The sequence below is a fragment of the Ruegeria sp. C5 genome (assembly GCF_056537605.1).
In genome coordinates, this window is sequence record NZ_JBQFRX010000003.1 from 398,373 (window position 1) to 567,910 (window position 169,538).

Annotated in this window: 163 protein-coding genes, 5 tRNA genes and 1 riboswitch (1 of these 169 only partly in view); of the genes, 87 read left to right on the forward strand and 81 right to left on the reverse strand. The window is 58.1% G+C overall.

All coding sequences use genetic code 11. From position 1 onward, the window contains the following. From ACR0AW_RS13515 to ACR0AW_RS13530, 4 genes are all read left to right on the forward strand, one after another. Nucleotides 1-1,056, forward strand: partial view of an ABC transporter permease subunit gene (locus ACR0AW_RS13515; protein WP_170401463.1) — the 3' portion only. The gene continues 1,008 nt to the left of window position 1, outside the view; the window shows 1,056 of its 2,064 coding nt (coding positions 1,009-2,064); its start codon lies off the left edge, out of view; it ends in the stop codon at nucleotides 1,054-1,056. 105 nt (nucleotides 1,057-1,161) lie between these two features. Further along, the gene (locus ACR0AW_RS13520) at nucleotides 1,162-1,827 is read left to right on the forward strand and encodes an NnrU family protein (protein WP_170732933.1); all 666 of its coding nucleotides are present in this window, start codon (nucleotides 1,162-1,164) and stop codon (nucleotides 1,825-1,827) included. A 74-nt stretch (nucleotides 1,828-1,901) separates the two neighbouring features. After that, nucleotides 1,902-2,438 (forward strand): DUF2478 domain-containing protein, encoded by a 537-nt coding sequence (locus ACR0AW_RS13525; protein ID WP_170732932.1) that lies wholly within the window; start codon nucleotides 1,902-1,904, stop codon nucleotides 2,436-2,438. A gap of 158 nt (nucleotides 2,439-2,596) precedes the next feature. Then, nucleotides 2,597-4,069, forward strand: coding sequence for a glycosyltransferase family 39 protein (locus ACR0AW_RS13530; protein WP_170732931.1), 1,473 nt, complete (start codon nucleotides 2,597-2,599; stop codon nucleotides 4,067-4,069). Nucleotides 4,070-4,155: 86 nt separating this feature from the next. Here the strand turns inward: ACR0AW_RS13530 and ACR0AW_RS13535 are convergent. Further along, nucleotides 4,156-4,239: transfer RNA gene (locus tag ACR0AW_RS13535), tRNA-Tyr, on the reverse strand. A 116-nt stretch (nucleotides 4,240-4,355) separates the two neighbouring features. Between ACR0AW_RS13535 and rlmB the strand changes: the two genes are divergently transcribed. The 5 genes from rlmB to ACR0AW_RS13560 all read left to right on the forward strand — a co-directional run bounded on the left by rlmB (nucleotide 4,356) and on the right by ACR0AW_RS13560 (nucleotide 7,263). Further along, nucleotides 4,356-5,129 (forward strand): 23S rRNA (guanosine(2251)-2'-O)-methyltransferase RlmB, encoded by a 774-nt coding sequence (gene rlmB / locus ACR0AW_RS13540; protein ID WP_170732930.1) that lies wholly within the window; start codon nucleotides 4,356-4,358, stop codon nucleotides 5,127-5,129. A gap of 12 nt (nucleotides 5,130-5,141) precedes the next feature. Beyond that, nucleotides 5,142-5,417 (forward strand): hypothetical protein, encoded by a 276-nt coding sequence (locus ACR0AW_RS13545; RefSeq protein WP_255612144.1) that lies wholly within the window; start codon nucleotides 5,142-5,144, stop codon nucleotides 5,415-5,417. Between the two features lie 175 nt (nucleotides 5,418-5,592). After that, nucleotides 5,593-5,964 (forward strand): YHS domain-containing (seleno)protein, encoded by a 372-nt coding sequence (locus ACR0AW_RS13550; RefSeq protein ID WP_170735482.1) that lies wholly within the window; start codon nucleotides 5,593-5,595, stop codon nucleotides 5,962-5,964. 291 nt (nucleotides 5,965-6,255) lie between these two features. After that, complete coding sequence (locus tag ACR0AW_RS13555; protein WP_170732928.1) at nucleotides 6,256-6,726, forward strand: CoA-binding protein; 471 nt, start codon at nucleotides 6,256-6,258, stop codon at nucleotides 6,724-6,726. A 120-nt stretch (nucleotides 6,727-6,846) separates the two neighbouring features. Beyond that, on the forward strand, nucleotides 6,847-7,263 hold the full coding sequence (locus ACR0AW_RS13560) for a VOC family protein (protein ID WP_170392087.1): 417 nt from the start codon (nucleotides 6,847-6,849) through the stop codon (nucleotides 7,261-7,263). Between the two features lie 53 nt (nucleotides 7,264-7,316). Here the strand turns inward: ACR0AW_RS13560 and ACR0AW_RS13565 are convergent, their stop codons facing one another. The 3 genes from ACR0AW_RS13565 to hisF all read right to left on the reverse strand — a co-directional run bounded on the left by ACR0AW_RS13565 (nucleotide 7,317) and on the right by hisF (nucleotide 9,010). Then, entirely contained in the window at nucleotides 7,317-7,865 is a 549-nt protein-coding gene (locus ACR0AW_RS13565; RefSeq protein ID WP_170732927.1) for a hypothetical protein, read from the reverse strand. A 69-nt stretch (nucleotides 7,866-7,934) separates the two neighbouring features. Next, nucleotides 7,935-8,252 (reverse strand): phosphoribosyl-ATP diphosphatase, encoded by a 318-nt coding sequence (locus ACR0AW_RS13570; protein WP_170732926.1) that lies wholly within the window; start codon nucleotides 8,250-8,252, stop codon nucleotides 7,935-7,937. After that, the gene (hisF, locus tag ACR0AW_RS13575; RefSeq protein WP_170732925.1) at nucleotides 8,249-9,010 is read right to left on the reverse strand and encodes an imidazole glycerol phosphate synthase subunit HisF; all 762 of its coding nucleotides are present in this window, start codon (nucleotides 9,008-9,010) and stop codon (nucleotides 8,249-8,251) included. Before hisF ends, ACR0AW_RS13570 begins: the two co-directional genes overlap by 4 nt. A gap of 120 nt (nucleotides 9,011-9,130) precedes the next feature. Here hisF and ACR0AW_RS13580 point away from each other — a divergent pair, with 120 nt between their 5' ends. Beyond that, nucleotides 9,131-9,577: a DUF302 domain-containing protein gene (locus ACR0AW_RS13580; RefSeq protein WP_480439179.1), complete on the forward strand. Its 447-nt coding sequence runs from the start codon at nucleotides 9,131-9,133 to the stop codon at nucleotides 9,575-9,577. A 1-nt stretch (nucleotide 9,578) separates the two neighbouring features. Here ACR0AW_RS13580 and hisA read toward each other — a convergent pair whose 3' ends face one another. Further along, on the reverse strand, nucleotides 9,579-10,298 hold the full coding sequence (gene hisA, locus ACR0AW_RS13585) for a 1-(5-phosphoribosyl)-5-[(5-phosphoribosylamino)methylideneamino]imidazole-4-carboxamide isomerase (RefSeq protein ID WP_170392079.1): 720 nt from the start codon (nucleotides 10,296-10,298) through the stop codon (nucleotides 9,579-9,581). A 134-nt stretch (nucleotides 10,299-10,432) separates the two neighbouring features. On the opposite strand from hisA, the gene ACR0AW_RS13590 reads away from it, so the two are divergent. Continuing rightward, nucleotides 10,433-10,834 carry a DUF2147 domain-containing protein gene (locus ACR0AW_RS13590; RefSeq protein ID WP_170392077.1) on the forward strand — a complete coding sequence of 134 codons (402 nt, stop codon included), beginning with the start codon at nucleotides 10,433-10,435 and terminating at the stop codon, nucleotides 10,832-10,834. Nucleotides 10,835-10,837: 3 nt separating this feature from the next. On the opposite strand, the gene hisH is transcribed toward ACR0AW_RS13590, so the two are convergent. Both hisH and hisB read right to left on the reverse strand, forming a co-directional pair. Then, complete coding sequence (gene hisH, locus ACR0AW_RS13595; protein WP_170732924.1) at nucleotides 10,838-11,476, reverse strand: imidazole glycerol phosphate synthase subunit HisH; 639 nt, start codon at nucleotides 11,474-11,476, stop codon at nucleotides 10,838-10,840. Then, on the reverse strand, nucleotides 11,477-12,064 hold the full coding sequence (gene hisB, locus ACR0AW_RS13600; RefSeq protein WP_170563807.1) for an imidazoleglycerol-phosphate dehydratase HisB: 588 nt from the start codon (nucleotides 12,062-12,064) through the stop codon (nucleotides 11,477-11,479). It lies immediately after the preceding gene. Between the two features lie 154 nt (nucleotides 12,065-12,218). Between hisB and ACR0AW_RS13605 the strand changes: the two genes are divergently transcribed. Next, on the forward strand, nucleotides 12,219-12,458 hold the full coding sequence (locus tag ACR0AW_RS13605) for an Lrp/AsnC family transcriptional regulator (protein WP_170325761.1): 240 nt from the start codon (nucleotides 12,219-12,221) through the stop codon (nucleotides 12,456-12,458). On the opposite strand, the gene ACR0AW_RS13610 is transcribed toward ACR0AW_RS13605, so the two are convergent. The 3 genes from ACR0AW_RS13610 to ACR0AW_RS13620 form a co-directional block, all read right to left on the reverse strand. Further along, on the reverse strand, nucleotides 12,455-13,321 hold the full coding sequence (locus ACR0AW_RS13610) for a GNAT family N-acetyltransferase (RefSeq protein ID WP_170594744.1): 867 nt from the start codon (nucleotides 13,319-13,321) through the stop codon (nucleotides 12,455-12,457). The two genes, ACR0AW_RS13605 and ACR0AW_RS13610, sit on opposite strands and share 4 nt — an antisense overlap. 85 nt (nucleotides 13,322-13,406) lie before the next feature. After that, a tRNA-Gly gene (locus tag ACR0AW_RS13615) sits at nucleotides 13,407-13,481 on the reverse strand. 33 nt (nucleotides 13,482-13,514) lie between these two features. Then, nucleotides 13,515-13,589 (reverse strand) — tRNA-Gly (locus ACR0AW_RS13620). Nucleotides 13,590-13,708: 119 nt separating this feature from the next. Between ACR0AW_RS13620 and ACR0AW_RS13625 the strand changes: the two genes are divergently transcribed. Next, entirely contained in the window at nucleotides 13,709-13,891 is a 183-nt protein-coding gene (locus ACR0AW_RS13625) for a hypothetical protein (protein WP_170512283.1), read from the forward strand. Nucleotides 13,892-13,897: 6 nt separating this feature from the next. Here ACR0AW_RS13625 and ACR0AW_RS13630 read toward each other — a convergent pair whose 3' ends face one another. Further along, a complete protein-coding gene (locus tag ACR0AW_RS13630; RefSeq protein WP_170392069.1) occupies nucleotides 13,898-14,281 on the reverse strand; it encodes an MAPEG family protein in 384 nt (127 codons plus the stop codon). Between the two features lie 71 nt (nucleotides 14,282-14,352). Beyond that, nucleotides 14,353-17,790 carry a pyruvate carboxylase gene (locus ACR0AW_RS13635; RefSeq protein ID WP_170732923.1) on the reverse strand — a complete coding sequence of 1,146 codons (3,438 nt, stop codon included), beginning with the start codon at nucleotides 17,788-17,790 and terminating at the stop codon, nucleotides 14,353-14,355. Nucleotides 17,791-18,083: 293 nt separating this feature from the next. Here ACR0AW_RS13635 and ACR0AW_RS13640 point away from each other — a divergent pair, with 293 nt between their 5' ends. After that, entirely contained in the window at nucleotides 18,084-20,480 is a 2,397-nt protein-coding gene (locus ACR0AW_RS13640; protein ID WP_170732922.1) for a UvrD-helicase domain-containing protein, read from the forward strand. A gap of 3 nt (nucleotides 20,481-20,483) precedes the next feature. Here the strand turns inward: ACR0AW_RS13640 and ACR0AW_RS13645 are convergent, their stop codons facing one another. After that, nucleotides 20,484-20,774, reverse strand: a complete 291-nt coding sequence (locus tag ACR0AW_RS13645; protein WP_170401405.1) for a DUF1330 domain-containing protein — start codon at nucleotides 20,772-20,774, stop codon at nucleotides 20,484-20,486. Between the two features lie 374 nt (nucleotides 20,775-21,148). Further along, the gene (locus ACR0AW_RS13650; RefSeq protein ID WP_170392061.1) at nucleotides 21,149-21,373 is read right to left on the reverse strand and encodes a DUF1127 domain-containing protein; all 225 of its coding nucleotides are present in this window, start codon (nucleotides 21,371-21,373) and stop codon (nucleotides 21,149-21,151) included. A gap of 935 nt (nucleotides 21,374-22,308) precedes the next feature. On the opposite strand from ACR0AW_RS13650, the gene mraZ reads away from it, so the two are divergent. The 10 genes from mraZ (at nucleotide 22,309) to ACR0AW_RS13700 (ending at nucleotide 32,345) form a co-directional block, all read left to right on the forward strand. Further along, nucleotides 22,309-22,776 (forward strand): division/cell wall cluster transcriptional repressor MraZ, encoded by a 468-nt coding sequence (mraZ, locus tag ACR0AW_RS13655; protein WP_480439182.1) that lies wholly within the window; start codon nucleotides 22,309-22,311, stop codon nucleotides 22,774-22,776. A 4-nt stretch (nucleotides 22,777-22,780) separates the two neighbouring features. Then, nucleotides 22,781-23,773, forward strand: coding sequence for a 16S rRNA (cytosine(1402)-N(4))-methyltransferase RsmH (gene rsmH, locus ACR0AW_RS13660; protein ID WP_170733102.1), 993 nt, complete (start codon nucleotides 22,781-22,783; stop codon nucleotides 23,771-23,773). Then, a complete protein-coding gene (ftsL, locus tag ACR0AW_RS13665; protein ID WP_170732921.1) occupies nucleotides 23,770-24,138 on the forward strand; it encodes a cell division protein FtsL in 369 nt (122 codons plus the stop codon). Before rsmH ends, ftsL begins: the two co-directional genes overlap by 4 nt. Beyond that, nucleotides 24,135-25,922 (forward strand): peptidoglycan D,D-transpeptidase FtsI family protein, encoded by a 1,788-nt coding sequence (locus tag ACR0AW_RS13670; protein WP_170392055.1) that lies wholly within the window; start codon nucleotides 24,135-24,137, stop codon nucleotides 25,920-25,922. The genes ftsL and ACR0AW_RS13670 overlap by 4 nt, the downstream gene beginning before the upstream one ends. Nucleotides 25,923-25,944: 22 nt before the next feature. Continuing rightward, nucleotides 25,945-27,426 (forward strand): UDP-N-acetylmuramoyl-L-alanyl-D-glutamate--2,6-diaminopimelate ligase, encoded by a 1,482-nt coding sequence (locus ACR0AW_RS13675; RefSeq protein WP_170732920.1) that lies wholly within the window; start codon nucleotides 25,945-25,947, stop codon nucleotides 27,424-27,426. Then, entirely contained in the window at nucleotides 27,423-28,841 is a 1,419-nt protein-coding gene (locus ACR0AW_RS13680; protein WP_170732919.1) for a UDP-N-acetylmuramoyl-tripeptide--D-alanyl-D-alanine ligase, read from the forward strand. The genes ACR0AW_RS13675 and ACR0AW_RS13680 overlap by 4 nt, the downstream gene beginning before the upstream one ends. Next, nucleotides 28,841-29,923, forward strand: a complete 1,083-nt coding sequence (gene mraY / locus ACR0AW_RS13685) for a phospho-N-acetylmuramoyl-pentapeptide-transferase (RefSeq protein ID WP_170392049.1) — start codon at nucleotides 28,841-28,843, stop codon at nucleotides 29,921-29,923. Before ACR0AW_RS13680 ends, mraY begins: the two co-directional genes overlap by 1 nt. After that, nucleotides 29,920-30,450, forward strand: coding sequence for an AAA family ATPase (locus ACR0AW_RS13690; RefSeq protein WP_170732918.1), 531 nt, complete (start codon nucleotides 29,920-29,922; stop codon nucleotides 30,448-30,450). The genes mraY and ACR0AW_RS13690 overlap by 4 nt, the downstream gene beginning before the upstream one ends. Before the next feature lie 13 nt (nucleotides 30,451-30,463). Next, a complete protein-coding gene (gene murD, locus ACR0AW_RS13695) occupies nucleotides 30,464-31,858 on the forward strand; it encodes a UDP-N-acetylmuramoyl-L-alanine--D-glutamate ligase (protein ID WP_170733101.1) in 1,395 nt (464 codons plus the stop codon). A gap of 106 nt (nucleotides 31,859-31,964) precedes the next feature. After that, nucleotides 31,965-32,345 (forward strand): glycine zipper family protein, encoded by a 381-nt coding sequence (locus ACR0AW_RS13700; protein WP_170392045.1) that lies wholly within the window; start codon nucleotides 31,965-31,967, stop codon nucleotides 32,343-32,345. On the opposite strand, the gene ACR0AW_RS13705 is transcribed toward ACR0AW_RS13700, so the two are convergent. Further along, entirely contained in the window at nucleotides 32,342-33,520 is a 1,179-nt protein-coding gene (locus tag ACR0AW_RS13705; protein ID WP_170661987.1) for a BaiN/RdsA family NAD(P)/FAD-dependent oxidoreductase, read from the reverse strand. The genes ACR0AW_RS13700 and ACR0AW_RS13705 overlap by 4 nt on opposite strands. Before the next feature lie 194 nt (nucleotides 33,521-33,714). Between ACR0AW_RS13705 and ACR0AW_RS13710 the strand changes: the two genes are divergently transcribed. The 17 genes from ACR0AW_RS13710 to ACR0AW_RS13790 all read left to right on the forward strand — a co-directional run bounded on the left by ACR0AW_RS13710 (nucleotide 33,715) and on the right by ACR0AW_RS13790 (nucleotide 51,028). Next, the gene (locus tag ACR0AW_RS13710) at nucleotides 33,715-34,050 is read left to right on the forward strand and encodes a cupin domain-containing protein (protein WP_170392042.1); all 336 of its coding nucleotides are present in this window, start codon (nucleotides 33,715-33,717) and stop codon (nucleotides 34,048-34,050) included. Nucleotides 34,051-34,302: 252 nt separating this feature from the next. After that, the gene (gene ftsW, locus ACR0AW_RS13715) at nucleotides 34,303-35,466 is read left to right on the forward strand and encodes a putative lipid II flippase FtsW (protein ID WP_170732917.1); all 1,164 of its coding nucleotides are present in this window, start codon (nucleotides 34,303-34,305) and stop codon (nucleotides 35,464-35,466) included. Beyond that, the gene (locus ACR0AW_RS13720) at nucleotides 35,466-36,563 is read left to right on the forward strand and encodes a UDP-N-acetylglucosamine--N-acetylmuramyl-(pentapeptide) pyrophosphoryl-undecaprenol N-acetylglucosamine transferase (RefSeq protein WP_170420828.1); all 1,098 of its coding nucleotides are present in this window, start codon (nucleotides 35,466-35,468) and stop codon (nucleotides 36,561-36,563) included. The genes ftsW and ACR0AW_RS13720 overlap by 1 nt, the downstream gene beginning before the upstream one ends. Beyond that, nucleotides 36,560-37,966: a UDP-N-acetylmuramate--L-alanine ligase gene (gene murC, locus ACR0AW_RS13725; RefSeq protein WP_170732916.1), complete on the forward strand. Its 1,407-nt coding sequence runs from the start codon at nucleotides 36,560-36,562 to the stop codon at nucleotides 37,964-37,966. The genes ACR0AW_RS13720 and murC overlap by 4 nt, the downstream gene beginning before the upstream one ends. 4 nt (nucleotides 37,967-37,970) lie before the next feature. Beyond that, nucleotides 37,971-38,219, forward strand: a complete 249-nt coding sequence (locus ACR0AW_RS13730) for a DUF2484 family protein (RefSeq protein ID WP_170732915.1) — start codon at nucleotides 37,971-37,973, stop codon at nucleotides 38,217-38,219. Next, nucleotides 38,216-38,482 carry a DUF2484 family protein gene (locus tag ACR0AW_RS13735; protein ID WP_170392032.1) on the forward strand — a complete coding sequence of 89 codons (267 nt, stop codon included), beginning with the start codon at nucleotides 38,216-38,218 and terminating at the stop codon, nucleotides 38,480-38,482. The genes ACR0AW_RS13730 and ACR0AW_RS13735 overlap by 4 nt, the downstream gene beginning before the upstream one ends. A 23-nt stretch (nucleotides 38,483-38,505) precedes the next feature. Beyond that, complete coding sequence (locus tag ACR0AW_RS13740) at nucleotides 38,506-38,799, forward strand: hypothetical protein (RefSeq protein ID WP_170401372.1); 294 nt, start codon at nucleotides 38,506-38,508, stop codon at nucleotides 38,797-38,799. Further along, nucleotides 38,796-39,722 (forward strand): UDP-N-acetylmuramate dehydrogenase, encoded by a 927-nt coding sequence (gene murB / locus ACR0AW_RS13745; RefSeq protein WP_170732914.1) that lies wholly within the window; start codon nucleotides 38,796-38,798, stop codon nucleotides 39,720-39,722. Before ACR0AW_RS13740 ends, murB begins: the two co-directional genes overlap by 4 nt. A gap of 108 nt (nucleotides 39,723-39,830) precedes the next feature. Beyond that, a complete protein-coding gene (locus ACR0AW_RS13750; protein ID WP_170420836.1) occupies nucleotides 39,831-40,748 on the forward strand; it encodes a D-alanine--D-alanine ligase in 918 nt (305 codons plus the stop codon). Continuing rightward, nucleotides 40,736-41,740, forward strand: coding sequence for a cell division protein FtsQ/DivIB (locus ACR0AW_RS13755; protein WP_170732913.1), 1,005 nt, complete (start codon nucleotides 40,736-40,738; stop codon nucleotides 41,738-41,740). The genes ACR0AW_RS13750 and ACR0AW_RS13755 overlap by 13 nt, the downstream gene beginning before the upstream one ends. A gap of 8 nt (nucleotides 41,741-41,748) precedes the next feature. Continuing rightward, on the forward strand, nucleotides 41,749-43,083 hold the full coding sequence (ftsA, locus tag ACR0AW_RS13760; protein ID WP_170732912.1) for a cell division protein FtsA: 1,335 nt from the start codon (nucleotides 41,749-41,751) through the stop codon (nucleotides 43,081-43,083). Further along, complete coding sequence (locus tag ACR0AW_RS13765; protein ID WP_170732911.1) at nucleotides 43,070-43,489, forward strand: hypothetical protein; 420 nt, start codon at nucleotides 43,070-43,072, stop codon at nucleotides 43,487-43,489. Before ftsA ends, ACR0AW_RS13765 begins: the two co-directional genes overlap by 14 nt. A 348-nt stretch (nucleotides 43,490-43,837) precedes the next feature. Next, on the forward strand, nucleotides 43,838-45,439 hold the full coding sequence (gene ftsZ, locus ACR0AW_RS13770) for a cell division protein FtsZ (protein WP_170732910.1): 1,602 nt from the start codon (nucleotides 43,838-43,840) through the stop codon (nucleotides 45,437-45,439). A 214-nt stretch (nucleotides 45,440-45,653) separates the two neighbouring features. Continuing rightward, entirely contained in the window at nucleotides 45,654-46,574 is a 921-nt protein-coding gene (lpxC, locus tag ACR0AW_RS13775) for a UDP-3-O-acyl-N-acetylglucosamine deacetylase (RefSeq protein ID WP_170401357.1), read from the forward strand. A gap of 126 nt (nucleotides 46,575-46,700) precedes the next feature. Next, the gene (locus ACR0AW_RS13780; RefSeq protein WP_170392015.1) at nucleotides 46,701-47,564 is read left to right on the forward strand and encodes an outer membrane protein assembly factor BamD; all 864 of its coding nucleotides are present in this window, start codon (nucleotides 46,701-46,703) and stop codon (nucleotides 47,562-47,564) included. Between the two features lie 36 nt (nucleotides 47,565-47,600). Then, entirely contained in the window at nucleotides 47,601-49,250 is a 1,650-nt protein-coding gene (gene recN, locus ACR0AW_RS13785; RefSeq protein WP_170732909.1) for a DNA repair protein RecN, read from the forward strand. Nucleotides 49,251-49,342: 92 nt separating this feature from the next. Continuing rightward, nucleotides 49,343-51,028 (forward strand): chloride channel protein, encoded by a 1,686-nt coding sequence (locus ACR0AW_RS13790; protein WP_170392011.1) that lies wholly within the window; start codon nucleotides 49,343-49,345, stop codon nucleotides 51,026-51,028. Here ACR0AW_RS13790 and ACR0AW_RS13795 read toward each other — a convergent pair whose 3' ends face one another. Continuing rightward, nucleotides 51,029-52,399: a DUF3179 domain-containing protein gene (locus ACR0AW_RS13795; RefSeq protein WP_170420850.1), complete on the reverse strand. Its 1,371-nt coding sequence runs from the start codon at nucleotides 52,397-52,399 to the stop codon at nucleotides 51,029-51,031. It abuts the gene before it with no gap. Between the two features lie 190 nt (nucleotides 52,400-52,589). Between ACR0AW_RS13795 and speB the strand changes: the two genes are divergently transcribed. Further along, the gene (speB, locus tag ACR0AW_RS13800) at nucleotides 52,590-53,561 is read left to right on the forward strand and encodes an agmatinase (RefSeq protein ID WP_170732908.1); all 972 of its coding nucleotides are present in this window, start codon (nucleotides 52,590-52,592) and stop codon (nucleotides 53,559-53,561) included. A gap of 30 nt (nucleotides 53,562-53,591) precedes the next feature. On the opposite strand, the gene ACR0AW_RS13805 is transcribed toward speB, so the two are convergent. The 8 genes from ACR0AW_RS13805 to ACR0AW_RS13840 all read right to left on the reverse strand — a co-directional run bounded on the left by ACR0AW_RS13805 (nucleotide 53,592) and on the right by ACR0AW_RS13840 (nucleotide 62,856). After that, nucleotides 53,592-54,812, reverse strand: coding sequence for an aminopeptidase P family protein (locus ACR0AW_RS13805; protein ID WP_170732907.1), 1,221 nt, complete (start codon nucleotides 54,810-54,812; stop codon nucleotides 53,592-53,594). A 160-nt stretch (nucleotides 54,813-54,972) separates the two neighbouring features. Further along, on the reverse strand, nucleotides 54,973-56,184 hold the full coding sequence (locus tag ACR0AW_RS13810; protein WP_170732906.1) for an ABC transporter permease: 1,212 nt from the start codon (nucleotides 56,182-56,184) through the stop codon (nucleotides 54,973-54,975). A gap of 5 nt (nucleotides 56,185-56,189) precedes the next feature. Beyond that, nucleotides 56,190-57,464 carry an ABC transporter permease gene (locus tag ACR0AW_RS13815; protein ID WP_170512242.1) on the reverse strand — a complete coding sequence of 425 codons (1,275 nt, stop codon included), beginning with the start codon at nucleotides 57,462-57,464 and terminating at the stop codon, nucleotides 56,190-56,192. A gap of 70 nt (nucleotides 57,465-57,534) precedes the next feature. Further along, nucleotides 57,535-58,626 carry an extracellular solute-binding protein gene (locus tag ACR0AW_RS13820; RefSeq protein WP_170391999.1) on the reverse strand — a complete coding sequence of 364 codons (1,092 nt, stop codon included), beginning with the start codon at nucleotides 58,624-58,626 and terminating at the stop codon, nucleotides 57,535-57,537. A gap of 101 nt (nucleotides 58,627-58,727) precedes the next feature. Further along, the gene (locus ACR0AW_RS13825) at nucleotides 58,728-59,828 is read right to left on the reverse strand and encodes an ABC transporter ATP-binding protein (RefSeq protein ID WP_170391997.1); all 1,101 of its coding nucleotides are present in this window, start codon (nucleotides 59,826-59,828) and stop codon (nucleotides 58,728-58,730) included. 132 nt (nucleotides 59,829-59,960) lie between these two features. Then, nucleotides 59,961-60,674 (reverse strand): aspartate racemase/maleate isomerase family protein, encoded by a 714-nt coding sequence (locus ACR0AW_RS13830; RefSeq protein WP_170732905.1) that lies wholly within the window; start codon nucleotides 60,672-60,674, stop codon nucleotides 59,961-59,963. Continuing rightward, the gene (locus ACR0AW_RS13835; protein WP_170732904.1) at nucleotides 60,671-61,816 is read right to left on the reverse strand and encodes a M24 family metallopeptidase; all 1,146 of its coding nucleotides are present in this window, start codon (nucleotides 61,814-61,816) and stop codon (nucleotides 60,671-60,673) included. Before ACR0AW_RS13835 ends, ACR0AW_RS13830 begins: the two co-directional genes overlap by 4 nt. Beyond that, nucleotides 61,813-62,856, reverse strand: coding sequence for a pyridoxal-phosphate dependent enzyme (locus ACR0AW_RS13840; protein ID WP_170512273.1), 1,044 nt, complete (start codon nucleotides 62,854-62,856; stop codon nucleotides 61,813-61,815). Before ACR0AW_RS13840 ends, ACR0AW_RS13835 begins: the two co-directional genes overlap by 4 nt. A gap of 203 nt (nucleotides 62,857-63,059) precedes the next feature. On the opposite strand from ACR0AW_RS13840, the gene ACR0AW_RS13845 reads away from it, so the two are divergent. After that, nucleotides 63,060-63,145: transfer RNA gene (locus ACR0AW_RS13845), tRNA-Leu, on the forward strand. 8 nt (nucleotides 63,146-63,153) lie between these two features. On the opposite strand, the gene ACR0AW_RS13850 is transcribed toward ACR0AW_RS13845, so the two are convergent. After that, nucleotides 63,154-63,651, reverse strand: a complete 498-nt coding sequence (locus ACR0AW_RS13850; RefSeq protein ID WP_170732903.1) for a hypothetical protein — start codon at nucleotides 63,649-63,651, stop codon at nucleotides 63,154-63,156. Beyond that, nucleotides 63,644-64,405, reverse strand: a complete 762-nt coding sequence (locus ACR0AW_RS13855; protein ID WP_170401338.1) for a helix-turn-helix transcriptional regulator — start codon at nucleotides 64,403-64,405, stop codon at nucleotides 63,644-63,646. The genes ACR0AW_RS13850 and ACR0AW_RS13855 overlap by 8 nt, the downstream gene beginning before the upstream one ends. Nucleotides 64,406-65,017: 612 nt before the next feature. On the opposite strand from ACR0AW_RS13855, the gene ACR0AW_RS13860 reads away from it, so the two are divergent. The 6 genes from ACR0AW_RS13860 (at nucleotide 65,018) to ACR0AW_RS13885 (ending at nucleotide 73,724) form a co-directional block, all read left to right on the forward strand. Continuing rightward, nucleotides 65,018-67,225 carry an MSCRAMM family adhesin gene (locus ACR0AW_RS13860; RefSeq protein WP_170401336.1) on the forward strand — a complete coding sequence of 736 codons (2,208 nt, stop codon included), beginning with the start codon at nucleotides 65,018-65,020 and terminating at the stop codon, nucleotides 67,223-67,225. Between the two features lie 128 nt (nucleotides 67,226-67,353). Next, nucleotides 67,354-69,300, forward strand: a complete 1,947-nt coding sequence (locus tag ACR0AW_RS13865) for a type I secretion protein (protein WP_170732902.1) — start codon at nucleotides 67,354-67,356, stop codon at nucleotides 69,298-69,300. A gap of 36 nt (nucleotides 69,301-69,336) precedes the next feature. Next, nucleotides 69,337-71,646, forward strand: a complete 2,310-nt coding sequence (locus ACR0AW_RS13870) for a type I secretion system permease/ATPase (RefSeq protein ID WP_170732901.1) — start codon at nucleotides 69,337-69,339, stop codon at nucleotides 71,644-71,646. A 3-nt stretch (nucleotides 71,647-71,649) separates the two neighbouring features. After that, nucleotides 71,650-72,990 carry an HlyD family type I secretion periplasmic adaptor subunit gene (locus ACR0AW_RS13875; RefSeq protein ID WP_170391969.1) on the forward strand — a complete coding sequence of 447 codons (1,341 nt, stop codon included), beginning with the start codon at nucleotides 71,650-71,652 and terminating at the stop codon, nucleotides 72,988-72,990. A 72-nt stretch (nucleotides 72,991-73,062) separates the two neighbouring features. Beyond that, a complete protein-coding gene (locus ACR0AW_RS13880) occupies nucleotides 73,063-73,455 on the forward strand; it encodes a rhodanese-like domain-containing protein (protein ID WP_170732900.1) in 393 nt (130 codons plus the stop codon). 83 nt (nucleotides 73,456-73,538) lie between these two features. Continuing rightward, nucleotides 73,539-73,724, forward strand: coding sequence for a hypothetical protein (locus tag ACR0AW_RS13885; RefSeq protein WP_170391965.1), 186 nt, complete (start codon nucleotides 73,539-73,541; stop codon nucleotides 73,722-73,724). On the opposite strand, the gene ACR0AW_RS13890 is transcribed toward ACR0AW_RS13885, so the two are convergent. Beyond that, on the reverse strand, nucleotides 73,725-74,483 hold the full coding sequence (locus ACR0AW_RS13890) for an alpha/beta fold hydrolase (protein ID WP_170732899.1): 759 nt from the start codon (nucleotides 74,481-74,483) through the stop codon (nucleotides 73,725-73,727). A gap of 89 nt (nucleotides 74,484-74,572) precedes the next feature. On the opposite strand from ACR0AW_RS13890, the gene ACR0AW_RS13895 reads away from it, so the two are divergent. Further along, a complete protein-coding gene (locus ACR0AW_RS13895) occupies nucleotides 74,573-74,947 on the forward strand; it encodes a hypothetical protein (RefSeq protein WP_170391953.1) in 375 nt (124 codons plus the stop codon). Nucleotides 74,948-75,016: 69 nt separating this feature from the next. On the opposite strand, the gene glyA is transcribed toward ACR0AW_RS13895, so the two are convergent. Beyond that, a complete protein-coding gene (gene glyA / locus ACR0AW_RS13900) occupies nucleotides 75,017-76,312 on the reverse strand; it encodes a serine hydroxymethyltransferase (protein WP_170732898.1) in 1,296 nt (431 codons plus the stop codon). Nucleotides 76,313-76,480: 168 nt separating this feature from the next. Here glyA and ACR0AW_RS13905 point away from each other — a divergent pair, with 168 nt between their 5' ends. After that, complete coding sequence (locus tag ACR0AW_RS13905; protein ID WP_170391948.1) at nucleotides 76,481-77,242, forward strand: NAD kinase; 762 nt, start codon at nucleotides 76,481-76,483, stop codon at nucleotides 77,240-77,242. A gap of 271 nt (nucleotides 77,243-77,513) precedes the next feature. On the opposite strand, the gene ACR0AW_RS13910 is transcribed toward ACR0AW_RS13905, so the two are convergent. From ACR0AW_RS13910 to ACR0AW_RS13920, 3 genes are all read right to left on the reverse strand, one after another. Next, nucleotides 77,514-78,953: an amidase family protein gene (locus ACR0AW_RS13910; protein ID WP_170732897.1), complete on the reverse strand. Its 1,440-nt coding sequence runs from the start codon at nucleotides 78,951-78,953 to the stop codon at nucleotides 77,514-77,516. A gap of 180 nt (nucleotides 78,954-79,133) precedes the next feature. Continuing rightward, nucleotides 79,134-81,023 carry a propionate-CoA ligase PrpE gene (gene prpE / locus ACR0AW_RS13915; RefSeq protein ID WP_170732896.1) on the reverse strand — a complete coding sequence of 630 codons (1,890 nt, stop codon included), beginning with the start codon at nucleotides 81,021-81,023 and terminating at the stop codon, nucleotides 79,134-79,136. A 287-nt stretch (nucleotides 81,024-81,310) separates the two neighbouring features. Then, the gene (locus ACR0AW_RS13920) at nucleotides 81,311-83,584 is read right to left on the reverse strand and encodes an NADP-dependent malic enzyme (RefSeq protein ID WP_170732895.1); all 2,274 of its coding nucleotides are present in this window, start codon (nucleotides 83,582-83,584) and stop codon (nucleotides 81,311-81,313) included. A 196-nt stretch (nucleotides 83,585-83,780) separates the two neighbouring features. Here ACR0AW_RS13920 and ACR0AW_RS13925 point away from each other — a divergent pair, with 196 nt between their 5' ends. From ACR0AW_RS13925 to upp, 7 genes are all read left to right on the forward strand, one after another. Continuing rightward, nucleotides 83,781-84,485 carry a hypothetical protein gene (locus ACR0AW_RS13925; protein ID WP_170732894.1) on the forward strand — a complete coding sequence of 235 codons (705 nt, stop codon included), beginning with the start codon at nucleotides 83,781-83,783 and terminating at the stop codon, nucleotides 84,483-84,485. Next, a complete protein-coding gene (locus ACR0AW_RS13930; protein ID WP_170732893.1) occupies nucleotides 84,448-85,551 on the forward strand; it encodes a cupin domain-containing protein in 1,104 nt (367 codons plus the stop codon). The genes ACR0AW_RS13925 and ACR0AW_RS13930 overlap by 38 nt, the downstream gene beginning before the upstream one ends. 104 nt (nucleotides 85,552-85,655) lie before the next feature. Continuing rightward, nucleotides 85,656-86,048, forward strand: coding sequence for a cytidine deaminase (locus ACR0AW_RS13935; protein WP_170391936.1), 393 nt, complete (start codon nucleotides 85,656-85,658; stop codon nucleotides 86,046-86,048). A 4-nt stretch (nucleotides 86,049-86,052) separates the two neighbouring features. Next, nucleotides 86,053-87,360, forward strand: a complete 1,308-nt coding sequence (locus ACR0AW_RS13940) for a thymidine phosphorylase (protein ID WP_170733100.1) — start codon at nucleotides 86,053-86,055, stop codon at nucleotides 87,358-87,360. Next, a complete protein-coding gene (locus ACR0AW_RS13945; protein WP_170732892.1) occupies nucleotides 87,357-88,568 on the forward strand; it encodes a phosphopentomutase in 1,212 nt (403 codons plus the stop codon). Before ACR0AW_RS13940 ends, ACR0AW_RS13945 begins: the two co-directional genes overlap by 4 nt. After that, the gene (locus tag ACR0AW_RS13950; RefSeq protein ID WP_170732891.1) at nucleotides 88,565-89,551 is read left to right on the forward strand and encodes an adenosine deaminase; all 987 of its coding nucleotides are present in this window, start codon (nucleotides 88,565-88,567) and stop codon (nucleotides 89,549-89,551) included. Before ACR0AW_RS13945 ends, ACR0AW_RS13950 begins: the two co-directional genes overlap by 4 nt. Further along, complete coding sequence (gene upp, locus ACR0AW_RS13955; protein ID WP_170732890.1) at nucleotides 89,548-90,180, forward strand: uracil phosphoribosyltransferase; 633 nt, start codon at nucleotides 89,548-89,550, stop codon at nucleotides 90,178-90,180. The genes ACR0AW_RS13950 and upp overlap by 4 nt, the downstream gene beginning before the upstream one ends. Before the next feature lie 3 nt (nucleotides 90,181-90,183). Here upp and ACR0AW_RS13960 read toward each other — a convergent pair whose 3' ends face one another. Then, complete coding sequence (locus tag ACR0AW_RS13960) at nucleotides 90,184-91,197, reverse strand: hypothetical protein (RefSeq protein WP_170420887.1); 1,014 nt, start codon at nucleotides 91,195-91,197, stop codon at nucleotides 90,184-90,186. A 147-nt stretch (nucleotides 91,198-91,344) separates the two neighbouring features. Between ACR0AW_RS13960 and ACR0AW_RS13965 the strand changes: the two genes are divergently transcribed. Together ACR0AW_RS13965 and ACR0AW_RS13970 are read left to right on the forward strand one after the other, a co-directional pair. Continuing rightward, nucleotides 91,345-92,283, forward strand: a complete 939-nt coding sequence (locus tag ACR0AW_RS13965) for a DMT family transporter (RefSeq protein ID WP_170732889.1) — start codon at nucleotides 91,345-91,347, stop codon at nucleotides 92,281-92,283. 209 nt (nucleotides 92,284-92,492) lie between these two features. Continuing rightward, nucleotides 92,493-93,269 carry a Hint domain-containing protein gene (locus tag ACR0AW_RS13970; RefSeq protein ID WP_480439192.1) on the forward strand — a complete coding sequence of 259 codons (777 nt, stop codon included), beginning with the start codon at nucleotides 92,493-92,495 and terminating at the stop codon, nucleotides 93,267-93,269. A 53-nt stretch (nucleotides 93,270-93,322) separates the two neighbouring features. On the opposite strand, the gene ACR0AW_RS13975 is transcribed toward ACR0AW_RS13970, so the two are convergent. The 8 genes from ACR0AW_RS13975 to ACR0AW_RS14010 all read right to left on the reverse strand — a co-directional run bounded on the left by ACR0AW_RS13975 (nucleotide 93,323) and on the right by ACR0AW_RS14010 (nucleotide 100,927). Then, nucleotides 93,323-95,524 (reverse strand): 3-hydroxyacyl-CoA dehydrogenase NAD-binding domain-containing protein, encoded by a 2,202-nt coding sequence (locus tag ACR0AW_RS13975; protein WP_170732888.1) that lies wholly within the window; start codon nucleotides 95,522-95,524, stop codon nucleotides 93,323-93,325. Beyond that, nucleotides 95,517-96,005 (reverse strand): cupin domain-containing protein, encoded by a 489-nt coding sequence (locus ACR0AW_RS13980; RefSeq protein ID WP_170594818.1) that lies wholly within the window; start codon nucleotides 96,003-96,005, stop codon nucleotides 95,517-95,519. The genes ACR0AW_RS13975 and ACR0AW_RS13980 overlap by 8 nt, the downstream gene beginning before the upstream one ends. Next, complete coding sequence (locus ACR0AW_RS13985; protein WP_170420896.1) at nucleotides 96,005-97,216, reverse strand: acetyl-CoA C-acetyltransferase; 1,212 nt, start codon at nucleotides 97,214-97,216, stop codon at nucleotides 96,005-96,007. Before ACR0AW_RS13985 ends, ACR0AW_RS13980 begins: the two co-directional genes overlap by 1 nt. A gap of 12 nt (nucleotides 97,217-97,228) precedes the next feature. Then, entirely contained in the window at nucleotides 97,229-97,867 is a 639-nt protein-coding gene (locus ACR0AW_RS13990) for a glutathione S-transferase (protein WP_170662045.1), read from the reverse strand. Nucleotides 97,868-97,898: 31 nt separating this feature from the next. Then, nucleotides 97,899-98,111 carry a hypothetical protein gene (locus ACR0AW_RS13995; RefSeq protein WP_170391916.1) on the reverse strand — a complete coding sequence of 71 codons (213 nt, stop codon included), beginning with the start codon at nucleotides 98,109-98,111 and terminating at the stop codon, nucleotides 97,899-97,901. Nucleotides 98,112-98,164: 53 nt separating this feature from the next. Continuing rightward, complete coding sequence (locus ACR0AW_RS14000; RefSeq protein WP_170512231.1) at nucleotides 98,165-99,946, reverse strand: acyl-CoA dehydrogenase C-terminal domain-containing protein; 1,782 nt, start codon at nucleotides 99,944-99,946, stop codon at nucleotides 98,165-98,167. 38 nt (nucleotides 99,947-99,984) lie between these two features. Beyond that, nucleotides 99,985-100,386, reverse strand: a complete 402-nt coding sequence (locus ACR0AW_RS14005) for a MerR family transcriptional regulator (RefSeq protein WP_039536426.1) — start codon at nucleotides 100,384-100,386, stop codon at nucleotides 99,985-99,987. Nucleotides 100,387-100,558: 172 nt separating this feature from the next. Continuing rightward, nucleotides 100,559-100,927, reverse strand: coding sequence for a MerR family transcriptional regulator (locus ACR0AW_RS14010; protein ID WP_170391912.1), 369 nt, complete (start codon nucleotides 100,925-100,927; stop codon nucleotides 100,559-100,561). 117 nt (nucleotides 100,928-101,044) lie between these two features. Here ACR0AW_RS14010 and ACR0AW_RS14015 point away from each other — a divergent pair, with 117 nt between their 5' ends. Genes ACR0AW_RS14015 through ACR0AW_RS14025 form a run of 3 tightly spaced genes read left to right on the forward strand, consistent with a single transcriptional unit; the run spans nucleotide 101,045 to nucleotide 103,303 of the window. Then, nucleotides 101,045-101,464: a PaaI family thioesterase gene (locus ACR0AW_RS14015; protein ID WP_010438901.1), complete on the forward strand. Its 420-nt coding sequence runs from the start codon at nucleotides 101,045-101,047 to the stop codon at nucleotides 101,462-101,464. A 1-nt stretch (nucleotide 101,465) separates the two neighbouring features. Next, nucleotides 101,466-101,984 carry a PaaI family thioesterase gene (locus ACR0AW_RS14020; protein ID WP_170635955.1) on the forward strand — a complete coding sequence of 173 codons (519 nt, stop codon included), beginning with the start codon at nucleotides 101,466-101,468 and terminating at the stop codon, nucleotides 101,982-101,984. Nucleotides 101,985-101,986: 2 nt separating this feature from the next. Further along, nucleotides 101,987-103,303, forward strand: a complete 1,317-nt coding sequence (locus tag ACR0AW_RS14025; protein WP_170732886.1) for an MATE family efflux transporter — start codon at nucleotides 101,987-101,989, stop codon at nucleotides 103,301-103,303. On the opposite strand, the gene arsC is transcribed toward ACR0AW_RS14025, so the two are convergent. Genes arsC through ACR0AW_RS14045 form a run of 4 tightly spaced genes read right to left on the reverse strand, consistent with a single transcriptional unit; the run spans nucleotide 103,300 to nucleotide 105,459 of the window. Next, nucleotides 103,300-103,641, reverse strand: a complete 342-nt coding sequence (gene arsC, locus ACR0AW_RS14030; RefSeq protein WP_170732885.1) for an arsenate reductase (glutaredoxin) — start codon at nucleotides 103,639-103,641, stop codon at nucleotides 103,300-103,302. The genes ACR0AW_RS14025 and arsC overlap by 4 nt on opposite strands. Next, nucleotides 103,638-104,696 (reverse strand): quinone-dependent dihydroorotate dehydrogenase, encoded by a 1,059-nt coding sequence (locus ACR0AW_RS14035; protein ID WP_170732884.1) that lies wholly within the window; start codon nucleotides 104,694-104,696, stop codon nucleotides 103,638-103,640. Before ACR0AW_RS14035 ends, arsC begins: the two co-directional genes overlap by 4 nt. Beyond that, the gene (locus ACR0AW_RS14040) at nucleotides 104,693-105,124 is read right to left on the reverse strand and encodes a DUF1330 domain-containing protein (RefSeq protein ID WP_170732883.1); all 432 of its coding nucleotides are present in this window, start codon (nucleotides 105,122-105,124) and stop codon (nucleotides 104,693-104,695) included. Before ACR0AW_RS14040 ends, ACR0AW_RS14035 begins: the two co-directional genes overlap by 4 nt. Then, nucleotides 105,121-105,459 carry a DUF952 domain-containing protein gene (locus ACR0AW_RS14045; protein ID WP_170732882.1) on the reverse strand — a complete coding sequence of 113 codons (339 nt, stop codon included), beginning with the start codon at nucleotides 105,457-105,459 and terminating at the stop codon, nucleotides 105,121-105,123. Before ACR0AW_RS14045 ends, ACR0AW_RS14040 begins: the two co-directional genes overlap by 4 nt. A gap of 108 nt (nucleotides 105,460-105,567) precedes the next feature. Between ACR0AW_RS14045 and ACR0AW_RS14050 the strand changes: the two genes are divergently transcribed. Continuing rightward, nucleotides 105,568-107,151, forward strand: a complete 1,584-nt coding sequence (locus ACR0AW_RS14050; protein ID WP_170732881.1) for a bifunctional metallophosphatase/5'-nucleotidase — start codon at nucleotides 105,568-105,570, stop codon at nucleotides 107,149-107,151. 51 nt (nucleotides 107,152-107,202) lie between these two features. Here ACR0AW_RS14050 and ACR0AW_RS14055 read toward each other — a convergent pair whose 3' ends face one another. Then, complete coding sequence (locus tag ACR0AW_RS14055) at nucleotides 107,203-108,855, reverse strand: tetratricopeptide repeat-containing sulfotransferase family protein (protein WP_170732880.1); 1,653 nt, start codon at nucleotides 108,853-108,855, stop codon at nucleotides 107,203-107,205. A gap of 151 nt (nucleotides 108,856-109,006) precedes the next feature. Between ACR0AW_RS14055 and mnmH the strand changes: the two genes are divergently transcribed. Next, the gene (gene mnmH / locus ACR0AW_RS14060) at nucleotides 109,007-110,059 is read left to right on the forward strand and encodes a tRNA 2-selenouridine(34) synthase MnmH (RefSeq protein WP_170732879.1); all 1,053 of its coding nucleotides are present in this window, start codon (nucleotides 109,007-109,009) and stop codon (nucleotides 110,057-110,059) included. On the opposite strand, the gene selD is transcribed toward mnmH, so the two are convergent. The 7 genes from selD to ACR0AW_RS14095 are packed head-to-tail and all read right to left on the reverse strand — an operon-like array spanning nucleotide 110,050 to nucleotide 118,136. After that, the gene (gene selD / locus ACR0AW_RS14065) at nucleotides 110,050-112,209 is read right to left on the reverse strand and encodes a selenide, water dikinase SelD (protein WP_170732878.1); all 2,160 of its coding nucleotides are present in this window, start codon (nucleotides 112,207-112,209) and stop codon (nucleotides 110,050-110,052) included. The genes mnmH and selD overlap by 10 nt on opposite strands. 5 nt (nucleotides 112,210-112,214) lie before the next feature. After that, nucleotides 112,215-112,601, reverse strand: coding sequence for a Na+/H+ antiporter subunit G (locus tag ACR0AW_RS14070; protein ID WP_170401276.1), 387 nt, complete (start codon nucleotides 112,599-112,601; stop codon nucleotides 112,215-112,217). 7 nt (nucleotides 112,602-112,608) lie between these two features. After that, nucleotides 112,609-112,878 carry a K+/H+ antiporter subunit F gene (locus tag ACR0AW_RS14075; protein WP_170391889.1) on the reverse strand — a complete coding sequence of 90 codons (270 nt, stop codon included), beginning with the start codon at nucleotides 112,876-112,878 and terminating at the stop codon, nucleotides 112,609-112,611. After that, a complete protein-coding gene (locus ACR0AW_RS14080) occupies nucleotides 112,875-113,372 on the reverse strand; it encodes a Na+/H+ antiporter subunit E (RefSeq protein WP_170392908.1) in 498 nt (165 codons plus the stop codon). The genes ACR0AW_RS14075 and ACR0AW_RS14080 overlap by 4 nt, the downstream gene beginning before the upstream one ends. Next, nucleotides 113,372-114,910 (reverse strand): monovalent cation/H+ antiporter subunit D, encoded by a 1,539-nt coding sequence (locus ACR0AW_RS14085; protein ID WP_170732877.1) that lies wholly within the window; start codon nucleotides 114,908-114,910, stop codon nucleotides 113,372-113,374. Before ACR0AW_RS14085 ends, ACR0AW_RS14080 begins: the two co-directional genes overlap by 1 nt. Continuing rightward, nucleotides 114,907-115,266, reverse strand: coding sequence for a Na+/H+ antiporter subunit C (locus tag ACR0AW_RS14090; RefSeq protein WP_170391885.1), 360 nt, complete (start codon nucleotides 115,264-115,266; stop codon nucleotides 114,907-114,909). The genes ACR0AW_RS14085 and ACR0AW_RS14090 overlap by 4 nt, the downstream gene beginning before the upstream one ends. Further along, on the reverse strand, nucleotides 115,266-118,136 hold the full coding sequence (locus tag ACR0AW_RS14095) for a monovalent cation/H+ antiporter subunit A (RefSeq protein WP_170732876.1): 2,871 nt from the start codon (nucleotides 118,134-118,136) through the stop codon (nucleotides 115,266-115,268). The genes ACR0AW_RS14090 and ACR0AW_RS14095 overlap by 1 nt, the downstream gene beginning before the upstream one ends. A gap of 220 nt (nucleotides 118,137-118,356) precedes the next feature. Between ACR0AW_RS14095 and ACR0AW_RS14100 the strand changes: the two genes are divergently transcribed. Further along, the gene (locus ACR0AW_RS14100) at nucleotides 118,357-118,830 is read left to right on the forward strand and encodes a rhodanese-like domain-containing protein (RefSeq protein WP_170732875.1); all 474 of its coding nucleotides are present in this window, start codon (nucleotides 118,357-118,359) and stop codon (nucleotides 118,828-118,830) included. Further along, nucleotides 118,827-119,642 carry a PHB depolymerase family esterase gene (locus tag ACR0AW_RS14105; RefSeq protein ID WP_170391879.1) on the forward strand — a complete coding sequence of 272 codons (816 nt, stop codon included), beginning with the start codon at nucleotides 118,827-118,829 and terminating at the stop codon, nucleotides 119,640-119,642. Before ACR0AW_RS14100 ends, ACR0AW_RS14105 begins: the two co-directional genes overlap by 4 nt. Here ACR0AW_RS14105 and mdoH read toward each other — a convergent pair whose 3' ends face one another. From mdoH to cbiE, 13 genes are all read right to left on the reverse strand, one after another. Then, complete coding sequence (gene mdoH / locus ACR0AW_RS14110; protein WP_170563640.1) at nucleotides 119,643-121,514, reverse strand: glucans biosynthesis glucosyltransferase MdoH; 1,872 nt, start codon at nucleotides 121,512-121,514, stop codon at nucleotides 119,643-119,645. Further along, nucleotides 121,511-123,010 (reverse strand): glucan biosynthesis protein G, encoded by a 1,500-nt coding sequence (locus tag ACR0AW_RS14115; RefSeq protein ID WP_170401267.1) that lies wholly within the window; start codon nucleotides 123,008-123,010, stop codon nucleotides 121,511-121,513. The genes mdoH and ACR0AW_RS14115 overlap by 4 nt, the downstream gene beginning before the upstream one ends. Further along, the gene (locus tag ACR0AW_RS14120; RefSeq protein WP_170732874.1) at nucleotides 123,007-124,224 is read right to left on the reverse strand and encodes an OpgC domain-containing protein; all 1,218 of its coding nucleotides are present in this window, start codon (nucleotides 124,222-124,224) and stop codon (nucleotides 123,007-123,009) included. Before ACR0AW_RS14120 ends, ACR0AW_RS14115 begins: the two co-directional genes overlap by 4 nt. A gap of 33 nt (nucleotides 124,225-124,257) precedes the next feature. Next, entirely contained in the window at nucleotides 124,258-125,628 is a 1,371-nt protein-coding gene (locus tag ACR0AW_RS14125; RefSeq protein ID WP_170732873.1) for a tetratricopeptide repeat protein, read from the reverse strand. Between the two features lie 180 nt (nucleotides 125,629-125,808). After that, nucleotides 125,809-126,993: a CoA transferase gene (locus ACR0AW_RS14130; RefSeq protein ID WP_170732872.1), complete on the reverse strand. Its 1,185-nt coding sequence runs from the start codon at nucleotides 126,991-126,993 to the stop codon at nucleotides 125,809-125,811. Next, nucleotides 126,980-128,599, reverse strand: coding sequence for a thiamine pyrophosphate-binding protein (locus ACR0AW_RS14135; RefSeq protein ID WP_170662082.1), 1,620 nt, complete (start codon nucleotides 128,597-128,599; stop codon nucleotides 126,980-126,982). The genes ACR0AW_RS14130 and ACR0AW_RS14135 overlap by 14 nt, the downstream gene beginning before the upstream one ends. A 79-nt stretch (nucleotides 128,600-128,678) precedes the next feature. Then, nucleotides 128,679-129,143, reverse strand: a complete 465-nt coding sequence (locus ACR0AW_RS14140; RefSeq protein ID WP_170401258.1) for a DUF302 domain-containing protein — start codon at nucleotides 129,141-129,143, stop codon at nucleotides 128,679-128,681. 76 nt (nucleotides 129,144-129,219) lie between these two features. Further along, nucleotides 129,220-129,963, reverse strand: a complete 744-nt coding sequence (cobF, locus tag ACR0AW_RS14145) for a precorrin-6A synthase (deacetylating) (RefSeq protein ID WP_170609347.1) — start codon at nucleotides 129,961-129,963, stop codon at nucleotides 129,220-129,222. After that, nucleotides 129,956-130,684 carry a uroporphyrinogen-III C-methyltransferase gene (gene cobA / locus ACR0AW_RS14150; protein ID WP_170732871.1) on the reverse strand — a complete coding sequence of 243 codons (729 nt, stop codon included), beginning with the start codon at nucleotides 130,682-130,684 and terminating at the stop codon, nucleotides 129,956-129,958. Before cobA ends, cobF begins: the two co-directional genes overlap by 8 nt. Continuing rightward, on the reverse strand, nucleotides 130,681-132,003 hold the full coding sequence (locus ACR0AW_RS14155; RefSeq protein ID WP_480439220.1) for a cobyrinic acid a,c-diamide synthase CobB: 1,323 nt from the start codon (nucleotides 132,001-132,003) through the stop codon (nucleotides 130,681-130,683). Before ACR0AW_RS14155 ends, cobA begins: the two co-directional genes overlap by 4 nt. Then, nucleotides 131,990-132,784, reverse strand: coding sequence for a precorrin-4 C(11)-methyltransferase (gene cobM, locus ACR0AW_RS14160; protein ID WP_170391857.1), 795 nt, complete (start codon nucleotides 132,782-132,784; stop codon nucleotides 131,990-131,992). The genes ACR0AW_RS14155 and cobM overlap by 14 nt, the downstream gene beginning before the upstream one ends. Beyond that, complete coding sequence (locus ACR0AW_RS14165; RefSeq protein ID WP_170732869.1) at nucleotides 132,781-133,149, reverse strand: cobalamin biosynthesis protein; 369 nt, start codon at nucleotides 133,147-133,149, stop codon at nucleotides 132,781-132,783. Before ACR0AW_RS14165 ends, cobM begins: the two co-directional genes overlap by 4 nt. Beyond that, nucleotides 133,146-134,345, reverse strand: coding sequence for a precorrin-6y C5,15-methyltransferase (decarboxylating) subunit CbiE (gene cbiE, locus ACR0AW_RS14170; protein WP_170732868.1), 1,200 nt, complete (start codon nucleotides 134,343-134,345; stop codon nucleotides 133,146-133,148). The genes ACR0AW_RS14165 and cbiE overlap by 4 nt, the downstream gene beginning before the upstream one ends. On the opposite strand from cbiE, the gene ACR0AW_RS14175 reads away from it, so the two are divergent. Then, entirely contained in the window at nucleotides 134,344-135,075 is a 732-nt protein-coding gene (locus ACR0AW_RS14175; RefSeq protein ID WP_170732867.1) for a cobalt-precorrin-6A reductase, read from the forward strand. The two genes, cbiE and ACR0AW_RS14175, sit on opposite strands and share 2 nt — an antisense overlap. Here the strand turns inward: ACR0AW_RS14175 and cobJ are convergent. From cobJ to ACR0AW_RS14210, 7 genes are read right to left on the reverse strand one after another with little or no spacing between them, the layout of a single operon-like run. After that, nucleotides 135,072-135,830 (reverse strand): precorrin-3B C(17)-methyltransferase, encoded by a 759-nt coding sequence (gene cobJ / locus ACR0AW_RS14180; protein ID WP_170732866.1) that lies wholly within the window; start codon nucleotides 135,828-135,830, stop codon nucleotides 135,072-135,074. The genes ACR0AW_RS14175 and cobJ overlap by 4 nt on opposite strands. Then, nucleotides 135,827-136,555, reverse strand: a complete 729-nt coding sequence (locus ACR0AW_RS14185) for a precorrin-2 C(20)-methyltransferase (protein WP_170732865.1) — start codon at nucleotides 136,553-136,555, stop codon at nucleotides 135,827-135,829. Before ACR0AW_RS14185 ends, cobJ begins: the two co-directional genes overlap by 4 nt. After that, nucleotides 136,552-137,181, reverse strand: a complete 630-nt coding sequence (locus ACR0AW_RS14190; RefSeq protein ID WP_170594882.1) for a precorrin-8X methylmutase — start codon at nucleotides 137,179-137,181, stop codon at nucleotides 136,552-136,554. Before ACR0AW_RS14190 ends, ACR0AW_RS14185 begins: the two co-directional genes overlap by 4 nt. Then, the gene (gene cobG / locus ACR0AW_RS14195) at nucleotides 137,181-138,308 is read right to left on the reverse strand and encodes a precorrin-3B synthase (RefSeq protein WP_170732864.1); all 1,128 of its coding nucleotides are present in this window, start codon (nucleotides 138,306-138,308) and stop codon (nucleotides 137,181-137,183) included. The genes ACR0AW_RS14190 and cobG overlap by 1 nt, the downstream gene beginning before the upstream one ends. Continuing rightward, nucleotides 138,305-141,598: a cobaltochelatase subunit CobN gene (gene cobN / locus ACR0AW_RS14200; RefSeq protein WP_170732863.1), complete on the reverse strand. Its 3,294-nt coding sequence runs from the start codon at nucleotides 141,596-141,598 to the stop codon at nucleotides 138,305-138,307. Before cobN ends, cobG begins: the two co-directional genes overlap by 4 nt. 5 nt (nucleotides 141,599-141,603) lie before the next feature. Further along, complete coding sequence (gene cobW, locus ACR0AW_RS14205) at nucleotides 141,604-142,659, reverse strand: cobalamin biosynthesis protein CobW (protein WP_170391839.1); 1,056 nt, start codon at nucleotides 142,657-142,659, stop codon at nucleotides 141,604-141,606. Next, nucleotides 142,656-143,036, reverse strand: a complete 381-nt coding sequence (locus tag ACR0AW_RS14210; RefSeq protein ID WP_170391837.1) for a DUF1636 family protein — start codon at nucleotides 143,034-143,036, stop codon at nucleotides 142,656-142,658. Before ACR0AW_RS14210 ends, cobW begins: the two co-directional genes overlap by 4 nt. A gap of 85 nt (nucleotides 143,037-143,121) precedes the next feature. Continuing rightward, a riboswitch (cobalamin riboswitch) is annotated at nucleotides 143,122-143,328 on the reverse strand. A 105-nt stretch (nucleotides 143,329-143,433) separates the two neighbouring features. On the opposite strand from ACR0AW_RS14210, the gene ACR0AW_RS14215 reads away from it, so the two are divergent. The 3 genes from ACR0AW_RS14215 (at nucleotide 143,434) to ACR0AW_RS14225 (ending at nucleotide 146,146) form a co-directional block, all read left to right on the forward strand. Continuing rightward, a complete protein-coding gene (locus ACR0AW_RS14215; protein WP_480439222.1) occupies nucleotides 143,434-144,420 on the forward strand; it encodes an NAD(P)-dependent oxidoreductase in 987 nt (328 codons plus the stop codon). Between the two features lie 114 nt (nucleotides 144,421-144,534). Then, nucleotides 144,535-145,542 carry a glycosyltransferase family 2 protein gene (locus ACR0AW_RS14220; protein WP_480439201.1) on the forward strand — a complete coding sequence of 336 codons (1,008 nt, stop codon included), beginning with the start codon at nucleotides 144,535-144,537 and terminating at the stop codon, nucleotides 145,540-145,542. Then, the gene (locus tag ACR0AW_RS14225; RefSeq protein WP_170732862.1) at nucleotides 145,535-146,146 is read left to right on the forward strand and encodes a class I SAM-dependent methyltransferase; all 612 of its coding nucleotides are present in this window, start codon (nucleotides 145,535-145,537) and stop codon (nucleotides 146,144-146,146) included. The genes ACR0AW_RS14220 and ACR0AW_RS14225 overlap by 8 nt, the downstream gene beginning before the upstream one ends. Before the next feature lie 124 nt (nucleotides 146,147-146,270). Here the strand turns inward: ACR0AW_RS14225 and ACR0AW_RS14230 are convergent, their stop codons facing one another. The 3 genes from ACR0AW_RS14230 to ACR0AW_RS14240 are packed head-to-tail and all read right to left on the reverse strand — an operon-like array spanning nucleotide 146,271 to nucleotide 149,273. Continuing rightward, the gene (locus ACR0AW_RS14230) at nucleotides 146,271-147,269 is read right to left on the reverse strand and encodes an ABC transporter substrate-binding protein (protein WP_170732861.1); all 999 of its coding nucleotides are present in this window, start codon (nucleotides 147,267-147,269) and stop codon (nucleotides 146,271-146,273) included. Next, nucleotides 147,248-148,615, reverse strand: a complete 1,368-nt coding sequence (locus ACR0AW_RS14235; RefSeq protein WP_170732860.1) for a sensor histidine kinase — start codon at nucleotides 148,613-148,615, stop codon at nucleotides 147,248-147,250. The genes ACR0AW_RS14230 and ACR0AW_RS14235 overlap by 22 nt, the downstream gene beginning before the upstream one ends. Continuing rightward, nucleotides 148,605-149,273 carry a response regulator transcription factor gene (locus tag ACR0AW_RS14240; RefSeq protein ID WP_170391826.1) on the reverse strand — a complete coding sequence of 223 codons (669 nt, stop codon included), beginning with the start codon at nucleotides 149,271-149,273 and terminating at the stop codon, nucleotides 148,605-148,607. The genes ACR0AW_RS14235 and ACR0AW_RS14240 overlap by 11 nt, the downstream gene beginning before the upstream one ends. A gap of 108 nt (nucleotides 149,274-149,381) precedes the next feature. Between ACR0AW_RS14240 and ACR0AW_RS14245 the strand changes: the two genes are divergently transcribed. From ACR0AW_RS14245 to ACR0AW_RS14265, 5 genes are all read left to right on the forward strand, one after another. Then, nucleotides 149,382-150,359: a tripartite tricarboxylate transporter substrate-binding protein gene (locus tag ACR0AW_RS14245; protein ID WP_170391824.1), complete on the forward strand. Its 978-nt coding sequence runs from the start codon at nucleotides 149,382-149,384 to the stop codon at nucleotides 150,357-150,359. A gap of 66 nt (nucleotides 150,360-150,425) precedes the next feature. Beyond that, complete coding sequence (locus tag ACR0AW_RS14250) at nucleotides 150,426-150,908, forward strand: tripartite tricarboxylate transporter TctB family protein (RefSeq protein WP_170401217.1); 483 nt, start codon at nucleotides 150,426-150,428, stop codon at nucleotides 150,906-150,908. Between the two features lies 1 nt (nucleotide 150,909). Beyond that, complete coding sequence (locus tag ACR0AW_RS14255) at nucleotides 150,910-152,421, forward strand: tripartite tricarboxylate transporter permease (RefSeq protein ID WP_170391820.1); 1,512 nt, start codon at nucleotides 150,910-150,912, stop codon at nucleotides 152,419-152,421. Continuing rightward, nucleotides 152,411-153,598, forward strand: a complete 1,188-nt coding sequence (locus ACR0AW_RS14260) for a CoA transferase (protein WP_170732859.1) — start codon at nucleotides 152,411-152,413, stop codon at nucleotides 153,596-153,598. Before ACR0AW_RS14255 ends, ACR0AW_RS14260 begins: the two co-directional genes overlap by 11 nt. After that, nucleotides 153,595-154,368: a citryl-CoA lyase gene (locus ACR0AW_RS14265; protein WP_170732858.1), complete on the forward strand. Its 774-nt coding sequence runs from the start codon at nucleotides 153,595-153,597 to the stop codon at nucleotides 154,366-154,368. The genes ACR0AW_RS14260 and ACR0AW_RS14265 overlap by 4 nt, the downstream gene beginning before the upstream one ends. Before the next feature lie 257 nt (nucleotides 154,369-154,625). On the opposite strand, the gene ACR0AW_RS14270 is transcribed toward ACR0AW_RS14265, so the two are convergent. Then, nucleotides 154,626-154,699, reverse strand: a tRNA-Cys gene (locus ACR0AW_RS14270). 225 nt (nucleotides 154,700-154,924) lie between these two features. Between ACR0AW_RS14270 and ACR0AW_RS14275 the strand changes: the two genes are divergently transcribed. The 3 genes from ACR0AW_RS14275 to ACR0AW_RS14285 all read left to right on the forward strand — a co-directional run bounded on the left by ACR0AW_RS14275 (nucleotide 154,925) and on the right by ACR0AW_RS14285 (nucleotide 157,903). Next, nucleotides 154,925-155,578, forward strand: a complete 654-nt coding sequence (locus tag ACR0AW_RS14275; protein ID WP_170512169.1) for a protein-L-isoaspartate O-methyltransferase family protein — start codon at nucleotides 154,925-154,927, stop codon at nucleotides 155,576-155,578. Between the two features lie 95 nt (nucleotides 155,579-155,673). Then, entirely contained in the window at nucleotides 155,674-157,092 is a 1,419-nt protein-coding gene (locus ACR0AW_RS14280; RefSeq protein WP_170391809.1) for a TolC family outer membrane protein, read from the forward strand. A gap of 73 nt (nucleotides 157,093-157,165) precedes the next feature. Beyond that, nucleotides 157,166-157,903, forward strand: coding sequence for a hypothetical protein (locus tag ACR0AW_RS14285; protein ID WP_170391807.1), 738 nt, complete (start codon nucleotides 157,166-157,168; stop codon nucleotides 157,901-157,903). A 3-nt stretch (nucleotides 157,904-157,906) separates the two neighbouring features. Here the strand turns inward: ACR0AW_RS14285 and ACR0AW_RS14290 are convergent, their stop codons facing one another. After that, a complete protein-coding gene (locus tag ACR0AW_RS14290; RefSeq protein WP_170732857.1) occupies nucleotides 157,907-159,364 on the reverse strand; it encodes a cobyric acid synthase in 1,458 nt (485 codons plus the stop codon). A 60-nt stretch (nucleotides 159,365-159,424) separates the two neighbouring features. Between ACR0AW_RS14290 and ACR0AW_RS14295 the strand changes: the two genes are divergently transcribed. Then, the gene (locus ACR0AW_RS14295; RefSeq protein ID WP_480439205.1) at nucleotides 159,425-159,619 is read left to right on the forward strand and encodes a hypothetical protein; all 195 of its coding nucleotides are present in this window, start codon (nucleotides 159,425-159,427) and stop codon (nucleotides 159,617-159,619) included. A gap of 120 nt (nucleotides 159,620-159,739) precedes the next feature. Then, nucleotides 159,740-159,994 (forward strand): hypothetical protein, encoded by a 255-nt coding sequence (locus ACR0AW_RS14300; RefSeq protein WP_480439207.1) that lies wholly within the window; start codon nucleotides 159,740-159,742, stop codon nucleotides 159,992-159,994. A gap of 73 nt (nucleotides 159,995-160,067) precedes the next feature. On the opposite strand, the gene ACR0AW_RS14305 is transcribed toward ACR0AW_RS14300, so the two are convergent. Further along, entirely contained in the window at nucleotides 160,068-160,388 is a 321-nt protein-coding gene (locus ACR0AW_RS14305; protein WP_008757056.1) for a DUF6280 family protein, read from the reverse strand. 219 nt (nucleotides 160,389-160,607) lie between these two features. On the opposite strand from ACR0AW_RS14305, the gene efp reads away from it, so the two are divergent. Continuing rightward, nucleotides 160,608-161,171, forward strand: a complete 564-nt coding sequence (gene efp, locus ACR0AW_RS14310; protein WP_170391801.1) for an elongation factor P — start codon at nucleotides 160,608-160,610, stop codon at nucleotides 161,169-161,171. 44 nt (nucleotides 161,172-161,215) lie between these two features. On the opposite strand, the gene ACR0AW_RS14315 is transcribed toward efp, so the two are convergent. Together ACR0AW_RS14315 and ygfZ are read right to left on the reverse strand one after the other, a co-directional pair. Beyond that, nucleotides 161,216-162,151, reverse strand: a complete 936-nt coding sequence (locus ACR0AW_RS14315; protein ID WP_170594898.1) for an ABC transporter transmembrane domain-containing protein — start codon at nucleotides 162,149-162,151, stop codon at nucleotides 161,216-161,218. Nucleotides 162,152-162,257: 106 nt separating this feature from the next. Next, a complete protein-coding gene (ygfZ, locus tag ACR0AW_RS14320) occupies nucleotides 162,258-162,995 on the reverse strand; it encodes a CAF17-like 4Fe-4S cluster assembly/insertion protein YgfZ (protein ID WP_170594900.1) in 738 nt (245 codons plus the stop codon). A 73-nt stretch (nucleotides 162,996-163,068) separates the two neighbouring features. Here ygfZ and ACR0AW_RS14325 point away from each other — a divergent pair, with 73 nt between their 5' ends. Then, nucleotides 163,069-163,743 (forward strand): TIGR04283 family arsenosugar biosynthesis glycosyltransferase, encoded by a 675-nt coding sequence (locus ACR0AW_RS14325; protein ID WP_170732856.1) that lies wholly within the window; start codon nucleotides 163,069-163,071, stop codon nucleotides 163,741-163,743. Between the two features lie 844 nt (nucleotides 163,744-164,587). On the opposite strand, the gene ACR0AW_RS14330 is transcribed toward ACR0AW_RS14325, so the two are convergent. Further along, nucleotides 164,588-165,451: a MurR/RpiR family transcriptional regulator gene (locus ACR0AW_RS14330; protein WP_255611699.1), complete on the reverse strand. Its 864-nt coding sequence runs from the start codon at nucleotides 165,449-165,451 to the stop codon at nucleotides 164,588-164,590. A 128-nt stretch (nucleotides 165,452-165,579) separates the two neighbouring features. Here ACR0AW_RS14330 and ACR0AW_RS14335 point away from each other — a divergent pair, with 128 nt between their 5' ends. The 4 genes from ACR0AW_RS14335 to ACR0AW_RS14350 are packed head-to-tail and all read left to right on the forward strand — an operon-like array spanning nucleotide 165,580 to nucleotide 169,354. Next, a complete protein-coding gene (locus tag ACR0AW_RS14335) occupies nucleotides 165,580-166,371 on the forward strand; it encodes an N-formylglutamate amidohydrolase (RefSeq protein ID WP_170732855.1) in 792 nt (263 codons plus the stop codon). Then, nucleotides 166,368-166,952 carry a TRAP transporter small permease subunit gene (locus tag ACR0AW_RS14340; protein ID WP_170420973.1) on the forward strand — a complete coding sequence of 195 codons (585 nt, stop codon included), beginning with the start codon at nucleotides 166,368-166,370 and terminating at the stop codon, nucleotides 166,950-166,952. Before ACR0AW_RS14335 ends, ACR0AW_RS14340 begins: the two co-directional genes overlap by 4 nt. Next, nucleotides 166,949-168,268: a TRAP transporter large permease subunit gene (locus ACR0AW_RS14345; RefSeq protein ID WP_170732854.1), complete on the forward strand. Its 1,320-nt coding sequence runs from the start codon at nucleotides 166,949-166,951 to the stop codon at nucleotides 168,266-168,268. The genes ACR0AW_RS14340 and ACR0AW_RS14345 overlap by 4 nt, the downstream gene beginning before the upstream one ends. 51 nt (nucleotides 168,269-168,319) lie before the next feature. Next, nucleotides 168,320-169,354: a TRAP transporter substrate-binding protein gene (locus ACR0AW_RS14350; protein WP_170391784.1), complete on the forward strand. Its 1,035-nt coding sequence runs from the start codon at nucleotides 168,320-168,322 to the stop codon at nucleotides 169,352-169,354. Nucleotides 169,355-169,538: the final 184 nt, after the last annotated feature.

Below are 169,538 nucleotides of genomic sequence, written 5' to 3' on the forward strand. Positions count from 1 at the left end.
CTATTTACCGCTGCCTTCTGGTCCCGGTTGCCGAACCCGTCTGACCTTACAGTTCTGGACCCGATGGCCGAGGCGATTGACACCGGCCTGACCTCATTTACGCAGGCTAACGGGCCTTGGCTGGACGCACTCAAGAACAACTCTCTGTTCTATGTGTTGTTGCCCTTGCGGATCGGTCTGGACCAGGCTGTACTACCGTTCACCTGGGGGTTCCAGTGGACCCCGAGCATGAGCTGGGGTCTGTTCGCCGCTGGTGCGGCTATCGCTCTGCTGATGACATGGCGCGGGCATCTGACCGGTGGACTGATCGTTCTTATCCTGATCGGAATGCTGGAAACCGGCATATCAAACCTGCCTTGGCCGTTTGTCCTGACGGGCGCGGCTGCGCTGGGTTGGGTCGCGGGTGGCTGGCGTCTTGCGGCGCTGTCGGTTGGGCTGCTGTGTACCATCCTCGTTTCAGGCCTGTGGGAGCGGGCACTCCTGTCGCTCTACCTCAGCGGTGCCGCAGTGTTTTCCTGCGCAGTAGTCGGAGGGCTGATCGGTCTTGCCAGCGCAGTTTGGGGGCCGGTCTGGAAAGTGGTTCGCCCGATCTGTGATATGCTGCAGACGATCCCACTGTTTGTGTTCCTGATCCCGGTTCTGATGGTGTTTCAGATCGGTGAGTTCTCGGCCTTCCTGGCGATCTGCGCCTACGCCATCGTCCCGATGATCCGCTACACGCGACACGGGCTGGTCAACACACCCGAGGAAATGATGGAAGCCGCAATCTCCAGCGGCGCGACCGAGTGGCAGATCATGCGCGACGTCCGCGCGCCCTATGCCGCACCGACCATCCTACTGGGGCTGAACCAGACCATCCTCTATGCCTTCGCCATGCTGGTGATAGCGGCACTGATCGGGACAACCGGTCTGGGCCAGTCGATTTATCTGGCGCTGGGGCAGGCGGATGTGGGGCTTGGCATCTCGGCCGGTGCCGCCATGGCTATTTTAGCACTGATCGCTGATCGTATGGTGCAGGGTTTTGCCGAGGAACGCCGCAAGGCGCTGGGCCTGTAAGACAGGGCAGGGGCGGGTAACCGCCCCTTTGCCCTCACTTGATTTCGGACAAAGACCAGCGCGCTGTCACGGCCTAAACCGGGCGCAACACGTTCGGAGATTACGATGACTGGTTGGGGCCTCTTCCTCGCAGCACTTGCCACATTCCTTCTTAGCCACATGATTCCAGCACGCCCAGCAGTGCGCGGCTGGCTGATCGGTACGATGGGAAAGCGCGCATATTTCGCCAGCTATTCAATGATTTCGCTAGCAGTTTTGGCCTGGTTGATCATCGCCGCCGCAAATGCACCCTATGTCGAAGTGATCCCGCCGCTTCCAATCTTTCGCTGGGTGCCTTTGCTGGTCATGCCTATAGTCTGCTGGTTGGCCATTGCGGGCCTGTCGATCCGGAACCCGTTCTCATTCGGAGGGCTGGGGCACCGTCCGTTCGATCCCGAAAACCCTGGAATCCTGCGCACGACGCGTCATCCGATACTTGTGGCGTTGATGCTATGGGCTTTGGCACATCTCTTGGCCAATGGAAGCCTGTCGCATGTCATCCTGTTCGGCTTGTTTGCTGGCTTTGCGTTGATGGGCATGGCGCTCATTGATCACCGCACCGCGCGCAATTTGGGGACGGAATGGGTACGCCTTTCCCGCAATACCGCGCGCCTGTCACTCAGCGCGCCCCGCCCTTGGCCCAGCCTTTGGGTCTGGTTGACTGCTTTGGCTTCTTACGCGGTTCTCCTCCACCTGCACGCATCGGTGATCGGGCTTTCTCCGTTGCCTTGATGGATGAAGGTGGTCGGGCAAGCCGACGCGTGCTATCTGAAACGTCATCGACTGAAATCTGAGGTCCAAAAAAAATGCATCTGGCCTATGTAACGACAACCGATCGCGGTGCGACTGACCGCCTGCTTAGCGAATTTGCGGATGGTCTTGTGCAGGCCGGAACACCGATTGCCGGGGTTGTGCAGACCAACACCGAATGTGCCGACGGATATAAATGCGATATGGATCTGAAAGTCATTCCGACCGGGGAAACCATTCGCATCTCACAATCCCTTGGCAAGAACGCTCGGGGTTGCCGTCTGGATCCGGCTGAATTGGAACGGGCCGTCGGCCTCGTGACGCGGTCGCTTGAGGATGGCCCTCAATTGCTGATCATCAACAAGTTCGGAAAGCACGAGGCGGACGGGCGGGGCTTTCGCCCGATTATCGCCGACGCTCTTGAACGTGAAATTCCCGTCTTGGTGGGCGTCAATCAGTTGAACATTGAAAAGTTTCAGGAATTCGCCGGCGGCATAGCCGAGGCGCTTGGCCCCGATGTCAGCAGCCTGACTGAGTGGTTTGACAAAATATCCCAAACTGACGTTCAACCCGCCGCGGCATCTGGCGGCTGAAGCCCAGGCATCCATCTGCTGAGCTGCGCGCATTGTTTCACGCGCCCAACTGCCGCAAAAATGGTGGACTTGAGCCCACACATCGGGTCTAGCTTCGGTCAAAGTTGCAATCCGGCGGCCAGATATCCTGGGCGAGTGCCGACGAAATGGGCTTATCCATGATCGAAGATCAGTGCGTCTCAGATGAGCGATCTCTGGAAGCCGCTTGCGGGGTCGATGACCCGGCAGCGAAGCAATCCCGTCTCGATGGGTTGATGTCGACAGATTGCTTCTGGTTAAGCATAGTCACGGCTTACTTTCTGCTTCATGTCGTATTGCGAGTTGCAACCGGCGGCGCGCTTGGTCTGGATGAGGCTGAGATACTTCTTGATGCGCGCCGCCTGGAATGGGGCTACGGCCCGCAACTGCCACTTTATGCCTGGCTGCAATGGGGCATCTTTCAGATAACCGGTCCCGGCATATTAGGGCTGTCACTGCTGAAGAACGGGATGCTGCTGGCGACGGTTGTCGCGCTGTACCTGACCATACGAACCCGTCATGCGCCACTGTGGGCAGGGCTGTCGGTCCTGTCACTTCTGATGCTCTATCAGTTTAGTTGGGAGGCGCAACGCGCGCTGACGCATACCGTTCTGGCCAATCTCTGCTCGGTTCTGACCTTCGCGGTGATTTGGGGGCTAATTCGCAAACCGACGACTTGGGGATTCGTCTTGCTGGGCGTAGTCGTGGCAATGGGAAGTTTGTCAAAATACAACTATGCGATCGCGCTGCTGGCCATGTTGCTGGCGGCTTTCAGTGCATCTGAGACGCGCAAGCCTCTCTGGTCGCCTCGACTGCTGCTTTCGTTGGGTGTCGCCGCATTGCTTGTCACACCACCGATGCTATGGGTTCTGAACAATCCCGAACACGCATTTGCAAGCGCGCGCAAGTTGGACATGAGCAGCGATGGCCCAACCACATTGATCGCGCTGCAAGGCTTGGTTGAGTTGGCCTTGGCGTCGGCTGGGTTTGTATCGCTCTTGCTAATCGTCCTGGGTGTTCTCTGGTTGGTCTACCTCAGACAAGGGGTGGCCGCCAAAGGCGATGATCTGAGGCGATTGATGACGCGTACTCTGGTCTGGGCGTTGTTACTTATGGCGGCTGTAGTGCTTGTGAGCGGAAGCACCAACGTAAAGGATCGCTGGCTGCAACCGATATTGATTTATGCCGGCCCCGTGCTGTGTTTGTGGTTGTTACCGAGTGCAGGTCGTAAAGGCGTAAGGCGATTTGCCCAGGTCAGCGCCGTTCTGGCGGTGTTTATTGGACTGGCGATGCTGCATCACAATCTGGCAGGGGATGCCAAACGCGCGGCCCCTTTCGCTACTTTGACCTCTGAGATAATTGCGCAAACAGCGCCCGAAAATGCAATTGTTGCTGACAATTGGATTTCCGGAAACATGGCCTATTTTGCGCCCGATCATCCTGTTTACAGCGATCGGGACCCGCGCGCGCCAAATGCTGCTCTTCGGGTTTGGGAATCGGCTCGAAATGCCCCGAAGGACGTCGACCCAGCACAGGTGAAAACCTTGGTTGCGCCATACCGCTTTGACAACAACGAAGAGATGTCGCTGTCATTTGGACCTGTATCGCAATAGCGCCGGGACCATGGAAGTTGACATCGAACGTTGCTATCACCCAGATATCGGCCCGAACGAATGGCTCAATTTTTTCGGTGAGTAAGTGGTGGGCGACCCTGGAATCGAACCAGGCGTGCGTCTCCGCGAGGGAGTTACAGTCCCCTGCCACACCTTGCGGCCTGTCGCCCACTGCCAGGCGTTGCACCTGACGTGGAGGCGTGATTACTAGCGCGTCTAAAGGGCGTCAACAGGAAAATACCGCTTTGACGCAGGAAACCGAATTCCCGGCCCGGAGGCCCGTATCATGAAGAAACCAAAGTGGGTCGTTGTGAAGGAACAGGCGCGCAAAGCGGCTGCGGCAGAAACCGTCTGGCTGTTCGGTCTACACGCCGTGCGCGACGCGCTGATGAACCCGAAACGGCAGAAGCTGCGCCTGATTGTGACGCGCAATGCCCGCGACAAACTGCTGGAAGCTATTGAATTTGCGGAGATTGTACCCGAGATGGTTGATCCGCGAAAATTCACCGCACCGATTGATCCGGGATCGGTTCATCAGGGCGCGGCACTTGAGGTCAAGCCGCTGGAATGGGGTGGGCTTGCCGAGAATTGTATTGGGCAGGAAAACCCACGTGTGCTGCTGCTGGACCGGGTGACAGACCCACACAACGTCGGGGCGATTCTACGCTCGGCAGAAGTGCTGGGCGCCAGCGCCGTCATTGGCACCCGCCACCATTCAGCGCCCGAGACCGGCGCTTTGGCAAAAACTGCCAGCGGCGCGTTGGAACGACAACCCTATCTACGCGTGCGCAATTTGGCCGATACGATCATCGAGCTGCAGAACATGGGGTATTTAGTCCTGGGTCTGGATGGTGAGGCCGAACAGACGATAGAAGCCACGCTGGGCGACAAGCGTGATCGCCCGGTGGCGCTGGTGCTGGGGGCTGAGGGGCCCGGGTTGCGTCAGAAAACCAAGGAAACCGTCGATCATTTGGTAAAAATTGACGCGGCGGGGGGATTTGGTTCTCTAAACGTCTCAAATGCCGCGGCTATCGCACTATATGCATCCAAACCCAGATGACAGGAGGCCCCCATATCCACTCCACATAAAATTGCCACCTGCTGCTATTGCGGAACCCGTGCCGCATTGGTTCTTCGGGGAAAGCAACAGCACGAGCTGAGTTGCGCAAGCTGCGGCGCACCCCTGCATAATCTCAAGATGGTGCCGAAAGCCAAACTGGCAGATCGGCCGATCAAAAGTTACCAGCCGGCACAGAAGCACAAAAAATACAAAAAGAAGAAAAAGCGGGGCCTGTTCTCAAAGGTGTTGGACGAAGCCTGGGACGTGATCGAAGACGTTTTCGATTAACAACCGCACGCCAGTTCACATCGGCGTCATGGGGGTTTCAGATACGGTTTGAAATATGCATCTTGAAGCCCTCTAACCGCAATCCAGTGAATCACCTATGTTGTCTCGACGTTCCTTCTTGATCAGTCTCTTTTGTACCCCGTTTGCCTCTGTCGTCGGTGCGCAGGAAATGCCGATGTTCTACGTGGACGATGGGATGGCGGTCTCAGGCTATGATGCGGTTTCTTATTTCAAGGCTGGAGCACCAGAGTTGGGTCAGCCCGACATAGCGCTGATGTGGAAGGGTGCGATTTGGCGGTTTGCGTCAGAGGAAAATCGCGATCGATTTGAACGCAATCCGCGCGCCTATGCCCCGCAGTTTGGTGGTTACTGCGCCTATGCGATGGCGAAAGGCCTGCTAAGCAGTACCGATCCCAAGGCATGGCAGATTGTGGATGGGCGGTTATATCTGACCCACTCGGAAGCGATCGAACGTATCTGGGAACGCGATGTCACCAATTACATCCGCGAGGCCGAGGGGCATTGGCCTGCGGTTCTTTACCAATAAAACCTATTGCTCTTGGCTTAAGATCGGCGCGCGGCTTATGTAACGAGCCGTTCTGACCATGATCGCCGAAGGAAATGCGCACGGTCCCATTCGGCGGCATTCCGCCTTTTGTGATGTGTCATCACAAAAATGCGCGCGACCTCTTTTTTTTAGAAAACTCATGCTTAAATGTCACAGTGACCGCGGAATGGAACTGCCGCGGGTCATTTCACTGTCCCTCGTTCCAACAACTGGCGCTCAGGAGTTTCCTGGGCGCTTTTTTCTTTGCATGCGCTTGCTTATGGTGTGCTCATGAATGACTACTCCGACGATGTTCTGACCCAAATCCTTAGGCGCACCAAAGTGGTTGCGGTGGTTGGGGTTTCAATGAACCCGGTGCGGCCCAGCTATTACGTGGCGCGTTATCTGTCGCTCAAGGGATATCGGGTGATTCCGGTCAATCCGGGCCATGCAGGCAAGATGCTGTTTGGCCAGACCGTGCAGGCTTCGCTGTCCGATATTCCCGAGCCCGTCGATATGGTTGACATCTTTCGCCGCTCCGAGGCCGTGCCACCCATTGTCGACGAGGCGCTGGATGCGTTTCCCGACTTGCGCACCATCTGGATGCAGATCGGAGTTGAACATGCCGAGGTCGCTGCTAAAGCGCAGGCCCGCGATATCGACGTAGTCATGAACCGCTGCCCCAAGATCGAATATCAGCGCTTGTTTGGCGAATTGCGTATGGGTGGGTTTGCGACTGGAGTGATTTCGTCCAAGCTGTGACGGCCCTGACGTTTGTGTCTACGTCCCGGCCTGAATTGAACAGAAATGGTGCATTTGTTGAGGGGGAGGTCCAATTGACCTATACCCATTCAGCAAACCAATAAGACAGGACCATGCGGAATGATTGCTTATGTGACTGTTGGTGTTGACGATATCACGCGTGCCGAGCGGTTTTATTCGGCGTTCCTGCCCGCCCTTGGTTATGCGTTGGAGCGGTATCACGGAGACTTGAGCTATGCGCTGCCAGTGCCGCCGGGGCAATCCCCGGTTCAGCCCGAGTTCTATGTAAAATCACCCTTTGATGGAGGCGCGGCTTCGGCTGGCAACGGGTCCATGGTGGCGTTTGAGGCGCGCACCCAACAGCAGGTTCGCGACCTTCACGCCGCTGCGCTTGCCGCAGGCGGGTCTGACGAAGGCCAGCCGGGCTTTCGCGCCTCGTATGGTCCGAATTTCTATGTCGGCTATCTGCGCGATCCTCAGGGCAACAAAATCGCGCTGTTTTCCAGCAATCCAAACGAGCCGGGGCGCGACGGGTAACGCTTTCGTCGGGTCGCTATGGCGCTTCGATCACTGCCCGCAGAAGCTCAGTCTCACGGGCTGGATGTTTGTTCCTGTCGCCGCTTTTCCAGAACCACTTCGCGTGGAACCCACTCGTAACGGGTGTCCTCAACCAGGGGCGACCAGAATAGCACTCCGCCATAGCGCCAGGGATCCAAGACAACGCCTTCGTACATGCTCTCTCCCTTGCGGCTGATAATGGCAGTGCTGTGGTCGATGCGGAACGGGTTATCCGCGTTGGCGATGGCGCGGTGCATTTCCAGAGTGCGGAACTGCTCCTGATCCAGTCGCCGCTCAATATCTTCAGCCCAGTGCCAGCACAGACCACGCGGACGCAGACCCTTGTTGACCTTGGCGTTGTGGACAAGCGGAGGGTCGGTGATCTCGTATTCCTGCGCCAGTTGCGCAGTATAGGCATAGGCGATGCGGGCGGCGCGGGTGGCCTCTTCCGGGTCGATATCGGGGCCGAGGCTTTGGATTTCAGCCGCCAGCCGCTGGACCTCATCTCCGGAAGACGGGGGAGGGGTGGCACAGGCGGCGAGGGTGGCAAGCGCTGCCGCGAACACCAAAGCTCTGATCATCTGCGCGTCCTTTGCCTCAATGCACCCGAAGCCGCAGTATAGCGGGCCGGGTCATCGCACGAAACCCGCTTAGTCTTTTGGTCGGGATGCCTTTTCCGTGATGCCGCTGGTGCCCTGTCGACGGGCCAGTTCGCCGAGCACATCATCCAGCGCAACATCGCGCGCAGCCAGCATCACTAGCAGGTGATAAAGCACATCAGCCGCCTCGGAGGTCAGTTTTCCCCTGTCCCCTTTGGCGGCTTCGATGATTGCTTCAATGGCTTCTTCGCCGAATTTCTCGGCACATTTCTCGGGACCTTTGGCCAACAGCTTGGCGGTCCAGCTGCTGTCAGGATCAGTACCCTTGCGCGCCTCAATCGTGGCGGCAAGATCGTGCAGAATGCTCATGTCAGCCTCATCGGAATGCCAGCGGCGGCCATATGCTCCTTGGCCTCCTGGATGGTGTATTCGCCGAAATGGAAGATCGAGGCTGCGAGAACGGCGCTGGCCCCACCATTAGTCACACCTTCGACCAGATGATCCAGATTGCCCACGCCGCCGCTCGCGATGACCGGCACTTCCACCGCGTCACTGATCGCTCGGGTCAGGGGCAGGTTGAACCCGGCCTTGGTACCATCACGGTCCATTGAGGTCAGCAGGATTTCCCCCGCGCCCTTGGCAACAACGGTTTTAGCAAATTCAACCGCGTCAATGCCTGTTGGTTTGCGCCCGCCATGAGTAAATATCTCCCACTTGCCGGGGCAGACGGTCTTGGCGTCAATGGCGCAGACAATGCACTGGCTGCCGAACTGGTCCGCAGCCTCGGCAATCACATCCGGATTCGCGACGGCGGCCGAGTTAAAGCTGACCTTATCAGCCCCCGCCAGCAACAGGGCCCGCACGTCATCTTTGGTGCGCACGCCACCACCTACAGTCAGAGGCACAAAGCACTGCTCTGCCGTGCGTTGGACCACATCGAACATCGTGCCGCGGTTCTCATGCGTCGCATGGATGTCCAGAAAGCAGATCTCATCCGCTCCGGCGGCGTCGTATGCCTTGGCCGATTCCACGGGGTCACCAGCATCGCGTAGGCCAACGAATTTCACACCTTTGACCACACGGCCATCGGCGACATCCAAACAGGGAATGATGCGGGTTTTCAGCATGGGCTTTCCTTTGCTCGGGGCACCTGTACCGGCAAAGCCCCGCCGATGCCAGACTTGTGATTGTGATCTGTCGCGAAGCCATGGAAATTAGGGGTGAAATTTATGAAAAGGATTACGCAGATGCGACAACTTCTTTTGGCTTCAATTCTCACATTCGGAGGCGCTCTGTCCGCCATGGCTGACGACATCATCAAAGTGGAAACCAACAAATCCGTGGCCGAGGCGCTGGACGCGCTGGAAGCCGCCGTGGGTAATGCGGGCGCCACCGTGTTTGCCCGCGTGGATCACGCGGCGGGGGCGGAAAAGGTCGGAACGCCGATCCCGGCCAATCAGGTGCTGATTTTCGGCAACCCGGCTCTGGGCACTCCCGCCATGCAGATCGACCCGCGCGCGGGGCTGTTCTTGCCGCTGAAGGTGCAGGCCTACGAAGACGCAAATGGACAGGTCTGGCTGGCTTATGAAGACCCGAAAGAGACGATGGACGAGCTCGACGAGGTCGAGAAATCCCCTGTCATTGAAAAGATGCGCGGTGCTCTGGCGAAACTGACTGCCGCAGCTGCTCAATAACTCAGTTCAGGGCGCGAATGGCCTCTTTCAGGTCAATCGCGCCATCATAGAGCGCGCGGCCAGAGATCGCGCCGTTCAACTCGACGCCACAATCGCGCAGGGCGATCAGGTCGTCCAGTGAGCTGACGCCGCCCGAGGCAATCACCGGAATCGAAACCGCCTGCGCGAGCGCCGCCGTGGCTTCGATATTCGGACCCTGCATCACACCGTCGCGGTTGATGTCTGTATATATGATCGCTGCCACGCCAGCGTCCTCGAAACTGTGCGCCAGATCGGTGACCTGTACGTCGGTCTCTTCGGCCCAGCCCTTGGTGGCAACCATGCCGTTTCGTGCATCTATACCGACGGCTACCTTGCCCGGGAAGGCTTTGGCAGCTTCGCGCACCAGATCTGGGTTTTCGACTGCAACGGTGCCCAGAATCACCCGCGCCAGACCTTTTTCGATCCAGGTCTCGATTGTGGCCATGTCCCGGATACCACCACCCAGCTGAGCGGGCACATCACAGGCTTTCAGAATTGCCTCAACGGGTGCCGCATTAACAGGCTCCCCGGCAAAAGCACCGTTCAGATCAACCAGATGCAGCCACTCGCAACCAGCCTCGACAAAGGCGCGGGCCTGCGCAGCAGGGTCTTCGTTAAAGACCGTCGCCTTATCCATTTCACCACGCAGCAGGCGCACGGCGTTGCCGTCTTTCAGATCGATGGCGGGGTAGAGGATCATGTCGGGCGGCCCTATATCACTGTTACACGCGCGGGATATCGCACAGGCAGGGCAGGGGCGCAACGCGACGCTAAGTCATTCTTGCCCGGTGCCGAACGGCAGGTCAGACTGACCGGAAAGACAGGGAGATAACCATGAAGACATATTCTCTTGCAGCGGTCTTCGCTGCGATGGCCACCACCGCCTTTGCTGCCGATCCGGTAGACGGGCTGTGGAAGACCGCTCCGGGCGATACGGGCGGCTATTTGCATGTGTCGATTTCGGAATGTGGCAGCGCCATCTGCGGAACTATCGACAGCGCATTTGATGCCCAAGGCAACCAACAGCTGGAGTACGAAAACCTTGGCAAGCAAATCATCTGGGACATGATCCCCGAGGGTGACGGCAGCTATGACGACGGCAAAATCTGGGCCCCGGATCGCGACAAAACCTATAGTTCGAAAATGACACTGGACAGCCAGAACAAACTGACCGTTAAGGGATGTGCCGTTGGGGGTCTGGTCTGCCGGGGTCAGGTCTGGACACGGGTTCAGTAAATCTCAGGGCTTCCAGGTCAGGAAATTGCCGATCATCCGCAGGCCAACGTCTTGGCTTTTCTCAGGGTGAAACTGCATCCCAACCATAGTGTCGCGGCCAATCACGGCCGTGACCTCTTGCCCGTAGCCCACATAGGCCAACCGTTGCGCCGGATCCGTCACCCGGAAGTGGTAGGAGTGCACAAAATAGGCATGATCGCCTGATTTTATCCTGTCAAAGACCGGATGGTCGCTTTCCAGAATCAGATCGTTCCAGCCCATATGTGGTACCTTGAGCGCGCTGTCCGAGGGTTCAATCTTCACAACATCACCGGCAACCCAGCCGAGACCATCGGTCGCGGAGTATTCATGACCCTTGGTCGCCATCAGCTGCATTCCGACGCAGATGCCCAGAAACGGGCGGCCTTTCTGCTCAACGGCTTCAACCATAGAGTCATAGATGCCTTTGTGGCCGCGCAACTCGGCGGCGCATGCCGGGAAAGCGCCATCACCGGGCAGAACCAATCGATCAGCCCGCGCGACAACATCTGCATCCGATGTCACGACGACCTCGCCCGCATCCAGTTCGCGGGCCATCCGTTGAAACGCCTTCTCCGCCGAGTGCAGGTTACCGCTCTCGTAGTCAATGATGGCTGTCAGCATCTACAGCGCGCCCTTAGTCGAGGGAATCGCATCCGCCTTGCGTGGGTCGGTTTCGACCGCATCGCGCAAAGCACGGGCAACGGCCTTAAAGGCGGCCTCGGCAATGTGGTGGCTGTTGAAACCATGCAACTGATCGATATGCAGGGTGATCCCGCCATGGGTGCTGAGCGCCTGAAAGAACTCGCGCACCAGCTCGGTGTCGAATGTGCCAATCTTTTGCGTCGGTAGATCCACGTTCCAGATCAAGAACGGACGGCTCGAGAGATCCAGCGCACAACGCACCTGTGCGTCATCCATCGGCAGGTGGCATTCTCCGTACCGACGAATACCTTTTTTATCCCCTAGCGCCTGCGTCAGTGCCTGACCCAGCGCAATCCCGGTGTCTTCGACCGTGTGGTGGTCGTCGATGTGGTAATCACCCTTGGCACGGATCGTCATGTTGATCAGCGAATGCCGCGCCAATTGATCCAGCATGTGGTCAAAGAACCCGACGCCGGTCTGGTTGTCATACTGGCCGGTGCCGTCCAGATTGACCTCGACCGAAATCTCGGTTTCGGCGGTCTGACGGCTGATCTTAGCGCTGCGCATGGGCGAATTCCTTTTGCTACAGGCGCGCTTATAGACCCGGATGGGCGACCTATCCAGACCGCTTTAAGCCTTCGTCGCAAACTGTTGCAGGGGATTGCACCCGGACGCGGCCCGTGCCAGCCTGCGGGCAACACGAACCAACAAGGCCCGGCCCATGTCCACCTGCGTTTTCATCCAGATCCGTTGTAAACCCGGCACCACTTACAAAGTCGCCGAAGAGATCGCGCTGCGTGAAATCCATTCCGAATTGTATTCCACAAGCGGCGAATACGACCTGCTGCTGAAGCTCTACATCCCCGAAACCGAGGATGTGGGCCATTTCATCAACGAAAACCTGCTGGTGATTCCCAATATCGAACGCTCGCTGACCACGATGACGTTCAAGGCGTTCTAACCCAGTTCAAACGTCGTGATGCCATATATCCGGTCAAGGTCGATGTCCGGCGCGTGACTGGAATACATACGCCCCGTTTCAAATACCTTGGTCAGCCCCAACTGTTTGGCCAATTCCATGGCTTGTGCGTTTGGATTAGGCTTGTCGATGAATACCTCGGCCTTTGCCTGATCGGCGGGTAGCGTCGTCAGAAGGGAAACCAAAAGCGCCTGCGCGATTTGTGGATTGTCGGCAAACAGAGGCCCGACCTTGTACCCGCTCAGGCAGCGTCGCAACGTTGCATAGCCTTTGATCCGCCCATTTTCCTCAAACACCCGCGAAACGTGGCTGGGTGCCTCCAACCAGCCGCGCAAGAACGTGTCGCGCGCGGCGGGGAACAGGCCTCGGTCATACGACTTTAGATCATCGGTTAGTGCGTTGATTGGACGAACCCGAGTGTCCTCCACGCGACCCAGGGCATCCAGGATGCCGCCGACGGTGCCCGCGAATCGATAATTGTCATACGCCAGTTCAAAACCGAATTTCCGATAGTTGTCCTGCTGTTCGACCACACCATCCATGCCCATGTTACGATCCTGGCAATGTGCCTTGACCGCTTCGGCGACCTGCAATCCGTATCCCGAGCCGCGAAACTCGGGACGCACGATGTAGAAGCCAAGAAATGCGTAGGCATCATCGTAGTTCACGGCGGATGCGGACGCGATCATCTGGCCGTCCAGGAAACCGCCCTTGAACCCTTCGGGGTCCGAACTGCGAAAACAGACCGCGTCGTGCAGCCCGGGGTTCCAGCCTTCCTGACCCGCCCAATCAACGGCGGTTTGAAGTTCATCTGCTGTTAAGGCGCGAATGACGTAATCGGGCATATCCGCATCTCCGTCGTAATTTCATGTGCAGCAAAGATGCCGCAGCAATCGCGAAAGAACCAGCATGTTCGGAGAGTTTGGTATCTGGAGCGGGCGAGGCGATTCGAACGCCCGACCCTAACCTTGGCAAGGTTATGCTCTACCCCTGAGCTACGCCCGCATCAGATACTTATATGGTCCGTAGACCTCTCAATGGAGCGGGCGAGGCGATTCGAACGCCCGACCCTAACCTTGGCAAGGTTATGCTCTACCCCTGAGCTACGCCCGCGCCGTTGAGTGAGGAGGGATGTATAAATTCCCACACGAGGCTGCAAGCGGAAAAACACAAAAAACAGCAAAAAATCTTTCGACGGAAATTCGGGGCTGCGGTGTTCAAGAGATATAGCAATGAACGAAATAAGGGATTGGGCAGAGGAAATGAAAGATATTGCAGACATTAAAATGGCGGCATTGGCGGCGCTGATTGTTCTTACCACCGTGATCTACAGTCAGAGCGATGAAACACTGGCAGAGGCGCAGCCTAGCCTCCCGCATGCTCCTTTGATCGAGACGCAGGTTTTGACGGGCTAAACGTTCTCATACAGCCAGAACAAGATTCGCCATGGCCGCCAGCAATATGGCCGTAAAGGTCAGACCCATTCCGATCTGGCGCAGGATGATGATCTGTGGGGTCTTGCCAAAACCATAAGCGTGCAGAAGCCTGCCCGCCAAAAGTAACATCCCCAACAGGTTCACAAGCCAGCCGCCAGCATCTTGCAGTTCGACCATGGCGATAAGCAGCAAAGCAAAGGGAGCGTATTCTGCGCAGTTCGCATGCGTTCGCATTGCCTTGATCATGGCTTTGTCGCCATGATCCCCGACCGATATTTTGCCCGCCCGGCGTTGCCGAATGACATTCACGCTGAGTGCGACGTACAGAAATGCGATCAACGCGGCGTAGATCGGGGTGATGGTCAGCATGCGGCCTCCTGATGTTGAAAGGGCCGCCCGGTTCCCCGAACGGCCCTTATTAGCTTAGAAGGCTAAACCGGTTATTCCAGTTCGACCAGCAGATCCTTGGCGTCGATTTGACCTCCAGGCTGGACGTGAACGGCCTTGACCACCGCGTCGCGCTCGGCGTGGATACCTGTTTCCATCTTCATCGCTTCGATGGTCAGCAGTAGATCGCCTTCTTTGACTTCTTGACCTGTGACAGCGGCAACAGTTGCAACGACACCCGGCATTGGCGCGCCGATATGGTTGGGGTTACCAACTTCGGCCTTTGGCCGCTGAGCGGTTGATGCTTTCACCAAACGGTTCGGCACGCGGATCACGCGGGGCTGACCGTTGAGTTCGAAGAACACGCGAACCTCGCCATTCTCGTCCGTCTCGCCGATGGCCTGACAGCGAATCTCCAGCGTCTTGCCGGGATCGATCTCGGCGGTGATCTCCTCGCCCGGCTCCATGCCGTAAAAGAAGGTACGCGTGGGGAGGGTACGGACCGGGCCATAGGTGCGGTGACGGCCCATATAGTCGAGGAACACCTTGGGATACATCAGATATCCATTCAGGTCCTCGTCATCGATCTCTTTGCCCTCAAGCTGTTTGGACAAATCGGCGCGGGTGGCCTCGAGATCGACCGCTTCGACATGCTTGCCGGGGCGTTCGGTGTTGGGGGCCTCGTCCTTCAGGACCTTCTGGATGATTGTATCGGGGAACCCGCCCGGAGGCTGACCCAGATTGCCGCGCATCATGTCCACCACCGAGTCGGGGAAGGCGACATCAGTGTTCGGGTCTTCGACCTGCGCACGGGTCATGTTCTGGCTGACCATCATCAGCGCCATGTCACCGACCACCTTGGACGACGGCGTCACCTTGACGATATCGCCGAACATCTGGTTCACGTCCGCATACATCTGAGCGACCTCATGCCAGCGCTCTTCCAGCCCAAGCGAACGCGCCTGTGCCTTGAGGTTGGTAAACTGACCACCAGGCATTTCGTGCAGATATACCTCGGAGGCCGGGGCCTGCAGGCTGGACTCGAAGGCCGCGTACTGGCCGCGCACTGCCTCGAAGTAATCGCTGATTTCACGGATGGCTTTGATGTCTAGTCCGGTGTCACGCTCGGTATGGCGCAACGCCTCGACCACGGTGCCGAGCGTTGCCTGAGAGGTGTTGCCGCTGAAGCTGTCCATCGCGCAATCCACCGCGTCCACGCCGGCCTCGGAGGCGGCCAGAATGGTGGCGCTTGCAATGCCAGCGGTGTCGTGCGTGTGGAAATGGATCGGCAGCCCGACCTCTTCCTTCAGCGCCCGGATCAGGATCTTGGCGGAGGCCGGTTTCAGAAGCCCCGCCATATCCTTTAAGCCCAGCACATGTGCGCCCGCGTCACGCAGTTCCTTGGCCATACCGACATAGTATTTGAGGTCATACTTGGCGCGGTCCGGGTCCAGAATATCGCCGGTATAGCAAACAGTGCCTTCACAGATCTTGTTGTTTTCGATCACCGCGTCCATGGCGACGCGCATGTTCTCGACCCAGTTCAGCGAGTCGAACACGCGGAACACGTCGACACCCTTGGCCGCCTGACGCACAAACTCCTGCACCACGTTGTCGGGATAGTTGGTATAGCCAACCCCGTTCGCCCCGCGCAGCAGCATCTGGGTCATCAGGTTCGGCATAGCCTCACGCAGATCACGCAGGCGCTGCCAAGGGCATTCCTGCAGGAAGCGATAGGCGACATCGAAGGTTGCACCGCCCCAGCATTCGACGCTGAATAGCTGCGGCAAGTTCGCAGCATAGCTGGGTGCTACTTTGATCATATCGATCGAGCGCATCCGGGTTGCCAGCAGCGACTGGTGCCCGTCGCGCATGGTGGTGTCGGTGATCAGCAGCTGACGCTGCGCCTTCATCCAGTCAGCCACCGCCTGCGGGCCTTTTTGTTCCAGCAGGTTGCGGGTGCCCATCTGCGGTTCGGCCTTGGGCGCGGGGGGCCTGGCCTCTTTCAGGTCGGGGCGCGGCATCGGGCGATCCTTGGTTTCGGGATGCCCGTTCACAGTGATGTCGGCGATATAGTTCAGAACCTTGGTACCCCGGTCGCGGCGCTTCTTGAACTGGAACAGGTCCGGTGTCTCATCGATGAACTTGGTGGTGTATTCATTCGACAGGAAAGTCGGGTGCTTTAGCAGGTTTTCGACAAATGCGATGTTGGTGGAAACACCGCGCACACGGAATTCCCGCAGCGCACGGTCCATCCGCGCAATCGCCTTTTCTGGCGTTGGGGCCCAAGCGGTCACCTTGGTCAGCAGAGAGTCATAATACCGCGTGATCACCCCGCCTGCATAAGCGGTGCCGCCATCCAGGCGGATGCCCATGCCGGTGGCCGAGCGATAGGCGGTGATGCGGCCATAGTCGGGGATGAAGTTGTTTAGTGGGTCCTCGGTGGTCACGCGGGTCTGCAGCGCGTGGCCGTTCAGGCGAATGTCGGACTGCGTGGCCTTGCCGGTGGCCTCGGTCAGGGTCTTGCCCTCGGCGATCAGGATCTGAGCCTGCACGATGTCGATGCCGGTGACTTCCTCGGTTACGGTGTGTTCCACCTGCACGCGCGGGTTCACTTCGATGAAGTAGAACCTGCCGGTGTTCATATCCATCAGGAACTCGACGGTGCCTGCGCATTCATAGTTCACATGGGCGCAGATACGGCGGCCCAGCTCGCAGATTTCGGCGCGCTGTTCTTCAGTCAGGTACGGGGCAGGCGCGCGTTCCACGACCTTCTGGTTGCGGCGCTGGACCGAACAATCGCGTTCATAGAGGTGGTAGATCTCACCATGCTTGTCGCCCAGAATCTGCACTTCGACGTGACGGGCGCGGGTGATCATCTTTTCCAGATAACCCTCGCCATTGCCGAACGCCGCCTCGGCCTCGCGGCGGCCTTCCAGAACCTTTTCCTCCAGCTCATCCTCGGACAGGATCGGGCGCATACCACGGCCACCGCCGCCCCAAGACGCTTTCAGCATCAGCGGATAGCCGATCTCGGCTGCCTCGGCCTTGATGGCTGCCATGTCGTCGCCCAACACCTCGGTCGCCGGGATAACCGGAACGTCGGCGGCAATCGCCACTTTCCGGGCGCTGGCCTTGTCGCCAAGCGCGCGCATGGTCTCGGCCTTGGGTCCGATAAAGGTGATGCCGTTCTGAACGCAGGCATCCACGAAATCCGGGTTTTCGGAAAGCAAACCGTAACCAGGGTGGATCGCATCCGCGCCGCTTTCTTTGGCCACCCGGATGATCTCGTCAATCGACAGATACGCCGCAACCGGTCCCAGATCTGCGCCAATGCGATAGGCCTCATCCGCCTTGAACCGGTGCAGGCCCAACTTGTCCTCCTCGGCGAAGACCGCGACGGTGCGCTTGCCCATCTCGTTGGCTGCCCGCATCACACGGATGGCAATCTCGCCGCGATTGGCAATCAGGATTTTCTTGAAGTCTGTCATTTCAGGTCCCGGTCTTAATGGCTGTGGCCTTGTGCATAGGCGGACAATACGGCCACGTACATATGTAGTTCTGGGTAGAACCGGCATGTTAACGCTCGCAAACGCCGCCCTTTTGCGCAAACTTATTGCACATGCTGCATTGCGGCATCAATCCCCCGTGGGAAAGAGTAAATAATGTCCGTTTCCCCGAATATCTTCGCTGCGCCCTTTGGAGGGATGATTCTATTTGATTTGAGCGAACAAGCCGTGAACAAACCCTTTCCCTCCGCGCCCATCCGGCGTAGTTTACCGGCATGAGCAGTTTTGACGAAATGGACGCCTTCGAAGGCGCATCGCTGTCGGCGCGGGCGATGCCTGCGACCTCGGCTGAGTACCTCAACGATCTCAACCCGGCGCAGCGCGAAGCGGTTGAGCGGCTGGATGGTCCGGTGCTGATGTTGGCTGGTGCGGGCACGGGCAAAACAAAAGCTCTGACCGCTCGGATCACCCATCTGCTCAGGACACATAGGGTGCGCGATAATGAGATTCTGGCGGTGACCTTCACCAATAAGGCCGCGCGAGAGATGAAAGAGCGGGTAGGGCGGATGCTGGGCCGACCCGCTGAGGGGATGCCGTGGCTTGGCACCTTCCACGCAATTTGCGTCAAGCTGCTGCGTCGCCATGCGGAACTGGTCGATCTGAAATCGAACTTCACAATTTTGGACACTGACGATCAGAAACGGCTGCTGAAACAGCTTACTCAAGCCGCCAACATTGACGACAAGCGCTGGCCCGCTCGGATGCTGGCCGGGATCATCGATGACTGGAAAAACCGAGCGCTGACGCCCGACAAGGTGCCTGCTGCGGATGCGGGGGCCTATAATCACAAGGGCATCGAGCTTTATGCCCAATACCAGACCCGCCTACGCGAGCTGAATGCGGTGGATTTCGGCGACCTGTTGCTGCACATGGTCACGATTTTCCAAACCCACCCGGACGTGCTGGAGCAATACCAGCGCTGGTTCCGTTACATCCTTGTGGACGAGTATCAGGATACCAACGTAGCCCAATATCTCTGGCTTCGTCTGCTTGCAGGGGGCCACAAGAACATCTGTTGCGTCGGCGATGACGATCAGTCGATCTATGGCTGGCGCGGGGCCGAGGTGGGCAACATTCTGCGGTTCGAAAAGGACTTCCCTGGCTCCTTCGTGGTCCGGCTGGAACAGAACTACCGCTCGACCCCGCATATTCTGGCCGCTGCGTCCAACGTCATTCGTGGCAATGAAAGCCGCTTGGGCAAAGAGCTTTGGACCGACCGCGAAGAGGGTGAAAAGGTCCGTCTGATCGGCCATTGGGATGGCGAGGAAGAAGCGCGTTGGATCGGGGAAGAGATCGACGCGATGCAAGGTGGCACGCGCGGTGTGCGGCCGATGAGCCTTGATGAGATCGCGATCCTCGTACGCGCTTCGCACCAGATGCGGGCGTTTGAGGATCGGTTTTTGACCATTGGTCTGCCTTACAAGGTGATTGGCGGCCCTCGATTCTATGAGCGGATGGAGATTCGCGATGCCATGGCCTATTTCCGGCTGGTGGTCAGCCCCGAGGATGATCTGGCCTTCGAGCGGATCGTGAACACACCCAAACGCGGCCTCGGCGACAAGGCGCAGCAAACGATTCAGGTGGTGGCGCGCGAGAATGGCGTGTCTCTGATCGAAGGGGCGCGGATCGCGGTCGATAACAGCCTGATCAAGGGCAAGGGTGGCAAGGCGCTGCGCGAACTGATCGACGGGTTGGCGCGGTGGAATGCAATGACGCGTGGGCCTCGGATTGAGGTGGACGATGAAACGGTGATTGATGACGGTGTTTCACCGATCCGATACGGCGCGCCCGAGCATACGCATATCGAGCTGGCGCAGATCGTCTTGGACGAATCCGGCTATACCGCGCATTGGCAGAACGAAAAGACGCCCGAGGCGCCTGGGCGATTGGAAAACCTCAAAGAACTGGTCAACCAACTGGACAATTTCGAGAACCTGCAGGGGTTTTTGGAACATGTCAGCCTGGTGATGGACAACGAGCAGGACAGCGACGGGGCCAAGGTCTCGATCATGACGCTGCACGCGGCCAAGGGGCTGGAGTTTCCCGCGGTTTTCCTTCCGGGGTGGGAGGATGGATTGTTCCCCTCTCAGCGTTCGATGGACGAATCCGGTCTCAAAGGCCTCGAAGAAGAACGAAGGCTGGCCTATGTCGGTATTACCCGCGCAGAAGAAGTCTGTACGATTTCCTTTGCAGCCAACCGACGGGTGTTCGGACAATGGCAGAATTCGATGCCGTCCCGGTTCATTGATGAGTTGCCCGAAGATCATGTGGAAGTGCTGACACCTCCGGGGCTCTATGGTGGTGGTCAGCAGGCAGCCGGGATCGAAACCCGCGCAGCCGAGGCGAATGTCTATAACTCTCCGGGCTGGAAGCGGATGCAGGCGCGGCAGGGGCAATATGGCATGTCTCAGCCAAAAGAAAGCCGGAATACTGTGATTGATGCGACAGCCGTGGCCAGCTTTACGCTGGGCGAGCGAGTGTTTCACCAGAAATTCGGCTATGGCGCAGTGATCGGCATCGAAGGTGATAAAGTCGAGGTCGATTTCGACAAGGCAGGGGTGAAGAAAGTGGTCTCGCGCTTTCTGACCAACAAGGATGACTTGCCGTTCTGAAGCTTACAACCCTTCGACCAGCACAAGATTCGCCGTCGCCGTTTTTTGCCTGATCTTGGCCAATTCGACATAGTCCGGATCGTCCTTCCACGCGTTTGCGGCAGCCATATCCGGAAACTCCATCAGGACGATCCCATCTTCTTCCCAACTGCCTTCGATCACTTCAACGGGTTTTGAGGATACGGTTAGAAGCCTTCCGCCATGCCGGTCAAAGATCGGCATGAATCCTTCGAGGTATTTCTGGTACCCATCCGGGTCATGAATGGAAATCTGGGCGATGAAATAAGCGGCCATGGGAGACTCCTGACAAAGCGTTCACGACCCCAGCCTACATCTTGTGCGCAAAAAACGAAAAACGGCGGTTCCCAGGGAGGAGGAGGGGAACCGCCGTTCTTTTCTACATCAGGGCAGGGAGGAGGAAGCCCCGATGTATCCGAACCCGGGTTTGATCCCGGTATGAGGAAGACGCGGCGACGTCAGGGAGGAGGAAGACGTCGCCGCGCGCTTTCAACATCGAGGCAGGGAGGAGGAGAGCCCCGATGTATCAGGTTCCGGCGGTCAGGGCCGGTATTAGGTGCGGCAACGTCAGGGAGGAGGAGAGACGCTGCCGCTGAAATACAGGTCCGAAAGGGAGGAAGACGGACCTGATCTCGGTGTTCTTGTTGCGCTTACCGCGCGATCTGCTCTTCGGTGGCCTGTTGGGCCAGCCGGCGGATCATCGAGCGGTGCAAGCCCAGATCAGCCAATTCCCGATCTGACAGTCCCGACAATTCGTTGACTGTCTGACGGTACAGGCGATAACGAGCAACCCGGGTTTTCACGGTCTCAACCAGCGTTGAGATTCCATTTGCCGGTGTGCCTTTCAGAGCTGTTTGTGTGCTTGCGACTGCCATCTTCATGATCCGTTCATTCTTACTGTTGCCGGTATCGTCCGGCGTTTGCTTGAGACTGAAGATAGGCAAATGCTGCGATTGCACAATGGTTCGCGTCGTCAATGCTGCTATGCAGCAAATGCATGGATTGGCAGGATAATCCGGTACGCCCCAATAATTGCCTTTAAAATACTGGTTTTCACGTGTGCTTGGCGTTTCGTGTGTCCAGACCCTGTGATGGTGACCGCTTATCTATTGAGCGGAATTGGCGTTTGTTTGGGCATGTTGTGTCAACTCAAGAGGGGCAATTCTTCTCACCGCAGGTCCGGCGCCTGGGGTGATGGTGCTATGGGAAAGCATGGGTCGACTATGGGAATGGCCTGTAAAGGGACCGCGATTCGTCCTCTTCGGCTGTCATTCATGGGTGTCTGCGCCAAATAATATGTAATTCTAAAAATTATTGGGAATTCATGGGGGTAATAATTTAGGCGTCAGTTCTTGCATATTTAGTGCTAGTAAGCATCAGGAGCACAATTTGTGGCATATTTGATCCGAGTTTCGATTGCATTAGTCTTGATCTGAAGCCTGCATCAGGCCTCCATATGCAAATTTCCTATTGATTTCCATGAATTCCCATGGCATCCCTTGTGTACCCGATGAGGGCGAGGACAGTTGAGGGGCACCAAACGACCCCGAACCAAAAATACAAAAACAGGTTTCATACAGGCATCTCGCTTTCATCACTTAACAGATCCGGCGCGCGGGCGAGCAGACATCCCCCCAGGTGGCGCGCGCAGCTGGACATCCCGCAAAGCGGGTCAATGCGGCGGGTTGATCAGTGGCAGCAGATCAACCCGCCGTTTTACTTCCGGGGGGAACGTGAATTTTGAGGTGGGGCGCAAGCGAAAGGGACAGTCGTCTTGGCGCGCAGGTTTAGAGGCGAAAGCCAGCATAAGGTGGATACGAAGGGCAGGGTCTCGATCCCGGCCTCGTTTCGTCGTGTGCTTGAGGCCTCGGACCCCAGCTGGCAACCCGGTGACAATCCTGAACTCGTGATTGTCTATGGCGACCACCGCCGCAAATACCTTGAATGTTACACCATGGAAGCGATCGACGAGGTGGATGCCAAGATCGATGCGCTGCCACGTGGCTCGATGCAGCGTCGGATGCTTCAGCGGATGTTCCATGGTCAGTCCTTCCCGACCAATGTGGACGAAACGGGTCGTTTGGTGCTGCCCGCAAAGCTGCGCAACAAGATCGACCTTGAGAACGAGGCGTTCTTTATCGCTGCCGGTGATACCTTCCAGATCTGGAAGCCCGAGACATACGAGGCCGAGGAACTGGCCACGACCGAGGAATGGCTTGACGATCTGCCGGATGATTTCGATCCGATGCAGTATCTCGATGGCATCGGGGATGGGTGACGGCATGGCCGGCGCTCAGACCTCATCGGACAAACCTCATATCCCCGTTCTTCTGCGCCCATTGTTGGCCGCCGTGGCGCCGGTATCCGGTGCCTGGCTGGACGGCACATTCGGCGCAGGCGGCTATACTCGTGCGTTGCTGGAGGCCGGGGCCGAGAAAGTCATTGGCGTCGATCGCGACCCGCTGGCATTTGAAATGGCCGCTAACTGGGCTGGGGAATACGGTGACCGGCTGGTGATGCAGCAGGGCGTGTTCTCTCGCATGGATGAATATGCACAGGATCTGGACGGCGTGGTGCTGGATCTTGGTGTCTCATCCATGCAGTTGGATCAGGCTGAACGCGGTTTTTCCTTCATGAAAGACGGTCCGTTGGACATGCGGATGAGCCAAGATGGTGAAAGCGCAGCTGATCTGGTGAATACGGCAGCCGAGACGCAATTGGCCGACATCCTGTTCCATTTCGGTGAGGAACGCGCCAGTCGTCGTATAGCAAAGGCCATCGTCAAGGCGCGGGCCGAAGAACCGATCAGAACAACTCTGCGGCTGGTCGAGATTATCGAATCCTGCCTGCCGCGCCCCAAACCGGGCCAATCGCACCCGGCGACGCGCAGTTTTCAGGGGCTACGGATCGCGGTGAACGCAGAATACGAAGAACTGTTTCAGGGGCTTATGGCCGCCGAGCGCGCTTTGAAGCCGGGGGGGCAACTGGCCGTTGTGACTTTCCATTCCATAGAAGACCGGATGGTGAAGCGGTTCTTCCAATCGCGCGCGGGCAAAACCGGACGCGCCAACCGTTATGCGCCTGAGATGGAGCAGGAGAAGCCGCAATTCATACTCAAGACCCGCAAGGCCGTTGGGCCGGATGAGCAGGAACTTGAAGAAAACCCACGTGCACGCTCTGCAAAATTGCGTGTCGCGATAAGAACGGATGCCCCGGCAGGGGAAATTGAGGCCCGGGCCATCGGCATGCCGCAATTGGGGGGAAGGGCAAGATGAAGAGTATTCTGTATATGTTGACTGCACTATCCGTGTTCGGGCTGGCGCTTTGGGCTTATCAAGAGAACTACCGCACGCAGCAGGTGCTGAAGGAAACGCAGTCGCTGCAAGGCCAGATCGGTATGGCGCAGGCGCGACTCGCCGTGCTGAATGCTGAATGGGCCTATCTAAACCGGCCTGATCGTTTGCGTGAGCTGGCGGACTTGAATTTCGAACGTCTCAGCTTGCTGCCTCTGCGGGCTGAGCAGTTTGGTCGCGCCGATCAGATTTCCTATGGCGAGGACCCGGATCTGCCCATCGTCGACTCGCCTGAAATACAGGACGTCACTGACATTCAGGCACTGATCGAGGTGCAGGTTCCATGACCCGCACACCACTTCGCCCTCTGGCCCGTATCCTCGACGCCCGTGCAAAGGGTGAAAACCCCAAGGCGATTGAGCGAGAGAACATCCGCAAACGCCACGAAGACATGAAAGACCGCGCCCGCGCGCGCGCCGAGGGCCGCCTGTTGGTGTTGGGTCTTTTCTTCTTTTGCGCCTTTTCGGTCGTAGGCTTTCGTATGGGCGTTCTGGCGACATCCGAGGCGCAAGAACCATTGGCAAGTGCGCCGGGGGCCTCCATCGCCATGCAACGCGCCAATATCGTGGATCGCGAAGGCCGTATTCTGGCGACCAATCTGGACACCTATTCTGTCTATGCGCAGCCACCGCTGATGATTGACCCGATCGCCGCAGCCGAGCAACTGGTCGCTATTTTCCCTGATCTGGAAAAAGAGCGTTTGGTCAAAGACTTCACCGGTAAGCGAAAATTCCTGTGGATCAAGAAGCGCATCTCGCCCGAGCAGAAGCAGGCGGTGCATGACATCGGTGATCCCGGCATCCTGTTCGGCCCGCGCGAAATGCGGCTATATCCCAATGGCAGACTCGCGGCGCATATTCTGGGCGGCTCGGGCTTTGGCCGCGAAGGTGTCAGCGCAGCCGAGGTGATCGGCGTAGCTGGCGTCGAAAAACAGTTCGACGGCTATCTGCGCGACCCGGCCAACGGCAACAAGCCGCTGCAACTGTCGCTGGATCTGACCGTTCAAGCGGCGGTGGAACAGGTGCTTTATGGCGGCATGAAGATCATGAACGCCAAAGGAGCCTCGGCGGTTCTGATGAACGCCCATACGGGCGAGGTCGTCTCGGCCGCGTCGTTGCCGTCTTTTGACCCCAATGACCGTCCGCGCCCACCGACCTCGGGCTTCGATCCCTCGGACAGCCCGCTGTTCAATCGCTATGTACAGGGTGTCTATGAGCTGGGTTCGGTGTTCAAAATCTTCACCGCCGCGCAGGCGGTGCAGCTAGGTCTGGTGAACTCCAACACCATCATTGACACTTCCGGCCCAATGAAAATCGGGCGCTTCCCGATTGGCGAGTTTAACGGCAAGAATTATGGTGAGATCAGTGTCTCGGATGTAATCAAGTACAGCTCGAACCGAGGCACCGGGCGGCTGGCCTTGCAAATCGGGGCCGACCGGCAACAGGATTTTCTGAACGCGCTGGGCATGTTCGACCCAACCCCATTCGAGATTGTCGAGGCCAAGGGCGGGCAACCGCTCAAGCCCAAGAAATGGGGTGAGTTGAGCACCGTGACGATTTCTTATGGCCACGGCCTTTCGACCAGCCCCATGCATCTGGCCGCTGGTTACGCAGCGATTGCCAATGGCGGGTACTATGTCAGCCCCACGATCCTGCGCCGCAATGGCCCGCAATACGGCCCTCGCGTGATGTCCGAAAACACCGCCAAGCAGGCGCAAAATATGCTACGCAAAGTGGTCACGGATGGCACCGCCAGCTTTGGTGATGTCAAAGGGTACGACGTGGCGGGAAAAACCGGTACTGCCGATAAACCCAAGCCGCGTGGCGGGTACTATGAGGACAAGGTGATTGCCACCTTCGCCACCATCTTCCCGGCTTATGATCCGAAATATGTGCTAATCGTCACGCTGGATGAACCGTCCATCGTGGCCTATGGCGAAAAGCGCCGCACGGCGGGTTGGACTGCCGTTCCCGTTGCTGCCGAACTGATTGGACGGGTGGCGCCGCTATTGGGTCTCAGACCCCGGCTTGAGCCTGAGGCGCGCGCTGCTATAACGCTGACCTCAAATTAGGCTGTCCAGCGAAAGGTGGGTCATGGGCAATCGGTCAAAGAAACTCAGCGAACTGGCCCTGACCGCACGGGGAGGGGCCAATCCCGAAATCACCGGTCTGGCTGTTGACAGCCGCGAGGTCAAAGACGGTTTCCTCTTTGCAGCCCTTCCCGGCACCCGAGTCCATGGTGGAGACTTCATCCAATACGCCTTGCGCATGGGGGCCGCCGCGATCCTGACGGACGCGAAAGGGGCCGAGATCGCCACCGACGAACTGGCCGCATCCGATGCTGCGCTGATCGTCACGGAAGACCCCCGTCAGGCACTGGCAGGGGCCGCCGCCCTTTGGTTTGGCGCGCAACCGCAGACTATCGTGGCGGTCACCGGCACCAATGGAAAAACCTCGGTCGCCAGTTTCGTCCGCCAGATCTGGACCGAGCTTGGACTTGCCGCCGTCAACCTGGGCACCACCGGGGTCGAGGGCGCATGGACTGCGCCGCTGGCCCATACAACACCCGAGCCGGTCACTCTGCACCGCTGTCTCGCCGAAGCTGCCGAAAATGGCGTGACCCATGCGGCGATGGAGGCCTCCTCGCACGGGCTTGAACAGCGTCGCTTGGACGGGGTGCATCTGACCGCTGCCGGGTTCTCGAATTTCACGCAGGATCATCTGGACTATCACGACACGTTCGAGGCTTATTTCGCAGCCAAGGCGGGTCTGTTTGATCGTGTGCTGCCCGAAGACGGGGTCGCTGTGGTCAACCTTGGCGATCCCAAGGGTGCCGAGATGCGCAAGATCGCCGAGGCACGCGGCCAGAATATCATCACCGTAGGCCCTGAGGGTTCTGATCTTTGTCTTCTGAATCAACGCTTTGACGCGACCGGGCAGGATTTGCGCTTTTCATGGAAAGGCAAGGCCTATCAAACCCGCCTGAATCTGATCGGCGGCTTTCAGGCCGAGAACGTTTTGCTGGCTTGCGGATTGGTCATCGCGGCGGGCGAGGACCCCGACCGCGTGTTCGAAACCTTGCCGCACCTGATCACCGTGCGCGGACGGATGCAGCTGGCTGCCACCCGCGATAACGGCGCGGCGGTGTTTGTCGATTACGCGCATACGCCGGATGCCGTGGCCACTGCACTGAAGGCGATGCGCCCGCATGTCATGGGACGTCTGATCGCCATTGTTGGTGCAGGCGGTGACCGAGACGCCACTAAACGCCCATTGATGGGGCGGGCCGCTGCTGAAAACGCCGATCTGGTCTTTGTTACCGATGACAACCCACGCAGCGAAGACCCGGCCACCATCCGCGGTGCTGTCATGTTGGGCGCACCCGAAGCCACGGAAGTCGGCGACCGGGCCGAGGCCATCCTGCGCGGCATCGACGCGCTGCAACCGGGCGACGCTCTGCTGATTGCGGGCAAGGGACACGAAATCGGCCAAATCGTCGGAGATCAGGTCCTGCCCTTTGACGATGTGGAACAGGCCAGTATCAGCGTTGCCGCGCTGGACGGGAGGGTCGCATGACGCTCTGGACCGCAGCCGAGGCCGCAGAGGCCACCAACGGGCGCGCCACCACCGATTGGCAGGTGAACGGCGTCTCCATCGACACGCGCACCCTGCAGCCGGGTGACCTGTTCGTTGCGTTGAAGGCTGCCCGCGACGGCCATGATTTCGTCGCCCAAGCGCTGGAAAAAGGCGCAAGCGCAGCGCTTGTGTCGCATATTCCCGAAGGCGTGCCCGAAGATGCACCGCTGTTGATCGTCGACGATGTGCAGACGGGTCTAGAGGCGTTGGGGCAGGCGGCTCGCGCCCGGACAGGTGCGCGCGTGGTGGGGGTGACTGGCAGCGTGGGTAAGACCTCGACCAAAGAAATGCTGGCCAGCATTCTGGAGACGCAAGGCAAAACTCATGCCAGCGTCGCCAGCTACAATAACCATTGGGGCGTGCCTTTGACGCTGGCGCGAATGCCGCGCGACACCGAGTTCGCGGTGATCGAGATCGGCATGAATCATCCGGGCGAAATCGCTCCGCTGGCGCGTCAGGCGCAACCGCATGTGGGGCTGGTGACCACAGTAGCCGCCGTCCACCTTGAAGCCTTCGACTCGGTTGCGGGTATTGCTTTTGAAAAGGCTGCGATATTCGACGGGCTGACCGAGGGCGGCACTGCTATCGTCAATGCCGATATCGAACACGCGTGCATCTTGCGCGACTGCGCCGCTGCGCATGGTGCAAAGATCGTCGAATTTGGCCACAAGGCGCGGGACTATGCCCTTAACAACGTGCTCCAAGGCCCTGACTCGGTGCGGGGACACGGTATTGTCGGCGGCGCAGACATCACATTCGATGTCCAATCCGCGGGAACTCACTTTGCTATGAATGCGCTGGGCGCTCTGGCGGCCTGTGTCGCGCTGGGGGTCGATCTGGATCAGGCGATTGCCGGTCTGCGCGGCTGGTCTCCGGTCAAAGGGCGCGGTGTGCGCGAGGTGATCGCGCTGCCAAATGGCGGGCAGATTGAACTGCTCGATGACAGCTACAACGCCAATCCAACCTCGATGGAGGCCGCTCTCGACGTGCTGTTTGCGTCGGCGGGCAAACGCAAGATCGCGTTTCTGGGCGACATGAAAGAGCTTGGTGCGCAAGAGCAGGCGATGCACGCCGCCATGGCCGAGGTGCCTGCGATGGCGCATGTTGATCAGGTTCATTGCATCGGCCCGTTGATGCAAGCGCTGCATCAGGCTCTGCCCGAGGGTAAGCGCGGGTTGTGGACGGAAACCAGCGATGAGATGGCCGCCCATCTGCCGGAATTGATCCGTAGCGGCGATGTAGTGATGGCCAAGGGATCTCTCAGCATGGCTCTGGCACAGATCGTTGACGGTCTGCGGCAAATGGGGCATGGCAGCGCGCCAGAGAGCCGCCGTATTGTGAGAAAGGTTTTGTAATGCTCTATTGGTTAACCGCCCTGTCGGACGGAGGGGATTTCTGGAACCTCTTCCGCTATATCACCTTCCGGGCAGGGGGCGCCTTTCTGACTGCGCTAATCTTTGGGTTTCTGTTCGGAAAACCCTTGATCAACGTATTGCGCAAGCGGCAAGGCAAAGGTCAACCGATCCGAGATGACGGCCCCGAGGCGCATCTGTCCAAGGCCGGGACCCCCACCATGGGCGGGCTGCTGATCGTGGGTGCGCTGGTCACCTCGACCCTGATCTGGGCGCGCTGGGACAATCCATATGTCTGGATGGTACTGTTCGTGACGCTGGCCTATGCGGCCATCGGCTTTGCGGACGATTATGCCAAGGTCTCAAAGCAGAACACCAAGGGCGTTTCCGGTAAGATGCGGTTGGCGCTGGGGATCATCATCGCCGTGCTGGCGTCACTCTGGGCGACGCTGCACCATCCCAGCGACTTGCAAAACCAGCTGGCTCTGCCGGTGTTCAAGGATACGCTGATCAATCTTGGCCTTTTCTATATCCCTTTTGCGGTGATCGTCATTGTGGGTGCGGCCAACGCGGTGAACCTGACAGATGGTCTGGACGGGCTGGCGATCATGCCCGCGATGATCGCGGCCTCGACCCTTGGTGTGATTGCCTATGCGGTTGGGCGGGTCGACTTTACCGAGTATCTTGATGTTCACTATGTACCTGGGACCGGTGAAATCTTCATTTTCACTTCAGCGCTGTTTGGCGCGGGGCTGGGATTCCTGTGGTACAACGCCCCTCCGGCGGCGGTTTTCATGGGTGATACCGGATCACTGGCTCTGGGCGGTGCGCTGGGCGCGATCGCCGTGGCTACCAAACACGAGTTGGTATTGGCAGTCGTGGGCGGGCTGTTCGTGGTTGAAGCTTTAAGTGTGATCATCCAGGTTCTTTATTTCAAACGGACCGGAAAGCGCGTGTTCCTGATGGCACCGATCCATCACCATTATGAGAAAAAGGGTTGGGCTGAACCCACCATCGTGATCCGGTTCTGGATCATTTCACTGATCTTAGCGATGATCGGGCTGGCGACGCTGAAAGTCAGATGAGCCCGCGTTGCGTCGTGCTTTCTGGATGCTCCGGTGGTGGCAAATCAACACTGCTGGAGGAGATGGCCCGTCGCGGATATTCAACAGTTTCCGAGCCGGGTCGGCGTGTCGTTGCCGAGGAAAGACAAGGTGGTGGTCGCGCTCTGCCTTGGGCCAACTCCGAGGTATTCTGCCGCCGGATCATTGAACTTGCGATATCAGACTTCAACAATGCCAAAGATGACCTTGTGCTATTTGATCGTTCGGCATTGGACGCGCTGATTTGGTTTGATCGTACCGGTACACCGTTGGAGACCAAAGTGCGTGAACAGATACTGCACTTAGGCTACGACCCATGCGTGTTTCTCTTTCCTCCTTGGCCTGAGATATTCGAACAGGATGATGACCGGCGGCACAACTTGGCCGCAGCTATTGCGGAATACGATGCTTTGTGCGACCGGTTACCAGACTATGGGTTCGTAATAGAAAACGTTCCAAAAGGGCCGGTCGCTTGGCGGGCGGACTGGCTGGAAGAGCGGCTCGGATAGAAGGTGTATGGCAATGATCCCGGTCAAAGGGTTTTCAGGGCAGAAAGTAGCGATTCTGGGGCTAGGTCGGTCGGGTCTGACCACCGCACGAGCGCTGCGCGCTGGCAGGGCTGAGCCGATCTGCTGGGATGACAACCCCGCCGCGCGTGAAGCGGCAGAGGTCGAGGGATTCTCGTGTGTCGATCTGCGCCGCCACGGGGCGTTTGACGATATTGCCGCACTAATTGTCTCGCCCGGCATCCCTCATCTCTACCCCGCGCCGAACCCGGTTGTGGCCGCTGCGTTGGAAGCCGGAGTTCCGGTCGACAATGATATGGGTCTGTTCTTTCGCTCTTTCGCAGGCCCTGAATGGAACAACTACGACATCCCACCGCGCGTCATCGCGGTGACGGGATCGAATGGCAAATCAACCACCGCTGCGTTGATCCAACATATCCTGACCGAGGCCGGGCGCGACTCGCAACTGGCGGGTAACATTGGGCGCGGCGTGCTGGACATCGACCCAGGTGGCGATGGATCGGTCGTGGTACTGGAGCTATCGAGCTACCAGACCGAACTGGCCCGCGCACTGACGCCGGATGTGGCGGTTTTCACCAATCTTTCACCTGATCACTTGGATCGACATGGTGGAATGGGTGGTTACTTTGCCGCCAAACGTCGCCTGTTCGCCGAAGGAGGCCCAGACCGCGCCGTGATCGGGATAGATGAGGCCGAGGGCGCGTTTCTGGCCGGGCAACTGGCCGAGGGGCCGTCGGATGACCGGGTGATCCGCGTCTCGGTGGCGCGCAAGCTGACCGGGTCGGGTTGGCAGGTCTTTGCCCGCAAGGGTTTCCTGTCGGAATACCGCAAGGGCCGTCAGGCCGGATCGATCGACCTGCGTGAGATCAAGGGCCTGCCCGGTGCGCATAATCACCAGAACGCCTGCGCCGCCTATGCCGCCTGCCGTTCGCTGGGCCTTGCTCCGCGCGTGATCGAAGACGCGCTGCACAGCTTCCCGGGTCTGCCGCACCGCAGTCAGATCATCGCCGAGGCGGACGGCGTGACCTATGTGAATGACTCGAAAGCCACCAACGTAGATAGCGCCCTCAAAGCCTTGAGCGCGTTCAAGAAGATACGTTGGATCTGTGGCGGGCTTGAGAAAGAAGGCGGGCTTGAGGCGCTGAACGGGGCAGGGGACCACGTAATCAAGGCCTACGTCATCGGGCGTGAGGCGGCGAGCTTTGCAATGCAGTTGCAGGCCGATGCGCAAGTCTGCACCACTATGGAAGCGGCGGTTATGCAGGCCATGGCCGATGCGCAGCCCGGTGAAACCGTTCTATTGGCACCTGCTGCGGCCAGTTTCGACCAGTATGACAACTTCGAACAACGTGGCGATGACTTCGTGGTTCAGGTTAAAAAACGCCTCTGAAAGCAATGCGTTTGCAATAGATCGCCGGTTCGGCGAAGCTGTGGGCCTATCTGCTTGACGCACTGCCTGCATTGGTTTTTGCCTTCAGGAAATTCAACACGAGGTCATGAATATGCCAAACCGTAAACTTCTTCTGGTCGTTCCAGCGCTGCTGGCTGCTGCGGCTTGCACCAATACCGGGGCCAACTATCAGCCCGTGATCGATGGCCCGGTAGGCCCTAACTACAACTCGGACCTGTATCAGTGCCAGCAACTTGCAGCCTCGCAGGCCAGCGTTGACGGATCGACCGCAGGTAATGCCGCAATCGGCGCTGCAGGTGCTGCAGCCGTCACCGGCATCGTTCAGGACAGCAGCGACAACCTGGGTCGCGCCGCCGTTGCCGGTGCGTTGGTTGGTGCAGGCGCTGACGTGATCAACAAGAACCAGAACAAGGAAGTCATCGTGCGCAACTGTATGCGCGGACGGGGTTACAACGTCGTAGGCTAACGGCTTGCGATGGCACTTCCGGCGGCGTGGCCCGAGGACCACGCCCATTGGAAGTTGTAACCGCCAAGCCAGCCGGTGACATCCACCGCTTCACCAATGACATAGAGGCCGGGGACATCCCTGGCCTCCATGGTTTTGGACGACAGCCCGTCAGTGTCGATCCCGCCCAGAGTGACCTCGGCGGTGCGATAGCCCTCGGTGCCCGACGGCGTAAGCCGCCAGTTGGACAATGCGGCGATCAGTTCCGACAGCGCCGTGTCGGACTGATCCGCAAGATTGCCCTTCATCGGGATATGGTGTGCGAGGTATTCCACCAGACGCGTGGGCAGGTGGCGTGCCAATTCGGTGGTCAGCGCCTTGCGCCCAACAGCCTGCCGCTGATCGCGAAGCAGATCGTATAAAGGCAAATCGGGGATCAGGTTGACCCATATTGCCTCACCCTCGCGCCAGTACGAAGACAATTGCAGTACCGAAGGACCGCTCAACCCGCGATGGGTGAACAACAAAGCCTCGTCGAAACTGCTGCGCTCGTTTGATAGTCGAGCGGGCAGGGAGACGCCGGACAGATCCTTGAACCGACCGTCCGAGAAGGTGAACGGCACCAGCGCCGCCCGTGTCTCGGTTATCTGCAGCCCGAATTGCTGCGCGATGTCATAGGCCAACCCCGTTGCGCCCATTTTGGGGATCGATTTGCCACCCGTGGCCAGAACCAGATTGCGACAGGTCAGAAGGATGTGCTTGCCATCGCGTTCGACATCCAAAGCGAAACCGCTTTCGGTTTTGCGCAAGTTGCGCAGCGACGTCTGCACCCAGAGCTCGGCCTCGGCCTTGGCCATTTCATTCAGCAGCATCTGGACGATCTGTTTCGAAGACCCGTCGCAGAACAATTGCCCAAGCGTTTTTTCATGCCATGCAATGCCATGGCGATCGACCAGCTCGATGAAGTCCCACTGTGTATATCGCGCCAGCGCTGATTTGCTGAAATGCGGATTCTGAGACAGGAAATTGCCCGGTCCCGCATACATATTGGTGAAATTGCATCGTCCACCACCCGAGATGCGGATCTTTTCTCCGGGAGCTTTTGCATGGTCGATCACCAGCGCCTGGCCACCGCAATGGGCTGCGCACATCATGCCGGCCGCGCCAGCACCGAGGATGATCGTCTCGAAATCCATATGCTGCGCATGGCGTGGATTGTGAGCGATGGCAAGAGCGCAGACCAAAAACGGTGTGGGTTTGGCCCACGGAATTTCTCAGCAGCACATGGGTTTGTGCCATATGGTATGTGGATTTTTACTCGTAGTGCATTCTGACATGCTAGGCTCTGTGCTAATGCTTGCCGGTTAGATCCATTTAAAGGGATAAAAATATGCGCTTTCCAAACTTCATTACAGACTTTCCAAGACTAGACGTGCCATTTCCCGAAGACGTCGTGCAGACGGCAGTCATTCGATCTGATGCTGGTTTGGTCGCCTTTTTTACTTTTCTTAAAGAAATGGAACTCCCACTACATTCACATGGTGCCCAATGGGGTACGGTGGTGGAAGGAGAAATTGAACTCACCATTGGCGGAGAGACGAAAGTTTATCTGCCCGGCGACAGCTATTCTATCCCAGCCGGAGTGGAGCATGGCGGGCGCATCAAGGCGGGTTCCCGAGTGATCGATGTGTTTGAAGAGCCTGACAGATACCCCATCAAAGACTGACGATTTACTTTTTGAACAATGACGTTGGGCGCGGTTGATATTTGGATGAACTCAAACCGAGCCTCAACGGGCCGTCGATCAGAACAGGCAGCATGCGCTGCTTGAATGCATGCGCGTTTGTCAACGGCGGCTCATCGTTCCGGAATTCCAGTTCTGCCTGTCATTCTGCTAGCCCAAATGTAAAAATCCCTGTAGACTCTCAACCAGATCCCGAAAACGGGACGTTAACGAGGCAGATAGTGGCGGTATCTCATGACTGAGATGGTGTATGGCGCGGTCCAGGACCAGCGCGGAGAACCGATTCTTCCGAAGTGGTGGCGAACGATTGATCGCTGGACGATGTCCTGGGTTCTGATCCTGTTTGTCATCGGGCTTTTGCTTGGGCTGGCCTCGTCGCCGCCACTGGCGGGGCGTAACGGGTTCGATCCTTTCCACTATGTAGAACGTCAGGCGATCTTTGGCGGGCTGGCGCTGGTCGCGATGCTGCTGACCTCAATGATGTCGCCGACACTGGTGCGGCGGCTGGCGATTCTGGGCTTTCTGGCCTCGTTCGTGGCGCTGGCCTTCTTGCCGGTCTTCGGTACAGACTTTGGCAAAGGCGCGGTGCGCTGGTATTCGCTGGGTTTTGCCTCGTTGCAGCCATCCGAGTTCCTCAAGCCCGGTTTTGTCGTGGTGGCCGCATGGCTGCTGGCCGCATCACAGGAAATCAACGGCCCGCCGGGGCGGTTGTGGTCCTTTGCACTGTGTATGTCCATCGTGGCAATGCTGGTGATGCAGCCCGATTTCGGGCAGGCCTGCCTGATCCTTTTTGGTTGGGGTGTGATGTATTTTGTCGCCGGAGCCCCGATGCTATTGCTGGTCGGCATGGCCGGGGCGGTCGTTCTGGGCGGCATGTTTGCCTATTCCAATTCCGAGCACTTTGCCCGTCGTATCGATGGTTTCCTTAATCAGGAACTCGATCCGACCACCCAGCTTGGGTATGCCACCAATGCTATCCGCGAAGGCGGCCTGTTCGGCGTCGGCGTGGGTGAGGGGCAGGTCAAGTGGTCTCTGCCTGATGCGCATACGGATTTCATCATCGCGGTCGCGGCCGAAGAATACGGGCTGATTCTGGTGCTGATTATCATCGCGCTGTACTCGCTGATCGTTGTGCGTTCGCTGCTGCGGCTGATGCGCGAACGCGACATGTTCATCCGTCTGGCTGGCACTGGTCTGGCCTGCATGTTCGGCGTGCAGGCTATGATCAACATGGGCGTCGCCGTGCGTCTTCTGCCCGCCAAGGGCATGACGCTGCCGTTTGTCAGTTATGGCGGATCGTCCCTGATTGCTGGCGGCATCTCGGTTGGCATGTTGCTGGCCTTCACCCGAACCCGCCCGCAGGGCGAGCTGGGCGACATTCTGCGCGGACGAGGCTGATGGGCAAACCTTATCTACTAATCGCAGCAGGTGGCACCGGCGGCCACATGTTCCCCGCGCAGGCGTTGGCCGAGGCGATGCTACAGAAAGGCTGGCGTGTGCGCCTGTCCACCGACCCGCGCGGAGCGCGCTATACCGGCGCGTTCCCCGCAGACGTCGAGATTGTCGAGGCATCCTCGGCCACCTTCGCCCGAGGCGGATTAGCGGCCAAGATGTTGGTTGGACCCAAGATTGCTGCTGGAGTCACTAGCATGGCTGCGCAGATGATGCGTGACAAGCCGGATGTGTTGGTGGGCTTTGGCGGCTATCCGTCGATACCGGCGCTGGGCGCGGCCATCCTGCTGAAGCTGCCGCGTATGATCCATGAACAAAATGGCGTTCTGGGCCGGGTAAACCAACTGTTTGCCACGCGTGTGGCTCAAGTGGCCTGTGGTGTCTGGCCCACCGATCTGCCTGAAGGGTCCAAGGGCATACACACTGGTAACCCGGTTCGCGCCTCCGTTCTTGAACGCGCTGCTGCCCCCTATATCCCGCCTGGGGAGTACCCGATGTCCGTCCTGGTGATGGGCGGCTCACAGGGCGCACGTATCCTCAGTGACGTGGTGCCGGGGGCCATCGCTGCGCTGCCTGAATATCTGCGCGGGTACATCCGCGTCTCGCATCAGGCCCGCGATGAGGATGGTGAACGGGTCAAGGCCTTTTACGCCGATCACGGCATACGCGCCGATGTACAGCCTTTCTTTGATGACGTACCTCGCCGCATGTCCGACGCGCAGCTGGTTGTCAGCCGGTCGGGTGCCTCCAGTATTGCCGACATTTCCGTGATTGGCCGTCCGTCGATTTTGATCCCGCTTGCCACGGCTGCCGGAGATCATCAAACAGCCAACGCGCGTGGGTTGGTTCAGGCAGGTGGGGCGATCATGATCCCCGAAAACGCCCTTGACGTTCCCGCGCTGACACAGCAAATGACCACGGTTCTCACCAACCCCGAAGCCGCACAGCAAATGGCCCATGCCGCGCTATCGGTCGGGGCACCGGACGCCACCGAGCGTCTGGTCGCCCTTGTCGAGCAACTGGCGCAGAAGGAGACCTCATGAATCCAGCAACCAAACTGCCGCAGGACGTTGGACCGATCCACTTCGTGGGCATCGGTGGGATCGGGATGTCGGGTATCGCAGAGGTGCTTTTGAATCTTGGCTACCGTGTACAAGGTTCGGACCTGAAAACCTCGAAGATTACTGACCGGCTGGCTGGGCTGGGTGCTGAGATTTTCGAAGGCCAGCGTTCCGAGAACTTGCAGAACGCCGCCGTGGTCGTGGTCTCAACTGCGATCAAACCGGGGAACCCGGAACTGGACGAGGCACGCGCGCAGGGCCTGCCCGTCGTCCGTCGCGCCGACATGCTGGCGGAACTCATGCGCCTGCGCTCGAACATTGCCATCGCCGGAACTCACGGTAAGACCACAACAACCACTATGATGGCGGAACTGATGGTCGCGGGCGATTTCGACCCCACAGTCATCAATGGCGGCATCATCCACGCCTATGGCAGCAACGCCCGCATGGGGCAAGGCGAATGGATGGTGGTTGAAGCGGATGAGAGCGACGGCTCATTCAATCGCCTGCCTGCAACCATCGCCATCGTCACCAATATCGACCCCGAGCATATGGAGCACTGGGGCGATTTCGACCAACTGCGCGACGGGTTTTACGAGTTCGTCTCGAACCTGCCGTTTTATGGCTTGGCCGTCTGCTGCACAGATCATGCCGAGGTGCAGGCGCTTGTTGGCCGCATCTCCGACCGCCGCGTGCGCACCTATGGTTTCAACGCACAGGCCGATGTGCGGGCCGAAAACCTGACCTATAAGGGCGGCGTTGCCCATTTCGACATCCATTTGCGCCACGAAGACAAGGTGATTGAGGGCTGTACCCTGCCGATGCCCGGCGATCACAACGTCTCGAATGCGCTTTCCGCTGTGGCCGTGGCCCGTCATCTGGGCATGAAAGCTTCGGAAATTCGCGACGCGCTGGCCAAGTTCGGCGGCGTCAATCGCCGCTTCACGAAGGTTGGAGAAATTGACGGCGTCACCATCATCGACGATTACGGCCACCATCCGGTCGAAATCGCCGCCGTTCTCAAGGCCGCACGTCAGGCCACCGAGGGCCGCGTTATCGCCGTCCACCAGCCTCACCGCTATTCCCGCCTGTCCGACCTGTTCGACGATTTCTGCACCTGCTTCAACGACGCCGACGTGGTCGCTATTGCCGAGGTCTTTGCCGCAGGCGAAGATCCGATCGAAGGTGCCAGCCGTGACGATCTTGTGCAGGGCCTGATCCGCCACGGCCACCGCCACGCGCGCGCGATCTTGAACGAAGAAGACCTCGCCCGCCTTGTCCGTGAACAGGCCCGCCCGGGCGATATGGTTGTCTGCCTCGGCGCAGGTACGATCAGTACCTGGGCCAACGGTTTGCCTGACCGGTTAATCGCCAAAGCGAGCTAACCTCGTGGCGTTGTCGCTCATACTCGCCTGCGTCTGGGTCTTCGCTTCCACCATTGTGGCGATGCTGCCGATGCACCTGCAATTCCCACCGGGTGTTTTACTGTTTGCCAGCGCGCCTGCTCTGATTCTGTGGCTGAGTTTAGACTATGGCTGGCTCGTCGGAGTCCTGGCTGCTGGCGGTTTTGTTTCGATGTACCGCAACCCGATCCGCTACTACTGGCGCAAGTGGACGGGTAAAGAGGTGTCGGAATGAACTGGTCGATTGCGCTTGCCGGTCTGTGGGGTGTTGTCGCCAACGTGTTGGCGATGTTGCCCAGCAAGGACAACCATTGGCGGCGCGCCTATTTCCTTATCGCCGTTGGCGTCCCCATCCTAGGCTATGTCACCTATGAAAATGGTCCATGGATCGGGCTGCTGGTTCTGGCGGCAGGTATGTCAGTTCTGCGTTGGCCGGTGATTTACCTCACCCGTTGGACAAAGGCGAAAATGCAGGGCATGAAGGCGGCGAACAAGTAACTGGCCATTTTCAGGAGGCCCCCATGGTCGACATCGCCACTTTCGCCTATTTGCCGCTGATTACCCTGATCCTCGGGACGCTTGCGGGTTTTGTCGCCGCGCGCTGGATCGGCCTCAAGGCACTGCTGTGGCTGATCGGGCTGACCTCGGCCCTTGGTCTGGTACTGATCATAGTGCTGGCCGGTGTCGGGACAGGAGAAGAAGAACAGGCGTTCGGACCCTTCGTCTGGCTGACCGGTGCGGTCCTGCCCTTCCTGTTTGCGGTGATCATGGGTGGAGTAGGTGGGCGCAGCCTTGCATCGCGGGAAGGCGCATGAGCGAACTGCCCGACGTCCGTGGCCGCTTGTCCGCGGCGCGCTCTCTTTCCGAACTCACCTGGCTGCGCGTCGGCGGACCTGCGGATTATCTGTTTCAACCCGCCGATACCCAAGACCTTCAGTCGTTTCTGCGTGATCTGCCTGCGGATGTTCCCATCTTTCCTATGGGTGTCGGATCCAATCTGATCGTCCGTGATGGTGGTCTGCGGGCGGTGGTGATCCGATTGGGGCGCGGGTTCAATGGTATCTCGGTCGACGGCAATACCGTCAGCGCGGGTGCCGCCGCGCTGGATGCGCATGTGGCGCGTAAAGCAGCGGATGGAGGTGTGGACCTGACTTTCCTGCGCACGATACCAGGCTCGATCGGCGGGGCCGTGCGCATGAACGCGGGCTGTTACGGCAGCTATACGGCGGATGTGCTGCAAAAGGCTACCGTAGTCACCCGCGCCGGAGAGATCGTGGACCTGACCCCGCAAGACCTCAGCTTCCGCTATCGCCAGTCCGACCTGCCCGAAGGCGCGGTGCTGATCTCGGCGACGTTTCAAGGCCCCTCGGGCGATCCGGCGGAGCTGCACGCTCGCATGGAGGCGCAGCTAAAAAAGCGCGACGAAACTCAACCCACCAAGGACCGCAGCGCCGGGTCGACCTTCCGTAATCCAGCCGGGTTCTCGTCGACTGGGCGCGCGGACGATGTGCATGACCTCAAGGCGTGGAAAGTGATCGATGACGCGGGTATGCGCGGGGCCACAAAAGGTGGCGCGCAGATGAGTCCCAAACACTCGAATTTCATGATCAATACAGGCGACGCCACCGCCTCAGACCTCGAAGGTCTGGGCGAAGAGGTGCGAAAAAAGGTTTACGAAACAAGCGGCATCACGCTAGAGTGGGAAATCATGCGGGTCGGTGATCCGCTGGAAGAATAAAGCCCCGACCGTCAGACCATAACAGGCAAATTAGGACGACGGATCAAAGGCATAAACGCAGTACGGACCACCACATAAGGTCCGGGGACATTGAGGCGCACATTGGGTATGTCGAGCAGGACAAACCCCAAAGTTGCGGTGTTGATGGGCGGCCCCTCGGCGGAACGCGAGGTGTCTCTCAGCTCTGGGCGCGAATGCGCAGCCGCTCTTGTGGGTGAAGGCTTTGAAGTGGTCGAACTGGACGCAGGTCCGGACCTTGCTGCTCGCCTTACCGATATCCAACCCGATGTGGTGTTCAACGCCCTGCATGGACGCTGGGGCGAGGATGGCTGTGTGCAGGGGCTACTGGAATGGATGCGCATTCCTTACACGCATTCCGGTGTGCTGGCTTCGGCCCTTGCAATGGACAAGCAACGCAGCAAAGAGGTCTACGCCGCCGAAGGATTACCCATCGTACCCAGCCTGATCGTTCCCAAGGTCGAGGTGGTCGAGGTCCATGTGATGGAGCCGCCCTATGTGGCCAAGCCCAACAACGAAGGTTCCAGCGTCGGCATCTATATCGTGCATGAAAATGCCAACGGCCCGCCGCAACTGGACGAGGCGATGCCTGATCAGGTGATGGTCGAGAAATACGTCGCGGGCCGGGAACTGACCGTGACCGTGATGGGCGATCGCGCCCTGACGGTGACCGAGATCATGACCGATGGCGGTTGGTACGATTATGATGCCAAGTACAAGCCCGGCGGCTCGTGGCATGTGCTGCCCGCTGACATTCCGCAGGACATCTTTGACCGCTGCATGGACTATGCGGTGAAGGCGCATAACGCGCTGGGTTGTCGCGGTGTGTCCCGTACCGATTACCGCTGGGATGACGGCAGGGGTGCCGACGGGTTGTTTCTGCTGGAAACCAACACCCAGCCTGGCATGACGCCGACTTCGCTGGTGCCCGAACAGGCCGAGCATCTTGGCATCAGTTTCGGCCAGCTCTGCGCCTGGATGGTGGAGGACGCCTCATGCGACCGCTGACCGCCACCCGCGCGCCGGTGATTCACCGGACCAAACCGTTGGCGGGGCCGGATGCCGATTTCACCGCCGCGCCAAGGCCCGAGCCCAAAACCGAACCTAAGCTGCATTTGCGCGGGGCGCGTCTTTTTGGCCGCGCGCGCAACGTGGACCCCGCGCCCTCGCGCCTCAGCTACCGCTTTCAGCGCTGGATGCTCACCCCCGGCATCCGGCGCGGGCTAAAAATTGGCCTGCCGGTTCTGACCGTCGTTGGTTTGGTGGGTGGCTTCTTTGCCGCCGAAGAACGTCGTGAGGCGGTCAGCACCTATATCGCCGACATCAAGACCTCGATCCAGGAGCGCCCCGAATTCATGGTCAACCTGATGGCCATCGACGGGGCAGGAACCGCACTGTCTGAGGATATCCGCGAGATCGTGCCGCTCGATTTCCCGCTCAGCTCGTGGGATCTGGATGTGGAGTTGATCCGCGACACCATCACCGGGCTTGACCCGGTGAAATCGGCAACCGTACGCATTCGCCCTGGCGGGATTCTTCAGGTTGATGTGGTCGAACGCCAGCCGGTCATCGTCTGGCGCACCCGAGACGGGATCGAGCTATTGGATGAAACCGGAGCCCATGTTGACCGTGTTTCAGCACGCGCCGATCACGCAGCCCTGCCACTGATCGCAGGGAAGGGCGCGAACAAACATGTCCCCGAGGCGCTGCAAATCCTGACCACAGCCCGCAGCCTGGGCGAGCGGGTCCGAGGCCTCGTCCGCGTGGGCGAGCGGCGTTGGGATCTGGTGCTGGATCGCAACCAGCGCATCATGCTGCCGACCGAACGCCCGGCCCGCGCACTGGAACGCGTGTTGGCGGTGAACGAGGTGCAGGACCTTCTGGAACGTGACGTGGCCGTGGTCGACATGCGACTGGGGCAGCGACCGACCATCCGAATGAACAAAACGGCCAGCGAAGACTGGTGGAACACAAAAGTAGATGTGAGTAGCGGGCAGTAACGACCATGATGACCGATCTTTATCAGTCCCAAAGGGCTATGCGGCAGATGCGCCGGCAGGCGATGCAACGCGGCGTCGTCGCCATTCTGGATGTGGGCAGCTCCAAAATCGCTTGCCTTGTATTGCGCTTCGACGGGACGGGGCGGTTGTCCGAGGATAACTCGATCGGCTCGATGGCCGGTCAGACCGGGTTCCGCGTCATTGGCGCTGCGACCACCCGCTCGCGCGGGGTGCAGTTCGGCGAAGTCACTGCGATGCAAGAAACCGAACGCGCCATCCGCACCGCACTGCAGGCGGCGCAGAAGATGGCCGATATCCGCGTGGATCACGTGATTGCATCCTTCTCAGGGGCGAACCCGCGCTCGTACGGGCTGGATGCACAGGTCGATCTGGAAGGGCAACTAGTTACCGAAGCCGAGGTCGGTCGTGTCCTGAACGCCTGCGATGTGCCCGATTACGGCGAAGGGCGCGAGGTACTGCATGCGCAACCGGTGAATTTCGCGCTCGACAACCGCTCGGGACTAATCGATCCGCGCGGTCAGCTGGGGCAAAGCCTCGCTGTGGATATGCACATGCTCACCGTCGATGCGGTGGCGATCCAGAACATCGTCCGCTGCATCAAACGCTGCGATCTGGAGCTGGCAGGGATTGCGAACTCGGCCTATGTCTCGGGCATTTCCGCATTGGTCGAGGACGAACAGGAGTTGGGCGCGGCCTGTATCGATCTGGGCGGCGGCACCACCAGCATCTCGATCTTCATGAAGAAACACATGATCTATGCCGATTGCGTGCGCATGGGCGGGGATCACGTGACCAGCGACATTTCGATGGGCCTCGGCGTGCCCGCAGCGGTGGCCGAACGGATCAAGACCTTTAACGGTGGCGTTCACGCGACCGGAGCCGATGATCGCGACCTGATCGACATCGGTGGCGATACTGGCGATTGGGAGCATGACCGCCGTACCGTCAGCCGTGCCGAGTTGATCGGCATCATGCGCCCCCGCGTCGAGGAGATTCTCGAAGATGTGCGTACTCGTCTGGACGCTGCCGGTTTCGATCACCTGCCGAGCCAGCAGATCGTTCTGACTGGTGGTGGCAGCCAGATCATGGGGCTAGACGGGCTTGCCAGCCGGATTCTGGGTCAGCGTGTTCGTTTGGGCCGCCCGCTGCGCGTTCATGGCCTGCCGCAATCCGCGACCGGGCCCGGTTTTTCTTCGGCAGTGGGGCTTAGCCTGTTTGCGGCGCATCCTCAGGACGAATGGTGGGATTTTGAGATCCCGGTCGACACCTATGCCGCGCGCCCGTTCAAGCGCGCCGTGCGCTGGTTCCGTGACAATTGGTAATGCCCTGCGTGGTGCAGCCGTTGTCGCGGCCCTTGGGCCCGCTGCGGCCCCGGCTCAAACCCTGATTGCGCCAGAGGCGTTTCTGAGCGCCGTCGTTGGCAAAACGATCACCTTCCATGAAATCCGAAGCGGTATGTTGGTCGGAACTGAGGAATTTCTCAGCCCGACGCTCTCGGTCTGGCGGATGGAGGGGCGGGGCTGTGTCTATGGCCAGATCACCACGCCAAATGGCCAGATCTGTTTTCTGTACGATGATGCGCCCGATGGCCTGCCAGTCTGCTGGTGGCCCTACCTGTACAATGACCGGCTGATGGTGCGGCTGGCGCGCTTCGTCGGCAGCGAAACGCAAGAGGTCCGTAGCATCTCTGAAGATGGCCTGAACTGCCCAAGTGCCCCGGTAGGTTAAAGAAATCAGTTGCGGCAACTGCCAAATTGCCGCAAAATAAGGTTCAAGGCCCGGCAGAGGCCCAGCGGCAGGACATTGAGCAGTTTTCCGCGACCAAACGAGTGACTAAAAGTTTTCTCATCCCCTCAATGCGGGTGGGGTCTTTCCGTGTGTAGTGGCGCATGAGCCTTTCGCCGCAACATTTCGCGGTAACAGCGAAATGCCGCTGTTTGCTGCCTTATTTCCTCCATATTTTGTGGATTCGTGCGATTTTTCTGGTGACGTTTCCGAAATGACACAGTAAAATCGACTGTGGATAGGTCAGAAAAACCGCATTTTGCGGCAACATAAAAAACAGGCGGACAGAGCATGACATTAAATCTTTCGATGCCCGGGCACGACGAACTCAAGCCTCGGATTACCGTATTTGGCGTTGGCGGCGCTGGGGGCAATGCTGTCGACAACATGATTGAAAAACAGTTGGACGGCGTAGAATTTGTCGTCGCCAACACAGACGCACAGGCGCTGCAGCAAAGCCGTTCGTCGGCGCGGGTGCAGCTGGGCGTCAAAGTCACCGAAGGGTTAGGTGCAGGTGCGCGTCCGACCGTGGGTGCTGCAGCAGCTGAAGAAAGCATCGAACAGATCGTCGATCACCTAGCGGGTGCGCATATGTGCTTTATCACCGCCGGCATGGGTGGCGGCACAGGCACCGGCGCAGCCCCGATCATCGCGCAAGCAGCGCGGGAGCTGGGTGTCCTGACCGTTGGGGTTGTCACCAAACCCTTCCAGTTCGAAGGCGCCAAGCGTATGCGTCAGGCCGAAGACGGCGTTGATGCGCTGCAGAAAGTCGTCGACACGCTGATCATCATTCCGAACCAGAACCTGTTCCGTCTGGCCAACGAAAAGACAACGTTTACCGAGGCGTTCTCGATGGCCGACGATGTCCTGTATCAGGGCGTCAAAGGCGTAACCGACCTGATGGTGCGTCCGGGTCTGATCAACCTCGACTTCGCCGACGTTCGAGCCGTGATGGACGAGATGGGCAAGGCGATGATGGGCACAGGCGAAGCGACCGGTGAAGATCGCGCCATTCAGGCAGCCGAGAAGGCCATTGCCAACCCGCTGTTGGACGAAATCAGCCTCAAGGGTGCCAAGGGTGTGCTAATCAACATCACCGGTGCGCACGATCTGACCTTGTTCGAACTGGACGAGGCCGCCAACCGCATCCGCGAGGAAGTGGACCCGGAGGCCAATATCATTGTCGGTTCGACCCTGGACACCGAGATGGAAGGCGGAATGCGCGTTTCAGTCGTTGCCACCGGTATCGATGCCAGCGAGAAAACCGAAGATGTACCGGTCGCCCGCCGTTCGATGTCGGCTCCGCTGACACGCACGGTTTCGGCAGAAGACTCCACGCCTGAACAAATCGCTGCAGATGAGGCCCTGGCTGAGGACAACATTGCGCCCACGCTCTTCGAGTCCATCGAAGATGTCGAGTTCAACGATGGCTGGCAAGACGAACAACCCGCTGCCGAGCAGGAAGATGACGGGCTGCCTCCGCCCGCCTATCAGCCTCAGGTTGCACAGTTCGAACCGCAACCCGAAGTCGAAGAGACAGTCGACTCCTACGACGCACCGCGTGCCCAGACCCCCGGCACACCGTCTCCGGAAGCGATGCAGCGGTTGCAGGCCGCAGTTCAGAAAGTACCTTCGAACCGGCTGCGTCCGACGCCTGAGGCACCTCGCGAACCGGCCCCTCAGCCGCAGCAAGCGACCGAGGATCGCCCGCGTTTTGGCTTCAACCGATTGATTGACCGGATGACCGGCCATGCGGCCGATACGCCCGCTCAACCGGTGCGCCAACAGCCTGCGATGCGGTCGGTTGACGCAACGGCACCTGTTCAGGATGAAGCCGATCCTGATCAGGAGCGCATCGAAATTCCCGCCTTCCTACGGCGTCAGGCCAACTGATCGCGGTAACAAAATCATCCCGAAGGGCCGCCATCGCGCGGCCCTTTTTTGTGGAAACACAAGGTGTTGAGCTGGTGTAAGCAGGGATTTGCCGATGTGTCACATTCATGTTTCATTCGGTTGCAAAAGGTGAGTTGAGCCTCAACGCCCCCTTCCTTAGTTGAGGGTGCAACACAGCCCCTGATAGGCTGGACACAACTCACCGAGGCTCACATTGCAACATACGCTCAAATCTTCAGTCACGTTTGTGGGCACTGGGCTGCATAGCGGCAAGCCTGCGACGATGGTTCTGAAGCCTGCAGCGGCAGGTCATGGAATCTGGTTCAAACGGACTGATATCGAGCTGGGCAATGCGTTGATCCCCGCAATCTATGACGTTGTTGAGCGGACGCCTCTTTGCACACGATTGGTTAACGATGCGAATGTGTCGGTATCGACTGTGGAACACATCATGGCGGCACTTGCCGGATGTGGTGTGCATAATGCACTGATTGAAATCGATGGTCCCGAAGTCCCGATCATGGATGGCTCATCCGTGGCCTTTGTTCAGGGCATAATGGCCAAAGGCGTTCGTCGTCAGGCTAGTCCGGTACTAGCTTATGAGGTGCTTAAGCCCGTCTCTGTTGAACGAGAGGGCGCAAAGGCATCGATCGCGCCTGCGGAAGGTCTGGAGATCGAGTTCCACATTGATTTCGAAGATGACGCCATTGGAAGCCAGACAAAGGTTTTGGACATGCGCAATGGATCGTTTGCGCGTGAACTCTGCGACAGTCGCACGTTTTGCCGCCGCACAGATGTCGAAGCGATGCGTGAAAACGGATTGGCCTTGGGCGGCACATTGGACAATGCCGTAGTCGTACAGGGCGACGAAGTCCTGACCCCGGGTGGCTTCCGTCACACGGATGAAGCGGTGCGCCACAAAATGCTGGACGCTCTGGGTGATCTCTATCTTGCAGGTGGTCCGATTCTGGGGCGCTTTGTCGGCGAGAAGTCGGGGCATTCGATGACCAACACATTGCTGCGCAAACTGTTCGAAACACCGGGCGCTGTGCGTCCGATCCTTTGCACCCCTGAACAAGCCGCGCGTCTGCCCGGCCAGGGCCTTGTGCGAAGCGAAATCCCGCAGGTTGCGTGATCTGATCAACTCTGACGACATTTGCGCCATGAGGGTGGATAAGGCGTTTTGCACTGGAATTTTATGTGCTAGACCGAGGCCCGATCAGGGGTAATTCCCGCTAAGTAGACGACAAGGATGGGCGGAATGGTTGGCAGCAAAGCGGCAGTCAGAATCGCAGGTGCGCTTCTTCTGGCAGCAACTTTGACGGCATGTGGCAATGCCGGAGGTCTGTTTGGTAACCGTGGGGCAGACCGCAGCCAAAACCTCGAAGGTTTCACGCCTGAACAGATTTACACCCGCGGTGAATACGAGCTGTCGCAGAATCGCTCGGACGACGCGGCTTGGTATTTCTCTGAAGTAGAGCGGCTTTATCCTTATTCCGATTGGGCGAAACGTGCGCTGATCATGCAGGCGTTCTCATTCCATTCGGACCAGAACTATGAAGAAAGCCGCGCCGCCGCGCAGCGCTATATCGATTTCTATCCCACTGACGAAGACGCGGCCTATGCCCAGTATCTTCTGGCGCTTAGCTACTATGATCAGATCGACGAAGTGGGCCGTGACCAGGGGCTGACCTTTCAGGCACTGCAGGCGCTGCGCACGGTGATCGAAGTCTACCCAGACAGTGAGTATGCCACATCTGCCGTACTGAAATTCGACCTTGCCTTTGACCATCTGGCTGGCAAAGAGATGGAGATCGGGCGCTATTATCTGCGTCAGGATCACTTCACTGCGGCGATCAACCGATTCCGCGTGGTGGTCGAGGATTTTCAGACCACATCTCATACCGCCGAGGCGCTCTATCGCCTGATCGAGGCGTATCTGGCGCTGGGACTGGTGGACGAGGCGCAGACCGCGGGTGCGATTCTGGGTTACAACTATCAGTCCTCGGAATGGTACGACGCGGGGTACACGTTGCTGACGTCGCGTGGTCTCGATCTAAAGAGCCGAGGTAACAATTGGCTCAGCACGATCTATCGCCAGACCGTCAAGGGTGAGTGGTTGTAACGGCCATGGTTAAAGGCTTGGGACGCTAAAGACCCGATGCTGCGCGCCCTTGATATCCGCGACATGCTGATCATCGACCAGCTGGAGCTGACGTTTCAGCCGGGCTTGAATGCTTTGACCGGTGAAACCGGCGCGGGCAAGTCGATCTTGCTGGATTCGCTGGGCTTTGTGCTGGGCTGGCGAGGGCGCGCCGAGCTGGTTCGTCAGGGGGCCGCACAGGGCGAAGTTGTGGCCGAGTTTGAACTGCCTGACGATCACCCTGCCCATTCGGTTCTGGCCGAGGCGGGTCTGCCCGGTGGCGAGGAGCTGATCCTGCGCCGCGTCAACACGGCCGAGGGACGTAAGACTGCATGGGTCAATGACCGCCGTTGTTCGGGCGAAGTGTTGCGGGCGCTGTCGGATACTTTGATCGAACTGCACGGCCAACATGATGACCGAGGCCTGCTGAACCCACGCGGGCATCGCGCAATGCTGGATGCCTATGCCGGGGCAGGGGATCAGTTGGCCGCCGTGCGTGCCGCATGGGGCCAGATGTCCATCGCCCGCAAAGCTCTGGCGCAGACTGAGGCAGCGCTGGAGGCTATGCGTGCCGAAGAAGAGTTCCTGCGTCATTCCGTTGCCGAGTTGGATCATCTTGACCCGCAGCCGGGCGAGGACGCAGATCTCGACGCCCGCCGCCGCATGATGCAAGGGGCCGAACGGATTCGCGATGACGTGGCCCGTGCCTTTGCCTTGCTGGGCGGCGACGGGGCCGAGGGCGCGATGGCCGATGCCGTGCGCTGGCTGGAAGGCGTGTCGGACAATGCGGGTGGCCAGTTGGAAGGCCCCATTGCAGCGCTGGGTCGCGCCCTGATCGAACTGGGCGAGGCGCAGGATGGGGTCAACGCCTGTCTGCAAGCGCTCGATTTTAACCCAGCGGAACTGGAACAGGCCGAGGAACGCCTCTTTGCCATTCGCGCGCTGGCACGGAAACACGATGTGGCCCCCGATGATCTGGGCACCTTCGCCGATACCTTGCGCGACCGCCTGAACCGGCTGGATGCGGGTGACGCCGACCTCAGCAACAAACGCGCTGCTGTGGACGCGGCACAGGCTGCGTATTACAACGCGGCCACCGCGCTTGGCGAAACGCGCCGTAAGGCCGCCAGTGCGTTGGACACCGCAGTAATGGCTGAACTCGCGCCCCTGAAAATGGAACGCGCTGTGTTCCGGACCGAGATCACCGCGACCGACGCAGGCCCCGAAGGCATCGACGCGGTGGCCTTCACCGTCGCCACCAACCCGGGGGCGCCGTCAGGGCCGCTCAACAAAATCGCCTCGGGCGGCGAACTCAGCCGCTTTCTGCTGGCGCTTAAGGTCTGCCTAACGGGCGAAGACAGTGCCCGCACGATGATCTTTGACGAGATTGACCGCGGTGTCGGCGGTGCCACGGCGGACGCGGTGGGCCGCCGTCTGGCCGCACTCGCGCAGGGCGGGCAGGTGCTGGTCGTCACCCACTCGCCGCAAGTGGCCGCACGGGCGGCGCATCACTGGCGGGTGCAGAAACAGGTCACCGGCGATCAGACCCTGTCCACCGTGATCCCGCTGGCCGACCCCGACCGCGTCGACGAAATCGCCCGGATGGTCGCAGGCGACACCATTACGGATGAGGCACGTGCCGCTGCCCGTGCCCTGTTGGATGCATGACGCGCATTCTGTGAGCATCTTGTCGTGAACCGACTTTTCTAAGGCGCGCGCGTGGCTTACTAAGGGTCAGGCGACCACCCCAACGAGGGCCAATGACCCAATCGACCCGCACCGTGCTGCGCAATCAGCTCAATCAAGCCCTCTCGGCGCTGCGGGATGCATGGCGGGTAATGCTTCATCGTGGCCCCAGCCAGATTCAGTTCTGGTTTATCGCTCTGGTCATCGGGATCGCTGCAGGCTTCATGGCGCTGGGATTCCGGATGGCGATCTCGTCGTTGCAGGCTTATCTCTACAACACCGAAGATATCCTATTCCTGCACAGCCATGCTGAGAAGCTGCATTGGCTCTGGATTTTCCTTACACCTGTGGTCGGCGGGTTGGTCGTCGGGATCATCCTGAACAGGTACACCGATGATGGCCGTGTGCGTTCGGTAGCTGATGTGATCGAGGGTGCGGCCATCACTGATGGACGGGTTGAAAAGAAGGCCGGTATCGCATCTTTTTTCGCTTCGCTGATCACGCTCAGCTCAGGCGGATCCACGGGGCGGGAAGGACCTGTTGTGCATATGGCCGGGGTCATCTCGACTTGGGTCAGCGACCGTATCCACGCCGACGGCATCACCGGGCGCGACCTATTGGGTTGCGCTGTGGCCGCTGCTGTTTCGGCCAGTTTCAACGCCCCTATCGCCGGGGCCTTGTTTGCGCTTGAGGTTGTGTTGCGCCACTTCGCCGTTCATGCCTTTGCGCCCATTGTCATCGCCTCGGTCGCGGGGACCGTGATCAACCGGCTGGCTTATGGTGACGTGACCGAATTCACGCTGGATACGCCCGGGTCGTTGCAATTCTATGTCGAGCTGCCCGCCTTCCTGATCCTAGGCCTGATTTGCGGGCTGGTCTCGCTGCTGCTGATGCGATCGATCTTCTTCGCCGAGGATATCGGCACGCATATCCAAAACCGCTTGTCTCTGCCGCGCTGGCTGCGCCCCGGTGTTTCGGGCGCGATGCTCGGCCTGTTGGCGGTCTGGTTTCCGCACATCATCGGCGTGGGATACGAAACCACGATCCGTGCCTTGACCGGGGACCTCGTGCTGACGACCGCGATCCTGTTCGCGGTCATCAAGACCGTCGCAGTGGCGATTACCATGGGCGGTCGCATGGGTGGTGGTGTGTTTTCCCCTTCATTGATGATCGGAGCGCTGACCGGGTTGGCCTTCGGCCTGATCGCCACCGGATTGCTGCCAGATGTTTCAGGCACCCATACGCTCTATGCCTTTGCCGGGATGGGCGCGGTGGCGGCGGCGGTGCTGGGCGCGCCGATCTCGACCACGCTCATCGTGTTTGAATTGACCGGAGACTGGCAGATCGGCCTCGCCGTGATGGTTTCGGTCTCGATGTCCACTGCGCTAGCCTCGCGCCTTGTAGACCGGTCCTTCTTCCTGACCCAGCTGGAACGGCGCAATGTACACCTGGCCGCCGGGCCGCAGGCGTACCTGCTGGCAATGTTGCGGGCAGGCGCTGTGATGCGCCCGCTGGGGGACGCGCGTTCGATCTCCAAGGAAGACGCGCAGGCATTGATCGAACAAGGCCTATGCGTCAAGGCCAGCGCCACGCTTGAGGCCGCGATGCCATATTTCGACCGCGATGACATCCCTTGCATCCCGGTGGTGATCATCGACAAGGACGGCTGTGAAAACCCCGTTGGCGCGCTCTATCACATCGACGCGCTGAAAGCTTACAACCGCGCGCTGGCCGCCACAGCGGCCGAGGAACATTCTTGATCAGCGTCCGTAAACGCTGGCTGCGTCGCCCAGATAATTGTCCCAGGCAAACCAATACGAGATATGTCCCGCGACGCGCGGCAACTCTGCGCCATCCGGGCCAATCAGTGCCTCTTCGGTGACGCGCCACTTGTTGCCCGTTTCGTCCAGCAGCCCGCCATCGGTGGTCGCGCGGAACTGGCGCGATCCACGCTCGTAGGCGCGCACGCTGCGTTTGTCCGGGTCGCCCATCAGCATCAGTGCCCGCCCGCCAATCGCATCGTTGATCACCGGCTTGCCCTTGAACGCGTCCAACGGCCATGCCCGCGCCGCGCCGAACTGGCGCACGGCGAACACGTAGTCCTTCTGGCGATGCCTACTTTGATCGACCAAGGCCGGGAACATCAGATCGGGTGAGGCAAAGTAATCGCGATACACAACGCCCGAGCCATAGTTGCGCCGATGACCGGTGCTGAGCGACAGCACCTGCGTATCCGGATGCGACGCCTTCCAGCTGTCCCAGCGGGTGATCACCACAGGACGCTGCTTCAGCTCGATCCCACTGTTGACCAGCGGTCCGACCACGGGCTTACCTGTGTACTGGTTCCATAACGAATGCGTCTCACGGTCGAACATCAATTTGTTCGACCGATACAGGAACCCGGACGAGCCAAATACAAACGGCTTCCGCCGCCCCTCGACCTGCGTTTCAAACAAAATCCCCGATCCGCACAGCGTACAATAGGCCAGTGCTACCGGAACGCCTCCGATCACCTCGTTGAACATCTCGTGCCAGCCCATGATGCGCAGCGGATAAGCGCGTACATCGCCGTTGATCGAGACGCCAAAGACCAGATCGTCGTCTTTCATGTAGTCCGCCCGCGCCGCCGGGATCAGCTTGGGATTGTCCAGCGAAGGGATACCGTCCTTGAGCACACCACCCCAACTGATCTCTTCCAGCCGAATCTTCATCTTGTCGCGTTGCAAATATTCGGGTTTCAGGAAAACATCGAAGTTCTGATCGATGCCCAAAAGAACTTCGCGTTTGAACGGTATCAAAGATGGATGAGGTACAATCTGAGCGTTCCGTTCTTGCCATAGCATCCATTCGAACCAGTCTGTGCCGTGGCGCGCGCCGCTCAACGCTTCCATGACTTTGGCAATGTCTCGCTCTCGCCGTCTGCCATAGCGCATCGCCGTCAAAAGCGCGGGCACAACGTCCGGGTTGCCGCGCTCGGTCAGGAACGCCATCCCGGCTTCGAAATCGGTCCGACTGCCATACAAAGTTGAACGTACGGCATCGTAAACAGGGTCATCCTGCGCCCAAAGAGCGCGAGGTGCTACAGCGCTTGCCCCCAACAGGCCGACAAAGCTGCGACGTGGAATCGACATGGCATCCTCCGATCGGGTTCATATTCGATCTTGCCCGCAAAGCAGATCACATACACGCAACACTCGCGTGAGTGGCTCGAATTTCTGAAGCTGCACGCCGGGCATCTCGACATTGGTCCATCCTGAGCACAAGATGCTGCTGCGATTGATGTCATCGAACGTGACAGTGGCAATGAAAAAGGAAATACCCATGCAAGACCATGGTTATAAGGCGGGGCGACTAAACCTGCCTTTTGTCGGCATCTCAACCTTCGCCAAATCTCCATATGTTGAGAATTGGGATGAGATAGAGGCGGATATCGCCGTTCTCGGCGCGCCCTTCGATTTCGGGACCCAATGGCGACCGGGGGCGCGGTTTGGACCTCGGGCCGTGCGCGAAGCCTCGACCCTGTTCAGTTTCGGCCACGCCGGGGCTTATGATCACGAAGATGACGCAACCTATCTGGATGGCTCGGTGCGGATCGTTGATCTGGGGGATGCAGATATCATCCACACCAAGACCGACGAGAGTCATGCGAATATCGCCTTGGGGGTGGGCAAGAGCCTGAAAGCAGGGGCCTTGCCGGTGACAATTGGCGGGGACCATTCGATCAACATCCCCTGTATCAATGCCTTCGCCGAGGATTGCGCGCAGAACGGCCCGATCCATGTGGTGCAGATCGACGCACATCTGGATTTCGTCGATGAACGCCACGGGGTGACCGCCGGGCACGGAAACCCGATGCGGCGGGCGATTGAGAAAGACTATGTCTCGGGCATGACGCAGTTGGGCATCCGCAATGTCTCATCCACTGCGAAAGAGGGCTACGAGGACGCCCGCGCGCGGGGCTCGGATATCCTGTCGGTGCGGCAGGTGCGCAAACTGGGGGCCGAGGCAGTGCTGGCGCGTATCCCGCAGGGGGCACGGTATTACGTAACGATAGATATCGACGCTTTTTGCCCTTCAATCGCAGCGGGCACAGGTACGCCCAGCCATGGCGGGTTTCTCTACTACGATGTACTGGAAATTCTACAGGGTCTGGCCAAACGCGGGGATGTTGTGGGCATCGATCTGGTCGAAGTCGCGCCTGCTTACGACCCGACGGAAAGTACCCAAATTCTGGCGGCGCAGCTATTGCTGAACTTTCTGGGCTTCATCTTTCACGAACGCGCCCAGCGGTAGAAGGTGGGGCATGTCGCCCCACCCGTTTTTTCATGCATCGATGATGTTGTGGCCGGGACCATAGGGGAAGCCGGTGATGTTCTCGGCCCCGTCTTCGCCAACCACAAGGATATCGTGCTCGCGATAGCCGCCCGCGCCGGGCTGGCCTTCGGGGATCCACAGCATCGGCTCGATCGAGACGACCATGCCGGGTTCCAGCACCGTGTCGATATCTTCGCGCAGCTCCAGACCGGCCTCGCGCCCGTAATAGTGGCTGAGGATGCCGAAGGAATGGCCATACCCGAACGAGCGGTATTGCAGCAGGCCCTCATCCGCGAAGAAGCGGTTGATCTCAGCCGTGATGCCCGAGCAGGTCGCGCCGGGTTTGATCAGGCTCAGGCCCAGTTCGTGCGCCGCGACATTGGCCTTCCACAGGCGCAGGCTGTCGGCGTCGGGTTCGCCCAGGAACAGCGTGCGTTCCAGCGCGGTGTAATAGCCCGAGATCATCGGGAAGGTGTTCAGCGACAGGATATCGCCCTTTTGCAGCACGCGTTTAGTCACCGGGTTATGTGCGCCGTCGGTGTTAAGCGCCGACTGGAACCAGACCCATGTGTCGCGGTATTCGGCATCCGGGTAGGCGCGGGCGATTTCCTCTTCCATCGCGTCGCGTCCAGCCATGGCGATCTCGATCTCGGTGGCGCCTTCACGGATAGCTGCGTGAATGGCGGCCCCACCCACGTCAGCGGTGCGCGCGCCGCCTTTGATCAGCTCGATCTCTTCTGAGGATTTCACCATGCGGGCAAACATCGTGTCAGGTGCGATATCGATCAGTTCCGGTCCGCCCAGCATGTCCAGCGCCGTGTTGCGCGCCGCCAATGTCATGTGGTCGCCTTCGATCCCGATCCGTTTGGCCCCGCCGATCAGGCTGGCCACTGCGCGCCAGTAATTGTCGCGCTTCCAGTCGGTGTAGATGACGTTGTCCTCAACCGAGCGCCGCCACGGTTGGCCCGCGTCGATGTTTGCCGAGACAGTGTTGCAAGCGTCCTGTGTTACCACGCAGCCGTAGGGGCGGCCGAAAGAGCAGTACAGAAAGCCGGAATAATAGGCGATGTTCTGCATCGAGGTCAGCAGGACGGCGGGGATGTCATGCTTGGCCATGATTGCGCGCAGGGCGCCAAGGCGGCGGTCGTATTCGCCCTTGCTGAACGGCAGGGGCGCTTTGTCGCCATTGTGGCAAATGAAGAATTCGGGGCGTTTTGTTGTGTCTGTCATGACTTGGTCTCTCATCATTGCCGGGCGGCAAACCCGGCCACTTGTCCCGGCGTTCAGGACAGGCGGTCTCGGGGTCCGAGAGCCGATCATCCCAGTGCGTCCGCGACGCCATCGCGGCTGGGATGAACAGGTGAATCGTTAGATCAGACCTAGGCCTGCGTCAAGCGGGGGAAAGGCCCCGCAGGCGCTCGGACCGGCGGCGCAGCAGCTCGACCGTGGTCAGCAGCGCAATCGAGATCACCACGAGGATCGTGGCCACCGCCAGAATGGTCGGGCTGATCTGTTCGCGCAGGCCGGTGAACATCTGCCATGGCAGCGTTTTTTGGCTAGCCGAGCCGACAAACAGTACCACGACCACCTCGTCGAATGAGGTGATGAAGGCAAACAAGCCGCCTGAGATCACACCCGGCAAGATCAAGGGCATCTGAATCTTGAAGAATGTCCGCACCGGACCCGCGCCCATATTCGCAGCCGCCCGCGTCAGCGAGCGGTCAAAGCCCACTAGCGTTGCGGTCACGGTGATGATGACGAATGGAATACCCAGAACGGCGTGAGCGAGGATCACTTTCACATAGCCCACAAAGTTCTTGTTCATGCCCAGTGTTCCCTCCATGAAGCGGCCGATATCGCTGTAGAAGAAGAACATGCCTGTGGCTGAAATGATCAGCGGCACGATCATTGGCGAGATCAGGATGCCCATGATGGCGCGGCGGCCTGGAACGTGGCTCTGGCTGAGGCCAATGGCCGCCAGCGTGCCCAGCGAGACCGAGATGATCGTCGCAATCGGAGCAATGATGAGTGAGTTCTTGAAGCTGCGCTGCCATTCATTGTTGGTGAAGAAGTCGCGGTAATGCTTCAGCGAATACCCTTCCGGGTCGAGCCGCAGCATTTCAGGCGTGAAGGTAAAAAAGTCCTGCGCGTTGAACGAAAGCGGCAGAACCACGAGGATCGGGGTGATCAGGAACACGAAGATCGCACCGCAGATCACCCGGAACAGGTAGTGATAGAACACTTGTTTAGCGGTCAGATAGGGCAACAGTTTTTGGCGATATCGACCTTCGTACAGCCAAAAGATGAACCAGACGAAGAACCATCCACCCAACAGGCCCAGCACGCCGCCCATTGGGCCAGAGAACAGAAAACCGACGATGCCAAAGCCAAGGATATTGATCCATCGGGCCAGTTTTTCGTTCTTGAGTATCTTGATGTAGACCCAGGCCACAGCGGCGATCAAGGCTGCACCGCCAATGATGCCGAGGAAGACCGAGCCATTGCCCGCGCCGACAAAGATACCGGCGAAGGCGCCTGCCAGCGCAACGCTTGGCAAAACCATGGACAAAGGTTTGCGGGATATCGGAGTAAGTGCGGCCATGTCGATTATCCCAGCTTCACGTTATCAATGCCGACAATCTTGTCGTAGCACCAGTAGAGCAGCAGTACGACGCCCAGAAGGATCGTTCCCAATGCCGCGGCCAGCCCCCAGTTCAGTGAGGACGAGATGTGATAGGCAATCCGGTTCGAAATAAAGACACCTTTGGTGCCGCCAACGATTTCAGGCGTGATGTAGTAGCCGATCGCCAGAATGAACACGAGGATTGAGCCCGCGCCAATGCCAGGAATGGATTGCGGGAAGTAGATGCGCCAGAATGTCGTCCAGTTGGTCGCGCCCATGGATTTTGCGGCGCGGGTGTACGAGGGTGGTATGGTCTGCATCACCGAATACATTGGCAGGATCATGAACGGCAGCAGGATATGCGTCATAGCTATGATCGTGCCGATCTGGTTGTTGATGATCACCAGCCTGGCGTCGTCGGCGACCAGTCCTAGCCAGACCAATGTTTCATTGATCACGCCCTGTTGCTGCAACATCACCTTCCACGCCGAGGTTCGCACCAACAATGACGTCCAGAAGGGCAACAACACGAGGATCATCAGCAGGTTCGACACCCGCATCGGAAGTGTCGCCAGCAAATAACTGACCGGATAGGCCAGCAGGATGCAGGACGCGGTGATCACCAGCGACATGAACAAAGTGCGCCCGAACAGCTTGATCAGGATCTGCTTGTCCTCGGGCTGCGCCTGCGCGCCCTCGGGCGTGCGGCGCATGTCCACAGCGTTCAGAAAATAGCCATTGGTGACAGCGGGCGAATGCGTCTTGATAACCGCCCAAGTCTGCGGTTCACCCCAGCCGTCGTGAATCTCGATGACCTGGTCTTTGAACGGCCCATCGGTTTCGGGGTCCAGCTTACCCATTTTCCGACCCGAGCGGCGGAACATCGAAGACATGCCTGTCTCTTCGTAGTTCAGACGCGAACCCAGCCGGGTGTGTGTCTTGTTATCGACGGCCACGACCATATCGCGGACAAAGGCGTCATAAACGGCTTCGTCGGGCAACTCGCTGCTGGTTTCATCCCAGCTTTGCAATGCTTCAACCGTCAGGGGCAGTGTCTCTTGTACGATGCTGTTTTCCACAGATCGGAACAGCATCGCCGCAATAGGCACGATGAACGAGAACATAACGAACAGCAGCAGTGGGGCGACCAGCATCAGGGCCCGCAGCTTTTGCCGTCGCAGTGACCGGGCCAGCGATTGCTTGAGTGGCGTGCCGTCCGCGGCCAGCATGGGACCAGTATTTTGGGTGGCGTCAGTCATCGTTACCCCTTGGGTATTTTTGGGGTCGGGGGCGATAGGCCGCCCCCGACAATCTCAGGAAATCAGACGCTTATTGCGCCAGCCAAGCCTGGAATTTGGCGTCGATATCGTCGCGGTAATCCGCCCAGAACTCGTAGTTGTACAGGAACGTGTTCTTGGCGTTTTCCGGATCGGTCGGCATGTGTGGTGCCATGTCGATGCCCAGATCGGCGTGCTGACCTACCAGCGGTGCAGAGGAGGCACGAGCCGGGCCGTACGAGATGTACTTGGCCTGATCTGCCAGACGCTGCGTGTCAGTTGCGAACATGATGTAGTCCAGCGCGCGCTGTTGACGCTCTTCGCTCAGGCCAGCCGGAATGATCCAGCCATCAAGATCGAATACCTGAGCATCCCACAGCATCGCTACCGGCTGCTTTTGTTCTTCGATCACGCTGAACAGGCGGCCGTTATAGGTCGAACCCATGACAACTTCACCATCGGCTAGCAATTGTGGCGTGTCGGCACCGGCAGACCACCAGACGACACTGTCCTTGATGGTATCCAATTTGGCCAAGGCCTGGTCCTGACCTTCAGCAGTGGCCAGAACGTCGTAGACGTCGTCTTTTGCGACGCCGTCACACAGCAGCGCCCATTCCATGTTGTTGATCGGGCGCTTTTCCAGCGAGCGCTTGCCGGGATAGGCTTCAAGATCGAATACTGCGCAGATGTCGGTTGGCGGAGTATCACCGACCAGATCTGTGCGATAACCGAAAGTGGTTGAATAGACGATCTGCGGGATAAAGCAGTCGCTGACCAGAAGGTCACCGAAATCTTCGGAGGCAGGCGTGCCATCGGGGGCAGGGGCCAGTTGAGTGTCGAAATCGATCTCAAGTGCTAGACCTTCGTCGCAGAGGCGGATTGCGTCCGCCGCAACCACATCAACCACGTCCCATGTAATGTTGCCCGCTTCGTTCATCGCGCGCAGTTTGGCGACGGCCTCGTTCGAGCTGTCATCGTTCAGGATGGTGACGCCGGTCTTCTCCGAATAGGGCTCGTGATAAGCCTTGAGCTGCGATTTGGAATAGGCGCCGCCCCACGAGACGATGGTCATCTCTTCGGCGGAAACGCCGCCAGCCGCTGTCGCAATAGCAGCTGCTGTCAGCAGTGTTTTGGTAGTTTTCATGTGTTACTCCCAGTACTTCCCGTTTGTTGTTTGGTCAGCTGACGCACGGGTTTTCGCCAGCTGGTCCCTCGGTAAACCACGTTTGTATCGCGCGGCTTGGTCTATGCGTCGAGCGCACGACAATCCTGTGCCAACCATCCGATTTCGATTTCCTGCCCCGGTTGCAGGCGAATGGCGTCGGGGGCATTCCGTGTTTTGACAATGAATTCGTCATTGCCCGCCACCGACATGCGGAAGCGGAACACGTCGCCCATATAGATGAATTCCTTGACCGTGGCTTTCAGCGTATGCGCATCGGCATGCAGACGGTCCTTGTTGAATTCCACACGCTCGGGCCGGATCGAGACCTTGGTGCGCTCACCCGGATTGTGCACGTTGATCGGAACTGCATCAATTTCCGAACCGTCATCCAGCTGTACAAGGCAAGTGTCACCGTCTATCGATTTAACAACGCCTTCTAGCGTATTGTTTTCACCGATAAATTGCGCGACGAAGCTGTTTTCGGGCTCTTCATAAAGTTGATCCGGCGGGGCCAACTGCTGAATGCGACCATCGTCAAACACTGCCACGCGGTCGGACATCGTCAGAGCTTCGGTCTGATCGTGGGTCACGTAAACGGTGGTGATGCCCAGTTCATGCGCCAGACGGGTGATTTCGAACTGCATATGCTCGCGTAGTTGTTTGTCCAACGCACCCAGCGGTTCGTCCATCAACACCAGTTCGGGCTCGAAAACCAGCGCACGTGCCAGTGCGATCCGTTGCTGCTGACCACCCGACAACTGCGCGGGGCGACGATTGCCGAAGGCACCCATCTGCACCATGTCCAGCGCGCGTTTGACTTTCTCCTCGCGCTCGGACTTGCCCAGCTTGCGGACTTCCAGCGGGAACGAAAGGTTCTCGGCTACAGTCATATGCGGGAACAGAGCGTAGTTCTGGAACACCATCCCGATGCCACGTTTGTGCGGAGGGATATTGTTGATGGGTTTTCCATCCAGAAGAATCTCGCCATGGGTGGCGGTTTCGAATCCAGCAAGCATCATCAGGCAGGTTGTCTTACCTGATCCGGACGGCCCGAGCATGGTCAGGAATTCGCCCTTTGGCATTGCCAGGTTGAGATCTTTGACGACGAGGTTCTCGCCATCATAAGACTTTTGAACGCGTTGAAATTCAACAAACGCGGCGTCGCTATTTGTGTCGGTCACAAGACCCCCTGTTGCGTCAAATGATTACCCGGTTGGTCCGGGCCTCATTGATCTTCTCGTGCATTGATGACGAGGCTAACAAATGGTCGCAAGCCCGTAAAGCAATTGGAGTCGCGTAAACGCCGCATTTGCCTAATTTTGCGACACGTTCAGTTGTTTCATATGCCAGGCCAAACTCTGGTTGCTTGACAGGACAGGCTTGCCGATCTGCGCCTCGATCCTTGGGATAGCCGTCAGTGTCCGAAGGTTCGTACAACTTAGGAATACGGCGTCGACTGTTGAATCTCTTCCCAGTCGCACGGCGGCATCGACCACGGAATCGGTCGAGATGCGCACAACTTTGGCTTCTTCGGATTCGCCGAAAGTGCCAAACACATCCATCGCGATGCCTTGTTCTGCAAACGCGCGTCGCAACGGAGTGTTTACTTCTTCGATGTAGGGCGACAGCAGTGCAAATTTTGAGACGCCCAAATGTCTCGCGCAGGCGGAGGCTGCCCGCAACGGGTTGGTGACGGTCGCTGTATTACAGGTCTGCATGACCATCTGCTCAACCCGATCCGATCCGATTACCGAACTGGCTGATGTGCATCCATAGCCAACAACTCGATAGGGCCGCGCCTTTGGCAGCAGATCAGCCGCGGCGGGCAAGTCGGTTTCCATTTGCGCCAGAGTGCCGGTGTTGACCTCAGCCCCGCTGGGAATGCGGCTGACATAAAGCGGGCTTTTGTCATCGATAAAAAGGCTACGAAACTCAGGTTCGATTGTCTCGTCGGTCTGTAAAACGATCAGCCCCATTGGTACGGCCGAGGGATCGTCAGGATCCAGTGTGTACGGCAACGTGCTCATATTTCGGCAATCTCCGGTCCTATCCGGGGGCTGAGGAATTCGGGCGCGCCTTCGGTTATCAGGATGTTTTCTTCGTGCACGAGAATTTTGCCATCGACCGCAATACCCGGTTCAAGCGTCAAAACCATTCCTGGTTGCAGTTCAGTATGATCATCCGGAATAAGCGAAGGCCATTCGGTCAACGACATTCCTAACCCGTGGCCCAGACGCCCTGCATCGGTTCCCGCGCTGCCATCGGTAAGTATTGTGTTCATCGTATGAACAAGCTGAGAAGCCGTCACGCCTGGACGGGCTTGATCAAACGCTGCATCCGAAGCCTCGACCAATCTGGCATGTGCATCGCGTACCGCCTTGCTCGCTGGGCCGACGGACCAATTGCGATCATAGTCGCAAAAATAGCCATCGTGGACGAGGCCGGTGTCGAGCATCAGTACATCGCCTATACGAAGCGGGGTCTGTGTCGCGGGTGAGATTACATCCGAGTACCCGCCTTGCTCGGCCCCTCCGGCCAGATAGGGCACCCAGTCGGCACCCTCTTCAAGGCAGAGTCTCTGAAAGTTTCGAAATATCTGATCCAGCGGTGTCCCTGCTGAGGCAATCTCGGGCACTCGTGCAAAGGCGTGGGCACCAATCTGACAGGCAGTTCGAATCTTTGCGATCTCGGCGTCAGATTTCACCATCCGCAGCGCCCGCAGGATGCCATGGTCACCCGTAATTTGGCGCGCTCCAATTGCGGATTCGAGATGCCTTAGATCGGCCAGTGGCATCCTTACATGGGTCTCATGCCCGTCGGGGCAGCCGATTGAGGCGTTTTCAGGCGTCAACTCTCTCAGTGTATCGGCCAGCAGGGATACCCCATCATCTTCAAGGTCGGGTGCACTCCAGGTTCGAATGTCGTCGATCCATGTCTGTGCCATCAATGCAGCACCGATGGATGGGATTACTGCAACCGGCTTGCCAGAAATCGGAACGATCAGAAACCAAGGCCGCGTTGGGCTTTCCCAGAAACGGGTGAGATAACCGGTGAAATAGCGAAGCTGGGGCTCGGTCGTAAGCAACAGGGCCGATAGACCGGTTTCTTGCATCCGATGCTGGGCGCGCGCAACGCGGGTCGCGAATTCCTCTGGTGCGAAACCTCTCATGCAGGTTGCTCGCTCAAGATGCAGAGCACTTTGGAATTCGGTCCAATACCCAGTTCACTACGGATCGCGTCGTTCAGAACGGCCGCAATGCCAGCACCGCCCGAGGCGCTGGTTTCCAACCCGGCCTTCGCCATGGCCGGAAGCTGTGCTTCGACAGTGTCATCCTCGATTGTCACAAACAGATCGGCATCTCGGGCCAAGCCGTTCAAGGCGATCAGCGAGGGCTCTTTGCAATCCAGTCGCCCCATGATGCTGTCGGGCCCGTCAGCAAACACACAATGCCCCGCTTCGATACTGGCCTGCAGCGCCGGGGCAGAGGTTGGCTCGACAATAATGATCTGCGGAGCATCTCCCCAAACGACCCGCGCATAGGCAGCGACGGCTCCGGCCATGCCGCCAACGCCGGCTTGCAGAAGAACGTGCGTTGGTGCCTCAGTACATTGCTCGGCGGCTTCGACCGCCATTTGCAGATACCCTTCCATCAGCAAGTACGGTAGTTCAGTATACCCCTCCCAGGAACTGTCCGAGAGCAAAGTCCAGCCATTGTCCTGCGCCGCCTGACTGGCTGCTTCCATGCTGGCGGCGTAATCCGCACCCGCCCGGACCACTTGTGCGTTTTGAGCGCGCAGGCGATCTGCAAAGCTTTCTGGAACTGTTTCTGCGATGTAGACAACTGCATCAGCTCCGAAAGTGCGCGCGCCCGCGGCCATGCTCATCCCGTGATTGCCCGCGCTTGCTGTAACATAGGTGCGCCCTTTGAGCGTGTTACCATCTGGCGTGATCGAGATGTCATTCGCTTCGCAGGCGATCACATAAGCCGCACCCAGCGCTTTGAACGATCCCAGGCCCATACGGCTTCGCTCATCTTTAACCCAGAGATTCGCGACGGGTGCCAGCGCCGATGCATTCACAAGGGGCGTTTCGACAAAGTCAGGGCAGAAGAATCGATGCCGGCCCAACCCATCTGTCTCTACGGAGGGATAAGGGGCCTGATCCGAAAGCTTAGAACCACCTCGAAACGGGTTACTGACTAGTTTCATCGCTCGCTCCCTGATCTTGTGTTGCGCCGACGTGAACGAATTGGCCGAAGGCTGTCAAGCTCGGCCTTGATTCAGCAGGATTGTGTTCGTGTTCTGCATGCATCCCTGGATCTGATGAATGAGTATCTTTTCAATCGTTTTGGTTGGTTGTAAGTGTCTGCACACGACATCGGCGCGGTGAGACAAAACTTCGACGATGATGTGCGGGCGTGATGGAATGGTAGACATATCGGACTTAAAATCCGAAGGCCTTAGTGCCGTGTGGGTTCGAGTCCCACCGCCCGCACCAGTACCATCTCAGACAGGGAAACCCAGCTGGGTGATCAATTTCCAGATATCCCTGTTGGCATTCGAGAGCTGAGTGACAACATCCTCGATTTCTTTCATTGCTTTGTCGTCAACTGTGTCTTCACGACCAATTTTGATGTCGGTCTTGCGATCAGCAATGCGCATCAGGATGGTCTTTGGATTTCCGCTTTCCTGATCGAAAGAATAAATGCAGTGATTGTACTTGTTTCGAATAGAGGACAGGCGCGACAACCGCTGGGTGTGTTCGAGAATCGGATCGCGGATTTCAGGGGGGCGACCCTCCATCTTGGCGAGACGTTCGACCAGATCGATACGGGCACGTGTGGTGTTAAGCGTCAGGAATATGATGACCGCAACATCTTTATTGGCCCCGGTCAGACCTGCGATCAGGTGGATCAGCAGGCTTTCCGTGTTCGTCCACATATAGTTGAGCCGACCCACCAACAGAATGAGCCGGTCGAACCGGGTTTCGAATGCCTCATCCAACGGGCGCGTTGCGCGCTTCGTTCGGCGCGACCTCAAAGTAAAAATGCGCAGCTTCAGTCCGGTTGCTCACATCGATCTTGCCCGAGACATTGTGCATATGCAGTTTGACGGTGTGTTCGGTGATGCCCAGATTCGACGCAATGGTCTTGTTGCTCTTGCCTTGCGATACCAGCCTCAGGACTTGCTTTTCGCGGCGCGTCAGCTTTGAGTATCGCAACAGTTTGTCAGGCGACCGGGTTCTGGTTGCAGGCTGTTTTTCGATAGGTGTGCCTGGCGCACTTTGTGTTGCGGTCATGCTGTCGGCAAGAAAGCAGGGCAGGTGCAGCTCCTCGTGCATCAGAAGGCGCAGTATTGCGCGCCAAACATCCGGCGCCACGTTCATTGGCAAATACCCGACACTGCCGAAACGGGTACGATCCCAGCGTTCGAACAGAACCCGGGCCGGACTTTTCTTGCGATAGGCGAAGGCCAGACATCCTGTCTCGGCGAGCCGGGAGTAATCAGCGGGCCGCGCCAACAGATCTTCGAGCATCATCTGATCCACGACAATGATGCGCTCGGAGGGAACAGAGTTCCCACTCTCGGCAAGCAGGTCGTCAAGGCTTTCATATCTTGACGCACGAACGCCGAATTCGCTTTGAACACTTCTCAGGGTTTGGTTCGAGTAGAACAGTTCCTTGCCGATAAAAATGATCGACAGCTCTTCGGGATATTCAATCTGATCACGGGCGTCTTCTTGCAATGAAATATTCATTGATCTTCCCCCCACTAATACAAACGCCACCCTCTGAAACTTTAAATCGGGTACAGAACTGGATGGCGCGAAACAGTAACTTTGAACTCAAATAGTCCCTTATCATAGCTGAAAGTACGTGTTTCAGCAACCAAAGGCGGGTTCTGCAATACCGCTTACTAGAACCTTTGATCAGGTTCTTCGCATCTGGTTATAGCGTAACTCCATGAAATATCAGGGTTAATAATCCTATATGTTTGCGCATGATTGTTTCCGGGTAAAATCTGGCGCGAAATAAGCCGAATTTCAAAAAAATATATATTAAACAGTGATTTGCAGAAAATAATGCTTTCGGCCAGCTATGCATACCCCTTTATCGCTGCGACCATTCCTAGGCTTCTATTTGTGAAGTGAACTTGAACCTGACGTGTCTGCGGTCCGCGTATTTCAGCGAATTTCTCGTGGTCATGGAATCGGCTTAGCCGAGAAAGGGGGACAAACCAAACAGAAGACTTTCACTGCCGCGCGAGTGTCCAGTTTGACACCTTGTGCGCGAACTCTGTTTTCAACCGCGCCTGTAGCCGCTTTGTAGATGAATGGCGGTCCGGTGCTTAAGTAAAAGTGGAAAATTTTATGAGACGCCAACCCAACCAAACAACAACCGTGACCACAATTGATGACGTCCAAATCGATAATCTGGACGCCGATTTCGAAACAGATATAGCGGTAGACGAAGCCTATATCGAAGCTGACATCAACGCTCAGAAGCAAAAGCAAGATCAGGACGTTGAAAACTCTGCGAACAACTCTGATTCACAAGGACAAGATCAGTCACAGCGTTCTAAAAATGATAACGACAATGACAACGCGCAAGATCAGGATCAAAATCAGAAGCAGCAGCAGCAAAACACCAATGGTGGTGAAGACAATAATGATAATGACAACTCTAACAATAATGCGGTCAACATTGACTTCGGTGGCGGCGAATGGATTCCCCGCGATGACGATCAGGTAGACTTGGATCTGGGCGACAACGCCAGCGTTGGTGATGTAATCACCGCCGGTCGCGACTTGAATTATGATCCCGGTGATGATCTGAACCTTGATATTTCGCTGGATGGTCCTGGCAACGATATGTCGTCGATCAACAATCAGCTGGCAAGCTTGGAAGACAACGATCAGTTGGATAATGCCGAAGTTGGTAACTACGGAGAATTCAAGCAAAACGGTGATGCCAATGGTGGCGAAGCCAACGCTGCGGAAGGTATTAGTTCCAATGCAAATGGTGCAGCTTCCGGAAAAGGCGGAACCAGTTATGGCGGTGAAGCTGTAGGCGGCAAGACCATTGGTAGCGACGCTTACGGTGAAGGCGGAGACACTGGTGACGCTGATGCCCATGCCAAAGGTGGTAGCGGTGGCGATTCAGGTAATGCCGACAATGCAAGCACCGGCAAAGCTAAATCCAATTCGAACGCTGATGGTGAGAGCATTGGCGGGTACGGTGGTGACAGCACCAGCGACTCGAATGCTGACAACAACACCGACAGCGATAACACGACTGATGGCGAAGGCGGAGATGGCGGTTATGCCGATTCCGAAGGTGTAGGCAAAGGCTATGGTAAGGCGTACAGCGAGTCCGATGCTGATGCTGACGGTGGTGATGCTGACTCAGAGTCCAGCGCCAAAGGCAAGGGTGTAGCGGATAACGACGCAGATGCATCTGGTGCAGATGGTGGCGACGGCGACTCGAATGCGGATGGCAACGCTGATAACGACAGCGATAACAACACCGACGCCAACGACAATGACGGCGGTGACAACACAGCTGACGGAACAGGAACTGGTACTACCGATAGCGACGCTTCAGGCGACGGCGGCGATGGCTCGGGTGGATTCTCGCGCCTAGTCGAAGAAGCAATCGCGCGCCTCCAGCAGGAAATCTCTGAAAGCGGCCGTGGTGATGCAGATGCCGACACCGGTAATTCCAGAGCTGATTCTGGCAGTGGTTCATCCACCGGTGGAGACGGAGACGGCGGAGACAACAACGGAAGTTCAGCAGCTGATGCCGATGTTCAAGGTTTAGGTGATCAAGACGCTGAAGGCCCAAGTGTCGATCAGACATCTGGTGATGTTGACGGTTCGGCTGCCAACGCAAGTGATGCGGACGCTGATGGTGGCGATGGTGGTTCGAACGCTGCCAACGGTTCCGGTGATGGCACGGGTACAGGTACTTCAACGGCTGATGGTGATGGTGGTGCAGGTGGAACTGGTTCTGCTGCATCGGATTCAAACGCCAGTGCTGCTGGATCTGGCGCTTCCGAGGCCACAGGTGGTCTGGGTGGTGCATCAGATGTATTCTCAGAGACCGACACGGATGGTTCTGCTGATAGCCTCGCTGAGGCGATTGCCGGATACGGCGGTGCATCTGCATCGGACAATGACTCGGATTCGTCCGCAACGGGCAATGCCACTGGTACCGCATACAGCGGTGATGGCGGTGCAGGTGCTGCTGGTACTGCAGCAGGTGGAACTAGCGGCGCGTCAATGGTTGACGTCATGTCTGGTGACACAATGGGCGGCAACACGACAGGCGGAAGCGCAGCCGGTGCCTATTCGGGTGACGGCGGTGCCGGAGGCCATGGCGGTGATTGGGGTTCGAATAACGGTGGCGATGGCATCGTGACCGGTGAATCCTACGCCTCGGCCGCTGCCGTAGTCGATACGAACGCCTTCAACCAATCGATCGTACAGGGTGCCAATGTGCTAGGTAACTCAGTCGATACGACCATGGTTGGTGGTTCGATGACCTCGTCCTACGCAAGCGACGACACTGACGTCTAAGACAAAAAATCGGGGGCCGCATTATCGGCCCCCGATCAATGAAATCGCCGGGGCCGCGCAATGTGGCCTCGGCCCAGAAAATCCCGAACCGGAAATTTTAGCTGGCAAGGGGGTAAGGGATCATCGAAATGTTATTCGATAGTGTTACCGAAAAGATTGCACACTTTATTGGATCTTTTGATCTTACGATTGAAAAAGCCCGGTTGAGGGATCAGTACGAAGAGTTCACCGCCATGCGGCGCAAGGCTGAACTGGACGAACTGGAAGAACCTGCAAAGATCCGGATCAAGGCAGATCTGGAACTGGACCCGGGCAAATATGGTCCGCTTTCCTATCGGTTTGACACCCCCCCCGCCACTCCTGAACTTCCACCCCCAACCGACGGCCCTGAATTTGAAACGGTCGTTGTACTTGAACCACCACTCTCAGACGGTCCGCCGTTACCCGAAGCGACAACCGGCCTAGGTGCAACGTTTGTGATCGAGCAGCAGCTGGAGATTGTGACAGAGCTTATCGGGTCTGCTGTGACCTACACGTTCCAGACGATTTTCCTGCGCGACAATGACGTTGTCGGCGAGGGAGATTTCCGCGATGTCGAACAGCTGATCGCATTGGCCGAGGCGGCTGCGCAGGTCGCAGCATCGATGCACGCGTTTGCCGTGCCCTCGTTCTCGATCTCGGACTACTTGTCGATTGAGTATGTAGAATCTTTGGCCGAAGCGATGTTGGCGCCGATCAATGTCGAAGTTGAAGGTGCAGTTGTCTATCAGTTCCACGGCGAAGAAGCGATGGGCGTGATCGTCAATGGTGAGTATGTGGACGAAGCCCCGGAATGGGACGATCTTCTGCCCGCGCATCATAGACCGGACGAGGAAGAAGAAGACGACACGCCCGATATGATGCCCGCCGAATGGGATCAGGATGAGGAAGACGAATTTGCCGACGGTCACACGGTGATTGCAGGCGGCAACCTTGCGATCAACGAGATGAACGCAACCGTAGCCTGGATCGATGCGCCTTATATCGCGGTCGGTGGAAAAGCGATCGAACTGGCAATGGTAAGCCAGGTCGCCGTTGTATCTGACACAGACAAGGGCACGAATGGCGGCTCGGGCACCAATGTGGTGCACTCGTCGACGATCGAAGTCGAAGGCAAGTCAGCCCCTTGGCTTAAGACAGGTTCAAGTGAAGACGATGCCCCGGCATATGTGCATGTTGATTGGATTACGACCGACCTGATCGTTGCTAATTTTGTCAAGCAGGACATCGACGCAACGGATATCGATCATATTGATACCGAGATTAACGCGACGACCACGCTGTACGCATTGGGCGACAACGAGTTGATCGATGTCACCAATATTCTTCAACTTGGCAGTTATTATGACCTGATCATGATCGAAGGCGACATGATATCGGTCGATGCGTTTATCCAGACAAACGTCTTGATGGATGACGACGTGGTGATGGGCGGATTGCCAGGACCCATTGATGGATCGGACGAGAACCTGGTCATGAACCAGGTCTCTCTCAAGAAAGAAGGCGAAGACACGCATCAGGCGATGAACGATTCCATGGCCAGCGCAATGACCTTGGGCGAGGACGATATGGCGGCGCTGGAAGAGGCGCTGATGAACGATCCGATGTTCGCGGGCATGGAGCAGATGCGAGTGCTCAAGATCGACGGATCGTTGGTGCAGGTCAACGTAGCCGAGCAATCGACGATGCTTGCCGATCAGGATGACGTATATCTGAATGGTCCCCACGCGAACCAGACCGAGGTTCTGGCAGGCAGCAATGCGATGCTGAATGCCGCCAATGTAACCAAGGCCGGAGTAGACTCGGTTGTCATGGCCGAGGACGGGGCATTTTCTGACCTGTTGCTGCATCAGGCAAGCCTGCTCGACATACCCACGAATGAGGACATTGCAGAGATGACCAACGAGGCGATAGCCGCCTTGATGGAAGAGGCGGGAATGCCCGGTTACGAGAACGGCATTGGCCCGAATGGTAACGATCTCACGCCAAGCGAAATGGCGAATTCCTCTGATGGCCTGCAGACCATGCTGGCCTGATATTTCCTGATTAACGAGTGACCGGAAGGTTAGTTTATGTCGATCGTTTTTTCGTCGCGCCGCACCCGTTTTGCAAGTCCGTTGGACCGGCACGGAGGCGGAGGCCCATTGACCCTTGAACCCCGAGATCGGGTAGCAAAACCAAATGAAAGTAAACTTGCAAAAACAGCGTCCCGTCTGCGTTTGACAAGCGAAATGCAGTTGGCGGATTCTGAACCCGAACCGGATACCTTGGATGCAAGTGACACCTCGGTTGCAAAACCCGTGAAACGTTCGCGGCAACAATCAGAAGCGCCTCAGGCGACGACACAACCGGATGATCCGGGGCAGACCCAGGCAGAGCAGTTGGATCAAACATCACAACCGCGCGCTGGTTCTCCCCTTCGGCGCGCGTCGTCGCGGCCCGCGCAAGATAAGGATCCTGCGGGTGGCGACACTGGGGTGGCCGATACCGAAGCCCCCGATTGTGAAACCGCCGACCAATCGACAGCACGCATGACCCCCTCTGCGCCGTCGGATGGTAAAGACCGCATGGGCACCACGATCGAGGCCAAGGCCAACCAACCCTTGCTGCGCCTGGGGACGGGTGGTGGCGATGGCAAGGGGCCACCCCAAACATTCCACAAACGCACGCCGCCTGAGGATTTCCAGAAGACGCTGCGCACCTCACTGCGCGCGATCTGGCGCAATCTGGCTTTCGTGCTGGTGCTGACCTGCGCGACCAACGTCCTGATCCTTGCGATCCCGATTTATCTGTTTCAGATCAGCGACCGGGTTCTGACCAGTCGCTCGCTGGATACGCTGATCATGCTGACGGCAATCGTTGCCGGAGCCGTAATATTTCAATCAGCCTTTGATGCCGTTCGGCGGTTCATGCTGATGCGCACAGCGGTCGAGGTGGCTGCCCGTCTTGGTGCCCCGGTTCTCAGCGCCGCCGCTCATGCCTCGCTGCACGGCAATGGGCGCGAATATCAGACTCTTGGGGATCTGCAACAAGTGCGGGGCTTTCTGGTCTCGGGCACTCTGATCTCATTTCTGGATGTTCCATTTGCGCCGCTATTCATACTGATGATTTTTCTAGTGCACCCGCAACTTGGCATGATTGTGGTGACGACCGCTGTGATCCTGATGATTATCGCGCTGATCAACCAGAAAATGACCGCCAAGCCCTTTGCAAAGGCCAACCAGGCGCAATCCCTGGCGAACCAGCATCTGGATTCAATGTCGCGCAACAGTCAGATCATCAACGCTTTAGCGATGATCCCCGAGGCAGTGCGCATCTGGGGGCGTGACACCGCACAATCGCTGACATGGCAGGTCAAGGCGCAGGATCGTAACGTGATCTTCGCGGCCATTTCACGTGCCGTCCGTCTTTTGACGCAGATCGGCATTCTGGGCTGGGGCGCCTTTCTGGCCCTTCAAGGTGAAATTACCGGCGGTATGGTCATCGCCGCCTCGATCATCGCTGGGCGGGCTTTTGCGCCGATCGAAGGCTCGATTGAGGGTTGGAATACTTTCCTGCTGACGCGCGGCGCTTTTGGGCGGATCAAGGCTCTGCTGTCGAACTCGGCCCTGCAATATGAAAAACTGCGCCTACCACGGCCTGAGGGGCGGTTGGATGTCGAACGCCTGCTATATGTCCCAGGCGGCACCAAGCGGGTGGTTCTGAACGGGATTACCTTTGCGCTGAACCCGGGTGAAACTCTGGCGATCATCGGGAATTCAGGCGCGGGGAAAACGACGCTTGGCAAAACGCTGGTGGGGTCGATCCTGCCGACCTCGGGCAGTGTGCGGCTGGACCTGATGGATATCCGCAACTGGGATCCCCGTCAGTTTGGCGAAAATATTGGCTATCTGCCGCAAGACGTACAGCTATTCCCCGGCAGCATCAAAGACAATATTGGCCGGATGCGTGCCGATGCCACGGATGAGCAGATCCACGATGCCGCCGTTTTGGCCGACGTGCACAACATGATCGCTACACTGCCGCAGGGGTATGAGACGGTGGTTGCTGCGGACGGCTCACCTCTCTCAGGTGGCCAGAAGCAGCGTATTGCTTTGGCGCGTGCCTTCTTCGGCAACCCACGTTTGGTTGTTCTGGATGAGCCGAACTCGAACCTCGACGTGGCGGGTGACAAGGCGCTTGCGCGTGCGATTGAGCAAGCAAAGGAAAGCAAGATCACCGTTGTGGTGATTACGCAAAAGCCGACTCTGTTGAATGTTGTCGACAAGATCATGCTGCTGACCGATGGGCGCGTGGCGCTGTTCGGGCAGCGCGAACAGGTGCTGGAACAGCTCAACGGGCCGCGCCAGCAACCGCCCGAAATACAGGGCAAGGGGGATTAAGCGATGAACGACGTGGCACGCACCGATGAAGGCGGTCTTTGGTACTCTGAGGTTCCGCGCTCGATCACCAAATTCATCGTGATTGGCTTTATCATGCTTATTGTCTGTTTTGGCGGCTTTGGCGTCTGGTCCTTCCGTGCACCTCTGGCCGCTGCAGTCATCGCGCAAGGCAGCTTTGTCGCGACCGGTCGCAACAAGATCGTGCAGCATTTGGAAGGCGGTATCATCGAGAACATACTGGTCTCGGAAGGTGAATCTGTTCAAGCCGGACAGATCATGATGACTTTGGATCAGACCTCGGCCGAGGCGAGTGAACGCGAATTGTTCATTCGCAAACTTCGCCTTCAGGCCATGACCGAACGGTTGCTGGCTGAGCATAGCGAACAGGAAACCCTCGTGTTTTCGCCCGGATTGATCGAAGCATCGGACGACGTCGAGGTCATGACGATCCTCGACAATCAGAAACTCAGCTTTGATGTATCGCGAAAGACGCTGCTGAACGATATTGCTTTGCTGCAGCGCAACATGGAGGCGTTGAAAATCCGTGCGTCAGGATTTGAAGCACAATTGGTCAGCATGGAAAGGCGATCAGAGATTCTCGAGGAAGAATACGAGACCAAATATTCGTTGTTTGAAAAAGGATTAGTGCGCAAAGGTGATCTGAATACGATCCGCCGGGTGCAGGCCGAAGCCGAAGGTCAACTGGCGCGTCTGCGCGCTGAAACGGCCGAGGTAAACCAGATGCTGCTGAAGTATGAAGAGCAGATTCTGCGCACCCGCTCAGCCTACCGCGAGGCTGCGCTGGACGAGTTGGGCGTGATTGAAGCCGATCTTGAAAGTGTGCGTGAAAAAGCCCGTCAGGCCCGTAGCGTTCTGGCCCGTGCCGTTGTGCGTGCACCGGTGACAGGCACAGTGGTGCGACTTCATCACCACACGCCGGGCGGGGTGATCGAAACTGGCGAACAGATTGCTGAGATTCTGCCCGCCGATGCGCCATTGATCATCGAAGCGCAGATCCCGCGTACCGAGATCGACAGCGTGGTCACCGGGCAGATCGCGACGGTGCGCCTCGTTGCGCTCAATCAACGGACAACCCCAGTGCTTGAGGGCGAGGTCTATTACGTCTCGGCTGACTCGCTTGTCGAGGATTCTGCCGGTATGCCGCAAGAGGTCTATCTGGCGCGCATTTCTCTGACCACGGAAGAGATGGGTCGCGTGCGGGGCTTCGTGCCGACACCCGGAATGCCCGCCGAGATCATGATCCAGACCGAGGAACGCACCTTTGCGGCCTATATCGCCAAGCCGGTGGTTGACAGTATGTCGCGTGCTTTCCGCGAACATTAAGCGCCTGAATGTCTACACCTTCAATTTTCTGCATGTTAGCCTTTCACGGATTCATTTCCTGGAGGGGCGCAAATGCCATTGACGGTCAAAGACATGATGCAAGCTGCAAACGCGGTGGTTGAGCGTATCGACGCCAGCCGGGCCAAAGAACTGATCGGGCAGGGTGCCTTGCTGTTGGATATTCGCGATGCGCCTGAACTGGAAAGGACAGGGCGCGCGGTCGGTGCGCATCATATCCCGCGCGGTATGCTGGAGTTTCGGGCCGACCCCGAGTTGCCTTCCCATGATGCAGAACTGCGCAGGGATCGGGTGATCATCCTGTATTGTGCGTCTGGCGGAAGGGCAGCGCTGGCTGGAAAACTGCTTAAGGAAATGGGATATTTACACGTCTACAATCTGGGTGGCTTTGCGGATTGGGTGAATGGCGGTGGTGAGGCGACCGGGCCCATGGATCGCGGGATGTAGCTACATATCTGACCCAAATCAAAGTCACACATATTCCGTTGCTGTAATGTAAAGGCCAGAAGCTTAAACACAGGATACTGGCCATGATACGCCTAGCAGCCACGCTTTATTCTTTGATCGCCACAGCCATCGCGGGTTCTGCCGTGATTGCGGTCCTAGCGGTTGGGATGGTGACCTGGATGGCCATCGTTTCCGCCGCAGCAGCAGGGGCGGTTGTTGCCGCGCCGGTGTCGTGGCTGGTGGCAAAACGCCTGTATCAAGGCGCTTGATTAAGCGTTCAAGAAGGTCCTGACTGCAGCTTCGAATTCGCGGGGTTTCTCGGCGTGCAGCCAGTGCCCCGCACCGGGAATTTTGGCGAAGCGAGCTGCAGGAAACAGGGTGCGAATCTGCTCTCGGTGTTCGGGCAGCACATAATCTGATGCTGCGCCGGACAGGAACAGAGCAGGGCCGTCCCAATGGGTCGAAATCTCGGGGAAGCCCATGATCTTTGGCATTTCGCTGGCCAGTACATCCAGGTTCAGCCGCCAGCGGCCTCCCTCAACATCCAAAGACTGCGTAAAAAAGCTCTGCAGCGCCTTTTCGACGCCCAGATCGGCCAGCTGTGCTTCGGCATCTGAACGACGCTGAACGCGGGACATATCGACCGCCCGCATTGCCTCGATGAATTGAATCTGGCTGTGGCTGTATGCCACTGGTGCGATGTCTGCGACGACCAGCTTGCGCACCAGATCGCCATATTCCAGCGCCAGCACCATCGAAGCTTTTCCACCCATGGAATGCCCGACGATATCGGCGATGCCGCCAACGCTGTCGATGACCTTTGCCAGATCATGCGCCAAATCCGGGTAGCCATGCTGAGCATCCCAAAAGCTGTAGGCGTGATTGCGCATATCGACGGCGATCACCTGTCTTTCGTCCGACAGTCGCCGCGCAATGACTCCCCAGTTGCGCGCCGAACCATAGAGGCCATGCGCTATCAGCAGGGGCGGATGATCGGTCGGGTCGCCATGGATGATCGTATTCAGCATGCTTCTGTGATACGCGTCACCGCGCGGAACAACCAGCCCCATTGTCGCCGGTGTGACGCGCGGCTAAATTGTCCCGTCAGGAGGCGCCAATGACGCAGGAAATCGATATCCAGACCCGGATCGCAGAGACCATTCGGTTGCTGCGTAAAAAGCTTGGCGTGAAAGACAAGACCCTGATTGCCTCGGTCCGGCGCGCAAAGCGGCGTTTGCCGCGCAAGGTCTATAAACAGGCCTTGGTTCTGGCAGAGGCCGAGCAGATGGCCGAGCATCCCAAACTGCGGATGGTTTTGGATATGCCCCGGCTCGAAAAAGCGTCGGACGAGGTGCAAGGCCACCTGAACGCGATCAATCTGGCAGATCGACGTTGGGGATGGTTCCTGAGCTTTCTTGGTTCGCTTGCGTTGGGCCTGATCGTGTTGGCGGCGTTGGCTGTGTTCGTACTACGATGGCGCGGGTATATCTGACCGCTGCACGCCTCAAAGAAAAACGGCGCCGATCAGGGCGCCGTTTTCTGTTCTAAGATCCGTATTGGATCAGAGATTCGGATAAAGCGGGTATCGCGCGCAAAGTTCGGCGACTTCGGCTTTGACTTTGGCTTCGACCGCACCGTTTCCGTCTTCGCCATTTGCGGCCAGACCGTCGACCACTTCGATGATCCAGTCTGCGATCTGGCGGAACTCGGCCTCACCAAAACCGCGGGTGGTTCCGGCGGGCGAGCCCAGACGGATACCGCTGGTGATCGTCGGCTTTTCGGGGTCGAACGGCACACCGTTCTTGTTGCAGGTGATATGTGCCCGGCCCAAAGCTTTCTCGGTTGCGTTGCCTTTAACGCCTTTGGGGCGCAGGTCGACAAGAACCACATGGGTATCGGTGCCGTGGGTCACAGTGTCCAGGCCACCCTTGATCAGCTGATCTGAAAGGGCCTGCGCATTCACAACGACCTGCTTGATATAGTCCTTGAACTCAGGACGCAGTGCCTCGCCAAAGGCAACGGCCTTGCCAGCAATCACATGCATCAGTGGGCCACCCTGAATGCCCGGGAAGATGGCCGAGTTTACCTTTTTGGCAATCGCTTCATCATTGGTCAGGATCATGCCGCCGCGCGGGCCGCGCAGGGTTTTATGCGTGGTGGTGGTGGCCACATGCGCATGCGGGAAGGGCGAAGGGTGCGCGCCTGCGGCAACCAGACCGGCGATATGGGCCATATCCACATGCAGATAGGCGTCGACCATATCGGCGATTTCACGCATGCGGGCAAAATCGATGACGCGCGGGATGGCCGAGCCTCCGGCGATGATCAGCTTGGGGTTATGTTCCTTTGCCAGCGCTTCGATCTGATCATAGTCGATCAGGTTGTCCTGCTTGCGCACGCCATAATGTACCGCGTTGAACCACTTGCCCGACTGGTTCGGCGCCGCACCATGGGTCAGGTGACCACCTGCATCCAGCGACATTCCTAGAATGGTGTCACCGGGCTTGATCAGCGCCTGAAATACACCTTGGTTCGCCTGCGATCCCGAATTCGGTTGGACGTTGGCAAACTCACACCCAAACAACTGCTTGGCACGGTCGATAGCCAGGTTCTCGGCAATGTCGACGAACTGACAACCGCCATAGTACCGGCGGCCCGGATAACCTTCGGCATATTTGTTGGTCATGACCGAGCCCTGCGCCTCCATCACGGCGGCAGAGACGATGTTCTCCGAGGCGATCAGTTCGATCTCGTCGCGCTGGCGGCCCAATTCAGATGTGATCGAGCCGAACAGCTCGGGGTCACGATCCGCGAGGGACTGGGTGAAAAATCCGTTGTCACGAAGATTGGCGTTCATGTGCGCTCCGCATGGCTGGGGTGTATCTGGCGGATTTCCTATCGGAAACGACGTGTGTCAGAAAGGTTGTAAAGCGACGAAATGGCCCTCTATGGCGTCAACTCTGGCCTATTGCGGAAAGGTATGTTTGTTTCGGAACCAAATGTGCAGCACTGGAAACTATAAAACATGACAAAGAGAATCGCCTTTCTGGCCAGCGATGCCAAGGTTGCGCAGACCGCCCGGGATGCGCTTGTCGCGCGCTACGGAAATGCAGCGCCGAGAGACGCAGATGTTGTGGTGGCGCTGGGTGGTGATGGCTTCATGCTTCAGACGTTGCAGGGCGTCCAGCACTTGGACAAGCCGGTTTACGGAATGAATCGCGGTACCATCGGGTTTCTGATGAACGAATATGCCGAAGTTGATCTGATGGCCCGGCTAGCAGAGGCAGAGGAAGAAGTCATCAATCCACTGGCGATGACTGCAATGGACCAGGCGGGCCAAAAGCACCAAGCACTTGCAATCAACGAGATTTCGCTGCTTCGCGCGGGGCCGCAGGCAGCGCGGCTGCGGATCAGCGTGGATGGGCGGGTACGTATGGCCGAACTCGTGTGTGATGGTGCATTGCTTGCCACGCCGGCGGGTTCAACCGCATATAACTATTCCGCTCACGGACCCATTGTACCCATTGGCGCGGACGTTCTGGCATTGACGCCAATCGCCGCGTTTCGCCCCCGGCGGTGGCGTGGCGCCTTGCTGCCGAAAGTTGCGAAAGTCAGATTCGATGTGATCGAGGCTGACAAACGCCCGGTTATCGTTGCGGCCGATTCCATATCGTTTCCGGATATCGATTGGGTCGAGATCAGGTCTGAGATTGCGATCCAGCATCGTATTCTATTTGACCCTGGCCACGGCCTGGAAGAACGGTTGATCTCTGAACAATTTACTTAAATCTCAGCGTGTTGATCATTTTTCCACCGCTTGTGTGAACCAGTTCACATGCAACGCGATAAGGGTTTGTTAACTTCAAGTTGCCCGGAGAACACGCCGAGGTGGAAGTGAGTGGCCATCTAAAGGTGTTTTCGAATGGTTGCGCAGTTTTCGCGCTGGCGAGGGTGGGTGGTGCTACGCTCGTCATCTTAATCCGGGCATATTTTAGTATGCGGACCCCGGGACAAAATCCCGGGGTCTATTTCATTTGTGAGGCCTGAGTGACGATGTCTCAGGTTTGCGCGCTCATTCGATCCCACAGAATCGGAGCCATCTGCCCCACACGCGCTTCGATCGCGACCGCTGCATCCACCGCCATGTCCTCACGCCAGCGTCGAGCAGCAATCTGAACATTGATCGGTTGCGGCCCATTCGGCAATTCGGCCAAGCGTGCGGGAACGCTGGCGGCGGGCAGCCCGAGGAAATTCATCGCATAAGAATAGACCGCGCATCCTAACACCTCATGAACGCCTTCGGCACCTTCGGTATCACGATCGGGTCTGAAGAACGGTTGCGGCAGGAAAGGAGACAGGACCAAAGGATATTCCTGCATGAATAGCGACCATTGGCGCGCATAATGGCTGCGTTGCGCCAACGCCTGAATCAGTTCGTCGCCTACGATCGGAGGAAACTCCTGAAAATAAACCTCGAAAATATCACGAATGGTTTGAGACCCGGCTGCCTCGATATCGTTTTTCATCAACGTCAGCACTTCACCCATCAGCGCGCGATAGCCGATGCGCCCGCATTCGAACACATCCGGCGGATCAATGTCTTCAACTATATATCCGGCATCTACCAGCGCCTCCCGAGCAGTACTTAGCGCTTTGTCCACTTCGGGATGCAAAGCGTATTCGAACGTATTTTTGGTGAACGCAACTTTGATTGGGACGTCCGGCCCCGCGCCGCGCCAAGGCATTGGCACATGGAAGGGGTCGCGGGCGTCCGGGGCGATCAGGCTGGGCATCGAAAGGTGCAGGTCCTTTGCGCTTCTTGTGATCAAGCCCTGTACCGACATCGATTGTGCCAGCATCCCGCGTTCCACCTTCTGGCTGGGGTTCCAGGCCGGTACGCGGCCCAGCCCCGGTTTCACTGTAACCGCACCATTGGCTGCAGCAGGGAACCGCAAGCTACCTCCGATATCGTTGCCATGAGCCAGTGCGCCGATGCCCGCCATGACCGCAGCCCCCGCGCCCCCGGACGACCCACCGGGCGAGATATGGCGGCCCCAAGGATTGTGCGTGCGCCCATGAAGTGGATTATCCGTGTCAGCGCGGAACGAGAATTCGGGCGTGTTGGTCCGCCCGATGACAATGGCCCCCGCATTGTGCAAGTTTAAAACCACCGGGGCGTCATCAGGGGCAATGACATCCTTCAAGGCAACCACACCATTTGTAGTGGCATGGTTCTTCTGGTCGACATTCACTTTTATGGTCACGGGTACCCCGTGCAGCGGCCCAACCGAGGCACTATTGCTGCGCGCCTTATCAAGCGCAGATGCACGCTCTAACGCTTCTGTGCCCAGATCGTCCACGACAGCATTCAGCGAGGGATTTACCTGATGCATCCGCTCCAATGCATCACTGATCACCTCTTCTGCGCTCAACTCGCCAGCTTGGGTCAGCGCAGCCAATTCTGTTGCATCAAAACGCCAGATATCGCCCTGTGTCATGCTCGTCCTCCTCACCTCAAACTGAGGTGAGGAGGACCCAATGACAAGCCCCGCAATCGCAAAACGGATCCAACCTTCATCTGGCCAAAAATATCTCGGAGCGCGAGGCAGAGCCTCGCACACGCGCGACAGCGCAAATCGATTGCGCCGTAAGGCGCTCCGCTTGATCGTACCGTGAAATTACTGCGCGTAGCCGATAGTTTGCAGGGCCACCGTGATCTCGTCCAGAATTGCTGGGTCATCGATTGTGGCAGGCATTTTATACGCCTTCCCATCCGCGATCGACACCATCGTACCACGCAGGATCTTGCCCGAGCGTGTCTTGGGCAGACGATCCACCACCACTGCTTTCTTGAACGCAGCGACTGGGCCGATTTTGTCACGAACCATCTGGACCACATCGGTTACCACCTCCGCGTGATTCCGGTCGGATCCGGCATTCAGGCACAGGAAACCTACGGGCATCTGGCCTTTCAGTTGATCAGAAACCCCAATCACGGCGCATTCTGCCACATCGGGGTGGGCGGCCAACACCTCTTCCATCCCGCCCGTCGAAAGTCGGTGCCCGGCGACGTTGATCACGTCATCGGTACGGGCCATGATATAGAGATACCCATCTTCGTCGATCATGCCCGCATCACCGGTTTCGTAATAGCCGGGAAAATGCTCAAGGTAGGATTTTCTGAAGCGCGCCTCAGCATTCCATAGGTTTGGCAATGTGCCTGGCGGAAGCGGAAGTTTGACTGCGATCGCGCCCAACTCGCCCGGTTTCATAGGATGGCCGCCTTCGTCCAGGATCTGAACGTCATAGCCCGGCATAGGCTTGGCAGGTGATCCCAGCTTGACCGGAAGCTCTTCGATTCCGAGCGGGTTGCCAGCGATGGTCCAGCCAGTTTCGGTTTGCCACCAATGGTCGATGACCGGAACTTTCAGCGCATCCTGCGCCCAGATGATCGTATCTGGATCAGCCCTCTCTCCTGCAAGATACAGAGCCTTAAGGCAGGATAGATCGTAATTCGCCATCAATTCTGCATTTGGGTCTTCGCGTTTTACGGCACGAATGGCAGTTGGGGCAGTGAAGAAGCTTTTGACCTTGTGTTCGGATATCACGCGCCAGAAAGTTCCGGCGTCAGGTGTTCCGACGGGCTTGCCCTCAAAAACAATCGTCGTGTTGCCGTGGATCAGCGGGGCATAACAGATATAGGAATGGCCAACGACCCAGCCGACATCCGAAGCCGCCCAGAACACATCTCCCGGATCGACATTGTAGATGTTTTTCATCGTCCAGTTCAGCGCGACCAGATGGCCGGCAGTCGGGCGCACGACGCCTTTGGGCGCACCAGTGGTGCCGGATGTATAGAGGATATAGGCTGGATCATTGCCGCTGACTGGTACACATTCTGCGGGCTCCGTACCGTATTGGAATCCGTGCCAGTTGACGTCGCGACCCTCGATTAGTTGTGCGACTTCCTGCTCGCGCTGGAATATTACGCAAAACTCGGGTTTGTGGGTGGCCAGATCGATCGCGCCATCCAGCAGAGGTTTGTAGTGCACAACGCGTCCCGGCTCCATCCCGCATGAGGCAGCGATGATCGCCTTGGGTTTCGCATCGTCGATACGTACGGCCAGTTCGTTGCTGGCAAAGCCGCCGAATACCACTGAATGCACTGCTCCTAGCCGGGCGCAAGCCAGCATTGCCTCCAGCGCTTCGGGGATCATAGGCATGTAGATGATGACGCGGTCACCTTTCTCAATACCTTTTGCACGGAGCGCGCCAGCCAGATTAGCAACCCGATTGCGCAACTCGACGTATGAGATTTCGCGTTTGGTATGAGTAATGGGGCTGTCATAGATGATCGCGGTTTGCTCACCACGACCATTTTCCACATGGCGATCAACCGCGTTCCAGCACGTATTTACCTTGGCATCACTGAACCATTCGTAAAGAGGCGCATTGTCGTCAAACAGAGCTTTTCTGGGCGCTTGAACCCAATCGATCCCCTTGGCTGCATCCATCCAGAATGCTTCGGGGTCGTTCTTCCAGCTCTCGTAGACGTCCTGATATGCCATAATGGCCTCCTCCCAAATTCCTTGTGCTATGTGTTAGGCATCGTGGATGTTTCGAGCAAGCGATGCGCATAACGGCGCGTCAGTTTATCGCAAAATCTTTGCAGAACCTTGCAGTTTGGCTTGCAAATTTTTGCAAATCCTCTGATCTGAGCAGACTTCTGAGCGTCATATGTAAGGATTTGCAAATCTGCAAATTTATTGCTGCAAATGTGCTGGCGCTAAAAGAATCAAACCGGGCACCTAATCTGGTGCCCGGTCATGTATACGTAATGATATTGGCGCTGGGCTTATCCGTAGTGCGCGACTGGCGTACCTGCGATGGCCGCCATGTTCAGCAGTCCCCTGGCCGTAATCGAGGGCGTTACGATATGCGCCTTGTTTCCCATTCCCATGAGGATTGGACCTACCTCAAGCCCGTCCGCTTTCATCTTCAGGATATTGCGCACACCGCTTGCCGCATCCGCATGGGCGAAGATCAGGACATTTGCAGAGCCTTCCAAACGCGAGTTCGGGAAGATACGTGCACGCAATTCAGGATCCAAAGCCAGATCAAGGTTCATCTCGCCTTCATAGCTGAAGTCGCGTGGCTCGGAATCGAGAATTTCAAGCGCAGCCCGCAGCCGCTTGCCTGATCCCTCGGCCTGATTGCCGAATTGCGATTGCGAACAAAATGCGATCTTGGGTTCCAACCCGAACCGCCGCACGTGACGAGCAGCTCCAATGGTGGATTCGGCAAGTTCTTCTGGTGTCGGCAATTGTCTTACATGCGTGTCTGCAATGAACAGAGGGCCATCTTCCAGAATCATCAGCGAAAGCGCGCCATGCGGGCGCAAATCGCCATCATCCAGAACCTGTTCGACATAGTTAAGATGCCAGCGATACTCACCAAAAGTGCCACAGATCATGCTGTCTGCCTCACCGCGATGCACCATGATTGCTGCAATCGCGGTATTGTTGGTCCGCATGATGGCTTTGGCCAGATCCGGAGTGACCCCCCGACGCTGCATTATTTGATGGTACGAATTCCAATAATCGTAGTAACGGGGATCGTCCTGAGGGTTCACGATTTGAAAATCCTGCCCCGGTCGTACTGTCAGGCCCAGCCTTTCGCACCGTGCGCTGATCACGTCCGGTCGCCCGATCAGGATCGGGGTTTCTGTGGTTTCTTCCAATATCGCTTGCGCAGCCCTTAAAACACGTTCGTCTTCGCCTTCTGCGAAGACAATTCTACGCGATGCGACGGCTGCGGCTTCGAACACTGGCCGCATCAGCAGCGCAGATTTGAACACGGTCTGGTTCAGGCGTTCTTTATAGGCTTCAAGATCATCAATGGGTCGTTTTGCGACCCCGCTCTTCATAGCAGCCTGTGCTACCGATGAGGAAACGACCCCAACGAGGCGCGGGTCGAAGGGTTTTGGGATCAGGTAATCTGGACCAAAAGTCAGCTGCTCACCCTTATAGGCCGCCGCGGCTTCGGCGCTGGTCGTCGCGCGAGCCATGTCGGCGATGCCGTCGACGCAGGCGATCTGCATCTCGTCGTTGATTTCAGTCGCGCCTACGTCCAGGGCGCCTCGGAAGATAAACGGGAAGCACAACACATTGTTCACTTGGTTCGGAAAATCGCTGCGACCGGTTGCAATGATCGCGTCAGGGGCAACTTCGCGCGCCGCCTGTGGCAGGATTTCCGGAGTTGGGTTGGCCAGCGCAAAGATGATCGGGGTCTTGGCCATCTTCTCGACCATCTCAGGCTTGAGCACATTTGGTCCGCTCAGCCCCAGAAACAGATCGGCACCTCCGATCACATCATCCAGAGTGCGCAGATCGGTTTTCTGCGCGAACTGATCCTTGTGCGGGTTCATATCCTCGGCGCGACCTTCATAGACCAACCCGTGAATGTCACAGAGCCAGATATTCTCGCGTTTGACGCCGAGCTTCACCAACATGCTGAGGCAGGCGATCCCGGCAGCACCGCCGCCGGTCGAAACTACTTTGATATCCTCGAAGCTCTTTCCTGCCACATACAGGGCGTTCTTCGCTGCGGCACCAACAACGATTGCCGTGCCGTGCTGATCGTCATGAAACACCGGGATGTTCATCCGTTCCCGGCACAGTTTTTCGACAATAAAACAATCCGGTGCCTTGATATCTTCAAGGTTGATCGCGCCAAATGTGGGCTCCAGAGCACAGACGATATCTGCCAGCTTTTCTGGGTCAGGCTGATCCACCTCGATATCAAAGCAATCGATGCCTGCGAACTTTTTGAACAGGACGGCCTTGCCTTCCATCACCGGTTTCGAGGCCAATGCGCCTATATTCCCAAGGCCCAGAACTGCGGTGCCGTTTGACACAACTGCAACAAGATTGCCGCGGGCCGTGTATTTCTCAGCATTGGCGGCGTTGTTCTTTATCTCAAGACTGGCTTCGGCGACGCCTGGCGAATATGCCCGCGCAAGGTCCCGACCATTTGCCATTGGTTTGGTTGCCTTGATCTCAAGCTTTCCGGGCTTTGGATGCGCATGATAGTCAAGCGCGGCCTGTCTCAGGTTCGGTGTGTCAGACATCGGTAATACAACTCCGTTCCAATATTCGTTTGATGGTTAAACTATTTCTCAGCGCTTGGCTATGTCGCCTCGGACCGAAGTCAGAGACAGGCCTCACGGATACGTTAACGAAACGTTGGTTGAGAGTTGCTGCATCGTTTTTATGTACAGCCAATTCCGGGGAACCTGACGGACACCAGAAGCGGCGGACCTTATCATGCGCCATGAAGACAAAGCTTGTGCTAGTGCGCAATTTGCCAACCCTTCAATCAGGATTGGTGCCAATCGGAATGTCTTCTTTGTTGTGCTTGTTTCGGCGGTTTCATTTCTTTTTGTGGTTATGATTTGGCCCGAAGCGGCTGCGGCTTTCAACCAAGAAGGTGGGTTGATTGAGACGATATCGGCCACTGCGTTACTGGTTTCCGGGCTGGTCGCGTTGACGCGTTTCCGAGGCATCTCGCGGCTGTATATCGGATTGGTCTGCCTGCTGTTGGCCGAGCGCGAATTGGAGGCAGAGGTGTACACAGAAGGCAGCGCGCCTTTCGTGGTGCTAAACTGGATTGATTTATTGCTTGATGTGACTGCAGTAAGGATCGCTTTGGCTGCGATCGTCATTGGTGGATTGTTCTGGCATGGGATACCGAACGGAATTAAGGCACTTAAGATCCGCGCGCCTTTTTTGATGATTTTTTTCCTGGCCGGAAGTGTTGCGGTGCTGGCTCAGCTTCTTGAGGAAATCAGCGGATTGTTCGACGAATACCTTTCGGTTGCGATGGCTACACGTTTGTTCGTGATGGAAGAAACGCTGGAGATGTACTTTTCGATTGGCATTTTGGCTGCTGTTCTGATCGGATGGCCAAAACCAAAATCCGAAGAGAAACAGAATGACCAGCAATACCGGCGACTCCCTCACGCGCGCTGAAATCCGACTGCCGACGCAGGAACTGCGCAACGATATCCCGTTTTATACCAAGGTACTGGGGATGCGGATGGATATGATCTATCCGGCAGATGACCCTCGGGTTGCCGTGTTCTCTGGTCACGGTCTGCGCTTGCGGGTCGAGAAAGATGCAGCTGAAGCGGCGGGAACGTTGCGCATTCTGACATCCGATCCAGAGGGTTTTGCAGAAGGTCAACGAAGTCTTGTAGCCCCAAACGGCACCCGGATCGAGATTGACGAGTTGAACCCGCCGCTGGTCATGCCGGATACGGTCCACTCTTTTGTTGTCCGTAGGCTCAAGGATCAGGCGCCGTGGATCATTGGACGGGCAGGGATGCACTATCGCGATCTCGTGCCGGACCGGCTGGGCGGATCGATTATCGCCAGCCATATACGTATCCCAGATGGTGGTCCTGTGCCCGATATGGTGCATTTCCACAAAGTCGGATTTCAGCTGATCTTCTGCATCCACGGCTGGGTCGATGTGGTCTACGAAGATCAGGGCGACAAGATGCGCCTGACGGCAGGCGATTGCTTTATTCAGCCGCCTGAAATCCGCCACCGCGTGCTGGAAGCGTCAGACAACGTTCAGGTGATCGAGATTGGTGTCCCAGCCGAGCATGTCACGGAGATTGATCATGAGATGGAACTGCCCACACCGCATTTCCGCCCGGATCGGGAATGGGATGGGCAGCGGTTCGTTTACAATCAGGCGAACGGGGCAGAATGGGTGCCATTCCGTTTGCCCGGTTACATCTGTCGTGACACGACGATTGCCGAGAATACCAAAGGCGTGGCGGGCGTTCAGGTCGTGCGCCGGGGCGAGGGTAACCCTCAATGGGCCAGCCACGACACCGACATACACTTTACCTTCGTGATAACCGGCGAGGTGACACTTGAGGGTGAAGGGCGCGAGCCCTATCAGTTGGAACAGGGCGATGCCTTCGTCATCCCGCCGGGAATGCGAACGCGGCTGTCGGAGCCCTCGCAGGATGTGGAACTGCTTGAGGTGACTTTGCCGGGGACCTTCAACACGACGTTGGGTTAGGGCCATGAAGAAGTGGATAATGGCGTCAAGGGGGCTTCAATTCCCCCGTCGCTTTCCAGTAGGGTATGATATTCTGACCAGATGATCAAAAATTGGGATTCGCCATGTCTTTGAAAGATGCAGCTTTGGCCGTTCGGGAAAATGCCCACGCGCCTTATTCGAATTTCAAGGTCGGGGCGGCGATCCGGTCCAGTTCAGGTGTGATCTATTTTGGCTGCAATGTCGAAAATATTGCTTACCCCGAAGGTACGTGCGCCGAGGCCGGGGCAATCGCGGCAATGGTCGCCGCTGGTGAAAAAGAACTGACCGAGGTCTACGTGGTCGCCAGCAGCCCGCAGCCGGTGCCCCCATGTGGTGGATGCCGTCAGAAACTGGCCGAATTCGGCAATGGGGATGTGGTCGTTACGATGGCGACGGTTGATGGTCTGGAAACCAAAACCACGATTGCCGATCTGTTGCCCGGTGCGTTCGACGCGTCGCATATGGAGGATGTCTGACTTCATGGATGCGCGCTCGATCATCGCCAAACTTCGCCGTCAGGAAGTACCAACTGGCGACGAACTAATGTGGTTCGCGCAAGGCCTGGCCGATGGTGGCGTCAGTGACGCGCAGGCCGGGGCCTTTGCGATGGCTGTCTGTATGGGCGGTCTGGGGGCCAATGGGCGGGCTGATCTGACTGTTGCCATGCGCGACAGCGGCGAGGTGCTGACGTGGGATTTGGACGGGCCGGTGGTCGATAAACATTCGACCGGTGGCATTGGCGATTGCGTCAGCCTGCTGCTTGCCCCGGCTTTGGCGGAATGCGGGGCGTATGTGCCGATGATCTCGGGGCGTGGTCTGGGCCATACCGGGGGCACTCTGGACAAGCTCGAGGCCATACCGGGAGTGACCACTCAGATCGGGCAGGCGCGACTGACGCAAGTGCTGAAAGACACAGGGGCAGCCATCGTGGGGGCAACGGGCCAGATCGCCCCTGCGGACAAGCGGCTGTATGCGGTGCGCGATGTGACGGCGACGGTGGAGAGCCTTGACCTGATTACGGCATCAATCCTGTCCAAGAAGCTGGCGGCTAGCCCGGATGCGTTGGTTCTGGACGTTAAGGTGGGCAGCGGCGCGTTCATGAAGACACTCGATGAGGCACGCAATTTGGCGCAGGCCTTGACCGAAACAGCTAATGCCGCTGGTTGCCGGACTTCCGCCGTGATCACCGACATGAGTCAGCCCCTTGCGTCCGCGCTGGGCAACGCGCTGGAGGTGGCTGAGGTGATGAAGGCGCTAACCAGCGGGCAGGGATCGCCTTTGGCGGAAATCTCGGCCGAGTTGGGGGGCGTTCTCATGGCGGATGCCGGTATGTGCGCTACGGCAGAGGAAGGGAACGCCAGAATAACCCAAGTGATCCGCGACGGCCGTGCAGCCGAACGGTTCGGACGCATGATGGCTGCCGTGGGTGGACCGGTGCATTTCGTTGACACATGGGATCGGTTTTTGCCGGAGGCCAATGTGATCCGGGAAGTTCACGCTCCGCATGGCGGATATGTCTCGTCTATTGATGGCGAGGCGCTGGGCCTCGCGGTTGTGGCCCTAGGCGGTGGGCGCCAGATCGAGAGCGATGAGATTGATCCGGCGGTTGGCCTGTCGGGCATTCTGAGGGTCGGGGATAAGGTGACCAAAGGCGCTCCGTTGGCGGTTGTTCATGCGGGGCGGGAAGATGCGGCGCAAAGGGCTGCGGCGGTGGTATTGGATGCTATTTCGCTGAGTGACGAACCGGTCGCGCAACCGCCGCAAATCCACGAAAGGATCTGCGCATGAGCCGCGCTTTCCTTGTGGTAATGGACTCGGTTGGTATCGGCGGCGCGCCGGATGCCGATCAGTTTTACAACGGCACCAAACCCGATACAGGCGCGAATACATTGGCTCACATAGCACAAGCTTGTGCCGAGGGGCGCGCGGAAGAAGGGCGGAGCGGACCGTTGCAACTGCCCAATCTGGATGCCTTGGGGCTGGGGGCGGCGACCCGTCTGGCCTCGGGCGCACCGACGCCGGGCCTTGAGGCTGCGCCCACGGGGCTTTGGGGTTGCGCCCGTGAACACTCACCCGGCAAGGATACGCCTTCGGGGCATTGGGAACTGGCAGGTTTGCCAGTGCCATGGGATTGGCACTATTTCCCGGACACCCGACCCGCATTTCCCGAAACCCTAAGTATAGCCGCTGCCAAGGCCGCAGGGACCGACGGTATTTTGGGCAATCGCCATGCCTCGGGGACGACGATCATCTCGGAACTGGGGGCCGAGCATATACGTACCGGCTGGCCGATCTGCTACACGTCTGCCGATAGCGTATTCCAGATTGCCGCCCATGAAGACAGCTTTGGGCTCGACCGCCTGCTGGATATGTGCCGCACCCTTGCGCCGCGATTGCACGAGATGAAAGTGGGCCGCGTTATCGCCCGGCCGTTTGTCGGAACGCCCGAAAAGGGGTTCACCCGGACAACCAACCGCAAGGATTTTGCCATCGTTCCACCTGAACCCGTTCTTACGAATTGGGCACAGGATGCCGGTCGCCGTGTGCATGCGGTGGGCAAGATTGGCGATATATTTTCAATGCAGGGGATCGACACGCTGCGAAAGGGTTCGGACGCAGAGTTGATGCACCACCTTTCGGACCTCGTTGATGAGGCGGAAGAGGGCAGTCTGACATTTGCAAACTTTGTCGAGTTCGACAGTCTGTATGGCCATCGGCGCGATATCAGCGGCTATGCCCGTGCGCTGGAATGGTTCGATCGTGAAATTGGCGCGATCCTACAAAAACTGCGCCCCGGTGATCTGATGCTATTGACCGCAGACCACGGCAACGACCCCAGTTGGAGCGGCACTGACCACACCCGTGAACAAGTGCCCGTGCTGATCGCAGGGCAGGGCATGGGCGAGATCGGTCCCGTGAACTTTGCCGATATCGCCGCCAGTATCGCGCACCACCTGAACATACCGGTGCAAGGGCCGGGAAGGACTTTTATATGACAGTCGCTGACCTGCCTAAGATCGAATTACATTTGCACCATGAAGGCGCCGCTCCGCCTAGCTTCATACGCCAACTGGCCCATGAGAAACGAGTGGACCTGAGCGGGATATTCAAACCCGACGGCTCTTATGATTTCCGCGACTTTGCCCATTTCCTTAGCGTTTATGAGGCTGCGTGCGAGGTGCTGAAAACGCCCGAAGATTTCCGCCGCCTGACGCTGGCCATTCTGGAAGAGAGCGCCGCGAATGGTGTGGTGTATTCCGAAACATTCCTTAGCCCGGATTTCTGCGGCGGTGGCGATTTGCATGCATGGAAGGATTACCTGACTGCGATTCAGGACGCCGCAGACGAGGCCGAGCGCAAATTCGGGATCACCCTGCGTGGTGTCATCACTTGCGTGCGCCATTTTGGACCCGAGCAAGCCAAGGCCAGCGCTCATTGTGCGGCTGAAACCGCAGGTGACTGGATTACCGGATTTGGAATGGGCGGCAACGAATCCGTCGGAACGCAGGGCGATTTCAAATGGGCCTTTGACTGCGCGCGCGAGGCTGGGTTGCGATTGACGACCCATGCCGGTGAATTTGGCGGTCCAGAGAGTGTTCGGGATGCCGTCCGTGATCTGGGGGTCGAGCGCGTAGGCCATGGCGTCCGCGCCATCGAAGACCCGGATCTTGTGTACGAGTTAGTTGATCGGGGCACTACGCTTGAGGTCTGCCCTGGTTCAAACGTGGTCCTGGGACTGTTTCCTGATTTTGCCGCCCATCCCATCGCGAAATTGCGTGATGCAGGCGTCAACGTCACGGTATCCACTGACGATCCGCCGTTTTTTCATACCACGATGCGGCGCGAATATGAGATGCTGAATGCAGCGTTCGGCTGGCAAGCCGAAGATTTTGCTGCCCTGAATGAAACAGCCCTGAACGCGGCCTTTTGCGATGAAGAGACCCGCGCGCGGGTCAAGAAAAGACTGGAGACATCATGAGCGATCACCTGACCGTCGTCAACCACCCATTGGTGCAGCACAAATTGACGCTCATGCGGGACAAAGGCACCTCAACCGCTGTGTTCCGGCAGTTGCTGCGCGAGATCACGCTTTTGCTGGCTTATGAGGTCACCCGCGAGATGCCGCTGACCACCCGCCATATCGAAACCCCGATGGAAGAAATGGACGCACCCATTCTGGCGGGCAAGAAACTGGCGCTGGTATCGATCCTGCGGGCCGGAAACGGGATGCTGGACGGCGTGCTGGAGCTTATCCCCTCTGCCCGAGTGGGGTTCGTGGGGCTTTATCGGGATGAAGAGACGCTAAAGCCGGTCCAATACTATTTCAAAGCTCCCGAGGGTTTGACGGACCGTTTGGTCATTGCTGTTGATCCGATGCTGGCAACCGGCAACAGCTCGGCTGCGGCCATTGATTTGCTGAAAAAGCAGGGGGCGAAAGATATCCGCTTTCTATGCCTGCTGGCTGCCCCCGAGGGCGTCGCGCGCATGAAAGAGGCGCACCCAGATGTCAAAATCGTCACGGCCGCGCTGGATCGTGAGCTGAACTCAAAGGGTTACATTATGCCTGGACTAGGTGACGCTGGCGACCGGATGTTCGGGACCAAATAGGTGCTATTGCCCGCAGATATTCTGTAGCCGGACCCAATCGCGGTCGGGCAGCACCTGTTCCAAAGTACGACCCGCCATCGGATCGGCTTCTATCAATCCAAGAACGGACTCGCCTGTGATATCAAGCGCATAGGCGTATGGGGTCGAGGGCAGGGCGGTCTGTGCAAAAACCGCGAGCAGCACGTCATCGCTTAGCTGCGGCTGTGGACCGGATAGAACCTGCTCGGTGTAGGTGTCCACGATCTCGGGCGTCAATTCGCCGGTGGTCAGCAACCGAAATGCGGCACTCGGGCCTGTACGGTCCAACAGATCGTCCAGCGGTTCCTGCTGAGTTGCCCGCGCGCGCGCGGCTATGATGTATCCGGCGGCAACGGCTGGGTCTTCGTGATCTTCGACCAGTGCCCGGTTTAGCAGTACGGTTCCACCCGGCAGGCTCAGGCTGTCAGGCAGACCTGCTGGTAGGATCACGATTTGGCGGACACCGGTGCGGCGCGCCAGCTGATCCAGCGACGCTTGCGCATCAGGCGAAGAGCAAGCCTTGCCTGACACCCTTTCGATCCGCTGCAGGATTGCATCGCCGATTTCTTGTTGCTTGACCTCTGGCACTACCGAAACAACATGGCGCTGCAGTGCGCTGGGTAGCCAAAACAAAAGCACTGCCAAGACCGCCAGAACAACCCCTGCAACGCTGAGCCAACGCAGCCGTCCGGGATGTGGTCTGGCACGGTCGATGGCGCGCTGCAGCCGGTCAATTGCTTCGATCATTGTGGTTTCAGATTCTGCAAGCTCCAGTGTTTCGCCGGGATCGCCGTCGGGATTGAATATCGCGGGATAGGTTCCGGGGTTTTGTCGCTCTAGCGCCGCCAGCGACCAATGGGTCAGCGCGCTGTCATTGAAGTCAGAAATCGTCAGAGTGGCTTCACCAATCGATACGACTACTTCGCGCCGTTGCTCATCGGGCGAGGGACGCCACAGACCGGTGGCTTCGATCCGCTGGTACTGTTTGAGTGCGGTCATCGGGTAATGCTGCTCGAATATTATTTTGCGCCAAGCTTAGCATGGCGAAAACCAGCGGCGCAAACCTGTTGCGCAGTGTTTGTGAAATGTGCTGAGTGTGCCGGGTAAGTTTCGGCCAGAACGGGCTGATTAAGGGCAGAGGCGCGGATGCAGTCACAACAACAAACCCATTCAATCATGGCGTCGTTGCTGATGGTTGCGGCCATGTCTATTATCGGCGTGATCGACAATTTCGTGATCCGCGTGGCCGAGAGCGTGGGGCTTTGGCAGTTTCACCTAAGTCGCGCCTTACTGATGCTGCCGCTGATCGCGGTGTTGTCGATATTGGGTTTGGGCACCTTGAGACCCCGGCGGATTGGTGTCGTCGCGGTGCGCAGCGTGTTGATCACGCTGGCAATGCTTTTCTATTTCAGCGCGCTGGCATTGATGCCCATCGCTCAGGCGCTTGCCGGGTTATTCACATCGCCGATGTTCGTGCTGTTGATTTCGGCCCTTTTGTTGAAGCAGCGCATAGGTCCCTGGCGGATCGTGGCTGTTTTATTGGGGTTTTCGGGAATTCTGTGCGTATTGCAGCCGGACCCGACATCATTTGACGTAAAGACGCTACTGCCAGTCGCTGGTGGCTTCATTTACGCACTCAGCGCTGTTGTAACGCGCACCCACTGTTCCGACGAAAGCACTGTTGCGCTGCTGGCGGCGATGGTTGTCACACTGGGGCTTGCGGGGGCGATCGGACTGATCTGGCTTGCCCTGTTTCCGGTTGGCGTGCCAGTCGGGCCGGATGGCTTCGCGATGCGCGGTTGGGTTTGGCCGATGCAAGACGCGTTGCCTTGGGTAGTGGTTCAGGCCGTGGGCTCAACAATTGCCGTTTTTATGCTGATCAAAGCCTATCAACTGGGTGAGCCATCATATGTCGCAGTCTTTGAATACTCGGTCATGATATTTGGCCCGCTCTTTGCCTGGGTGGCGTTTGGGCAGTCCGTCGGGCAGATGCAAATTATCGGTATTGGCATGATCGCCTCTGCCGGAGTGCTGCTTGGGTGGCGGGAGCGGCGGATATCCTCGCTACAGCAGGCGGCGCAGTAAGAACGGAATAGAATCGGCTTGTATCCGTCATAGTATCGTTTCGAGATGCATATCAAAGCCCGTTCGGAATACTGATTTGTTTATTCAAAACCAGTAAATTGCGGCGAAACTGACCTAATTTGGCCTCAAATGTGGCAAAACTAAGTCCAATTGAGGCACAACTCTAAGACCTTCTGAGTTGTTTGAAGGTGCCAACAGGGGGACGGCACGTGTTAGAGTTAGTGAGTGTTTCGGGGTATTCGAAACGTGAAGTTAAAGGCCGACAGGCCTTTGTGGGACAGGCCGCATCAGCGCGTCGTGGGGGATTGCTGCACGGAACCAAAGTGTCCACAACAGGGGGCTGGAAACGGGTCGAAAGACTGGTTGCAGGTGATCTGGTGCGGACACGGGACCATGGGTTCAAAGAACTGAGGCGCGTTTGCGTCGACCGCATTGTTGTGGCTGGAGACGAGCGTCGGCCCGAGCATCTGCCGATCCTTGTGCCATCCCGAGCAGCTTATAATGGGCGCCCAGTCTGGCTGATGCCGGAACAGGGTATGGCATTGGATCAAGGCAAGCTTGGTGTTGGAATCGAGGGGGTCTCGATCATTCCAGCTCGAATGCTCAGCGGGGTGGGGCGTCTTGAATCCAGCACGCCTGCGCAGTCATTCGATGTCACGTCATTATTCTTTGACGAGGATGAGCTGGTTTTTATCGAGGGCGGATTTCAGGCTTATTGCCCGTCCGGTCGCATGAATACCGGGTCAAGTCGAAACCCTGAGGCCTATGAAGTCGCGGATGCTGAACACGCCGATCTTCTGATCGAGGCCGTGACCGGCAAAGGGAACCTTTCGGCTTTGACCAACCCGTTGGCCGCGTTACCTGCACCCATTCCGCAAGAACCGATTTTCCCGATTCGGCCTGCGTTGGGCGTACGTCGACCCGGGCGACCGGGGCGGCCCAATATGCCTGCGCTGTTCTTGCGGCCTGAATGGCAGCTGCAATAGTACGTGAATAAGAATAAAGCAGGCGCATGGGTTCATGCGCCTGCTTTGTCTGTTCAGGCGGCCTGTGCTTCGGGGTTGAAGCGGCCATAGAAGCTCTGACCTTTTTCCGCCATCTCACGCAGCAGCGGCGGGCAGGTAAAGCGCTCACCATAGGCTTCGGTAAGTTGATCGCAGCGTTCGGCGGCGTAGGGCGTACCAATGATGTCCAACCAGCTGAGCGGGCCACCGGACCACGGCGCAAAGCCCCAGCCAAGTATCGCACCCACGTCGCCCTCGCGGATGTCTTCCAGAACACCCTCTTCTAGCGCACGGACGGCTTCCAGAACCTGTGCGAACATCAGACGTTCCTGCACTTCGATCAGGTCGGGCTGGTTTGCGGCATGTGGGTATTTGTCCTGCAGGCCCTTCCAATACTCGACGCGTTTGCCCTTGTCGTCATAGTCGAAGAAACCTGCATTGGCCTTGCGACCCAGACGACCTTGTTCTTCCATCCAAAAGATCAGATCATCGCCCGGATTTTCCGGGTAAGCGTTGCCCATAGCTGCCTTAGTAGCGCGGGCGATCTTGGCCCCCAGGTCAATCGAGGTTTCGTCGTTCAGCTGAATGGGTCCTACGGGGAAGCCCAACTGACGCGCCGCATTGTCGATCAGAACAGGGCTGACGCCTTCGGTGATCATCCGCAGACCTTCGTTGATGTACGGAATAATGCAGCGGTTGGCGTAGAAGAAGCGCGCGTCATTGACCACGATCGGTGTCTTGCGGATTTGGCGCACATAGTCCAGCGCCTTGGCGACAGCACGATCATCGGTTTCCTTGCCTTTGATGATTTCGACCAGGAACATCTTCTCGACCGGTGAGAAGAAGTGGATGCCAATGAATTGCTCGGGCCGTACGCTGGCCCTGGCCAGATCTGTGATCGGTAGGGTCGAGGTGTTCGACGCAAAGATGCAATCCTCGGGGATGATCGCCTCGACCTTCTTGGTCATTTCAGCCTTGACGCCGGGGTCTTCGAACACGGCTTCGATGATCAGGTCGCAGCCTTTCAGGTGCTCCAGATCGGGCGTGGCGGTAATGCGGGCCAACAGGGCTTCTTTCTTCTCAGCCGTCGCTTTGCCGCGCTTGATCCCTTTATCCATGTAGCTTTCGCTATAGGCTTTGCCCTTGTCGGCAGCCGCCTGATCGCGGTCGATCAGAACGACCTCCATCCCGGCCTGTGCCGAGACTAGCGCGATACCAGCCCCCATCATGCCGGCGCCCAGAACGCCGATCTTCTTGACCCGCTGATCGGGCACGTCCTTGGGCCGCACTGCGCCTTTCTCCAGCGCCTCCTTGTTCAGAAACAGCGACCGGATCATCGCTGACGAAGACGGGTTCATGAGCACGTTGGTGAACCAGCGCGCCTCAATCTTCAAGGCGGTGTCAAAGTCAACCAATGCGCCTTCGTAGATTGAACTCAACAGAGCCTTGGCCGCTGGGAAGGCACCTTGAGTCTTGCCGTTCACCATGGCGCTTGCGCCGACGAAGGTCATGAAACCTGCGGGGTGGTAGGGTGCGCCGCCGGGCATCTTGTAGCCCTTGGCATCCCACGGCTTTACCAGATCAGCTTCCTTGGCGTTCAGTACCCATTCCTTGGCCGCCGCAACCGGATCATCCGCCACCGCGTCGATCAGTTGTGCGCCTTTGGCCTTCTTCGGGTCCATCATCTTGCCTTCAAGCAAGACGGGTGCCGCCGCCATTGCGCCGACCATACGGCTGTAGCGCATGGTGCCGCCTCCACCGGGGAAGATACCCAGCAGAATCTCAGGCAGGCCGATCTTGGATTTCGGATTGCTGGTCATCACACGGTGATGACAGGCCAATGCGATCTCGGTCCCGATCCCTGCGCAGGTGCCGTTGATGGCACAGGCGACCGGCTTGCCGCCTTTTTTGGACTTGGGGTCCATGCCTGCCAGTTCCAGCCGACGCAGGATGTTATGGCCACTCATGACGAAATCGAACAGTGCCTGCGCGGGTTCGTCGCCGGCCTCCTGTCGGATCGTGGCGAGCGTGCTCAAGTCCATGCCGCCTGCAAACGACCCTTCTTTGCCACTGGTGATAACGATGCCCTTGATCTCATCATCCGCCAGCGCCTGATCGATCAGATCACCGACCAGAGTGAAGGCCTCGCGCGACAGGACGTTCATGGATTTGCCGGGAACGTCCCAGGTGATGAAGGCGACGCCATCGGCGTCTTTGCTGAGGGTGAAATCAGTCATTGTCATCTCCAATCTGGTCAGCCGTCAGCGGGCTGCCATCCTTGCGAGTGAAAGAGAATCCGTTCTCATCATCTTTCACCATCATGTCTATATCGCTGTAATAGCCGGTCTCTGTCGGGGTCCGGGTGCCCACCACCAGAAAGGTTGCGGGCGCGTCGGTTTTGTTCACAAGGTGATGGCCATTGGTCTCACCTGCAGGCCAAGCGGCGCAGTCACCGGGCAGCATCTCATGCTCGCCATCATCATCGATCAGCATGCATTTGCCGCTGAGCATGATGGCAAACTCGTCCTGCTCCATGTGGTAATGGCGCAGCGAGGATAGCCCCGAGGGCTCCAAACGTACGATGTTGACCCCGTATTGGGTCAGCCCGCCTGCATCTCCGACGCGCTGGACAAAACGACCCGCGGTGGCCTCGGCTAACTTGCCGGGATAAGATGAACCGCCTTTGAACGGTATCTGAGAAAGATCCAGTTTGGGCATCAGACGCGCTCGATAATTGTTGCCGCACCCATACCGGATGCGATGCAGAGCGTGGCCAGACCGGTTTCCTTGTCCTGACGCTCCAGCTCGTCCAGCAGCGTACCGATAATCATCGCGCCGGTTGCACCCAGCGGGTGACCCATCGCGATCGAGCCGCCGTTGACGTTAACCAGCGCCGGATCAACATCAAACGCCTGCTGGAACCGAAGCACGACCGAGGCGAAGGCTTCGTTGACTTCGAAAAGGTCCAGATCACCGATTTTCATTCCGTTGTCGGCCAGAATTTTCTCAGTCACCGGAACCGGACCGGTCAGCATTATGGTCGGATCAGTGCCGATCTTGGCAGTTGCCTTGATGCGCGCGCGCGGCTTAAGGCCGTATTTCTCGCCGAACTCCTTATTGCCGATCAGCACAGCGGCCGCACCGTCCACGATGCCCGAGCTGTTGCCCGCGTGGTGTATGTGGTTGATCCGCTCAAGATGCGGGTATTTGATCATCGCCACCTTGTCGAAGCCCGGCATCTGCTCACCCATCATTGCGAAAGACGGGTTCAGCGCGCCAAGCGACTGCATGTCTGTGCCGGGACGCATGTACTCGTCGCGGTCCAGAATGGTCAGACCGTTCTGATCTTTGATGGTGATCACCGACTTTTCAAACCGATTGTCTTCCCAAGCCGCTGCTGCGCGTTTTTGGGATTCAACGGCCAGAGCATCGGCATCATCGCGGCTGAACCCATATTCAGTTGCGATTATGTCAGCCGAGATACCTTGCGGCACAAAATAGGTTTCCATCGCCAACGACGGGTCAACGGCAATCGCCGCACCATCGCTGCCCATGGCCACCCGGCCCATCATCTCGACACCGCCTGCGATATAGGCTTCACCCGCGCCGCCTTTGACCTGGTTTGCCGCCAAGTTCACAGCTTCCATGCCCGAGGCGCAGAAACGGTTGATCGCCAGACCGGGGATCGATTCATCTAGATCCGAAGCCAGAACTGCCGAGCGCGCCAGACAGCCGCCTTGCTCCATCACCTGCGTGACGTTGCCCCAGATCACGTCTTCCACGGCGTGACCTTCCAGATTATTGCGCTCTTTCATTGCGTTCAGGGTCAGGGCGGACAGGCGCACCGAGGTTACCTCGTGCAGGCTGCCATCCTTGCGGCCCTTGCCGCGCGGAGTGCGCAGGGCGTCATAGATATAGGCTTCGGTCATGGGGTCTTCTCCTTAAGCTCGATCCGACGGGTTGCCGGGCATCAGGTCGTAGGGGTGTTTCCAACCGGGCTGTTCGCTAAGGCGCGTCAGCCAGGCATCGATGTTGGGCCAGTCGGCGCGATCAAAGCCAAATGGTTCGGGATAATAGAGGTAGCCGCAGCAGCTGATATCAGCATTGGTCACGCCGTCACCAACGATCCAGTCGCGGCCTTCAAGATGGGCGTTCAGTGTCTGATAAGCAGCCTTGAGGCGACCCTGATTGAACGCGATCACATCCGGGTTGCGGTGCTTTTCGGGCAGGAAGTTAATCAGGAAACGGGTCAGCCCGGCCATTGAGCTAAGCTTGTGATTGTCCCACAGAACCCATCGGAAAATCTCGTAGTTCTGATCACGATCCTTGCCGCCGAATTTGCCGGACTTCTCGGTGACATAGGCCTGGATTGCCCCAGACTGACTGGTGCGAAAATCGCCATCGACCAGTACGGGTGCTTCGCCCATTTCGTTCACTTCGGCCCGGAATTCAGGGGTGCGCGTTGCGCCGTTGAAAAAGTCGACAAAGACCGCCTCCCACTCCAGACCCGACATCTCAAGCGCCAGAGCGGCTTTGTAGCTGTTTCCGCTTTCACCGAAGCAATGCAGTTTGATGGTCATTTGGGCGCCCCTCCCAAGGCGTATTGCGCGTTCAGCGCTTTCTTGCGTCCAGCTCGGAGTTGAAGATGCGCAATCTGTGCGTCAGGTTCTCGTGATCAATCACGCTATTGAAATTCTCGAACAGGAACGACAAAGCCTCACCTTCATCCAATCCCGCCTCTCGCGCGAATCCGCGGAGTTTGCGATAGCCATCCTCGGTCATGGCGACGGGAAAGCGGCGGGTCAGGCGAAAGCGTTTTGGCATCTTGTCTCCTCCAAGGGTGGGTTCGGGCTACGACGCCCGAGCCCACACTGAGATCAGAAGTTCGCTGCGTCCAGCGCCATTACCGTGTCCGCTCCGGTTTGGATGCGCGCCAAATGCATGGCTGTCGCGGGCAGGCGACGGGCCATGTAGAAGCGACCGGTATTGATCTTGGTCTCGTAGAACTCTTTGTCTGAGGCGCCACCATCCAGCGCTTCGCGAGCGGCTTTCGCCATCTGAGCCCACATCAGGCCCAGGCAAACATGACCAAACATGTGCATGAAGTCATACGAACCGGACAGCGCGTTGTTAGGGTTCTTCATGCCTTCCTGCATGAAGTACATGCCAGCGGCTTGCAGGTCCTTGGACGCGGCCTTCAGCGGTTCGATGAACGCTTTGTCATAAGCTTCATCCTTGCCGGCATTTTCCTTGCAGAAGGTTTTAACCATCTCAAAGAACGCCATGACATGCTTGCCGCCATCCTGCGCCAGCTTCCGGCCAACAAGATCCAACGCCTGAACGCCGTTTGCGCCTTCGTAGATCATCGCGATGCGGGCGTCGCGGGTGTATTGCGACATGCCCCATTCTTCGATGTAGCCATGGCCGCCATAGACCTGCTGCGCCTGAACGGTCATGTCGTAGCCTTCATCCGTCAGGAAGCCCTTGATGACCGGTGTCAGCAGCGAGATCAGCCCGTCCGCATCCTTGTCACCCGAGCGGTGCGCCTTGTCGATCATGGTTGCGCCCCACAGGATGAATGCGCGTGCGCCCTCGGTGAAGCTTTTCTGATCCATCAGGTTGCGGCGAATGTCGGGGTGTACGATCAGCGGATCGGCGGGGCCGTCCGGGTTCTTCACACCTGTTACGTCGCGGCCCTGCAGGCGGTCTTTGGCGTATTCGACGGCGTTTTGATACGCTGCCTCGGCCTGGGACAGGCCTTGCATGCCCACACCCAGACGCGCTTCGTTCATCATCGTGAACATGGCGCGCATGCCTTTGTGCTCGTCGCCCAGCAGCCAGCCGGTGGCCTCGTCATAGTTCATGACGCAGGTCGAATTGCCGTGGATGCCCATCTTTTCCTCGATCTTGCCGACCGAAACACCATTCCGCTCGCCCGGAGTACCGTCTTCGTTCACGATAAACTTCGGGACAATAAACAGCGACACACCTTTGATGCCCTCGGGTCCGCCTGGAATTTTGGCCAGCACCAGGTGAATGATGTTGTCGGCCATGTCGTGATCGCCCGCAGAGATAAAGATTTTCTGACCGGAAATCTTGTAGCTGCCATCGTCCTGCGGCTCGGCTTTGGTACGCATAAGCCCCAGATCGGTGCCGCAATGCGGTTCGGTCAGGTTCATGGTGCCGGTCCATTCGCAGCTGACCATATTGGGCAGGTACGTGTTCTTCTGCTCGTCGGTTCCGTGCGCCAGAATGGCTGAGGCTGCGCCGTGGGTCAGGCCCTGATACATCACAAACGCCTGGTTCGCGCCCGAGAACATTTCGCCTACCGCAGTACCCATCACATAAGGCATGTTCTGGCCGCCATACTCTTCCGGCATGTCGAGGCCAGTCCAGCCGCCTTCTTTCATCTGCTCGAAGGCATCTTTGAAACCTGTTGGGGTGTACACAATCCCGTTTTCCAACCGGCACCCTTCGATGTCCCCAACCACGTTCAGCGGGTGCAACACATTGGTGGCAACTTTGCCCGCTTCTTCCAGAACCGCGCCGGTAAACTCGGCCTCCAGTTCATCATAGCCGGGGATATCCGACTGCGAGACTTTCAGAACATCGTGCAGGATGAACTGCGTATCTTTGGTTGGCGCGTTATAGACGGGCATGTGAAGCTCCCTTAATTCATATGTCCGAAAGGCCGGGCTTATTCGGCGGCCTTCTTTTCCTGTTTCATCGAGGCGATAACCTTTTCGCCCCAGCGCAACTGCTCTTTTAGTTCGTCAATGGCCTGCGTCAGCTCTTCGCGGCGCGATTCCATGTCAGCAAGGCGCTCGCACGCGATTTCATAAGTGCGGGACATCTGGGTCAGCTGCTGGTCACCCACGTGGTACAGGTCCAGAAGCTGGCGGATCTCTTCGAGGCTGAAGCCAAAGCGCTTGCCGCGCAGGATCAGTTTCAGGCGTGCACGATCCCGTTTGGTGAACAAGCGCTTTTGGCCCTCGCGGATCGGAAACAAAAGCTCTTTGGCCTCGTAGAACCGCAATGTGCGGGGCGTGACATCATAGGTCTCGCACATTTCGCGGATGGTCAGCAGATCTTCGGTCATGGTTCAAACTCTCATCACTGGCGTCATGCAATCTGAGTTGCGCAGTCGATGAGCGTTTTACAACACACAAGTGACGTTTACGTAATGCGGACGCTGCGTCACAAAATAGTTGACGTAACATCCAGTCGCGTAAGCAGGGGTTTCGGCAATTTTCTTGCCGTAGGGGAAGGGGCTATTTCAGCAGGCCGACGGTCTGATCGCGCAATTGCTGAAGCGCATCCATTGCTTCATCCAACTGCGCGCGCTGCTGGCGCAGCTCTTCCATTTGACGATCGGCCATCTCGATAAAGGTCGCCATCTGCGCCTGATTGCCCTGATCTTCGTAGATCAGCAGCCACTGGCGAATCTCTTCCAAAGGAAATCCAAACTTTCGACCACGCATGATCAGTTTCATCCGGGCGCATTCACGAGGCCCGTAAAACCGCGATCTGCCTTCACGATCAGGCTGCAGCAATTCGATGTATTCGTAATAGCGCAGGGTGCGTGGGGTCACGTCGAACTCGGCGCACATTTCTTTGAATGACAAACGGGTGTCGGACATTCCGGGTCTCCTTGGCAGCAACCTAGGGCGTCGTTGCGGCAAGCGCAACAGGTGGGCTTGCCCTTGGTGTAAACGCAGGCCCATAAAGGGGCAGGTACAAGGACAGGACCCAACCCCATGGTCGATAAGACAGTTTTAGCGCGCCAGTTCATCGAGGCGATTCCGCACGCCAAGGCCTTGGGGCTTGATCTGACCCACATCGGAGAGGGTGAGGCTGAAATCTCGATGCCCTATAACGAGCAACTGATCGGCGACCCTCGGACTGGCGTGATCCATGGCGGGGCTGTGTCGGCCATGCTGGATACCTGTTGCGGTGCCGCAGTGATGAGCCACCCCTCGGCCCCGGGAGGAACCGCCACCATCGATCTGCGTATTGATTACATGCGGGCCGCAACGCCGGGTCAAAGTATCCGGACCCGCGCGACCTGCTATCACATCACGCGCAACGTGGCTTTTGTGCGGGCGACGGCGACGGATGATGACAGCGACCGTCCCGTTGCCACCGCTTCAGGTGCCTTCACCGTGGAGGGTCGCTGAGATGGCAAGACCTCGCCCAGAACCTATGCAGGTGGTCAAGCAACGCCGTGATGCCGCATTGACCGCGCTGGTCGAAGGTGTGCCGTATATTCGGTTCCTCAATATAACATTCGACCGGCGGGGGGACGAACTGACGGGCGTTCTGAATTTCGATGAGAAGTTGATCGGTAATCCTTTTCTGCCCGCTATCCACGGTGGGGTGACAGCGGCGTTTCTGGAAGTCACTGCCGTAATCACGCTGAGTTGGGAACATATGTTTCCCAGGATTGAAAGCGGTGAGATCGGTGCGGAAGACATCTTGACCGACGTGAATATCCGCTTTCCCAAAACCATCGACTTCACTGTCGACTACCTGCGGTCGGGCCTGCCGCGAGACGCCTATGCGCGCGCTTTCATCAACCGCTCGGGTCGACGTTATGCCTCTGTCCGTGTCGAAGCCTGGCAAGACAATCACGCCAAACTCTTTGCGCAAGGTACGGGGCACTTCTTGATGCCGCAATCTCCGACACCGAAAGACTAAAGATGGAGGACGCCTCAGCGCCCATTACCCATAGGCGCGTCCTGAAAATCGCGTTGCCGATCGTGCTGTCGAACGCGACCGTACCGATCCTCGGGGCAGTGGATACCGGCGTTGTCGGTCAGATGGGGCAGGCCGCCCCCATCGGGGCTGTGGGTATGGGTGCGGTGATCCTGTCGGCGATCTACTGGATATTCGGCTTTCTGCGGATGGGCACCACCGGGCTGGCGGCACAGGCGCGCGGTGCAGGTGACACTGCAGAAACCGGAGCGTTGCTCATGCGAGGCTTGCTGCTGGGCGGAACAGCAGGATTGGTTTTCATTGCCGCGCAGGTTTGGGTATTCCTTGGAGCTTTTGCACTGTCGCCCGCCAGCGCCGAAGTCGAGTCTCTGACGCGCGCCTATCTGGAGATTCGCATCTGGGGCGCTCCGGCCACGATTGCCCTTTATGCGGTGACAGGCTGGCTGATCGCAGTCGAACGCACGCGAGGTGTATTCATCCTGCAGATATGGATGAATGGGCTGAACATAGCGCTGGATCTATGGTTTGTGCTTGGCCTGGGCTGGGGTGTCGAGGGCGTTGCCATCGCGACATTGATTGCCGAGTGGACGGGTCTTGCCCTGGGTTTGTGGCTTTGTGGTGATGCGTTTGGCGGCAAGCAGTGGCGGGATTGGCCGCGTATTTTTGATGCCGCACGGCTGCGCCGGATGATGCAGGTGAATGGCGATATCATGGTGCGCTCGGTTCTATTGACCGGGGCTTTCACCACGTTTTTGTTTGTCGGTTCCGATCTGGGCGACGTGAATTTGGCGGCCAATCAGGTGTTATTGCAGTTTCTCGAAATCACCGCGTTCGCTTTGGACGGATTTGCTTTCTCGGCTGAAGCTCTTGTCGGAGGAGCCGTCGGTGCTCGCGACCGCCGGAAGGTCCGGCGCGCGTCGGTTATGGCGTCTCAATGGGGCGTTGGCGGGGCCATCGGGCTTGGGCTGGTGTTTTACCTGGCAGGGCCCGCGCTGATCGATCTGATGTCGACATCGCCTGAAGTTCGTATGACGGCACGCGAGTATCTGCTCTGGGCTGCTCTGGCACCGATCATCGGAGTGGCAAGCTGGATGTTCGACGGTATCTATATCGGCGCCACCTGGACCCGCGATATGCGCAACGCGATGCTCCAGTCAGTCGCGCTGTACGTGGTTGCGTTGTTCGTGCTGGTGCCAACGATGGGCAATCATGGGCTTTGGGCCGCGCTGATGGTGTTGAACATCGCACGGGGCCTTACACTTGGTTGGCGCTATCCGCGACTTGAGGCACAGATCGCCTAAAGCAAGTCCAGCAGGTTCTCGGGCGGGCGTCCGATAGCGGCTTTGTCGCCCGCGATGGCCAGCGGACGCTCGATCAGGATCGGGTGTTCGGCCATGGCCTGAACAAGCTCCTCATCGGGTGAGGTCTTGGCCAGACCAAGCTCTTTGAACGTTTTCTCTCCGGTGCGCATCATGCTGTTCGCCGGGATATTCAGCTTGGCCAGAACCGTCCGGATTTCATCGGCCGAGGGCGCGTCTTCGAGGTATTTGCGCACCTCAGGATCTGCGCCGTTTTCCTGCAGCAACGCCAACCCCGCGCGGGATTTGGAACAGCGCGGATTGTGCCAATATTCGATCATAGCCAGTCCTCTCGTCTACTGCCCACCGCTTGCGCGACCGAATCGAAGCCGTCGCGCTCCAGCAGCGTGTCCAACCCCTGTGCGATGTCAGCGGCCAGGGAAATCCCGCCATAGACCATCGCCGTGTAGAACTGCACTGCGGACGCTCCGGCGCAGATCTTGGCATAGGCCTGTTCTGCCGTGCTGATGCCGCCGACTCCGATCAACGGGATATCTGCGCCCGTCAACTGGCTGAGCTGCGCCAGCACCCGCGTCGATTTCTCGAATAACGGCGCGCCGGACAGGCCTCCGGCCTGATCCTTGTGCGCACCGCGCAGGCCATCGCGCGACAGCGTGGTGTTGGTGGCGATCACCGCGTCCACGCCGGTTTCACGGGCGACAGCGGCGATATCCTGCAATTCGTGCTCAGTTAGATCCGGGGCGATCTTCAGGAAGATCGGGATCGGGCGGGGCAGGGCGTTTCGGGTTTCGATCACACCGCTCAGCAGCGCAGTTAGCGCTGCTTTGCCCTGCAGGTCCCGCAGCTTTTCGGTATTAGGCGAGGACACGTTGACGGTGGCAAAGTCCAAGTGCGCAGCGCAATGGGCAAGCACTTTTGCGAAGTCTCCGGGCCGATCATCACTGTCTTTGTTGGCCCCCAGGTTCAAACCGATCATCGCGTCCTTTGGACGCTGCGCCAGACGCGCGGCCATGACCTCCATTCCCTCGTTGTTGAAGCCAAAGCGGTTGATGGCGGCGCGATCTTCGGTCAGGCGGAACAAGCGCGGCTTAGGATTGCCGGGCTGCGGACGGGGTGTCACCGCCCCGACTTCGATAAACCCGAACCCGGCACGCGAAAGCGGCAACAGTGCTTCACCATTTTTGTCAAACCCTGCGGCCAGTCCGACGGGGTTGGGCAAATCCAGACCCGCGACTCGGGTCTTTAGCCGGTCCGATGTGACCGGCCCAGGCGTCGGTGCAAGCCCCGAGGTCAGGGCCTTGATCGAAAGCCCATGCGCGGTTTCCGGGTCAAGACGGTGCAGCGCAGCGAGCCCAAGTTTTTCGGTCAGTTTCATCCGAAGGAATCTCCACCCTCTGTCGGTGCGCAACGTATCAGGCGCGAGGTTTCAACGGCGGCCTGCCGGTGTATCACCGCGGCGCGATAGGCAGGGTCGGTCACCATCTCAAGAAATGCGTGGGCGGTGGGGTAGCGGGCGATGAACACAGCATCCCAAGCCTCATCCTGTGGACCGATCAGCATTGTCTGAAATGCGCCGCGCCAAAGGATCGACACTCCTATGCGGGCGACGATAGGCGCGGTTTCAGACCCGTAGTTGCCATAGGCCTGTGCGCCGGTCAGATGTGCGCCGGCCAGTGCATGATCGGACGGATACTGAGCTGTTTCGCGAAACTTCACCAGATTGAGCATCTCGATAGGATGGTCTCGATCGAGGGCCTTAAACGCCTCGAACTGTTCGCGCTCGGGATCGATGAAGCGTGTCATTCCATCTCCTGCGGGAACTGGTGCGCCTGACCGTCAAAGGGCAGATCGCGTGACCAGACCACATCCGACATTTTAATCTGGCGGTAAAGATGGGGGAATAATGCGCCACCACGCGAAACCTCCCATTTCAGATCATCGCCCATTGCTTGGCTATCACAGGCCAAGAGGGTCAGGCCCTCGACCCCGGCAAAATGCTTGGCAGCGGTTTCAGCGGCCTGTTCTGCGGTTGAGAAATGAACGAACCCGTCCGTGACATCAATCGGCGCGCCATCCGAGGCCCCTTGCGCCTGAAGGGTCGCCCATTCGTCGGCGTGGAAAATCTTGTAAATCAGCATGAAGCCCTGATGCCCCGCGCGACGGGTAGAATCAAGCTGGATTTCCCCCTTTGACTCTTCGCCGCGCAACGCGCACCATCGCGCAAAACAATCACAGGGAGTTTCAAGATGTTCACGCGTTTTCTGGCTTCGGCTGCGGTATTGGGGCTCAGCGCCGGTATGGCGGCTGCCGAATACAAGCTTACGATTCTGCATACGAACGACATTCACAGCCGCATCGAGTCGATCAACAAATACGACTCGACCTGCGACGCGGAAGGTGAGGCCGAGGGCAAGTGCTTTGGCGGCGTCGCGCGCCTGAAGACCATGGTGGATTCAAAGCGCGGCGAACTGGCAGATGAAAATGTCCTGCTGCTGGACGCTGGCGATCCGTTTCAGGGCTCGTTGTTCTACACCACCTACAAGGGTGCAGCCGAAGCCGAGTTCATGGAGGCGATCGGCTACGACGTTATGGCGGTTGGCAACCATGAATTCGACGACGGCCCAGCGGGCTTGGCCGCATTTGTTGACACAGTCAGTTTCCCGGTGATTTCGGGCAATCTGGACCTGTCATCTTCGGCGGAACTGAAAGGCAAAGTGGATAACCACGTCGTATTGGATGTTGGCGGCCAGAAAGTTGGCATCATCTCAGCGCTGGCTACGGACACCGTCGAAACTTCGAGCCCCGGCAAAGATGTCGTCTTTCAGGATGAGATCGAAAGCCTTCAGGCCGATGTGGCTGCCCTGCAGGACGAGGGTGTGAACATCATCATCGCGCTCACCCATGTGGGTTTGCCCAAAGATATCGAGATCGCCGAGAAAGTGCCGGGTCTGGATCTGGTGGTCGGCGGTCACTCGCACACCTTGCTGTCGAACACGGATGAGGACGCCGCAGGCGCATATCCGACGATGGTTGGCGACGTTCCGGTCGTTCAAGCTTATGCCTATTCGAAATACCTGGGTGAGATCACGCTGACCTTCGACGATGACGGCAACCTGATTTCGGCAGAGGGTGAGCCGATCCTGCTGGACGCCTCGGTCACGCCGGACGCGGATATCGCGGCGCGCGTTGCCGAAATGGGTGCCCCGATAGAAGAGATGAAACAGCGTGTTGTGGCCAATTCTGGTGCAACTATCGAAGGCTCTCGTGATGTTTGCCGTGTGCAGGAATGCGAAATGGGCAATCTAGTCGCGGATGCCATGCTTGCCCGAGTGGCGGATCAGGGTGCTCAGATCGCGATCGCCAACGCGGGTGGGTTGCGTGCCTCGATCGATGAGGGCGAAGTGACCATGGGTGAGGTGCTGACGGTTCTGCCGTTCCAGAACACGCTCTCGACCTTCGAGATCAGCGGTCAGGGTGTCATTGACGCGCTTGAAAATGGCGTGAGCCAGGTTGAAGAGGTCAAAGGCCGCTTCCCACAGGTGGCCGGCATGACCTTCACTTGGGACCCCTCTGTCGCCCCGAACGAGGGTCGGATTGTCGAGGTCATGGTCGCCAAGGACGGCGGTTTCGAAGCCATTGATCCTGCGGCGACCTATCTGGTGGTGACAAACAACTATGTCCGCAATGGCGGCGACGGTTATTCCGTGTTCTCGGGCGATGACAAAAACGCCTATGATTTCGGGCCTGATCTGGCGGATGTTACGGCGGAGTATCTAGCCGAGAACGCCCCGTATCAGCCTTATCTGGACGGGCGCATCAAACAGAAGTGATGTGACTGGAGAAGCAAAAAAAGGCCGTCTCTCAGGGCGGCCTTTTTTTGGTCAATCGAACCTGTATTCGGGCCACAACGCCTGATCCAGCCCATCCAACATCGGCTGAATTTGATCCGCAACCTCTTGCCAGCCACCAATTGACCCGGTTGAGATTTTCTTGCGCACCTGATCGGTGCTGGCGGTGCGGACTTTCCTGGTATTTTTCTCAGGGGTCATCATCCGCTCATCCCAGTCGATACCGCAGAAGGCGGCGACTTGCTGGATACAGGTTTTGGGGTCGACTACCAGGTCCTCATATCGAACCGTCAGAATACGATCACCAAACAGCTTTTCCCAATGAGAAAGATAGCACCGGTACAGGTTGGCTGAGTGGGCAATCGATTCAAGATTGGATGCATAGCGCATACCCGGTGAGTGAAAACGCCTGATCCATTTTGATAGCCCCACATCCCTTGGATCGCGCAACATGTTGATCACGCGGGCATTCGGAAACGCTGATATTATGAAGCCGAGCCGCTGATAGTTATGTGGCATCTTGTCAACGAATGCAGTCGAACTTTCGGGTAAGGGTGGCATCAGCCTGCGAAACTCTGCTGCACATTCAGCAGCTGCGTCTGCGTCAAATGGTTTGCCGCTCTCTCTGACCTTCTGGGATAATTCACCTGCAATCGTCAGCTCTCCACAGCCGGCGATATCCGGTGTCGAACTAAGCATCATTTCCATCAGTGTTGTGCCTGATCTTGGCTGTCCGACCACGAATATCGGCTTGGGCCCATCGCTTACGCCTGCAGTCGCAGGGGGTACATTCAGCGGAAAAAACGTGCTGATTTCTTTGAACCGTTTCTCTTCTTGCGTACTGTCATAGGGATTCACGTTGTGTTGAATGGCATTGGCCCGCGCAAAGTGGGGGAGCGCCGGGAACAGCCCATCACGTTTGGAGATCAAGTGTGCCTTTGCGAATTCAAGCACCGAGTTGGCGTGATCACTTTCTGAAATTGCGGTGTCGACAGCACGCGCAAGGCTCTCGGCATGGTCATTGTCCACCATTAGAGACATTTGGTAGAGCGCCGCCGCGCAAAACTTGTTTCTCTCAAGTACAGCGCGCAAAATGGTTTTTGAGCCCTCTTTGTCGCCCGTTTGATACAAGTCTACGGCTTTCGACAATGCGATTTTTTCATTTTCAGGTGCGATCCCAAAAGCGCGGGCAATGTCCTGAGAGCTGTGATCGGAGAACCCGACCTCTCCGTAGGCGCGGGCCCGCAACCAAAGCAAATCTGCATTGTCAGGGTCTTTTTCCAGTTTGTTCGTCGTATGGTCGATGATCAGGCGCCAATTCTGTCCCTTGAGTTGTATTTCATCAATGACGCGGACCAGTTCTTTGTTATTCGGGAAGCGTTCAAGTTTCTGCTCGGCATAGGATAGCGCACGCGGAATTTGACCTGTCTGCATCAACGCGTTGGCGAGGTTTTCGACAAATTGAGCATCGTCCGGTTTCATTCGCGATGCTTCAGCAAAGTGTGGAATGGATTGCTTGTACCGCTTCATCTCGGTCAGGACAAAGCCTGCGATTGCTTGGTAATCGGCATCCTTGGGGTGTTTCTTGATGCCAAGCTGCGCTTTTTTCAAGGCCTGCGGCAACTTCCCTGTCTCCAGATCGGCCAATGCTTTGCTCTTGAGGGAATTTGCGGTCTGCTGTGCCATTTGTGCGCACGTCCCATGCCATTAAGAAACCAGTATCGATGGTTCATTACCCAAGCGAAGATGGTTTGCAATGGCTGTTCAGTATTATGGTCTGGTACCTTCAACGGCGGCTTGGGTTTTCTTCCGGCACCATGCGGGATAGACCGTTGATATGGTTTTGAAAGTCTCCAGCCTGCAGCAATTCTACGACCACACGTTTGATACGATTATCGACGTGCGTAGCCCGGCTGAGTTCGCCGAAGACCATATGCCGGGCGCTATCAATCTGCCGGTTCTGAACAATGAAGAACGGGCACGGGTCGGTACCATCTACGTCCAGCAAAGCCCGTTTCTGGCCCGCAAGCTGGGTGCTGCGCTGGTGTTTCGCAACGCGGCAGGCCATATCGAGGATCACCTGAGCCATCATGAGGGCGACTGGAAACCGCTGGTCTATTGCTGGCGTGGCGGGCAGCGATCAGGATCATTTACCTGGATGTTGCAACAAATCGGCTGGCGCGCCGAGGTGGTTGAAGGCGGCTATCGCAGCTATCGCCGACTAGTAAAGCAGTTCCTCTATGATGAAGTGTTGCCATATCGATTGGTCGCGCTGGATGGTTATACCGGGACGGCCAAGACAGACCTGTTGGGCCATCTAAAGGCGCAAGGCGCGCAAGTGCTGGACCTTGAAGGGCTGGCCAATCACCGAGGCTCATTGTTGGGCGAAATGCCGGGTGGGCAACCCAGTCAGAAAGCCTTCGAATCCGCGCTCGCCGCTTCCTTGGGCGAGCTGGATGCAGCGCGTCCGGTGGTTGTTGAAGCAGAATCATCCAAGATCGGAAACCTGATCCTCCCGCCCAGCCTGTGGTCGGCCTTGTGTTCTGCACCTCGCATCCAGATCACAGCACCGATTGCTGCGCGCACCGCGTATCTGGTGTCTGCCTACGATGACATTCTGTCGGATAGCGAACGGCTACGTGATCGATTGTCTCCACTGCGCATTCATCGCGGTCATGAGGTTGTGGATGGTTGGCTGGAATTGATCAATGCCGGCGACAAGCGTGGACTGACACAGGCATTGATGGAACAGCATTACGACCCGGCCTATGCCAAATCGCGTAAGGCGCAGCGTGCCGAAGTGATCGCGCAGATTGAGCCACCGTCACTTGATGATACCGGGCTGTCGGCGACGGTGGCTCGGATCAAGAATGTTCTGGATCAGCTTTGAACACGCAGGCCCGATGTCGCGTCGATGTGACCAATCAGGGCGGCAGGGTAACCGGCGGCGCGTAGTTCCGAGCACACTTGCTCGGCTTCGTTGGCATCGACGGCCGCCAAGAGACCTCCCGCAGTCTGAGGATCGAATAACAAATCCGCCTTGCCGCCGGTCGGAAGGCCTGGGGCGATGGCATGGTTGTCGGTGTAGATTGTAGATCGAATGCCCTGATCACTGAGCTCTGCCGCACCTTCCAGAGCTGGAATCGCGTCCAAAGACAGGGTTGCCCCGCAGCCAGACGCTTCGCATACCCCTTGCAGGTGACCCGCCAGACCAAAACCGGTGACATCCGTCATCGCATGGGCATTTTTCAGGATGCGGGACGCCTCACCCTGCGGCTGTATCATTTGCGCTAAAGCTGCCGCGACCCAGGCGCCTTCCGCCTTGCCCGCCATTTCGGCCGCCATCAAAACACCGCTGCCCAACGGCTTTGTCAGGATCAAAGCGTCATTAGGTTTTGCGCCACCTAGCGTGATCGGTTCAGCATCACAGAGCCCGGTCAGAGTGAACCCGATGGTCATTTCGTCACCCATTGAGCTATGGCCGCCGACGATCTCGGCCCCGGCTTGGTGCATGACGTCGCTGGCAATATGCATGATCTCAGCCATTGTGCGCTGCTGCAACTCAGCTGACATGCGCGGCAGGATGATCGTTGCTGTCGCAGCCTGCGGACGAGCGCCCATTGCCCAGATATCACCAAGCGCGTGGACAGCGGCGATACGCGTCATCAAGGCGGGATCGTTGGTGAAGCTGCGTAAGTGATCCGATGTCATAACCTGTCGCGTGCCACCGGTTAACAGCACCGCCGCATCGTCACCGGGCAGGGGTGTAATGTCGGGCCTGTCGAGCTGCGGCAACTCCTGCAGTGCGGCCTGCAAAGCGCCTCGACCCACCTTTGCACCACACCCGCCGCACAATGGTTTTTCTCCCAACGCCTCTTGCAGCCCTGCTGCGTGATGACGGGGCAATGCGGTGGTGGGCATTTGGGGCAGTTCACGGAACCGGTTCATGAACTTCTGATCGATATGGTTTTTCCATTGCCACATGAGCGGCCCGCTGAACGATGTTCCCAATCGTTCGGCCAGTGCGGATTTTCCGCCCAAAGAGATGAGTTTCAGGTAATCCTTCTGCGGCACGTAACGCCGCATTTTCCCAGACCCTAGCGCGGCGCGCAAATTGTCATACAGTATTGGTGCCTCGCGCACTGCGTAGACCCCTGCCTTGGGGCGCGGGTTCTCGGACAGATGGGCGCAATCTCCCGCGGCGAAAATCACCGGATCGCTGGATTGCAGGGACGCGTTCACTTTAATGAAACCGTCATGCAGCGCGAGGCCGGTATTGGATATCCACTCATAGGGCCGCGCGCCTGCAGCGCCGGTGATGAAATCGGCTGGTATCTGGCGACCGTCCGTTAGCTCGATTTCGCCCGCAGAAATCTTCTGGATTGATGTGTTTTCCAGAACTTCGATCCCCAGGTGCGCCATCGCCCGCCGGATGGTGGCGGATGCCTTCGGGACAGTCGCTGTCAGGGCTGTTGCACTGTCGATCAACGTAACCTGCGCTTCACGTCCTTTGGAACGCAGTGCATGGGCCATCGCCATGACTAGCTCTACTCCCGCAACGCCACCACCGATCACGGCGACCGAGGCGCGGCCCGTCCCTGAAAGATAGCTTTGCCACTGCGCGGCGAAGAGGCCGAGCGGCTTGGCCGGAACGGCATGCTCGGCGAATCCCGGCAATGCTGGCATATCCGAGGTGATCCCGACATTGACCGAGGCCACATCAAACGCCACCGGCGGGCGTCCGGGCACATGGAGTTGGCGTGTGTCCGGGGCGATGCCTTCAACAGCGCCCAGTATCACCCGGGCATCAGCAAAGCGGGCCAGACGCACCAAATCAATATCAAGCTCCCACCGCTGATAGTGACCAGCGACAAATCCTGGCAACATGCCCGAATAGGGTGCGGTGGGACCGGGGTTTATCAACGTGACCCGCACGCCGGACAGCGGTTTCATGCCCCATTTGCGCAGCAGCAGCGCGTGCGTGTGTCCTCCGCCTATCAGAACCAGATCGCGGGTTAGGGGCAGCGGAGGTGTGCGCATGGGTCTCAGTTCGTACTGTGGTCCGGGACGTCCTCGACCTGTTCGACCGCGTGGGTGGCCCAAAGCTCATCCTCGCCTGCGTCTGGTAGATCACTGGGTTTTTCATGGCGATGAATGTGCCATTTGGCAATGAACAGGGCCGTGATCGGGGCCGTCAGGAACAGAAAGAGCGTGATCAACAACTCGTGCATCGACAGTTTGCCCTCAAGCAAAACCGAATGCGCGATCGAGGCCAGCAGGACGCCGCCCACGCCCAGCGTAGTTGCCTTGGTGGGTGCGTGCAGGCGGGACATGGGGTCTTTCAGCTTGATCATGCCGAATGATCCGACAAAGCCGAAAATGCCCGATACGATCAGGAAGAATGCGATGAGCAGTTCGAAGATAAAGGTCATGCCACGCTCATTCGATGATATTGCCACGCAGCATAAAGCGCGCATAAGCCACGGTTGAGACAAAGCCGAGCATGGCGATTATCATGGCGGATTCAAAGAAGATTTCGGTCTCGATACTCAAGCCGTAAAGGATAAGCAGAGCAATGGTGTTGATCACCATTGTATCCAGAGCCAGAACACGGGTACCGACACCGTCGGCAGTAATGATACGCCACAAGCACATCATGATCGCAGCGCCGAAGCAGGCAAAAGCAAAGTAGATCGCATAGGTGATCATTCGAAAATCTCCTTCAGGCGGCGCTCATAGCGTTGTTTGATCTGGTCGCGCACCTCTTCGGGGTTCGGTGCATCCAGACAATGAACCAGCAGGTAGTGCCCTTGTGCGGACAAATCGCAACTGACGGTGCCGGGGGTCATGGTGATGGTTCCGGCCAGAACTGTGATGGCCTCGGGCGTGCGCAGTTCCAGCGGGACGCTGACAAAGCTTGGCTGGCGGTCGGCATCGCGCTTGAACAGGATGATCCGGGCCACTGCGATATTGGCCATCACGATATCCCATAAGACTACCAACATGTATTCCGCCACCATCGGCCAATTGCGCAGTTTCGGGCGATCCGGCCAATAGGGCTGAGTGATAAACGGAATGATGATTCCCAATAGCAGGCCAAAGACCACCGAGTTCAAAGACCCGGTGTTTGCCAGAAACACCCACACCAGTGTAAGTAGTGCGGTCAGATGGGGATGCGGAAATATACGGTGCAGAAGCTTCATCATTCTTCCCCTCCCAGCACAGCCGAAATGTAGTCATCCGGCGCGAACAGTTGCACGGCCGTGTTGCTGGCATATTGCAGCGCCGGACCTGCAAACAGTGTCAGCAGCACAAGTCCCAGAACCGCCCCGAACACCGAAGTAAAGGCGAGGCCTGGATAGGGCTCGGGCGCGGTTGGTAGGCCGGCTTCTTCGGTTGGCTCAGGCGTCACATTATGTTGGGCGTCGTGACTTTTCCAGAAGATCAGCGTTCCCGCGCGGGCCAGACCCACGATTGTGACGAACGACCCTGTCAAGATCACGGCCCAGACTGCATTTGCATCGGGCGCGCCACGTGAGGCGTCCAGTACCAGCAGCTTGCCCACAAAGCCCGATAGTGGCGGCATGCCAGCCATCGCGATGGCGCCGACAAAGAACAGGGCTGAGATCAGACCGGATTGCGGCATCGGCGTCGAAGGGGCTATGGCTCCGCCACGGCGCTCCATTACCATGTCCGCGACAAGGAACAGCAGGGCCGTCGCCAGCGTCGAATGGAAGATATAGTAGAGCGCTGCCGCCGTCGCGGCCTCGCTAAACAACGAGATCGCAATCAGCAATGTGCCCATCGATGCGATGGCGCAAAAGGCCACCATTCGCGCGATATGTTGCGAGCCCAGAATGCCAATAGCGCCAACGGCCAATGTCAGCAGCGCTGCAGGTTGTAGCCAACTACCGACTAGCCCTTCGGTTGCGGCTACATTGGGCCCAAAGACCAGCGTATAGACCCGCAGGATCGAATAAGCACCGACTTTGGTCATGATCGCGAACAGCGCCGCAACGGGCAGCGGCGCATTTGCGTAGCTTGCAGGAAGCCAGAAATGCAGTGGCAACACTGCGGCCTTGATACAGAAAACCAGTAATAGCAAGACTGCTCCAACCCGCAGCAAGGCGGTGTCTTCGGGTGGGATATCGGCCACGCGAACGGCCAGATCAGCCATGTTGAGCGTGCCGGTCACAGCATAGATCGTGCCCAAGGCAAACAGGAACAAGGTCGAGCCGAGCAGGTTATAGGCGACGTACTGAACACCGGCCTTCAACCGCACTGCGCCACCTGCATGCGTCATGAGGCCGTAAGAGGCAATCAGCAGGACCTCGAAAAACACAAAAAGGTTGAAGGCGTCGCCGGTCAGAAAAGCACCGCAGACACCCATTAGCTGAAAATGGAGTAGAGCATGGAAGTGCTTGCCTCTCTCATCCCAGCCAGAGCCGATGGCATAAAGGACAACCGGCAGGGCCAGCAGGGCCGTCAACAACACCATCATGGCCGAAAGTTTGTCCAACACCATTACGATGCCGAACGGTGCGGGCCAGTTGCCGAGCTCATAGACCTGAACCTCGCCACCCGATGCCTGGGCGGTAATGGTCAAGGCGATACCCAGCAATCCCACGACGCCGGCGACCGAGAAGATGCGTTGAAGGTCCAAATGATATCGCAACACCATAATGATAAACGGGGCCAGGATCGCGGGCAGGACGATCGGCGCGACGATCCAATGGTTCATGCGTCTTCTCCCGGTGCGTCCACGCTATCGCTTGCGCTCATATCGATATGGTCATCCTTCGAGGACAGATAGGCGGACAGCGAGATCATCACGATCACCGCCGTCATCCCGAATGAGATCACGATGGCCGTCAACACCAGCGCCTGCGGTAGCGGGTCGGTATAGGGGACATCTTCATATTTGTTCAGAACGGCAGGTGCGTTCAGCGCCAGCCGCCCGGTGGCGAATAGGAACACGTTCACCGCATAGGTGATCAGGGACAGGCCCAGAATGACTGGGAATGTACGGCGGCGCAGGATCAGAAATATCCCGGCGGCGGTCATGACGCCGACTGCAGAGGCTACGAGCGCTTCCATCAGGCCTGCTCCTTCTCGTTATCTTCATCCTGAGGGCTATCCCGCAGCGGGTTGATATCCATCGGGAATTCTTGTGCCATTCCCGGCTGCCACGCGAAGCGCGACAGGCTGTCGAGCGCCAGCATCACAGCGCCCAGTACCGCAAGGAAGACGCCGGTATCGAACAGAATCGCGGTGGCCCATTCGAATTCTTCCAGCGGGGGCCAGTGGATATAACCGAAATCGCTGGTCAGGAACGGGCGTTCATTGAACCATGCACCCAGACCAGTGGCAGCGGCGATCAGAACGCCCCAACCGATGGTGCCGTGATAGTAGAACCGCTGCCGTTCAATCGCCCAGGTATAGCCGCTGGCCATATATTGCATCAGGAAGGCGATCGCGACGATGAGGCCTGCGATGAAGCCGCCGCCGGGCTGGTTGTGGCCTCGGAAGAAGATATAGGCCCCGACCATCAATGCGATGGGCATCATCACGCGGGTGACGACCACCATCATCAATGGGTGAGAGTCACCCGACTGCGGCCAATGTGGTTTACGGTTCAGCAGGTAACTGCGCACATTGGTGCTCAGCACTGCTTCGGTCAGGGCGTAGATGATCAGGGCTGCGATGCCCAGCACGATGATCTCGCCAAAGGTATCAAAACCCCGGAAGTCTACGAGGATCACGTTCACGACGTTGGTGCCACCGCCACCTTTGTACGAATTGGCCAGATGGAATTCCGAGATCGTTGGGAAAGCAAAATCCCGCATCATCAGCGCATAGATCAAAGCGCCTGAGCCGATCCCGGCAACCACCGAAATTGCCGCATCACGCCAACGCCGTGCCGCGCTGCTGTCCCAGGGTGTGTCGGTCGGCAGAAAGTTCAGCGACAACAACAGCAGGATCATGGTCACCACTTCGACCGAAATCTGTGTCAGCGCCAGATCGGGGGCAGAAAGGTAGTTGAATGCCATCGAAACGATCAGGCCAACCACCCCGATCAACACCAGTGACAGCAGTCGGTTGCGGTGGAACCACATGATCGCCAGCGTCGCACCCACCAGACAGATCCAGCCGATGATCGGGATGACCTGAGCCTCAAGCGGTACGCGTGTTTCAACGCCAATGGTGCCGGTGGAGTAGGCGTAGTAGCCAAGCCCAACGACAAAAGCCACGAAGATGATCGCATATCGGCTGAGCACACCATTATGCAGCTCGTCCGTAATCCAGCGGCTGAGTCGGGTCAGCGCGTCGATGATTGCCTCGAAGATCACCTTTGCCTCGGGCCGGGGCAGGGCGTTCCATATCTGGTCGCCGCGTTTGTGCAACGACAGCAGGAACAGGCCTCCCAGCGTCGCGACCACCGACATGTAAAGCGCAGGTGTAAAGCCGTGCCACAGTTTCAGCGAGTAATAAGGCAGCTTCTCGCCCCCGATCACGGCGCTGGAGACAACCGCGACAAGCGGGCCAACGATGGCAGCAGAATAGAGACCGATCAGGACAACCAGCACCACAAGGAACGCCGGCGCCAACCAAAGACCAACAGGCGGGTCATGCGGATGCGCGGGGTAATCGTCCCGCTCGGGCCCAAGGAAGACATGGCTGACAAAGCGAAAGGAGTAGGCCGCTGAAAATAGCGCAGCCAAAAGCGTCAAGCCGGGTACCAAGTAAGGCGAGTTAAGCCAAGTCGTGTGGACCGTCTCTTCCAGCATCATCTCTTTCGAGAGGAAGCCATTCAGCGGTGGCAGACCGGCCATCGACAGGGCAGCGATGGTGCCGATAGTAAACGTGATCGGCATCAGATGCCGCAAACCACCCAGCCGTTTGACATCGCGTGTGCCGGTCTCGTGGTCCACGATCCCGGCGGTCATGAACAAGGCCGCCTTGAACGTCGCGTGGTTGATGATGTGGAAGACGGCTGCAACAGCAGCGATCGTCGTGCCAAAGCCCAGTAGCATCGTAACGAGACCCAGATGGGACACCGTCGAAAACGCCAACAGCGCCTTTAGGTCATCCTTGAACAGCGCAATCACGGCACCCAGCAGCATGGTGATCAAACCGGTAGTGGCGACGATGTAGAACCACGCATCCGTACCCGCCAGAACCGGCCACATCCGGGCCATCAGGAACAGGCCTGCCTTCACCATTGTGGCCGAGTGCAGATAGGCCGACACCGGCGTCGGTGCCGCCATCGCGTGCGGCAGCCAGAAATGGAACGGGAATTGCGCCGATTTGGTGAAACAGCCAAGCAAGATTAGGATCAGCGCCGGAAGGTAGTAGGGTGAGGACTGGATCAGCTCTTTGTTCTGCAGAATGACACTCAGGTCATAAGATCCCACGATATTGCCGAGGATAAGCATCCCTGCGATCATCGCCAGCCCGCCCGAGCCGGTCACGGCCAAAGCCATACGCGCGCCTTGACGACCCTCGGGCAGGTGCTTCCAGTAACCGATCAGCAAGAATGAACTGAGCGACGTAAGTTCCCAGAATATTAGCAGAAGCAGGATATTGTCAGACAGAACAATTCCCACCATCGCGCCCTGAAACAGCAGCAGATAGGTATAGAATTGCCCCATCGGATCCTCGCGCGACAAGTAGAATCGTGCGTAGAGGATGATCAGAAGACCGATGCCCAGGATCAGCAAGGCGAACAAGAAACCCAGACCGTCCAGCATGAAGTTCGCGTTTAGTCCAAGCCCGGGTATCCAGTCGAACCGCGCGGTCACAACATCACCGCGCATGACGCTGGGAATGTGGATCAGCAATCCCATCAACGCGAGGAAGGTGGTCAACCCAGCCGCTGATGCTGCTGCGTTTCGTCCTGCCCGGATCAGGAGGGCCGGAAAGACAGCTCCGAGGAAGGGAAGGGCCGCGATAAGGAATAGGGACAAGTGCGATACTCCGGTCTGTGCGGTCAATATGACTGAATTGCTAGGGATAATTTATTGACTGTCCGGAAATTGCAAGGTTCCGAAAGGTCCTAAAGCGCACATATTGGACGTGATCTACCTGTGTAACTATGACGCGAACTTGATCTGAGGGTTGGATTTCCTGAAAGCGTCGCGAATTGCCATATGATAATACCGATCTGACAATGCAGGAGAGTGCCGCATGGCAGAAGGGAAAGGCCGAACCCGCAGATGGGTCCTATTGGGCGGAGGGGCCGCCATTGCAGCGGGTTTCGCAATCCGCGAATACCGGCTGATCCCGCAGGCCTATGCTGGTGGTCAGATTGCGGCGGCCACCGCCCATCAACAGGCTCTCGACGGCGCGATCCATCTTATCGATATCCGAACCCCACGCGAATGGCGGGCGACCGGGGTCGCCGAAGCGGCCCATCCGCTCGACATGCGCCGTGAGGATTTCGTGCAGGCCTTGGACCACCTGCTCGGGGGGGACCGATCTGCACCTGTCGCACTGATCTGTGCACGCGGGGTGCGCTCGGCCCGATTAAGCAATCGACTGACCGAGGCTGGATTTACCAATATCATCGACGTGCCCGAGGGCATGCTGGGTTCGGCGGCCGGGCCCGGTTGGGTGCGGGCTGGGTTGCCTGTCAACGCTTATGAAGAGGAAACGGGATGAGTGTCAGACACTGGTTGGCCGCGTGCTTTGTTTTTGCCGGGCAACCCGGCCTTGCGGCTTGTGGCGATACCGAGGGGATGTGCGAAACCGCATCAGGCGGATATCACATCGAACTGCCGAAAGCGGAGAACCCTCCGCTGGTTGTGTTCCTGCACGGCTATGGCGGCAGCGCCACCGGTACGCTCAAGAACCGATCCATGGTCGAGCCACTGCTGGCGCGCGGCTACGCGGTGATGGCACCGGAAGGGTCCGAGAGAAACGGCCGAAAAAGCTGGAACTTCTTTCCCGGTTGGGAAGGTCGGGATGAACCCGCGTTTCTTCGTGAAGTAGTGCAGGACGCTGCCGACCGGTTTGATATCGACCCGGATCGCGTGGTGCTGGGCGGCTTCTCGGCTGGCGCGTTCATGGTTTATTACCTCGCCTGCGCTGCGCCGGATTCATTTTCTGCTTATGTCCCGGTTTCAGGCGGGTTCTGGCGGCCACATCCCGAAAGCTGTGATGGTCCGGTACGCATGTTCCACACCCATGGTTGGACGGACAATGTGGTGCCGCTGGAGGGCCGCCTTTTGGGCGGAGGCCGTTTCCACCAGGGCGATATCTTTGCCGGATTGGAAATCTGGCGGGTCGCCAATGAGTGTGCCGATACCAAGCCCAGCGGGTTTTCTACCACGGGCCAGTTTATGCGTCGCAACTGGATGGGATGTGCCGAAGGTAGCGCCTTGGAATTTGCTCTGTTCCCGGGCGGCCATACGGTGCCAAACGGCTGGGCTGATATGATGGTAGACTGGTACGAAGGCTTGCCCGGCGGGTGATCATTCCGCCGGTGTGATCACGCCCTTGCCTTCGATCAATCGCTTCAACTCATCGCGATAGCGCCGGGCCGAGCGTGTAATTGCAGGCTCACTGACATCTTCGCGCATACCAACCATTCGGCGCGCGGTGCCTGCCGATACGCCGCTGAGCGCAGACAATGGGATCGCCAGTGCCAGGCTGATCGCAATCGGGGCCAGCCAGACCGAGACCAGACCGGCGAGGATGCCAACGCTAAGCGCGACGCCGATGATAGTCTCAAGGCTGTGGCACAGGATCAGCGTGCGCAGCCCGTAGCTGCCACCATCGCGCGCTTGCGGGGACCAGCCCTTTTGAATGCCCAACGCGGTGCGGAACACTGCAATCATCTGCTGCACCATAAGTATAGGGGCATAGAGGATCGACAGGATGACTTCGGACAGAAATGAAGTGAAGAATTTCCGCGTTCCGCCGAAATCGGAATAGCGCACACCGCTGAGGGGCAGGGCAGCGACGCCCAAAACCTTGGGCGCCAATAGCATCGCATACATCACCAGAATGATCAGCACATGGCGTGTTTCGGACATTTCTGGCCATTGCGGGAACAGCGGATTGTCCGGGCTGAAGTAATGCAGGACCGAGGCGTCCTTGCCCTGACCGATCAAGGCCCACATCACCAAAAGTGCAAACCATAGCGGCGACATCAGATATCCGACCGCGCCGTGGAACATATGGAACCGCGAGACTGCGCGGAAGCCGGTCGAACCCAGCAGTTTCAGGTGCTGCAGGTTGCCCTGACACCAGCGGCGATCGCGCATTGCGTGGTCAATGAGGGTGGGGGGCGTTTCTTCATATGATCCGCGTATGCGCGGCAGAAAGCGCACGGCCCATCCGGCGCGGCGCAGCAATCCGGCCTCGACGAAATCGTGGCTCATGATCAGCTTGTCTTGTCCGTTGAGCGACCGCAACTTGGGCAGACCTGCGCTAGAAGCAAATGCACAGGTGCGAATGATGGCGTTGTGGCCCCAATAATTGCCTTCTTGCCCGCACCAGCGCGCGAGGCCTTCGGCAAAGGCGATACCATAGACGCCGTTGGCAAACTGCTGCATCCGGGCAAAGACCGATTGCGCGCCAATCAGCTGCGGATAGCTTTGGATCAGGCCTGCGCCGGGATCGCGGGCCAAAGCATCGGTCAGGCGCGAGATCGCGCGACCCGTCATCAGGCTGTCGGCATCCAGCACCAACATCGCATCCCAGTCCGCGCCCCAGCGGCTGACCCAATCGGCAATATTACCGACCTTGCGATCCGTATTCTGGGGGCGGCGGCGGTAATAGAGTTCAAGCCCCGGTGCCAGCGTGGTCCGCAACGCCTCAACGCTGGCCTGTTCCTGCGCGGCGATCTCGGGGTCGCGCGTGTCGGATAAAATGAACATGGCATAGTGGTGCTGACCACCGCGTTTCTGCAGGTCTTCCAGCATCGTGCGGGCGTTCCCCAGCACGTTCCACGGCACCTCGTTATAGACAGGCGTCAAAAGCGCCACGCGCAACGGTTGCGAGCGTCCTTCACGCTTTGGCTGCTCTTGCCGGGACAGCGAGACCATGCCCAGCAGCACGGTGCAGACCGTGAAGGAAATCCAGAAGAAATTGAACGAGATTAGCGTCAGCAGGATACCTTCGACCAGATTAATCCCTTCGGCGCTGAACCAGTCGGACATGACCCAGAGCAGGCCCAAAGCCGCCGCCATGGCAGGTGAGAAGACCAGCGCGCGCCAGAACCCGACAGAGGGAATTCGACCCCCGGCAGGTACCTGCGCATCGCGGAATCCCTGCGCAAAGTTCTGCGCTGGCATCGCCAGAGGGGCCTCGGGCGGCATGATATGAAGATCGCGGTTCATATGGTCCAACGGTAAAGCCAGACTTCAGAGGCTGGTTGTTTGTCTTTCAGCAACTGCGCGCGCAGTTCCACGTGGTTGCGTTCGCCTGGTTCGAATGAGAACGCCAGCCGCAACCCGCCCGTGTCTGGGTTACGCTGCAGAACGCCTTCTGAAGTTTCGGCATGGGGCGAGTCGACAAACACCGTGATGGCCTCGGGATCGTCAAGCAGCTCACTGGCTTCGAAATCAATCACAGCCAAACGGCCCTCGCCGAACGTGTTGTCGCCCATCGCGGTGTTGATCACGCGGGCCATAGGGGTGTGCTGAGGTTCCTCGCCCCAGATCAGGCGATAGGACAGATCAATCTGGCTGCCTGCGGCGTAGGGTTCCATCGGGCGCCAATAGGCGACGATGTTGTCATAAATCTCCTGATCCGCCGGGATTTCGACAAGCGTGACGGTGCCTTTACCCCAGTCTTCGCTGGGTTCGACCCACAAGCTTGGGCGTTTGTGATAATTGGCTTCAAGATCCGCATAGTCCGAGAACTTGCGCTTGCGTTGCATCAGACCAAAGCCGCGGGGGTTTGTGTCGACAAAAGACGAGATCTGCAGGCGAGTCGGGTTCGCAAGCGGGCGCCACAGAACCTCTCCTGCGCCGTTGCGGATCATCAACCCGTCACTGTCGTGCACTGCGGGGCGAAAATCATCGAAACGGCTGTGATTGGTCTGATCGAACAGGAACATAGATGTGCCGGGCGCGATGCCGACATGGGGCAGTTCGGTACGTGGGAACAGGGTGGCTTCAATATCCATCACGCAATCTGAACCGGCGGTAACGTGGAAGCGGTAGGCCCCTGTAACGCTGGGGCTGTCCATGAGCGCATGAACGACCATGTTACGTTGATCCGGTTCTGGACGCTCCAACCAGAAACGAATGAATTCGGGGAATTCCTCGCCATCTGGATCGCCGGTCTTCAAGGCGAGCCCTCTGGCCGAAAGGCCATAGACTTCGTGCAAACCGATGGCGCGGAAATAGCTGGCCCCTTGCCAAACGCAGAACTCGTCTGTCTCGCCAGGGCGGTGCATCTCAGTACGCAGGCGTAGACCTGAAAAGCCCAGCGTGTCGTCAATGGGAAGCTCAGGTACGTCTTCAGACTTATCGAACATGGCCAGATCAAAGGCGACCGGCTTGGTCATACCGTCCTCGACGGTCGATACTTTCACTGTGCGTGGAAAATACAGGCCCGGCGTGAAAAAATCGACGTTGAAGGGCGTCTCGGTCTCGTACCACAGCGCGCGATCCAGCCGGAACCGTATTGAACGGTATTGCTGATACGTCAGGTCCTGCCACTCCTGCGGAACCATCTCACGTTCGGCATAATCACGGCTGGCCAGGTCGCGGGCCATTGCGATGACGTCGTCTCGGCTGAACGGGGTCTCTCCACCTGTGGCATATGCCGCTGGGGCGAAGGCCAGAGCCGTTGATGAGGCGAGAAAAGCGCGACGTGTAAAGTTCATTTCTTTGATTTCCAAGGTTGTGACTTGAACCAGGCGGCCAGATAAGCCACGCCGATGATCATGGCAAAGCCAATCATGTTGGCGATGAACACACTGGCAACATCCCGCCCACTCAGGTCCAGTCCGACGCCGATAAGTCGTGCTGCTGCCATAGAAAATACGAACACCGCGAGCGATTGCTGACCCACTTTGGTGATGATGGTCAGCAGGAACTGCCAGACCTTAGCGGCTGCCCCATGACCGGTCGCTATCAGGCGACGGCCATGCTCACCGGCGATAACCCAACCCAGATAGGCAAGCGACAGAAAATGCAGATATCGGAATAGACCAAAGTCGGTCTTGTCGCGAAATTCTTTGGTCACTGGCCAGACCTTGCGAATCTCATCAGCCAGATCAGGGGCTGCTGCATTGATCCAGTTGAATACCTTCCACGAGCCGAACGGCATCGAGAAGATCAAAAACAATGCTGCCGCCCAGATCAGAGTTTTCGACACCGGCGGCGCTGGAATCCAACCTCGCATGAACGCAAAGCCGGTGAAGAACAGCAATTGCCACCCGAATGGGTTGAAGAACCACTGGCGCTCTGACCAGGGCTCGGCCGGCAGGTCAAGGTAGTCGAATTGTGCAACGAGCCAGATCGTGACCGAGGCCATGGCGACCGCCCAGAATCCGATACGATATAGCCCCATAAACAGGGGCATCATCGCCAGTACCACCAGATACATCGGTAGAATATCGAAGTAGTTCGGCACATAGGTCAGGGTGAACAGTCCGACGATCTGTGACGCCGGATCGTTGAAGAAATGCTGTAGATTGAGAGAGGAGATATAGTTTTTCTCGAACAGCCCACTCTGGTTCAGGGCCGCCATTGTCATCGCGACAAAGAAGAACAGGCAGATATGCGCCCAGTAGACCTGCCAGATGCGAAAGCTCACGCGTGCGGTGCCCATCCACCAGCCTTTGCGCATGAACGCCCCCCCAAAAGCAATTGCCGAAGCCATGCCTGAACAGAATACGAAGATCTCGGTTGCGTCCGAAAAGCCAAAGCGGGCAGGTATCCATTTGGCCCACGGATCGTTCGGAATATGGGCAATCAGGATGATGAACATCGCGATGCCGCGATAGAAATCCAACCGCGGATCGCGCGTAGCGGCGGGGGCGGCGGCCTGAGACGCCACCGGAGCAAAATCAGAAGCGGGCGATGCGGTCGCCATACGGTTTCTGTCCTTCTTGGTCTTTTATTGTTGTTATTCGGCGGGGACGCTTTGTGCGTCGCCGCTGTCGCGTGCGGCCTCGATCAATTCTCGGCGGGCGAGGGCGTAATTGTCCTCTCCCCCGGCACGTTTGGCGCGGCGGTCGTCCAAGATGCGCTCGACAGCATCCAAGCGGCCAGCGCGCAGGCCGGAATCAATGGTGATGCGCTCGAATACATCACGTTGGGCGTGGCTGCCACCCGCCAGTTGCATACCGCCCCGGGCATTTGAAAGAAAATCAAAGGCTTGGCCGTAAAGGCCTTCTCCAAAGGCCTCAAGCCCCTTTGCGGCGGCAATACCCGGGTCGGACATGCGGATCGGCGTGTCACCCTGATTGCGCTGGGCGTCATTTTGAATACGCTGCAGCATATTTGCCGTAGCCTCCGAACGATTGTCCCCGGTCAATGCCAGCAAGTAGTGAAGATCGGCGAAGATCAAGCATCCGTCTTCGGTTCGGGCTGCGCTGAGATCGGCCAGTTCTTCCCAGCGGTTGCCAACATCCACGCCCTCAAGCTCTAGCCGGGAGAGCAGCGAGGTTGCATTCGAGATATCGCGATAATCGTCGGTTTTGTCCTGGCGGATGTGATGATCGTAAAGCGCCATCACTTGATCGACTTGCCCCAAATCCAGGTGCATCAGCGCCTTGTGCCACCAGACGTGATAGCGGAAATTGTTGCAATGCGCCCAAGCGTCCTCGCGTCCCGCGAGCCAGTCCAGTCCCAGCTGCGCGTTGCCCGTCATCTCGTGCACGTGCGCTACAGCGTGCAATCCCCAGGCGTCGTCCGAAACCATCCATAGGGCCTGACGACCGGCGATTTCGGCTTTCTCGTAGGCGCCGGTTTCCTCCAGCGCGAACGAGTGGCATCCCAGCAAGTATCCACGTCCGGCGTGGTCGGGTTCATACGCTGGCATCACCCGTTCGATCGACCGACGCATCCCCGCCGCATCGCCCAGAACGAAACGCGTCGCATGACTGAGCTTCATGGCCAGAGTATCAGTTGGGTGCGCCCGCAGAATCTCTTCAAATTTCTGAACGGCCTGTGATGGAAGGTCGGCCATATACAAACTAAGGGCCTCGACATATAGCCTTTCCCGGGCTGAAACTGGCTGACGCTCCATCGCTGCATTCGCGGCACTCAGCGCTTCGGCAGCGACCGCGATCATCTCACGCCGGCCCAGCAGAACCATGAACAGCCCCTTGACCGCATGGCCCAGCGCAAAGTCCGGCTCAAGCTCCAGAACCTTGCCCAGATGTTGCGGTGTGACAGCGGCATGCGCCATGAACCCAAGGAGAACACCATCCCATGCCTCGACGCTTGCGGGCTGGTTCAGGGTGTTCATCTGTCCAAAGACGTCTTGTTTCATACTCGGGTCCAATCTGATTGCGACGTTCTACACTGTTCGATGTAACAGAGTGTGCAGCCGGGTCGTAACAGTATCGACCCTGCTCTCGAATTGGTGAAATCCCGTGTGTGAGAAACGCGAAAAAAACCGCCGATTCAAGGGCATGTTTCAGCAACTTGCCGCCTAAACGGGCAGAGTGTTTCAATCTTCGAAGGGGTTTTCCGCGTTCAGAACAGCCTGTGTGTCAGCCCCACAGACCGGTGGTGCGCTGCGATATGTTACAGGCGTGCGTGACAGGTTCAGGGGATTCCCGATCAGTTGCACCTCGCCAGGCTCAGCTTGCATCGAGATCTGCATCTGGCGGGCAGCGACCTGATCCGAGGCAAAAACCTGATCGAGCGTCCGCACCGGGCCAACAGGGACTTTCAGGTCTTCAAGCCCCGCGATGACGCTGCCTGTATCCAGCGCCTGAACTGCCGGGCGCAGGATCGCATTCAACGCATCCCTATTTTCAAGACGGGCCGGGTTGGTGGCAAATCGGGGATCGTTGGCAAGCTCTGGCTTTTCGATGAAGCTGCAAAATCTTTTGAACTGACTGTCATTTCCAACGGCCAGAATCACGTGCCCATCCGCCGTCTGATAGACCTCGTAAGGCACAATATTGGGATGCCCGTTGCCGCGCCGCTGAGGCACTTCGCCCGAGGTCAGATAATTCACGCCTTCATTGATCAGCCAAGAGATCTGTGCATCCACCAGCGCCAGATCGATCTGCTGACCCTCGCCAGTCATGTCGCGATGACGCAGCGCAGCCAGAATACCAACGCAGGCATACATACCACACATCACGTCAGCAATTCCGACGCCTACTTTCATCGGCGCGCCGTCGGCGTCTCCGGTCAGAGACATGATCCCGCCATATCCTTGCGCCATAAGATCATATCCGGGCTTCGATGAGTTTGGGCCTGTCTGCCCGTAGCCTGAGATCGAACAGTAGACGAGGTCAGGAAACTCATTGGACAAGGTTGCGTAGTCGAGCCCGTATTTCGCCAGTCCACCGGGCTTGAAATTCTCGATCAGAATATCAGCGTGCGAGGCTAGGCGTCGGACTTCTGCCTGTCCTTCGGGTGTTGCGATATCCAAGGCGACCGATTTCTTGTTGCGGTTGGAGGACATGAAATATGCGCTCAGGTCTGAGCGGTTGCCATCCGCATCCTCGGCGTAAGGAGGGCCCCATTGCCGCGTATCATCACCACCGGTCGCCGGGTTTTCGACTTTGATGACGGTAGCGCCAAGGTCGCCCAACAACTGCGTACAAGTGGGTCCTGCCAGAATGCGAGACAGGTCCAGTACCTTGACGCCTTTCAGCGGTCCTTCAGATGCGGCCATCATATCCTCCACGGTCAATTTCCGCAGCAATGACAGTGAACTTGTCTGCTTTCAACGCCTGATCCAATGCAGCCCGCAAATCGTCGCGGCTACGAACTGTGTGACCATAACCGCCGAATGCGCGGCCTAAAGCCGCAAAGTCATGGCGGTCAAAGTCCACTCCGCGATTGCCCATCTGGCGCTGGCGTTGTTTCAGTTCGATAAGCGCAAGGCTGGCATCGACAAAGACCAGAAAGATTGGGTTGCCACCCAATTCGGCGGCAGTCGACAGCTCTCCAGCAACCATCAGAAAGCCGGCATCGCCAGAAAAGCTGATCACGGGGCGATCCGGTTCGGCCATTTTCAGACCGATCGCCATCGGAACGGCACACCCCATGGTGCAGAGCGCCGAGGACTGGATCAACCCTCGTGCCTCCGAACACTCCCACATCTGACTGAGCAGAATGCGATGCGCGCCGCTGTCGGCCGTGGCGAGGGTCTCGGGTGGCAGAACGGCACGAGTTTCTGCGATGATCGCCGCCGGTCCCCAGTCTTCATCTGTCGGAAAAGCATTCGCCAGCGCAGCCTTGACCTGTTCAGGCTCACCATTCGGCCAGGTCTTGCCGGCAGGGTTGCCCTTGGCAATGGCCTCAAGCGTTGCGCCGGTGTCGGCGACCAGATTTAGCCCAGCCTGATGCATGTAATGATCGTTCACCACGGCTGATATGTCGATCACGCGCTTGGTTTCTGGGTCCCAGATCTCGCGCCAGCCGGGGCGCATCTCGATAGGGTCATATCCCAAACACAGTACCAAATCAGCCTGTTCCACCAGCGGGACTAGATGCTTATCGGCCAGCGGAGACAAACCCGCCCCGCCCAGGCAGAGTGGATGATCCTCGGGCACCACCCCCTTGGCCTTGTAGGTGGTGACAAAGGGAATGTTGAAATGCTCTAGAAATGCTCGCACCACACAGCGCGAGTCGTCGTAAAGAACATCAAGACCGATGATCGCCAAAGGTCGCTCAGCCTCGGCCACCCAGCGGCGGGCCTTTTCCAGACATTCCGCGCCAGGCGCGACAGGAGCAACTTTTGCCAGTCGACGACGTTTAACCCCTGATACGCGCGTATCGGCCACCGAGATAGGCACATCGATGTGTACCGGGCCGGGGCGCGCTTGGTTGGCAAGCGATACCGCCTTGTCGGCGATGATATCGGCCCCGTCGGCCGTCAGCATAAAGCTGCCTTTGGTGATCGAGCGATAGACTTGCGCGTGATCCATCACTTGATGGGTGTAGGTCAACGCCTCATCCGCGTCGACACATCCGGTCAGCACGATCATCGGCACCCGATCCTGCAGGGCGTTGGCGACCACATTGATCCCGTTCATCGCTCCGGGCCCGAGTGTGGCCACGAGGATTGCAGGTGCACCATCGCGATGGTGGACCGCTTCGGCCATGAAACCTGCTGAGTTTTCGTGTTTTGCAAGGTGGAAAGCAATGCCCGCGCTTTCCAGCGCATCCACCAATGTCAGAACCTCGCCGCCGGGCATACCGAACGCATGGCGGCATCCGGCCTCGAAAAGGCGTTGTGCCAACAAATCCGCAGCGCGGGGAGACAGGTCCTGCATTAATCAAGCTCCGACAAAGTTATCTGTCAGCAGATTGCGGAGGACGCGTCCGGACGCAAGCAGGTTCACGTCAGTGTGACTATTTGACGGCGTTTTCCGCTACGGCCTGAAACTTTGCGTCCAATTCTATGGCAATCTCGCGCAGAGCGTCTCCGCCCTCGTCTGCGTAAGGGGCAAAGACGAAGCTTGGTGTCTTGTAAGAAAGGGTTGCAGTGCCGTCCTCGTTCTCGGTCACGTAGAAACGGATGGGCGCTTCGATCATCGCGTTGGTCGAGGTTTCAAGAACCCGAACTGCGTAATCGTTGTTGAATGCGCCAATCACCCGGTTGCCCGGAATGGTGATACCGCGCGAGGCCGCCGCTTTGGTCGGCCCGGCCTGTGTCACAACGATCAGGCCGTTTTCCTTTACCGCGGCCTTTGTGTCATCCACGAGGGTCTCATAGCTTTTTCCGCTGGAGTAAACCGCCCATCCAGTAAGAGGTTCGATGCCGTCGGCCCAAGCAGGCATCGCCAGCAGGCAGATCGCAGCCCAAAGCGCCCTCATGTTCTTTCCCTTCCTGTTGACTGGGGAATTGATGACAGAAAAGCGCTGAAACGGGGCTCACAATCCTGTGCGCGCGTCAGGCCGCACGTTTCTTCAGCAGATAGATATCCATGATCCAGCCGTGATCAGAACGGGCCTGCGCGCGGGTATCCAGAATGTCTTGCGCCACATCCGCCAATGGGCCTTTGATCAGAATCTCTTCTTTCATGCCCACATATGCCGCCCACCAGATGTCATAATCGGTCATCTTCAGGCTCTGGAACGAGCATTCGCCATCCAGCATTACGGCCACTTTCGACGCCGTTTCAGGCCATCCATCATCGCGGATGCGACGGCCTGTGGTCACGACATAGGGCGCGCCCAGCTCATTGATCGGGATCGCATGGGCTGCAGTCAATGCCTGTAACGCTGTGATTCCCGGAATAACCTGGACTGGCGGTTGCGGGTCCAGCCGCGCTGCAATTCTTAGCGAACTGTCATACAGCGACGGATCACCCCAGATCAGCAACGCCACCTTCTGCGCGTCCGGGTAGGCTGAAATCGCCTCGTGCCAGCGCAGGGCAATTGCGTCGTGCCATTCGTCGACGCCTCGGAGATAGCCGTCATCTGCCCGGCGTTTGGGAACGTCGAAATAGGCGATCCGTGCAGGTTTGTCGGTGACCTGCGAGATGATGTCTTCGCGCAAACCGGCCAGATCAGCTTTGTTCTCTCCTTTTCGCGGGATCAGGATCAGGTCCGCTGATCTGATCGCCTTCGCCCCCTGAAAGGTCAGGTGGTCGGGATTACCCGTGCCGATTCCGATCAGAATCAGTTCAAACATCTTCGAACTCTGCCAGCGGGCCATACAGGATCAGGGCCGGGGCGGTTCCAACCTCGGATCGCAGCTTGTCGGACAGGTCTCCGATTGTGGAGCGCTCCAAGGATTGTTCGGGAGTTGAAACAGATTCGGCCATCAAAGCAGGCGTGTCCAACGGCAAGCCACGCGCGCTCAGGGCTTCGACCAGCAAGGGAAAAGTGCGCTTGCCCATAAATACGACCGTCGTCGCGCTAGCATCAGCCAGGGCGGAAAGGTTCAGATCGGTCGGCAATTTGCCACTTACGTCATGCCCGGTGACGAATTGAACACGACGTGCAGTCAGGCGTCGGGTCAGAGGAATACCAGCTGCAGCTGCCGCCGCGACGGCAGAGGGGATGCCGGGAATGATCTCGTACTTGATGCCGGCTGCCTGCAACGCGACCAGTTCTTCTTCCAGTCGACCGAACATTCCTCCGTCACCGGATTTCAGGCGTACCACCTGCTGACCGGTCTGCGCATACTCCACCAACAATCGGCTGACGTGATCCTGCTTGGGCGAAGGGCGACCGGCGCGTTTGCCAACACCAACCAGATCAGCATCGTCACGCGCATGGGTCAGGATCGGGCCGCTGCTGAGATCATCAAACAGCACCGCATCGGCTTTCTGCATCCGGTCTACGGCCTTGAGCGTTAGTAGCTCCGGATCACCCGGACCGGAGCCAATGAAAGAGACAAAACCGGTCATGCCGAGGCCTCTGCAATAAGATGGAAAAATGTGCCGGTGACATTGCCACGTCGCGATCCTGTCTGAGGGCCTTCGGCCCCCTCGGCATCGAAGACTCGCGCAAGAGGAGCGTCAGGTTGTTCGATGATCGAGGAATAGTGGAACTCATGTCCGCGCAAGGCGGTACCCTTGGCAAAGCCAGGCATCGACGCCAAAAGTTCAGCCCTACGATAGCCAAGGTTGAATTTGCGCTTTTGGTGTGAGGTTTGCAGACCCAACAACCCCGCCATCTGATGTGGCGCGCCTTCCTTGTCGACCAGAACTTCCCCCAATGCCATATAGCCCCCGCATTCACCATGCACGGGCCGCGTTTCCGCGTGTTTGCGCAGCCCCGTCAAGAAGGTATCTGCTGCCGCCAATGTTCCTGCGTGCAGCTCGGGATAGCCCCCCGGTAGCCAGACCAGTTCAGCGTCTGCAGTTGGCGCTTCGTTTGCCAGTGGGGAAAAGGGCAGTATTTCTGCACCGGCGCTGCGCCACCCTTCCAGCAGATGCGGGTAGGTAAATGAAAACGCTGCATCACGGGCCAGTGCGATCCGCTGCGCCGGGGGGCGCGGCAGCGCGGCTGACGATGGCCCAGCAGGGCCTGAGGAGGCCGCCCGTTTGATCGCATCCAGATCGACATGTTCACGCAGGAATGCGGCATATCCGGCGATTGCCGTTTCCAGATCCGGATGCTCAACCGCCTGGATCAGGCCTAGATGTCTTTCGGGCAGAGTCAGATCACCTCGGCGCGGAAGAACGCCCAGAACCGGCAATCCAGCCCGTTCCATGCCCAGCCGCGTCAGCCGCTCATGTCTTGGGCTGGCACAGCGGTTCAGGATCACCCCGGCAAAAGGTAGATCGGGGTTATACATCCGAAAGCCAAGCGCGGTCGCCGCCGCCGATTGCGCCTGTCCTCCGACATCCAGGACCAGAACGACCGGCCATCCCATGCGCAGCGCCGTTTCAGCGCTCGACCCATGCCCCAGCTCTCCGGGTTTGGCGACACCATCAAACAGACCCATCGAGCCCTCGGCCACCACGATATCTGCTCCGGTTGCCTGCTCTGAGATCGCGGTTAGCAGTGGCTCTCCCATCGCCCAGCTATCCAGATTGAACGAGGCTCGGCCCGCTGCAGCGCGGTGAAACGCCGGATCTATATAGTCCGGCCCGCTTTTGAACGGTTGCACGGTCAAGCCGTCCTGGGCCAAAGCCCGGAGCAATCCCAGCATGACAGTGGTCTTGCCTGTACCCGACGACGGAGCGGAAATCAGTATTCCGGGGGGGTTAGTCATCACCATGGCTCCAGCTCGACCACGGACTGTCGGCGCTTTGAGGGCGATAGCGGCGGTCATATGTCTTGGAATACAGACAGCTTTCGTCAAACCCTTCACCTGCAAGCGCCGGACCAACCATGATCAGTGCGGTGCGCGAGATGCTGTTGTCCAGTGCCTCCTTCAACGTGGCAAGCGTTGCGCGGATGATCTTCTCATCCGGCCAACTAGCGCGGTAGACCACGGCGACCGGGCAGTCTGCCCCATAGGCAGGTGTCAGGTCGGCGATGACGTTATCCAGATTTCCGATCGAAAGGTGGATAGCCAAAGTCGCACCTGTTTTAGCGAAGTTTTTCAGTGTCTCGCCTTCCGGCATCGAAGACGCACGCCCGGGCGTGCGGGTCAAGACCACTGATTGCGCCAGACCGGGCAGTGTCAGCTCGGTCCCGAGCGCTGCAGCCGCAGCCGCAAACGAGGGTACACCGGGCGTGACGCTGACCGGGACACCCATCTCTTTCAGACGTCTGATTTGCTCACCCATCGCCGACCAGACCGAGAGGTCCCCGGAATGCAGCCGCGCCACGTCCTGTCCAGCTTTATGCGCTGCTTCGATTTCGGCCATGATCTGATCCAGATCCATGGGTGCGGTGTTTACGATCTTCGCGCCTTCGGGGCAGTGGCCCAGAATCTCCTCGGGTACCAATGAACCCGCATAGAGGCACACCGGGCAGGAGCCGATGATATCGCGCCCGCGCAGGGTTAGCAGGTCGGCGGCGCCCGGTCCGGCGCCGATGAAATGAACGGTCATGTCTGTCCTCCGATGGCGACGGCGCAGGTTGCAAGCCTGTCGTCCGAGATTTGTCTGGGTGAAATCAGCCGCGCGCCATGTCCGGCGGCAGCAAGAGCGGATGCTTCGGCCACGCTGCCGGTGCCATATGTGGCGCGACTGCGGGCTGAGCAAGTAAGTGTGCGTTGTTCGGCAAGATCATTTGCCGGAATGAAATGTATCGGCAGCTCAGTTGCTTCTGCAAGCGCGGCAAGTGCGGCGTGTCCGTCCTTGTCCGCAACGGTCGCAAGGGCATCGACAGTTTTTCCTGTCGAGGCAAGCTCGAAAGCGGCACGAAGACTGGCCAGCGTAGCAGAGGATGAGAAACCTAACCCCGCGACGATCATAACGTGAGGCTCCACTGCACCACTGGGTAGGCAGATTTCCAGCCTCGCCGTGGACCAAGCGCAGCTGCCTGCGCCAGTTCGATGCGCAGCAGGTCTCCGCCGAGCTTGTCGTGCCATTCAGCTAGCAACGCTTCGCTTTCCAATGTCACCGCGTTGGCGATCAGCCGCGTGCCGGCCTGAAGATTAGCGTGTAGCCAGTTCAGCAGATCCGCACTCAGACCGCCACCGATGAACACCACATCGGGTCGGTCAAGATCAGCCAACGACTCTGGTGCAGAACCGTGCACAACGCACAACCGATCCTGCCCTAACGTATTGGCATTGCGGCGAATGCGTTCGGCCCGATCAGCACGCGGCTCGATAGTCGTTGCAGTTAGCGTCGGATCGCACATCAGCCACTCGATGCTGATCGAACCGGTGCCACCACCGATATCCCACAGATGCTCACCCCGATGAGGGGCAAGCGCCGACAGGGTTAGCGCGCGAATGGGGCGCTTGGTGATCTGGCCGTCGGTTTCAAAGATGTCATCGGGCTTTCCCGAGGCTTTGGGAAAGGCACGCCCAGTACCCGCGACATCAAGACCGACACAAACCGGATGTTCGAAGGTTCCAAGCAACGCCTCGGTCAGCGACACGCTGCGCGCGCGTTCACGGGGGCCACCGAGCGCTTCCATGACGTGCAGAGTGCAATCGGCAAAATCGGTTTCGCCCAGATAGGTCGCAAGCTCGGCTACGGCTTTGCCGTCGCGCAGCAAGAGAATCGCGCGCAGGCCGGCTGCCAAGTGAGGGCGAAGGCGCGTCAGAGGCGCGGCATGTAGCCCGAAGGTCAACGTGTTTTCAAGCGGCCAACCAAGCCGCGCAGCAGCAAGCGAAAAGGTCGACTGGCCGGGTAGGGCAATCCATTCGTTCGTTTCGAAATTACGCGCGATAACGGACCCGGCCCCGAACCAGAACGGATCACCCGAGGCCAGCACAACGGTTTGCCGACCGCGCAATGCGGTCAGAATTGGCAGGCCATCGGCAAATGGGACCGGCCATTCAATCCGTTCCGCCGCGCTGTCTGGGATCAACGACAGGTGGCGTGTCGGACCCATGACAATCTCAGCGCGGTCCAGCACTTGACGGCTTGCAGGGGACAGGCCATCCAGTCCATCTTCGCCCAAACCCAGAACGGTCAACCACGGAGTTTCAGACATGCCCAACCTCCTTATTCTTGGTGGCACGACCGAGGCGAATGCTCTGGCAAAATCGGTTGCCGATCAAGGCATTCCCGCTACATATTCCTACGCCGGACGTGTCGATAACCCGTGCTCGCAACCCGTGCCGATGCGCGTGGGCGGGTTTGGTGGTGCAGCGGGACTGGCGCGGTACATTCACGAGCACGGCGTCACCCATGTTGTCGATGCGACTCATCCCTTTGCGGCGCAGATGAGCCGAAATGCGGTGGAAGCCTGTGCGGGGGGCGCAACGCCCTTGGCCGCTTTGACGCGACCTGCTTGGGTCGCGCAAGACGGGGACAACTGGCAGCACGTACCGGATATTGAAGGTGCGGTTGAAGCTCTGGCCGGTCCAGCCCGCCGCGTCTTCCTGGCAGTCGGCCGCATGCATCTTCATGACTTCGCAGCCCACCCTCAGCATCACTATCTTTTGCGGCTTGTAGACGATCCGGGCGCATTGCCGCTTCCGAAAAGCGATGTGATCGTTTCGCGGGGCCCGTTTTCTGTTGAAGAGGACCGGGCCTTGATGGAACGTCACCATACGCAATTGATTGTATCCAAGAATGCGGGTGGCACCGGCGCGCGGGCCAAACTGGATGCCGCCAGGGCGCTGGGCTTGCCGGTTCTGATGATAGACCGTCCGACTCTGCCGAAGCGGACCGAGTTGGCAAATGTCACGCAGGTCTTGGACTGGCTGGCGCATACTTAATCCTTGGCCAGCGTGAATCTCGGGGTGTAGACGATCGGGGCGCTGTTGCGCTCGACTATGCGGGTCAGGGACGAGCCGACGATGACGACAGTCTGCATGTCCGCCATATCTGCCGTGGCTTCTTCCAGAGTTGAAATCCGCAAAGCCTCATCCTCGCGGGATACAGCGCGTGCGAACAGGATCAGGCGTTCCGGCTCACATTCCTCCCGCAGGATTTCCAGCGTTTTTTCAAACCCTTCCGGTCGAGACTTCGAGCGAGGGTTATAGAACGCCATGGCGAAATCGCCCTGCGCGGCAAGTCGGAGGCGCTTTTCGATCAGTGGCCATGGCTTCAGGTTGTCGCTCAGGTTGATGGCGCAGAAATCATGCCCTAACGGTGCCCCAGCGCGGGCCGAAGCCGCCAGCATCGCAGTGATCCCCGGCAACACTTCGATCTGTATGTCGCGCCAGTCTTTCGGCCCGTTTTCAAGCGCTTCAAACACCGCAGCGGCCATTGCAAACACGCCGGGATCCCCTGACGAGACTACAACGACGCGTTTACCGTCGGCCGCCATTTGCAAAGCGTGCTGAGAGCGGTCGATCTCGACCCGGTTATCGCTGGCGTGCAGGGTCAACCCCTCTCGCTCGGCCACCCGAGCAACATAAGGGATGTAGCCAACCACGTCCGTCGCTTCTGCCAGAGCGGCAGTGACTTCGGGAGTGACCAGTGCTTCGTTTCCAGGCCCAAGGCCAGCGATCTTGACCCAACCGCTCATGGTCGGCGTCCCTGTCCATGAACCAGAATGATTGAGAAATAGGGCGTGATCCCTTCGCAATTATCAGACAGTTTGCAGACCCGTTGGTTCGGCATCTGAGCGTATTCGACGATCCACGCGCGGTCATACAGCCCGGCCTGTTTCAGCGCGCGCTTTACCTTGTCGAAGTTCCGCCCGATCTTCATGACAACCAGCGCGTCGGTCTGGGTCATGCGTTCAGTCAGCGTATCCTCGGGCAAGGTTCCAACAAGAACCGTGAGGACATCGTCGCCCCAAGTTATCGGGTCACCGGTTGCGGTCCAAGCGCCGGACATGCCGGTTATGGCAGGTACGACTTCGACTTCAGATATGTCTCGTAGTCGATTGTAAAGGTGCATAAATGATCCATAGAAGAACGGATCGCCTTCGCACAGGACCACTACATCCTCACCATTTTCGGTAAGTGATTTCAGATGTGTGGCACAGTCTTCGTAAAACACCGAAAGGAGTTCATTATACCTTGGATCTGTCACCGGGATTTCGGTTGTTACCGGGTACTCCATTGGAAACTCGATGGCGTCGCCGGGGATCATTCCATTGACGATCTTGCGGGCCTGACCTGTGCGGCCAGGTTTGCGAAAAAACGCCACATGGCGGGCATTGCGCAGCAGGCGGTCCGCACGGACACTCATCAGGTCCGGATCGCCGGGGCCGAGGCCCACGCCGTATATTTTACCCCCGCTCATTCGGTGCGGCTCGCGATAGCATTGATGGCAGCAACTGTGATCGCACTGCCTCCCAAACGGCCTTTGACGATACAGGATGGTACTGGCTGCGCTTCCCACAAGGCATCCTTGGACTCGACCGCTCCGACGAAGCCCACCGGGCAGCCGATAATGGCAGCGGGGCGTGGGCAGTCGGGATCTTCCAACATGTTCAGAAGGTGGAAAAGCGCGGTAGGGGCGTTACCGATCGCGACCAGTGCTCCTTGCAGATGCGGACGCCACAGCTCTAGCGCGGCGGCAGAGCGCGTGTTGCTCATTTCGGCAGCCAGAGGGCGCACGCGCTCGTCATGCAGGGTGCAGATCACTTCGTTATCAGCGGGCAGGCGAAAGCGGGTGACGCCTTCGCTGACCATGCGGGCATCACACAGGATCGGCGCGCCATTTTCCAGCGCGGAACGCGCTGCCGAGACAAAACCGTCCGAGAAATGGACGAACTCTTCCAGCCCGACCATCCCTGCGGCGTGGATCATCCGAACGGCGACCTGTTCTTCATCGGCATCGAACCGGGCCAGATCAGCCTCGGATCGGATGGTGGCAAAGCTCTGCTTGTAGATCGCCGCGCCGTCGGTTTCGTATTCATAGGGCATCAGGTGAAGTCCATGGTCATGAGTGTTTCTTCGGTCAGGCCGCGTTGGCAGGGCTCATCCCCCGCACGGCCTTGTTTGACAAGGTCAAATCGTCCGGAATTGCCAACCAAAGTGACATCGGCCGGACCCATTCGGGCGCATCCCTTGGCGCAGCCCGATACATGCAGGCTGCCTGCAACGCGCGCGGCCAGGGCGCGCGCCACACCGCGGGTTTCGACCTGCGCCTGCGGGCAGTATGGCGCGCCGGGGCAGGCGTCGGTTGTTCTCAGCGGGTCGGTGCCATCTGTGACAAAGTCAAGGGCGGGTATCGCCGCCCCGCCTTCCAACAGGAACAGCCGCCATGGTGTGACCCGCAGGGCAGTGGCGTTGCTGTTTTCGATCAGCAAATGGAGTTGCCGCGCCGGTAGCTGCCCAAAGGCAGCGCCATAGAGTGTCCCCTGCACGCAGGCTCCCGGTTGAAGAGGCACGCCAATGGGGCCGGGCGCGCTGCCTTGCCACTCGTTGGGCAAACCATATGTGGCAACGGTCCGCGCCATGCGGCGGGTCTCGGTTGTGTGGGTTTGCGCAAACCACTTCGCCAACGCGATCACTTGGTCGATGGCTTGAGCTTCCGACACCACTCGCCCGGTTTCGGCCCCGTCCGCGCGCAGGATCAGGCTGCCCGAACCGAGTTCAAGCCGGATATCCGCCGAGTCATCGGCCAATAAACGCTCGGAACCTGTGTCGATGGCAAAGCCGAACTTGGCAGGTAAATCCGGAAGCTCGGCCAGACGCTGGATCAATTCCTGTGTCAGCCGAGCGGTCAGATCACCGGCTTCATAGAGTGGCGAGACCAGAATGTTGCGGCGAATTTCGATTCCGGGTTCGGCGTCCAGCAGGTTCAGCGAGGAAAGCGCGGCCAACAAGGATTGATGGTCGGTTTCCTCTACTCCACGCAGCTGAAGGTTGGCGCGGTTGGTAAGGTCGATCGTGCCATTGCCGAACCGTTCCGCCAATTCGCACAGCCCTATCGCCTGTTGGGCATCCAGACGCGCCAGCCGAGGGCGTACACGCACAACCAGCCCATCACCGGACATCATCGGGCGATGGGCACTGGGGCACCAGCCCTGCACGATGGGCGCACTCATCCCAACCCCTCCAGGTCGGCGCGGATCGAGTTCCGGCGGGTATGCCATAGCCCTGCCTCCAGCAGTGCACGGAACCGATCCTGCATGGCCTGATGTGCTTGCGGGTTTGCCTGTTGCAGGAAGGCGTCGACCTCTTCATTGCCCAGCGTGGCGTCGTGGTACAGATCGAACAGATGCGGTGCGACTGTGCCGGACAGATGCGCGAAAGATGCCATATGATCCAGCGTCGCCGCGATTTCAGCGGCACCCCGAAACCCGTGCCGCTGCATTCCGGCAATCCAGCCCGGGTTGGCGGCGCGGGCATAGACGACGCGGCTGATTTCCTCGGGCAGGGTGCGGGCGCGCGGGTTGTCCGGGTTGGTATTGTCCAGATGATAGAGCTGTGCGGTACCGCCGGTGATTTTCTTGGCGGCGGCAAATCCGGCCTCGTGCGTGGCATAGTCGTTGGCCAGCAGCAGATCGGTTTCGGTCAGGTCCTGTAGGTGCACAAAGCTGTCGGCATTGGCGACGCGCTGAGAGATGCCGTCCTTATCTTGCGCTATATGCTCGCCTTCCAAAGCGAAGGAACTGGCATCAAGCCAAGCCTCACCCGCTTGCACGCGTGCCTCATCCGTATAGATTTCGGACAGATGAGTCATGTTCAGACCATAGCTGCCGGGGGCTGGCCCATAGACCCGCGCCGCAGGCTCCTGACCGGCGTAAGGATTCCAGTCGGGTGCTTCATCTCGTTTGGTCAATGCGCGAACAGCCTGACCGTACAGCGCTGAAAGCGTCGGGAACACGTCCCGGAACAGGCCAGAGACGCGCAATGTTACGTCCAGACGCGGGCGGCTGAGATCGGTGATCGGCAACACTTCGATGCCCGAGACCCGCTCAGACCCTTTATCCCAAACCGGCTTCACTCCCAGCAGGTGTAGCGCCATGGCGAATTCCTCGCCCGCTGTGCGCATAGTGGCCGAACCCCATAGATCGACGATCAAGCCCTTGGGGTAGTCGCCTTCTTCTTGCAGGTGCCGCCGAACCAGTTCCTCGGCGAGCTTGACGCCTTGTGTATAGGCCGCGCGCGTGGGAACCGAGCGTGGGTCGGTCGTGTAAAGATTCCGCCCGGTCGGCAAAACATCCGTACGCCCGCGATAGGGGGAACCGGACGGCCCGGCCTCGATCCGTTTGCCCGCTAAAGCGTCAATCAGGGCAGAGCGTTCAGCTTGGGCTGAGTGGGCAGCGTCGAAATTGCCCGTCTCATCGGGGACGCGCCCAAAGATATGCAGCCCATCACCGAACTGGCTTTCCTTGATGTCGCAGACAAATCGGTCAATGCGCGTGATCGCCTCGGCGGTGCAGGTTGCCTGATCGAGGCCAAGGTCGTTTTCCAACCCGATCGCCTGCGCCTCGTCCCGGATATCTTCCTGCAGGCGGTCACGGCGTTTGGGGTCGAGGCCATCCGCATTCGAGAACTCGTCCAACAGCGATTCCAGCCGCACCATGCGATCTGGTGTGCCGCTTTCCTTCATCGGGGGGGGGATATGGCCCAACGTGACCGCCCCGATCCGACGCTTGGCCTGCGCGGCCTCGCCGGGGTCGTTGACAATGAAGGGGTAGATCACCGGCAGATCGCCGATTAACGCCTCGGGCCAACATTCGTTGCACAAGGCGACTGATTTTCCCGGCAACCATTCCAGCGTGCCATGCGCGCCGATATGGATCAGCGCATCCGCGCCCAATCCTTTGCGTAACCAAAGGTAAAAGGCGACGTAGGCGTGGCGCGGTGTGCGCGACAGATCGTGATAGTCATCATCGCGCAGTTCGGGTGTGCCGCGCTCGGGCTGCAGCGCGATCAGAGCCTTTCCGCGACGCAGCGCAGCGAAGTAGAACGCGCCATTTGTGAAAGCAGGGTCGTCTTCGGGAGTGCCCCAAACCTTATTGAGATCGGCGCGGAGTGTTTCCGGCAGCGCCGCCAGCGCCACCTGATAATCCTCTAGCGGCCATGAAATCCGGGCATCAAGAAGAGTTTCAGCAATCGGCTCGGCAGGCGCGGTGTCATACCCTTCGCCTTGCAGATCGAGCAACATTGCCTCAGCCGAGGCCAGCGCATCCAGACCCACTGCATGTGCCATCTGCCAGTCTTTGCCGGGATAGGTCGATAGTACCAGCGCCGGAACCTGCTCCGCTTTGGGTTTGTCGTGAAGGTTCAGCCAGCCGGAGATGCGGTTGATGATGGCTTCGATCCGTTCGGGTTCAGCCCGATGAGCGAAGCGAGAATACTCGAGATGCGGGTCGCGTTTGCCCGGCTCTTTGAAGGATACGATGCCCGCGTTGATCCGCCCGTCCACTTCCGGAAGGACCACATGCATGGCAAGATCAGCTGGTGAAAGGCCACGTTCCGCTTCGGCCCACGCTTTGCGGCGTGAGGTGGCCAGCGCCACCTGAAAGACCGGCACCTCTGCCACATCGAGAGGTGAGGTGCCTGATGCGCCCTTGCCTGAGAATGAGGTGGCGTTGATGATCGCCGAAGGCTTCAGCGCTACAATAGTCTCGCGCAGCCAATCGGCGACATTTGGTGCTTTGAGCGACGGGGCAAACAGGCCGACGGCCTCAAAACCTCGCGCGCGCAAGCTGCGGATCAGCGCTGCGATTGGGGCTGTGTCCGCCGAGGTCAGATAAGCACGATAGAAGGTTACGATGATACGTTTCGCATCACCGGGCAGAGCGTTTTCTGTAGGGATCACGCCGTGATCTGGGCACCAGGCGCCGCATTCAGGGATGGTCTTCGCGCCCATGACCGGACCTGCATACAACCCCGCAGCCAGTGCCATCTGCGCCAGAGCGGCCTGCGCCGCGACCTCACCGCCGGTGTCGCACAGATGCGCCAGCCGCCGCAGGGTCGAGACAGGCAGGGTAGAGTAATCATCCAGCCGCGTATCCTCGCGACCGTCTGCGGGCAGCACGGCCAGTGCAATCCCTTTGGCCTGCGCCAGCGCCAGAACCTGCTGCAAGCCGTACGCCCAATAGGGCACTCCACCGATCAGACGGATCAGGATGCCCTTTGCGCTCTCCAGTGTCTGCTCGACATATGTGTCGACTGAGAGGGGATGCTTCAGCGCCGTCAGATTGGCCAGCCGCATCGTTGGCATGCGTCCTTCAGGCCCACCTCCACGATGCCATCCCGCCGCGAAAGCGCCAAGGTCACTGTCGGAAAAGGACAGCACCACCAGGTCCGCCGGGCTCTGACCCAGATCGGTCGGGGTCTCGGTTTCTTCGAGCCCATGGCTTTCGCGGAAGACGACGTGCATAGGTCTTACTCGGCAGCCTCGGTTACACCCACGAGGATATCCCGGATCTCGGCCTCTTTGATATCGTCATGCTCGGCAATGACCACAAGGCGCGAGCGACGGTCTTCGCCGGGCTCCCACAGGCGGTCATATTGGTGACGCACGCGCGCACCGACGGCCTGAACCAGTAGGCGCATGGGCTTGCCCTGAACGGCGGCATAGCCTTTGACGCGCAGGATATTCAACTCGTTGGCCAATCGTTCAATCTTGGCGACCAGATCAATCGGATCGGTTTGCTCGGGCAGTTCAACGATGATGCTTTCGAAATCGTCATGCTCGTGATCGTGATGGCCGTCGTGATGGCTGGGACGCGCGTCCATGTCATCCTCGGCCGCGGCTTCTAGACCCAGCACGACGCGGACGTCCACGGCACCCTCGGCCACTTCGACCACGGGCATGGGGCGGGGCGCTTCGGCGGCGATGATCTCTTTCGCTTTCGCAACGCCTTCCGGGCCAGCCAGATCGGGCTTGGTCAGCAGAATGATGTCGGCGCAGGAAATCTGATCCTCGAACACCTCGGACAAGGGCGTTTCATGATCAATCGAGTCATCTGCCATGCGTTGCGCATCCACCGCCTCGACATTCGGAGCGAACCGACCAGCGGCCACGGCCTCGGCATCGGCCAGAGCAATCACGCCATCGACGGTAATTTTCGAGCGGATATCGGGCCAGTCGAACGCCTTCAGCAGCGGTTTTGGCAGGGCAAGACCGGAGGTTTCGATCAGGATGTGATCGGGGCGCGGCTCTAGTGCCATCAGGGCTTCAATGGTCGGGATGAAATCATCGGCCACGGTGCAGCAGATGCAACCATTGGCCAGTTCCATGATGTTTTCCGCCGGGCAATCAGGAATGGCGCAGGACTTCAGGATATCGCCATCGACGCCGACATCGCCGAATTCGTTGACGACCACCGCCAGACGCTTGCCCTGCGGGTTCTGCATCAGATGGCGCACCAGTGTGGTTTTGCCCGAGCCCAAAAAGCCGGTGATCACAGTGACGGGGAGTTTCTCGAGATTGCTCATTTCAGGGCTCCAATCGGGGGAATGCGGGCCGCACAGTTTTTGCGGAAATGTTCGGGACGTTCGCGCCATTTGACCAAACCGTCCTCGGTGGCGAGGTATTTGGCTGCGCCTTCGACGATGGTTTCAACATGGTCGATCTCGTTCAGATGCTCATACACGAAAGTCCAGCGATCCGGTCCTCCGCGTAGCACGATCGAGCAGCCTTCATCGCAATTCGACAGGCATTCCACAGCTTTCAAGGTAATGCCTTCGGGCAGGCCCGCCTGTTCAAGCGCCTTGTGCAGCAACGTGCCGGGGCGCTGGGCGTCATCCTCGACAGGCAGCCCGCGACGGCAGGTAGTGCAAACCAGCAGTTCGACCGGTGCGGTCTCGGTCATGTCTCTCATCCCCCCAAATCCTCTTCGTGGGGGACGGGGTTTCATGCGGGCCGATCACAGCCCCACACCGGAACACCCCGTCCGGTTTCATCTTCGGGCGTTGGCAGGTCTCCCGGCTTGCGGATGTCAGAGGAGGCCTCTGTCGGATGTCCCGCCTTCCCGGCCATACTGCCAGTGGCTTTGGGCACCCTCTCCGGTCACGGTCGCGGGGGCGGCTGCGTTTGACGGCAAAAACCGCTGACGCATTCCCTTTTCATCTGCTCTCGCAGACACCAACGAAAGGGACATGCGGCAGGGCAGGGTTGCTTGTCAAGCGAGTCGCGCCGATCCGTGAAAAAGCGGATAAAAAGCGACCTGTCGGGGTCGCTGGGCGGCATGATACTTCTGCAACGACGTGCTGGCATGGCAGCAAGATGCGAACAGGAGGATACCGCGCATGAAAGTAGGGTTTATCGGGCTGGGGAATGTAGGGGGCAAGCTATCTGGATCGCTGCTACGAAACGGTATCGATCTGACGGTTCATGACCTGAACCCGGATCTGGTGACCGAATTCGTCGCCAAGGGTGCCAAAGCCGCCAAAAGTCCGGCGCAGCTGATGCGTGATTGCGATGCGGTGATAACCTGTTTGCCTTCTCCTGCGGCCTCGGATGCGGTGATGCAGGAAATGTTGCCAGAGGTCGGCCCTGGCAAAATCTGGATGGAAATGTCGACCACCGATGAAGCCGAAGTCAAACGCCTTGGCGCAATGGTCATTGAACGAGGCGGGGCTGCAGTGGATTGCCCGGTTTCCGGCGGATGTCACCGGGCAGCGACGGGTAATATCTCGATCTTCGCAGGCTGTGATCGTGAGACTTTTGAACGTATCCTGCCATTCCTGACCACCATGGGGCGGCGCATTTTGCACACGGGCGATCTGGGCTCGGCCTCTGTTCTGAAGGTGTTGACCAATTATCTGGCTACCGCCAACCTGATCACCTGCGCCGAGGCATTGGTGACAGCCAAGGCCGCCGGCATGGACCTTGGAACCACCTATGAGGCGATTAAGATATCGTCAGGCACATCCTTCGTGCACGAGACCGAAAGTCAGGTCATCCTGAACGGCTCGCGCGATATTTCCTTCACCATGGACCTGGTGAAAAAAGATATCGGTCTGTTTCAGGAGGTCGCCGACCGTGCCGGAGTTCCTCTTGAGATAAACCCATTGATGATCAAGATTTTCGAAGATGGCATCGCGCGATATGGTGAGCGTGAATTGTCCCCGAACATCATCAGGCGGCTAGAGGACGCGACCGGACTGGAGATCCAGGCGCCAGGGTTCCCAACCGAGATGCTGGACGACGAGCCAGAAGAACCGGGTTATGAGGTGATCCCACAGAATCGGTAGATAGATTAATCGGCAAGCATTGCGGCTGTCTGGCGACCTGGTTGGACAAAATTCTGGTGCTATTCTAAATAGGTCGACAGGAGTCCGACACCGGCACAGGCAAGAGAACAACTTATGACGAATGAGACCTTTCTCATCGTAACAACGATGAAAAACGAAGGGCCTTTCATGATCGATTGGGTGGCCTACAACCACGCAATCGGTTTTGATGACATTCTGATTTATACCAATGATTGCGCTGATGGTACCGATGCCATGGGTGACCGGTTGCAAGTGCTTGGCTGGGCTCACCACCAACGAAACAGACTGGGTCCGCGCGCTGCGCCTCAGGTTCGTGCATTTTCGCTTGCGCGGAATCACCCAAGCTATCTGTCTTCGGATTGGATTCTCAGTTTGGATGTGGACGAGTATATCAATATCCGTTTGCCCAATAGTGATATAAGAAGCCTCGTTGAGGCCAGCGGCGTGGCGGACGCGATCTCGATCTGCTGGCGCATGTTCGGAAACGCGGGTCAGAACGATTTCGTTGATCGACCCGTACCTGAGACTTTCTTTCTGGCCGCCACCGAAGACGGCTATCCGCATCATCGGACCAAAGGGTTCAAAACGCTGTTCCGCAACAACGGAAAATTCAGCCGTTTTCGCGCCCATCGTCCCAGGATCAATCCAGAAGATGCACCGAACCCTGACGCGCCATACGAAGGCGTGTTGTGGCGGGATTCGGGCGGGAACCTCTACCCAGCAGACCAAGTGAAATGGAAAGCATGGCGTGGTTTCAGCCATGAATTCGCGCGCATTCATCATTATGCTGTGCGCAGCACTGATAGCTTTTTAGTCAAGCGCGACCGTGGGCGCACCAATCATGTGGGGCAGGATCAAGGGCTCAAATACTGGCTCATGATGAACCACAATGATGTTGAGGATCGCTCAATTCTGGAACACATGCCGGCTATGCACGAAATCAAAGCTGAGATGATGGCAGATCCGCAATTGGCTGATCTTCATCATAAAGCATGTGAGTGGCACAGGTCGAAAGCCGAAGAATTGAGAGCCAGACCGGATTGGGTTGATCTGGTTGAAGCGTTGCAAAATTCCTCAACCGGAGAAGACGTCTATGGGTGAAGCTGTATCTGCTGAGGATCGCCGCAAGAAGCAAGCTGAGCAGCGCGAGCGGAAGGATTCCCTGCGGCGCGAAATGCTCAAGACCATGCCGCATGGACGGCTGAGCGTTGAAATTGGCGTTTGGAAGGGCGAATTTTCGCGGATTCTGCTGGAAGAGCTACAGCCCTCGAAACTGTGCCTCATCGATCCCTGGCAAGTACAGCAAGACCCGGATGGCGGTGCTTCGCTTGCCGGAGCGCGCACGCAAAAGGATATGGATCGAATTTACGAGGCAGTGACGCGCAAATACAGCACCGAGATTGCCAAGGGGCAAATTTCGATCATTCGCGACTATTCGCAACCGGCGCTGAGTCTGTTTGAAGATCAAAGCATCGGGTTTGCCTATTTGGACGGCGACCATTCCTACGAGGGCGTAAAAACGGATCTGGATGCTTTGCTGCCCAAGATGATCGAAGGCGGCGTAATCATGCTTGACGATTATCACAGGCGCGGTTGGTGGAAAGATGACGTGATGCGTGCGTTCCACGAATTCCTCGGGGCACATTCTGCGGGGCTGCGGCTCAAGGCCATCATGGGGGCGCAGGTGGCCGTTGAGAAACTTTGAGCCGAGATCATTTTTCTGATTTTAGATTCGTGCGACGTAACCTGGGCTGGCTGATGTCTTCCAGCGTCAACAGTGTTAAGCAACAAGTTCAGCGATGACGGATAGGGTTGTTGTCTAAGTCCGATCATTTTTGAATAGCGGCACTTTCCCAGGCAGAAAGGAACTTTCTGCGCTTCAGCGCATCGAGGAACGTCAACAGCGCAGGGTCCAGCGCTATCGCTGCGCTTTCGGTCGTGGAGTCCTGCGTGTCCAGAAGTGGCAGTGCTGCCATTGATTCCGGATTCAGCGTGGTCAGGTGCCGGACAAAGGTTTCCGCTTCCTCCGGCAAGCGGCTTTTGCCAGTTACCATGGCGGTCCGCATCATCGTCGTCTGAAAATCCGAAGGCAGAATGATCTGAAGGGCATCCTTTCCTTCTGTTCGTACAGCCGCATAACTGCCAAGCACGTTGTAGGCCACCGCGATTGTACCATCCGCCAGGTCGTTAATCATGTCACCCGAACAACAATACAGCCGCACATCCAGGCCGCCCAAAACCTCCATCAAGCGCCAATAGGTTTCCGAGGCGCGGGCGTCCTGCGTGGCGAACAAATAGCCCAATCCCGACTGGCGCACGTCATAAGTGCCGACTTTGCCCCGAAAATCATCCGGGCGGGCGCGCAGCGCTTCGATCAGTTCCTGCCGCGTTTGCGGCATTGGTTGTCCTTCGAACGCGGTGCGGTTGACAACGATGGTTGCGGGTTCCGAAGTGAAGGCGAACAGGCTTTGATGCCATTGCGCCCAAGGGGGGTGCGGAAGATCGTTAAGCGCCAGCGCATATCCGTCATTCGCGAGCTTCAGTTGCAGGTCCATCGCGCTGGAAACGACAACGTCGAACGCCTCTGGCGTGGCTCGGACGCGTCGGTCGATATCGGCCGTGCCGGTCACCAAATATTCGACCGATATCGCTGGATTTTGGGCGACGAAATCCTCGATCAGCGGCGCAAACAGGGCGGTATCGGTGCTGGAAATGACCCGCAGTCGGGGGCCGTCGGCACTTTCGTTGAATATTTGTCGGTCTTCCCAATCCTGAGCCCCTGCGCCGCTGGCGAACAGGCATAGGATCAGAGTGACAAGATAACGCATGCGCCGCCCTCCGCTTTGTTTGACAGTACCAGCGTGCCGCCATGGGCGACCGCGACGTCCTGGGCAATGGTTAGCCCGAGGCCCGATCCGATGGTTCCTGCCGCGTTCTGACCACGTTCGAAACGTCTTGTGAGCGTTTCGATTTCATCGGGCGGAAAGCCTGGCCCCTGGTCACTGACCGTGATCCGGGCTGTGGGTGATCCTGCGACATCGATGACTACGGTACTGTCCGCTGGCGCATATTTAAGCGCATTGTCTACCATGTTCCGCACCGCATTTTGGATGAGGATGGGGTCGCCCGAATACATGACCTGCGGATCGCCGCTCAAAGCAAGCGAAAGGTCTTTCATTTCAGCGATGGGCGTCAATCGCTGGACAAGCTCTCGGATCAGAGTCACCAGATCGATATCCTCGCGCTCCAGATGGTCGGCGCGGAATGTGATCATGGCGTGATCCAGTAGTTGCCCCGCAGCCCGAGAGCTTTCGTCGATGGCGCGCATCATTGATCTTAACGCCTCGCGGTTGTCTTCTCTCTCGACCCGTTGCAGCGTCGCCTCGGCATAAGACCTCACCGTTGCCAGCGGGGTGCGGACCCTATGCGCGGCCTCGGCGATAAAGTCCTCGGATTGGCTGAGAGACTGGTCCAAGCGTCCCATAAGCGAATTCAGCGATGACACCAAAGGCGCCATTTCACGCGGTACTGGTTTTTTGAATGGGCTGAGATCTTGCGGTCCCCGACGGGTGACGGAAGTCGTTAATCTGTCGAGCTGACCAATGGTGGCCGAACTCACCCAGAAGGACAATACAGCCGCAAGTAAAAAGAACCCCAATCCCAAAAGGCCGGCATTGCGTGAGATTTGATCCAGCGTCTCCGACAGCGCATCTTGGGTCTGTCCCAAGGCCACTTCGATTTCTGTCTGATTTCCCAGCCCAACCAGTGTGCGGCTGGCACTGACCTGACGAACGTTTTCACCGCGCACTTCACCAAAGCGAAAGGTCCATTTTCCATCAGCGGGTCCTTGAGTTGGGGTCAGGTCTTCGTAGCCGGACAAGAACTCGCCATCCTGAAAAATCGCATAAAACACTCGGTCGTCCGACGGCGTGCTCAGCATGGAAAAGGCAGCATAGGGGATATCGACTTCAAGCTCGCCTCCACGCAGCGCCGCGGCGTCGAGGATCGAGGTGACTGAGGCACCCAGAATGTTGTCCTGACCTTGCTGGGCAACCTGAACTGCATAGTCGCGGACAGCAAAGAACAGCACAAGGGCCAGAATCGCGGCACCGCCGATTAGCGTTAGCGCAAGACGGTTTCGCAGTGATCCGGAAACGTTTGGATTAGTTGCCATGATCCAGCCTGTAGCCCAAACCGCGCAACGTTGTGATCCTGAGCTCCGATTTTTCCAGATGCTTGCGCAGTCGGCCGACATAGACCTCGATGGCATTGTCCGAAACATTGTCGTCGTAGGAGAACAACCGGTCCGCCAGCTTCTGCTTAGAAAACACCTGACCGGGGGCGTTGATCAGCAGTTCCAACAAGCGCAGTTCGCGGTTGCGAAGCGAGACGATGTCGTCGCCCACCGTCAAATGACCCGCAACCGGATCAAAGACGACGCCGCCAATTTCAATCGTCGTTTTGGTCTTGCCGGATTTGCGTCTCAGCACTGCGCGGCAGCGCGCCTCAAGTTCGGCATGGTCGAAGGGCTTGGTGACATAATCGTCCGCCCCAAGATCGAGTGAGCCGATTCGATCCGACACTTGACTGCGGGCGGTCAGAACGATGACAGGTGTGTCCAGATGGCTGGCGCGATGCCGTTTGAGGAAATCGCGCCCGTCCCCGTCGGGAAGCATGATGTCCAGCAGGATCAGGTCATACTCATCGATTTCAACAAAGGCCACAGCATCTTCTATTTTCTCTGCGTGATCAACCACATGCCCGTCCAGTCGCATGCGCGAACTTATGGCATTGGCGAGGTCCAGATTGTCTTCGACCAAGAGGAATTTCATCGGGATCCAATAGTAATTTCACCCATGACAGGTTGATGTCAGGTTGATGTGTTTAGGTTTCGAATAATCTGAGCCGCACTGCGGCCGGTTGTCAAACGGGAGGAATTCATGACGACAATCAAACTGGGCCGTCGCGCCCTGATCGCGGCTGTGACCGCTATTGGTCTGGCTGGACCGACTTTCGCTGAAGAGGTCGTAGATAGCATCCACTTTCTGATCCCCGGTGGCGCAGGGGGCGGCTGGGACGGCACTGCCCGTGGCACAGGTGAGGCGCTGACGAATGCGGGTCTCGTGGGAACTGCATCCTACGAAAACATGTCGGGCGGCGGCGGTGGTAAAGCCATCGGATATCTGATCGAAAACGCCGACAGCAACCACGGCACGCTCATGGTCAACTCGACCCCGATCGTGATCCGCTCTCTGACCGGAGTGTTCCCGCACAATTTCCGCGACCTGACACTGGTCTCGGGCACGATCGGTGATTACGCGGCGATTGTTGTGGGCAAAGACAGCCCCATCAATTCAATGGCGGACCTGCTAGCCGCGTATGACGCCGATCCAAGTACAACGGCCATCGGCGGTGGTTCTGTGCCGGGTGGGATGGACCATCTGGTCGCGGCGATGGTTATGGAAGCGGCAGGCAAGGACGCTTTGGGCGTGAAGTACATCCCCTATGATGCAGGTGGCAAAGCGATGGCCGCGCTTCTGTCCGGTGAGATTGCCGCGCTGTCGACCGGTTTCTCGGAGGCTGTCGATCTGGCGAATGCGGGTGAGGTGAAGATCATTGGCGTCACCGCGGAAGAGCGCGTGGATGCAGCCCCTGATGCGCAGACCATGAAAGAGCAGGGCATCGACACAACTTTCGTGAACTGGCGTGGGTTCTTTGCTGCTCCCGGTCTGCCAGAGGACAAGCTGGTCGCTTATCAAGAAGCCATCGCCAAGATGTATGACACACCTGAATGGGAAGAGGTCCGCGCCCGTAACGGTTGGGTGAACATCCACAACTCGGGTGCTGATTTCCAATCGTTCCTGGAACAGCAGGAAAAGCAGATCGGCGATCTGATGAAAAAGTTGGGTTTCCTGTAAGGATACCTCGGGCAGAGCGGGCAACCGCTCTGCCTCAACCAACAATAAATCAAAGGAGGGGGAAACATGGCGCTGGATCGCTGGATCGCGCTCGTTTTGCTGGGCATATGCCTGACATATGGCTACACCGCCTGGTTCACGATGGATGGCAGTCTGCCCCCCTTCATGCAGCGCAACCCCATTTGGCCGAGCACCTTTCCCAAGGTGCTGTCGATTTTGGGGATAATTGCCACAACGATTATTCTGCTGGGATTTGAAAAGGCTGAGCCCAAAGAGGCTGATATCGATTATCGGAGGCTGGGCGAATATCACCTGGGCCAGGCGCTGCTGTTGCTGGCTTTGATGGTTGCCTATGCGCTGTGCCTGCGTCCGGTTGGATTTCTGATCTCGACATCCGGGTTCCTGATCCTCGGTTCTTTCATTCTGGGCGAACGCAAATGGCACGTCATGCTGCCGGTTGCCGTAATCGCTACAGGTTCAGTCTGGTACCTCGTGCAAGAGGTTCTTGGCATCTACATGCGACCCTTGCCGGGCGTTTTCGGAGGCTGACATGCTTGAAGGATTGTTGATCGGCCTACAAACGGCATTCTCCATCCAAAACCTGTTGATGGTCATAGCGGGCTGTCTGATTGGTACATTCATCGGCATGCTGCCCGGTCTTGGGCCGATGTCGATTATCGCCATCATGATTCCGGTCGCCATTTCGATGGGCGATCCGTCCGCCGCATTGATCCTGCTTGCCGGTGTCTATTACGGCGCAATCTTTGGTGGCTCGACATCTTCCATTCTTCTGAACGCGCCGGGGGTCGCGGGAACCGTGGCCTCAAGCTTCGACGGCTATCCGATGGCTCGCCAGGGCAAAGCCGGGAAGGCGCTCACAGTTGCCGCTATCGCCAGTTTCGCCGGGGGTACGATAGGCGCGCTACTGCTGATGGTCTTTGCGCCTGCATTATCCTCGGTCGCACTGCTGTTCCACTCGGCTGAGTACTTTGCCTTGATGGTAGTGGGTCTATCCGCCATCGCCGCCTTTGCGGGAACCGGGCAGGTGGCCAAGGCAATTGTCATGACCATTCTCGGGCTGATCATGGCCACTGTCGGCGAGGGCGCGCTGTTCAACTTGCCGCGTTTCACGATGGGGATCATGGATCTGCAGTCCGGCTTTGGTTTCATCACGCTTGCAATGGCGATGTTTGCCCTGCCCGAAGCGCTGTTTCTGGTTCTCAAACCCAAGGACCTGCAAGGCGACGAAGGCGAAATCAAGGACCTGCGCATCACAGGATCCGAGGCAAAGGCCATCGCTCCGGTGGTTGGTCGCCAATCTGTGCAGGGTTTCTTTATCGGTGTGCTTCCGGGGGCAGGGGCAACGATTGCCAGTTTCCTTGGCTATGCGGTTGAACGCAATATTGCCCCGAAAGAAGAGCAGGAGGAGTTCGGCAAAGGCTCGATCAAAGGTCTGGCAGCACCCGAGACAGCTAACAATGCTGCCTGTACCGGTTCCTTTGTTCCGTTGCTGACGCTCGGCATTCCAGGTTCCGGAACTACGGCCATTTTGTTGGGCGCCCTGATCGCGCTGAATGTGACACCGGGTCCGCGCCTGATGATCGACGAGCCACAGGTATTCTGGGCTGTCATCATGTCGATGTTCATTGGCAATCTGGTGCTGCTGATCCTGAACCTGCCGTTGATCCCCTATATCGCCAAGGTGCTTGCAGTACCGCGCAACTATCTGATCCCGTTCATTTTGTTCTTCACCCTCATGGGGGCCTATATCGGGCAGAACAATGCCACGGAACTGCTGATATTGGTCGGCTTCGGCGTCTGCGCCACAGCACTGAAATTTGCCGATTACCCTCTGGCACCGCTGCTGATCGGTTTCATCCTTGGCGGCATGATGGAGGATAACTTCGCCCGTTCCATGCAGCTGTATGACGGCATCGCCTTTATCTGGGAACGTCCGATGACGCTGGGCCTGTTGGTGATTGCCCTCCTTCTGGTGCTGTTGCCCAGTTACCGCGCACGTCGCGCCAAGGCGCGAGCGGCAGGCGTGGCCGATGGCGACTGAGCCACTTTCAGGCATCCGGGTTCTTGACCTGACTAATGTCCTGGCCGGGCCGTATTGTTGCTACCAACTGGCCCTGATGGGGGCCGAAGTGATCAAGGTCGAACGCCCCGGCAGCGGAGATCTGGCCCGTGTGCTGGGGGCGGATCCTGATCGGAACAAGGCCGGCATGGGCATCAGCTTTCTGGCGCAGAATGCAGACAAGAAATCCGTGACTTTGGATATGAAGGCTGATCGGGGAAAGGCTCTGCTCAAGCGGCTGGTCAAGACTGCCGATGTGCTGGTCGAGAACTTCCGGCCCGGCGTGATGGACCGGCTTGGGCTGGGGTATCAGGTTCTGCGCGCCGAGAACCCCAGACTGATTTATTGTGCCATCAGCGGGTTTGGTCAGGATGGACCACGCCGGGATGACCCGGCCTATGACCAGATCGTGCAGGGGATCAGCGGTGTCATGTCAATCACAGGTGCGTCGGATACCGCGCCTTACCGGGTCGGCTATCCTCTGGCAGATACCGTCGGCGGGATGACGGCGGCCTTTGCCATAAGCGCGGCCTTGAATGCCAACCCGCGCGGGGCATTCCTTGATGTCGCAATGAACGAGGCGGTGGTTTCGACCATGGGGTGGGTGGTGTCCAACTATCTGGTCGGTGGCGTGACTCCTGCGCCGCATGGGAACGAAAACACAACCTCGGCCCCGTCCGGAACTTTCGCCACATCCGACAACCCTATAAATATCGCCGCCAATCGCGACGAACAATGGCATGCGCTCGCCCAACATCTGGGCCGCGCCAACCTTTTGACGCATCCGGACTACCTAACCCGCGAGGATCGCAAGACCAACCGGCATGAATTGCGTCAAGAGCTGGAACGCACGCTTTCTACCCGTCCATCCAGTGATTGGGTCCAAGAGTTGAATGCGTTGGGTGTACCGGCCGGGCCGGTTATGACGGTGCCGCAGGCTTTGTCCGACGATCAACTCTCAGGTCGCGGGCTGATTGGAACTCTGTCGGCGCACGGAGAGAGGTTACGCCTTGCGGGTAGCCCAGTGGTCATTGATGGCGCACGCTGCATGCCACGATCCGCACCACCGGATCTTGGGGCCGACAACCTCTCGATTTGGGCCGAGCTTGGACTGTCGGACGCAGAGATCGAAACGTTGCGACATGAGAGGGTGATATGAGCGATGTTGCCGATTGGTGGCGCACCGCCATCATCGATATGGAGCCCGGGCGCATTGAACTGCGTGGCCAGCCGATTCAAGACCTGATCGGCAATCTGGGTTTCGCTGAAATGATTTGGTTGATGGTGCGGGGTGACAGACCGACACCTGCGCAGGCTCGATTGTTCGAGGCCGCTTTGGTCGCCGCCGTGGATCACGGCCCGCAAGCCCCCTCGATCGCGGCTGCACGAATGGCGGTGACCTGCGGGCTGTCTCTTAACAACGCGATGGCGAGTGCTGTTAACATGCTGGGTGACATCCATGGTGGTGCCGGCGAGCAGGCGATGGAGCTTTATCACTTTGTAGACTCCCATGCCGAAGGCCCAGAACAGGCATTGGACGACTGGATCGCCGAACGCGGGAAGATACTGCCGGGTTTCGGGCATCGGTTCCATACACCGACGGACCCGCGCGCACCCCGGCTGATGGCCCTGGTTGCTGATGCAGTCGAACAGGACGCCTGCGAAGGTCGGTTCATGAAAGTCGGGCAAGCCGTGGAAACCGACCTGATGCGCCGGAAAGGCAAGCCGGTGCCGATGAATATCGATGGTGTCACGGCAGTGATCTATGCAGAGCTAGGCTTTGCCCCGCCATTGGCACGAGGCTTATTTTGCCTTTCGCGGTCGGTCGGCATTCTGGCCCATGCCTGGGAGCAGACCCAGCAAGGCGGACGCAACAAAGGCCCTACGCCGCCCCACTATCGCTGGACATATCTAGGCGATGGAAGTTGAGGTATGCCGCCTGTCGTTTCTCATGGCTTCGGATGCCTTTTATCCAGTTTCTGAAACACAGCGACATAGTTTGTGGCTAGAGCCTTCGCCTTGCGGCCAACACCGTCCAGAACTGCGTAGTACAGGAGCTGGATAATTTGGGTGAAGTGACGTCGCAGCTGACACAGGTAGGACTGGCGTAGCGTGTTGTCGTTTTCCAGAAAAATGCGCACAAGGCGGACAACGTAATCGCCCTAAGTCAATGATCTAGAGTGAATTGGAGGCGAGTACCGGAATCGAACCGGTGTACACGGATTTGCAATCCGCTGCGTCACCACTCCGCCAACTCGCCTTTTTAAGCAATATCAATAACTTGCCGTGGTGTGAGCGGCGTTCTATCAGCTTTCAGGATGAACGTCCATAGCCTTGAGGGCGATTATTTCTGTCTTGTTTGGAAATTTGACAATACCCCAATGGTACGTTTTTGCCGCGCCCGGAAATGCAATCTGGCCCGTTGCTGCAGGCAGGCGGATGTGGCAAAAGCCAGATAACAGTCTGATAAGGAATGAGCGATCACATGACAGATTTCGCAGCCCGGCGCCTTACGATGGTTGATACTCAGGTCAGGCCCTCGGATGTGACCAAGTTCCCTATCATTGATGCGATGCTGAGCGTTGCGCGCGAAAATTTCGTGCCGGATGCGCAACGTGAGGCAGCCTATGTTGGTGATCTGGTCGAGTTGGGTGATGGACGTTGTCTGCTTGAGCCCAGGACGCTGGCTAAGATGTTGGACGCAGTCAACATTTCCAATGATGAAGTGGTGCTGGATATCGCGCCGGGGCTGGGTTACTCAACCGCAATTGCCGCGCGAATGGCAGAGTTGGTTGTGGCAGTGGAATCCGACCCGGCATTGGCGGCTGAAGCTCAGACGCTTCTGATGGAAGCTGATGTAGACAACGCCATTGTTCATGAAGGACCGCTTGAACAAGGCGCGGTTGAGCATGGACCCTACGATGTGATCATGATTCAGGGTGGGGTCGAGCAGCTTTCAGACACTTTGCTGGATCAACTCAAGGATGGGGGCCGGATCATTTGCCTGTTCATGGAGGGTGATCTTGGCACGGTTCGTATGGGTCTCAAGTCCTCAGGCCGTGTCTCGTGGCGATTTGTGTTCAATGCTAGCGCACCGATTTTGCCCGCATTTTGCGCTGAGTGTGCATTTTCGCTATAGTTGGCAATAGAAGTATTTTGATGCCTTGATTACTTGAAAACACCGGCGCAAACTGCGCTGGTGGTTGCGTAATTTCGATTTGAGAGGACTTAGTTATGCGCGGGACGACGACAGGAAAGCTGGTCAAAGGCCTGACTTTGGCTGCTGGTGTTGCATTAAGTGTGATGCCCGGAAGGTCGGTTTGGGCAGATAATCTGACCGATGCATTCATCGGCGCGTATAACACCAGCGGCCTGCTTGAGCAGAACCGTGCCTTATTACGCGCAGCGGATGAAGATGTCGCCATTGCGCTCTCAGCGCTGCGTCCTATCATCAACTGGACCGTGCGGGTGAGCCGGGATTACACGCGCACCAACACGAGCAGCTTGATCACGACGCGCGAGCCTTCGAGCTTTTTTTCCGGTCTCACGCTGAGCCAGTTGATCTATGACGGTGGCGCTTCCATCCTTGGCAAGCAATCGGCGCAGGAAACTGTGCTATCCACCCGTCAGTCTCTTATTGATATTGAACAACAAATCCTGATCAGAGCCGCGAACGCCTATCTGGGTGTTCTGCTGCAGGAAGAGACGGTTGCGATCCGCCAGAACAACGTGGAAGTGTCGGCGGAAGAACTGCGCGCATCACAGGATCGCTTTGAAGTAGGTGAGGTTACACGTACAGACGTTGCCCTGTCCGAGGCACAATTGGCCAGCTCTCAGGCTGATTTGGCGGTCGCACGTGGTAACCTGAGCATTGCTCAGGCTGAATACGTAAACGCCGTTGGCAAGACACCTGGGCGGACGGCTGGTCAGCCAAGGCTGCCCAACCTGCCGCGTTCAGAGGCGGATGCGGTGAATTTGGCTCAGCGGAACCACCCTGCGATTCTTTCCGCACAGCATCAGGTGCGTGCGCTGGACCTGATCGTGCAGCAGCAGCGTGCAAATCTGGGTCCGAATGTCAGCCTGAATGCGGATGCGGGCATTACCGAGAGCTACGACAATGACGATTACATCAACGATGCGACGATCTCACTGAACTTCAATCAGCCGATCTATTCCGGTGGCGGTCTGGCGGCAGCGGTGCGTCGTGCGATGGCAACTCGTGATGCGTCGCGTGCCAACCTTCTGAACGTTCAGAAAGACATCACACAAGGTGTTGCCGATCGCTATGCTGCGTTTCAGGCGGCAACTGCAAGCCTGCGGGCGTCAACAGAACGGGTTCGTGCTTCGCAGGTGGCGTTTGACGGTATTCGTGAAGAAGCAACGTTGGGTGCACGGACGACCTTGGACGTCCTGAATGCCCAGCAGGATTTGCTGGACGCGCAATTGGCCGAGGTAGCATCCCGGACCGAGCGGTCGCGGGCTGCATATGAACTGCTGCAAGCCCAGGGGCTGTTGACGGCAGAGCGTTTGGGTCTTGCAGTGCAGATCTATGATCCGACCCTGTATTACAACCTCGTGAAAAAGGCGCCGTCGCAGGTCAGTAAGCAAAGCCGCGATCTGGATCGAGTGCTCAAGGCATTGCGCCGCGACTAAAGGGCATCGCTACCTGTTGTGGCGCTGGCTCAGATTGGCTACAATCGGGCCTAGGTTAGAGCGGTAGAAAATAATGTCAGATCGTGTTGTAAGCGCCAATATTCAGGACGTTCTTTCGTCGGTTAAGCGAATGGTCGACGAGGACGCGCATGACGAATCAGAATTCATATTTGTTCCGACGGCCCCGGCTGCCAAGCCGGGCCGGTTGGTTTTAACGGATGCGCTGCGCGTCAGCAATGAACCGCTGATCGCCAAGAAGGCCGCGCCCTTGAAACTGATGCCCCAGCATAGCGCGGGTGACAGTACCCCAAAGCAGGCCGCAAATGCACCAAGCAACCCTGCCGAACCGATGCGGCTGCAACCCAGCGATATTGTGCGCGCTGGTGATGTCGACGCCAAGGCAGACGCACCAAAGCGCGACCTAGCGGGAAGCCTCAGCGCCAAGATTGAAGCTTTGGAAGCTGCTATCGCGCGCACCGAGGATCAGTGGGAGCCCGATGGTGAGAGCGATGACGACTACTCTGGCACCAAGACGCAGGCTGTTGAATGGCCGGCAGACAGAGCTTTTGCGCAGTCTCAGGCGGCTGAACCAAAATCCGAAGCCACATTTATTCGCGACCCGGAGGTGGTGGAAGATATGGCACAGAAGCCGACCGATGTGACAATCGGAGAAGAGGAATTGCGCGAACTCGTCGCCCAGATCGTCCGGGAAGAGCTGCAGGGCGCGCTGGGCGAACGGATCACGAAAAACCTGCGCAAGATGGTTCGGCGTGAGATCACGCGGGCGATCGCCGCAGCGGATGTTGACTGAGGTCTAACTGGTGCGTGGCGTCTGCGCCATCGCGAGAAGCAGATCCAGATCCATATGCTGTTCCAGATGGTCGGCAAGGTCGTCCAGCACTTGTTCGACGCCGTCTTCGTAAGCTGTTTCTGATGTCACGCCAAGTTCTGCCAGATAGCTGGCGCGAAACGTGTCCGAGGTGAAAATCCCATGCAGATAGCTGCCGCGTATGCGCCCATTGGCGCTGGCGGCACCTTCCGGGCGACCTTCGATCTGCAGCCAGGCCCGAGCGCAATCCGGGCCATCAGTACGGCCCATGTGGATCTCATATCCGCTGACGGGTTCATGACCGGGCAGGGCGGTTGCTGAGCGCAGGATAACCTGCTTTTCTCCGGCCATTGTCGTGCTGACATCCAGCAATCCCAGCCCTTCGACCCGACCGGGGCGTCCATCGACGCCATCGGGGTCCGAGATGGTTTTGCCCAGCATCTGATAACCCCCGCACAGGCCCAGAACATGACCCCCGCGGCGGACATGGGCATAAAGGTCGATATCCCAACCCTGCGCCCGGAAATAGGCCAGATCGCCGATTGTAGACTTACTGCCCGGCAACAGCACCAGATCGGCATCTCCGGGCAGGGGGCGGCCTGCTGGGATGATCTCGACCGTAACGCCTGGTTCGGCGGAAAGCGGGTCGAGATCGTCGAAATTGGCCATCCGCTCAAGCTGAGGCACAGCGATCTTGCATGCCCCCCCGGTATGAGAGCGGATGTCCATCATGTCTTCTGCCGGCAGCTTCCATGCATCATGGAACCAGGGCACCACGCCCAGGCAGGGCCAGCCGGTCCGGGATGCGATATCGTCGCGCCCTTCATCGAACAGGGAGACATCGCCCTTGAAGCGGTTAATCGCAAAGCCCCGGATCATCGCAAGGTCCCCGGCCTCCAAGACGGCTTGCGTCCCCATGATCTGAGCGATCACGCCACCCCGATGAATGTCGCCCACCAGAACCACCGGAACCTGTGCGGCACAAGCAAATCCCATATTGGCGATGTCACCCTTGCGCAGGTTAGTTTCTGCCGGACTACCCGCGCCTTCGATCAACACCAGATCAGCGTCGCTGCAAAGCCTTTCAAAGCTTTCCAGAGCCGCACCCAGCAGCTTAGACTTGTCCTTGCGATAATCGCCCGCCTTCATTGTACCTGCGCGCTGGCCCTGAAGAATGATCTGCGCGCCGGTATCAGTTTCGGGTTTGAGCAGGATTGGGTTCATATCCGTATGCGTCGGTCGTTTGGCCGCCCGCGCCTGCAGGGCTTGCGCGCGCCCGATTTCGCCGCCGTTTTCCGTAACAGCGGCGTTGTTCGACATGTTCTGCGGCTTGAACGGAGCCACGCGCAACCCGCGTCGCGTATAGGCGCGGGCCAACCCGGCCACCAAAACCGATTTGCCGACATTGCTGCCGGTGCCTTGAATCATGATGGACCGCGCCATGGCCTGTCTCCTATGCTCGGGCGCAGATGACCTGATTTAAGGCCAAAGGAAAAGCCCCATATGAATACGCCTGCGCATCTTTTGATCGGTGCTGCTGTTTTTGCGCGCCCGGCCCGGGGGGCGACGCTATGGGCAGCTCTGTTTGGGTCCTTGTTGCCGGATTTGTCGCTATACCTGATGGCCGGCGTTTCGCTGCACATTCTGAACATCCCGGCACAGGTGGTGTTTGATCAGCTTTACTTTTCACCCGCGTAGCAAACCGTATTCGCCATCGATAACTCGTTCATTTTGTGGGGAGTGGCACTTGCACTCGGGCTGTGGCGCCGCTGGCACCTGGTGACTATTGGCGCATCCGCAGGGATACTTCATTTGGTGATGGATTTCTTATTGCACGCAGGCGATGGCCGACCACAGTTCTGGCCGATCAGTTCATGGGTCTTTCACAGTCCGATCAGCTATTGGGACAGCACACATCATGCGGCTTGGATCGCGCCGATCTCAGTGACGATTTGCATTGCCGCCTATGTGGTGCTTTGGCAGCGCGGCCTGTCGGTTTCGGCAAAACTGTTCTTTGCGCTGTTACTGGCGGCCGAGCTTTGGGTGGCGTGGCAATGGATCATGTATTTTTGATCTGACCAATCAGCCCAAAGAAAAACGCGCCCCGATGTCAGGGCGCGTTTTTTCAATCGGATGCGAGCGTCAATCAGGCCGCTTCGGCCTGCTGAGCCGCATTCCGGCGCTCGCTTTCTTCGCGGGACAGCGCGACAGACGTCCGTACGCCGCGACCAACAAATTCCATCAGCCCGCCAACAACCCGCTCATTGGGGTCGATGCCGGCGCACGATAGTACTTCGCGCCCATCGCGCGAACGCGCCCAACGGGCAATTTGTTCCGGTCCGTTGCCATACTTCTTGTCGTCGGCGATGGCATCATCCAGAGCAGCCAGTACAACGGCTGCGAAAAGTTTGCGTGCACGATTGCCTTGTTCGTTGTTAAAGGCAGTGCCGTCAACGAAATCTCTCATCTCGTCTTTCCTGTTTTTCTTGCTCTTGCAATTTTCGGCGTGACGGTCCTTATGACCTATTACATGCGATTCGGATACACCTAAAATGCATAGTTGCGTTGCGTCATTTGCATGGCTCGCTGCAGGTGCAGCACTAGGTTTCGTTGTCTTGTCAGGTGTGGTCACGCCAGATATAGGGACGAGAACTGACGCATCAACCGTTTGTGAAGGATTTAAGTCATGCCCAAGATAAATGGGAACGAAATTCGCCCCGGCAATGTGCTTGAGCATAATGACGGACTGTGGGCGGCGGTCAAAGTGGATCACGTAAAGCCCGGCAAAGGCGGAGCTTTTGCCCAGGTCGAGCTGCGCAACCTGCGCAATGGCTCAAAGCTGAACGAACGCTTCCGTTCGGCCGACAAAGTCGAACGCGTGCGCCTTGAGCAGAAGGATCAGCAGTTCCTGTACGAATCCGATGGCATGCTGGTGTTCATGGACTCCGAGACCTACGAGCAGATCGAACTGCCTTCGGAACTGCTGGGTGAGCGCCGCCCGTTTCTGCAGGACGGCATGACTATCGTTGTGGAGTTTTACGAAAGCGAGGCGCTGAACGCCACGCTGCCCCAAAAAGTGACCTGCAAGATCGTCGAGACCGAGCCGGTTGTGAAGGGTCAGACTGCGGCGAACTCGTTTAAGCCAGCGGTTCTGGACAATGGCGTCAAGGTCATGGTGCCGCCTTTTATCGGGCAGGATGAGATGATCGTAGTGAATACCGAGACCATGGAGTATTCCGAACGCGCGTAAGCGGACGATAGTTCGGTGCAAAAGGGTCGCTCTGCGGCCCTTTTTTAGGTCCGAATGCGATAGCGCTCGGGATGATCTCCAAACAGCTCCAGCATCAGTTCGTACTTGATGCGATTGGCGCTGACCTGTCGGTAGAACGCGATCAAGAAAGCGGTCGGGCCTTGAATGCGTCCGAGACCGCTTATCGCGGCCACGACGGTGCCGACATCGGTTTTACCCTGCAACACCAGCCAGCCGCCCAGCATCAGAATCCCAACAGTCCCTGCGCCATTGATGATACTCAGCAGGAACTTGGCCGAGAGTTTCCAGATGAACATCTTGCGGCGGGTCTCGAATATCTCGTCGAACTGTTTCTCAATCGCTCGCGATGCCGCCTCAATATCCTCGTGCGTCAAGCGGTCGGTCGCGCTGCGCAGGATTCGAACACGCTCGGCCACGAAGATGTTCACTTTTCGCTGAGAGGCCAGAACGATAATGATCTGCGGAACGATCATGGAAAGTGCGATCAAGCCCAGCCCCGGTTGGGTTGAGGAGATGTAGCCGATCACGCTGATCAATGTGCCGATTTGCACCACAGGATCGGAAAACGCACCGCCTGCGAACTTGCCCAGCTCTTCCGCCTCAGCAGATACGGCCGTTGTCATCGTGCCCGAACGAAGGTCTTGCCCCTCTTCGCTGAGATCGATTGATCGGGCAAGCAACCGTCCCCGGATCAGTCGGATGATGTCCTCGCCCAGCGTTCCAGAGCGATACCCGAGCACCCATTTCAACGTAAGGCTCAACAGGATGACGCCCATCATCCCGGCGCCCAGCAACAGCAGGCGATCCACTTCGATGCTATCAGATGTCAGGTGATTGACGATGTCGCGCTGGAACTCAAGCGGAGCGGCCGCCAGCGCAGCCACCGCCAATGACAGCAGAATAAGGATGATTTGCCGTCCGGCGCTGACACGCCATATCGCGGTATATAGGCGAAACATGCACGTATCCCGTTAGGCCAATTGCAGTCAGTGATACCGCGCGGCCCGGCCGCGTCAAATACGCAAACAGTTTCAAAAGAATGGGCGTGCCGGTTCAGCAACAAAATCAACCTGGCAGTTTTAGCGTCGCGCCACCTGCCTGCATCTCGTCCCCCGCGCGATCCAGCCGAAGGTATGCGATCGCCTTTCCGCCAGACTGTGTAAACAACACCCCGGCGGGTTTACCACTGGAGTGAATCTCGGTCCCGACCGGAGCGGTGCCCGCGATCTCGACAACGCGCAGACCTTTGCGTAACTCAGTCTTGTGCTTCATGCGCGCGGTGACCTCTTGTCCGACATAGCAGCCCTTCTTGAAGTCCAAGCCATTCAGCGCCTCGAACCCGGACTCAAGAATATAGCTGTCTGGCGTCAGTTCGATGCTGGTTTCGGGGATACAGTGACGGACGCGGATAGCATCCCAGTCCGTACCGTCATCACCTTCCGGAGCGGTAGAATAAGCGCGCCATCCCAGATCAGGATGCCGCGGGTCGGGTAGGGCGCCTTCGGGCGCGGGGCCGGTGCCGCGTTGTACGTTCAGGTCGGTCTGGTCGATGGTCACATCTGCACGCAGCTTGTACATCGTCAGTCGTTTGGCAAGCCCGTCGGCCAGCACTTCGGCCACATCCAGCAGCACCGACTCACCGTCTCGTTTGAGAAAGAAGTCAGCCAGGTACTTGCCCTGCGGGGTCAGAAGGGCGGCGTAGACCAGCCCGTCGTCCAGCCGCTGCACGTCATTTGTGATCAGCCCCTGCAGAAAGCTATCAGTATCGTTGCCGGTCAGGCGCAGAATGCGGCGATTGGACATGGGTTGATCCTCGTCAATTCGTCTGGCTTCGTGATATAGGAAATCGCGCTGCCATGACCAGAGGGTTTCAGACGTGTCCGCCCCGATCAGCATTGTGATTCCGACCCTTAACGCGGGGCATTCCCTGCCGGGAACGCTGCAGGCTTTGATGGAAGGGCTTCATTTAGGCCTGATCCGAGAGTTAATCGTGACCGATGGCGGCTCAGAGGATCCAACACTTGAGATGGCGGATGAAGCCGGAGCCATGATCGTAACAGGCCCGGCGTCAAGGGGAGGGCAGTTGCAAAGGGGGTGTGCCAAAGCATCTGGCGACTGGCTGCTAATCCTGCATGCCGACACCGAGTTGCAGTCAGGCTGGAGCGCCATCGTGGCAGAGCATCTGCGTTCGCACAGACCAGCAGCCTTCCGATTGCGGTTTCGCGTCAGTGGGATTGGTGCCCGCTGGGTTGCCGGTTGGGCCAACCTGCGTAGCAGAGTGTTTGGTTTGCCCTACGGCGATCAGGGGCTGTTGGTGCGTCGCAGGGAATATGACTCTGTCGGAGGATTCCCAGATCAGCCACTGATGGAGGATGTCGCCTTGATCCGCGCTTTGCCGCGCCCGGTGCTGTTGAAAGCAGACGCGGTTACGAGTGCGGAACGCTATATCCGTCAGGGTTGGTTTCGGCGGGGCGCGCGGAACCTTTGGACTCTGGCGCGGTACTTTCTGGGGGCTGATCCGCATCTGCTGGCGCAGTCGTATCGGCGTTGAAGGCTGTGCGTAGCTCAACGATGGATTTGCCCAGACGGAACGGTGCAGCAAAACTTACCAGACATAGGGCAATGATCTGCAGTACCAAAATATGCGCATTCGCCTGCAGATATTCCCATTCATCCTTGAGCTTGCCGACCTGTTCGATCAGATCGTCATAGCTTTGGGCCAGGATCAGATAATCACCAGCAATCGCAGGCACCTTGCGCCGCATGTTGTCAATTGCGGTTTGTGTATCATCGTCCAGAGATGTGAAGACGAGAAATTGATCGATGCTGAAGGCATCCGCTTTCGCGGCCATCTCGCGGGCCTCATCCATGTCATCACTCGACGTGCGGCCGAATAGAAAATGCAGGCCTTGAAGCGGGGCTACTTCGTTCGTGACCGCGATAAACAACGGTAAATCGGCATTGCTTGCGGTTGAGGCGGACAGAAACTCTACCTTTTCGCACAAAACAGCTGTATCCGGGTCGTAAGCGGGGTCACAGAACCTCAGCCGAAACCGCGCGGCATCACGGTCGAATGCAAGCGTGGCGGCATAAGCAACGTCGATCTGCCGGTCCAGCCGCGAACTGTCCGAGGTGTAAAGCCCGGCCAACACGGCGACCAGTGCACCGATCCCACCCAATACGACCCAGACCAGATCCGCCAGTTTCCACGCCCGATGCCCTGCAGGTTTGCGGAACAGAAATCCTGTGCCAAACAGGCCGATCATAAAGGCCAGTATCAGCAGAGGTAATTGGTTTTCAGCGATGAATGTCATACGCCGGAGTGTACGGTCTGCGCAGCATCTGACAACAGGGCTCACGCGCAGTTGTACCTTATGAAACGTCGCTACCTGACGTCAGGACCCCGAGCTTTGGCCGAACTTGCGAAACAGCTTCGTCCGGTCAAAGGCCTGCTCTAACTCGTCCGTGCGCTGCTTGACACTGTCCCAGAGACGTTCCTGCATTTCGGCAATGGCGCATTCCAATAGCACCATCAGCGAAGTCATGGAATCCCAGGCCGAAGGCACTGCGATCCTTACCGCAAAGGTGTGTTTGGCCAGCCGGTGGATGGGGGATCGCCATTGATCCGTCAGCAGGACAACCTCGGCCCCGCGTTCATGGCAAAGCTGTCCGATCAGCAAAGTGGTGTTCTCATAGCGCCGCACATCCAAGGCCACCAGCACGTCGCCTTCGCGCACTTCGAGCAGATCGTGAGTCCACGACGCTGCATCTGACAGCAGCTTCACATCAGGACGGATCATCTGCAGGTGGAGGTAGAGATATTGCGCCAGGGTCCCGGTTATGCGTCCGCCGGTGATGAAAACACGCCGTTTGGGATCGCAAAGCATACGGCAGAAACTGTCAAACTCATCCGGGTCGACCTCATCAATCGAACGCCGCTGGTTCTCAAGCGCTTGGCGGGAGTAGCGGTTGAGAATGTGTTCTTCAGGTAAGTCATTCTGCCAGACATCCCGTTTGGCGACGGGCCCCGAGATCATCTCTTTCACTTCGCTGCGTATCGCGGACTGAAACTGCGGATAGCCATCAAAGCCGGTTTTCTGAAGCATCCGCGCAACCGTGGCGGTGGAAACCGAGGCGATACTGGCCAGCTCGGTAATGCTGCCAAGCCCTGCCATGGGGTAATCATCCAGCAGCACGTTGACCAACTGCCGCTCGGTCGGTGTCATCATTTCGCGATGCGCAAGGAGCCTTTCTGTCACTCGCACGGAATACTCCTTTCCCTTTCTACCCATGTTTATGTGGAAAATTTGACAATGCAATCTGACTTGGGGAATTTTATACAGGAAATTTATTGACAGGTTAAGAACCTCTGTGGAATTTTTTCCAGATGGAATCACGTAGCGCCACTCTCACCTCTGCTCAGCTTGATTTCGGTCCTGTCGTTCACATCGACGACGCGCCGGAGGAGCCTTCGGTTGTGGTGGTGTGCGAACACGCCTCGCATCGTATCCCGGACGGACTGGGGGACATGGGGCTAAGTGCCGAGGCACTGCGCAGCCATATCGCGTGGGACCCGGGCGCGCTGCCGGTTGCTCAGGCACTGGCTCAGCAGTTGAACGGCGTGCTGGTGCATGGCGGGGTGTCGAGGCTGGTTTATGACTGCAACCGCCCTCCCGAAGCCCCCGATGCTATGCCGGAATGCAGTGAAGACACACCGATCCCGGCGAACCTTGAACTGAGCGCCAATGCGCGTCAGCAGCGGATCGAAGGCGTTTATGTACCGTTTTGCCAAGGGCTAGAGGATGTTCTGATCCGCCATCACCGCACGCTAAAACTCATGGTGACGGTTCATAGTTTCACGCCGATATACCGCGGAAAGCCGCGCGATGTTGAGCTTGGTTTGCTGCATGGCCAGGACGCCCGCTTTGCCAAGGCGATGTTGGCCAGCGCCGCGCACGAGCTGCCCCTGGTTACTCGATTGAACGAACCCTATTCGGCGGCAGACGGGGTGGCGCACACTTTGGATCTTCACGCAGCGCCCAACGGATTGTTGAACGTCATGATCGAGATCCGGAATGATCTGATTCAGACAGCCGAGCAGCAGCGGGTCATGGCCAATTGTCTGGCCCCGTGGATCAATCGTACCATTGCTCCGTTCTGTAGCGGGGTGGGCGAATGATCAAGGCAATGTCAGCATATGTGCGTGTGGTCGATGCGGTGAACTACCGGATCGGGCGGGTCATGATGTGGGGCCTGTTCGTGATGATGGGTATCCTGCTGTGGTCCTCGATCTCGAAGACCTTCTTTCTGCCTTCGCTCTGGACGCTAGAAATGGCGCAGTTTGCGATGGTGACTTATTACATCATGGGGGGGCCGTATTCGATCCAACTGGGTTCGAACGTGCGAATGGATCTGTTTTACCATAATTGGAGCCATCGCCGGAAAGCCTGGTTCGATGCCTTCACGGTGCTGCTGCTGATCCTTTATCTGGGTGTACTGTTCTACGGTGGGCTTGGATCCACGGCGTACAGCCTGGGCTATTGGGGTGATGAGCCTGTCGCCTATTTCACAGGCCTGCTAACCGGCAGCGAAGAGGTCGGACGGCTTGAACGATCCTCCACCGCGTGGCGGCCATACATCTGGCCGGTCAAGGCGATCATGGTCTTCGGCTTCTTCCTGATGCTGCTGCAGGCGATATCAGAATTTTTCAAAGACATTGCGCGGATCAACGGGCAAGAGATCGGGGCAGCGCGGGCATGAGCCAGGAATTTATCGCAATCTTCATGTTCGCTTCGATGATGCTGATGCTGTTCACCGGGCAGCGCGTCTTTGGTGCCATTGGTGCCGTCGCAGCCATTGCGGCACTGGCGCTCTGGGGGACAGGCGGGCAGGACATTCCGTTTTCGGCGGCGATGAAGCTGATGAAATGGTACCCGCTGCTGACCCTGCCGATGTTCATCTTCATGGGCTATGTCCTGAGCGAAAGTCGTCTGGCCGATGACCTCTATCGCATGTTCCACGTCTGGATGGGGCCGGTGAACGGTGGGCTTGCCATCGGCACCATCGGTCTGATGGTGCTGGTCTCGGCCATGAACGGGCTTAGCGTGGCCGGTATGGCCATCGGGGCGACGATTGCGCTGCCTGAACTGCTGCGGCGCGGATACGACAAGACCATGGTGACGGGGGTCATTCAGGCCGGGTCGAGCTTGGGCATCCTTGTGCCGCCCTCGGTAGTTCTGGTGCTTTATGCCATGATCGCGCGGCAACCCGTCGGTCAACTTTGGCTGGCAGGCATTGTGCCGGGGCTGCTGATGGCGTCTTTGTTCATCCTCTACATCTGGATTCGTTGCCGGCTTCAGCCGCATCTGGGACCAGCGATGGAAGACGCGCACGAGGTCCCAAGGTCCGAGAAACTCCGTCTGCTCTGGGCCGGGGCACTGCCATTGATGATTTTCGCTGCGATGATGCTGCCGTTCGTGAACGGTTGGACCTCATTGGTAGAAAGTTCGGCCATCGGAGCGTTGGCGGCGCTTGGGGCGTCAGTCCTCAAACGTCGGATGACGTGGAAGATTTTCGAGGACTGTACCAAGCAAACCTTGGCCATCTCGTGCATGTTCATGTGGATCATCCTTGCGGCGCTGGGCTTCGGCGCGGTGTTTGACGGGCTGGGCGCGGTCAAGGCCATCGAGAACCTGTTCACCGAGCAGTTGGGGCTGTCACCGTGGCTGATCCTGATCCTGATGCAGCTCAGCTTTATCATCATGGGCACGTTCCTGGACGACACCGCAATGCTCGTCATCGTAGCGCCGCTCTATGTGCCGCTCGTGGGGGCGCTTGGCTTCGATCTGATCTGGTACGGTGTACTTTACACCATCACCACCCAGATCGCGTATATGACGCCGCCTTTCGGCTACAACCTATTCCTGATGCGCGCAATGGCTCCGCCAGAAATCAGTCTGCGGGACATTTACCGCTCAATCGTGCCCTTTGTCGGGGTGATGATCCTGGCGCTCGCAATAATCATGATATTCCCCGAGATCGCCTTGTGGCTGCCCGGGTATGTTTACGGAAATTAACCAGAAGGCCCGACACACGGGCACCCAAACTTAAACGGAGAGGAAATTGACATGACGACAAGACGTAAGTTTCTGAAAACTGCGGGGGTAGGGGTTGCGGCGGCACCTTTGGCAACGCCTGCACTGGCGCAAAGCACGATCACATGGCGGATGCAGACATATGCCGGTCCTGCACTGGCCGAGCATGTGATCGACCCGGCTATCAAGATGTTCAACCAGATCGCCGGTGACCGTATGCAGATCGAGCTGTTCTACGCCGATCAACTGGTCCCGACCGGAGAGCTGTTCCGCGCTATGCAGAAGGGAACCATCGACGCAGTTCAATCGGATGATGACTCGATGGCCTCGCCCACCGAAGTCACTGTTTTCGGCGGCTACTTCCCGTTCGCTTCGCGCTATTCGCTGGACGTACCGGTGCTGTTCAACCAGTGGGGCTTGAACGAAATCTGGGACGAAGAGTATTCGAAGGTTGGCGTTAAACACATCAGCGCCGGCGCGTGGGATCCGTGTCACTTTGCGACCAAGGATCCGATCAATTCGCTGGAGGATATGAAGGGCAAACGCATCTTCACCTTCCCGACAGCAGGCCGGTTCCTCAGCCAGTTTGGCGTGGTACCCGTCACACTGCCGTGGGAAGACATCGAAGTTGCAGTTCAAACCGGCGAGTTGGACGGTATTGCCTGGTCGGGCATCACCGAAGACTACACCGTGGGTTGGGCGGATGTGACTAACTACTTCCTAACCAACAACATTTCGGGGGCCTGGGCCGGCCACTTCTTTGCCAATATGGATCGCTGGAACGAGCTACCGGAAGATCTGCAAACTCTGTTCAAGGTCTGCTGTGACCAGTCGCACTACTACCGCCAGTGGTGGTATTGGGGCGGCGAAGCCAACCTGCGGGTTAACGGTACCAAGATGCAATTGACGACCATCCCGGATGAAGAGTGGGCGACGGTTGAAGAAGCTGCTGTTAAGTTCTGGGACGAAATTGCTGCGGAATCCGAGACCAAGGCAAAGGTCGTGGATATCTTCAAGCGCTACAACGCCGAAATGCTCAAGGCCGGGCGGCCCTATCGTTACGGATAAAATACTTGACCGGCCCGTTCTTTCGCGGGCCGGTCGTTACAGGGACAAAGAATTTTCGTCGAAAATTCTCGCATATCACAGAGGTATTGCATGCTGACATTTGAGCATTTGAAGGCTGAGGTTTCGTCTGGCGAGATTGATACGGTATTGGTTTGTCTGGTTGACCTTCAGGGCCGTTTGATGG

Coding starts and splice junctions, on each gene's coding strand:
- ACR0AW_RS13520 (WP_170732933.1), top strand. CDS start 1,162: ATGACTGGTTGGGGCCTCTTCCTCGCAGCACTTGCCACATTCCTTCTT.
- ACR0AW_RS13525 (WP_170732932.1), top strand. CDS start 1,902: ATGCATCTGGCCTATGTAACGACAACCGATCGCGGTGCGACTGACCGC.
- ACR0AW_RS13530 (WP_170732931.1), top strand. CDS start 2,597: ATGATCGAAGATCAGTGCGTCTCAGATGAGCGATCTCTGGAAGCCGCT.
- rlmB (WP_170732930.1), top strand. CDS start 4,356: ATGAAGAAACCAAAGTGGGTCGTTGTGAAGGAACAGGCGCGCAAAGCG.
- ACR0AW_RS13550 (WP_170735482.1), top strand. CDS start 5,593: ATGTTCTACGTGGACGATGGGATGGCGGTCTCAGGCTATGATGCGGTT.
- ACR0AW_RS13555 (WP_170732928.1), top strand. CDS start 6,256: ATGAATGACTACTCCGACGATGTTCTGACCCAAATCCTTAGGCGCACC.
- ACR0AW_RS13560 (WP_170392087.1), top strand. CDS start 6,847: ATGATTGCTTATGTGACTGTTGGTGTTGACGATATCACGCGTGCCGAG.
- ACR0AW_RS13565 (WP_170732927.1), bottom strand. CDS start 7,865: ATGATCAGAGCTTTGGTGTTCGCGGCAGCGCTTGCCACCCTCGCCGCC.
- ACR0AW_RS13570 (WP_170732926.1), bottom strand. CDS start 8,252: ATGAGCATTCTGCACGATCTTGCCGCCACGATTGAGGCGCGCAAGGGT.
- hisF (WP_170732925.1), bottom strand. CDS start 9,010: ATGCTGAAAACCCGCATCATTCCCTGTTTGGATGTCGCCGATGGCCGT.
- ACR0AW_RS13580 (WP_480439179.1), top strand. CDS start 9,131: ATGCGACAACTTCTTTTGGCTTCAATTCTCACATTCGGAGGCGCTCTG.
- hisA (WP_170392079.1), bottom strand. CDS start 10,298: ATGATCCTCTACCCCGCCATCGATCTGAAAGACGGCAACGCCGTGCGC.
- ACR0AW_RS13590 (WP_170392077.1), top strand. CDS start 10,433: ATGAAGACATATTCTCTTGCAGCGGTCTTCGCTGCGATGGCCACCACC.
- hisH (WP_170732924.1), bottom strand. CDS start 11,476: ATGCTGACAGCCATCATTGACTACGAGAGCGGTAACCTGCACTCGGCG.
- hisB (WP_170563807.1), bottom strand. CDS start 12,064: ATGCGCAGCGCTAAGATCAGCCGTCAGACCGCCGAAACCGAGATTTCG.
- ACR0AW_RS13605 (WP_170325761.1), top strand. CDS start 12,219: ATGTCCACCTGCGTTTTCATCCAGATCCGTTGTAAACCCGGCACCACT.
- ACR0AW_RS13610 (WP_170594744.1), bottom strand. CDS start 13,321: ATGCCCGATTACGTCATTCGCGCCTTAACAGCAGATGAACTTCAAACC.
- ACR0AW_RS13625 (WP_170512283.1), top strand. CDS start 13,709: ATGAACGAAATAAGGGATTGGGCAGAGGAAATGAAAGATATTGCAGAC.
- ACR0AW_RS13630 (WP_170392069.1), bottom strand. CDS start 14,281: ATGCTGACCATCACCCCGATCTACGCCGCGTTGATCGCATTTCTGTAC.
- ACR0AW_RS13635 (WP_170732923.1), bottom strand. CDS start 17,790: ATGACAGACTTCAAGAAAATCCTGATTGCCAATCGCGGCGAGATTGCC.
- ACR0AW_RS13640 (WP_170732922.1), top strand. CDS start 18,084: ATGAGCAGTTTTGACGAAATGGACGCCTTCGAAGGCGCATCGCTGTCG.
- ACR0AW_RS13645 (WP_170401405.1), bottom strand. CDS start 20,774: ATGGCCGCTTATTTCATCGCCCAGATTTCCATTCATGACCCGGATGGG.
- ACR0AW_RS13650 (WP_170392061.1), bottom strand. CDS start 21,373: ATGGCAGTCGCAAGCACACAAACAGCTCTGAAAGGCACACCGGCAAAT.
- rsmH (WP_170733102.1), top strand. CDS start 22,781: ATGGCCGGCGCTCAGACCTCATCGGACAAACCTCATATCCCCGTTCTT.
- ftsL (WP_170732921.1), top strand. CDS start 23,770: ATGAAGAGTATTCTGTATATGTTGACTGCACTATCCGTGTTCGGGCTG.
- ACR0AW_RS13670 (WP_170392055.1), top strand. CDS start 24,135: ATGACCCGCACACCACTTCGCCCTCTGGCCCGTATCCTCGACGCCCGT.
- ACR0AW_RS13675 (WP_170732920.1), top strand. CDS start 25,945: ATGGGCAATCGGTCAAAGAAACTCAGCGAACTGGCCCTGACCGCACGG.
- ACR0AW_RS13680 (WP_170732919.1), top strand. CDS start 27,423: ATGACGCTCTGGACCGCAGCCGAGGCCGCAGAGGCCACCAACGGGCGC.
- mraY (WP_170392049.1), top strand. CDS start 28,841: ATGCTCTATTGGTTAACCGCCCTGTCGGACGGAGGGGATTTCTGGAAC.
- ACR0AW_RS13690 (WP_170732918.1), top strand. CDS start 29,920: ATGAGCCCGCGTTGCGTCGTGCTTTCTGGATGCTCCGGTGGTGGCAAA.
- murD (WP_170733101.1), top strand. CDS start 30,464: ATGATCCCGGTCAAAGGGTTTTCAGGGCAGAAAGTAGCGATTCTGGGG.
- ACR0AW_RS13700 (WP_170392045.1), top strand. CDS start 31,965: ATGAATATGCCAAACCGTAAACTTCTTCTGGTCGTTCCAGCGCTGCTG.
- ACR0AW_RS13705 (WP_170661987.1), bottom strand. CDS start 33,520: ATGGATTTCGAGACGATCATCCTCGGTGCTGGCGCGGCCGGCATGATG.
- ACR0AW_RS13710 (WP_170392042.1), top strand. CDS start 33,715: ATGCGCTTTCCAAACTTCATTACAGACTTTCCAAGACTAGACGTGCCA.
- ftsW (WP_170732917.1), top strand. CDS start 34,303: ATGACTGAGATGGTGTATGGCGCGGTCCAGGACCAGCGCGGAGAACCG.
- ACR0AW_RS13720 (WP_170420828.1), top strand. CDS start 35,466: ATGGGCAAACCTTATCTACTAATCGCAGCAGGTGGCACCGGCGGCCAC.
- murC (WP_170732916.1), top strand. CDS start 36,560: ATGAATCCAGCAACCAAACTGCCGCAGGACGTTGGACCGATCCACTTC.
- ACR0AW_RS13735 (WP_170392032.1), top strand. CDS start 38,216: ATGAACTGGTCGATTGCGCTTGCCGGTCTGTGGGGTGTTGTCGCCAAC.
- ACR0AW_RS13740 (WP_170401372.1), top strand. CDS start 38,506: ATGGTCGACATCGCCACTTTCGCCTATTTGCCGCTGATTACCCTGATC.
- murB (WP_170732914.1), top strand. CDS start 38,796: ATGAGCGAACTGCCCGACGTCCGTGGCCGCTTGTCCGCGGCGCGCTCT.
- ACR0AW_RS13750 (WP_170420836.1), top strand. CDS start 39,831: ATGTCGAGCAGGACAAACCCCAAAGTTGCGGTGTTGATGGGCGGCCCC.
- ACR0AW_RS13755 (WP_170732913.1), top strand. CDS start 40,736: ATGCGACCGCTGACCGCCACCCGCGCGCCGGTGATTCACCGGACCAAA.
- ftsA (WP_170732912.1), top strand. CDS start 41,749: ATGACCGATCTTTATCAGTCCCAAAGGGCTATGCGGCAGATGCGCCGG.
- ftsZ (WP_170732910.1), top strand. CDS start 43,838: ATGACATTAAATCTTTCGATGCCCGGGCACGACGAACTCAAGCCTCGG.
- ACR0AW_RS13780 (WP_170392015.1), top strand. CDS start 46,701: ATGGTTGGCAGCAAAGCGGCAGTCAGAATCGCAGGTGCGCTTCTTCTG.
- recN (WP_170732909.1), top strand. CDS start 47,601: ATGCTGCGCGCCCTTGATATCCGCGACATGCTGATCATCGACCAGCTG.
- ACR0AW_RS13790 (WP_170392011.1), top strand. CDS start 49,343: ATGACCCAATCGACCCGCACCGTGCTGCGCAATCAGCTCAATCAAGCC.
- ACR0AW_RS13795 (WP_170420850.1), bottom strand. CDS start 52,399: ATGTCGATTCCACGTCGCAGCTTTGTCGGCCTGTTGGGGGCAAGCGCT.
- speB (WP_170732908.1), top strand. CDS start 52,590: ATGCAAGACCATGGTTATAAGGCGGGGCGACTAAACCTGCCTTTTGTC.
- ACR0AW_RS13805 (WP_170732907.1), bottom strand. CDS start 54,812: ATGACAGACACAACAAAACGCCCCGAATTCTTCATTTGCCACAATGGC.
- ACR0AW_RS13810 (WP_170732906.1), bottom strand. CDS start 56,184: ATGGCCGCACTTACTCCGATATCCCGCAAACCTTTGTCCATGGTTTTG.
- ACR0AW_RS13815 (WP_170512242.1), bottom strand. CDS start 57,464: ATGACTGACGCCACCCAAAATACTGGTCCCATGCTGGCCGCGGACGGC.
- ACR0AW_RS13820 (WP_170391999.1), bottom strand. CDS start 58,626: ATGAAAACTACCAAAACACTGCTGACAGCAGCTGCTATTGCGACAGCG.
- ACR0AW_RS13830 (WP_170732905.1), bottom strand. CDS start 60,674: ATGAGCACGTTGCCGTACACACTGGATCCTGACGATCCCTCGGCCGTA.
- ACR0AW_RS13835 (WP_170732904.1), bottom strand. CDS start 61,816: ATGAGAGGTTTCGCACCAGAGGAATTCGCGACCCGCGTTGCGCGCGCC.
- ACR0AW_RS13840 (WP_170512273.1), bottom strand. CDS start 62,856: ATGAAACTAGTCAGTAACCCGTTTCGAGGTGGTTCTAAGCTTTCGGAT.
- ACR0AW_RS13855 (WP_170401338.1), bottom strand. CDS start 64,405: ATGAATATTTCATTGCAAGAAGACGCCCGTGATCAGATTGAATATCCC.
- ACR0AW_RS13860 (WP_170401336.1), top strand. CDS start 65,018: ATGAGACGCCAACCCAACCAAACAACAACCGTGACCACAATTGATGAC.
- ACR0AW_RS13865 (WP_170732902.1), top strand. CDS start 67,354: ATGTTATTCGATAGTGTTACCGAAAAGATTGCACACTTTATTGGATCT.
- ACR0AW_RS13870 (WP_170732901.1), top strand. CDS start 69,337: ATGTCGATCGTTTTTTCGTCGCGCCGCACCCGTTTTGCAAGTCCGTTG.
- ACR0AW_RS13875 (WP_170391969.1), top strand. CDS start 71,650: ATGAACGACGTGGCACGCACCGATGAAGGCGGTCTTTGGTACTCTGAG.
- ACR0AW_RS13880 (WP_170732900.1), top strand. CDS start 73,063: ATGCCATTGACGGTCAAAGACATGATGCAAGCTGCAAACGCGGTGGTT.
- ACR0AW_RS13885 (WP_170391965.1), top strand. CDS start 73,539: ATGATACGCCTAGCAGCCACGCTTTATTCTTTGATCGCCACAGCCATC.
- ACR0AW_RS13890 (WP_170732899.1), bottom strand. CDS start 74,483: ATGCTGAATACGATCATCCATGGCGACCCGACCGATCATCCGCCCCTG.
- ACR0AW_RS13895 (WP_170391953.1), top strand. CDS start 74,573: ATGACGCAGGAAATCGATATCCAGACCCGGATCGCAGAGACCATTCGG.
- glyA (WP_170732898.1), bottom strand. CDS start 76,312: ATGAACGCCAATCTTCGTGACAACGGATTTTTCACCCAGTCCCTCGCG.
- ACR0AW_RS13905 (WP_170391948.1), top strand. CDS start 76,481: ATGACAAAGAGAATCGCCTTTCTGGCCAGCGATGCCAAGGTTGCGCAG.
- ACR0AW_RS13910 (WP_170732897.1), bottom strand. CDS start 78,953: ATGACACAGGGCGATATCTGGCGTTTTGATGCAACAGAATTGGCTGCG.
- prpE (WP_170732896.1), bottom strand. CDS start 81,023: ATGGCATATCAGGACGTCTACGAGAGCTGGAAGAACGACCCCGAAGCA.
- ACR0AW_RS13920 (WP_170732895.1), bottom strand. CDS start 83,584: ATGTCTGACACACCGAACCTGAGACAGGCCGCGCTTGACTATCATGCG.
- ACR0AW_RS13925 (WP_170732894.1), top strand. CDS start 83,781: ATGCGCCATGAAGACAAAGCTTGTGCTAGTGCGCAATTTGCCAACCCT.
- ACR0AW_RS13930 (WP_170732893.1), top strand. CDS start 84,448: ATGACCAGCAATACCGGCGACTCCCTCACGCGCGCTGAAATCCGACTG.
- ACR0AW_RS13935 (WP_170391936.1), top strand. CDS start 85,656: ATGTCTTTGAAAGATGCAGCTTTGGCCGTTCGGGAAAATGCCCACGCG.
- ACR0AW_RS13940 (WP_170733100.1), top strand. CDS start 86,053: ATGGATGCGCGCTCGATCATCGCCAAACTTCGCCGTCAGGAAGTACCA.
- ACR0AW_RS13945 (WP_170732892.1), top strand. CDS start 87,357: ATGAGCCGCGCTTTCCTTGTGGTAATGGACTCGGTTGGTATCGGCGGC.
- ACR0AW_RS13950 (WP_170732891.1), top strand. CDS start 88,565: ATGACAGTCGCTGACCTGCCTAAGATCGAATTACATTTGCACCATGAA.
- upp (WP_170732890.1), top strand. CDS start 89,548: ATGAGCGATCACCTGACCGTCGTCAACCACCCATTGGTGCAGCACAAA.
- ACR0AW_RS13960 (WP_170420887.1), bottom strand. CDS start 91,197: ATGACCGCACTCAAACAGTACCAGCGGATCGAAGCCACCGGTCTGTGG.
- ACR0AW_RS13965 (WP_170732889.1), top strand. CDS start 91,345: ATGCAGTCACAACAACAAACCCATTCAATCATGGCGTCGTTGCTGATG.
- ACR0AW_RS13975 (WP_170732888.1), bottom strand. CDS start 95,524: ATGACTGATTTCACCCTCAGCAAAGACGCCGATGGCGTCGCCTTCATC.
- ACR0AW_RS13980 (WP_170594818.1), bottom strand. CDS start 96,005: ATGCCCAAACTGGATCTTTCTCAGATACCGTTCAAAGGCGGTTCATCT.
- ACR0AW_RS13985 (WP_170420896.1), bottom strand. CDS start 97,216: ATGACCGAAGCCTATATCTATGACGCCCTGCGCACTCCGCGCGGCAAG.
- ACR0AW_RS13990 (WP_170662045.1), bottom strand. CDS start 97,867: ATGACCATCAAACTGCATTGCTTCGGTGAAAGCGGAAACAGCTACAAA.
- ACR0AW_RS13995 (WP_170391916.1), bottom strand. CDS start 98,111: ATGCCAAAACGCTTTCGCCTGACCCGCCGCTTTCCCGTCGCCATGACC.
- ACR0AW_RS14000 (WP_170512231.1), bottom strand. CDS start 99,946: ATGCCCGTCTATAACGCGCCAACCAAAGATACGCAGTTCATCCTGCAC.
- ACR0AW_RS14005 (WP_039536426.1), bottom strand. CDS start 100,386: ATGACCGAAGATCTGCTGACCATCCGCGAAATGTGCGAGACCTATGAT.
- ACR0AW_RS14010 (WP_170391912.1), bottom strand. CDS start 100,927: ATGTCCGACACCCGTTTGTCATTCAAAGAAATGTGCGCCGAGTTCGAC.
- ACR0AW_RS14015 (WP_010438901.1), top strand. CDS start 101,045: ATGGTCGATAAGACAGTTTTAGCGCGCCAGTTCATCGAGGCGATTCCG.
- ACR0AW_RS14020 (WP_170635955.1), top strand. CDS start 101,466: ATGGCAAGACCTCGCCCAGAACCTATGCAGGTGGTCAAGCAACGCCGT.
- ACR0AW_RS14025 (WP_170732886.1), top strand. CDS start 101,987: ATGGAGGACGCCTCAGCGCCCATTACCCATAGGCGCGTCCTGAAAATC.
- arsC (WP_170732885.1), bottom strand. CDS start 103,641: ATGATCGAATATTGGCACAATCCGCGCTGTTCCAAATCCCGCGCGGGG.
- ACR0AW_RS14035 (WP_170732884.1), bottom strand. CDS start 104,696: ATGAAACTGACCGAAAAACTTGGGCTCGCTGCGCTGCACCGTCTTGAC.
- ACR0AW_RS14040 (WP_170732883.1), bottom strand. CDS start 105,124: ATGACACGCTTCATCGATCCCGAGCGCGAACAGTTCGAGGCGTTTAAG.
- ACR0AW_RS14045 (WP_170732882.1), bottom strand. CDS start 105,459: ATGCTGATTTACAAGATTTTCCACGCCGACGAATGGGCGACCCTTCAG.
- ACR0AW_RS14050 (WP_170732881.1), top strand. CDS start 105,568: ATGTTCACGCGTTTTCTGGCTTCGGCTGCGGTATTGGGGCTCAGCGCC.
- ACR0AW_RS14055 (WP_170732880.1), bottom strand. CDS start 108,855: ATGGCACAGCAGACCGCAAATTCCCTCAAGAGCAAAGCATTGGCCGAT.
- mnmH (WP_170732879.1), top strand. CDS start 109,007: ATGGTTTTGAAAGTCTCCAGCCTGCAGCAATTCTACGACCACACGTTT.
- selD (WP_170732878.1), bottom strand. CDS start 112,209: ATGCGCACACCTCCGCTGCCCCTAACCCGCGATCTGGTTCTGATAGGC.
- ACR0AW_RS14070 (WP_170401276.1), bottom strand. CDS start 112,601: ATGACCTTTATCTTCGAACTGCTCATCGCATTCTTCCTGATCGTATCG.
- ACR0AW_RS14075 (WP_170391889.1), bottom strand. CDS start 112,878: ATGATCACCTATGCGATCTACTTTGCTTTTGCCTGCTTCGGCGCTGCG.
- ACR0AW_RS14080 (WP_170392908.1), bottom strand. CDS start 113,372: ATGAAGCTTCTGCACCGTATATTTCCGCATCCCCATCTGACCGCACTA.
- ACR0AW_RS14085 (WP_170732877.1), bottom strand. CDS start 114,910: ATGAACCATTGGATCGTCGCGCCGATCGTCCTGCCCGCGATCCTGGCC.
- ACR0AW_RS14090 (WP_170391885.1), bottom strand. CDS start 115,266: ATGGAAGCGCTCGTAGCCTCTGCAGTCGGCGTCATGACCGCCGCCGGG.
- ACR0AW_RS14100 (WP_170732875.1), top strand. CDS start 118,357: ATGGCAGAAGGGAAAGGCCGAACCCGCAGATGGGTCCTATTGGGCGGA.
- ACR0AW_RS14105 (WP_170391879.1), top strand. CDS start 118,827: ATGAGTGTCAGACACTGGTTGGCCGCGTGCTTTGTTTTTGCCGGGCAA.
- mdoH (WP_170563640.1), bottom strand. CDS start 121,514: ATGAACCGCGATCTTCATATCATGCCGCCCGAGGCCCCTCTGGCGATG.
- ACR0AW_RS14115 (WP_170401267.1), bottom strand. CDS start 123,010: ATGAACTTTACACGTCGCGCTTTTCTCGCCTCATCAACGGCTCTGGCC.
- ACR0AW_RS14120 (WP_170732874.1), bottom strand. CDS start 124,224: ATGGCGACCGCATCGCCCGCTTCTGATTTTGCTCCGGTGGCGTCTCAG.
- ACR0AW_RS14125 (WP_170732873.1), bottom strand. CDS start 125,628: ATGAAACAAGACGTCTTTGGACAGATGAACACCCTGAACCAGCCCGCA.
- ACR0AW_RS14130 (WP_170732872.1), bottom strand. CDS start 126,993: ATGGCCGCATCTGAAGGACCGCTGAAAGGCGTCAAGGTACTGGACCTG.
- ACR0AW_RS14135 (WP_170662082.1), bottom strand. CDS start 128,599: ATGCAGGACCTGTCTCCCCGCGCTGCGGATTTGTTGGCACAACGCCTT.
- ACR0AW_RS14140 (WP_170401258.1), bottom strand. CDS start 129,143: ATGAGGGCGCTTTGGGCTGCGATCTGCCTGCTGGCGATGCCTGCTTGG.
- cobF (WP_170609347.1), bottom strand. CDS start 129,963: ATGTTTGAACTGATTCTGATCGGAATCGGCACGGGTAATCCCGACCAC.
- cobA (WP_170732871.1), bottom strand. CDS start 130,684: ATGACCGGTTTTGTCTCTTTCATTGGCTCCGGTCCGGGTGATCCGGAG.
- ACR0AW_RS14155 (WP_480439220.1), bottom strand. CDS start 132,003: ATGGTGATGACTAACCCCCCCGGAATACTGATTTCCGCTCCGTCGTCG.
- cobM (WP_170391857.1), bottom strand. CDS start 132,784: ATGACCGTTCATTTCATCGGCGCCGGACCGGGCGCCGCCGACCTGCTA.
- ACR0AW_RS14165 (WP_170732869.1), bottom strand. CDS start 133,149: ATGATCGTCGCGGGGTTAGGTTTCTCATCCTCTGCTACGCTGGCCAGT.
- ACR0AW_RS14175 (WP_170732867.1), top strand. CDS start 134,344: ATGCCCAACCTCCTTATTCTTGGTGGCACGACCGAGGCGAATGCTCTG.
- cbiE (WP_170732868.1), bottom strand. CDS start 134,345: ATGTCTGAAACTCCGTGGTTGACCGTTCTGGGTTTGGGCGAAGATGGA.
- cobJ (WP_170732866.1), bottom strand. CDS start 135,830: ATGAGCGGTTGGGTCAAGATCGCTGGCCTTGGGCCTGGAAACGAAGCA.
- ACR0AW_RS14185 (WP_170732865.1), bottom strand. CDS start 136,555: ATGAGCGGGGGTAAAATATACGGCGTGGGCCTCGGCCCCGGCGATCCG.
- ACR0AW_RS14190 (WP_170594882.1), bottom strand. CDS start 137,181: ATGCCCTATGAATACGAAACCGACGGCGCGGCGATCTACAAGCAGAGC.
- cobG (WP_170732864.1), bottom strand. CDS start 138,308: ATGAGTGCGCCCATCGTGCAGGGCTGGTGCCCCAGTGCCCATCGCCCG.
- cobN (WP_170732863.1), bottom strand. CDS start 141,598: ATGCACGTCGTCTTCCGCGAAAGCCATGGGCTCGAAGAAACCGAGACC.
- cobW (WP_170391839.1), bottom strand. CDS start 142,659: ATGAGCAATCTCGAGAAACTCCCCGTCACTGTGATCACCGGCTTTTTG.
- ACR0AW_RS14210 (WP_170391837.1), bottom strand. CDS start 143,036: ATGACCGAGACCGCACCGGTCGAACTGCTGGTTTGCACTACCTGCCGT.
- ACR0AW_RS14220 (WP_480439201.1), top strand. CDS start 144,535: ATGACGAATGAGACCTTTCTCATCGTAACAACGATGAAAAACGAAGGG.
- ACR0AW_RS14225 (WP_170732862.1), top strand. CDS start 145,535: ATGGGTGAAGCTGTATCTGCTGAGGATCGCCGCAAGAAGCAAGCTGAG.
- ACR0AW_RS14230 (WP_170732861.1), bottom strand. CDS start 147,269: ATGCGTTATCTTGTCACTCTGATCCTATGCCTGTTCGCCAGCGGCGCA.
- ACR0AW_RS14235 (WP_170732860.1), bottom strand. CDS start 148,615: ATGGCAACTAATCCAAACGTTTCCGGATCACTGCGAAACCGTCTTGCG.
- ACR0AW_RS14240 (WP_170391826.1), bottom strand. CDS start 149,273: ATGAAATTCCTCTTGGTCGAAGACAATCTGGACCTCGCCAATGCCATA.
- ACR0AW_RS14245 (WP_170391824.1), top strand. CDS start 149,382: ATGACGACAATCAAACTGGGCCGTCGCGCCCTGATCGCGGCTGTGACC.
- ACR0AW_RS14250 (WP_170401217.1), top strand. CDS start 150,426: ATGGCGCTGGATCGCTGGATCGCGCTCGTTTTGCTGGGCATATGCCTG.
- ACR0AW_RS14255 (WP_170391820.1), top strand. CDS start 150,910: ATGCTTGAAGGATTGTTGATCGGCCTACAAACGGCATTCTCCATCCAA.
- ACR0AW_RS14260 (WP_170732859.1), top strand. CDS start 152,411: ATGGCGACTGAGCCACTTTCAGGCATCCGGGTTCTTGACCTGACTAAT.
- ACR0AW_RS14265 (WP_170732858.1), top strand. CDS start 153,595: ATGAGCGATGTTGCCGATTGGTGGCGCACCGCCATCATCGATATGGAG.
- ACR0AW_RS14275 (WP_170512169.1), top strand. CDS start 154,925: ATGACAGATTTCGCAGCCCGGCGCCTTACGATGGTTGATACTCAGGTC.
- ACR0AW_RS14280 (WP_170391809.1), top strand. CDS start 155,674: ATGCGCGGGACGACGACAGGAAAGCTGGTCAAAGGCCTGACTTTGGCT.
- ACR0AW_RS14285 (WP_170391807.1), top strand. CDS start 157,166: ATGTCAGATCGTGTTGTAAGCGCCAATATTCAGGACGTTCTTTCGTCG.
- ACR0AW_RS14290 (WP_170732857.1), bottom strand. CDS start 159,364: ATGGCGCGGTCCATCATGATTCAAGGCACCGGCAGCAATGTCGGCAAA.
- ACR0AW_RS14295 (WP_480439205.1), top strand. CDS start 159,425: ATGAATACGCCTGCGCATCTTTTGATCGGTGCTGCTGTTTTTGCGCGC.
- ACR0AW_RS14300 (WP_480439207.1), top strand. CDS start 159,740: ATGGATTTCTTATTGCACGCAGGCGATGGCCGACCACAGTTCTGGCCG.
- ACR0AW_RS14305 (WP_008757056.1), bottom strand. CDS start 160,388: ATGAGAGATTTCGTTGACGGCACTGCCTTTAACAACGAACAAGGCAAT.
- efp (WP_170391801.1), top strand. CDS start 160,608: ATGCCCAAGATAAATGGGAACGAAATTCGCCCCGGCAATGTGCTTGAG.
- ACR0AW_RS14315 (WP_170594898.1), bottom strand. CDS start 162,151: ATGTTTCGCCTATATACCGCGATATGGCGTGTCAGCGCCGGACGGCAA.
- ygfZ (WP_170594900.1), bottom strand. CDS start 162,995: ATGTCCAATCGCCGCATTCTGCGCCTGACCGGCAACGATACTGATAGC.
- ACR0AW_RS14335 (WP_170732855.1), top strand. CDS start 165,580: ATGGAATCACGTAGCGCCACTCTCACCTCTGCTCAGCTTGATTTCGGT.
- ACR0AW_RS14340 (WP_170420973.1), top strand. CDS start 166,368: ATGATCAAGGCAATGTCAGCATATGTGCGTGTGGTCGATGCGGTGAAC.
- ACR0AW_RS14345 (WP_170732854.1), top strand. CDS start 166,949: ATGAGCCAGGAATTTATCGCAATCTTCATGTTCGCTTCGATGATGCTG.
- ACR0AW_RS14350 (WP_170391784.1), top strand. CDS start 168,320: ATGACGACAAGACGTAAGTTTCTGAAAACTGCGGGGGTAGGGGTTGCG.